Origin of the sequence: Anaerovibrio sp. RM50, from assembly GCF_000622005.1 — a bacterium.
Lineage (GTDB): Bacteria > Bacillota > Negativicutes > Selenomonadales > Selenomonadaceae > Anaerovibrio.
On record NZ_JHWV01000005.1, the window covers coordinates 57,672 to 288,357 of the forward strand.

Annotated in this window: 209 protein-coding genes, 2 tRNA genes and 1 pseudogene (1 of these 212 running past the window's edge); 177 read left to right on the forward strand and 35 right to left on the reverse strand. The window is 45.3% G+C overall.

The features are described from left to right. Positions 1–878, reverse strand: the 5' portion of a protein-coding gene (gene trkA / locus T525_RS0102270; RefSeq protein ID WP_027405853.1) for a Trk system potassium transporter TrkA. The gene continues 460 nt to the left of window position 1, outside the view; the window shows 878 of its 1,338 coding nt (coding positions 1–878); its start codon is at positions 876–878; its stop codon lies beyond the left edge, outside the window. A 244-nt stretch (positions 879–1,122) separates the two neighbouring features. Between trkA and T525_RS0102275 the strand changes: the two genes are divergently transcribed. After that, positions 1,123–2,382 (forward strand): TadE/TadG family type IV pilus assembly protein, encoded by a 1,260-nt coding sequence (locus T525_RS0102275; protein WP_027405854.1) that lies wholly within the window; start codon positions 1,123–1,125, stop codon positions 2,380–2,382. Positions 2,383–2,430: 48 nt separating this feature from the next. On the opposite strand, the gene T525_RS13925 is transcribed toward T525_RS0102275, so the two are convergent. From T525_RS13925 to cpaB, 10 genes are all read right to left on the reverse strand, one after another. Continuing rightward, the gene (locus T525_RS13925) at positions 2,431–2,781 is read right to left on the reverse strand and encodes a DUF192 domain-containing protein (RefSeq protein ID WP_051533346.1); all 351 of its coding nucleotides are present in this window, start codon (positions 2,779–2,781) and stop codon (positions 2,431–2,433) included. 16 nt (positions 2,782–2,797) lie between these two features. Continuing rightward, a complete protein-coding gene (locus tag T525_RS0102285; RefSeq protein WP_051533347.1) occupies positions 2,798–3,751 on the reverse strand; it encodes a type II secretion system F family protein in 954 nt (317 codons plus the stop codon). Next, positions 3,748–5,133, reverse strand: coding sequence for a CpaF family protein (locus tag T525_RS0102290; protein WP_027405856.1), 1,386 nt, complete (start codon positions 5,131–5,133; stop codon positions 3,748–3,750). Before T525_RS0102290 ends, T525_RS0102285 begins: the two co-directional genes overlap by 4 nt. Before the next feature lie 55 nt (positions 5,134–5,188). After that, on the reverse strand, positions 5,189–5,617 hold the full coding sequence (locus T525_RS0102295; protein ID WP_027405857.1) for a TadE/TadG family type IV pilus assembly protein: 429 nt from the start codon (positions 5,615–5,617) through the stop codon (positions 5,189–5,191). A 103-nt stretch (positions 5,618–5,720) separates the two neighbouring features. Next, positions 5,721–5,927 (reverse strand): Flp family type IVb pilin, encoded by a 207-nt coding sequence (locus tag T525_RS13930; protein ID WP_037324900.1) that lies wholly within the window; start codon positions 5,925–5,927, stop codon positions 5,721–5,723. Between the two features lie 130 nt (positions 5,928–6,057). Further along, a complete protein-coding gene (locus tag T525_RS0102305; protein WP_037324902.1) occupies positions 6,058–7,026 on the reverse strand; it encodes a type II secretion system F family protein in 969 nt (322 codons plus the stop codon). Further along, complete coding sequence (locus T525_RS13935) at positions 7,016–8,152, reverse strand: response regulator (protein ID WP_051533348.1); 1,137 nt, start codon at positions 8,150–8,152, stop codon at positions 7,016–7,018. The genes T525_RS0102305 and T525_RS13935 overlap by 11 nt, the downstream gene beginning before the upstream one ends. Before the next feature lie 14 nt (positions 8,153–8,166). Continuing rightward, on the reverse strand, positions 8,167–8,979 hold the full coding sequence (locus tag T525_RS0102315) for an AAA family ATPase (protein WP_027405859.1): 813 nt from the start codon (positions 8,977–8,979) through the stop codon (positions 8,167–8,169). A 30-nt stretch (positions 8,980–9,009) separates the two neighbouring features. Continuing rightward, positions 9,010–10,398 carry a type II and III secretion system protein family protein gene (locus tag T525_RS13940; protein ID WP_051533349.1) on the reverse strand — a complete coding sequence of 463 codons (1,389 nt, stop codon included), beginning with the start codon at positions 10,396–10,398 and terminating at the stop codon, positions 9,010–9,012. A gap of 2 nt (positions 10,399–10,400) precedes the next feature. Next, positions 10,401–11,402, reverse strand: coding sequence for a Flp pilus assembly protein CpaB (gene cpaB / locus T525_RS13945; protein ID WP_051533350.1), 1,002 nt, complete (start codon positions 11,400–11,402; stop codon positions 10,401–10,403). A gap of 202 nt (positions 11,403–11,604) precedes the next feature. Between cpaB and T525_RS13950 the strand changes: the two genes are divergently transcribed. Next, complete coding sequence (locus tag T525_RS13950; RefSeq protein ID WP_051533351.1) at positions 11,605–12,201, forward strand: A24 family peptidase; 597 nt, start codon at positions 11,605–11,607, stop codon at positions 12,199–12,201. 65 nt (positions 12,202–12,266) lie between these two features. Here T525_RS13950 and cysK read toward each other — a convergent pair whose 3' ends face one another. From cysK to T525_RS0102360, 6 genes are all read right to left on the reverse strand, one after another. Then, entirely contained in the window at positions 12,267–13,202 is a 936-nt protein-coding gene (cysK, locus tag T525_RS0102335) for a cysteine synthase A (protein ID WP_027405861.1), read from the reverse strand. A gap of 218 nt (positions 13,203–13,420) precedes the next feature. Then, positions 13,421–14,752: a replicative DNA helicase gene (dnaB, locus tag T525_RS0102340; protein WP_027405862.1), complete on the reverse strand. Its 1,332-nt coding sequence runs from the start codon at positions 14,750–14,752 to the stop codon at positions 13,421–13,423. 167 nt (positions 14,753–14,919) lie between these two features. Then, positions 14,920–16,914 (reverse strand): Lon family ATP-dependent protease, encoded by a 1,995-nt coding sequence (lonC, locus tag T525_RS0102345; protein ID WP_027405863.1) that lies wholly within the window; start codon positions 16,912–16,914, stop codon positions 14,920–14,922. A 30-nt stretch (positions 16,915–16,944) separates the two neighbouring features. Next, positions 16,945–17,391 (reverse strand): 50S ribosomal protein L9, encoded by a 447-nt coding sequence (gene rplI / locus T525_RS0102350; protein WP_027405864.1) that lies wholly within the window; start codon positions 17,389–17,391, stop codon positions 16,945–16,947. Further along, positions 17,363–19,387 (reverse strand): DHH family phosphoesterase, encoded by a 2,025-nt coding sequence (locus T525_RS0102355; RefSeq protein WP_027405865.1) that lies wholly within the window; start codon positions 19,385–19,387, stop codon positions 17,363–17,365. The genes rplI and T525_RS0102355 overlap by 29 nt, the downstream gene beginning before the upstream one ends. A gap of 21 nt (positions 19,388–19,408) precedes the next feature. Next, positions 19,409–20,365 (reverse strand): YybS family protein, encoded by a 957-nt coding sequence (locus T525_RS0102360; protein WP_027405866.1) that lies wholly within the window; start codon positions 20,363–20,365, stop codon positions 19,409–19,411. A gap of 222 nt (positions 20,366–20,587) precedes the next feature. Between T525_RS0102360 and T525_RS0102365 the strand changes: the two genes are divergently transcribed. The 7 genes from T525_RS0102365 (at position 20,588) to T525_RS15430 (ending at position 29,637) form a co-directional block, all read left to right on the forward strand. Further along, the gene (locus T525_RS0102365; protein ID WP_027405867.1) at positions 20,588–22,099 is read left to right on the forward strand and encodes a phosphoglucomutase; all 1,512 of its coding nucleotides are present in this window, start codon (positions 20,588–20,590) and stop codon (positions 22,097–22,099) included. Between the two features lie 143 nt (positions 22,100–22,242). Beyond that, positions 22,243–23,535 (forward strand): adenylosuccinate lyase, encoded by a 1,293-nt coding sequence (purB, locus tag T525_RS0102370; RefSeq protein WP_027396762.1) that lies wholly within the window; start codon positions 22,243–22,245, stop codon positions 23,533–23,535. A 109-nt stretch (positions 23,536–23,644) separates the two neighbouring features. Next, entirely contained in the window at positions 23,645–24,934 is a 1,290-nt protein-coding gene (locus T525_RS0102375) for an adenylosuccinate synthase (protein ID WP_027405868.1), read from the forward strand. 339 nt (positions 24,935–25,273) lie between these two features. Continuing rightward, complete coding sequence (locus T525_RS0102380; protein WP_027405869.1) at positions 25,274–26,002, forward strand: ABC transporter ATP-binding protein; 729 nt, start codon at positions 25,274–25,276, stop codon at positions 26,000–26,002. Positions 26,003–26,015: 13 nt separating this feature from the next. Then, entirely contained in the window at positions 26,016–26,936 is a 921-nt protein-coding gene (locus tag T525_RS0102385) for a SufD family Fe-S cluster assembly protein (protein WP_027405870.1), read from the forward strand. A gap of 234 nt (positions 26,937–27,170) precedes the next feature. Further along, entirely contained in the window at positions 27,171–28,334 is a 1,164-nt protein-coding gene (locus T525_RS13955) for a multidrug effflux MFS transporter (RefSeq protein ID WP_072031611.1), read from the forward strand. Positions 28,335–28,449: 115 nt separating this feature from the next. Continuing rightward, positions 28,450–29,637 (forward strand): glucosaminidase domain-containing protein, encoded by a 1,188-nt coding sequence (locus tag T525_RS15430; RefSeq protein ID WP_051533353.1) that lies wholly within the window; start codon positions 28,450–28,452, stop codon positions 29,635–29,637. 28 nt (positions 29,638–29,665) lie between these two features. On the opposite strand, the gene T525_RS0102400 is transcribed toward T525_RS15430, so the two are convergent. Then, on the reverse strand, positions 29,666–30,100 hold the full coding sequence (locus T525_RS0102400) for a PaaI family thioesterase (RefSeq protein ID WP_027405871.1): 435 nt from the start codon (positions 30,098–30,100) through the stop codon (positions 29,666–29,668). A gap of 119 nt (positions 30,101–30,219) precedes the next feature. On the opposite strand from T525_RS0102400, the gene T525_RS0102405 reads away from it, so the two are divergent. The 4 genes from T525_RS0102405 (at position 30,220) to T525_RS0102420 (ending at position 35,676) form a co-directional block, all read left to right on the forward strand. Beyond that, positions 30,220–30,855, forward strand: coding sequence for an HAD family hydrolase (locus tag T525_RS0102405; protein WP_027405872.1), 636 nt, complete (start codon positions 30,220–30,222; stop codon positions 30,853–30,855). Between the two features lie 34 nt (positions 30,856–30,889). After that, positions 30,890–32,152, forward strand: a complete 1,263-nt coding sequence (locus T525_RS0102410) for a metallophosphoesterase family protein (protein ID WP_037324906.1) — start codon at positions 30,890–30,892, stop codon at positions 32,150–32,152. A gap of 527 nt (positions 32,153–32,679) precedes the next feature. Then, positions 32,680–34,122 (forward strand): sodium:alanine symporter family protein, encoded by a 1,443-nt coding sequence (locus tag T525_RS0102415; RefSeq protein ID WP_027405874.1) that lies wholly within the window; start codon positions 32,680–32,682, stop codon positions 34,120–34,122. A gap of 642 nt (positions 34,123–34,764) precedes the next feature. Beyond that, entirely contained in the window at positions 34,765–35,676 is a 912-nt protein-coding gene (locus T525_RS0102420) for an ORF6N domain-containing protein (RefSeq protein WP_027405875.1), read from the forward strand. A gap of 283 nt (positions 35,677–35,959) precedes the next feature. On the opposite strand, the gene T525_RS0102425 is transcribed toward T525_RS0102420, so the two are convergent. From T525_RS0102425 to T525_RS16500, 3 genes are all read right to left on the reverse strand, one after another. Then, a complete protein-coding gene (locus T525_RS0102425) occupies positions 35,960–37,246 on the reverse strand; it encodes an O-acetylhomoserine aminocarboxypropyltransferase/cysteine synthase family protein (protein WP_027405876.1) in 1,287 nt (428 codons plus the stop codon). Positions 37,247–37,511: 265 nt separating this feature from the next. After that, positions 37,512–38,471 carry a PRC-barrel domain-containing protein gene (locus tag T525_RS0102430; protein WP_027405877.1) on the reverse strand — a complete coding sequence of 320 codons (960 nt, stop codon included), beginning with the start codon at positions 38,469–38,471 and terminating at the stop codon, positions 37,512–37,514. A 25-nt stretch (positions 38,472–38,496) separates the two neighbouring features. Further along, positions 38,497–40,023, reverse strand: coding sequence for a hypothetical protein (locus T525_RS16500; RefSeq protein ID WP_027405878.1), 1,527 nt, complete (start codon positions 40,021–40,023; stop codon positions 38,497–38,499). Positions 40,024–40,431: 408 nt separating this feature from the next. Between T525_RS16500 and T525_RS0102440 the strand changes: the two genes are divergently transcribed. The 12 genes from T525_RS0102440 (at position 40,432) to T525_RS0102495 (ending at position 51,418) form a co-directional block, all read left to right on the forward strand. Next, the gene (locus T525_RS0102440; protein WP_027405879.1) at positions 40,432–40,707 is read left to right on the forward strand and encodes an HPr family phosphocarrier protein; all 276 of its coding nucleotides are present in this window, start codon (positions 40,432–40,434) and stop codon (positions 40,705–40,707) included. A gap of 35 nt (positions 40,708–40,742) precedes the next feature. Beyond that, positions 40,743–42,449: a phosphoenolpyruvate--protein phosphotransferase gene (gene ptsP, locus T525_RS0102445; protein ID WP_027405880.1), complete on the forward strand. Its 1,707-nt coding sequence runs from the start codon at positions 40,743–40,745 to the stop codon at positions 42,447–42,449. Positions 42,450–42,642: 193 nt separating this feature from the next. Then, positions 42,643–43,320: a uracil-DNA glycosylase gene (locus T525_RS0102450; protein ID WP_027405881.1), complete on the forward strand. Its 678-nt coding sequence runs from the start codon at positions 42,643–42,645 to the stop codon at positions 43,318–43,320. Positions 43,321–43,379: 59 nt separating this feature from the next. Continuing rightward, a tRNA-Gln gene (locus tag T525_RS0102455) sits at positions 43,380–43,455 on the forward strand. 238 nt (positions 43,456–43,693) lie between these two features. Beyond that, positions 43,694–43,978 carry a 30S ribosomal protein S6 gene (rpsF, locus tag T525_RS0102460; RefSeq protein ID WP_027405882.1) on the forward strand — a complete coding sequence of 95 codons (285 nt, stop codon included), beginning with the start codon at positions 43,694–43,696 and terminating at the stop codon, positions 43,976–43,978. Between the two features lie 19 nt (positions 43,979–43,997). Then, complete coding sequence (locus T525_RS0102465; RefSeq protein ID WP_027405883.1) at positions 43,998–44,438, forward strand: single-stranded DNA-binding protein; 441 nt, start codon at positions 43,998–44,000, stop codon at positions 44,436–44,438. A 15-nt stretch (positions 44,439–44,453) separates the two neighbouring features. Beyond that, positions 44,454–44,687, forward strand: coding sequence for a 30S ribosomal protein S18 (gene rpsR / locus T525_RS0102470; protein WP_027396783.1), 234 nt, complete (start codon positions 44,454–44,456; stop codon positions 44,685–44,687). Between the two features lie 99 nt (positions 44,688–44,786). Further along, the gene (locus tag T525_RS0102475) at positions 44,787–46,376 is read left to right on the forward strand and encodes a ClC family H(+)/Cl(-) exchange transporter (RefSeq protein WP_027405884.1); all 1,590 of its coding nucleotides are present in this window, start codon (positions 44,787–44,789) and stop codon (positions 46,374–46,376) included. Positions 46,377–46,521: 145 nt separating this feature from the next. Continuing rightward, the gene (locus T525_RS0102480; RefSeq protein WP_027405885.1) at positions 46,522–47,289 is read left to right on the forward strand and encodes a DeoR/GlpR family DNA-binding transcription regulator; all 768 of its coding nucleotides are present in this window, start codon (positions 46,522–46,524) and stop codon (positions 47,287–47,289) included. A 20-nt stretch (positions 47,290–47,309) separates the two neighbouring features. Beyond that, entirely contained in the window at positions 47,310–49,352 is a 2,043-nt protein-coding gene (locus tag T525_RS0102485) for an LTA synthase family protein (RefSeq protein WP_027405886.1), read from the forward strand. Beyond that, positions 49,349–50,281 carry a radical SAM protein gene (locus tag T525_RS0102490; protein WP_232219178.1) on the forward strand — a complete coding sequence of 311 codons (933 nt, stop codon included), beginning with the start codon at positions 49,349–49,351 and terminating at the stop codon, positions 50,279–50,281. The genes T525_RS0102485 and T525_RS0102490 overlap by 4 nt, the downstream gene beginning before the upstream one ends. A gap of 114 nt (positions 50,282–50,395) precedes the next feature. Then, entirely contained in the window at positions 50,396–51,418 is a 1,023-nt protein-coding gene (locus tag T525_RS0102495) for a PocR ligand-binding domain-containing protein (RefSeq protein WP_037324909.1), read from the forward strand. A 250-nt stretch (positions 51,419–51,668) separates the two neighbouring features. Here the strand turns inward: T525_RS0102495 and T525_RS0102500 are convergent, their stop codons facing one another. The 6 genes from T525_RS0102500 to T525_RS0102525 form a co-directional block, all read right to left on the reverse strand. Then, positions 51,669–52,472: a C40 family peptidase gene (locus T525_RS0102500; RefSeq protein ID WP_051533354.1), complete on the reverse strand. Its 804-nt coding sequence runs from the start codon at positions 52,470–52,472 to the stop codon at positions 51,669–51,671. A 291-nt stretch (positions 52,473–52,763) separates the two neighbouring features. Then, positions 52,764–54,011 (reverse strand): threonine ammonia-lyase, encoded by a 1,248-nt coding sequence (ilvA, locus tag T525_RS0102505; protein WP_027405890.1) that lies wholly within the window; start codon positions 54,009–54,011, stop codon positions 52,764–52,766. 160 nt (positions 54,012–54,171) lie between these two features. Beyond that, positions 54,172–54,669 carry an anaerobic ribonucleoside-triphosphate reductase activating protein gene (gene nrdG, locus T525_RS0102510; protein ID WP_027405891.1) on the reverse strand — a complete coding sequence of 166 codons (498 nt, stop codon included), beginning with the start codon at positions 54,667–54,669 and terminating at the stop codon, positions 54,172–54,174. Next, positions 54,656–54,940 carry an anaerobic ribonucleoside-triphosphate reductase gene (gene nrdD / locus T525_RS0102515; protein ID WP_027405892.1) on the reverse strand — a complete coding sequence of 95 codons (285 nt, stop codon included), beginning with the start codon at positions 54,938–54,940 and terminating at the stop codon, positions 54,656–54,658. The genes nrdG and nrdD overlap by 14 nt, the downstream gene beginning before the upstream one ends. A gap of 68 nt (positions 54,941–55,008) precedes the next feature. After that, on the reverse strand, positions 55,009–57,279 hold the full coding sequence (locus tag T525_RS0102520; protein WP_027405893.1) for an anaerobic ribonucleoside triphosphate reductase: 2,271 nt from the start codon (positions 57,277–57,279) through the stop codon (positions 55,009–55,011). Between the two features lie 545 nt (positions 57,280–57,824). After that, the gene (locus tag T525_RS0102525) at positions 57,825–59,000 is read right to left on the reverse strand and encodes a phosphopentomutase (protein WP_027405894.1); all 1,176 of its coding nucleotides are present in this window, start codon (positions 58,998–59,000) and stop codon (positions 57,825–57,827) included. A 252-nt stretch (positions 59,001–59,252) separates the two neighbouring features. Here T525_RS0102525 and T525_RS0102530 point away from each other — a divergent pair, with 252 nt between their 5' ends. Then, entirely contained in the window at positions 59,253–60,389 is a 1,137-nt protein-coding gene (locus tag T525_RS0102530; protein ID WP_084276831.1) for a mechanosensitive ion channel family protein, read from the forward strand. A gap of 81 nt (positions 60,390–60,470) precedes the next feature. Here T525_RS0102530 and T525_RS0102535 read toward each other — a convergent pair whose 3' ends face one another. The 3 genes from T525_RS0102535 to T525_RS13970 form a co-directional block, all read right to left on the reverse strand. Beyond that, positions 60,471–60,770, reverse strand: a complete 300-nt coding sequence (locus T525_RS0102535; protein ID WP_027405896.1) for a hypothetical protein — start codon at positions 60,768–60,770, stop codon at positions 60,471–60,473. A 475-nt stretch (positions 60,771–61,245) separates the two neighbouring features. Beyond that, positions 61,246–61,319: transfer RNA gene (locus T525_RS0102540), tRNA-Gly, on the reverse strand. 137 nt (positions 61,320–61,456) lie between these two features. Then, entirely contained in the window at positions 61,457–63,934 is a 2,478-nt protein-coding gene (locus T525_RS13970; protein ID WP_369751931.1) for a cell division FtsA domain-containing protein, read from the reverse strand. Positions 63,935–64,364: 430 nt separating this feature from the next. Between T525_RS13970 and T525_RS13975 the strand changes: the two genes are divergently transcribed. The 3 genes from T525_RS13975 to T525_RS0102560 all read left to right on the forward strand — a co-directional run bounded on the left by T525_RS13975 (position 64,365) and on the right by T525_RS0102560 (position 67,135). Next, positions 64,365–65,684, forward strand: a complete 1,320-nt coding sequence (locus T525_RS13975; RefSeq protein ID WP_051533356.1) for a DAK2 domain-containing protein — start codon at positions 64,365–64,367, stop codon at positions 65,682–65,684. 438 nt (positions 65,685–66,122) lie between these two features. Next, positions 66,123–66,731, forward strand: a complete 609-nt coding sequence (locus T525_RS0102555; protein ID WP_027405897.1) for a hypothetical protein — start codon at positions 66,123–66,125, stop codon at positions 66,729–66,731. 83 nt (positions 66,732–66,814) lie between these two features. Further along, positions 66,815–67,135 carry a hypothetical protein gene (locus T525_RS0102560; RefSeq protein WP_027405898.1) on the forward strand — a complete coding sequence of 107 codons (321 nt, stop codon included), beginning with the start codon at positions 66,815–66,817 and terminating at the stop codon, positions 67,133–67,135. Positions 67,136–67,220: 85 nt separating this feature from the next. Here the strand turns inward: T525_RS0102560 and T525_RS0102565 are convergent, their stop codons facing one another. Further along, on the reverse strand, positions 67,221–68,378 hold the full coding sequence (locus tag T525_RS0102565) for a DUF45 domain-containing protein (RefSeq protein ID WP_156945509.1): 1,158 nt from the start codon (positions 68,376–68,378) through the stop codon (positions 67,221–67,223). Positions 68,379–68,530: 152 nt separating this feature from the next. On the opposite strand from T525_RS0102565, the gene T525_RS0102570 reads away from it, so the two are divergent. Together T525_RS0102570 and T525_RS0102575 are read left to right on the forward strand one after the other, a co-directional pair. Further along, positions 68,531–68,890 (forward strand): type II toxin-antitoxin system RelE/ParE family toxin, encoded by a 360-nt coding sequence (locus tag T525_RS0102570; protein ID WP_027405900.1) that lies wholly within the window; start codon positions 68,531–68,533, stop codon positions 68,888–68,890. Continuing rightward, complete coding sequence (locus T525_RS0102575; RefSeq protein WP_037324912.1) at positions 68,887–69,183, forward strand: helix-turn-helix domain-containing protein; 297 nt, start codon at positions 68,887–68,889, stop codon at positions 69,181–69,183. Before T525_RS0102570 ends, T525_RS0102575 begins: the two co-directional genes overlap by 4 nt. A gap of 86 nt (positions 69,184–69,269) precedes the next feature. Here T525_RS0102575 and deoC read toward each other — a convergent pair whose 3' ends face one another. Further along, complete coding sequence (gene deoC, locus T525_RS0102580; RefSeq protein ID WP_027405902.1) at positions 69,270–69,935, reverse strand: deoxyribose-phosphate aldolase; 666 nt, start codon at positions 69,933–69,935, stop codon at positions 69,270–69,272. Between the two features lie 204 nt (positions 69,936–70,139). On the opposite strand from deoC, the gene nagA reads away from it, so the two are divergent. The 4 genes from nagA to T525_RS0102600 all read left to right on the forward strand — a co-directional run bounded on the left by nagA (position 70,140) and on the right by T525_RS0102600 (position 74,489). Beyond that, entirely contained in the window at positions 70,140–71,306 is a 1,167-nt protein-coding gene (gene nagA, locus T525_RS0102585; protein WP_027405903.1) for an N-acetylglucosamine-6-phosphate deacetylase, read from the forward strand. A gap of 69 nt (positions 71,307–71,375) precedes the next feature. Then, a complete protein-coding gene (locus T525_RS0102590) occupies positions 71,376–72,254 on the forward strand; it encodes a LysR family transcriptional regulator (protein WP_027405904.1) in 879 nt (292 codons plus the stop codon). A 98-nt stretch (positions 72,255–72,352) separates the two neighbouring features. Further along, positions 72,353–73,051: a response regulator transcription factor gene (locus T525_RS0102595; RefSeq protein WP_027405905.1), complete on the forward strand. Its 699-nt coding sequence runs from the start codon at positions 72,353–72,355 to the stop codon at positions 73,049–73,051. Further along, positions 73,035–74,489, forward strand: a complete 1,455-nt coding sequence (locus T525_RS0102600) for a cell wall metabolism sensor histidine kinase WalK (RefSeq protein WP_051533357.1) — start codon at positions 73,035–73,037, stop codon at positions 74,487–74,489. Before T525_RS0102595 ends, T525_RS0102600 begins: the two co-directional genes overlap by 17 nt. A gap of 260 nt (positions 74,490–74,749) precedes the next feature. Here T525_RS0102600 and T525_RS0102605 read toward each other — a convergent pair whose 3' ends face one another. Then, positions 74,750–75,094, reverse strand: coding sequence for a cupin domain-containing protein (locus tag T525_RS0102605; protein WP_027405907.1), 345 nt, complete (start codon positions 75,092–75,094; stop codon positions 74,750–74,752). Positions 75,095–75,563: 469 nt separating this feature from the next. Here T525_RS0102605 and T525_RS0102610 point away from each other — a divergent pair, with 469 nt between their 5' ends. The 27 genes from T525_RS0102610 (at position 75,564) to T525_RS0102740 (ending at position 107,175) form a co-directional block, all read left to right on the forward strand. After that, positions 75,564–76,322, forward strand: coding sequence for a YdcF family protein (locus tag T525_RS0102610; RefSeq protein ID WP_027405908.1), 759 nt, complete (start codon positions 75,564–75,566; stop codon positions 76,320–76,322). A gap of 90 nt (positions 76,323–76,412) precedes the next feature. Further along, complete coding sequence (locus tag T525_RS0102615; protein ID WP_027405909.1) at positions 76,413–77,786, forward strand: MATE family efflux transporter; 1,374 nt, start codon at positions 76,413–76,415, stop codon at positions 77,784–77,786. Between the two features lie 102 nt (positions 77,787–77,888). Then, complete coding sequence (locus tag T525_RS0102620; RefSeq protein WP_027405910.1) at positions 77,889–79,337, forward strand: hypothetical protein; 1,449 nt, start codon at positions 77,889–77,891, stop codon at positions 79,335–79,337. A gap of 97 nt (positions 79,338–79,434) precedes the next feature. Further along, positions 79,435–80,100, forward strand: coding sequence for a hypothetical protein (locus T525_RS0102625; protein ID WP_027405911.1), 666 nt, complete (start codon positions 79,435–79,437; stop codon positions 80,098–80,100). Beyond that, positions 80,085–81,389: a type II secretion system protein GspD gene (locus T525_RS15440; RefSeq protein ID WP_051533358.1), complete on the forward strand. Its 1,305-nt coding sequence runs from the start codon at positions 80,085–80,087 to the stop codon at positions 81,387–81,389. The genes T525_RS0102625 and T525_RS15440 overlap by 16 nt, the downstream gene beginning before the upstream one ends. Positions 81,390–81,923: 534 nt before the next feature. Continuing rightward, positions 81,924–82,595: a response regulator transcription factor gene (locus tag T525_RS0102635; RefSeq protein WP_027405912.1), complete on the forward strand. Its 672-nt coding sequence runs from the start codon at positions 81,924–81,926 to the stop codon at positions 82,593–82,595. Positions 82,596–82,652: 57 nt separating this feature from the next. After that, entirely contained in the window at positions 82,653–83,357 is a 705-nt protein-coding gene (locus T525_RS0102640) for a bifunctional precorrin-2 dehydrogenase/sirohydrochlorin ferrochelatase (protein ID WP_198022585.1), read from the forward strand. Next, complete coding sequence (gene hemA / locus T525_RS0102645) at positions 83,320–84,612, forward strand: glutamyl-tRNA reductase (RefSeq protein ID WP_232219179.1); 1,293 nt, start codon at positions 83,320–83,322, stop codon at positions 84,610–84,612. The genes T525_RS0102640 and hemA overlap by 38 nt, the downstream gene beginning before the upstream one ends. Next, a complete protein-coding gene (hemC, locus tag T525_RS0102650; protein ID WP_027405915.1) occupies positions 84,605–85,546 on the forward strand; it encodes a hydroxymethylbilane synthase in 942 nt (313 codons plus the stop codon). The genes hemA and hemC overlap by 8 nt, the downstream gene beginning before the upstream one ends. Before the next feature lie 219 nt (positions 85,547–85,765). After that, positions 85,766–87,283, forward strand: coding sequence for a uroporphyrinogen-III C-methyltransferase (gene cobA, locus T525_RS0102655; protein ID WP_027405916.1), 1,518 nt, complete (start codon positions 85,766–85,768; stop codon positions 87,281–87,283). A 47-nt stretch (positions 87,284–87,330) separates the two neighbouring features. Further along, positions 87,331–89,097: a phosphoethanolamine transferase gene (locus T525_RS0102660; RefSeq protein ID WP_198022587.1), complete on the forward strand. Its 1,767-nt coding sequence runs from the start codon at positions 87,331–87,333 to the stop codon at positions 89,095–89,097. 69 nt (positions 89,098–89,166) lie between these two features. After that, positions 89,167–90,144 (forward strand): porphobilinogen synthase, encoded by a 978-nt coding sequence (gene hemB / locus T525_RS0102665; RefSeq protein ID WP_027405918.1) that lies wholly within the window; start codon positions 89,167–89,169, stop codon positions 90,142–90,144. 97 nt (positions 90,145–90,241) lie between these two features. Next, the gene (gene hemL / locus T525_RS0102670) at positions 90,242–91,561 is read left to right on the forward strand and encodes a glutamate-1-semialdehyde 2,1-aminomutase (RefSeq protein WP_027405919.1); all 1,320 of its coding nucleotides are present in this window, start codon (positions 90,242–90,244) and stop codon (positions 91,559–91,561) included. A gap of 521 nt (positions 91,562–92,082) precedes the next feature. Beyond that, positions 92,083–93,012, forward strand: a complete 930-nt coding sequence (locus T525_RS13985) for a hypothetical protein (RefSeq protein ID WP_037324914.1) — start codon at positions 92,083–92,085, stop codon at positions 93,010–93,012. A gap of 273 nt (positions 93,013–93,285) precedes the next feature. After that, positions 93,286–95,160 carry an LTA synthase family protein gene (locus tag T525_RS0102680; protein WP_232219180.1) on the forward strand — a complete coding sequence of 625 codons (1,875 nt, stop codon included), beginning with the start codon at positions 93,286–93,288 and terminating at the stop codon, positions 95,158–95,160. A 175-nt stretch (positions 95,161–95,335) separates the two neighbouring features. Then, positions 95,336–96,871, forward strand: a complete 1,536-nt coding sequence (locus tag T525_RS0102685) for a hypothetical protein (RefSeq protein ID WP_027405921.1) — start codon at positions 95,336–95,338, stop codon at positions 96,869–96,871. Between the two features lie 13 nt (positions 96,872–96,884). Next, entirely contained in the window at positions 96,885–97,883 is a 999-nt protein-coding gene (locus T525_RS0102690; RefSeq protein ID WP_037324916.1) for a bifunctional heptose 7-phosphate kinase/heptose 1-phosphate adenyltransferase, read from the forward strand. 37 nt (positions 97,884–97,920) lie between these two features. Beyond that, positions 97,921–98,397, forward strand: a complete 477-nt coding sequence (gene rfaE2, locus T525_RS0102695) for a D-glycero-beta-D-manno-heptose 1-phosphate adenylyltransferase (protein ID WP_027405923.1) — start codon at positions 97,921–97,923, stop codon at positions 98,395–98,397. A gap of 1 nt (position 98,398) precedes the next feature. Next, positions 98,399–99,430, forward strand: a complete 1,032-nt coding sequence (locus T525_RS0102700; protein WP_027405924.1) for a glycosyltransferase family 9 protein — start codon at positions 98,399–98,401, stop codon at positions 99,428–99,430. Positions 99,431–99,441: 11 nt separating this feature from the next. Next, positions 99,442–100,623: a glycosyltransferase family 9 protein gene (locus T525_RS0102705; RefSeq protein ID WP_037324918.1), complete on the forward strand. Its 1,182-nt coding sequence runs from the start codon at positions 99,442–99,444 to the stop codon at positions 100,621–100,623. A 15-nt stretch (positions 100,624–100,638) separates the two neighbouring features. Continuing rightward, positions 100,639–101,652, forward strand: a complete 1,014-nt coding sequence (rfaE1, locus tag T525_RS0102710) for a D-glycero-beta-D-manno-heptose-7-phosphate kinase (protein WP_037324920.1) — start codon at positions 100,639–100,641, stop codon at positions 101,650–101,652. Continuing rightward, positions 101,649–102,650 (forward strand): ADP-glyceromanno-heptose 6-epimerase, encoded by a 1,002-nt coding sequence (gene rfaD, locus T525_RS0102715; RefSeq protein WP_027405927.1) that lies wholly within the window; start codon positions 101,649–101,651, stop codon positions 102,648–102,650. Before rfaE1 ends, rfaD begins: the two co-directional genes overlap by 4 nt. Positions 102,651–102,658: 8 nt before the next feature. Next, entirely contained in the window at positions 102,659–103,159 is a 501-nt protein-coding gene (locus tag T525_RS0102720; protein ID WP_037324921.1) for a D-glycero-beta-D-manno-heptose 1,7-bisphosphate 7-phosphatase, read from the forward strand. Positions 103,160–103,199: 40 nt separating this feature from the next. Next, on the forward strand, positions 103,200–104,276 hold the full coding sequence (locus T525_RS13990; RefSeq protein ID WP_051533359.1) for a glycosyltransferase family 4 protein: 1,077 nt from the start codon (positions 103,200–103,202) through the stop codon (positions 104,274–104,276). Positions 104,277–104,298: 22 nt separating this feature from the next. Then, positions 104,299–105,063: a glycosyltransferase family 2 protein gene (locus T525_RS0102730; protein WP_027405929.1), complete on the forward strand. Its 765-nt coding sequence runs from the start codon at positions 104,299–104,301 to the stop codon at positions 105,061–105,063. Positions 105,064–105,068: 5 nt separating this feature from the next. Beyond that, a complete protein-coding gene (locus T525_RS0102735) occupies positions 105,069–105,986 on the forward strand; it encodes a VirK/YbjX family protein (RefSeq protein WP_037324924.1) in 918 nt (305 codons plus the stop codon). Positions 105,987–106,011: 25 nt separating this feature from the next. After that, positions 106,012–107,175, forward strand: coding sequence for a hypothetical protein (locus tag T525_RS0102740; protein WP_027405931.1), 1,164 nt, complete (start codon positions 106,012–106,014; stop codon positions 107,173–107,175). Between the two features lie 224 nt (positions 107,176–107,399). Here T525_RS0102740 and T525_RS0102745 read toward each other — a convergent pair whose 3' ends face one another. Continuing rightward, positions 107,400–109,664, reverse strand: coding sequence for an anaerobic ribonucleoside triphosphate reductase (locus tag T525_RS0102745; protein WP_027405932.1), 2,265 nt, complete (start codon positions 109,662–109,664; stop codon positions 107,400–107,402). A gap of 201 nt (positions 109,665–109,865) precedes the next feature. Between T525_RS0102745 and pyk the strand changes: the two genes are divergently transcribed. The 35 genes and pseudogenes from pyk (at position 109,866) to T525_RS0102910 (ending at position 145,029) form a co-directional block, all read left to right on the forward strand. Continuing rightward, on the forward strand, positions 109,866–111,284 hold the full coding sequence (gene pyk, locus T525_RS0102750; RefSeq protein WP_027405933.1) for a pyruvate kinase: 1,419 nt from the start codon (positions 109,866–109,868) through the stop codon (positions 111,282–111,284). Positions 111,285–111,372: 88 nt separating this feature from the next. Continuing rightward, positions 111,373–111,582 carry a preprotein translocase subunit SecG gene (secG, locus tag T525_RS0102755; protein WP_037324996.1) on the forward strand — a complete coding sequence of 70 codons (210 nt, stop codon included), beginning with the start codon at positions 111,373–111,375 and terminating at the stop codon, positions 111,580–111,582. 91 nt (positions 111,583–111,673) lie between these two features. Further along, positions 111,674–112,417, forward strand: coding sequence for a carboxylesterase (locus T525_RS0102760; protein WP_027405935.1), 744 nt, complete (start codon positions 111,674–111,676; stop codon positions 112,415–112,417). Positions 112,418–112,746: 329 nt separating this feature from the next. Further along, complete coding sequence (gene rnr, locus T525_RS13995; protein WP_051533360.1) at positions 112,747–115,107, forward strand: ribonuclease R; 2,361 nt, start codon at positions 112,747–112,749, stop codon at positions 115,105–115,107. Positions 115,108–115,202: 95 nt separating this feature from the next. After that, positions 115,203–115,667, forward strand: a complete 465-nt coding sequence (smpB, locus tag T525_RS0102770) for an SsrA-binding protein SmpB (protein ID WP_027405936.1) — start codon at positions 115,203–115,205, stop codon at positions 115,665–115,667. Positions 115,668–116,035: 368 nt separating this feature from the next. Next, complete coding sequence (gene pfkA / locus T525_RS0102775) at positions 116,036–117,013, forward strand: 6-phosphofructokinase (protein WP_027405937.1); 978 nt, start codon at positions 116,036–116,038, stop codon at positions 117,011–117,013. Between the two features lie 134 nt (positions 117,014–117,147). Then, positions 117,148–117,516, forward strand: a complete 369-nt coding sequence (locus T525_RS0102780; RefSeq protein ID WP_027405938.1) for a desulfoferrodoxin family protein — start codon at positions 117,148–117,150, stop codon at positions 117,514–117,516. 363 nt (positions 117,517–117,879) lie between these two features. Further along, a complete protein-coding gene (gene wbaP / locus T525_RS0102785) occupies positions 117,880–119,271 on the forward strand; it encodes an undecaprenyl-phosphate galactose phosphotransferase WbaP (RefSeq protein ID WP_051533361.1) in 1,392 nt (463 codons plus the stop codon). Between the two features lie 2 nt (positions 119,272–119,273). Next, positions 119,274–120,032 (forward strand): polysaccharide biosynthesis/export family protein, encoded by a 759-nt coding sequence (locus T525_RS0102790; RefSeq protein ID WP_037324927.1) that lies wholly within the window; start codon positions 119,274–119,276, stop codon positions 120,030–120,032. Between the two features lie 58 nt (positions 120,033–120,090). Beyond that, positions 120,091–121,455, forward strand: coding sequence for a GumC family protein (locus T525_RS0102795; RefSeq protein WP_027405941.1), 1,365 nt, complete (start codon positions 120,091–120,093; stop codon positions 121,453–121,455). Positions 121,456–121,934: 479 nt separating this feature from the next. Continuing rightward, entirely contained in the window at positions 121,935–122,942 is a 1,008-nt protein-coding gene (locus tag T525_RS0102800) for a kinase (RefSeq protein ID WP_027405942.1), read from the forward strand. 2 nt (positions 122,943–122,944) lie between these two features. Further along, on the forward strand, positions 122,945–123,907 hold the full coding sequence (locus T525_RS0102805) for a GDP-mannose 4,6-dehydratase (RefSeq protein WP_027405943.1): 963 nt from the start codon (positions 122,945–122,947) through the stop codon (positions 123,905–123,907). A gap of 48 nt (positions 123,908–123,955) precedes the next feature. After that, on the forward strand, positions 123,956–124,693 hold the full coding sequence (locus T525_RS0102810) for a WecB/TagA/CpsF family glycosyltransferase (protein ID WP_198022588.1): 738 nt from the start codon (positions 123,956–123,958) through the stop codon (positions 124,691–124,693). A gap of 1 nt (position 124,694) precedes the next feature. Then, positions 124,695–125,903, forward strand: a complete 1,209-nt coding sequence (locus tag T525_RS0102815; RefSeq protein ID WP_027405945.1) for an O-antigen ligase family protein — start codon at positions 124,695–124,697, stop codon at positions 125,901–125,903. A gap of 1 nt (position 125,904) precedes the next feature. Continuing rightward, on the forward strand, positions 125,905–126,993 hold the full coding sequence (locus tag T525_RS0102820) for a glycoside hydrolase family 99-like domain-containing protein (protein WP_027405946.1): 1,089 nt from the start codon (positions 125,905–125,907) through the stop codon (positions 126,991–126,993). A 58-nt stretch (positions 126,994–127,051) separates the two neighbouring features. Beyond that, on the forward strand, positions 127,052–127,945 hold the full coding sequence (locus T525_RS0102825) for an alpha-1,2-fucosyltransferase (protein ID WP_027405947.1): 894 nt from the start codon (positions 127,052–127,054) through the stop codon (positions 127,943–127,945). Positions 127,946–128,258: 313 nt separating this feature from the next. After that, positions 128,259–129,998 (forward strand): ABC transporter ATP-binding protein, encoded by a 1,740-nt coding sequence (locus T525_RS0102830; protein WP_027405948.1) that lies wholly within the window; start codon positions 128,259–128,261, stop codon positions 129,996–129,998. A 12-nt stretch (positions 129,999–130,010) separates the two neighbouring features. Continuing rightward, a complete protein-coding gene (locus tag T525_RS16175) occupies positions 130,011–130,301 on the forward strand; it encodes a hypothetical protein (RefSeq protein WP_156945514.1) in 291 nt (96 codons plus the stop codon). A gap of 97 nt (positions 130,302–130,398) precedes the next feature. Next, complete coding sequence (locus tag T525_RS0102835; protein WP_037324932.1) at positions 130,399–131,706, forward strand: nucleotide sugar dehydrogenase; 1,308 nt, start codon at positions 130,399–130,401, stop codon at positions 131,704–131,706. Next, positions 131,706–132,584: a glycosyltransferase family 2 protein gene (locus T525_RS15810; RefSeq protein ID WP_072031608.1), complete on the forward strand. Its 879-nt coding sequence runs from the start codon at positions 131,706–131,708 to the stop codon at positions 132,582–132,584. Before T525_RS0102835 ends, T525_RS15810 begins: the two co-directional genes overlap by 1 nt. A 15-nt stretch (positions 132,585–132,599) precedes the next feature. After that, the gene (locus tag T525_RS0102845) at positions 132,600–133,040 is read left to right on the forward strand and encodes a hypothetical protein (protein ID WP_027405950.1); all 441 of its coding nucleotides are present in this window, start codon (positions 132,600–132,602) and stop codon (positions 133,038–133,040) included. Next, positions 133,040–134,161, forward strand: coding sequence for a DegT/DnrJ/EryC1/StrS aminotransferase family protein (locus tag T525_RS0102850; RefSeq protein WP_027405951.1), 1,122 nt, complete (start codon positions 133,040–133,042; stop codon positions 134,159–134,161). Before T525_RS0102845 ends, T525_RS0102850 begins: the two co-directional genes overlap by 1 nt. A gap of 107 nt (positions 134,162–134,268) precedes the next feature. Further along, positions 134,269–135,471, forward strand: a complete 1,203-nt coding sequence (locus tag T525_RS0102855; protein WP_027405952.1) for a glycosyltransferase family 1 protein — start codon at positions 134,269–134,271, stop codon at positions 135,469–135,471. Between the two features lie 55 nt (positions 135,472–135,526). Beyond that, positions 135,527–137,038 (forward strand): hypothetical protein, encoded by a 1,512-nt coding sequence (locus tag T525_RS0102860; RefSeq protein WP_027405953.1) that lies wholly within the window; start codon positions 135,527–135,529, stop codon positions 137,036–137,038. An 85-nt stretch (positions 137,039–137,123) separates the two neighbouring features. Next, the gene (gene pseB / locus T525_RS0102865) at positions 137,124–138,119 is read left to right on the forward strand and encodes a UDP-N-acetylglucosamine 4,6-dehydratase (inverting) (protein ID WP_027405954.1); all 996 of its coding nucleotides are present in this window, start codon (positions 137,124–137,126) and stop codon (positions 138,117–138,119) included. Positions 138,120–138,152: 33 nt separating this feature from the next. Then, entirely contained in the window at positions 138,153–138,902 is a 750-nt protein-coding gene (locus tag T525_RS0102870; protein WP_198022590.1) for a cytidylyltransferase domain-containing protein, read from the forward strand. Between the two features lie 12 nt (positions 138,903–138,914). Further along, positions 138,915–140,108, forward strand: a complete 1,194-nt coding sequence (locus tag T525_RS0102875; RefSeq protein WP_027405956.1) for a DegT/DnrJ/EryC1/StrS aminotransferase family protein — start codon at positions 138,915–138,917, stop codon at positions 140,106–140,108. A gap of 5 nt (positions 140,109–140,113) precedes the next feature. Beyond that, complete coding sequence (locus T525_RS0102880) at positions 140,114–141,175, forward strand: N-acetylneuraminate synthase family protein (RefSeq protein WP_027405957.1); 1,062 nt, start codon at positions 140,114–140,116, stop codon at positions 141,173–141,175. Positions 141,176–141,202: 27 nt separating this feature from the next. Next, the gene (locus T525_RS0102885) at positions 141,203–141,865 is read left to right on the forward strand and encodes a YdcF family protein (protein ID WP_198022592.1); all 663 of its coding nucleotides are present in this window, start codon (positions 141,203–141,205) and stop codon (positions 141,863–141,865) included. Next, on the forward strand, positions 141,852–142,469 hold the full coding sequence (locus tag T525_RS0102890) for a hypothetical protein (RefSeq protein WP_027405959.1): 618 nt from the start codon (positions 141,852–141,854) through the stop codon (positions 142,467–142,469). The genes T525_RS0102885 and T525_RS0102890 overlap by 14 nt, the downstream gene beginning before the upstream one ends. A gap of 22 nt (positions 142,470–142,491) precedes the next feature. Continuing rightward, positions 142,492–142,656: pseudogene (locus tag T525_RS16180) on the forward strand (transposase); the annotation flags it as partial. A 146-nt stretch (positions 142,657–142,802) separates the two neighbouring features. Beyond that, on the forward strand, positions 142,803–143,045 hold the full coding sequence (locus T525_RS15445) for a hypothetical protein (protein WP_027405960.1): 243 nt from the start codon (positions 142,803–142,805) through the stop codon (positions 143,043–143,045). Positions 143,046–143,234: 189 nt separating this feature from the next. After that, entirely contained in the window at positions 143,235–143,519 is a 285-nt protein-coding gene (locus T525_RS15450) for a transposase (RefSeq protein ID WP_027405961.1), read from the forward strand. Positions 143,520–144,017: 498 nt separating this feature from the next. Beyond that, a complete protein-coding gene (locus tag T525_RS16505; RefSeq protein WP_198022600.1) occupies positions 144,018–144,218 on the forward strand; it encodes a hypothetical protein in 201 nt (66 codons plus the stop codon). After that, complete coding sequence (locus T525_RS0102910) at positions 144,142–145,029, forward strand: IS3 family transposase (RefSeq protein WP_156945520.1); 888 nt, start codon at positions 144,142–144,144, stop codon at positions 145,027–145,029. Before T525_RS16505 ends, T525_RS0102910 begins: the two co-directional genes overlap by 77 nt. A 511-nt stretch (positions 145,030–145,540) precedes the next feature. Here the strand turns inward: T525_RS0102910 and T525_RS16765 are convergent. Next, on the reverse strand, positions 145,541–145,654 hold the full coding sequence (locus T525_RS16765; protein WP_369751932.1) for a transposase: 114 nt from the start codon (positions 145,652–145,654) through the stop codon (positions 145,541–145,543). 149 nt (positions 145,655–145,803) lie between these two features. Here T525_RS16765 and rffA point away from each other — a divergent pair, with 149 nt between their 5' ends. From rffA to T525_RS15460, 80 genes are all read left to right on the forward strand, one after another. Further along, positions 145,804–146,931, forward strand: coding sequence for a dTDP-4-amino-4,6-dideoxygalactose transaminase (gene rffA, locus T525_RS0102920; RefSeq protein ID WP_027405963.1), 1,128 nt, complete (start codon positions 145,804–145,806; stop codon positions 146,929–146,931). A gap of 33 nt (positions 146,932–146,964) precedes the next feature. Beyond that, entirely contained in the window at positions 146,965–148,161 is a 1,197-nt protein-coding gene (locus tag T525_RS0102925) for an ATP-grasp domain-containing protein (protein WP_198022593.1), read from the forward strand. A gap of 29 nt (positions 148,162–148,190) precedes the next feature. After that, positions 148,191–148,934, forward strand: a complete 744-nt coding sequence (locus T525_RS0102930; RefSeq protein WP_198022594.1) for an amidohydrolase family protein — start codon at positions 148,191–148,193, stop codon at positions 148,932–148,934. Positions 148,935–148,952: 18 nt separating this feature from the next. Continuing rightward, complete coding sequence (locus tag T525_RS15455; RefSeq protein WP_051533362.1) at positions 148,953–149,639, forward strand: methyltransferase domain-containing protein; 687 nt, start codon at positions 148,953–148,955, stop codon at positions 149,637–149,639. Between the two features lie 97 nt (positions 149,640–149,736). Further along, positions 149,737–150,936, forward strand: a complete 1,200-nt coding sequence (locus T525_RS0102940) for a pyridoxal phosphate-dependent aminotransferase (RefSeq protein ID WP_027405966.1) — start codon at positions 149,737–149,739, stop codon at positions 150,934–150,936. A gap of 50 nt (positions 150,937–150,986) precedes the next feature. Then, entirely contained in the window at positions 150,987–151,952 is a 966-nt protein-coding gene (locus T525_RS0102945) for a glycosyltransferase (RefSeq protein WP_027405967.1), read from the forward strand. Positions 151,953–151,999: 47 nt separating this feature from the next. Then, entirely contained in the window at positions 152,000–152,347 is a 348-nt protein-coding gene (locus T525_RS0102950; protein WP_027405968.1) for a hypothetical protein, read from the forward strand. Further along, positions 152,340–152,687, forward strand: a complete 348-nt coding sequence (locus tag T525_RS0102955; protein ID WP_027405969.1) for an EamA family transporter — start codon at positions 152,340–152,342, stop codon at positions 152,685–152,687. Before T525_RS0102950 ends, T525_RS0102955 begins: the two co-directional genes overlap by 8 nt. A gap of 14 nt (positions 152,688–152,701) precedes the next feature. Then, positions 152,702–153,778 (forward strand): acyltransferase, encoded by a 1,077-nt coding sequence (locus T525_RS0102960; RefSeq protein WP_027405970.1) that lies wholly within the window; start codon positions 152,702–152,704, stop codon positions 153,776–153,778. Between the two features lie 8 nt (positions 153,779–153,786). Continuing rightward, positions 153,787–155,469, forward strand: coding sequence for a DUF6044 family protein (locus T525_RS0102965; RefSeq protein WP_027405971.1), 1,683 nt, complete (start codon positions 153,787–153,789; stop codon positions 155,467–155,469). Positions 155,470–155,739: 270 nt separating this feature from the next. Beyond that, a complete protein-coding gene (gmhB, locus tag T525_RS0102970) occupies positions 155,740–157,074 on the forward strand; it encodes a D-glycero-beta-D-manno-heptose 1,7-bisphosphate 7-phosphatase (RefSeq protein ID WP_027405972.1) in 1,335 nt (444 codons plus the stop codon). Positions 157,075–157,599: 525 nt separating this feature from the next. Further along, positions 157,600–157,806, forward strand: a complete 207-nt coding sequence (locus T525_RS0102975; RefSeq protein WP_084276844.1) for a nucleotidyltransferase substrate binding protein — start codon at positions 157,600–157,602, stop codon at positions 157,804–157,806. A 206-nt stretch (positions 157,807–158,012) separates the two neighbouring features. Beyond that, complete coding sequence (locus T525_RS0102980; RefSeq protein WP_027405974.1) at positions 158,013–159,260, forward strand: ATP-binding protein; 1,248 nt, start codon at positions 158,013–158,015, stop codon at positions 159,258–159,260. Next, on the forward strand, positions 159,261–160,091 hold the full coding sequence (locus T525_RS0102985; protein ID WP_027405975.1) for an AraC family transcriptional regulator: 831 nt from the start codon (positions 159,261–159,263) through the stop codon (positions 160,089–160,091). It begins immediately after the preceding gene. A 185-nt stretch (positions 160,092–160,276) separates the two neighbouring features. Next, positions 160,277–161,359, forward strand: coding sequence for a GDP-mannose 4,6-dehydratase (gene gmd / locus T525_RS14020; protein ID WP_037324941.1), 1,083 nt, complete (start codon positions 160,277–160,279; stop codon positions 161,357–161,359). Continuing rightward, positions 161,356–162,300: a GDP-L-fucose synthase gene (locus T525_RS0102995; RefSeq protein WP_027405976.1), complete on the forward strand. Its 945-nt coding sequence runs from the start codon at positions 161,356–161,358 to the stop codon at positions 162,298–162,300. The genes gmd and T525_RS0102995 overlap by 4 nt, the downstream gene beginning before the upstream one ends. Positions 162,301–162,336: 36 nt before the next feature. Then, complete coding sequence (locus T525_RS0103000) at positions 162,337–163,653, forward strand: sugar phosphate nucleotidyltransferase (protein WP_027405977.1); 1,317 nt, start codon at positions 162,337–162,339, stop codon at positions 163,651–163,653. A 1-nt stretch (position 163,654) separates the two neighbouring features. Next, complete coding sequence (locus T525_RS0103005; protein WP_027405978.1) at positions 163,655–164,062, forward strand: VanZ family protein; 408 nt, start codon at positions 163,655–163,657, stop codon at positions 164,060–164,062. A 3-nt stretch (positions 164,063–164,065) separates the two neighbouring features. Then, entirely contained in the window at positions 164,066–165,052 is a 987-nt protein-coding gene (locus T525_RS0103010) for a type I phosphomannose isomerase catalytic subunit (RefSeq protein WP_027405979.1), read from the forward strand. A gap of 132 nt (positions 165,053–165,184) precedes the next feature. Further along, positions 165,185–166,054, forward strand: coding sequence for a UTP--glucose-1-phosphate uridylyltransferase GalU (gene galU, locus T525_RS0103015; RefSeq protein WP_027405980.1), 870 nt, complete (start codon positions 165,185–165,187; stop codon positions 166,052–166,054). 32 nt (positions 166,055–166,086) lie between these two features. Further along, positions 166,087–167,103, forward strand: a complete 1,017-nt coding sequence (gene galE / locus T525_RS0103020) for a UDP-glucose 4-epimerase GalE (RefSeq protein WP_027405981.1) — start codon at positions 166,087–166,089, stop codon at positions 167,101–167,103. Positions 167,104–167,115: 12 nt separating this feature from the next. Further along, on the forward strand, positions 167,116–168,222 hold the full coding sequence (gene ychF, locus T525_RS0103025) for a redox-regulated ATPase YchF (protein WP_027405982.1): 1,107 nt from the start codon (positions 167,116–167,118) through the stop codon (positions 168,220–168,222). 63 nt (positions 168,223–168,285) lie between these two features. Next, positions 168,286–169,185 (forward strand): glucose-1-phosphate thymidylyltransferase RfbA, encoded by a 900-nt coding sequence (rfbA, locus tag T525_RS0103030; RefSeq protein ID WP_027405983.1) that lies wholly within the window; start codon positions 168,286–168,288, stop codon positions 169,183–169,185. A 3-nt stretch (positions 169,186–169,188) separates the two neighbouring features. Then, positions 169,189–170,169 carry a dTDP-glucose 4,6-dehydratase gene (rfbB, locus tag T525_RS14025; RefSeq protein WP_051533363.1) on the forward strand — a complete coding sequence of 327 codons (981 nt, stop codon included), beginning with the start codon at positions 169,189–169,191 and terminating at the stop codon, positions 170,167–170,169. 8 nt (positions 170,170–170,177) lie between these two features. After that, positions 170,178–171,098 (forward strand): dTDP-4-dehydrorhamnose reductase, encoded by a 921-nt coding sequence (gene rfbD, locus T525_RS0103040; protein WP_027405984.1) that lies wholly within the window; start codon positions 170,178–170,180, stop codon positions 171,096–171,098. Further along, positions 171,086–171,691, forward strand: coding sequence for a dTDP-4-dehydrorhamnose 3,5-epimerase (gene rfbC / locus T525_RS0103045; RefSeq protein ID WP_027405985.1), 606 nt, complete (start codon positions 171,086–171,088; stop codon positions 171,689–171,691). The genes rfbD and rfbC overlap by 13 nt, the downstream gene beginning before the upstream one ends. 240 nt (positions 171,692–171,931) lie before the next feature. Continuing rightward, positions 171,932–172,114, forward strand: a complete 183-nt coding sequence (locus T525_RS0103050; RefSeq protein ID WP_027405986.1) for a DUF951 domain-containing protein — start codon at positions 171,932–171,934, stop codon at positions 172,112–172,114. Positions 172,115–172,179: 65 nt separating this feature from the next. Then, the gene (locus T525_RS0103055; protein ID WP_027405987.1) at positions 172,180–173,382 is read left to right on the forward strand and encodes a hypothetical protein; all 1,203 of its coding nucleotides are present in this window, start codon (positions 172,180–172,182) and stop codon (positions 173,380–173,382) included. Continuing rightward, positions 173,372–173,878, forward strand: coding sequence for a hypothetical protein (locus tag T525_RS0103060; protein WP_027405988.1), 507 nt, complete (start codon positions 173,372–173,374; stop codon positions 173,876–173,878). Before T525_RS0103055 ends, T525_RS0103060 begins: the two co-directional genes overlap by 11 nt. Positions 173,879–174,144: 266 nt before the next feature. Next, positions 174,145–175,431, forward strand: a complete 1,287-nt coding sequence (locus T525_RS0103065) for a putative porin (RefSeq protein WP_027405989.1) — start codon at positions 174,145–174,147, stop codon at positions 175,429–175,431. Positions 175,432–175,583: 152 nt separating this feature from the next. Next, positions 175,584–177,278: a bifunctional diguanylate cyclase/phosphodiesterase gene (locus T525_RS0103070; protein ID WP_027405990.1), complete on the forward strand. Its 1,695-nt coding sequence runs from the start codon at positions 175,584–175,586 to the stop codon at positions 177,276–177,278. A gap of 170 nt (positions 177,279–177,448) precedes the next feature. Then, on the forward strand, positions 177,449–178,648 hold the full coding sequence (gene sucC / locus T525_RS0103080; RefSeq protein WP_027405991.1) for an ADP-forming succinate--CoA ligase subunit beta: 1,200 nt from the start codon (positions 177,449–177,451) through the stop codon (positions 178,646–178,648). A gap of 14 nt (positions 178,649–178,662) precedes the next feature. Next, complete coding sequence (gene sucD / locus T525_RS0103085; RefSeq protein WP_027405992.1) at positions 178,663–179,565, forward strand: succinate--CoA ligase subunit alpha; 903 nt, start codon at positions 178,663–178,665, stop codon at positions 179,563–179,565. Between the two features lie 281 nt (positions 179,566–179,846). Further along, entirely contained in the window at positions 179,847–180,869 is a 1,023-nt protein-coding gene (locus tag T525_RS0103090; RefSeq protein ID WP_027405993.1) for a rod shape-determining protein, read from the forward strand. 22 nt (positions 180,870–180,891) lie between these two features. Next, the gene (gene flgF / locus T525_RS0103095; protein WP_027405994.1) at positions 180,892–181,701 is read left to right on the forward strand and encodes a flagellar basal-body rod protein FlgF; all 810 of its coding nucleotides are present in this window, start codon (positions 180,892–180,894) and stop codon (positions 181,699–181,701) included. A gap of 129 nt (positions 181,702–181,830) precedes the next feature. After that, positions 181,831–182,622, forward strand: coding sequence for a flagellar basal-body rod protein FlgG (flgG, locus tag T525_RS0103100; protein ID WP_027405995.1), 792 nt, complete (start codon positions 181,831–181,833; stop codon positions 182,620–182,622). Continuing rightward, positions 182,622–183,368, forward strand: a complete 747-nt coding sequence (gene flgA / locus T525_RS0103105) for a flagellar basal body P-ring formation chaperone FlgA (RefSeq protein ID WP_027405996.1) — start codon at positions 182,622–182,624, stop codon at positions 183,366–183,368. Before flgG ends, flgA begins: the two co-directional genes overlap by 1 nt. A 66-nt stretch (positions 183,369–183,434) precedes the next feature. After that, entirely contained in the window at positions 183,435–184,001 is a 567-nt protein-coding gene (locus tag T525_RS0103110; RefSeq protein WP_369751933.1) for a flagellar basal body L-ring protein FlgH, read from the forward strand. A 27-nt stretch (positions 184,002–184,028) separates the two neighbouring features. Next, the gene (locus T525_RS0103115) at positions 184,029–185,144 is read left to right on the forward strand and encodes a flagellar basal body P-ring protein FlgI (RefSeq protein ID WP_027405998.1); all 1,116 of its coding nucleotides are present in this window, start codon (positions 184,029–184,031) and stop codon (positions 185,142–185,144) included. Positions 185,145–185,154: 10 nt separating this feature from the next. Beyond that, positions 185,155–185,631 carry a rod-binding protein gene (locus T525_RS14030; RefSeq protein ID WP_051533364.1) on the forward strand — a complete coding sequence of 159 codons (477 nt, stop codon included), beginning with the start codon at positions 185,155–185,157 and terminating at the stop codon, positions 185,629–185,631. Positions 185,632–185,732: 101 nt separating this feature from the next. Continuing rightward, entirely contained in the window at positions 185,733–187,253 is a 1,521-nt protein-coding gene (locus T525_RS14035; RefSeq protein ID WP_051533365.1) for a phosphodiester glycosidase family protein, read from the forward strand. A gap of 111 nt (positions 187,254–187,364) precedes the next feature. Continuing rightward, positions 187,365–189,482: a SpoIVB peptidase S55 domain-containing protein gene (locus T525_RS0103130; RefSeq protein WP_156945526.1), complete on the forward strand. Its 2,118-nt coding sequence runs from the start codon at positions 187,365–187,367 to the stop codon at positions 189,480–189,482. A 32-nt stretch (positions 189,483–189,514) separates the two neighbouring features. Beyond that, complete coding sequence (locus T525_RS0103135; protein WP_027406000.1) at positions 189,515–190,285, forward strand: ABC transporter permease; 771 nt, start codon at positions 189,515–189,517, stop codon at positions 190,283–190,285. 19 nt (positions 190,286–190,304) lie between these two features. Beyond that, a complete protein-coding gene (locus T525_RS0103140) occupies positions 190,305–191,045 on the forward strand; it encodes an ABC transporter ATP-binding protein (protein ID WP_027406001.1) in 741 nt (246 codons plus the stop codon). A gap of 2 nt (positions 191,046–191,047) precedes the next feature. Then, complete coding sequence (locus T525_RS0103145; protein ID WP_027406002.1) at positions 191,048–192,325, forward strand: MlaD family protein; 1,278 nt, start codon at positions 191,048–191,050, stop codon at positions 192,323–192,325. A gap of 78 nt (positions 192,326–192,403) precedes the next feature. Further along, positions 192,404–193,759 carry a TolC family protein gene (locus tag T525_RS0103150; protein ID WP_037324944.1) on the forward strand — a complete coding sequence of 452 codons (1,356 nt, stop codon included), beginning with the start codon at positions 192,404–192,406 and terminating at the stop codon, positions 193,757–193,759. Between the two features lie 143 nt (positions 193,760–193,902). Next, the gene (locus T525_RS0103155; RefSeq protein ID WP_027406004.1) at positions 193,903–198,348 is read left to right on the forward strand and encodes a translocation/assembly module TamB domain-containing protein; all 4,446 of its coding nucleotides are present in this window, start codon (positions 193,903–193,905) and stop codon (positions 198,346–198,348) included. Positions 198,349–198,370: 22 nt separating this feature from the next. Next, a complete protein-coding gene (locus T525_RS0103160) occupies positions 198,371–199,003 on the forward strand; it encodes a sigma-70 family RNA polymerase sigma factor (RefSeq protein ID WP_027406005.1) in 633 nt (210 codons plus the stop codon). Positions 199,004–199,139: 136 nt separating this feature from the next. Beyond that, the gene (locus T525_RS0103165) at positions 199,140–199,706 is read left to right on the forward strand and encodes a hypothetical protein (protein ID WP_027406006.1); all 567 of its coding nucleotides are present in this window, start codon (positions 199,140–199,142) and stop codon (positions 199,704–199,706) included. 35 nt (positions 199,707–199,741) lie between these two features. Next, positions 199,742–201,730, forward strand: coding sequence for an outer membrane protein assembly factor (locus tag T525_RS0103170; protein ID WP_027406007.1), 1,989 nt, complete (start codon positions 199,742–199,744; stop codon positions 201,728–201,730). Beyond that, positions 201,730–203,088, forward strand: a complete 1,359-nt coding sequence (locus T525_RS0103175; protein ID WP_027406008.1) for a hypothetical protein — start codon at positions 201,730–201,732, stop codon at positions 203,086–203,088. The genes T525_RS0103170 and T525_RS0103175 overlap by 1 nt, the downstream gene beginning before the upstream one ends. A 116-nt stretch (positions 203,089–203,204) precedes the next feature. Continuing rightward, positions 203,205–203,669, forward strand: a complete 465-nt coding sequence (locus tag T525_RS0103180; protein ID WP_027406009.1) for an OmpH family outer membrane protein — start codon at positions 203,205–203,207, stop codon at positions 203,667–203,669. Between the two features lie 79 nt (positions 203,670–203,748). Then, positions 203,749–204,813 (forward strand): hypothetical protein, encoded by a 1,065-nt coding sequence (locus T525_RS0103185; protein ID WP_027406010.1) that lies wholly within the window; start codon positions 203,749–203,751, stop codon positions 204,811–204,813. A gap of 41 nt (positions 204,814–204,854) precedes the next feature. Further along, complete coding sequence (locus tag T525_RS0103190) at positions 204,855–205,304, forward strand: OmpH family outer membrane protein (protein ID WP_027406011.1); 450 nt, start codon at positions 204,855–204,857, stop codon at positions 205,302–205,304. Between the two features lie 27 nt (positions 205,305–205,331). After that, positions 205,332–206,351 (forward strand): UDP-3-O-(3-hydroxymyristoyl)glucosamine N-acyltransferase, encoded by a 1,020-nt coding sequence (gene lpxD, locus T525_RS0103195; RefSeq protein WP_027406012.1) that lies wholly within the window; start codon positions 205,332–205,334, stop codon positions 206,349–206,351. A gap of 200 nt (positions 206,352–206,551) precedes the next feature. Then, positions 206,552–207,694 (forward strand): glycerophosphodiester phosphodiesterase family protein, encoded by a 1,143-nt coding sequence (locus T525_RS0103200; protein ID WP_027406013.1) that lies wholly within the window; start codon positions 206,552–206,554, stop codon positions 207,692–207,694. A gap of 172 nt (positions 207,695–207,866) precedes the next feature. Continuing rightward, complete coding sequence (locus tag T525_RS0103205; protein ID WP_232219181.1) at positions 207,867–208,730, forward strand: lysophospholipid acyltransferase family protein; 864 nt, start codon at positions 207,867–207,869, stop codon at positions 208,728–208,730. An 81-nt stretch (positions 208,731–208,811) separates the two neighbouring features. Next, on the forward strand, positions 208,812–209,639 hold the full coding sequence (gene lpxC / locus T525_RS0103210; RefSeq protein WP_027406015.1) for a UDP-3-O-acyl-N-acetylglucosamine deacetylase: 828 nt from the start codon (positions 208,812–208,814) through the stop codon (positions 209,637–209,639). A gap of 49 nt (positions 209,640–209,688) precedes the next feature. Continuing rightward, positions 209,689–210,132 (forward strand): 3-hydroxyacyl-ACP dehydratase FabZ, encoded by a 444-nt coding sequence (fabZ, locus tag T525_RS0103215; protein WP_027406016.1) that lies wholly within the window; start codon positions 209,689–209,691, stop codon positions 210,130–210,132. Between the two features lie 200 nt (positions 210,133–210,332). Then, a complete protein-coding gene (gene lpxA / locus T525_RS0103220) occupies positions 210,333–211,172 on the forward strand; it encodes an acyl-ACP--UDP-N-acetylglucosamine O-acyltransferase (protein WP_027406017.1) in 840 nt (279 codons plus the stop codon). 13 nt (positions 211,173–211,185) lie between these two features. Next, the gene (locus tag T525_RS0103225) at positions 211,186–211,995 is read left to right on the forward strand and encodes an LpxI family protein (protein ID WP_027406018.1); all 810 of its coding nucleotides are present in this window, start codon (positions 211,186–211,188) and stop codon (positions 211,993–211,995) included. A gap of 154 nt (positions 211,996–212,149) precedes the next feature. Continuing rightward, positions 212,150–213,310, forward strand: a complete 1,161-nt coding sequence (gene lpxB / locus T525_RS0103230) for a lipid-A-disaccharide synthase (RefSeq protein ID WP_027406019.1) — start codon at positions 212,150–212,152, stop codon at positions 213,308–213,310. Then, a complete protein-coding gene (gene msbA / locus T525_RS0103235; RefSeq protein ID WP_027406020.1) occupies positions 213,311–215,041 on the forward strand; it encodes a lipid A export permease/ATP-binding protein MsbA in 1,731 nt (576 codons plus the stop codon). Positions 215,042–215,072: 31 nt separating this feature from the next. Next, positions 215,073–217,565 carry a tetraacyldisaccharide 4'-kinase gene (gene lpxK, locus T525_RS0103240; protein WP_037324946.1) on the forward strand — a complete coding sequence of 831 codons (2,493 nt, stop codon included), beginning with the start codon at positions 215,073–215,075 and terminating at the stop codon, positions 217,563–217,565. A gap of 53 nt (positions 217,566–217,618) precedes the next feature. Continuing rightward, positions 217,619–218,365: a 3-deoxy-manno-octulosonate cytidylyltransferase gene (gene kdsB, locus T525_RS0103245; protein WP_027406022.1), complete on the forward strand. Its 747-nt coding sequence runs from the start codon at positions 217,619–217,621 to the stop codon at positions 218,363–218,365. 20 nt (positions 218,366–218,385) lie between these two features. After that, positions 218,386–219,210 carry a 3-deoxy-8-phosphooctulonate synthase gene (gene kdsA, locus T525_RS0103250; RefSeq protein ID WP_027406023.1) on the forward strand — a complete coding sequence of 275 codons (825 nt, stop codon included), beginning with the start codon at positions 218,386–218,388 and terminating at the stop codon, positions 219,208–219,210. 23 nt (positions 219,211–219,233) lie between these two features. Then, positions 219,234–220,202 carry an SIS domain-containing protein gene (locus T525_RS0103255; protein WP_027406024.1) on the forward strand — a complete coding sequence of 323 codons (969 nt, stop codon included), beginning with the start codon at positions 219,234–219,236 and terminating at the stop codon, positions 220,200–220,202. A 1-nt stretch (position 220,203) separates the two neighbouring features. Then, positions 220,204–220,764, forward strand: a complete 561-nt coding sequence (locus T525_RS0103260; protein WP_027406025.1) for an HAD family hydrolase — start codon at positions 220,204–220,206, stop codon at positions 220,762–220,764. A 68-nt stretch (positions 220,765–220,832) separates the two neighbouring features. Continuing rightward, the gene (locus T525_RS0103265; protein ID WP_027406026.1) at positions 220,833–221,747 is read left to right on the forward strand and encodes a lysophospholipid acyltransferase family protein; all 915 of its coding nucleotides are present in this window, start codon (positions 220,833–220,835) and stop codon (positions 221,745–221,747) included. Beyond that, positions 221,740–222,288 carry an LPS export ABC transporter periplasmic protein LptC gene (gene lptC / locus T525_RS0103270; RefSeq protein ID WP_027406027.1) on the forward strand — a complete coding sequence of 183 codons (549 nt, stop codon included), beginning with the start codon at positions 221,740–221,742 and terminating at the stop codon, positions 222,286–222,288. Before T525_RS0103265 ends, lptC begins: the two co-directional genes overlap by 8 nt. Before the next feature lie 16 nt (positions 222,289–222,304). Beyond that, positions 222,305–222,997, forward strand: a complete 693-nt coding sequence (locus T525_RS0103275) for an LptA/OstA family protein (RefSeq protein ID WP_232219182.1) — start codon at positions 222,305–222,307, stop codon at positions 222,995–222,997. A 17-nt stretch (positions 222,998–223,014) separates the two neighbouring features. Continuing rightward, on the forward strand, positions 223,015–223,734 hold the full coding sequence (lptB, locus tag T525_RS0103280) for an LPS export ABC transporter ATP-binding protein (RefSeq protein WP_027406029.1): 720 nt from the start codon (positions 223,015–223,017) through the stop codon (positions 223,732–223,734). A gap of 13 nt (positions 223,735–223,747) precedes the next feature. Then, positions 223,748–224,839 (forward strand): LptF/LptG family permease, encoded by a 1,092-nt coding sequence (locus T525_RS0103285; RefSeq protein WP_027406030.1) that lies wholly within the window; start codon positions 223,748–223,750, stop codon positions 224,837–224,839. 125 nt (positions 224,840–224,964) lie between these two features. Then, positions 224,965–226,194, forward strand: a complete 1,230-nt coding sequence (locus tag T525_RS0103290; RefSeq protein WP_027406031.1) for a DUF3084 domain-containing protein — start codon at positions 224,965–224,967, stop codon at positions 226,192–226,194. 88 nt (positions 226,195–226,282) lie between these two features. Then, the gene (locus T525_RS0103295) at positions 226,283–226,702 is read left to right on the forward strand and encodes a pre-16S rRNA-processing nuclease YqgF (protein WP_369751929.1); all 420 of its coding nucleotides are present in this window, start codon (positions 226,283–226,285) and stop codon (positions 226,700–226,702) included. Between the two features lie 43 nt (positions 226,703–226,745). After that, positions 226,746–227,204 (forward strand): dCMP deaminase family protein, encoded by a 459-nt coding sequence (locus tag T525_RS0103300; protein WP_027406033.1) that lies wholly within the window; start codon positions 226,746–226,748, stop codon positions 227,202–227,204. Positions 227,205–227,362: 158 nt separating this feature from the next. Further along, a complete protein-coding gene (locus tag T525_RS0103305; protein WP_027406034.1) occupies positions 227,363–228,400 on the forward strand; it encodes a glycosyltransferase family 4 protein in 1,038 nt (345 codons plus the stop codon). A 47-nt stretch (positions 228,401–228,447) separates the two neighbouring features. Next, positions 228,448–229,608: a non-hydrolyzing UDP-N-acetylglucosamine 2-epimerase gene (wecB, locus tag T525_RS0103310; protein ID WP_027406035.1), complete on the forward strand. Its 1,161-nt coding sequence runs from the start codon at positions 228,448–228,450 to the stop codon at positions 229,606–229,608. A 199-nt stretch (positions 229,609–229,807) separates the two neighbouring features. Then, on the forward strand, positions 229,808–230,050 hold the full coding sequence (locus T525_RS0103315) for an AtpZ/AtpI family protein (protein ID WP_037324948.1): 243 nt from the start codon (positions 229,808–229,810) through the stop codon (positions 230,048–230,050). Positions 230,051–230,278: 228 nt separating this feature from the next. Next, complete coding sequence (locus T525_RS15460; RefSeq protein WP_051533368.1) at positions 230,279–230,656, forward strand: hypothetical protein; 378 nt, start codon at positions 230,279–230,281, stop codon at positions 230,654–230,656. Positions 230,657–230,686 lie beyond the last annotated feature (30 nt).

The following is a 230,686-nucleotide window of genomic DNA, read 5'->3' on the forward strand; positions in this document are numbered from 1 at the left end:
ATACCCTCCTCCAGCATTTTGTTGATATCCGCAGCATCGGCCCAGATGGCCTTGCCGTGGTTTTTGAACATGGAGGCCACCAGACGGCACCTTTCCTTGTTGGTGTCGAAAATCTTCACCTTTACGTGCTGTTTGTCCAGCATGGTGGCTACAAAGCGGCCCATACGTCCCGCACCTACAATGGTAACCTTTTCCAGCTTGGAGGCGTTTCGCTCCACCAGATTCTTGCTGAAATTGTCTATATCCTGGGTAAGACCGATAAAATATGCGTTGTCACCGGCCTGGAAGGAGTCATCGCCATGGGGCAGAATCATGCGCTGGCCACGGAAAATCATGGCAGCCATAATAGTCTTTGGCATTTCCAGATCCTTAAGCTTTATATTTGTCAAAGGAGATTTTTTCTTTACCTTGGTTTCAAAGAGGCGCACCTGGCCATCGGCAAAGTCCTCGATATTAAGGGCAGCCGGTACCATGAGAATGCGGTTTATTTCCATGGCCATAATCAGCTCAGGATTCAGCATGAGATCAATATCGAAGTTGGATTTTAAATATTCCTTGGCCTCGGAAATGAACTGCATGTCCCTTATGCGGGCAATGGTGCGCTTTATGCCGTGTTTTTTGGCCAGAATACAGGAAACCATGTTCACTTCATCTGTGGCAGTAACGGCTATAAGCACATCAGCCCCACGGATATCGTCATTATTCATGGTTATAGGGCTGGAGCCGTTGGCCTCAATGGCCAGAACGTCAAGGCTGGCCTGAACATTTTGCAGGCGGGATGCGTCGTTATCCACCACTATTACGTCATATTCCTCCTGGGAAAGGCGTTCGGCAATGGAATAACCCAGTTTTCCCGCGCCAACTACAACGATTCGCACGATGGAACCTCCTAAAAGCAACAATATTTCAAGCTATATGATACTCTATTTTTGCAAAAAAAACCATAATTATGGAGTTTTATGCCATATTAGGGGCTGATAAAATCACCTTATTTTCATCGTCTTTACCATGGTAAGATTTGGGAAAAGTTAAAAATTAATATTAGCCATTATATGAACAACTGGGGTATAATATAAGGTAGATGTAAATTATTCCATATTCGGGGTGAAAGGAGGGCTGGATGTGATAAAGGAACAGCGGGGGGCAGTAATTATCCTCTTTGCGTTGATAATTCCCTTTATAATGTGTTGTACCGGCCTGGCTATAGATTTGGGAAATATGTATGTACATTATTCCAGGCTCCAGAATGCAGCGGATGCGGCAGCCCTGGCAGGGGCCAATGCCTATGCCGAAAGCGGTGGGGAGACGGAGACAGCAAATAATTTTGCCCAGAGATATGTGACGGTAAATGAGAAAAACGCATCCTTTAAATCACCACCTCAAATTAAGGACAAGGATGGCAAAATCTATTATGTGGTTGTTCTCAAGGAAAGGGTGCCATTGTACTTTCTCCGTTATTTCCCGCAAATAGGTTCAGATACGGAAATTAGCGCCGCAGGCTGTGCCCAGATTACCCTGCAACGGCAGTCTTCGGGAAAGAACAGTGGCGGCGGGACTGACCTTTTTAATAATCTGTTTGTGGCCAGTGCCTTTGATTCTGTAAATCCCTATCAGAATAGAGATAAGTATGGGGAACAAAGTATTGAACAGATAAAAAGCAACAGTTCCACCTATGAAGGGTCCATTGTTATTACGGACAGAGGTAATTTCAGCAATGCTTATGGAAAAACATTTTTGAGCCCGGAGGCATTCGGCTCAGATGGAACGAAACAATCAACAGTGAATGATGCCATATCTCATGGCTACGTAAACATTCCGGAATATAATGGAACATTGGACGTAACGGAATATTACAGGAAAACGGTAAAGGATTTGATGACCGCTGATTCAACCTACAAGGTTACTGATCCGAACAATCAGAATGTGATACTGAATATTTTTTACAGCGATACAGTACTAAAGGGACAAAGCTCTGCTGATGTAATATATTTCAACATTCCAAACCTTAATCTTACTATTTCCAACGCCATAAGCGGTGATCCAAATAAACCACTTTATGTTATTTGTGACAATATAAATATGTTGCACTTCTCCGGTGATATGACCTCAGGCAGGCCAATAGTGCTAATCAATAGGGGCTCAGGGGAGCTTGCTCTGGAATGCAGTGGTGGTAAATTTACCGGAGATATTTATGCCCCTTATGGCTCCGTTAAGGTAAATGACAATGGGCTGACATTCTATGGAAGTATTGTGGCAAAAAACAGGATTCAGCTTCAGAGTAATGGATATTATTTCCAGAAAAATTATGTGGGCGATGGCTCCACAGGAAATAAGGGATATAAAATTACCTTGGTCAATGCCAAGGAGGTTTTGGAATCTTAAACCATCATAAATAAAAAAAGAACCGGTTTCCCGGATACTTGGGTATCACTAGGATTCCGGTTCTATTTTTATGTCCGTTAGTTTTTTGGCGGGAATGCGGCTTAGGGTTCCTGCGGGAAGCTCAATGACCCCCTTGGCCCCCGGGGCCACGCATATACCAGTCCAGGGCTTAAGGTTGGTGGCTATCTTCACCACCTTGTAATCATCATCGTAAAAGATTACATCAATGGGAAAGCGCATAAACATCATGTGGATGCTGTTGCATGGGGTCAGCAGGATTCCCGTGTTGGGATCCAGTCTGAAGCGGCCCATAAGCCCAAGAAATCTCTTTAAAAAATTGTCCGCCACCTGAATTTTAAATTTTTCATCAGGGGCACAGTTCAGGGTTAATTTCACCATATATTATCACCCCGTATCAGAAGCTCTTAACTAAATTAAGCAATACTGGTACCAATATTACCACGAAAAGAGCCGGGAAAATAAATAAAAGCAAAGGGAAGAGAATTTTTACAGGTGCCTTCAGGGCCTCCTCCTTAATGGCCTGACGGCGACGCTCCCTCATATTGCTGGCCTGAATGGTCAAGGTGTTGCCAATACTGGTACCCAGCCGCTCAGACTGAATAATGGAGGATACAAAGAGGGCCAGCTCCGGCACTTCACAGCGGTTTGACATATCCTTTAGGGCCTGACGCCGTGGTATACCCATGCTCATATCATCAAGGGCATCCCGCAGCTCGTCAATCAGTGGTCCCTTGGTGCGCTGAACGATTTTTTTTACGGCGGCATCAAAGGTAAGCCCCGCCTGAACGCTGACACACATGAGATCCAGAATCTCCGGCAGCTGCTTCAGCATTTTGGCCTGCCGCTTGGTAATTATTGAGTTTAACAATAATATTGGCAGGGAACCTCCCACAACAACACCAAGCACCAGCCAAAATACAACCTGTATTGGTGCAAGGGGATGGAGGGTGGTATATCTGTAAGCGAAATAGGTGGTAAAGCACACAAAAATTGCCCAGATAATGGAAAATCCCCCTACGGACAGCTTATTTTTCAGCCCTGCAACTATGAGCTTTTTCTGAATGCTTCCCGTAAGGGAGGATGGGGTCAGCTCAAAGAAATTTTTTTCAAGATTGTTAACAAGGGGCTTGATTACACGGCTGTAGAAGGACTGATTCTCCTTATCCTGCTCCCTGTTCAGGGCCATATTGCTCATCATGCGGCTGGCATCCACGGTGTTCAGATCGTTAATGGAGTTAAGTCGCCTTTGGTAGGTGGACTGGGGAACCACATAATTTTGGATAAAGCCGAAGCAAATGAGAAATATCAGCAATGCAATGGACATGGAAAAAAGAAGTGGCAGAATCATAAATACATTCCTCCTTCATCCCCCATGTTCTGGAACATTTCATCAGGCATATCGACACCATTGACCTGGAACTTGTCCAAAAAGCCCGGCAGCAGTCCTGTGGAAACAAAACGTCCCACGGCCTTGCCGTTTTCGTCCATGCCCGTCATCTGATAATAGAAAAGGTCCTGAGTTGTAATGGTATCACCCTCAAGGTGCTGAACCTCAGTAATATGGGTAATTTTGCGGCTGCCGTCCTTAATACGTGACTGATGGAGTATAAGGTCAATGGCAGAGGAAATCTGCTCCCTTATGGCCTTAACAGGCAAATCAAAGCCGGACATCAGCACCATGGTCTCAAGACGGCTCAGGGCATCCCTTGGGCTGTTGGCATGGGCGGTGGTTAATGAACCGTCATGGCCCGTGTTCATGGCCTGAAGCATATCCAGGGCCTCACCGGAACGAACCTCTCCCACCACAATACGGTCAGGGCGCATTCTCAGGGCATTTCTTACAAGATCACGAATGGTAATCTGTCCCTTACCCTCAATATTGGCGGGACGGGATTCCAGGGTTACCACATGTGGCTGCTGAAGCCGCAGCTCCGCCGCATCCTCAATGGTAACAATACGCTCTGTACTTGGTATAAAGGAAGACAGGGCATTTAGGGTGGTGGTTTTTCCGGAGCCGGTACCGCCACTTACCAATATATTGATTTTGGCATTGACACAGGCCTGAAGGAACTTGGCCATGCGTCTGTCCAAGGTGCCAAAATTAATGAGATTGTCAAAGGTTAAAGGCTTCTTGGAGAATTTACGGATTGTCACCACAGGACCCACCAAGGATAATGGTGGGATAATAATATTTACGCGTGAACCGTCATTAAGGCGGGCATCCACCAAGGGAGATGACTCGTCAATACGGCGTCCCAGTGGGGAAATAATCCGCTCAATTATGTTCATGAGATGCTCATTATCGTGGAAGGTAATATCAGTAAGGAGGAGCTTGCCCATACGCTCCACGAAGATTTTATAGGGACCGTTTATCATTACTTCTGTAATGGAATCGTCCTTCAGGAGGCCCTCAATAGGCCCCAGTCCCAGCATTTCGTCCCGGAGATCGCTGATAACCCTGCCCCGTTCTCCTCTGGGAATGGCAAAGGGATTTTCATCCAGCACCTTTTGGACATAGGAATCTATGACGTGCTCAATTTCCAGCACATCCTGATTTTTCGAGGATAAAATCCGCTGCTCCTCGGGAGTCATTTCCTCCACTATGCGATGGTGTATTTTTAATTTGATTTCCTGAAAGGAAGTGTCCACCGTGTCAACGGCCAGGGAGGCAAAAATCCTCACCTGAATATTCCGCTGGTTGGGACGTCCTAATCTTTCCAAAAGTGACAAAATACCTTCACTCCACTTCAACGCACCAAAAAACGACTGCCTGCTTCCGCCGTAGTTACGGCCCGGAACCGGAAGGGCGGTACATGGTGTATGTTATATCAATTCCGTTTTTGTTGGCGGAAAATTTATTTACGCTTTTCATAATCTTCCCGAAGTAGGAACTTGAAGAATAATCCAAATGGGATTTTACAACAACATCTTTTCCATCGGATGAATAGCCTACGTTTAAATACTTACTTTCATTGGGCTTCCATACAAATACATCACTGATGAGTGTAACTTGAGCGGTTTTTTGATTTATGATTTCCTGAACATTGGGGTTTTCAGATAAGGCAACCTCATGGGCAATATTTCTGGTGGTGTTGCTCACAGTAAGATAATCCGCAAAGAAAAAGCCAAAGTATATTAATCCCACCAAAAACATAAGAAATAGAGGCAGAACTATGGCAAATTCCACAATGGCTTGTGCTTTTTGGAATCTCATACTTCTGCCTCCTCAGTTTTAATTTTTCTTATCAAGATGTCCGAATGCCTTCACTGCAACTAGCGTTCCTCCGCTGATGTAGATCTAAATACATCCAGAGGAATTATTTACTACCAGAACCAGAACTGGTAGTAGCATTGGTTTTGGCAGTATCAAGTGAATTTCCAACCTGAGTAAAGATTGCGGAAACCTTGTCCTTAATACCGCCGGCATTGGTAAGACCAGCTGCAATGGCAACTACAAATGCGAGAATAAGAGCGTATTCCACAATACCCTGAGCCTTCTGCTCAAAAAAACGCATAACCTTCATGATATGTTCCTCCCTTCAATATTAGACACTACTTTGAATAGTTAAAAAAACTAACAAATAATAGCTATAAAATAATAATACATTTTTTTCGCAAAAATGTCACGAACAATATGAATTATTATTTACTTATCTATGTATCGATATTTACAATCCTTTTTATAACAAAATAACCGACAATTTCCAAAAAAATTGCAAAACCAACTGCAATATGACCGATATCTTCCTCAATTAAAGGCTTTAAATAATCAGGATTAATGGTAGTTATAAGGAATGCCAGAGCAATTGGCAGCAGGGCCAGAATTATTCCTGACATACGCCCCTGGGAAGTAAGGGTTTTTATTTCCTGCTTCATACGCAGTCTGGCATTAATTGTTTCACTGATATTGTCCAGTATCTGGGACAGATTGCCACCCACCTGACGCTGTATCAGCACCGCCGTAATTACCAGATCAAAATCCTTGCTCTGGACACGCATGCTCATATTTTCCAGGGCCGTTTCCAACGGAATGCGAAGATTGGTTTCCCGCATTAATTTTTGCACCTCACGGCTGGCGGGGGCATCCATTTCCCTGGCCACATGCTCCAGGGCCTGCATAAAGCTGAAGCCCGCCCGCATGGCATCTGCAATCATTTTCAGCATATCGCTGAGCTGATTTGTAAAGGCGGCCTGGCGTCTCTGGATACAGAAATTAAGCACAGTCCACCCCAGAAGGGCACCGAAGGCAAAGCCCAGTATAGCCCCCACAATCTGGATGGTATAGCCGTAAAACAACACGGCCCCAAGAGTGCCCAAAATCACCAAAGCCAGCTGAAATTCCGTTCCCGTCATGGGCCAGTCAGCCTGCTGCATTTTGGTGTCAAAGGAGTTGCTTTTCTTGAAGGGCTCCAGCATTTCACCGCCCCGATGAAAGAGATTGAAGAAAAAATCCCCAATGGAGGCATTTTTTGCAGTGGCGGAAGGGTCTGTGCGGTAATCGGAAAAATAAGCTATACGCTTCTTGATATTCTGTTTTTCCTTGTTCTTACGGCCCAGAAAAAACATAAAAATGCTGAAAACTATAAGGGCAGCAAGAAGCGCTATTATCAGCTTAAAAATCATCTTTATCGTCCTGTTTTTCCTTGGTTATTCTCCCCGCCAGATAGTTAATGCGCTGGCTGAGAGGGCTGTTTGGCTTTAAGTCCAGGGCCATGCGGCCGTCATCGGCGGCGGTGGCCACATCCAGATAGGCGTTTGGAATAATTCCCGCCACAGGATAGCCGATAACTTCCTCCATTTCCTGCTTGGCGGTAATGGTGCATGGTTCCACACGGGTAAGGATAATCTTCACCTTTTCCTTGTAATCAGGCCATGTGGTGAAAATATCCAGGGACCGCTGAATGTGCTGCACCTCGTAGCCACCGTTCAGCATGGCCACCACATAGGTGGTATCGGCCATTTCCGCCGCAGCAATGGAGGTAGGATTGAACCCCGCCGGCACGTCAATAAGCACGTACTGGAACATGGTTCTGGCCATATTTATAATGGTTTCAAGGGAGTGTATGCTCACCTTGTCAATAAGGCTTGGTTCCTTGGTGCCACAGAGAATGGACACGTTTTTGGCCACAGGCACAAAGTAGGAATTTAGGGATACAGGAGACAGGAAATCCGTGTCTCTGGCGGCCTCCACAATGGTGCTCTGGGGCTTCAGATTGAAGAAAAATGCCATATCACCAAATTGCAGATCCGCATCTATAATGCCCACGCTGGCATTGGTTTTTCTGGAAATAGCCATGGCCAGATTGGCAATAAGGGTGGTTTTGCCGCTTTTCCCCTTGGGGCTGAAGAAGGTCATTACCTTGGCCTCTGCCACTCCCCCTGTGGTTGGCTTGCTGAAGGCAAATATGGCATCCAGCAGCTCCTCTGAGGAGAATGGCTTTACCAAAAAGCATTTGGCCCCTGCATTTACGTAGAGGCTGGAGCTATCGGCGGACCACTTTTCACCTGTGCATATAATATCCGCATTGGGATAAGTCTTGCGGAATTCCTCCAGCAGACTCATAATATTTGGATTATCTGCATCCAGCAGAATAATATTTGGGGTAAAAACCACGCCCTGTCCCAGGGCATCCTTGGCATCACGGAAACGGGCCACCAAGGTGACGGTTTCCGTTTCACGTATAATATTGGAAAGCTGCTCCAGATAAAGGCGGTTGCCCTCCACCAGCATGACGTTGTTGTTTATCATTGAGAAGGCACCTCCTACTTAAATATCTTTGACAGCCAGGAATCACGTTTACGGGTTTCCTCGGTCTGATAGCCCTTGTTGGTATATCTGGCCACCAGAGCCCGCAGCTCCTGGGTCAGCTCGCTTTCCTGGCCGTTAAGTACCAGTGGCACCCCTGTGGCAATGGATTCACGGGCGGAAATGAAATCATTGTGGAGAATGTGATAGAAATCCTCTCCCAATATGCTTACCACGTCCTTCAGCTGGATGTGGGTCTTGGAATCGCTTCGGTTAAGCACCAGACGAATTTTGTTGGAATCATAATTTAGGGTGCGGAGGGTTTCATTTCCTATCTTCATATTCTTGATTGTAGGAATAAAATCCACAATGCCCAAAAATGTAACGATGGTACTTATATCCAAAAGACCAAGGTTCAGCACGCTGAACATGGAGGTGGTATCAACGATTATATAGTCGTACTGCATACGCAGATTCTTCAGTACCTCAATAATTGTTTCCGGACTGAGGTTGTAGGCCTCATCCAGCTTGGCAGGATTTGGTATCACCTGGAATGATACTCCCTCATAGGAGTAGGTGGTGAGCAGAGGCATAAGTGGCCGTCCCGAATCGGCCTGTATGCTTTCGCACAGGTCCGTAATGGTGTATTCGGGGGTAAGGCGCAAATAGTTTCTGATGTCCCCAAATTGCAGATCAAAATCTGCCAGGCACACACTATAGCCCTCTCTGGCCAGCTCAGAGGCCATATTTATACTTATAAGGGTTTTCCCCACAGCCGAGGCTGTGCTAAAAAAGGTTATAATGACACCATTAATCTGTTCATCAGCCATACGCTCATCTCCGAAAAAACTACATCAGAATCATTTCTTTGTATTATCTGTATTCTTTGTATTGTCTGCATTATTTGCATGAAGTGCATTTTCTGTATTTTCGTCACTGTTGCCCTTCAGCATATCCAGCTCATTTTGGTCTACTTCCTTCAGGTTGGAATACTCATCCTTGGCCCTCTGCACCTCATTAACGAGGCCAGGGGAAACCTTCAGTGGATCTTCGCTGCTTACGATGGTCGGGGTAATGAGGATTACCAGCTCATGACGGTCCCTGGAGGTGCTGTTGTACTTGAAGAACTCGCCAATAATAGGAATTGAGCTCAACAGAGGTATCTTATTGACGGTCTTGCTTTCGCTGTTGTTCATAAGGCCGCCAATTGACATGGTTTCACCATCAGGAATGGTAATAACGGTGGAAGCCTTGCGGGACAGGAGCGCCGGAATAACGCCAGCCGTAGTGGTTACAGCATTGCTGTTATCCAAGGTACTGATTTCTGCATTTACCCCTGCGGTAATGTTGTTGTCAGGGGTGGCAACAGGCTTGATATGGAGCTTGATACCGTATTCACGCCATGTAACGGAAATGTTTCCGTTATCGTTGGCAGTAGGAAGCGGAATTTCACCACCGATGAGGATTTCTGCCTCCTCACCGCTCATGGTGGTTACATTTGGTCTGGAAAGAATACGGGCCTTGCCCTGTTTTATAAGCAGATTAAGCTTGAAGTTAATGTTGTTGTAAAAATGTTTGCCAAAGTCCTTGTAATCCTGGCCGGCGTAGAAGCTGCCAAAGGTTATGCCGCTGAAATCACCGGCCTCTGTACGTACAATACCGCTGGCTCCTGGTATAATGCCCAGATCCTTGGCGTCAGAATTGGTAATATCAATTACCATGGCAGCCAGATTAATCTGGGTAGGATTTCTCAGATCCAACATATTGATGACATTTTCCGGATTGCTTACGAAAAGAATAGCCACGCTGTGGGCATGCTGTTTTTGATACTGGTTCTCTACAGTGCCCTTTAGGAGAATTCTGTCTCCAATCTTTTCCACGTGGACCCCGGGAATATTTATGGCCTTTGTGATGGCATCGGAGGTTCCGGAGTCCTTGTTGGAAACATTTACCAGAAAATCCTGCTGCATACCATCATCGGTCCATACAGTAAGGCTGGTGGAGCCGGGAGCTATGCCCACAATATTAAGAGTTCTGTTGTTGATAACGTTAACATCCGCAATGGCGGGATTGGCTATGGCTACTCTGATAATGTCAGCGTAGCTGGAAGCATTGAACAGGGTTGACTGGTTTATCTCCAGATAGAGGGGCTGAACGTAGGCTGCTGCCACGGAGGTGGACAGAAACAGCACAAATGCCGTCAGCATGGTGGTTATATGAAGCTGCCAATTATGTATTGTTCTTTTCATTTTCAGGCTCCCTCTCTGGTAACGGTGGTACCGCGGATAACTTCAACTGAACCATAGGTTTGGGCCGGGGCCGGAGCTGGCGCCCCATTGGAGGCCGGCTGGCTGGCTCCACCAGGAACAGGTTGAGGCTGTCCCCCCTGAGGGGTTGCGCCCTTGTTGGTTACCTTGGAATATTCCGTATTTGTAGTGAACAGATCTCTTGGTCTGTATGGTCTCAGTGTCAGATAAATGGTGCCGGACTGGGCTGCAGCTATAAGCTCCATGGCATCCCGAGGGGATACGGCCAAAGTGGCTGTGGCCATGGCAGTTGCAGTGGCGTTGTTTTGTACAGGCTGGCTGGTTACAGCATTGCCATTATTATTGCTGTTATTATTGTTGTTATTTTCCCCTTCATTATTGGTTGTCGGCGTTACCACAACATTGCGCTGGGGGTTCATAGGGGTCTTGTTAATGGCCAGCAGCAGTATGTTCTGGAGAATAATGTTGGAGGTAATGCGGCTGTCATTGCCGCTGCCGGATACCACCATTACATCCACATAATCACCTGGCTTGGCGAAGCCGGAAATACCGGTAACATCATTAATGCCCACGGATATAGCGCGGCAGTCAGGTGGAATCATTCCCGTAAAGCCAGCCATTTTTATATCCATCAGCACCTTTCTGTCGGTGACGATATCCTCTCTCAATATCTGATATCTGGCAGGCTTGCCCACAATATCCTTTACGTCGGTAATGGCATCCTCTGGGGCAAATTCCACAGGAATTTCCTTGGTGGTGAGCATATTGGACTGAATCAGTGTCCGGGGAGCAATATCCGTGGCCGCCACAATGACGGTGGTCTTTTCCCCGCTATATGTCTGCACGGGCTTCTCCGGCTCCTGCTCCAGATAAATAAAAAGCAGAATACCAAAAAAGATACTGGCCACAGCAGCGAAAATAATCCAATATTTGTAGCTGATTTTTTCAGCCATGTTTGAAAAACGTTTCTGGAAGTCTGTTTTCATTGTTCTACGCCTGTCCTTATATAAATTTGTGTTATGTTTCGTAATATTCTAAAATGTATAATAGCTTAAAATATATTATATCATTATGAAGTGGTTAAGAAAACTACTAAAGTAGGTGATTCGGGTGTTTGAACACAATTTTTTTAATAATTTGTTCCCATTGTCCATAATATTGTTACTATGTTCTGCTTTTGGTCGGGGTATGCTGATTTGGTCAGGACTTCTGGCAAGGGAATACGAAAAAGAGCTGGAGGTTTTTATTCCCCTTACGGGTCCTGTTGAGAAAAACAGGTGGCTGCTTTTTCTGTCAGCAATTATTCCCCTGTGCCTGACGGGGTTGGCATATTATTTACACGGTCCCCAGTACCATATTATTCTATCTGTTTTCCTTGTTTCCTCTTTTTTGGTACAATTTTCTTTAACTGATTTTTTGTGGCAGGTTATTTTTAATAAGGAGCTGGCCCTTTTTGCATTGTTGGGAGCCAGCCGTCTTCTCATTACGGGGGGAGAGATTTCAGACTGTCTTATGGCCTCTGTGGTGGGCGTTCTTGCATTCTTCCTTCTGGCAGTGATTACCCGTGGGGGCTTTGGGGGCGGCGATGTGAAGCTCATTGGGGCCATGGGGCTCTGGCTGGGCTCAGATCTTCTTTTGACCACTGTTATTATGGGGATAATTCTGGGGGGCTTAGTGGCCCTGCTGCTTATAATTACAAAAAAAAGAAGCCGCAAGGAATTTTTTCCCTACGGCCCCTATTTTGCCATTACCGGCATGATATTATTTGTGCTGTGTATAAATTAAGGATTCTTTGTGTATTAGTTGAGGTTTCTTTTGGGGTATTTTAGGATTTTCGGCTTCAAATGGGCTTACTTGTCAGAAAAGAGGGCGGTGGAGAGGTAGCGGTCACCGGTGTCAGGCAGGAGAACCACAATGTTCTTGCCCTTGTTCTCGGCCTTCTTGGCCTGCTGAACTGCTGCGGCCAGAGCTGCACCGGAGGAAATACCGATGAGAATACCCTCGCTCTGGGAGAACTGACGGCCAAACTTAAAGGCATCCTCGTTCTCGATAGGAGCAATTTCGTCGTAAATCTTGGTGTTCAGGGTATCCGGAACGAAGCCGGCGCCAATGCCCTGAATTTTGTGAGGACCAGGGGTGCCCTTGCTGAGAACAGGAGAGGTGGCTGGTTCCACGGCAACGATTTTCACATCGGCCTTCTTTGACTTCAGATACTCACCTACACCGGTAAGGGTACCGCCAGTGCCTACACCGGCAATAAATATATCCACATTGCCATCGGTATCATTCCAGATTTCTGGGCCGGTGGTCTTTTTATGTGCCTCAGGATTTGCAGAGTTGGTGAACTGGGATGGAATAAATGCGTGAGGAGTATTCTTTGCCAGTTCCTCGGCCTTTTCAATGGCCCCCTTCATGCCCTTGGCACCATCGGTGAGTACAATCTCAGCCCCATATGCCTTTAAGAGGTTGCGGCGCTCCACGCTCATGGTCTCCGGCATAGTGAGGATAGCCTTGTAGCCACGGGCTGCAGCGAAGCTGGCAAGACCGATGCCGGTGTTGCCGCTGGTAGGCTCAATTATAACGGAATCTGCTGTGAGCTTGCCCTCGGCCTCAGCCTTTTCAATCATGGCCTTGGCAATACGGTCCTTTACGCTGCCCGCTGGGTTGAAATATTCCAGCTTAACCAGTATATTGGCCTGAAGATCATTTGCCCTGGCAAAGTTGTTAGCCTTCAAAAGTGGGGTACCACCGATAAGTTCTGTGACACTGTTGTAGATTTTAGCCATAATAAACGCCTCCTGATAAAATAATATATAAGTGCTTTGTGAAAAACATATATGTTTAGTATGTTTGTATTTTAATACCTACCATTTTAGTTTGTCAATAGAAATTTTTAAATTTTTTTAGGGGGAGGAAAAAGAAAAAGCCCGATTATCCGTAAAACATAGGATAAATCAGGCTTTGAGAGCATATTGTAATTTTATTGTACAGCGGCTTGCTGCCATTACTGCATTTTGGACAAATCGTTAAATCTGGTGAATTCCTTCTTGAAGAACATCTTCACCGTATCCACAGGACCGTTACGATGCTTGGCCACAATAACCTCAGTTATGTTTTTGTTTACCGTTTCCGGATCGTAGTAATCCTCGCGGTACAGGAACATAACGATATCAGCATCCTGCTCCAGGGAACCGGATTCACGGAGGTCACTGAGCATAGGACGCTTTATCTGACGGCTTTCAACGCTTCGGGAAAGCTGGGACAGGGCAATAACGGGCACATTCAGTTCACGGGCCACTGCCTTAAGAGAGCGGGAAATTTCGGAAATCTCCTGCTGACGGTTGTCTGTGGCACCCTTGCCAGTGCGGCCCTGCATGAGCTGGAGATAATCGATGATAATCAGATCCAGACCCTTTTCTGCCTTCAGACGGCGGGCCTTGGAGCGCAGCTCCATGACGGTGATGCCCGCAGTATCATCAATGTAGAGGGGAGCCTCGGCCACCTTGTTGGCCACGTTTACCAGCTTGCTCCAGTCATTTTTGTCCAGCTCACCCTTGCGGAGCTTCTGGGAGTCAATACCACCCTCGGAGCAGAGCATACGCTGAACCAGCTGCTGCTTTGACATTTCCAAAGAGAAGAAGGCCACGTTCTTGTGCTCCTTCAGGGCCACATGGGCTCCTATATTCAGGGTGAAGGCGGTCTTACCCATACTTGGGCGGGCTGCCACCAGTATCAAATCAGAGGCCTGAAGGCCGGAGGTGAGCTTGTCCAGATCAGTGAAGCCGCAGGGGATACCAGTAAGGCCACCCTTGTTTTCGTAGAGCACATTGATTTTGTCAAAGGTCTCCATTACAATGTCACGCATTGGGGTGAAGGCACTGACATTCTGGCGGTTGGCCACCTCCATAATCATTTTTTCCGACTTGTCAATAACATCGGCAACGTCATCAGAGGACTCGTAGGCCATGCCCGCAATATCCGTGGCGGTATTTATGAGGTGACGAAGGTCGGACTTTTCCCGCACGATCTTGGCGTGATAGGTTACGTTGGCTGCCGTCGGTACCGTATTGGCCAAAGCCGTAATAAAGGTAACGCCACCCACCTTTTCCATAAGATTCTCGTTGTTGAGGTACTCGGACACGGTGACAATGTCTGCGGGCTCGTTTTTGTTAAAGAGAGTCAGCATGGCTTCATATACAATTTTGTGGGCATCACGGTAGAAGTCCTCAGGCTTTAAAATCTGGGATACCTCGGCGATGGCCTCTTTTTTTATGAGCATGGCTCCCAAAACGGCCTGCTCCGCATCTATATTTTGAGGGGGCATTCGGTCAGCTATGGGCATATCTATTCCTCCCGTTTTTCCGTGTAAATTATTGTATAAAAGTCCAGAGAGCAGCCTTTCGTTTGCAAGTCGAAAATTGCTCACGGGTCCTTTTGATTACATTTAATGCATAGGGCAGAGGGTGGTTTTTCGTTTGAAGCCGAAAAATTGCCCTCTGCTTATTAATTTGTTTCTTCAGGGCCCAGTAAAATCTCGAAGGCTTCCTTGGCAGTGGTCACGGGATGAATATCCAGTCCCAGATGCTGCTTCGGAATGTCCTTGCTGTTTTCCTTTGGAATAATCAGGGTCTTTATGCCGGCCTGCTTGGCTCCATAGGCCTTTTCAAAAACCCCTCCCACAGGGCGGACCCGGCCCTGAAGGGAAATTTCTCCGGTTACTGCCACATCCTGGCGGATAGGCCGCTTGGTAATGGCAGACAATATGGCGGTGAGAATGGCAGTGCCCGCACTTGGGCCGTCAATGTTGCCGCCGCCAATTACATTTATGTGAATGTCGTAATCGTGAATATCCTTCCCCGTAATCATGCGCACCACAGAGGCGGCGTTAAATACGGAGTCCTTGGCCATGCTGCCGGCAGTTTCATTGAAGCGCACAGTGCCCTTGCCCTTTTCACGGGCTTCAAAGGCAATGGCCTCAATTTCAATGACGGAGCCCAAAAAGCCCGCCACGCCCAAACCGAAAATATGGCCTATTTCCAGACGGTCCGAGGCCTTCTTTGTTACATAAGGGCTAAGACGGCTCACCTGGGCCACCTTGTATATATCGGCCTTTTCAATGGCTACGGAGGTGTCATCCTCCTGCTCCGGATTTTGCTCCAAATCCTGCTGGGCATTGCGCTCCAAGGCCAGACTGTAGGCATCTGCCAAAATATTTATGGCCTTGCGGCCCTCAATTGTGTACTCGCTGATAAGCTCAGCCACACCCTCCCCTAAATTGGCAGAGAGCTTTTTGGCGGCATTTCTGACGATTTCCTGTATATTGGCAGGAGTAAGTGGTTCAAAGTAAATCTCCGCACATCTGGACCGAAGGGCCGGATTTATGTGGGAGGCCTCCCGTGTGGTGGCACCAATTAGTACGAAATCCGCCGGGGCTCCTTCATCAAAGAGCTTCTTGATATATGGCGGAATCTTCTCGTCGGCGGGATCATAATAGGCGGATTCAAAAAAGGCCCGCTTGTCCTCCAGAACCTTCAGCAGTTTATTTTGCAGCATTACATCCATTTCGCCGATTTCATCGATAAAGAGAATGCCCCCGTGGGCATCAGTTACCAGTCCCGGCTTTGGCTCAGGAATGCCAGTATCTGCCAGATCACGTCTGGCACCCTGATAAATAGGGTCGTGGACGGAGCCCAGCAGAGGGTTGGTCATGTCCCGTGGGTCCCAGCGCAAAGTTGTACCATCTGTTTCAACAAAAGGTGCATCTTCAGCAAAGGGGGACAGCTTCCGCTTTTTTGCTTCCTCCAGCACCAGCCGGGCGGCAGTGGTTTTGCCTACCCCCGGAGGTCCGTAGAGAATCAGATGCTGTGGATATGGGGAGCTGAGCTTTGCCAGCAGTGAATCCACTGCCCTTTTTTGCCCCACTATTTCATCTGTGGAGGAAGGGCGCAAAAGCTCCATTACGGACTGGGTCAGGCTTACCTTCTCCAGCTCCTCCAGATGCTCACGCTTCTTCTGCTCCAGAGGAGATTCCACATTCTTTTTCTCCTCCTTGAGAATCTGCATCTTTATGTCCTTGACGTAGTCCTGGTGGTTTTCCTCCAGGCGCTCTGCCACCTTTTTCTCCAGATCATCCTCCAGATCACGGCGGGCCAGAATATCGGAAAACTGCTCCGTGAGCTGCTCCAGAATTTCAGCCAAATCCTCATCCTTTGGCACTTCCTTGATGGTGGGGTTGTCGCTGATAATTCTCTGTAAAGCAAGTACACGCTCACCTCTTTTAGGTGAGCGCACGTACTGTAAAGCATCCATTTTGCCTGCCTTGATAACCAGCTTGTCGGAGCCGTAATAGTCCACCAGCAGATTAAACAGGGCATCTATTTTTCTGTCGATTTCATCCCGGGGACCCATTTCAGCCTTGAGAGCCGCCTTGGCAGCCTCCGGATTGGCTTCCCGGTCCTGGGTTTTTAGATTTAACAATTTGGAAAAGAAATTCTTCATGAATAAAAACCTGTTATTGATTAATAGCTATTATCCCTGTACCACTTCAACCTTGATGGTGGAGGTGATTTCCGGATGTACTTTAATGACAGCCTCGTAGGTGCCAACTCCGGAAATTTCGTTTTTAAGGGAAATCTTGCGCTTGTCAATGTCGATGTTGTGCTTCTTCTTCAATACCTCAGCAATGTCCTTGCCACCTACGGAACCGAAGAGACGGCCGTTTTCACCGATTTTTACGGGAATGGTCACGCTGACCTGGGACAGCTGTGCTGCCATAAGCTTGGCCTCATCTGTATCCTGTGCCTTCTTGCGGGCGGCGGAGCCGGCCTGGGCCTTGGCTACATTTATATTGTTGGAAGTAGCCTCTACTGCCACCTTTTTTGGCAGCAGGAAATTGCGGCCGTAGCCGTCGGAAACCTCTACGATATCACCTTTTTTGCCTACGTTCTTAACGTCCTTCTGCAGAATCACTTTCATTGCTATCAAACTCCTCTATAAAGCTATTTGTGTATTCCAATACTTGATCATAAACATCGTCCACGGTGCCGTCCTTCAGCTGGGTGCCCGCCACATTCTGGTGGCCGCCACCACCAAAGTTTTCCATAATTAGCTGGACGTTGATGTCTCCCGCGGAACGGGCGCTGACACCAACGGTATTCTGGGTAAGCTGGAATATTACAATACTTACCCGCACACCCTCGATTCGCAGCATGGAGTCAGCCACCTGGGCTGCCACCACCTGGATATTTGGCATGACCTCCGGACATTTTGTAATAATAAGGCCATTTGGCAGCATATTTGCTGTGGATTTGGCCCTGGCCTCTGCCACCTCCGTGGCAAAGTCGGTTCTGAAGAGCTGGCGCACAGCCACCAGATCAGCACCCCAGCGGCGAAGATATGCCGCTGCCTCAAATGTACGCACACCCACCTGTACTGCAAAGTTCTTGGTATCCACCACAATACCGCAATAAAGGGCTATTGCCTCTATGCGGGTGAGCTTAAGCTCGTCCCCGAAGTACATGAGCAGCTCTGTAACCAGCTCGCTGGTGGAGCTGGTGGCAGTTTCGGTGTAGGCGATTTTTGTGTTTTTAATACAATTTTCGCCGCGGCGATGATGGTCGATAACCACAACCTGTTCAATGCGCTCAAGCATATCAGGGGCGGCAGTGAGATGTGGAATATAGGTATCCACCACAAAGAGTACCGGATTTTTGGCAGTAATATTAACTACCTTTTCATTTTGAATGAAGAGACCGGCGTATTCTTCACGGTTATTGAGCATTTCAATGATTTTGTCAATGCCCTCGTTCATATCGCTGAGGATAATGTGTACGGGCTTTCCAAGGGTTTTGGCCATACGGGCCACGCCCATGGCGGCACCCAAAGCATCGAAGTCCTCGTTGTGATGGCCCATGACGAAAACCTCGTCGGCAGTCTGCATAAGGGCCTTGATGTTGGAGGCCATAACTCTGGCCTTAACGCGGTTTTGCTTCTCCAGAGCCTTTGTTTTGCCGCCGAAGAAGCTGGTCTGGCCGTTCATCATAATGGCCGCCTGATCACCGCCACGGCTCAGGGCCAGATCCAGCATGGCCGAGGCCTGCTGACCCAGCTCAATGTAGGTCTGACGGTCTGCCACGGATATACCCATACTCAGGGTAACAGGCAGCTTGCTGGTGGTGTTGAAGAGATTATGAATCTTGTCCAGAATGTTGAACTTTTCGCCAATGGCCATGTCCAGACTGCGGCGCTCTATAACCGCAATGTACATATCACGGCTGATATGACGGCTGTAGCCCTCCAGATGATTAATCCATTCGTCAATCATCTTGTTGGCCTCAAAGGTGAGGCTGTTTCTTTCCGCATCGTTCAGTCCCTTCAGTACATCATCGTAGTTATCAATCTGGATATACATCAGGACGGAGCGGCTGTCAGCGTGGATGCGCTTCAGCAGCTGGTACGGAGTATCATCAATAATATAAAGTGCCATAAGTCCGCAGGAGTCGTCCTTGGTGGAAATTGGCACGTATTTTACTTTGTAATGAACGTTTTCATGGATAAATACGGTTTCCCCGTTTTTGCCCCAGATGTTGTTCAGATCCAGCTCCGGCCAGAAGGCATCCTCGCCTCTGTGAATGCACATACCGTATTCGGGAATAACCCTGATGTGCTTTTCCAGCTCCTTGTTAAACCACTGAAGACGTCCGTTTTTGTCCGTAATGACAATCATCTGCGGCAGATTGTCCAGGGCGTAATTGGAGGCATCGTTAACATTGGAAATAACCGTGTGGCAATAATGGGCGAATTCCTCACTGCGGTAACGGCAGCGCTCATACCCAAAAAACAGGGTGGCACACCATACCATCAGCGAAGCTGCACCAATATACCAATTGTAAAGGAACAGTACCACCACCAAAAGCAGGGCGGCGACGTGGATGATGGCTATATCAATCCAGGCATTTAGATTTCTAGGCATTTTATAAACCTCGATTCCCAATTAGTTGCGTTTTGCGGAAAAACGCTTGCGATAATCAAAAATCATATCAAACAGGCCCACAAATGCTAACAGTTGAGCTATTAGCCCGTTAATAAATATGAAACCGATAATAATCCAGAACATCAGACGGGATATTTTATTCCGCAGCAGACAGCTGAGCATGGCCACACCCTGCACAAAGCCCGCTGTGGAGGTAAGGAAAAACACGTTGTAGGAGGCCTGCTTCAAAAGCTCGATATTTCTGGATTCGCCCCAGTAAATACCCACCAGTGAAAAGCCAAAGAAATAGAAAATGGCAACAGGCAGCCGCCACTGGTCCAGTGAAGGCAGGTCTGGTGTCTGATGGCCAAGGCGCTTCAGCACCTTCCGGCCCACGATGAAATTTATGCCAGTGGTAATAAGGCCAGAGCATACCACCACCAGTGGCATCAGCATGCCCACCAGCTGGAAGGCCTTGCCAAAATTATCCTTCATTTCAGCCAGCTTTTCCGGTGGAACACCCATGGTTTCATAAGCAGAGATAGAAGCGTTGAAGGATTCCTCCAGAACCTCCAGCTGCATATTTAATGGGTTGATGCCAGTCATGGCAAAGAGCATGGCCAGTGCCGCCAGCATGGCGATTATGGCCGCTGCCAGTGAAATTAACAAAGTCTGGCTGGCGGGAAGCTGTTTTCTGAAGCCATAGCCCAGGGCGATAGCCGGAGGGGCAAAGCCTGCCACCATGCGCACCGCAGTCATGGGCTCTATGAGAATGGCCATAATAATGCCAGCAGCCAGTACGCTGAGAAGTGCCCACTTAATGCCGTGCCTTACCACAAGAACAAGTATCGGCAGGGGCCAGATTAGAATGGCAATATCCCCCAGAAGGGGTACATAGGCTCCAGCCAGGGCTACTATAACAGTTATGGCCGCCAGAAGGCTGCTTTCCGTCATAGATTTTATTTTTACATCAGCCACGTTGATTAAATCTCCTTAATTTGTAACGTGAAGGGGAGAAAATCCCCGCATTATTTTGATATTATACCATTTTATGAAAAAACATGCTACTTATGGGGGATTGGCCAGAGGAAAGGGCCTGTGAAAATGAGACAAAGGTACAAATATTGCTTATTATTGTTGGTAAAGAAATAAAAAGAATATATAATAGATGTAGAAAAATATACCCTGGAGGTGTTTTATATGGATGAAAAAAAGTTGTTAAAGCTGCAAAATGGCAGTGATATCAGAGGCGTCGCCATGGAAGGTGTTGAAGGCGAGGATGTTACCCTTACCCATGATGTGGCCAATGTTATCAGTGCAGCCTTTGTGAATTTTTTGGCCGAGAAGCTGGGCAAGCCCGCCTCTAAGGTGAAAATTGCCATTGGCCATGACTCCCGTCTCAGCGCCGAAAGCCTTAAAGAGGCTGCCATTGAAGGGACCATGAATCTGGGGGCAAGGGTTTTTGACTGCGGTCTCTCTTCCACCCCGGCCATGTTTATGTCCATTGTTTTTGAGGACACCCAGATGGACGGTGCCATTATGATTACCGCCAGCCATCTGCCATACAACCGTAACGGACTTAAGTTCTTCACCGCTGAAGGCGGTCTGGAGAAGGCTGATATTAAGGCCATTCTGAAGGCTGCCGCCAAGCTGGAGCCGGCGGATTACGATATCAGCGACGTGGAAACTCTGGAGCTCATTGACCTTTACGCAGAATACCTTTGCGACAAGATCAGAGTGGGGGCCAATCTGGAGGAAAACTATATGCAGCCACTATCCGGCATGAAGATCGTGGTGGATGCGGGCAATGGCGCTGGTGGATTCTTCGCTGACAAGGTGCTGAAGCCACTGGGGGCAGATACCACAGGCAGCAAGTACCTTGACCCGGACGGACGGTTCCCTAACCATGTGCCAAATCCTGAGAATAAGAAGGCCATGGCTTCCATTAAAAAAATTGTCAATGAATCCAATGCTGATCTGGGCCTGATTTTTGATACTGACGTGGACCGCATGGGTGCTGTACTTCCTGATGGGAAGGAAATCAGCCGTAATGCCCTTATAGCCATGATTGCAGCTATTTTGGCCCCTGATTATCCTGGCAGCACCATTGTTACAGACTCCGTAACCTCCGATGAGCTTACGGAATTTTTGGAGGGAACCCTTCATCTGAAGCATCACCGCTTCAAGAGAGGCTACAAGAACGTTATTAATGAGTGTATCCGCCTTAATGAGGAGGGCACTGAGTCACCATTGGCCATTGAAACCTCCGGCCATGGGGCATTGCAGGAAAACTACTATCTGGATGACGGAGCATATCTTGCTGTTAAGCTGATTATTGCCGCTGCCAAGGCAAATCGTGAGGACAAGACCCTTGCCAGCCTTATTGAGGAGCTGGGATATCCTGCAGAGGCCAGGGAATACCGTCTCAATATCACTGGTCTGGAGGATTACAAGACCTACGGCAGAGGGGTGCTGGAGGAATTCCGGGAGCTGGCTGAGGCCAGAGGAATTCAGGTGGCTTCCCCGTCCTACGAGGGTGTGCGCCTTGTATTCCCAGATGAGGGCTGGATTCTTCTCCGTCTGTCCCTCCATGATCCAAATATGCCAATGAATATTGAGGGCAAGCATGACGGCGACTGCGAGAAGCTCACCCAAATTGCCAGGGAGCTGGTATCCGGCTTTGTAAACCTCGATGACAGCGTTATAGAATAAGGCTTTGTATACATGGCGGAGCGGTTGACAGTGTCTTAGGGCTAATGCTATGATGTATACGGATAACAATGGGGTGAATAATTTTTCCCCGCCCGTAAAGTCGGGCAATACGTGTTTTCTTTTTTTAAGGAGGAATTGCATCAATGATCGAACGGTATACCAACCCTGAGATGGGTAATATCTGGACACTGCAGCATGAATTTGAGGTTATGCTGGATGTTGAAATCGCTGCTTGCGAAGCCATGGCAGAGCTGGGAGAGATTCCAAAGGAGGCTGCCAAAAACATTCGTGAGAAGGCCCATTTCGAGCTTGACCGCGTAAAGGAAATTGAGAAGGAAACCAACCATGATATTATTGCTTTCCTGACCAATGTGGCTGAGTATGTAGGCGATGATTCCAAGTATATTCACAAGGGGTTGACTTCCAGTGATGTTAAGGACACTGCCCTTGGCATTATGATGAAGAAGTCCGCTGAGCTGATTATTGATGATTTGAAAAAATTCCGTGAGGTGTTAAAGCGCCGTGCTGCTGAGTTCAAGCACACTGTATGCATCGGCCGTACCCACGGAATTCACGCAGAGCCTATGACCTTTGGTCTGAAGCTGGCTCTCTGGATGAACGAGATTGACCGTGATATTGAGCGCGTGGAGCATGCCAAGAAAATCGTTTCCGTTGGTAAGCTCTCCGGCGCTGTTGGTACTTACTCCAATATCAATCCAAAGATTGAGGAGCTGGTTTGCCAGAAGCTGGGCATTACCCCTGCTCCATTGGCTACCCAGGTTATTCAGCGTGACCGTCATGCGGAGTACATGACCACACTGGCCATCGTAGCAAGCTCCTTCGAGAAGTTCGCTACTGAGATCCGCAATCTCCAGCGCACCGATATCCGTGAGGCTGAGGAATACTTCAGCCCCGGCCAGAAGGGATCTTCTGCTATGCCTCATAAGCGCAACCCAATTACCTGTGAGCGCATTGCTGGTATGGCCCGTCTGGTTCGCGGCAATGCTCTGGCATCCATGGAAAATATTGCCCTCTGGCATGAGAGAGATATTTCCCATTCCTCCGTAGAACGTGTTATCCTGCCAGATTCTACTATTAATGTAGATTACTGCATAAAGAAGTTCACCAACATCATTGACAAGCTTCTGGTTTACCCGGATGCCATGATGGAGAATCTGAATAAGACCGGCGGTCTGATTTTCTCCCAGCGCATTCTCATTGCCCTGGTATCCAAGGGAGTGCTCCGTGAGGACGCTTACAAGTGGGTACAGCGCAATGCCATGAAGAGATGGCTGGAGAAGGAAGACTTTAAGACCAATATCAGCAAGGATGAGGACGTAGTGAAGTACCTGTCCCAGGATGAGATTGACGAGTGCTTCAAGGTAGATTACTTCCTCCGTCACGTTGACATGATTATGGCTCGCTTCGGACTGTAATAAATTGATTTTTGAATTTGTTAATAAAGGGGCCGCCTAAGCGGTCCCTATACTTTTTTATAAATGTATCGAAATATATCAGATACTGTTTTTGAGGGGAGAGACCTTTATGGCTTCAGTAGTAATCCTTGGAACCCAGTGGGGTGACGAAGGCAAGGGAAAGATTGTTGATTATTTGGCACAGCAGGCAGAGGTGGTTGTCCGCTCCCAGGGGGGCAGCAATGCAGGCCATACCGTGGCTGTTGATGGTGTTGAATACAAGCTTCGCCTTATGCCATCCGGAATTTTGTTCAAGGGAACCTTGAATGTGGTGGGCAACGGTGTTGCCTTTAATCCAAAGGTTATGCTTCAGGAAATGGACGGCATGATCGAAAAGGGCATTGATGTAAGCGGTATCCGTATCAGTAACCGCGCCCATGTGGTAATGCCATATCATTGTGAGATGGATGTTTGCCTGGAGGAAATGAAGGGAGCCAACAAGGTTGGCACCACCAAGAACGGTATCGGCCCATGCTATGTGGACCGCGACAACCGCATTGGTATCCGTGTATGCGACCTTATTGACAAGGAAGAATTTGCCAAGCGTTTAAAGGAAAATCTGGCCATCAAGAACAAGCTGATGGCTGGTGTTTTTGGCAGGGAGCCATTTGATTACGATGCTATTCTGAAGGAATACGAGGGCTACGCTGACCGCCTCCGCCCTTATGTATGTGATACCATTGCCCTTCTTCACGATGAAATCAAGGCTGGCAAGAAGATTCTCTTCGAGGGTGCCCAGGCCACCATGCTGGATATTGATTATGGTACATATCCTTATGTAACTTCTTCCCACCCTGTTTCCGGCGGTGTGTGCGTTGGTGCCGGCGTTGCACCAAGGGACATTGATAAGGTTGTGGGCGTAGTTAAGGCTTATTGTACCCGCGTTGGTGAAGGCCCATTCCCTACTGAGCAGCTTAATGAAATCGGCGACAAAATCCGCGATGCTGGCCATGAGTATGGCACAGTTACCGGCCGTCCACGCCGCACAGGCTGGCTGGATGCATGCGTAGTCCGCTATGCGGGAATGCTGTCGGGAATTGACTATATGGCCATTACCCGTCTGGATATTCTGGACATTATGCCAGAAATCAAGATGTGTGTGGGCTACAAGTACAAGGGTGAAATGCTCAACGAGATTCCTGCTTCCCTTAAGGTGCTGGCTGAGGTTGAGCCTGTTTACGAGACCTTCGAGGGCTGGCAGACTGATATCAGCGGTATCAGAAAATATGAGGACCTTCCAGAAAAGGCCCGCATTTATCTGGAGCGCATGTCCGAGGTAACGGGCATTAATCTGGGTATCGTGTCTGTAGGACCTAACCGCGACCAGACCATTATTATCGCTGATGATTTGTTCAAATAAAATATAACGAGCTTTAAGATGTCCCCCACCTCTTTAGGTGGGGGAAAACAAACTACAACAGCTTGCGAGCATATCTCCCAGCTCGTTGAAACGCTAATTGGAAGATTTTTCTTCTAAAGAAGAAAAATTTGAACAATGGCGTTATAAAAATGTAAAGACCGCTAGGAGAGGTTCACAATCGGAACGCTCGCGCTCACTAGTTTGTGAACCTCTTCTACCTTTTTATACGATATTTATAGGAATCGGGCTGATAAATGCAGTCCGATTCCTTTTATGTTATAATGAAAAGTGTGTTGTTTGTGTGTGCTTCGGGCACATTTATTTTAAGGAGAGTTTGTTATGCTTGAATTAAAGGATTTGACCTATCAGGTTGAAGAAAATAATGAGACGTTGACCATTATTGATCATCTTGACCTCACCATAGATGACGGCAAGTTTATTGTTATTACAGGCCCTAATGGCGGCGGCAAGTCTACCCTTGCCAAGCTGATTATGGGAGTGAAGGAGCTTACCTCAGGCCAGATGATTTTCGATGGGGAGGATATTACTGAGTGCTCCATTACTGACCGCGCCCGTAAAGGCATCAGCTTTGCCTTCCAGCAGCCGGTTCATTTCAAGGGAATCAAGGTATTGGATTTGCTTCGTCTGGCCACTGGAGAAAATATTTCTGTAGCCGCAGCCTGTGAGTACCTTTCCAAGGTGGGCCTCTGTGCCAAGGAGTATATTGACCGTGAGGTTAATTCCTCCCTTTCCGGCGGCGAGCTGAAGCGCATTGAAATTGCTACTGTTTTGGCCCGTGGCACCAAGTTCTCCATCTTTGATGAGCCTGAGGCTGGAATTGATATCTGGAGCTTCCAGAATCTTATCCAGGTCTTTGAAAATATCAGAAAGACCGTGAAGGGCACTGTGCTGATTATTTCCCATCAGGAGCGTATCCTTAATATTGCCGATGAAATCATTGTTATTGAGGACGGCAAGGTGAAGAAGCACGGTCCGAAGGATGAGATTCTCCCAGAGCTTTTGGGCACCGCTGATGCGGTTAACAGAGCCTGCAGCAAGATGAGTTAAGGAGGCATTTTAAATGTTGGATAATATTCAGAAGCAGCTGCTGAAGGAAGTGGTTGATCTTTATAAGATGCCGAAGGGGGCCTACAATATCCGTGCCAACGGTGAGAAGGCTGCCCGTAATACCACGGAAAATATTGATATCGTTACCAAGGAGGACAAGCCTGGTATTGATATTATCATAAAGGACGGCACCAAAAATGAGAGCGTTCATATTCCTGTTGTTCTCAGCGAAAGCGGTCTCAAGGAAACCGTTTACAACGATTTTTACATTGGCGAGGACTGCGATGTGGTTATTGTGGCAGGCTGCGGTATCAGCAACTGCGGCACCCATGATTCCGAGCACGACGGTGTTCATCGCTTCTTTGTGGGGAAGAATTCCAAAATCCGTTACGTGGAGAAGCATTACGGCGAAGGTGACGGCAGCGGTAAGCGCATTCTGAATCCTGTAACTGAGGTTTATCAGAAGGAAAACAGCTACGTGGATATGGAAATGGTGCAGATCAAGGGGGTTGACAGTACCCACCGCATTACAAAGGCGGAGCTGGGTGAGGGGGCAACCATGATTGTCCATGAGCGCCTTATGACCCACGGGGAGCAGAAGGCCACCAGCGTTTACGAGGTGGAGCTTAACGGTGAAGGCTCCAGCACCGATGTTATTTCCCGTTCCGTTGCCAAGGACAGCTCCGAGCAGATTTTCGAGGCAGCCATTATCGGCAACACCGTATGTAACGGCCATGCGGAATGCGATGCCATTATTATGGACAATGCCCACGTGGTGGCAGTGCCAAAGCTGGATGCCAGAAATGTGGATGCAGCCCTTATCCATGAGGCAGCCATCGGCAAAATCGCCGGTGAGCAGCTTATTAAGCTCATGTCCCTGGGCCTTACAGAAAAAGAGGCCGAGGAGCAGATTATCGGTGGATTCCTGAGATAAGAAGTTTTGCATTCTATACTATAAAAACTACATAAAACAATTTAAAAGCAGAGTCAATTTTGGCTCTGCTTTTTTGCTGTAATTAACTATTTCTGACCATCAGCCAAATTTATACGTCAGAAAAGAGGATAATAAATTCTGCTAACGAATAAAGAATATGTTCATAAAAACAACAAGCAGGTGATTGTTATAAATACGGAAAGCAACAAGCAAAAATATTTGTCTGAGAAGTTTATGGTGGTTTTTATCGCTTTTATGAATATGTTTATTCCCCTTTCCATTGATTTGTATCTTCCAGCCCTGCCGGAAATGGGTGGATATTTTAATGCTCCCCAGGCCCTGGTAAGTCTTACCGTTACATCTTTCTATATAACTTATGCCATTTCTATGATCATGTTTGGCCCTTTAAGCGATAAATATGGGCGACGGCCTGTTTTGATGTCAGGGGCATGTATATATACCCTTGCCTCAGTTCTCTGTGCCCTGTCCCCCAACATACATGTCTTAATCGGCGGACGTATTATGGAGGCAATTGGCGCAGGCGCCACTATAACCGTATCAACTGCACTGATAAAGGACATATTCAGTGGGGAACGGATGAAAAAAATCCTGGCTATTACTCAGGCATTGGGGGTAATTGCACCAATGGTGGCCCCTGTTATCGGTGGTGTATTGCTCATCTTCACCTCATGGCACGGGGCATTTATCCTGCTGTCAATTTTGGGCACAATTAATTTTCTGCTGGCATGTCTCTTTACGGAAACTCTTTTGCCACAGGAGCGTTATCATGGCACAATAGTTAAATCCATGTCCTTGCTTTGGGACGTGGCCCGCCGCAAGGTGTTTATTGTGCTGCTGTTGGTGTTTGCCTGCTTCTCAATCCCATTTATGGCCTATATTAATTTATCCGCCTTCATATATGTAGAAAACTTTGGCTTATCGGCCCAAACCTACAGCCATTACTACGCCCTTAATGCATCCTTTTCAATATTGGGGCCATTTTTATATCTGCAGCTAAGCAACCGTCTGTCCCGGGTTAAGCTCACCCATGTCTGCTTTGCCTTTGCTGTCATCAGCAGTGTGGCTTTGTTTACTGTGGGACAGAACGGTGCAATTATATTTTTGATGTGCTTTGTACCATTTACCTTGGCCAATTCCTTTACAAAATCCCATTGCATGAACTGGTTATTGGGTACTACCGACGACAACGCCGGAACAGCCTCGTCTGTCATTAAGTTTGTGCAAACCATGTTTGGCAGCATTGGCATGATGGCGGCCTCTCTGCCTTGGCCAAATTATGTTCACGGACTGACCATAATTATGCTGGCAGCAGTATCATTATCCTTCATACTGTGGCAATTTGCCCAAAGAATTGCCTGCAATGCCAAGAATGTGTGAATTATGATAAAATACTGCTCACTATGGATAATACCTATAAAACGGCGTTATAATGGTATCAAGCAGATGAATATTATCGACTTTTTTGTGGATGAATCGCTTTAGGAGGATGGGTATGAATTATATAAAATATTTTGCGAAGATATTTGTTTTTGCCCTTATTATTTCCGGGCTGCTGGGCTGTGGGACGGAGATGGCCCAATCCAGGGAGATACAGCACCGCCTTGCTCATTACAAGCCGGTCCTTAAATGGGAGAAGCTCATTTCCAGGGATGACATGGTAAGCATTATGGGGTCTGCCACTGTGAGTCAGGAGCAGATGGTGAGATATATCCTCTCCCGCAATCCCAATCCGAAGATAAACTGCTCTCTGGAGGAGCTGGTGGCTGCCTACTATCAGGAGGCCGGGGATGAGGGAATCCGTCCGGATGTGGCCCTTTGCCAGGCCCTGAAGGAAACGGGATTCTTTAACTACGGAAACGACGTAAAGCCTGCACAGAATAATTTCTGCGGTCTCGGAGCCACGGGGAACAAGGAACCAGGCTACAGCTTCTATACCCCAAGGCGTGGTGTCAGGGCCCATATCCAGCACCTGATAGCCTATGCCACCACCAGAATGCCAAGGAAGGATATGGTGGATCCAAGATTCAGCATTTTGGTGGAAAAATATCCTCAATATCACGGCAGCGCCCAGTATTGGCCGGACTTAAACGGCCGTTGGGCAGTTCCCGGTACCACATACGGTCAGGAAATATTGAAGCTGTGGCGTGAGGCCCAGTCCTTTCGGGGGGAGACCACGGATTTAAGTAAAGCAATTATGGCCGCCAAGGCTGAGCCAACCAGTATTGGGGCCTGGGAAAGGGTTTATTGGCTGGCACTTTCCAATGGCAATTATCCCGAGGCTGTCAACAGCATGGACGCTGTGCTGAATCTGGACGGGAAAAATGGTGATGCCTACGTGAAGCGGGGCAATGTGTATAGGGAATGGGGCTACAATGAAAAGGCCCTGGCAGATTACAATTCTGCCCTTGCCCTTGACAAGCACAATTATGATGCCCTCGCAGGCAGGGCCTATCTTTATGCAGTAAACCAAAAGACAAAGAAGGCTCTGGCAGACTACAATACCATGCTGAATATGTATCCGGGGGACACAGTAGCCCTTTATAATCACGGCTGCCTTATGGCTGATGAACGTCACTACGACGAGGCACTGGATGATCTGGAAATGGTGCTGACCCTGGATCCGGACAACGAATATGCCAAGCTGGCCTACGATGATTTAATGGAATATGCAAAAAAATAAAAAAGCGAGGGCTTTGCCCTCGCTTTTTTTAATTATTTTCTGCCAGCAATTTTCCTATTACGAAAAAGCTGCCGTTGGCCTTACAGAACAGCTTCCCCTCCTCATTTTTCAGCTCGCACTCGCACATCATGGTACGGGAGCCGTTATGTACCACATGGCCGGAGGCAATGAGCTTTTCTCCCAGAGGCACACCCTTTATAAAATTCATGTTGAAGGACAGGGTTACCACCTTTTTATTGTGGGAAAGGCAGGCGGCACCCATGGCAGTATCCGCCAGACTCATGAGGGCTCCCCCGTGGGACATTTCGTAGAAATTGGTGTGCTTCCTGTCAATTTTCATTTCCAGGACAACTGAGCCCTCCTCCACATTGTCCACCCAAATATTCAATAATTCCACGTAAGGATTATCCTTGTAGAAAAGCCGCAGATGCTTGGTGAGTCTGTTTACTAAACTGTCTGTCATTTTAATACCTCGCTAATTTTTTCCTATTTCATATATGCTATAATATTACAGTATATATAGATTATACCATTACAATATACGTTAATTATACGCCAATTGGCTGGAAAAGGAAAAATTACATGAAATATAAGTATTATTTTTTTGATTTTGATTATACCCTGGTAAATTCCGAAAAGGGCATTGTGGAATGCTTTTTGCGGACTTTGGAGGAGTTTAATATACCTGCAAAGCCCTGGGATGAAATAAAGCTTACCATAGGCATGCCAATGATGGAGGCCATTGCCCAGGTTACGGGGCTCACTGATGAGGGGGAAAAGTATCAATTCCTTTTGGCCTACAAAAAATACGCCGCAGAGCTGATGACGGCCAATACCCATTTTTTCCCGGATACCATTGCCACCCTTGAAAAGCTGAAGGCAGAAGGGTGCCATGTGGCTATTATTTCCACTAAAACACGCCATCGCATTGAAGAAAAATTCCAGCAGGACGGTCTCACCTATCTTATTGATTTCATCATTGGCAATGAGGATACCACCGCCAGCAAGCCTGATCCCCAGGGCATCAATATGGCCCTTCAGCGCACCGGCGCTGAGAGAAAGGATGTGCTTTATGTGGGGGACAGTCTCTATGATGCAGGGGCGGCGAAAAATGCCCGGGTGGATTTTGCGGCAGTGCTGACGGGAAATACCTCCAAGGAGGAATTTTCCCCTTATCCCACTGTGCAGATAATAAATAATTTAAGTGAACTCCAATGATATTCTATTTTTCCGTAATATGGGAGACAAAAATATGGCTTCAAAAATAAACAGACGGTCATTTTTAAAGGTCTTTGTCACCGGCATATTTTCCGCTATAATGGGGAAATTCAATAAATCCTCTGCTGCGGCGGCTGGCAGTGATATTTATATGCCCCGTCAGCTCATAACCAAGGACAGCACCACCTCCCGCACCATTATGTGGCATTCCCGCAATCCCCATGCTTCACTGCGGGTTGATGTAAGGGACAGCGGGGGAAATGTTTCATCATATATGGGAAGCGGCGGACTGTTTCAGGATGATGGTGAAAGCTTCTATATAAATAAGGTGTTGATAAACCGACTGCAGCCCGGGATTCGCTATACATACCAGATAATCCAGGATGGAGCCACTACCCCCTGGTATCAGCTGGAAACCAGTGACAATGAAAAAATGGAGGCCCTTATATTCCCGGATTCCCAGTGCTCTGATGGCTACGTCACATGGGGGCGGGTGGCATCAGGGGCCTTTAATGCCCATCCTAATATTAATATGTTCATTAACATGGGGGATCTGGTGGATAACGGTGAGGCGGCCTATCAGTGGCGTCAGTGGTTCAATGCCATAGCTGCCTATATGCCCTCAAAGATTTTTGTGCCCCTCATGGGCAATCACGAAACCTATAATCTCAGCTGGAAGTGCCGCATTCCCCATGCTTTTCTGAATTTCTTTGCTGTTCCGGACAATGAGAGCACAGTCTTTCAAAGGTATTATTATTCCTTTGATTATGGCCCGGTGCATTTTATTATGCTTAATACCCAGTTTGAGGAAATTGATCCACTTAAGCCCGGTCTCATGGAGGAGCAGCTTCAGTGGCTTCATGGGGATGTGGAGGCTTCGGATAAGCCATGGAAGATTGTGCTCATGCACAAGGATATTATTAATTATGACAATCTTGGCAGCAGTGACCCCATGGGGGAAATAGATGAAGTGGGAAAGCGTTTTATGCCTCATTTTGATGAGCTGGGAATTCATCTGGTATTTACAGCCCATCAGCACACCTACAGACGCCACGGCCATATATATAATTTTGAGCCATCGGATAAAGGGCCTGTTTATGTGGATACAGGGGTGGCGGGAAATTGCCGCTACAGCGTGCCCCGTACACAGCGGTTTGACAAAATTATGCTGCCCCAGCCGGAAACGGACAATTATCTGACCATTAGGGCCACCAGTACGGACATTTCAGTACAATGTTATCTCCCTGATGGACAAGTGGGGGATTCTTTTGTATTGACTAATAGTAAACAAGTGTAACTGATTTTGGTAAAAAGACCTATTTATTTTTAAAAAATCTTGTATTTCTCTCTTGACAGAGGTATTTTAGAGCCGTATAATGTATACACAAGGTCAGGAGAGGTGGCCTCGTCGTTTTACGTGAGGATATTACGGCGGACGTCACAGACCTAAGCAAAGGCGGATAGAAATTCCGCCTTTTTCTTGTGCAAAAAATACTTGTCAGACAATTATAAATAATAACACCAAAAGTCAATACAAAACAATACTGTGGCACTGTACAGTTATTTGTAAAGCCACCGATTCTTATTAGGGGATATTAGCTCCTCCTAATAAATATAATGGCTGGCTTAAAATATTCCTTATATCATTCGTATTTTAGAAAAAAAATAGACCTAGACTTTACAAAAATAAGGTTTCGTACTATACTCTTAGATATACATTTTGTATAGTTTGGGCAATGAAGCCCGTAGCCCCGGTGATTGCCGGAGTTGCGGTATTTTTTTGCATCTTTTTTCCATGTGAATTATTTAGGAGGAGGATGGATTATGGATTATGGACTTATAATAAAACAGATCAATGACTTTGTGTGGGGCCCGGTCATGCTGGCATTGCTGGTGGGCACCGGCGTTTTTCTCACAGTGCGGCTCAAATTTAAGCCTTGGCTTAATCTGCCTTACGCCATTAAGATGATTTTGGCCAAGAAGGATTCCTCGGAGGGTGATGTTACCCCCTTCCAGTCCCTGATGATTGCCCTTTCTGCAACGGTGGGAACTGGTAATATTGTTGGTGTGGCCACCGCCATGGTATTGGGTGGACCGGGTGCTTTGGTATGGATGTGGATTTCCGCCGCCTTTGGTCTTTCCACCAAATATGCCGAATCAGTTTTGGCCGTTAAGTATCGTGAAAACAATAACCGTGGTGAAATGGCCGGCGGACCTATGTATGCCATGAAAAATGGTATCGGCGGCTTCGTGGGCAAGACCATGGCAACCCTCTTTGCGGCCTTTGCCGTTTGTGCTTCCTTTGGTATCGGCAACATGACCCAGGCCAATTCCATTGCCGCTGCCTTTAATTCCAGCTTCCATGTGGATCCCGCCTTCGTAGGGGCTATTCTGGTTATTCTCACCATGGTGGTGCTCTTTAAGGGCGTTCGCTCCATTGGTGCTGTATCCAGTATTGTAGTGCCAGTTATGGCTGCTTTTTACATGGTTGTAACTGTGGTGGTTATTATTGCCAACGGGGCAAATCTCCCGGCTGGTATTGCTGAAATCTTCACCATGGCCTTTGCCCCTGAGGCTATGGCCGGCGGTGTGGGTGGCTCCATTGTGGCTACTATGATGTCAGCCATGCGCTGGGGTGTGGCCCGTGGCGTATTCTCCAACGAGGCTGGCCTTGGTTCTGCCCCTATTGCTGCGGCAGCAGCCCGTACTGACCATCCGTCCCGTCAGGGCTATGTTAATATGACCGGTACCTTCTTTGATACCATGATTATCTGCGTCCTTACAGGTCTGGTAATCGCTTCCTCCGGAGCATTGGGCACCATTGATCCTGAAACCGGCAAGGCTGTGTCAGGCGCTCATCTTACTATTTTGGCATTTTCTACTGTTTTCGGCGATCATGCCAGAGTGATTATTTCCTGTTCACTGGCCCTCTTTGCCTTCTCCACCATTCTTGGCTGGGAGTATTACGGGGAAAAGGCACTGGAATATCTGTGGGATAATCACGACCTTACTGTAATGTACAGAACAGTATATGCCTTTGTAACCTATATCGGTGCCACCCAGGCCCTGGATATGGTATGGGATTTCTCCGATACCGCCAACGGCCTTATGGCCATTCCAAACCTTATCTGTCTCCTGTGGCTCAGCAAGGATGTGGCCCGGGAATGCTTCGATTATGAGGAGCGGGTAGCAGTTCGGGAGAAGAAGGGCGAGAAGGTAAATCTAAATCTTGAATCCACGGACTACGCAAAGAAGAGTCTGATTTAAAATAGCATAAAAATAAAAAGCTAGGGTAAATGCGGTGCATATATGTGCCACATGCCCTAGCTTTTTTACTATGAAATCTTAGTTCATCAAATCTGAAAGATGCAGATGAACTTTAGATTTCGTGTAAGGGCTGATGAAAGCCTGTATGCTTTCATCTTGCTTATGTAGTGGTTTTAAGAAAAATGGCAGTTAAGACAGTATATTTTGATAATAATTTAAAATATACCGCCTTAACTCTTGAAATAACGATATATACAAATGTCATGGGATAGCGGGTGTCCTTATACCATGCGAAACGTTTATAACGCCATTGTTCAAATTTTTCTTCTTTAGAAGAAAAATCTTCCAATTAGCGTTTCAACGAGCTGGGAGATATGCTCGCCAGCTGTTGTAGTTTGTTTTCCCCCACCTAAAGAGGTGGAGGACATCTTAAAGCTCGTTATATTGCATTTTAATTTACCATGTTTTGGGTCTGTTATGAGATAGCATTTTGGAAGAATATCGAGTGATATTGAAATATATTTATAAAAAATACTAAAAAAATAATATAATAATATATTCATACCTAGATAAATAAAGTGTAGTGTGATATTATGTTTTTAAGAAATTTAAATTTAGCACTTGAGATAGGAAGGAAAAGACATGAATGAAAAAGTATCACAACATATGCCTAATGTGCCAATAAACTCAAGGGGGATACGTGACCTGGTATACACTATCCGTGGACAGCAAGTTATGTTGGATGCTGATTTGGCGGATCTTTACCAAGTTGAGACAAGAATTCTGAATCGAAATGTAGCACGCAATATCAGCCGTTTCCCGGAGGATTTCCGTTTTCAATTAACCAAGGAGGAGTTGGAAAACTTGAAATCCCAAATTGGGATTTCAAGGGTCAATGAGCATGGTGGCAGAAGAACATTGCCTTATGCGTACACCGAACAAGGTATTTCAATGTTGGCCAGCGTTCTTAAAAGTGATACAGCTATTCGTGTCAGTATTGCGATAATGAGGACTTTCGTGGAAATGCGACGCTTTATTGCAAGCAATGCTGTGCTATTCGAACGCATAGAAAGAGCAGAATTACGGCAACTGACATATCAGAAGGATACTGACGAAAAGTTTGAGCAAGTATTTGATTTTATCCACAATCATACGGAGTCTAGCCAAAAGATGTTTTTCAATGGGCAAATATACGATGCTTTCAGCCTGTTAGTAAACTTAATTCAGAAAGCTACAAAAGACATTATACTCATAGATGGTTATGTAGATATAAGCACGCTAAATTTATTGGCAAAGAAAAAGGATAAGGTCTATGTGGAAATATATACTTTATCAAATACGAAATTGACGGCTACCGATATTGCCACCTTTAACAGTCAATATCCTTCAATTATAGTCAAGCATACAAACACTTTTCATGACAGATTCCTTATTCTCGACCACCAAGAGGCGTATCATATAGGTGCTTCTGTTAAGGATGCTGGAAAGAAGTGCTTTGCCATTACGCTATTGCAGGATATAGCTTTAGTGCGGGAGCTTTTGGCACATTTATGAAACAAGAGACTGTGCAGACATCAGCGGCACCAGCCTCCGTTGGGAGATTGGGGCCACCTTCCAGCCGGACGACAAGACTCCTATGACCCTTGATCTTAACCTTACTGGTTTTGCAGGGCAGAAGCGTGGTCTCGCCGGCGGTGTATCCGCTCTGTGGCATTTCTAAATAATCTAATTGCTTAAAAATTTAAAAAGCTAGGGTACTGCTGAATTATGGCAGTATCCTAGCTTTTATTTATGGTTAGAATAAAAGGTGAGGCAACGCCTCACCCTTTTAATTATCTTAAATAGCTTCCAAAGCCTGTTTTAAATCTGCAATAAGGTCCTTCTTGTCCTCAAGACCGCAGGACATGCGCACCAGCCCTGCTGGGATGCCGGCCTCTATAAGCTGCTCCTCTGTAAGCTGTCTGTGGGTGGAGGTGGCAGGGTTCAGACAGCAGGTGCGGGCATCAGCCACATGGGTTTCAATGGCTGCCAGCTTCAAATGCTTCATAAAGGCCTCTGCTGCCTTGCGTCCACCCTTTAACTCAAAGGATACTACGCCGCAGCCACCCTGTGGCAGATACTTCTGGGCAAGGGCGTTATACTTGTTGCTCTTAAGGCCCGGATAATTAACGGAAACAACCTGTGGCTGACTTTCCAAAAATTCAGCTACGGCCTGGCCATTTTCCACGTGACGTCCCATGCGTACGTGGAGGGATTCCAGCCCAAGATTCAGCATAAAAGCACTCTGTGGTGACTGTACACAGCCCAGATCACGCATAAGCTGTACAGTGGCCTTGGTAATAAAGGCTCCCTCATTGCCAAATTTTTCTGCGTAAACAAGACCGTGGTAGGACTCATCTGGGGCAGTTAAGCCCGGGAACTTGTCCTTATGGCCCATCCAGTCAAATTTTCCACCATCGATAATGGCACCGCCAACAGCTGCACCGTGACCGTCCATGTACTTGGTGGTGGAATGGGTAACAATATCCGCACCCCACTCTATAGGGCGGCAGTTTACAGGGGTAGGGAAGGTGTTGTCAACCACCAGAGGCACCCCGTGTTTATGGGCCACTCTGGCAAATTTTTCTATATCCAGAACTGTAAGGGCCGGATTGGCAATGGTTTCACCGAACATGGCCCTGGTATTTTCCTTAAAGGCGGCGGACAGCTCCTCCTCGGAGGCATCCGGGGAAACAAAGGTGGATTCAATGCCCATCTTTGCCATGGTTACAGCAATAAGGTTAAAGGTGCCCCCGTAAATAGAAGATGATGCCACAATATGGTCTCCTGCCTCGCAGATGTTAAAGAGGGCGAAGAAATTGGCGGCCTGGCCGGAGGAAGTAAGCATGGCAGCACTGCCCCCCTCCAGATTGCAAATCTTGGCTGCAACGGTGTCGCAGGTAGGATTCTGCAGACGGGAGTAGAAGTAGCCTGTGGCCTCCAAATCAAAGAGCTTGCCCATATCCTCGCTGGTATCATATTTAAAGGTGGTGGACTGAATTATTGGTATCTGGCGCGGCTCCCCGTTGCCAGGAGTGTAGCCGGCCTGCACGCATCTGGTGTTAATGGAATAATCCTGATTCATATACAAATCCCCTTTTTATTAATATGAAAAAATTACAACGCAACGAGATAATTATAACGCAAATGTTCAAATTTTTCTTGGCTTTTGCCAAGAAAAATATTCCGAACAGCGTTTCAACGGAATGGAAGATATTTCTCTGGTTTTTATTTGGCAATATCTTTCATGACGTTATAACGCAATTGTTCAAATTTTTCTTTACTATTTATAAATAAAAATGCAAAAAAGAGCACTGGCCGAAGCCAATGCTCTTTTAAGTTTGATTGGATTACTGAACGTTCAGTGTAAGAGGAACGAACATGTTGGAAAGCTGTGCTCTCTGAATAACTTCCTCAGTAATAGGGTCGCCCTCGTTTACGATAACAACACCGGTTGGGGAAGTGAGGGTACGGCGTGCAGTCTTGCCAAGAATAAACTTGCGCTGTCTGTCAATGGTAGTATTGTTTGCAGCCTGGTGCATGGAATCATGGGCTGGAGCTGGCTCTGGTGCCGGCTCTGGCTCAGCTTCAGGCTCTGGCTCTTCTACTGCTTCATCAGCTTCAGCCTCAGGCTCTTCCTCTGGCTGAGCTTCCTCTGCAGGAGCTTCTTCCTCTGGTTCAGGAGCTTCTTCCTCAACAGTTTCTTCAACTGCTGGTTCCTCCACTACAGGAGCTTCCTCAACAGGAGCCTCTGCAGCAACTTCAGCTGCCTCTTCAACTGCCGGTTCCTCTATTACAGGGGCTTCCTCAGCAGCCGGAGCAGGAGCTGTACTTAATTCATCAGTTTTTTTTTCCGAATCGATGATGGTTACCTGCTTACCGAAGATGGAAATCTGATCAGAAGTGATTTCAGACAGGCTGCCATCAGCTGCTTCGATTTCTACCTTTTCGATTTTGCCACCATCGCCTACATAAATCTCAACCACATTACCCTGGATAGTACCGGTCTTGGTAATGGCCTTGGTGCCGATAACCTTTACGTTCTCGTCCATCATGGTCTCATAATCACCGGCATTCTCAAGGGTGAGAATGGTCTCGCTGTTAACAACAGTTACAGCATCGGAACCGATAGCTACAACGGAAGAATATGGAAGAAGCTTTACGCCTCTGTACCAATCCTCGTCCTCAATAATAATGGCTGCAATGGCACCATTCTTTGCATCTACCAGCAGGCCCTTGCTCATGCCCAGCTCACGGCCCTCAGTAATACTGATGACTGGCAAACCAATAATTTCAATACTCTTTTTCATTGGAAAAATCCTCCCTAATTATTTATCAAATAGAGCGAGTCTTTCTCTCATTGTAGATAGACTCGATTTTTGACATATAGTCCTTTGGAATATCGAAGAATGGGGTATCAGGCTGATTTTCTTCCTTCAGCACCTCTCTGGTGACCTCCAGATAAATCATACTGTCCTCAAACTCCGCCAGCATGTCGGGACTCTCCGCAACAGCCGGTATTTCAAGTGCATCATAGAAGCACTGAATAGCATCGTCATAGCGACCGTGATCCTTGTGGATATTGACAATTTCCAGTACAAGGAATGGTGCATAACCATCTTCACGGTACTGGTCCAGAGCATAATTGTACGCCTTCAGGGCACTGGTCCAATCAGAGCTGCCCTTTAATTCAAAGGCATAATCCAGAATGTCATCCAGACTGCTGGTACCAGCCAGCTTCTCATCAATATCAGCTGGGGTCTCCGGAATTTCTTCCTCAACCTCTGGCTCTGGCTCAGTCTCAACTTCTGGTTCTGGCTCTGGAATTTCTTCCTCAGCCACTGGTTCAGTCTCGATTTCAGCCTCTGTTTCTGGAATATCTTCCTCAGCCACTGGCTCAGTCTCAACTTCTGGCTTCGGTTCTGGAATTTCTTCCTCGGCCACTGGCTCAGTCTCAGCTTCTGGCTCCGGTTCTGGAATTTCTTCCTCAGCCACTGGCTCAGCCTCAACTTCTGGCTCCGGTTCTGGAATTTCTTCCTCAGCCACTGGTTCAGCCTCAACTTCTGGCTCTGGCTCTGGAATTTCTTCCTCGGCCACTGGCTCAGCCTCAATTTCAGGCTCTGGCTCTGGAATTTCTTCCTCAACCTCTGGTTCAGCCTCAATTTCAGGCTCTGGCTCTAGAATTTCTTCCTCAACCTCTGGTTCAGCCTCAATTTCAGGCTCTGGCTCTGGAATTTCTTCCTCAGCCACTGGCTCAGTCTCAACCTCAGGCTCTGGAATTTCTTCTTCAGCCACTGGCTCAGTCTCAACCTCAGGCTCTGGAATTTCTTCTTCAGCCTCAGCCTCTGGTTCTGGCTCAAGCTCAAGAATAAACTCAGTAATTGGTTCGGAATCTGCATTTGGCTCAGATACCGTAGCTTCCACCACTTCATCGGAGAGAATGGCCGCCTTTACAGCAGTAACCAGTTCCTCCTGGGCTGCAGCATCCTCCTCGCCCTTATTTCTGGAGAAGGCCAGCTTCGGCATTTCCGGCATCTTTGGCATTTTTGGAAGCTTTGAAGCAATCGCCTGCTTTGCAGAAGACAGATTAATCTGATCCTTTGGGAAGCCCTTCTTCTTGATAATAAAATGGTTTACGCTGGTGATAATAATCGCCGCAGATAGAACCATTACACCCAAGACAATAAGACGGTATTCCGTAAGAAATGGTGCCACAGGAATGGACAGGAAATTTATCAGCAGTGCACAAACACCGCAGCCCACCAGAGCAGGCAGACTCAAGGCCAAGTCCAGGGCACGGGCTATCTTATATATTGCCAAAATGGCAACAGTCATGATGATAGCCGTTATAATAAAGAACATCAAATAGAATCACCACGATAGAATTATTAACATAATTTGCAGATATAACGAGCTTTAAGATGTCCTCCACCTCTTTAGGTGGGGGAAAACAAACTACAACAGCTGGCGAGCATATCTCCCAGCTCGTTGCGACGCGAAGCTAGTCCTGAAAGGGAAACGCTAATTGGAAGATTTTTCTTCTAAAGAAGAAAAATTTGAACAATGGCGTTATAACATGCAATATTATTTTACACATTAAAAATATATTCGACAAACCACAGGAAAATCCTTTAAAATAAGCAGAGGAACAATCATAAATTGCATTTCCTTGCAGGGGTTTTTCCAGTTATGTCGAATATACAGTTTTATGTTACAGGTATAATTCTATCATAACAATTTAAATAATCAAAGTGGGAAAGAGGTATTTTTATGCAGGAATTAAATTTGAAGGTATTAAACAAGCCAGGATTACATGCACGTCCAGCCAAGGAGCTTGTCAAATTCAACAAGGGGATTGAATCTGACGTGGTAATTAAATTCAATGGTAAAAGTGCCAACATCAAGAGCATGATGGCTGTTATGGGCCTGGGTGCCAAGCAGGACGCTGAGGTTACCGTTACCATTGAGGGACCGGATGAGGCTGATGTGGCAAAGGCTGTTACTGAAATGTTTGCCAACGGTTTTGGTTTTCCTGATGAACTTTAATAAATAACGAATCGTCGAGGGGGGAGGATTTGTTTATGTCGGAGAAAATCCAGGGTAATATTGCCATTCCGGGAATTGCAGTGGGAAAAATCATGAAGGTGGGGCAGTCCCTTGATGGTTACATGGCCGCCTACACTCCCGGCAGTGCTGAGGAGGAGCTCTCCAAGCTGGAGGAGGCCATTGATACCATATCTGCAGCCATTGATGAAAGCGTTGAGGCCATGCGGGAAGCAGGGCAGGATGAGCAGGCCGAGATTATGGAGGCCCATTCCTTTTTGCTTATGGACCCAATGCTTACTGACGGTATGAATGACAAAACCCGTGAAATGGCCCATGCACCAAAAGGGGTTTTGGAGGCTGCCCAGGAATGTGCAGAAATGCTGGCGGGTATGGATGACGAATACATGCGGGAGCGTTCTGCTGACGTGAAGGACATTGGCCGTCGTATTGCCCGTTATCTCCTGGGGGTCAAGGAGCCGGAAATCGGTGAGGAGCCGGTGGTGCTCTGCGGCTTTGAGGTGGAGCCATCTGCCATTGCCAATATTCCCGACGATAAAATTGCCGGTGTTATTATGGGACAGGGCAGTACCACCTGTCACGCCGTTATAATTGCCAAATCCCGTGCCATTACCACAGTAGTGGGACTGGAAAACCGGGTGGAGGATATTCCGGAAGGTGCAAAGGTGCTTCTGGACGGCAATGAAGGTATTGTGCTGGTAAATCCATCTGAGGAGGAGCTGGCTTCATACGATAAAAAAATCAAGGCCCAGCAGGAGGAGCAGAAGCGGCTTGAGGCCCTGCGTGATCTTCCTGCTGAAACCACTGACGGCGTAAGAGTTCAGCTGGCTGCCAATATCGGCCTGCCGGAGGACGCAGAGGCTGCGGCCAAATATGGCAATAAGGGCGTAGGACTCTTCAGAAGTGAGTTCCTCTTTATGGGACGTGAGAATATTCCAGATGAGGATCTGCAGTTTGAGGCCTACAAGCGGGCTATTGTGGCCTGTCATGGGGAGACCTGCGTTATCCGTACCATGGATATTGGCGGCGACAAGCCTCTGGCATATTTGGAAATTCCCCATGAGGACAATCCATTCCTGGGCTATCGGGCCATCCGCATAAGTCTGGAGCGTCCTGACCTTTTCATGCCACAGCTGAAGGGCATTCTGAGAGCCGGCGTATACGGCAAGGCCGCCATTATGGCACCTATGGTTATCAGTGTGGACGAGGTTAAGGGCATCCGTGCTGCCATGGAAAAGGCCATGGCGGAGCTGGAGGCAGAGGGTAAGGAATTCTCCCGTGATGTGGAGCTGGGCATTATGGTGGAAACCCCGGCGGCAGCAGTAATGACCCCAGTTTTGGCAAAATACGTTGATTTCTTCAGTATTGGCACCAATGATCTGGTTCAGTACACTCTGGCGGTGGACCGTGTAAACCCACAGATAAGCAAGCTCTACGACCATTTCAATCCTGCCGTGCTGCAGCTGATTTACCGCACCATTAAATCAGGTGTGGAAAATGGCAAGTGGGTTGGCATGTGCGGTGAAATGGCCAGCGATCCTTATGCGGCTGTGATTCTCATGGCCATGGGCATTACTGAGCTCAGCATGAGCGCTCCGTCCATTCCAAGGGTAAAGGAGAAGATCCGCTCCATATCCATGGATGAGGCCAAGGCCCATCTGGAAAAGGTTATGGCCATGGAAACAGGTGCCGAAATCCGGGAGTATCTCCATAGTAAAATATAGTCAGATGACCTCATCCGTCAGCCGTTGGCTGCCACCGACGGAGCTTTGCTCCTAGTACCTTCAGGTGCTTCTCCATAGGAGAAGGCTTTATGTGGTAGCTATTGCTAGTGTAAATCTTGCCTTCCCCTTTGGGGAAGGGGGACCGCTTGCGGTGGATGAGGTTTTTTCTTGAATGAGGCATAACTAAGATAATATGAAAATATTTAAAAATGACTGGGAGCAGTATCTCCTTCCCGAAATGGAGAAGCCATACTACAAGGAACTTCGCCAATTTCTGATAAATGAATACCGCACACGGCAGATTTTTCCGGATATGTATTCCATATTCAATGCCCTGCACTATACAAGCTTGGCTGACACAAAGGTGGTAATCTTTGGCCAGGACCCATACCACGAACCTGGTCAGGCCCACGGTCTGAGCTTTTCCGTGCTTCCAAATGTGCCCCCACCTCCTTCATTGCAGAATATCTTTAAGGAGCTGGAGACAGATCTTGGCTGCACTGTGCCGGACAACGGCTGCCTTGAGCCCTGGGCCCGCCAGGGGGTACTTTTGCTGAACACGGTGCTGACAGTCCAGGCCCATAATGCCAATTCCCATCAGGGAAAGGGCTGGGAAACCTTTACTGATAAAATTATCTCAATACTTAATGAGCGGGAAAAGCCCATGGTATTTATTTTGTGGGGAGCCCCGGCCCGGCGGAAGAAGGCCATGATTACAAATAAGAATCATCTTATTATTGAGTCGCCCCATCCAAGTCCCCTTTCCGCCTATCGGGGCTTTTTTGGCAGCAGGCCATTTTCACGGGCCAACGAATTTTTAAAATCCACTGGCCAGGAGCCCATAAATTGGCAATTGCCAAATATTAAATAAAATAAATGTTGACAAGGAGATTTATTTTAGATATAATTCTCGTTGTCTGAAAGACCAATAGGGGTATCGCCAAGTTGGTAAGGCACTGGATTCTGAATCCAGCATTCGTAGGTTCGAGTCCTGCTACCCCTGCCATTGAAATTTAGAGACTGCATGGCGGTCTCTTTTTTTATGCCTTCCCCTCTGGGGAAGGGGGACCGTCCCAGCCTTTTTAGACTGTGGATGAGGTCATTAAAAAAAACCTTGCATCGGGTCCTTCAGAGTGGTATAATTTTCGAGTCACAAGGACAAAGATAGTTTCAAATTTTCGTTTGATAACTTTCTCTGCTCCTTATAAAGTAAGGAGCCAAAGACCAAAGAGGGAGGTGATTTCGTGAGAAAGTACGAAGTCATATTCATTGTTAAACCAATGGAAGAAGAGGCAACTAACGCTGTAGTTGAGAAGTTCACCAAGCTGGTTGCAAAGAATGGCGGTACTGTTGATTCCGAGGATCGTTGGGGCAAGAAGCGTCTTGCTTATGAGATCAAGGATTGTACCGAGGGCTACTATGTTCTGCTTAACGTAACTGCAGAGCCTGCTTGCGTAGCTGAGGTTGACCGTGTTATGAAGATTAATGACGATCTTCTCAAGCACATGGTTGTACGTGTAGAAGAGTAATAGTTTCGGGAGGTAAACCATGAACAAGGTTATACTGGCAGGCAGATTGGCCCGTGACCCAGAAATGCGTTATACCACTTCTGGTAAGGCAGTTGCATCATTTTCTTTGGCAGTAAATCGCCGTTTTGGCCGCAATGCCGGAGATCAGCAGCAGACTGCGGATTTTATTCCGATTATCGCTTGGGAAAAATTAGCTGAAATTTGTGGTAATAACCTCGTAAAAGGAAGTCAGATATTGGTAGAAGGCCGCATGCAGGTGAGATCCTACGATGCCCAGGACGGTTCCAAGAGATACGTCACTGAGGTAGTAGCAAACGAGATTGAGTTTATGGGATCCAAGCAGCAGCGGGACGCTAACGGTGGCGGCTTTGCCCCATCTCCTGCAGCAGCACCGGCTGAGGCAGCCCCTATGGGCGGCTTTGGTGGCAGCCCGGTATCAGATGACGATATTCCATTTTGATAGGAGGGAATATACTTGATTAAGCGTGATAGAAGCAGAAGACCTCGCAAGAAGGTTTGCAGTTTCTGCGTAGATAAAGTAGAAGTAATCGACTATAAGGACGTTGCTAAGCTCCGTCGTTATATCACCGAGCGTGGTAAGATTTTACCTCGTCGTATTTCTGGCAACTGCGCAAAGCATCAGCGTCAGGTTACCGTAGCTATTAAGCGCGCACGTAACATCGCTTTGTTGCCATTTACTGCTGAGTAATTAGCATAGTAAAATAATTAGGAGGTGTCACTTCGGTGATGCCTCTTTTTATTGCTGGGAAATCTTAGTAAGTCGAATTTGATAGATGAAGAGGTTTTTATGGCAACCACAGAAAGATTAATTAAGGACATAACACGGGAACGGCGTTTTCATTTCCGTTTATTTATAGAAGGAATCATCGTAGGTATTTTTGCAGGCTGTGTCATCGCCCTGTTCAGATACCTTTTGGGGGCTTCGGAAATATTGCGGCCTCTGATTTATAATATGGTGGCTGACAGCTTTCAGGCCGGTGATTATTCATTGCCACTTCTGTATGTCACTACCTTTGTAATAATTGCCTGGCTTCTTATGAAGATAGTCCACAATGAACCAATGTGTACGGGCAGTGGCATTCCCCAGATAAAAGGAATCCTCATGGGCCGCATGAATATGCGGTGGTTGTCGGTGCTGGTATCCAAGCTCATTGGTGGTGTGCTGGCCATTGGGGCAGGACTTTCCCTGGGCCGAGAGGGGCCCAGTGTTCAGCTGGGAGCCTGTGTGGGACAGGGCATAAGCCGCAGACTCATAAGAACCCGTTATGAGGAGCGTATCCTTATGACTGCGGGCTCAGGGGCGGGACTGGCGGCGGCCTTTAATGCACCTCTGGCCGGGGTGATTTTCGGTCTGGAGGAGCTGAACAAGAGCTTTTCCCCGGTGCTTTTAATGGCCTCAATTACGGCGGCAGTTACGGCCACCACCGTTACCCAGGTTATATTTGGGGCAGGGCCCGTATTTCACATCGGTGATCTGGCAGTATTCCCCTTAAATATGTTTGGTATCCTAATTTTATTAGGTGTTTTTATTGGCCTCTTGGGGCGTATTTTTAATCCATCATTGCTCTTTTCCATGAATACCTATGACAATCTGGGATTAAGGGGCATAATGCATCCCCTGCTGCCCCTTTTGATGGCAGCGGTCCTTGGTTTTGTGCTGCCGGATATTTTGGGGGGCGGCAACAGACTGGTGGACGACCTTTCCCATAACTGGTATCCCCTTTATTTTCTTATAATATTGTTTATAGGTAAATTCCTTTTTACCATGGTGTGCTTTGGCTCCGGAGTGCCCGGGGGTATATTCCTGCCCATGCTGGTGCTGGGGGCTGCGGGAGGCGCAGTATTTGGCAGTTTTCTGGCAGGTTTGGGAATTTTGCCGGAAATATATGTGGGGGATATTATTATTTTCGGTATGGCGGCCTATTTTGCCGCGGTGGTAAAATCCCCAATTACAGGCAGCGTTCTCATTATGGAAATGACGGGATCCTTTCATCATCTGCTGGCCCTTATATGCGTTTCCATGACAGCTTATCTGGTGGCGGATCTCACTGGGGGCAAGCCCGTTTACGAGGAGCTGTTAAACCGTGCCATCAGTCTGAAGGCGAAGGCCCACGGCATTGGCGCAAATTCCTCGGGGCGGCGTATTGCCCTGGAACTGGTGGTAAGCTCCGGGAGTCTTGCGGATAAGGCCCTTATTAAGGACATAAAATGGCCGGAGCAAACTGTGGTGGTGGATATCAAAAGAGGTCTCCAGAGGATAAATCCAATGGATGATGCCCGACTTTATGCAGGAGATTTCGTGTATTTATTAACTAATGATACGGATATTTCCCGTTTAAAAGAAATGATAGAAAAGGAATCCACGCCCAAGCGTTAAATAATAAATTTTTTCAGTTGTATTATTTTTTGAAATTTCGTGCAAAAGAATATGAAATGTGATAAAGTGATAATTGGAAAAATTGAGATTCATTATGGATATTATCCATGATTGTATAGAATATGTTTGTAAGGACGTGGGAAAGATGTTTTTGGAAGAGCGCCAGGAAAGCATAATGAATATGCTTAACGCCGAGGGCAAGGTTCGTGTTAAGGATCTTAGTGCCAAGTTTAATGTAACAGATGACTGTATCCGCAAGGATCTGGGCTCCCTGGAGAAGCAGGGCCGCCTGAAGAGAACCTACGGCGGTGCAGTGGCCATAAGGGAAAATATTCATGCCATAGAGGTGAGCAAGCACAAGGGCTCAGATGTGGATGCCAAGCGCCGCATAGCCCAGGCTGCAGTGAAGCTCATTCATGAGCACGATATGGTATTTCTGGATATTTCCACCAGCAATCTGGCCATTGCGGAGCTTTTGATAAAGGATCAGCGGGAGCTGACCATTGTTACCAATATGATTGATATTCTCATTATTTTGGCCCGTCACCCAAGAATCCGGGTTATTTTTGCCGGGGGCAAGATCAACAAGAGCCGTGACGGCTTCTGGGGCGGCATGACCATGGATTTCATTTCCCATCTGAAGCCGGATATTGCCTTTGTGGGGGCAGTAGGCGTTGATGTAATGGAAAACAGCGTGTCCACCTATGATATTGAGGATGGTATCAACAAGTCCCGTATTATCCGCGTAAGCAAGCGGGCCTATGTGGTGGCCGAGGCCAAGAAGCTCAGCACCGACGGCAACTATAACTACGCCACTTTGGATACCTTGTCAGGACTCATTACTGACGCCCTGCCAGATGAGAAAATCCGCAAGGCGGCTGCCGATTACGGCGTGGATATTATTGTGCCATAAATTATGCCTAAGGAAGCAATATGACAAACAGTAATACAAACCAGTTCAAGGACTGGAATAATTATTATAATCTTATAATCAAGGGGCTGAAGGTATTTCTTTTTTATCTGTCAGTCCTTTCTCTTTTCCGTGTGGTATTTATTTGGATGCTCCAGGATTACATGGGTGCCGGGGCCGACTCCGCCGATATATGGCTGGCTGTCTTTGGGGGTACCCGTCTGAGTATACAGACGGCGGGGCTTATGACATTGGTGGTGGGATTGCCATCAGCATTGGTGGCTATTTTCAGCAGAAAAGGGGGCAAAATCCTATTTAAGGTATTAAGCGGCCTGACGGCGGCTGTTACCATGATATTGTTTTTTGCCAGCATTCCCTATTATCACCAGTTTCATTCCAGATTCCACCAGATACTGTTTAATACAGCCAATGATGATGTATACGCCCTCTTTGTGTCTTTGGTGCAGGAGTTTAACCTACCACTAAGATTGGCAGGTGCCCTGCTTATGGCGGCTGCCATTTGGTGGCTCCTTAATAAATTTTTGGAGTTTCAGCTTACGGAGTTCCTGGGCATACGGGGAAAATTGGCCAGCCTTGGAAAGGGCGGCCTTTGGGCCGAGAAGATAATAACGGTTGCAGTATTTTATCTGGTGGCCCGACTGGTATTTTTCGGGGGCAGCCTTAGCTGGGAAAATTCCGTCAGCTGGGAAAATGCGGGAATTACCAGAGATGCCTTCTTAAATGAAGCCATTTTGGACGATTATCAGGCCATTTATCGGGGCTACCGCATGAACGGGCGGCTTCTATCCTCTGAGGGGCTGGATTTCACTCCCCAGCAGATAAGGGAGCTGGCGGCCCACATGGTGGGCAGGAATCCTGACAGCAACAATCTGGAGGATTACCTTTTGAGAACTGCACAGGGACCAGTAATTGAAAAGCCAAAGCACGTATTTCTCATACTTTCGGAAAGCTACGCCAATTGGCCGCTGCTGGATAAATACAGTAATCTCCATATTGCCGACGGCATGAAAAAAATTATTGGGGAAGGGGATACGGCCTATTGTCCGGCCTTTTTGCCAAATGGGGGCAGTACTGTTTCGGCAGTAACCGGTGTTGTAACTGGGCTGGCAGATGCCAATCTGTATCTTACCACTATGCCCGAGTCCTTTGCGGCACCTTATTCCACCTCCATTGCCCCTCAGATGAAGGAGCTGGGCTACGACACCGCTTTCTGGTACGCGGGGCCTGCCACCTGGGAGCGCATTGAGCCATTTGTTCTGGCCCAGGGCTTTGACCATTTCCACGGCAGGGGAAGCATGCCGAAGGATTCCACTGGCAGTGTCTGGGGGGTGGATGACGAATACCTCTATGAAGCAGTGCTGGATGGCATTGACCCGGAGAAGGACAGCTTTAACGTGATTCTTAACGTTTCTAACCATTCCCCATTTAATGTGGATTTGGAATCAAAGGGCTTTGACCCACAAAAGGTTCTTGAGGGCCTGCCGGAGGAAGCCAGGGGAGATGCTGATCTTATTAATCAGCTGGGTCATTTTTGGTATGCCGACAGGGAAATGACGAAATTTATAAAAACCGTCAAGGAAAAATACCCTGACAGCCTGATTTTGGTGGTGGGTGACCACGCTGAGCGATACAACATAGACAAGACCCCAAATATTTACGAGCGCTATGGTGTGCCCCTTATTATCACCGGCAGGGGGGTAACTCCTGATATTTTAATTCCAAAGGCCGCGGGAAGCCAGATTGATATTGGCCCTACCATTATAGAAATGATAGCCCCAAGGGGCTTTAAGTATATGTCCATAGGCTCCAGCCTTACCCGTAACAACACCATGGGGGTAAACTACGCAGTGTGGCTTACCAGGGATTATTACGGGGAGGCGGATATTTATCCCCTCCAGCCTATAGCCATTGATGCCAATAAAGCAGCAGAGCCAATGGATGTTCTGGAAATGCAGATTTACTGCGATACCATCCGTTCCCTGTCCTGGTGGCTGCCGAAGTACGGAAAAATTATTGATGAGAGCCTTATGGAGGCAAAGAAATGAATGGTATGTCAGCTATGGAAACAGAGGCTTTGCTTGGGGACTGTACCCTGTGTCCCAGACTTTGCCATGGTAACAGACTAAAGGGGACCGGCTTTTGCGGGGGTGGCCTTAAGGCCAAGGTGGCCCTGGTAAGCCTTCACCTTTGGGAGGAGCCGGTGATTGCAGGGGACAAGGGGGCCGGAACGGTATTTTTTTCCGGCTGCAATCTTCACTGTATATTTTGCCAGAATCACGAAATCAGCCACGGCCATAAGGGGATTGAGGTGACTGATGAGCGGCTGGGGGAAATATTTTACGAGCAGCAGCTCCGTGGGGCGGCTACTTTGGATTTGGTTACACCTACCCATTACGTTCCTCAAATAATTAATGGAATATTTTTTGCCAAAAAAAAGGGTTTTGCCCTACCCGTGGTGTATAATTCAAGTGGATACGAAAATATTTCCACTCTTGCTTTGCTCAGGGACATGGTGGATGTATTTTTGCCGGATTTAAAGTATTGTTCTGCTGATTTGGCAGGGGAGTATTCCCAGGCACCGGACTATTTTCAGGTGGCACAGAAGGCCATCAGAAAAATGGTGGAAATGACAGGAGCGGCCCAGGAAAAGGATGGCATATTGCAAAAAGGGGTACTGGTGCGCCACATGGTTTTGCCAGGGGCCCGAAAGGACAGTATGGCCCTTTTGAAGTGGCTGTGGGATGAATTTGGGGACACCATTATGGTGAGCATTATGAATCAGTACACCCCATCCTACAAGGCTCTTGCCCATCCAAGGCTAAAGCGCCGTCTAACCACCTTTGAATACGATTCTGTGGTTGATTATGCACTGGATTTGGGCTTTTCCAGATGCTTCGTGCAGGAGTCCGGGGCGGCCCGGGAGGAATATATTCCCCAATGGACAGGTGAGGGAGTTGAAGCTTCTCACGTATAAAATTAGTTGTTTAATTTAATTATTAAAGGTATAATGTTATTACCTAATTTTTGATGTCGTTGAAAGAATATTTACCGTTGTGTATTAAAATCATCACAAGGAGAGGTGCTTATTATGGCAGATTTAGAAAATATTCGCGTGCAGGATATATTTGACATGGACTTCCTGCAGAAATTCCAGGATACATTCGCCCGTGCAGTAGGTATGACTGCGGTGACTGTAGATGCCGAAGGCAAGCCTATTACCAGACCTACTGACTGGTCTGATTTCTGTATGAAGTACACCCGTGATTCCAGGGAAGGCTGCCGCCGCTGCGAGGAGTGCGACAAGCGTGGTGGTGAGACTGCTGCCAGAACCGGACGTCCGTCCGTATACGAATGCCATGCTGGCCTGATGGATTTCGGTGCGCCTATTCTTCTCAACGGTCACCAGATCGGTTCCATTCTGGGCGGTCAGATTTTAACTGCTCCGCCAAATGAGGATAAGTTCCGTAACTACGCACGGGAGATCAACGTGGACCCGGAAAAGTACGTTGAGGCAGTGCGCAAGATTCAGATTGTGCCAAAGGCCCGTCTGGAGCAGGCTGCCGAGTGTCTTTTCCTTATGGCCACCACCCTTTCCAATATTGGTTACATGCAGTTCCGTCTGAAGTCTTTGGCAAGCTCCATTAATGATACCGTTCTTCATTGCTCCGCAGCAATGGAGGAGCTGGCTGCTTCCGCCAATGATGTAAATGACAACCAGAAGGGGCTGAACGTTGAAATTCAGAATGTATCTGATATTTCCAGCAAGATTAATGAGTTCACCTCCCTTATCCGGGATATTGCCAAGCAGACCCGTCTCCTTGGTCTCAACGCTTCCATCGAGGCAGCCCGTGCAGGTACTGCAGGAGCAGGCTTTGCCGTTGTATCCGAGGAAATCGGCAAGCTGGCTGACAGCTCCCGTGAGACTGTGGACAAGATTCAGGAATTCACCGACCGTATCGGCGAGTCCGTTCAGGAAACAGTTGCCAAGGGTGAGGCTACTTCTGATATTGTTGGTCAGCAGTCTGCTGCTATCTCCGACGTGGCCCAGGAGCTCACCTCCCTTTCCGAGACAGCTTCCCAGCTGGTAGATTTGGCACAGAAGGGTAAATAATCTTCATAAGATACAATGCATAAAAAATAATCCCCATCAATGGACTGAACATCCGTTGATGGGGATATTTGTTTGTAAAATTTTTTATAACGCCATTGTTCAAATTTTTCTTCTTTAGAAGAAAAATCTTCCAATTAGCGTTTCAACGAGCTGGGAGATATGCTCGCCAGCTGTTGTAGTTTGTTTTCCCCCACCTAAAGAGGTGGAGGACATCTTAAAGCTCGTTATAAATTTTATGAGTTCTGTTTAGTTATTTTACAATGTGCTTTCCTGCGGTGAAGGCCTTCTTCCAGTAATCGTTGGACAGCTCGTCAATACGGATGCCCTTGCTGGAGGAAGCGTGAATGAACTTGCCCCCGCCTAAATAAATACCGCAATGGCTGATGCCGCCGCTGCTGTCAGTGTGGAAGAATACCAGATCTCCTGCCTCCAGCTTGCTTACAGGGGCGTATTTGCCCAGCTTGTACTGCACGTCCGCAGTGCGGGGAATGGTAAAGCCGTTCTGCTTAAATACGTACTGGACGTAGCCGGAGCAGTCAAAGCCCTTCGGGGTGGTGCCACCGGAAACGTACTTAACGCCAATGTATTTCTTGGCGGTGGCTATAATGCCGTTGACCTTGTTCTTTGGTAAGAATGGCTGACTTTCCGGAACGTATTTTGGCTTTGCCGGGGTGGCCGTTTGATTGGAGCTGTTGTTGTTGTCTGTGGATGGCTTTGCGGTTGGCTTGCTGGTGTCGGTTTTCACTGTTCCCGGCTTCAGCTTGTTAATGGCCTTCATGGTCTTATCGTCCACATTGCCGCTAAGCTTGATTTTGTTGTCCCGCTGAAAGGCCAGCACAGCTCTCTTGGTACTGTTGTCGTAAACCCCGGAAACATTCTTGATGTTATATCCCAGATCCTTCAGCTTTTGCTGAACGGCCACCACCTCAGGGCCTGAGGAATTCATGGTAAGGGTCTGGGCCAGGGCCACGCCGGAATTAAGGACCAGCATTGCTGTAAGGGCCACGCCTACAGAAAGTGCCTTCCTCTTCAGGGATAACCAGTTTGTTATCATGTAGCAATCACCTCTTTTTCAATAGAATTTTCCGTACATTGGTAAAACCTTTTCGCAAGTACAGTATAAATCAAAATACTGTGCTTAACAACATAAAAATGTGGATAACTCACATTTTATTCAACTTAAAACACAAGTTATCCACATTGTTATCCACTTTCACGAAAAAATGTGGATAAATTACCAAAAAATCCTTGACATTCTCTTTATAGAACATTCAGATTAAATTCAGGTTAGAAAAATATTTGTATAAAATTTAGATGTATTTTTTAGATTGATATTTAGATAAATTTAGAAAACCTTGGCCACATCATATCCCGCATCATTCAATGCCTTAATAATTTTCTGAATGTGCTCATGGTTGTTGGTTTCCACAGTAATCTGCAGCTCCACCTTCTTGAAGCTGTCGGTAACCTTGGACTGGTTGTGGTCCAGCTTAATAACATTGGCATTGTTGTCTGCCAGTATCTTGGCCACATTTACCAGCTGGCCCGGCTTATCCGGAAGCAGCACGGAGAAGCAGAATACACGGCCTCTGGCAATAAGTGCCTTGTCAATAAGGGCAGAAATGGTGGATATATCAATATTACCGCCGCTGACAATGGCCACTACCTTCTTCCCCTTGAATGGCAGCTTGTTCAGGGCAGCCAGACTGAGAACCCCAGCACCCTCAGCTATAAGCTTGTGCTTTTCAATAAGGGAAAGCAGGGCAGACATGATTTCCATTTCGGAAACGGTGATAATCTGGTCCAGATATTTTTTGCAGAAGGCATAGGTAAGGTCGCCTGGTGTCTTTACAGCACAGCCGTCAGCCACAGTTTCCACAAAGGTAAGGCTGGACACTTGTCCACGGGCGAAGGAATTTTCCATGCAGGCAGCTCCCTCAGGTTCTACGCCAATAACCTTCACGTGGGGATTTACCGCCTTGGTGGCCAGGGCTACACCGCTGGCAAAGCCGCCGCCACCGATTGGTACCAGAATTGCATCCACGTCTTTAAGCTGGTCAATAATTTCCAGGGCTGTGGTACCCTGACCCAAAAGAACCTGCTTGTCATTAAATGGGTGAATGTAAACATATCCCTTCTTCTTCTGTAATTCCAGGGATTTGGCATAGGCATCATCAAAGCTGTCACCGTGGAGCACCACTTCGGCCCCCATGGCCTTGGTGGCTTCCACCTTCAAAAGAGGTGTGGTGGCAGGCATACAGATAACCGCATTTACCCCCAGCTGCTGGGCAGCGAAGGCCACGCCCTGGGCATGATTGCCGGCAGAAGCAGTAATTACGCCAATCTTTTTTTCTTCATCGCTGAGCTGGCTGATTTTGTTGTAGGCGCCACGGAGCTTGAAGGAACCTGTATTCTGCATATTCTCGGGCTTTAAATAAACATTGTTGCCACAGAGATCAGAGAAAAATGGGCTCTCAATAAGCTTTGTTTTCTTGGCCACTCCGTCCAGCTGCTTTGCAGCCTTGTAAACGTCAGCAATGGTGGTATTTTCCAGTATTTCTTCTATGGTATTTACTTTAACTTCTTCTGCCATGGATATGTCTCCTTACCTAATAAATGATTCGTTTTTAAGTGTAACATCTGAAAAAATAGGTGTCAACGCAGGCAGAAAAAGTTGCAAATATTTAAATTATAAAGGGATAATAAAAACTTAAAATAAAAAGCGGGGAAAAAAGCTCCCCGCCCAATGGCAATTACACATCGTATAATATAATTTCATTTCTTTTTAAGGTTTCCTGTACATCAATAATTCGCTGGTTACTGCTGCCACGGAAACTTAAGGATATATCCCGCTTCCATTCCTGATAGGGTCCGTCCACCAGAACATCAAGCTCCTTCAGCAGTTCCACCTGCTGTGGGGTTCCCTTTAGGAGCTGTTCTATGGTATAGCCGGTATAGCTCCACACATCCAGGCCGTGCTGATGAAGCTTGCGTGCCAAATCAGCCAATGGCACCGGCTGGCAGAAGGGCTCACCGCCACTGAAGGTCACACCCTGTAACAAGGGATTATCCAGCACAGTCTCCAGAATATCATCCGTATCTTCCACATGACCTCCGTCAAAATCATGGGTCTGGGGATTGTGGCAACCAATGCAGTTGTGGGGACATCCCTGGGTGAAGATGGTAAAACGGTAACCTTCACCGTCTACAACTGAATCATTGACAGTACCGGCAATCTTAATTGAGGCCATGCTTTACGCGATCATGCTCCTCGGAACGCTTGGCGTTGTTCCAGCGATCAATGGTACCAACCAGATAACCGGTGATGCGACGGATACGCTCAAACTTTGCAGGCTGTAACACGTAATCAAGGGCTACGGAGCCATCCTCGGCAGGGGAGATGGTAAGGCTGCTTAAATCGTCCTTGTTCTCCTTCTCCAGCATGTCAATGTAGCTGAGGATTTCCTTCTCGCTAACATCATTAAGTCCCTTTACTGTTACGTCAATTCCATTTACTACCATTTTTTTGCACTTTCCTTTCATATTTGATTTCCTTATATATTTTACGTACTTTAAATATCTTAATTATTTTAGTTGGTATATTGTGGTCTGCGAACAACCCGGCGCATCTTGTGAGCTGCCTCGCTGCGGCCGCACTGTGGGCAAACATCATAAATTATTCCGTTGTAGCCGCAAATCGGATCCCGGTCCACAGGATGGTTTACTGAACCATAGCCAATGCCATTGTCGTGCATACAGCGCACGATGGCTTCAAAGGCCTTGAGATTCTTGGATGGGTCCCCGTCCATTTCCACATAGGAAATGTGCCCTGCATTGGTGAGGGCGTGGTATGGACCCTCCAGCTCCAGCTTCTTGGCAGCGGCAATCTTGTGATAAACCGGCACGTGGAAGCTGTTGGTGTAATAATCCTTGTCGGTTACCCCGGGGATTTCACCGTATTCCTTGCGGTCAAGGCGTACAAAGCGTCCGCTGAGGCCCTCCGCAGGAGTGGCCAGCAGGGTGAAGTTCAGCCCTGTCTGCTGGGATTTTTCATCCATGCGCTTGCGCATGTGTTCTACGATTTCAAGACCAAGCTGCTGGGCTTCATCAGATTCGCCGTGATGCTTGCCTATAAGGGCGATAAGGGACTCTGCCAGGCCGATAAAGCCCATGGACAGAGTGCCGTGCTTCAGCACCTCCGCTACGCTGTCATCGATTTTCAGCTTTTCGCTGTCAATCCACACTCCCTGTCCCATAAGGAACGGATAATTGCGGACTGTCTTGCTGCACTGAATCTTGAAGCGGTGCAGCAGCTGGCGGAATACCAGCTCAATAATGCTGTCCAGCTCGTTGAAGAAAATCTTCTTGTTGCCCTTGGCCTTAAGGGCCAGACGAGGCAGATTAATGCTGGTGAAGCTGAGATTACCACGGCCGCAGGTCACCTGACGGTTCTTGTCGTGAACATTTCCCATTACCCGTGTACGACAGCCCATGTAGGCCACCTCAGTGTTGTAGTCCCCCTCCTTGTAGAACTGGAGGTTAAATGGTGCATCCAGGAAGGAGAAATTAGGGAACAGCCTCTTGGCTGAGGTGCGGATAGCCTGCTGGAACAGATCAAAGTTAGGATCGTGTTTGTTGTAGTTCACGCCCTCCTTAACCTTGAAAATCTGAACCGGGAATATTGGGGTCTCACCATTGCCCAGACCGGCAGTGGTGGCCTTTAAAAGATTTCTTATAACCATGCGGGCCTCAGGGGAAGTATCAGTACCATAATTAATGGAGCTGAATGGCACCTGGGCACCGGCACGGGAATTCATGGTATTAAGGTTATGGATAAATGCCTCCATGGACTGATAAGTGGCGTCCTCAGTGGCATCCACTGCAGTGGCTACAGCGTAGTTATGGGCGCGCTCAGTCTGGTTTGGTGAAATGGCCTGATAGTTGTGGCTCTGCTGATGATTTGGCAGGAAGTCTACCAGATGATGCAGATATTCATCAGTATTTCCCAGACGGATATCCATAGGGATACAACGCTGGATTTCCTTGGACAAAAGCTTTGCATCGTTGGAATTCATGCTGAGCACCGCAATGAAGAAGGCGGCCAGAGCCTTGAAGTATTCCTTGGCAAAGGTTTTTGCAACACCGGGAGCCATGGCGTAATCAAAATTTGGAATAGACTGTCCACCGTGCATTTCATTTTGATTAGCCTGAATGGCAATGCAGCCAAGAGCCGCGTAAGAACGGATCCCGTTTGGCTCCCTGAGATAACCGTGGCCTGTGGAGAAACCATCCTTAAATAATTTAAGCAGGTCTATCTGACAGCAGGTCTCAGTGAGCATATAAAAGTCCTTGTCGTGGATATGTATGTCGCCGTCAATGTGGGCGGCAGCAATATCCTTCGGCAGGATGTAGTTATCAATATAATACTTTGACCCCTCGGAACCGTATTTCAGCATGGTTCCCATAGCTGTGTCAGCGTCAATATTGGCGTTTTCACGCTTTATATCGGCGTCCGCTGACTTCTTGAAAGTAAGTTCGTTGTAGATATCCATCAGGTTCCCCTGAGCCTCACGAATCTTTGTGTGCTCTGCCCGATAGATAATGTACGCCTTGGCGGTGCTGGCAAAATTGTTGCGGATAAGCACCTTCTCCACAGCATCCTGAATGTATTCCACTGTAGGAATATCCTTATCGGAAATGGCCTCTGTTACCTCATTGGTGAGCTCTTCCAGCTCCTTGGCAGAAAAGGTATCATCAATGGATTCCATATTGGCCTTCCGGATGGCATCAGAAATCTTCTGCGGAATAAATGGGACAATGTCCCCATTGCGTTTTCGTATATTCTGTATATAACTTGCCATGTAAACTTACCTGTCCCCCCTCTATAATCTACAATCGATTTTACAATATATAGTATCTAGTGTCAAACTGAAACACTACATCTTGTGGTTTTGCTTATCCACAGGGGTATATTAGTATATGTGAGTAATTTGCATAAATATACAGAAAATGAAAGAAGACCGCTAATAAAAGTCGGCCTTCTAATTGTATATACAACTCATGTATATGAAATTTTGGGGATAAGTTAGTAACTGTGAAAGTTAAATATGTTAAAAAGGTATAATGAAGCGGTGAAACTTTTTCGGCTTCAGACTTCCGTCCAAGTCATCATGCACTATATATCCGGCTTCTTCGTAGGCGACAGAGTCGCACGTACATCGAGGCATCTATATATTTTGTGCCCATGATGAGCCTCCGGCAGGTGGACTCCAGTCTTGCAGGCGAAAAAATTCCCCCGCTTTTAAAATATATAATTTAATTTATTATGGGGCTAAAATGCACGGGTGGCATGTCCTATCCCATGACAGGCCCCGTAAAAATATATTCGTGGAAAAACTTTTCGGCTTTATTCCTTAATTTCCTCCCAGAAGCTTTGCCCCTTGGTGGAATATGGAATGCGCATAATCTTGGAAATGGTGGCGGCAATATCTGCAAAGCTGTGTCTTGTGCCCAGATTCACACCCTTCTTTATGCCTTCACCTACAATCAGCATTGGAACGTATTCCCTGGTGTGGTCAGTTCCGGCAGCAAGAGGGTCACAGCCATGGTCAGCGGTGATAATCAGCACATCTCCCCGCTTCAGCTTAGGCAGGAACTCTCCCAGCTGCTCATCAAAGCGGGTAAGGGCAGCGGCATAGCCATCCACATCCCGGCGGTGGCCGTACTTCATATCGAAATCTACCAGATTTACAAAGCAAAGGCCATAATAATCCTTGGCAACCTCGGCAATGGCCTTTTCCATGCCATCCTCATTGCTGGTAATTGCCACGTGGCGGCTGATGCCCCGGCCGGCGAAAATGTCGTTTATCTTGCCGATGCTTACCACGGAATTTCCCGCCACCTTCAAAAGATCAAGGATTGTATCCTTGGGCGGCTCCATGGAATAGTCGTGACGGCGTGGGGTGCGCTCAAAATTCGGGAACTCACCAATAAACGGACGGGCAATGATCCGTCCCACCGAATGCTCCCCGGTCATTATTTTGCGGGCCTGCTTGCAGTATTCGTAAAGCTGCTCCACGGGAACCACGTCCTCATGGGCGGCGATTTGCAGTACGCTGTCTGCTGAGGTGTACACAATAAGGGCCCCAGTTTCCATATGCTCCTTGCCAAAATCGTGAATTACCTGGGTGCCGGAGTATGGCTTGTTGCAGATAACCTTGCGGCCAAAGGTCTCCTCCAGCTTTTCGATGATGTCAGCCGGGAATCCATCCGGATATGTAGGCAGGGGAGTGTCTGATACCACACCAGCGATTTCCCAGTGGCCAATAGTGGTGTCCTTGCCCTTGGATGCCTCCTGTAGTCTGGCAAAGGAAGCCCCCGGCTCAGTCTCCTTTTCACCATCTTCCACACCATCAATGTTGAAAAGCCCCAGCTTTTTTAAGTTGGGGATGTTTAATTTATCCGAGGTCATGACGCTTTTTAGTGTGTTCACCGTATCAGCATCACCAAAATCACCTGCATCAGGCTCAGCCCCAATGCCAAAGCTGTCCAGAACTATGAGAAATATTCGCTTGAATATCATAATAAAACCTCCAGTCGTAAAAATGTTTGTGTTGCTTTAATTCTACAATTTTCCGCCATAACCTGCAATTTTCATTGTGGATTTCAAAGTCCATTGGTCCAATTTTTCTTTTTACAGGAAAATTTCCGACAATTGGGGTATAATTTTAAAGGTAATAAAATAGTTGCAATTTTAAAGTTAATAAAGTTATAGCCGAATGCGTAAAGCACTTTGGGACATAACAGATAACATATCCGAATTTGGAGGTAATATATGATTGATTTTACAGCTTTTGATATTCATTTATTTAAGGATTATATGGAGTCCCTTGATCCAAGGGAATTGATGCTTCTCTTTTTGCCACCTATTGTGGGCCTTATACTGGCAATAATTGTGGGCTGGGGCCTCAATAAATACGTAAGCAGATTAATTGAGTCACGTCCTGCCCTTCAGGAGTTTACCTGGAAGACGGCCCTGATTCGGGGACTTAAGGGTGCCCCTATTCTGATTGTGGTGTCACTGTATCTGAACTTTGCCACCAGAATGATGAATCTGCCCCTTCCTGTGGAGCATCTGTTGACCTATGTTTTCTTTATTATATTGATAATTACGGTGATGCAGGTTATAGCCCGCACCGCCACGGGGGTTTTAAACAATATAATTGTTGCCAGAAATGAGCATATTTCCGAGACTTCCCTGCTTACGGATGTGGTTAGCTTCAGTATCTACCTCATTGGCCTCATCATTATTTTGGCGGAATGTGGCATTTCCATTACACCGTTTATCACTGCCATGGGCGTTGGCGGTATGGCCCTGGCCCTTGGTATGCAGGAAACCCTCGCCAGCGTTTTTGCGGGCTTTACCATGATTTTCTCCCCCCAGATCCGCAACAACGATTTCGTCCGCCTCAGCAACGGTCAGGAGGGAAAGATTGTTGATATTACATGGCGTTATACCACAATTGAGAACCTGGAGGGAAATACCATAGTGGTGCCAAACAAGCAAATAGCCGCCGCCATCCTCACCAACTACAGTATGCCTGCCCAGGATACCAAGGTAAAGGTCCAGTGCGGCGTGGCCTACGACAGTGACCTTGACAAGGTGGAGCGGGTGGTGCTGGAGGTGGCCCAGCAGATACAGGATGAGGTAACAAAAGAAATTCTTGTTGAAAAGGGAAGAATAGACGAGGATACGTCAGTTACCACCGCCAAGCCGGGAATATTCTTCCATACCTTCGGGGACAGTGCCATAGAATTCAGCGTGTCCCTAAACTGCAAGGCCTTCACACATCAGTACCGTATGAAGCATGAATTCATCAAGGCCCTCACCAGACGCTTCAGGGAGGAGGGAATCGAGATTCCATTCCCTGTGGTGACTGTACAGCAGATGAATGATGAGGCCGATAAATAAAATATTTAGCCAAAGTAAAAGACAGCAGAGCCTCTCCTCCCTGCTGTCTTTTGTGCCATTGCGGATATGAAGTGTGAATGCTTACTTTAACTGTGTGCCTCCATAAATCATGGTTGTGGCCCTGAGGCTTGGCAGCATCCTTTTCATCTCGGCAAAGAAGCTGTCAAGGCTGCTTGTGTTTTGGGGACAAAGGGACAACATATAATCATAGCCGGAGCTGTAATTGTTGTAGCAATCCCGAACAATGTCCTTCTTAACGAAGTAGTCCAAAAACATTTTCTCCTCCTGAGTATTTTCGATGCTGACGTACATATGAGCTTTTAAACTTGGGTCTATATGTTCATGCTCTTCCATGGAAAGAACAGAATTTTTCTTCCTCATAGTATCATCCCTCCTTAAAAAATAATCAAACAAGATTAAATATCTTATCTATTTGTATTATAGCACTATGGTCCCACCGGATTCAATAGTAAAAGTTAAAATTTTTTGAATTATATATACTTCTTTTGAATATTTAGTATAACAATTGATATAATATATAAATAATAAAGGATAGTTAATAATAAATAATTAATATAAATTACTAAGAATTTTTAAAAGAAAAAGAGGTTTCCATATTACCCCAGTTAAAGAGTATATTTTTGTAACGAATATAACGAGCTTTAAGATGTCCCACACCTCTTTAGGTGGGGGAAAACAAACTACAACAGCTGGCGAGCATATCTCCCAGCTCGTTGAAACGCTAATTGGAAGATTTTTCTTCTAAAGAAGAAAAATTTGAACAATGGCGTTATAAAATTATGAGCCACTAAAAAGGTCCCACGACATATTCTGTCATGGGACCTGAATTTTTTTCTGGAGCGGGCGAGGGGAGTCGAACCCCCCTCTAAAGCTTGGGAAGCTTTCATTCTACCGATGAACTACGCCCGCGCTCAATTAACTATTATACTGTATTTGCCCAAAGATTTCTACCCCAAAGCTAAAAAACTTCAGAAACGGACTTTGGACACCATCCAGCAACCTCCAACCAGCATTAGTCCTGCCATTAAATAAAGCCTCTCAGCCCATCAGTCATCGGTAAACGGGCTCTTGGTACTGTTGCGGGAGCTGTTCAGGGCTGCACTGAGCCCGGGGATGCTGTTGATCTTGTCAGCCAGCTTCTCCCTGTCCCGCTTGGCGGCCTCTGTCAATGGGGAGGTAAATGAACCTGCTGTTGGGGATACCGGCATTCCGCTGGCATCAAGGGCTGGCTTGGCGGGAGCGTCAGATGCCTTGTTCATTGAACCGCTGGTTATGAAAGAGCCATTATTGGAGTCTATATCGGAAATAATAACCTCCAGAGTATCACCGTTCTTAATAGGATCGGTGAAATTCACAGGCTGCTTATTTACCAGAAGAGTAAAGGTCTTTCTGGAGGAAGCGGCAGGAGGCTGGAACCCAACGGCCAGCAGTGCATCGCTGATGGTGGTAGTGGCCCTGAGGGACTTCATATACCGCACCTCGGCCCCGTCATCAATAATGGTGCCGGTGCTGGCAGGATGCCCGTTAACCTCCAGAGAAACGGTGGCAGAAGGAATCTTGTGCTCCTGTCCCTCATAGTAGATAACCAAGGTTGCATCCAGCTCGGAAACGTTCAGCACGTTCCCCAGCTTTGGCTCCTCGGATTCGATGTATTCAATGTAATCATTTTCATGGACCTCTGTGGAGAGGGTGGCAGGATTATCATTCAGCAAAATTGTAGGGGATACGGTGAACTGGGCTTCCTTGCCATTAAGAGTATATTTAATCTTGCGCCCCATAGGCGGCATGTTAAGGGAGTTCAGCACCTCACCCAAAAGACGGGTATCATTGCTTGTGACAACATCCCCGTCCCTCAAGATTTGTCCTGGCTCTGCTGGCTGCCCGTTAATGGTGAACTGGGCAGCAATATTGCGCTCCTCCCCGTTGATATAAACGGTGTAGGAAGGCGGAATTTCTAGAACATCGTTAATGGTTACCTCTGGCTGAGTGCCATCCTGGCCCGGGATAATCTCAATGCGACAGTTTTCCGTCACCACAGTATCAAGGGTGGCAGGGCGTCCGTCAAGATTCAGCTGGGCCATGGTGCCCATGGTGCCAGGAATAAATTTGTTTTCCCCGTTTATGGTGAGCATAACCCCAAGTCCTGGGCGTCCGTTCATTTTTTTCAGCTGAATACCCGCATTTAAGAGGGCATCAGAAACGGTGAGCTCACGGAAATTAAAGAGGCTGTACTCGTCGTCATTGACAAAAATTCTGAGGAAGTGGAGTGATGTAAGGGCGGCAACCTTCAGAATACCCAATGGGGTAACTGCATCAGGAAGCCTCAGCTCCTCCGGAATTTCCACTATGCCATCAATCTTCTCAGGGTGGCGAACAGCCACACGGCCAGGGGCCAGACCCAAAACCTCACCTACATAATCCGCAAGATGAGGAGTCAGGGCACCGCCGCCTACAAGAATAACCGCCTGAGGCTGATCACTGCCATTAAGCTCTATAATCTGCTTGGAAATGGCCTCAGCCAGGCTCCTGATATTTGGCAAAACGGGCTCCAGCACGTCCTTGGCAGTAAGGTCATATTCAGCCCCCAGAATATCTGTGAAATGAACGTCCTTGCCATGGGCGGCCTCACGCTTCAAGTTTTCAGCCACATTAAAGTCCAAAAGGAACCGCTGGGAAATGGCCTCCGTAATTTCGTCGCCGGCCTGTGGTACCATGCCGTAGGCAATAACGGAGCCGTTTTTTGTAATGGCCACGTCGGAGGTGCCTGCCCCAATATCCACCAGCACCAGATTCAGATGGCGCATGGTAGGAGGAATCAGCACGTTGATAGCGGCAATCGGCTCCAGCGTAAGGGCCCGCATATCCAGCTTTGTGGCCTGGAGAGCGGAGTGCATGGAGTCAATAACCTGTCTTGGCAGGAAGGTGGCGATAACAGTGGCATTGGCCACACGGCCTCTCTGCCCCACCAGAGTCTTCAGCTGAATACCGTCCAAAGTATATTTTATAGTGCTGTAGCCAACACAGTAATATTTGGTTGGATCATCAATGGTCTTGGAGGCTGCCAGCTTGGCCTGGGCAGCCTGAACCCCTGCAAAATCAAGGGATCGTTCCTGCTCCGGGGTAATAATGCCGTTTACTTCCATATCTGCGTCGGCAGTCATGGTGTAAAGGGCACGGCCCGCAGCTGCCACGGCGGCACTCTTAAGGGCACCGGTTCTTTTCACCAACGCCTTTTTCACATTGTCTATTATAGCTGCCACCTGGGGAACGTCGTGAATCTGGCCGTCCAGCATGGCACGGGTTTTATGCTCCTGACGCTCAGTGGCTACGATTTTAAGGCCGTTGGCCTCCTTTTCTGCCACAATACCAATAACGCTTCTGGTACCGATATCAAGGGCAAAGATGCGCTCCTTCCGTTCCTTCCTCGGCTCGGCGGCTTTCTTTTTGGCAACACGCTTTTTGGCGGCCTTGCCCCTGGCTTTTCTGGTCTTTTTGGCGGTGTCGCCGGAATCAGTATCATCCATGTCAGCTGTATCTTCATCATCGTAAGATTCCACGGCTGGGGAAATAAATTCGATTTTCTCAGCTGCCTTAATGGTTTCATTTTCCACCATGGACTCAGCAGGTTCTGCAGCTTTGGCCGCTGCGGATTTCCTTGTGCCCCTTGCTGATCTGGTGGTTACTTTAGTTTCTGCAATCTCTGTAGTGTCCTTGGTAGTCGCTTTTGTAACGGATTTTGCCATTGTAATGTCCTCATTAATTCAAAATTTAAACCCGATAAAAAAGGTTTATCCAAATATTTCGCGAATAAAACATTAGATTCCTTTTTTTGCTACGAAATCATTGTGAATAAATTTTTTATCTTGCGTTGAATTTGCAAAACATAACTATATTATATATGATTTTTAATAGTGAATAAAGTCACTATACAGTGATGGAGGCCTTAGTTTTAAAATGACAGATGCAATCGACACCGAAAACAACGGTGAAATGATTTCGGGAAGTGACTATAAGCGCATGGTTTTGGGCGCCTATGGTGAGTTCCTCAACGAATTTGAAAATATAAATGCCGTGAAGGAAGATTCTGCTTTTTTTTACTCCGGCAATCCGGGCTCTGATGTGCTCAGAACCATGGGGGCGGCGGTGATTCCCCTCACGGAGGCGGTAAATGAAAGTATCGGTGGCCTGGCCAGGCGCGTTGCTGACGCGTCTGTTTTGGGTGCCCGGGGAAATGCAGGGGTTATTGTATCCCAGATTTTGCGGGGTATTGCCAAGGGGCTCATAGGCAAGTACACTGCCACCTCCCAGGAATTTGGCAAGGCCTTCCAGTATGGTATCCTCTACGCCCAGAAGGCTGTGCCCGAGGAAAAGAACCGCCCGATAATTGTGGCCTCCAAGGTGGTGGCCAAGGGTGCCCACGATGCAGTAAAATCCGGAAAGCATATCAGCGATATTCTGCTGGCAGCCATCAAGGCCAGCAGTGAAAATAAATCCAGTCACAAGGACTGCGGTGAGCAGATTCTTCAGGTGTTTTTGGAGGGGTGTCTGAAGGGGCTTCAGGGGGATCTGAATTTGCCACCCATTGATGTGGGGAAGAAAATGTACGAGGCCCGTGGTATTGTAAGTCCATTCAGCGACAAGGCCCGTCCGTACTGTGTCAGCTTTTTGGTGGCCAATCCCAAGCTGTCAGTGCCCATCATTGAAAAGGAGCTGCAGGAAATCGGCAATTTTGTAGTGGTGGAGCGCCGCTTCAAGGCCATATTTATCCACGTTCATTCCGAGCATCCCGGCACCATTCTGGAACGGGCAGTAGCCTGGGGCCATGTGGGGGAGATTCACATTAACATAATGGCGGAGCCTCACGCCATGGCCATGGTGCAGCAGGCCTGCATTATGCCACAGGCCCTTCTGACGGTGGCGGAAAATGAGGAGTGGGCCCAGAAGCTGCAGGAGGCTGGGGCCATGGTAATTATTGATGGCAGCGATCCATCGGGACCTTCTGTGGAGGAAATTGTCAACGCGGCCCACAGCGATATAGCCAACAAATACATCCTTTTGACGGATTCAGAGCACCTGCGCCTTGTAATGCACCAGGTGAAGCGGATTATGGGTGACAGGGTCAGCGTGGTGGTGGCCAACAACCATGAGGAGCAGATTTATGCCGTACGGGCCTTTTTCCCGGAGCTTTCCATGGATGAAAATGTGGCCCAGATGAAGGAAGCAATCCGCCGTATGTCACAGGACAGCCGGCAGGGCAGTGATAAAGAGCAATAGCGGATTTTAACCAAAGAAAAAACAAGAAAGGAGCTGCTACCGAAGTAACAGCTCCTCGAAAGCGGGGTCCGCATATGCCGTAGTCCAACAGGCTAAACCTGTAAGTTAAAGTGGGTATCCTAAGTAACAGGTTCTGCTATTCGTTCGGAGACGATCCAGCATCTGCTGCACAAAATCAGATTCCCTTATGAAAAAGAGTCGGTTAGACGATGAATGGATGCTACGGTCAAAGAAGATTATCCCTCTTTAGCTGTATAATACCATAGGTTTTGGGGAATAACAAGACTTGACAAAATGGCCAAAAGGTGGGTAATATTAAAGAATAGTGTGGTAAAAATTATATTTACTATATACAATATATTATAGAAAAAATGTACTTTTCTATATGAAGGAAAATTACCAACAGAAGCTGAAATTTAGGAAGGAAGATATAGACAGATGAGTAACCAGCAGCTGATGCGTGCCATATTGATTGAACCAGGCAAAGACCCGTCTATTATCAGACTTCCGGCAGCTCACGGACCCCATGATGAGGCCATAAAGGATACTCTGGAGGGCAACTACGGCGCTGTGGAATTTTTCCAGATTCAGCCGGGGATTTCCCTGTTTATTCTGGTAAATGATTTGGCAGCAGCCTTGGGCATGAAGCCAAACCGCCGTTTTCCGGGGGCTGACAGCGACCAGATAATCTGGGGCAAGGCTATTTTCATTGCGGCCTACAATGGTGATGATGAAACCAAGGAGGGGACCCTGGACATGTCCGAGGAAACCTGCCTTATGTTCATTGAGCAGATTAAGCTGAACTTCCCAATGTGCGATGGCACTGAGGAGCCACGTCCTGAGGATACTCTTTATTACGATGAGGACGAGGAGGGCAATCCTGCACCTTATCGCTGGATTGAGATTTCCAGGCCTTCCGATTTGCCAAATCCACTTGAGGCAGGCAGGGTGAAATTTTATCGCATGCCGGCCCAGGAGGTAATGGAGATTAATGACCGCTATTTCAAGAAGGTGGCGGTATATACCTCCGGCTCAAAGCTGAATTAATACTGGCGAAATTTGACTTTTGTAGTATAATATTAACGTCTATATGAGCAGTTAATTTTGAATATATTTTAAGGAGACATAAAATGGAAGATAAGATATATAGCGTAGCTGTAAGCTGCCGCGGTGTTAACGGCTGGGTTGAGTACGATACCGAGGCCAAGACTGTAAAGGTATTTTTGGACGATGAAAAGGCTGTGGCTGATGCTGAGAAGTTCCTCAGCGAAAAGCATGTGATTAAGGTGCCTCACGAGTCCTTGCTGGACTTCACCGAGGAGACCTTCGATCCATTGGCTGATGTAAAGAGCTTCCAGACCGTCCTCACCAGACTGTGGGAGAACACTGAGGTTCACGTTGACTGGAGCCGACCTGTGGAGTACGTAAAGGCCCACCCAACATTGGATTAATTTAATAGTGAATATAAAAGGCTGATGAAGGAGTAAATCTTTTTCATCAGCCTTTTTGTAATTTCAAAAATATTCAGTGTGAAACTTACATATCTAAATTAAATTTTTCAAAGGTATTATCAAGGAATCTATCCCACTCAACATAGCCAGGATATTTATGTTCATTTTTTCTGAACTCCTTATTATGGTATAGATTATCACGATGCAACAGCTCATGATAGATTATGAATTTTACCACCTCTCTTGGAACACTTGGAGAATTTAGCAGTGAATTTATGAATATCCTGCCCCCGCTGTGATAAACTCCAAAATACCCACGACAAGGTTTTGGTGTCCATTCCACAAATTCAATCCCACTGTAGCTTCCGCCAAACATTTCATCTACTTCTTCCATATAAAGCTGCTGGATATTATAGACTGGCTCCATCTTGTACGGAATCTCCTCCATCGGTAACAGTTCGATTTTCCTGTTTGGCTTTATCCCTTCAAAGAGTGCCTTCATACAGTCCATAACCTTTGCCATATAATCCGAGAAAGTGCCGTGTACCGAATCAATAAGCTCCTGATTTTCTTCATAATGCTTTTTGAGGTGATTTGGAATATCCGCTGGAATTATATTGTTCTCCACTATATTCTCTGCCATTGCCATCGGGTCAAATTTGTCAACATCAGCAAACTCATGATATTCAGGAATAGTTTTGCTATGCAGCCAGTGGCGGACAAAGATATCAATATCCCTCAACTTCGGTGGGAAGTCATTATTTGTAAAATAAGCATTTAAAAGAATTTGGCAGGTTTTATTGAATATGCCCGTTTTCCATGAGTTAAGGAAATTACCCAGGCTGGCAAATTTATACTGGGATAAATACTCCAAAAATTCATTGCCGCTCCCCAGCTCATAAAGCATTGCCGCATAAGTTTCCGTCAACTGAGTTGAAGTTGCCATGGTACAGAGTTCTTGCCATGCATTCTTCCCTTCCTCCAGTTCGGAATGGGTTATGTGTTCATACACCCGCTTTGCCACTTCCGGATAATTTTTAAATACCATATCCTCGATAACTACCCTGTACTTCTTGGCAAAGTTCTTTGTAGGCTCCGACGATATGCCTTCCACATATACGGCCAGCCGCTCTTTTTCCTTTACAGGCGCCGTCGGACGATTTTCCAAAGGAGTCTTGTAATGGTATACAATCTCCCGCAAAAACTCGTAGTCAAAATTTTCCCAGCTAAACTTCTTTGTCATGATAATCAACTCCTCATCAATATTTTTATTTGATGATGTAAGTTTATCAGCAGCCATGAAATAAAGCAGGGGACAAGTTATCCCCTAAAATAATATTATAATTGAATAATGATAACATATATGTTATCATATAGGCAGGAATGAGGGATATTATGCACAAGCTGATAATATATACCGATAAAAAAGGTAATTCCCAGTTATTGGACTATATAGACGAATTGGCTGCCAGTGACAGCAAGGATAGCAGAATAAAACTCAATAAAATTAATGATTATTTCAAGTTATTGGCACTAAATGGCACATATTTGCCGGAAAAGTATGTTAAACATCTTGACGGGGAAATATGGGAACTCAGGCCCCTGAGTGATCGTATACTCTTTGCAGGATGGCTGGACGGTGCTTTTGTCTTACTTCATAGTTTTGTAAAAAAGACACAGAAAACACCAAAACGGGAAATAGAACAGGCCAAAAGAGAACTTGCAGACTTCAAGGAAAGGGAGGGACAGCAATGAATTACACAAAAAGCGGTTGCCCTATTTGGGATGCTGAATTTGAAAAAGAATACTTTACCCCCGAGGAAATAGCAGCAAGCAATCTAAGAGTGGAACTTATAACAGCTATGATACAAGCCAGGCGTGAAAAGGGCCTTAGTCAAAGAGATTTGGAGGAATTAAGCGGTATAAAGCAACCACAAATTGCCCGTATGGAAAAAGGGGACTCTAACCCACAGCTTGACACTTTGTTAAAGGTACTTGCCGCTATGGGTAAAACCCTTGCCATTGTTCCGTTACCTTCAAGAACATAGAGGTGGCAATATTAAAGCCCCCCAACATTGGATTAAGAAGAATAAGAAAAGACAGGCAGAGAAATTCTCTGTCTGTCTTTTTTTACTCACACTTCTGCGTCCATTTTGTCTTTTAAAAGTCCCACTGCGGCGCTGGCCCCGATGCGCTCACAGCCCTCCTCCAGATACTGCTTCATATCCTCCAGGGTGCGAATGCCTCCTGCGGCCTTCATTTTCACATTTGGCCCGATGTGGGCGGCAAAGAGCTTAATGTCCTCATGGGTGGCTCCCCCGGTACCAAAACCCGTGGAGGTCTTAATGAAATCTGCCTTGGCCTCGGTAACGCACTGGCAGAGGGATTTCTTTTCCTCATCTGTGAGATAGCAGGCCTCGATAATAACCTTCAAAATATTATCTCCCACAGCCTTTTTGATATCAGCGATTTCCTCAGTAATTTTCTTAAAGTCACCATTTTTTGCATCTGTAATATTGATGACCATATCAACTTCTTTTGCACCATCTTTTATGGCCTGGGCAGCGGCAGTTATTTTTGCTTCCCTGCTGTCATAGCCCAGAGGAAAACCAATAACGGTACAAATATTGATTTTATCCCCGAACTCCTTGTGAACCGGTGCCACATAGCTGGCAGGAATACAGACAGAGGCAGTTTTGCACTGAATGGCCTCCTGGCACAGCTCCTTGATTTGCTCCCAGGTGGCTGTTGGCTTTAACAAGGTGTGATCCACATGGGCAAGAATTTCAGAACCCTTCATAATAGAAAATCCTCCTGTATCGTGTTATATTTTTTATATAGATAATTTTTATGTGTCCATGATTATTTTAATAGCAGTGATATTTTTTTATGTACGGGTGGCATGGCCTATCCCATGACAGGCCCCGTAAAAATATTCAATGCAGTATCATTATACCGCAGTTATTAGAAAAATTCTTCTCAATAAAGAAAACAAGGAGAAAATATGAAGGCAATTGTTAATGGCAAGCTGATTACCCCTGGCCCAAAAGGTGAATTTAGGGTGGAGCAGGGCAAGGTGGTAGTGTTTGAGGACAGAATACTTGAGATAATCGATAAATCGGAATTTGAAGCCCGGGGCAGAAATTCCTTTGAGGAGGTTTACTACGCCCAGGGGCAGTACGTATCCCCTGGATTTATAAATCTCCATATCCACGGCTGTGCGGGCTCCGATACCATGGACTGCCGCGAAGCGGGACTGCACCAGATGGCTATTTTTCAGTTATCCACTGGAGTGACCTCCATGCTTCCCACCACCATGACCTACGATATGCCAAGGATATATGAGGCTTTAAAGCTGGTACGTCAGGGCAAATCCTACAAGGAAGGTGCCAGAATTTTGGGTGCCAATATGGAGGGGCCCTTTATCAGCGAAAGCCATAAGGGGGCCCAAAAGGCCTCCAACATAAGAAAGGCAGATTTCACCCTAATCAAGGACTACAGTGATGTTATAAAGCTCATAACCATTGCCCCTGAAGAGCTGCCGGAGGGCAGTGATTTTATCAGCCAGTGTCAGAAGGCGGGCATTAGGGTATCCCTTGGGCATTCCTCCGCAGATTACGACTGTGCCATAAATGCCATTAATAATCTGGGAGTAACCCATGTGACACATCTTTTTAATGCCATGACAGGACTTCATCACCGCAATCCTGGTGTGGTGGGAGCTGCCCTTGATTCCGACGCCTACTGCGAGCTCATAGCGGATAATATTCACGTGGCACCCGGAGCCCAGCGCATTGTACACAAGGTAAAGGGCACTGACAGGATTGTGCTGATTACTGACTCCATGCGGGCCTGTGGCCTTGGAGATGGGGAGTCGGAGCTGGGGGGACAGAAGGTATTCGTAAGCGGCCAGAAGGCAGTTCTTGAGGACGGAACCATCGCCGGCAGCATTATTACAATGGACAAAGCTGTACACAATTACGCAAAAAATTTAAATATCTCTGTGTGGCAGGCGGTGGAATGTGCTACCAGAACCCCCGCCAGGGCCATTGGCATGGACAAGGAGCTGGGCTCCATTGAAGTGGGAAAGCTGGCGGATTTTGCCATTTTTGATGAAAATGTTCATGTAAGTATAACAATTGTCGCAGGAAAAGTATTATTTTTGGAATAAATTTGCATAGTTCCACGTAAAAGTATATTATATATGTAATATATTGTATATTTCGGAAGGTATGATTTTATGGAAATTAAAGATATGCAGGCCTTTTATGCCATTGTGGAAGAAGGCAATATCAGTCATGCGGCCATTCGCCTCAATGTGGCCCAGCCGGCCCTCAGCCGCCAGATGAAGCGGTTGGAGACTGCTCTGGGGGTAAAGCTCTTTGAGCGTGGCAGCCGCCGTATTCGCCTTACGGATGCGGGAATGCTTCTCTATTCAAGGGTTAAGCACATTTTGGGTATGGTGGACGGCACCATGCGGGAGCTTATTGACATTGGCTCGGGGGTGGCAGGTACCATTAAGCTTGGAACCATTACCTCCTCGGGATCCATGCTGATTCCGGAACTGGTGGAGGATTTCACCAAGAAATACCCTCTTGTAACATTCCAGGTCTGGGAGGGTGAGGGGGCCCGTATGCTGGAGCTTCTCGACAGCCACATTATTGAGATTGCAATTACCAGAACCCAGGTGGATAATGCTTCCTACGAGTCCATTATTCTTCCTGATGAGCCACTGGTTTTGGCCATGCACAGAAGCTTCTGCGACGATCCCACCAGCGAATTTATTCATATTAGGGAGCTGAAGGACAAGCCTCTTTTGGTGCCCCTTCGCTGGAAGACCGCCTTTATGGCCCATTGTCAGAAGGCGAAATTTGAGCCAAATATTTTAAGCGTCAGCGACAGCCAGATTCAGAATATGCTGTGGACCCAGCGGGGCATCGGCATTTCCCTGGTTCCACTGTCTGCCCGCAGTCTGATGCGCTCTGACGACATCGTCTTCAAGCATCTTGAGGAGGCAGAAATCTACACCCATACTGTTGTGTCCTGGCTGAAGAGCCGCACCCTTTCCAGCAGCTGTCAGCATTTTATCGAAATGTTCCGCCAGAAATACGTTAAGTAATCTATATTAAGGGCGTTGAAATTTAACGAGTCGGAATTAAGCGAGTCGAAACGTACCGAGTTGATATATAGCGATTTGAGATTTTGAGAGGTATGAATATGGCAGAGGGAAAAAAGATTTTTATCGTGGAGGATGAGACCCGCATTGCCCGTTTTCTCCAGATGGAGCTGGAGCATGAGGGCTTTGAGACTGAGACGGAATCCAATGGCAGCCGCGCCTATGAGCGGATTATCCAGGGGGATTTTGACCTTGTTCTGCTGGATGTAATGCTGCCGGATATGGACGGCCTTACCATTTGCAAGAAGGTGCGGGAGCTTTCAGATGTGCCTATTATTATGCTTACTGCCCGTGACGACGTAAATGACAAGGTTCAGGGGCTTGATATCGGGGCTGATGACTATGTTACCAAGCCCTTTGCCATTCCGGAGCTCTTTGCCCGCATGAGGGTGGCCCTGAGAAAGCATACCGCCTCTGAACATTCCGGGGAGGCTACCAACGGGGAAGAGCTGAAGCTGAAGAATCTCACCATGAATATAGCCCGTCACGAGGTTATGGTGGACGATGTTCTGGTGGAGCTTACCAAGAAGGAATTTGACCTGTTGGAATACCTTATCCGCAACAAGCGCAGCGTTCTCACCCGTGATCAGATTCTGTCACAGGTGTGGGGCTATGATTACATGGGTGACACCAATGTGGTGGATGTGTATATCCGCTATTTGCGGGCCAAGCTTGATGACAAGTTCAATGAGAAGTACATTCATACCATGCGGGGGGTAGGCTATGTCGTCAAAGACTAGTCTCTGGAAAAGGATAATCAACTATCCCAAGCAGTGGGAAATTTCCACCCGCCTCACTGTGATTTATGCGGCGGTAATTACCATTTTGCTGGGCTGTGCCTGTATGGCCTCCGTTATTGGTATGTACTATGTTATTTACCACCAGGCCGAGACGGAAATGACCTTTAGCGTGGAAATTGCCCTGGATAAAATGCAGGATCCGCAGTTTATGAGCCATGCGGCGGAGAAGCCCCATGAGGCCACAGAGGAAGTGCTGCTTCCGGGAGTGGTGCTAAGGGTGGCGGATGAGAATGGCAACATCGTCTACGATACAGACAAGCATTTCGCCTCGGTGGATGTGCTTAGGGAAAATTTTGCCAATGACAGGATGTTTTGGATTTCCGATAAATACCAGCTGGTGCGTCTGAAGCATTTTATGATTTATTATCATGAGGTGCCAATGGACTACAAGGGCCATCACTACACCCTGATTTTCAGCCGTGTTATTACCGCAGAAAGACCAATGCTGGCCAAGGTCCAGGAGCGACTTATATTGGGCGGTGCCATAGGAATAATGCTGGTGGTGCTCATCGTTTACATCGGTATCAAGAGGGCCTTCAGGCCGTTACGTGATTTTATTGCCACGGCCAAGACCATTGAGGTCAGTGATCTCAGTACCCGTATGGAGGTGCCCCCAAGTCATGATGAAATGACTGAGCTGGCCACCACCTTCAACAGAATGCTGGACCGCATAGAGGAAGGCTTTAAGGTGCAGCAACGCTTTGTTTCCGACGCTTCCCATGAGCTGCGTACTCCCGTGACGGTTATAAGGGGCTATGCGGATATGCTGAGCCGCTGGGGGGCATCTGATGCTGACACATTGGAGGAGGGCATTTCCGCCATCAAAACTGAGGCGGAGGATATGCAGGAGCTTATTGAAAAGCTGCTGTTTTTGGCCCGTGCTGACCAGAACCGCCAGATTGTGAACAAGGTTCCTCTGGAGTTCAGTGAGCTGGTGGAGGACGTTTACAAAAAGCTGAAACTTACCGCAGTCAAACATAATGTGGAGCTTCTCCGGAATGAGGAGGGCTACGTTATGGGGGATAAAGTCATTATGAAGGAGCTTATCCGCATATTCCTTGATAATGGCATTAAATATACCCCTGAGGGGGGGACCATCACCATTGACAGCCATCTTATGCCCCGGTATATGTGTCTGGAAATTGCCGACAATGGAATAGGTATTGCCCCGGAGGATCAGGATAAAATATTCCACCGCTTCTATCGTGTGGACAGCTCCCGCACCAAGGCTGCAGGCCAGCCAGGGGGCACAGGACTGGGCCTTTCCATTGCCCAGTGGATTGCCGATAACCACGACATCGGCATTTCACTGGAAAGCGAGCCAGGGAAGGGCACCAAATTTATTTTGATGATCCCGTTGATTGAGGAAGAGAAATAGCGGTGGAATTTTTTCGTCTGCAAGACCGGAGTTCTTCTGCCGGAGGCTCATCATGGGCACTAACTATATTAACGCCACGATGTACGTGCGACTGTGTCGCCTTCGAAGAAGCCGAATATATATCGTACATGATGATTAGAACGGAGGTCTGAAGCCGAAAAAGTTTCACCGCTGTTCAAAAGCTTAATCCTAATATTAAAGAGGCCCGTTCTGCGGTGTGCAGAGCGGGCTTTGAATTTCAATATGAATCTGACAATCAATTACAGGGTCTTGGAAATCAGGGCCATAAATACCAGATCGGTGCTGGAGGACGCATTCTCAATGCCGTGGCCTTCCCCGTCAGGACAGTAGGTGGTGGTGCCCACCCCAATGGTCATTTCTTTGCCGTTGTCGTTGTAGAGGGCCTCACCCTGAAGAATGTGGTAGGTCTCTGCATTGCCGTGATGTTCATGGAAGCCAATGGAGCACCCAGGAGGAATGGTAACCTTGGCGAACATGTCATTGCCACCCAGCTCCTTTTCCCCTAAGAGCTTCTCAATGGTGATGGTGCCCTTGCCGCCAGCCTTCTTTTCTGCCTTTACGATGTTGCTTGTTAATGTCTGCATAGTTCTTTCTCTCCTTTATTACACAATATGATAACCATATGGTCTGACTTGTGATATATTAATTATAACGCAGTAGTTCAAATTTTTGAAGATTTAAGATAATAGGCAGGGGACTGTTGAGTTTCAATATTCCATGGGACTAAAATTATTTTAATAATATATTTCCGATAAGGGCATTGCTTTTAGCAAGAGCCTCAAGCGATTGCCCATATCGTAATTATTATGTTGTATTATACTTTTTAAAAGCGGGGGAATTTTTTCGCCTGCAAGAGCGGAGTCCACCTGCCGGAGGCTCATCATGGGCACGAAATAAATTAACGCCCCGATGTATGTGCGACCCTGTCGCCTTCGAAGGAAACTATACATTAAGTGCATGATGACTTGGACGGAGCGATGAAGCCGAAAAAGTTTCACCGCTTCTCTCAATCTTTATTGTCCTAATCAGAAAAAAGATACATTGGAGACTACCATGATTTACATTTTAAAATTTGGTGCCAGTTTGCTGATGCCGCCGGGAATATTTATATTAATATTCCTTGTAATGGCAATATGGCTTTGGCGCAAAAATGAGAAAAGAGCTGCTTCCATGGTGGGGGCAGTAACAATAGCATTTTATTTGCTGTCCACCTTCTGGTTTTCCGGCCTCCTTATTGGCTCCTTGGAAAACAAGTATGACATGCCCAAGGAATTTAACGGCGACTGCATTGTAATGCTGGGGGGCGGGGCCCTGGCCGGCACTCCGGCCCTTGATGGTACTGGAACTCTCTCCGGGGCGGCGGGGAGCCGAATGGCCATGGCTGCTGAGCTTTACAGAAAAACTGGTCTTTCCATTATTGTGACGGGGGGGCAGGTATATGCCGACAGCGGCAACGAGGCCCATATTGCCAAAAGGGAGCTGATGCTTCTGGGGGTTCCCGGGGAAAAAATCCTCATTGAGGACCAGAGCCTAAACACCCGCCAGAATGCCCTTTACACTGGGGAAATTATCCGTGACCATGGCTGGAACAGACCTATTTTGGTAACCTCTGCCTTTCACATGGAGCGGTCCGTGCTGAATTTCGAAAAGGAGGGCCTTGAGGTAATACCAGCCCCGGCGGATTTTCACACCAACCGTCCCCAGAGCTTTAATCTGAACAGGCTTCGCCCAAGCTCGGATGCCTTAAGCGACAGCGTGATTTTCATGCAGGAAAAGATCAGAGGTCTTGTAACCAGGTATATTGGGTATTAGTGACATGGCGTAACAATATTTTGCATGGCGTAATGATAGTTTACATAGTGTAACGATATTTTCCCGGACGAAAGAAAGTAAGGTCTTATAATGACGAAAAATTTAACTGAAGGCAGTCCTGCCAAGTTAATATTGTTTTTTACCCTTCCCCTTATTGGCGGTAATATATTCCAGCAGCTTTACGGCTTTGTGGATACCCTGATAGTTGGCCGCTTTCTGGGGGTGGAGGCCCTGGCAGCTGTGGGCTGTACCGGCTGTATAATGTTTCTTACAGTGGGCTTTGTAATCGGCCTTTCGGCGGGGCTTTCCATATTCACTGGCCAGCGGTTTGGGGCCAAGGATTATGAGGGGGTTCATCGCAGTGCCGCCGCCTGTCTGGTACTGGGCCTTGTGGTGGGAGTGATTCTGGCAATTATCGGCTACATTTTTTCCAGGGATGTGCTGGTATTTATGGATACTCCCCCGGAAATACTGGAAGGGGCGGTGGATTTCATTTCCATTGTCTGCGCCGGTATTCCCATTACGGTGGTTTTCATGCTGGAGGCCAATCTCATAAGGGCTCTGGGGGACAGCCGCCGTCCCACCTACATTTTGGCAACAGCCCTTGTCATAAATATTATTGTGGAGCCACTTTTCCTTCTTGTTTTTGAATGGGGAATCCCCGGGGCGGCCTACGGCATTCTGGTTTCCCAGTTTATTGGCGGGGTTATTGTTGTTACCTACATCTGGAAGAAGGTGCCTTATTTAAGGATTCGCCGCCAGGACTGGCATCACATTGATTGGGATTTTATGAAAAAGCACATGGTCATCGCTTTGCCCATGGCCTTCCAGACCTCCATTATTGCCCTGGGTACCATTATCGTCCAGATGGCTCTGAACCGCTTGGGGCCTGTGGCGGTGGCGGCCTTTGCGGCGGCCCAGAAGGTGGAGACCATTGCCCTAATGCCAATGATGTCCTTTGGCATTGCCATGGCGGCATATACGGCCCAGAATTACGGTGCGGGAAAATTGGCCCGCATTAAAAAGGGCGTAAACCAGTGTATCCTCATGTCAGGAGCTTTTAGTATTCTGGTGGGCATATTCAATGTTATCTTCGGCCCAAATTTTATGGAGCTTTTCGTGGGGGCTGATGAGCTGGAGGTAATTGAGCTGGGACAGGTGTATCTCACCACCACATCTATTTGCTATATTGTGCTGGCATTGCTGTTTATTTACCGCAATACCCTTCAGGGGCTGGGTCAGAGCTTCGTGCCAACCTTTGCGGGGATCATGGAGCTGATAATGAGGGCCATTGTGGGCCTTTGCTTCGTTGATACCCTGGGCTTCTGGGGGGCAACTATTGCCAGCCCAGCGGCCTGGTTCGGATCATGTATTCCACTGGCTTTGGCCTATTATTACACCCTGCGCAGAATGAAGAAAAATATCCGCAAAATAAAAGGTGCCCAGATGACCGGAACACCATGAGAAGAAAATCAAATTTGCAAATAATATTTTAAAAATAAACAAGGAATTTTTAACTTGATAGAGAAATATATAAGGTGACAGATATATAAAGGAGGATTATCTATGGAGTTAAAATTAAAATCAGGTTTTACCTTTGATTATGGCAATCTGGTAGGTGAGGGCAAGGTTACCAAGGAAGATGTTAAGGAGCTTGGGGCAAAGATAGATGAGGCCAACAAGGCCATCAAGGTAATGCGGGATGAGGGCATTATCCGGGGCCATCTCTCCAAGGACGGTACTCCGGAGAAAGTTTATTTCTCCCAGCTGCCTTATGTGGAGGAGGGCCATCTCAATTCTCCTGCTTCAATAAAGCATCTCAAGGAGCTGACGGATTCCGTAAAGAATCGGGTGGATGCTGTTGTTTCCTTGGGTATCGGCGGTTCTTATCTGGGTGACAAGGTTATTTTTGACGTGCAGTGCGGCGAATTCTGGAATTCCATGACTGCAGAGGAACGGGGGGGCATGCCGAAGATTTATTTCAGCGGCAACAATATTGACCCACGCCGCACCGGGGATTTGATCAAGGAGCTGGAGCGTTCAGCCCGTTTCGCCAAGTCCCATCTGAAGCGCAAGCTGGTGGTGGATCTTATGGTTATCTCCAAATCCGGCGGTACCCTTGATACCATGTCCAATTTCATGGTTATTTTCGAGGAACTGAAGAAGAATCCGGATATTGAGGTGGAGGTAATTGCTGTTACTGATCCTAACGAGGAAAAGCCTACTATCCTGAAGAAGCTGGCCATGGACAACAACTGGCCTCAGTACAGCGTTCCAGACGGAGTCGGTGGGCGCTTCTCCATTTTCTGTGATGTGGGCCTGGTGCTGGCAGCAGTGTGCGGCTTTGATATTGAGGCCTTCCTCAATGGCGCCAAGGACATGGATATTGCCTGCCAGAATGAAGACGTATGGCAGAATCCGGCTCTGCTTAATGCAGTGCTGAAGTACATTGCCTCTGAGAAATACGGCCGTGATATGGAAGTTATGATGCCTTACGGTGATTATCTTAAGTCCGTTTCCGAGTGGTACATTCAGCTGTTGGCTGAGTCACTTGGCAAGCAGGTGGACAGAAACGGCAAGGACGTATACTATGGACGTACTCCTATTGTGGCTGTGGGTACCACGGATATGCACGCCCAGACCCAGCAGCATCAGGAGGGCAAGCTGAACAAGGTTGTTCAGTTTATCAGAGTGGAAAATTGGGATACGGATTTCGTTATTCCAAACTCCTTCCCTGACGTGAAGAAGCTGGCAGACATTTCCGGGGTTAAAATGTCCCAGGCTCTTGAGGTGGCCCGTCAGTCCAATGCGGATGCACTGGCCTCCAACAACCGCTTCAATGCCCTGTTCTCACTGCCAAAGCTGGATGCCTATCATTTAGGGGAGCTCCTCTATATGCTGGCTCTGTCCATTGCCTACGAGGGTGAGCTGGCAGATGTGGATGCCTTCAACCAGCCTGGCGTTGAGGCCTACAAGCGCATTATGGGACCAAGCTTACAGGCTCTGAAAAAATAACTAAATAGTTCAGTATTATATGGCAGAAATTCGCGAGCGTGTACTCCTTTTGCATGGTCTTTCTGCCAGCATAATATGCCTAAAAGGAGTGGCAAAAATGCAGGGAATAACCGATTTCCTGTCTGAAAAAGCCGGCCGGCATGTATTGCAGTTATTGACGTTGCTTAAGGAAAATATGCTGGCGCGGATCGTATTGTTTACAACGGTCTGCGCCCTTCTTTTTCCAGTATTTGCGGCAATTGATGGCCTGGGAGACTCCTCTCAGGCCATTACTGCTTTTTCAGAGGGGAGTTCCAAGAAGGAAAGTGGCTCAGAGGGGGCCGGATTCAAGGAAATAAAGGGCATAAAGGAGGCCAGGGATTTTCAGGGGCTGAACAACCCCTTTGAAGGACCCCAACGGGAAGGGGTAGATAATGCTAAATTAAGGAGATCTGGGAAGAACGGAGCCGGAAAAGGGGATTTTTCCAAGGGAAATAATAATGGAGAATACGGAGGAGACGGAAGTGATGGTATTGATAGAAGTGGTGGAAGTGACGAAAAGGGTAAATCGAAGAACGGGGGCAGAAATTCCGATAAAAAATCTCTGCCAACGGTGAAGGGAATTGTGGAGGGAACGTGCGGTCTGGCGGTGCTGCTGGAATATGGCGGCAGTCAATACATGTTGTATCCCGGGGATACAGTGGACAATATATCCGTTGAGGCGACAGGAGAAAATGGTTTGAAGGTCAATGTACAGGGGAGAATAATGTGGTTAGAAAAATAATTGTCATGGGGCTTATTACAGTCCTGATAAATGTATTTTGGGGCCTTGGTGCACAGTGCGAGGCCCTGTCCATGCGGATTGCCGATGGCAGCGCGGCGGAGCTTATCCGCTTTGCGGCCAGGGAAGGTGGACTGAATGTAATTATAGACAGCGGGGCGGACAGCCATGTGACCGTAAATTTTCAGGATGTATCGCCCCGGGAGGCCATAGATAAAATCGCTTTGGCCAGCGGCCTCAGTATCAGCGAGCGGGAGGGTACCCTGATTATCGGTCGGGGCAGAAATATTGTCTCCCAGCTGGGTCAGGTCCATGTAATTCCCGTGTCCTATGGGGATTTGGATGAGCTGAAAAGCGAGGTGGAGCTCTATTTTCAAAACAAGAATTTGGGGGAGAACAAAAAAGCTGTCAAGGGATCATCCACGGGGCTAACAGGAAAAAACGGCTCCAAAGGTGGAAATAAGAATAATGACAGCATTTATTTCGACGATAATAATTTTAATAGCTCAAACAATAACAACAGCATCAACAATAGCAATAATAAAAACAGTACAAACAGCACCAACAACAGCAGTTCCAACAAACAGCCCCGGGTGGCAGTGGATATAAATACCCGTTCCCTGCTCATATACGGCACGACCGAGGAAGCCAGGGAAGTGGGGCAGTTGCTGCAAAAGCTGGACATTCCCGCTCCCCAGGTGTCCTTTGAGGCCAAGGTGGTGGCCATGAAACGGGAGGATTTGGAGAAGCTGGGGGTGACCTGGGAGTGGACAAAAATCCCCCATGATTTCACCTACGATGCCACACTGGATCTGCTTATATCCAAGGGAAAGGCCAAGATGCTGTCACGGCCAAACATCGTCACCATGCAGGGCAGGGAGGCAGTCATAAACATCGGCGGGGAGGTGCCTATCCCCGAGGTTTCCATTACAAATACCACAACAACCACCGCCATCAAGTATCGCCAGGCGGGAATATTATTGCAGTGCAGGCCCTTTGTGGACGATGAGGGCTACATTGATTCCCAGCTTAACATTGAGGTCAGTGCCCCAAGCTACGTAAAGGAAATGAACGCCTACAGCTTCCACAAGCGCTCAGCCCAGACCAGAGTTCGCCTGCGGGACGGTGAGACACTGGTTATCGGGGGCCTCATAAGTCGGGAGGAAGTAAAACAGATGCAGAAAATTCCATTTTTAGGTGACATTCCTATTTTGGGGAACTTCTTCAAAGCCACTTCCACAAAAATTACAGAAGAAGAGATTACAATATTTATCAAGGCCACTATTCTGTAATTGGCAGGGGAGTGCAGAGATGAAAATTTTTACTGGCGGGGGAATTTTTTCGCCTGCAAGACTGGAGTCCACCTGCCGGAGACTCATAATGGGCACGAAATATATTAACGCCTCGATGTACGTGCGACCCTGTCGCCTTCGAAGAAGCCGAATATATTGTGCATGATGATTTGGACGGAGACTGCTGAGATGAATATTTTTGGGCGGGGGAATTTTTTCGCCTGCAAGACCGGAGTCCATCTGCCGGAGGCTCATCATGGGCACGAAATATATGAACGCCTCGATGTACGTGCGACCCTGTCGCCTTCGAAGAAGCCGAATAAATAGTGCATGATGACTTGGACGGAGGGATGAAGCCGAAAAAGTTTCACCGCCCTAAACTATTTTTCACGTGCCAGCCAGTGCAAAAGTCCTACAGAAAAAGATGGTAAAAAATGGCTACGGGAAAACACTTCAACAAGCCCCGCAAATGTGATATAATGTTGGAGTGCAGATTGACTGCATTTTTTGAAAGAATGAAGTGAGGTATTAGTAATGGCAATAAGAGTACTGATTGCTGACGATCACGCTCTCTTGAGACAGGGGCTGAAAAGAGTATTAAATTTTGAAGATGATATTGAGGTTGTGGGGGAAACCGAGGACGGCCAGGAAACTCTGGCTAGGACTTTAGTGTTACAGCCTGATATTTTGTTGCTTGATCTTAATATGCCAGGTCTGAACGGTCTGGATGTGGCCAGCCAGCTTCAGGCGGCCAAGTGCAGTACCAAGATTATCGCTTTGACAATACATGACAATGACAACTATGTCCTTGAGATGCTGAAAAATGGTGCTTCCGGCTATCTCCTTAAGGATGTGGAGCCGGATATGCTCATTAAGGCCATTCACACCGTCAGCGAGGGCGGTGCATATATCTATCCGGAGCTGGCGGAGCGTATCTTCGGCAGCATCGTTGTGGATGAGGATATTAACGAAAAGGCCAAGGAGCTGTGGCGCAACGGCCGTGGCGAGAGACTTACCGCCAGGGAGCTGGATGTGCTGTCCTGCATCGCCAAGGGCTTCAGCAATCAGGATATTGCCCAGGCCCTCTTTGTCAGCGAAAAGACAGTCAAGAACCATCTCACAAACATATTCCGCAAGCTTAATGTTAATGACCGTACTCAGGCCCTTATATACGTTTTGAAGCACAATATTATGAAGCTTGACTAAAACAACCTTTGAGCCGTGGCACTGCCTGCTATGGCTCTTTTAATTTGCAGGGAACTGATGTATAATTTAAAAGATGAATGCGGTTCATTAAATTCTTTTATTGAAGATGATAAAATGTATCCAATAAATTTGAAGCTTGATAACAGAAAATGTGCCGTGGTGGGGGGCGGCCAGGTGGCCTGCCGAAAAATCGGTCGGCTGCTGGAAAACCACGCCCTGATAACGGTCATATCCCCCGAGGCTGATGATGAAATTCAGCAATGGGCCGGGGATAAGAGACTTACATGGAAAAAGGAGACTTACAGCAAGAATTTGCTGGAAGGCTTTTTTTGTGTCTTCTGCGCCACGGACAATTTAGAGGTTAACCGACAGGCGGCAATGGATGCCAAGGATTTGGGCATTCTGGTGAATGTGGCCAGCCAGCCGGAGCTTTGCGATTTTACAGTGCCCGGAGTGGTAAAACAGGGACGGCTTCAATTTACCGTTTCCAGTGAAGGGGCAAGCCCCGCCTATACCCGTCTCCTTAGACAGGATTTGGAAAAGCGGTATCATCAGGGCTTTGGGGAAATGGCAGATTTTATTGAGGAACTCCGTCAGGAGCTTATTGGCGAAAGGTCGGGGTACAGGGCTGCCACCTCAAAACAGCGGCAGAAAATTTGGCGTCAGGCACTGACTCCAAAAATAATAGATTTAATTTACAATCACGATTTGGATAGGGCGAAACATGAAATCAGGAATGCAATTAATAGCGCTGGGTCTTAACCACAGAACAGCCCCCGTGGAAGTACGGGAAAAATTCAGCCTTTCACCGGAAACTATCCGTGATGGCCTAAAAAAACTATATAAATACGAGCATCTCCACGAGGCTGTGGTCCTTTCCACCTGCAATCGCAGTGAGATATATGCGGTGGTGAGCCGGGGCTGCAGCAACGCCTTGGCCAGCTTCTGGGGAGATCTGAACAAGACGGAATGCTCCCAGGAGTTTTTCCATCGCTACACCTATAAATACGAGGACGAGGACTGCATTGAGCATTTGCTGCGGGTTACCTCCAGTCTGGATTCATTGGTTATCGGTGAGGGGCAGATTCTCAGCCAGGTGAAGCACGCCTATGCCATTGCCCAGACCGCAGGAGCCACGGGAACTATTTTGAACCTTATGTTCAACAGGGCCATTGCGGCGGGGAAAAGGGTGCGCACTGAGACAAGGATTGCCTTTAATGCGGTATCCGTGAGCTATGCGGCGGTGGAGCTGGCCAAGAATACCTTTGGGGATTTCACCAACTGCAGCGTGCTGCTTTTTGGTGCGGGAAAAATGGCGGAGCTTACTGCCACCCACCTTATGAGCCACGGACTGAAAACCCTGTATGTGGCCAACCGCCACATTGAGCGGGCGGTGCAGCTGGCGGATAAATACGGCGGCACGGCAGTGGATCTGAATGGGGTTTTTGAGCTGTTGGACAAGGTGGATATTATAATCACCTCCACTGGGGCTCCCCATTACGTTATTTACAAGCGGGAAATGGTTCACGTTATGGCCTCCCGTCCGGATAAGCCGCTGATGCTTATAGATATTGCTGTGCCACGGGATGTGGAGCCGGATGTGGGCTGTCTTCCTGGGGTAAAATTATTTAACATAGACGACCTGGAGGCTGTGGTTGACGACAATCTCCATGAGCGCCAGCGTGAGGCCATTAGGGCCCAGCGCATAATCCAGGAAGAGGTGGACGCCCTTTTGGAGCGTTTTAACTACCTTTCCATGCAGCCGGTTATGGCCCAGCTCACGGACAAGGCGGAATATATCCGCCAGCGGGAGCTTAAGCGGGCCATGCGGAAGCTGCCGGATTTAACAGAGGAAGAATACAAGGTGGTCGACAAAATGACCCACATGATAGTGCGCAAGATGCTTCGTGATCCTATGCGCATGGTTAATAATACAGCAGGCACCTCGCGGGAAAGAGTGCTGAAATTTGCCATCCGCAAGCTGTTTAAGCTGCAGGAGGAATCCATAGATGAGTGACAACAAAAAAGAAAAAATCGTAATCGGCACCCGCAGCAGTCAGTTGGCCCTGTGGCAGGCTGATTACATTGCAGACAGACTGAGAAAGCAGTATCCCGGCCTGGTGGTGGAAAGGGTGCTTATGACCACCAAGGGGGACAAGATTCTTGATGCCCCATTGGCGAAAATTGGCGGTAAAGGACTTTTTACCAAGGAACTGGAAACTGCCATGCTTAACGGGGATATTGATATTGCGGTACACAGCCTAAAGGATATGCCCGTGGAGGTTCCCGAGGGACTGAAAATTACCGCCGTTACAAAGCGTGAGGATCCGGGGGACGTGCTGGTAAGCCCTAAATACAAGCTCTTCAGCCAGCTGCCCCAGGGAGCCAAAATTGGTACATCCAGCCTCAGAAGAAAGGCCCAGCTCCTAAGCGCAAGGCCGGATCTTACCATCTGCGACTTACGTGGTAACGTAAATACCCGTCTGAAAAAGCTGGAGGAGGAAAACTTCGACGGCATAATTCTGGCAGCAGCTGGACTGAAGCGATTGGGCTTTGGGGACATGATCACAGATGTGCTTGATAAGAAAATTTGCCTTCCGGCTGTGGGCCAGGGGGCACTGGCCGTGGAGTCCAGAGCTGATGACAAAGAAGTCAATGAACTGGTGGCCTTCCTTAACGATGATGACACATTGACATGCACCAAGGCGGAGCGTTCTTTCCTGAACCGGGTTCAGGGTGGATGCCAGGTGCCTGTGGGAGTATATGGCACCATGAATGATGGCGTCCTCACCGTGGAAGGAGTTATAGCATCCCTTGACGGCAGCAAGGTGTACAGAGACCACATTATGGGCCAGCCAAATGAGGCAGAAAGCCTTGGACAGCAGCTGGCAGACCGCCTTCTGGCAGCCGGCGGCCGCACAGTCCTAAGCGAGTTAGGTATAGAACTGTAGAAAAATATAAAGCGGGGGAAATTTTTTCGCCTGCAAGACTGGAGTCCATCTGCCGGAGGCTCATCATGGGCACTAAATACATGAATGCCTCGATGTAAGTGCGACTCTGTCGCCTTCGAAGAAGCCGAATATATAGTGCATGATGATTTGGACGGAGGTCTGAAGCCGAAAAAGTTTTCCCCGTCTGTAACAATAAAGTTGTAACATAAGGAGATAAATATGGCAGGAAAAGTATTTCTCGTTGGCGCCGGTCCCGGAGACTATCGCCTCTTAACCATAAAGGCAGTTGATTGCCTGAAAATAGCTGATACCGTGGTATATGACCGTCTGGCAGACCCACGCATTCTGCAGTATGCCCCAAAGGACGCCGAATACATCTACGTGGGCAAGGCCTCCAGTCAGCACACCATGACCCAGGACAAAATCTGCCAGCTTCTGGTTAATCTGGCCAAGGAGGGCAAGACCGTAGTGCGCCTCAAGGGTGGTGACCCATTTGTTTTTGGCCGTGGCGGCGAGGAAGCCCTTCTTCTCAAGGAAAACAATCTGCCATTTGAAGTGGTACCAGGGGTTACCTCAGCCATTTCTGTACCAGCCTATGCGGGAATCCCAGTAACCCATCGCGGGGTTGCAGCTTCATTTTCAGTAATTACAGGCCACGAGGACCCTACCAAGGAAACCTCCGACATAAACTGGCCACAGCTGGCCAAGGCCACTGACACCCTGGTATTCCTTATGGGTGTGGCCAACTTGCCCAAAATTACTTCAAAGCTTATTGAAAATGGCAGACCAGCTTCTACCCCAATTGCCATTATTCGCTGGGGCACAAAGCTGAAGCAGCAGGTCTGGACCAGCACTTTGGACGATGCGGCGGACATGGCCAAGCGGGAAGCCATCAAGCCACCATGCATTTTCCTTGTGGGTGATGTGGTTAATCTGCGGAAAGATTTAGCGTGGTTTGATAATGTGGCCATGAAACCTCTCTTTGGCAAGAAGATTCTTGTGACCCGTTCCCGGGCCCAGGCTTCCAAGCTCACCTTCCAGCTGGAGGAGCTGGGGGCAGAATGCCTTGAGGCACCTGCTATTTCCATAAAGGCACCAAAGGATGATTACAAGGCCTTGGACAAGGCACTTGAGAATCTTAATAAATATAACTGGCTTATCTTCACCTCTGCCAATGGAGTGGATCACTTCTGGCAGCGTTTGGAAAAGGTCGGAAAGGATGCCAGAGCACTGGCGGGAGCCAAGCTATGTGCCATTGGCTCAGCCACAGCAGATGCACTTAAGGCCCACGGTCTTGTGGCTGACGTAATTCCTGACCGCTATCAGGCGGAGGGCATTATTGATGCCCTTAAGGGACAGATTAAGGAGGGCACCAAGGTGCTTATCCCACGGGCTGCAGAGGCACGTGAAATCCTCCCAGATACCCTCAGAAAAGCCGGGGCGGAAGTAGATGTGGCCCCAGCCTACGAGACGGTTATGGGAGAAGGCAATGCTGAGGAAATCAAGAAGGAGCTTGAAGCAGGCAATATTGACGCTGTAACCTTCACCAGCTCCTCCACTGTGACCAACTTCCTTAAGCTGCTGGGGGGAGACGCCAGTCTTCTCAATCAGCCGAAGCTTTGCGCCATCGGCCCTATTACCGCCGAAACCATGAAGAAAAATGGCCTTGCAGTAAGTGCAGAGGCCAGGGAATATACCATTGAGGGCCTTGTGGAGGCCCTGAAGGAGGCATTGTGATAAAAAGCGTCTGTACATGATTACAAATTATATTTAAGGAAATGACTATGGTGAAAACAATAAAATATACAAAATTGTCATATTTGTTACAATCTGTGTTGGTATTAGCTACAATGTGTTCTTTATTCTTCGTGACTCAACATGAAGTATCCAGTTCTGGTATAGGGTTGTTTATTCGGAAAAGTATAGTTTGTGCAATTGTAATTTATGTTGTTCAATATATCATAGGATGTTCATTTTTCCATGTAAGATGGTTAACGCAACTATTTGTAATGGTATGGTGGTATGCTTTTTCGTTGTATAAATGCTTTTATATGGGAGTTGGCGATATATTTGAAAATGAAATTTTCATAGGGACATATGGTGCTGCTTTTTTCATTGTGACACAGTATTATTGTGAGAAATTTACGACAAGTAGTGTTTTTTTCGTTTTGGCAGATATTGTGAAATTGCTGTTATGTTCAGTTACTTTTGTAACTTTAATTCACTACAAAATATATGGCTATCCCATAGTATATGAAGAGATGCTGGCCGTATATAATACAACTTACAACGAAGCCGTTGAGTGGATAACAACCTATGTAGGATTGTCAAACTTATTGCTTTTGTTGTTGGTTGGAGGTTTTTTGCTGGTAATTTTGCAGGTAATAAGAAAAAAAGAGATGTATTGTTATCCGCATAGTAATTTACCGAGAAATAAGTTTTTGGTTATAGTTGTTATGATTGCATTGGCGTACTATCCTACAGTTACCCTTGCAGATACGGATTGGGTAAAGGATTATGTGTCGGCTGTTAATTACAGCAATGATATAAAAAATTATGGAGAATATGTGTCTAACTCAATTGAGACTATACAATTATCATCTGAAAAAAAGATTACTACGAATCCACACACAGTGGTGATGGTTATTGGTGAGTCTGCAAGTCGCAATTATATGAAAATATATACACCTGACTTTCCATATGATAATACACCTTGGTTATGTGATTGCAGTAATAATCGTGATTTTATAGTTTTTTCTAATGCTTATGGTTGTCATAGTTTAACGCAACAGGTTTTAGAAAATGCTCTAACAGAAAAGAGCCAGTACAATGAAAAAGATTTTTTAAATTCTATGAATATAATAGATGTTGCAAAGAAAAAGGGGTATAAAACATATTGGATTACCAATTTAGCGGGGGGAGACGGAGCGTCAACATTTTCTCTTGTAGCTTCTCGAGCCGATGTAATATACCGAGAAGCTAGTGAATATGATGATAATATGCTTAAATATCTCTATAAGATTAATCCGGAGGAAAATAATTTTATTGTGTTTCATGGTAATGGAAGCCATGCTTCTTACAGTGCAAGATATCCTGATGGATATACCGTTTTTCATGACAACAGCAGGGAAGCAGAATATTCCAATGCAATTCGATTTGTGGATGATTTTCTGAAGAATGTATATGAGTACGGAAATAATAATTTAAATTTGCAGGCAATGCTATACTTTTCGGATCATGGAGAAAATCTCGTTACTGGACACGGACCTAGTGATCGTTCATTTGATAAAGTTAGAATCCCCATGTTTATATATTTGGGAAAAGAATTTCAAAAGAATAATATGGATAAATATGAGAGTTTAGTTGCAAATAAATCTACTTTCTTTACCAATGATATGATTTACAATACTTTTCTCGGTATTATAAATGCAGAATGTAATTATTACGATTCTGGTGAAGATTTATCAAGTTCACATTATTCACACACTATAGATGATTTATATACTTTTGGGAAAACAGTAAAGATTTTAAAAGATCCGTTCTTGCACTAGGGCGACTTATCAACTTAATTAATAAAAGTTATGACGGTTAATTTATCACATTAAATAGGAGGAATGCCTATGTTAGAGCAGAAGCTGCGCCCACGTCGTATGCGCATCAGTGAAAATGTTCGTGCCATGGTAAGGGAGACATATCTCTCCCCAAAGGATTTTGTCTATCCAATGTTTGTTATCCCAGGGGAAAACAAGAAGGAAGAAATTTCCAGCATGCCGGGTTGCTACCGTTATTCCGTGGATTTAGCGGTGAAGCTGGCCAAGGAAATTTACGAACTGGGTATTCCTTCCGTGGAGGTATTCGGACTTCCGGAGTACAAGGACGAAATTGGCTCCAGTGCCTGGGATATGAATTCCCCTGTTCAGCGGGCCATTAAGACCATCAAGGAAGCAGTTCCGGAGCTGGTAATTATCGGTGACGTTTGTCTTTGCCAGTACACCAGCCATGGCCATTGCGGACAGCTCTGCGGCCATTATGTGGACAATGACGCCACATTGAAGCTCCTTCAGAAGGTGGCTGTAAGCCAGGCCCAGGCCGGTGCAGATATTATTGCCCCTTCCGATATGATGGACGGCCGTGTGGCAGCCATTCGTGAAGCCTTGGACGAAAATGGTTTCATTAATGTATCAATCATGTCCTATGCGGTGAAATATGCCTCGGGATATTACGGACCATTCCGCGATGCGGCGGACTCTGCTCCTCAGTTTGGGGACAGACGGGCCTATCAGATGGACCCTGCCAACAGCCGTGAGGCCATGAAGGAAGTGGAGCTGGATCTGGCTGAGGGGGCTGACATCATTATGGTGAAGCCTGCTCTTGCTTATATGGATATTATTTCCAAGGTCCGTGACCGCATAAATCTTCCAGTGGCCTGCTATAACGTCAGCGGCGAATACGCCATGGTGAAGGCAGCTGCCGCCAACGGCTGGATTGACGAAAAGCGCATTGTGCTGGAGACTCTTACCAGCATGAAGCGTGCCGGCGCCGATATTATTATTACCTATCATGCAATTGATGCCGCCAAGTGGCTTTCAGAGAAATAGTATTTTCAAAAAATTGAAGCGGGGGAATTTTTTCGCCTGCAAGCCGAAAAAGTTTTTCCCGCCTGTAACATGACAATAAGCAGGAAAGGATTATAATATGCTTAACTTAGAGAAATCTGCCGCAGCCTTTGAAGAAGCCAAGCGCTTAATGCCCGGCGGCGTAAACAGCCCTGTCCGTTCCTACAGAAACGTGGACTGCAACCCTCCATTCATCGAGAGGGCTGAGGGCTCCCATATTTACGATATTGATGGCAACGAATACATAGACTATGTTGGCTCCTGGGGCCCAATGGTGGTGGGTCATGCCCATCCCCAGGTGGTAAAGGCCTTGCAGGAAGCAGCCACCCGTGGCACCAGCTACGGTGCTCCTACTCTTATTGAAAGTGAACTGGCCAAGCTGGTAATGGAGGTATATCCTTCCATTGAGGTTATCCGCATGGTTAACTCCGGCACGGAGGCCACCATGAGCGCCCTTCGTCTGGCCCGTGGCTTCACCGGCCGCAACAAGATTTTGAAATTCATCGGTTGCTATCACGGTCATAGTGACAGCCTTCTGGTAAAGGCGGGCTCTGGTCTGGCCACCTTCGGTGTTCCAGATAGTCCCGGCGTAACCCCGGGCACTGCCAACGACACAATTACCATTCCATACAACGATTTTGATGCCTTTAAAGAGGTAATGGAAAAAAGCGGCAGCGAAATTGCTGCTGTAATTGTGGAGCCAGTGGCAGGCAATATGGGACTGGTTCTTCCAAAGCCTGGTTATCTTGACCTTCTCAGAAAGCTCACCAAGGAAACCGGTTCTCTGTTGATTTTTGACGAGGTAATGTGTGGCTTCCGTGCATCACTGGGGGGAGCCCAGAAGGCATACGCCGTTACCCCTGATCTTACATGTCTTGGCAAGATTATTGGCGGCGGTCTCCCAGTGGCAGCATATGGCGGACGACGGGATATAATGAACCATATAGCTCCGGCGGGACCTGTATATCAGGCGGGGACCCTTTCCGGCAACCCATTGGCCATGACTGCTGGTTTGGAAACATTGAAAATTATCACTGAGGACCCTGAGCCAGGAGAGCCGGATTACAGCCGTGTTCTCACCATCAAGACAAAGAAGCTGGTGCTGGGTATCGCCCAGAAGGCCAAGGAAGCAGGGGTAACTTTGCAGGTTCAGCAGGCTGGCTCCATGTTTGGCTTCTTCTTCAACGCCAAGGAAGTAGTGGACTATGAAACCTCCGCTGCCTCCAACCAGGAGGCCTTCAAGGTCTGGTTCAAGGCCATGCTGGAGCAGGGCATCTATCTTGCCCCATCTCAGTTTGAGACCCTGTTCATGTCCGGTGCCCACACCGATGAAGACATCGAAAAAACCATCGAAGCTGCAGGCCCCGCCCTTAAAAAGGTTGCAGAGTTCCTAAAGTAATCATACTGCTGAGTTGAACAATTAACGAAGCGGTGAAACTTTTTCGGCTTCAGACCTCCGTTCTAATCATCATGTATTGAGTGCACAGTCTCCTTCGAAGGCGACACAGTCGCACTTACATCGTGGCGTTAATGTATTTAGTGCCCATGATGAGCCTTCGGCAGAAGAACTCCGGTCTTGCAGGCGAAAAAATTCCCCTGCTTCTCAAAATGTATAATCAAATTTTATTCATTTTTTAATCAGATTTAAATGATATGCTTGTATATGTAAGTATAAGATGTTTATGATAGGGGCAATTGCTTGAAGCGCTAGGGCGAAGGGCGTTAAGAAACTATTTTTTGCATACTTACACATCAAGAAAACATCCATTGTTTGAGCGAAGCGAGTTTGGATTTTTCTTGATGACTAATTGAAGGCAAAACAATAGTTTTAGCCCTGAGGCCCTTGCTGAAAGCAATGCCCCTATCGGAAAAAACTATATATGATATCCCTTTAGCAATCATAATTAGGAGGATTTTGAAATGTTTAGGAAATTATTCAGTATCTTTTTAAGCGGCGTGTTCCTGGTATCTTCTCTGGGCACTGCAGCCGCAGAGGTCCCAAACACCGCCAACGGCAAGCTGGGTGCGGTGGAAACTGTAACCTACGGCCAGGAGCAGAGCGGTGCCATTGTGGAGCGCATTGAAAAAGTGGAGAAGGATTACGAATGCACTGACAACGGCAGCGGCATGATGAACCGCATCAATGCCTTGTACGATGCAACCTTCGACAACTCCAACGGACCATCCCTCATTACCCAGCTCAATGCATTGGAGTGGACCATTTCCCACAAGGTAAGTGCAGACCCTATTCAGAAGCGCATCACTGCCATGGAGCTTGAGATTAACGGCAAGAACTCCGAGGGCTCCATCAAGAAGCGCATTGAAGGTCTGTCCACCTTCGCCTTCGGCAGCACCACTATTCCGTTGACCCAGGTGAATGTACCAGCCAATACTCTGGTAAAGGTTTCTCTCGTTACCCCAATTAATGCCAAGGAATTAAAGAAGGGTGATGTAATTAAATTCCAGGCAGCTGAGGACGTTATTGAAAACGACATGCTTCTCATTACTGCCGGTGCATTGGGTGAAGGCGTAGTTACCGAAGTATCCCAGGCTCAGAATTTCGGCCGCGATGCCAAAATTAATATCGACTTCAAGGATATTGAGGCAGTGGACGGCACCAAGATTGATATGACCCTGGGTGAGGAAGCAAAAGAAAATATGGAGCGCATGGGTATGGCAGCTGGTGCCAGCCTTGCCAGCATGATTATCCTTGGTCCAATCGGTATCATCGGCGGTGCCTTTGTAAAGGGCAAGAACATCAATCTTCCTGAGGGCACTGAGATGTACCTCCAGACCGAAAAGGACAGCACAGTATATGGTATCCCAACCACCAGCGCTGAGCAGTTCTGATTAAAAGAATAAGAAATAGTAATCTCCTCTGGTATGGTTTATCATATCGGAGGAGATTTTATTTTACCAATATCACAAAGTATACAAGAGAAGCAATTTTTGTTAAAATGGGGAGTACTGAAATTATGTCACTATAGTAACAAAAATGTGTTTTGCGGAGGAAATAAAAAAATGCGTTTGAACCGCTTTTTTCAAAATATACAGAGAGATTTAATATTATTTTTATTCCTTTTATTGCTGCTTTGCTTTTATCGTGGCTATTTTATATGGCAGATGTCCGATTACATGACCACTGTGGAGGCATCCGAAATAGGCAAGGCCATGTGGACGGGGCTCCGTTTGAGTTCAAAATCCGCAGGCGCCTTAACCATCCCAGCCTTTGCTTTTTGTACTCTGCCATGTTTAATATTGCCTAAACTGGCAACAGAAAAGCTGCGCCTGTGGTGGGGCGGCCTGGTTTCATTTTTTCTGGCGATTTTATTTCAGGCCCGTTTCCCATATTACAGGGCCTTTCATTCCACATTTGATTTACATTGCCTCATGGGCTGGAACGATGATCGTAATGCTGTGTTTTGGACTCTCGTGGAAGAATATGGGCTAATTTGGAGACTGCTGCTGGCAGTGTTGTTGACAGCAGTTTGCTGGAAAATTCTGCAATATGCCTTGAATAAATTGCATGTTTTGTCTCTGCCCCAATTCACCAGTTTTGTGCAACAAATCCTTGTAGCTACTGTTATGCTGGTGGCAATTGCGGCTTTTGCGGTGTTTGTGCGTTTTGGCGGCAGCTTCACCTACGCTGATGGGGTAAGCTGGCTCAGTGCAGGGGTCACCAATGATGAATTCCTCAATGAATGTATTCTGGATGATATCCAGGCTTTGTATCGGGTGCGGGAATTTGCAGAGAATATGAGGGCTGGTAAAATCGATGGGGTAGATGCTTCACGGATTCGGGAATTTGCCCGCAGTATTAACGGATATAATGGAGAATCGGAGGAGCTTCGTCCTTATCTGGAATGGGAAGCCCAGGGGGCTATACTGCCCCGTCCCCGCCATATATTTATTATAATTGGTGAATCCTGGGCCCAGTGGCCTATGCTGGAAAAATATGAAAACCTGCATGTGGCTGATGGCATAAAAGGGTTGATGGCAGAACCAAATTCCTATTCTACCAGATCATTTTTGCCAAATGGTGAAGGTACAGCCATTGGTATCGTTGGCATTATCACAGGCCTTTCTGCAGTAAATATGGATGCCCAATACCAGCCAAGAAGCTACGATGCACCTTATATTACTTCAATGGCTCCCCAGCTGGAGCGATTGGGCTATCAGGTGGATTTTTGGTACGGCGGCATCTCATCTTGGGATAATATGAATAGATTTACCCTGGCCCAGGGCTTCCATCATTTTTATGGTTATCCGGATTATAAGGCTCCAAGACAAAATGCCTGGGGTACGAAGGACAGCTATATCTTTGATGCTTTGTTCAGGCATCTGTCGGAGGAACCACCCACTGTGCACGTGATAATGACGGTAACCAATCATCCGCCATATGATTTGGATTTAGAGAAGGAAGGCTTTGACTTTGCGAAAACCAGGGATGCAATTGCAGCCTTGGACAATATAGAAGACGTGGAGGACCTGACCACCGAAATGGGACATTATTGGTATATGGATAAGGTGGTGTCAGATTTTGTCCATAAAACTATGGAGGAATATCCGGATAGCTTGTTTATATTGACAGGAGACCATGCTGCCCGTACATCTCCGGGGACCCGGCCTACTGTATTTGAGCATCAAAGTGTTCCATTTGTTTTATACGGTCAGGGCGTGCAGCCACAACTTTTATCTCCCCATGCAGTTGGTGGACATACAAGCATCACTGCAACATTGATTGAATTAATTGCCCCTAAGGGGTTCCATTATTATTCCTTGGCAGAGAGCATGACACGTAATCCTCAGGGGGCTTTCAGTTCCTCCACCTGGATTACTGATAATACCATAGGCTCCTTGACAGGTAACAGGGTAGAGACCATTCCGGGAGGTTCAGCTGAGGATCCACAAAAGGCACGGGGCAAGGTAGATGAAATATTGACAAAAATAAGGACCCTTTCATGGTGGTTGATGGAAAAGGGAACTTCTTTTGAGTAATGCCCAAAAACTCTCCTTAGATTACTTAATAATCGTGCTGAATTCTTGTTTTATCATGGTAAAAAGAGTATCATATAGTAGAGTATGTATGCAATTAAGGGACAGTGGGCTGGCATAATAATATTTTGATCAAATCAGTACACTGATGCCCGTTTAGATAGGGGATAAATATCCGATGAACAGAAATACAAAGGCCCTGCTTTGTGCAGGACTGGTTGCTGCCAATTTGGCTCTGCCAATTACAGCAACTGCTTCAACATATAATGCCAGCACTGACACCAATGCTGATGTGCTGGATTACTTGGAAAATAACAAACGCTCGGCCAGGGAAAATGCCATTTTGGATGAGCAGAAGCAGCTGGTTCATGACGCCTTTGAAATGCGCAAGAACCTTAGGGATCCATTGGATCCCACCAAGAATGTTCCCGTTGCTCTGGAAGGTGACGAGCTCTTCTACGATCAGCACAGCGGTGACTTTTATGCCACTGGAAAAGTAAATATTACATCTCTGGATGCCCAGCGTTTTCAGACAGAGGAAGTAAAGGGCAATCTGGAAAATACAGAGGTAAATGTTCCCGGGAAGGGCCATGTGGTTCAGATGACTCCGGGCCAGGCCAAGATCGTCATGGATGGCTACAAAATTCAGTACAATTATGGCAAAAAGACCGGCAACATGGAGGATGTCAGCGGCAAGATTGACAAAGAGTACATTAAGGGCAAGCGTATTGAGCTGTATCCTGACAAAATCATTGTTTATGATGGCTACATGACAAAATGCTCAGCCCAGCATCCTGATTATCGCAGTACTGCCTCCAAAATTGAGGTTTACCCCGGGGACAAAATGGTCTGCCATGATATGAAATTCTGGCTGGGGGATGTGCCTGTATTCTCTGCCAAGAAGCATACCTTCAGATTGGACAAGGATGACAATAACCTGGAAATGCCACGGGTTGGCTACAACCGGGATGATGGCTGGTGGATAAGCAAGGATTTTAATTATTATTTAACTGATAATTTCTATTTAAATGCAGATGTTATATATACCGGAAAAAACGGATTTCATAGCCACGGTGCCATGATTTATGATAATAATCTGGGTAAATTCGAGCTTATGACCGGTTATTACGAAAGCTCCAGCAATAAGTGGGTTAAGAAGGCACCTTCCTTCAGATATACCAAAGCAATCCCATTAGGGGATTTGCCATTTACGGTGGCCCTGAACTATGAGCGTGGTCATTGGAGTCAGAACAACATCCATAGTATGCACACATATTATGGACTCACTTTAAGCCACGATACCATTGATTTAGGTGGCAATCACAGGCTGGATTTAAGTACCACCTACTCTGTTACTGATGAATCCTACAACCATTCCCGTATTAAGGGTCTTGGCTATGCGGCTCTTTTAAGACGTGACGTGGATGACCGCTGGACATATTACACCAGATACAGCTACACCCAGGCCAACAACAAGAATTCCGTGTTCGATTATGATCTTGATGATTATTCCCGCAAAATGTCTGCAGGCTTTAGCTATAAATTCAATGACAGGGACAGATTTTTAGTGGGAACAGCCTTCGATATGAGCAACTATACCCTTGCGGATATGGATCTTTACTGGTTCCACGAATTCCATTGTCTTGAGCTTATTTCCCGTTATCGGGCCAAAAGACATGAGTTTGGCTTTACCCTGCAGTTCAATCCGTGGTAATAAAGGGGCCGTTATGGATAAGAAGGATTTATTAAATGCAATAGATGAGTTTCAGGGCAGTGAGGTACTGATAATCGGCGACATGATTGCTGATATCTACCTTGAGGGCACTATTTCCCGCATTTCCAGGGAGGCTCCCGTTCTGGTACTGGAGCAGGCCTCGGAAAAGGTGGTGGCTGGCGGCGCCGCCAATGTGGTAAATAATACCGCAACCCTTGGGGGCAAGGTTCATGCCGCAGGGCTTTTGGGGGATGACAGTGGGGCCAGGGGCCTTACTGAAATCCTTGAGGGCCGTGGGGCGGATGTAACTGGCCTTATAAAGGATGCCCATCGTGACACCATTTCCAAGACCCGGGTTATAGCAGGTGGCAGAACCACTGTGAGTCAGCAGGTGGTGCGTATTGACAAGGAAAGCAAAGAGCCCATGTCCCCTGCCCATGAGGCGGAGCTGTCCCGTTATCTGGCAGAGACTATGCCAAGTGTCAAGGGGGTAGTTCTTAGTGATTATGGCAGTGGTACCATTACAGAAAAGCTGAAAAAACAGATTTTTGACTATTGCCATGAGCATAATATTCCCACCATTGTGGATTCCCGCTATGATATTCTCCGCTTTAAAACCGTTGATTTCATCAAGCAAAATGATGCAGAGCTGGCGGCTGCTGTGGGGAGAACACTTAACAACGAGGAAGAGCTTATAGAGGCCGGAAAAGAGCTTCTGGAAAAGCTGGAGGCCAAGGGGGTTCTTATTACCCGGGGCGAACAGGGCATGACCCTATTTATGAGAGGTGGCTCTGTGGACCATATTCCCGTTACTGACAAGAGCGAGGTTTTCGATGTTTCCGGTGCCGGTGATACATGCGTTGCCACGGTTATCCTGGCTTTGGCGGCGGGGATAGACCCTTTGACAGCGTCAACTTTATCCAATGTTGCCTCCGGGATAGCTGTAAGAAAAATGGGCACTTCCACCGTAAGTGCCAAGGAATTAAGAGATTACATCACGAAAAATATGTAAGGGCCATGCCCCTTTGACTTATATTTAGGTACATAATATGCTTATTGATGCTTCGAAAATAGCAGATTTTTGCAAGGTTCTGCGGGAGGGCGGCCAGAAGGTGGTTTTTACCAATGGCTGCTTTGACATTCTCCACGCAGGCCATGTGAGATATTTGAAAAAAGCCCGCTCCTTTGGCGATTGCCTGGTGTTGGGCCTTAATAGTGATGCCTCCGTAAGGCGTATCAAGGGTCCAACCCGTCCCATCAATTGTCAGGAGGACAGGGCAGAGGTGGCTGATGCTCTGGCTTGCGTGGATTACGTGGTAATCTTTGACGAGCCTACGGCGGAAGCCCTTATTACCAGGGTTCATCCCGACGTATACGTTAAGGGTGGGGACTATACCCTGGAGACCCTTCCAGAGGGGCAGATTGTGAAATCATATGGTGGTGAAGTGGAGCTGGTAACCTTGGTTGAAGGCCGTTCCACCACAAATATTATCAAGAAAATCCAGGCAGGTGACAGCAATGGCTAATATTAAGAATGTTTTGGTGGTAAAGCTTAGCGCCATTGGGGACGTGATTCACGCCCTGCCAGTTTCCTATGCCATCAAGGAGACTTACCCTGATGCCAGGATTACCTGGGTAGTGGAGCCACCGGCCTACGATTTGTTAAAGGACAATCCTTACGTAGATAACATCATTATTTTTGAAAAGAAAAAATTTAAGTCCTTTAAGGGCTTTTTGAAAAACTACGGGCCATTTTCCAAGATAATAAGGGCAGACCGCTATGACGCTTCCTTGGATTTGCAGGGCCTCTTTAAGTCTGCAGCCATTGTGTGGAATGCCAAGGCTCGTATTCGTCTTGGTACCTGCAATATGCGGGAAATGAGCCATAAGATTAGTAAGCCTGTTATAGGCCCCAACGCCAGAGGCCATATTGTGGAGCGTTATCTGGATGTGGCCAGGGCCTTGGGCTGTAGGGTGGAAAATGTGGTATTTCCCATGGAAATCACAGAGCGGGACAAAATTGCCGCTGAAGGAGCCATGCAGCAGGAGGGGGCCCGTATGGAGAACCCTTATGTGGTGCTGGCTGTGGGAGCAAACTGGCCAAACAAGCGGTGGCCAACCAGATATTATGCCCAGCTTAGTGACTGGCTCTATGGCCTTAAGATAATTCCCGTAATTATCGGTGGCGGGGCAGTGGATGGTCAGCTGGCCTACGATATTGAGTCAGCGGCAGAAATACCGCCTATTAATCTGGTAGGCAAGACATCATTAAAGCAGCTGGCCTATATTATCCAGAATGCCCAGGCTGTTGTTGGCGGTGACACAGGTCCTGTCCACCTTTCAGCTGGACTTGGCAAGCCAACGGTTATGGTAATGGGCCCAACGGATGCCAACCGCAACGGCCCGTACGGACAGCTGGAAAATGCCATTGAAGCCAACCGCCCATGCAAATATTGCTGGAAGCGGGCATGCCCGAAGGGATTGGAGTGCCTTTCTGTTATTCACCCGGATGCGGTGGAAAAGAAGCTGTTGCAGTTATTACAAAATAATCAAAGGTAAAAATATTTCCAATGAAAATTTACAACAATATTCTGGTCATTAATCTTATGCACATTGGTGATTTAATGCTGGCCACCCCGGTCTTAAGAACCCTTAGGGCCAATTATCCCCAAGCCAGAATAACTCTGCTGGCGGACAAGAAGCTGGCAGATCTGGTGGTGCACAACAAATGGCTTGATGAGTGCTTATTGATTGATAAAAAGGGCGAGGATAATTCATTGCCGGCCTTTATAAAATTCATAAAAAGGGTGCGTCAGAAAAATTATGACCTGGTAATAAATCTCCACCGTAACGAACGGGCATCGGCCCTGGCTGCCTTTAGTGGTGCAGAAAACATAGTCGGCTACAGCAAGCCGTTGTTTTCTCTGTTCTTTACCAAGGTAATGAACAATCCTTCTGTGGCCCATCATATTGGTTGGGGACCATTTCATCTGTTTCCGCCCTATAAGTATGTGCCGGGCTGGGAGCATCAGGTTCATGCCCATCTTAATGTTTTAAAGGAATCCCTTGGAATTGAGAAAATCGACGACGGTGGCCTGGAAATGTGGGTGTCTGAAAAGGATACCGAATCTGCCAATAAAATCTGGCAGGACAGCTTTCAAAAGGAGACCAAAGTGGTGGCCTTTAATATTGGTGCCAGCTGGATAACCAAGCGGTGGATTGACAGCTATTTTGCCCAGTGCGCCGATGAATTGCTGGATAGGGGCTACGGGGTTGCCTTTTTCGGTGGTCCCATGGACACAGAAATTGTAAATAACTGCATTTCACAGATGAAAAACGGAGAAAGCAGTCTTATAAAGGTTTTCACCGGGGAATTGTCTTTGGGTGAGCTGGCAGCCATGCTGAAAAAATGTGCCCTTATGCTTACCACGGATTCTGGCCCAATGCACGTGGGAGTATCCCAGAGCGTGCCGGTGGTTACCATGTTTGGGGCCTCCCCGGTGCCGGGATTTTATCCCTATGATGCCAAGGATGTGCTCATAAAAAGTCCTGAGCCTTGCCATCCATGTGGCATTCATCAGTGCCCACATGAGGGAGAGCAAAATTTGGCATGTATGAAGAATATTACAGCAGAAAACGTCATGAAATACGTATGGGAGCTGCTGAAAAAATATGAGGACCAGGCGGGTAATGTACCGAGAGAATATGGTGCATATGAGTGCCGTGTGGTTGAAGCAACAAAAGCGGAGTAAGGAGGAAGCAATATCATGACCACAAGCAAGGATAGATTGAAGGAATTTGTCACCTCGGGAATGTCCAAGGTGCATATTCTGGTAGTTGGTGATGTAATGCTTGATAAGTATTACTACGGAGAAGTGACCAGAATATCCCCGGAGGCCCCAGTGCCTATTACCAGGGTGGTTGACACCAAGGACACCATGGGTGGTGCGGCTAACGTAGCCCATAATCTGGCCCTTCTTGGTTGCAGAACATCTATCGCCGGCTTTGTGGGAGATGATTACCACTGCCAGACTCTGGTGGATAAGTTTATTTCAAAGGGTATTGACTACAAGGGCATTATTTATAGGGAAGAACCTACCACCACCAAGCTTCGGGTTATTGGGGGCCATCAGCAGATGCTCCGCCTTGATTTTGAGGATACAGAGCCAGTGAAGCCTCTCTATGGCAACCGCCTCATTAACTTTGTGGAGCAGTCACTTGACGATGTGGATGCGGTGATACTTTCAGACTACGGCAAAGGGGCCTGCACTGATGAGGTATGCGAAAGCATTATTGAAATGTGCAACGGTGCCAATGTGCCTGTTTTGGTTGATCCTAAGGGCCGGGCATGGGCCAAATACACCAATGCGGATTACATCACTCCAAATGTGAAGGAAATAAATGAAATTCTGGAAAAGCCTATAAAGAACCGGGATGATGCCATTAAGCAGGCTGCCACCTATATAATGAGCAAGTTCAAGATTAAGAATGTGCTGGTTACCCGCTCCGAGTGCGGCATGTCCATGGTAACCCCAACGGATACTGTTCACATTCCTACAAAATCCCAGGAGGTATTCGATGTATCCGGTGCCGGTGATACGGTTATTGCCGTATTTGCATTGGGCATTGCGGGGGGGCTTATACCGCGGGAGGCAGCATATCTGGCAAATCTGGCAGCCAGTGTAGTAGTTGCCAAGCTGGGTACTTATGCAGTCAGCAAGGACGAGCTGGAAAGCGTACTTATGCAGCATATTGATTCCGAGGAGGAAAATAGTAAATGATTATTGTAACTGGTGGTGCCGGCTTTATCGGCAGCAATATAGTTAAAGAGCTTAATAATCAGGGCCGCAGTGATATCCTCATCGTGGACGATTTAAACAATCGCAAGGAGCAGAGCCAGTCCTACAGAAATCTTCGGGGTCTGCAGTTCATTGATTATATGCACAAGGACGATTTCCTTGCTGCCATTCAAAACAAGGAATTTGACGGGGTTGACGTGGATGTTGTATTCCACGAGGGTGCCTGCTCCGATACCATGGAGTACGACGTTAACTACATGATGAAGGCAAATTATGAGTATTCCAAGGCCGTTCTTCATTTCTGCATGGAGCATAGGATTCCATTCCTCTATGCTTCTTCTGCCTCCACATACGGCGGTGGGGAGCGTGGCTTCCGTGAGGGGGACGAGTGCGAGGATGCCTTGAATCCTTATGCCTATTCCAAGCTGCTCTTTGATCGCTACGTGCGTCAGGTAATGTCCGATACCCAAAGCCAGATTGTAGGGTTAAAATATTTTAATGTATATGGTCCCCAGGAGCATCACAAGGGCAATATGGCCTCCATTTTCTATCAGCTCTATCATCAGGTGAAGGAGACAGGAGTGTGTCGTCTCTTTGAGGGCTGGGGCAAGTTCAGCGATGGCACCGATGTGCCAGATGGGGGCCAGAAGCGTGATTTCATCTACGTAAAGGACGTTGTAAAGGTAAATCTCTGGTTCTGGCAGCACAAGGGCCCTAGCGGTATCTATAACTGCGGCACAGGCAAGGCCCATACCTACAATGAGGTGGCTGACAGCGTAATCAAGGCACTGGGCAAGGGCAGAATAGAGTACCGTGATTTCCCTGAGGTATTGAAGGGAAAATACCAGAATTACACTGAATCAGATACCACCAAGCTGCTGGAGGCCGGCTACGACCAAGGCTTCTACGGCATGTACGACGCCGTCAAGGAATACTGTGATTTCCTTGACGAGGGTGGCTACTTCAAGTACGGCAAATAGGTATCACCATGAACAGGGCAGTGTTTTTTGACCGTGATGGCACCTTGAACGAGGAGGTACATTACCTTCATAAAATAGAAGATTTTAAGTGGATAGAGGGCGCCATTGACGCCATAAAGTATTGTAATGACAATGGTTATCTGGCCATTGTCATTACTAATCAGAGCGGAGTTGCCAGAGGCTATTATCCAGAAAGCGACATTATGAAGCTCTATAACTGGATGAACGCCGATCTGGCAAAGCATGGAGCCCATCTGGACGGCATCTATTATTGTCCCCACCATCCTACGGGTAAGGTGAAGGAATACGCCATTGAATGTGATTGCCGCAAGCCTCTGCCTGGAATGCTGTTAAAGGCCCAGAAGGAACATAATATAGACCTAAAATCTTCGTTTCTTATTGGTGACGGGGCCAGGGATGTGGAATGTGCCGAGGCCGCAGGAGCAAAGGGAATACGCTATAGGGGTGGCAATTTGTATCAGGCCCTTGTGGATAACATTAAAGAATAAATATACGGAATTTGTATAAAACTGGAATTGAGGATATATAATGAAAATTATTCAGATAGCCCACGCGCTTACAAAGGATGATGCCGCCAGCCGACAGCTTATCAATATGGATTCCATGTTTCGTGAACTGGGCTACAATACGGCGATGTATGCTCACAAGGTGGACAGCCATCTGGGTGATGCTGTGCATACGATGGAGGCTTTTCAGGCGGATAAGGAAGATATTGTCATTTACCATTTGACTACTGGGACTTCTTTTAATGACTGGGTGGCAAAATATCCTCAGAAAATCGTAATGTACTATCACAATATTACCCCTGCCAGATTTTTCTTTGGAAATGCCTGGGGGTCTTGGTGGAAATGCATAAAAGGCCGCCACCAGCTGAAAAAAATAGTAAAGAATACTTTCTTTTCCTGGGCTGCATCGGAATATTCCCGCAAGGAGCTGGAAGACCTTGGCTTAAAGTACACCAGAGAGTTGTCCATTGTGGTGGAACCTGAAAAATACATTCAGTATCAGCCAATAAAGGAAATGCTGGACAAGTACAATGACGATATAACAACTTTATTGATGGTTGGGCGGGGGGTTCCCCATAAAAAGCTGGATGAAGCCATTGCTGCCATTGCCTGGTATAAAGAAAACATTTCGGATAAAATTCGTCTGGTGTTGGCGGGTAATATAAAGCCAAGCTATGGAAAAAAGCTCCATAAAATGGTACAGCAGTTAAAGCTGGAGGAGAATGTGATTTTTACCGGGAAAATATCCAATCAGGAACTCTGTACATGGTTCCGTATAACTGACGGTGTGCTGTCCCTCAGTGAACACGAAGGCTTCTGTGTGCCATTGGTTGAGGGCATGATTTTTGAAAAGTCAGTATTTGCCTATGCCTGCTCCGCAGTGCCGGAGACACTGGGGGAGGCCGGCGTTTTGATTTATGACAAGTCGCCAGAGAACATAGCAACTACCATTCATAATGTATTAAACGACGAAAACAAGCTGGCAGAACTGTCCAAGGGCAGAAAAAAGCGTCTGGAAGAACTGTCATATAAAAAACTTCTGGACCAGCTGAAGAACGATATCAAGGAAATAATTGAGCTGAAAGAAAAACAGCTATAATTTAAGGATGTGTTCCTGAAAAATGTCTAAACTTACCATATTAATTCTGGCAAAAAATGAAGAAAAGAATATTGAGGATTGCGTAAAAAGTGCGCTCTTTGCCGATGAAGTGCTGGTAATTGATGACTTCAGTACGGATAATACCGTGAAGATTGCTGAGGAGTTAGGGGCAAAAGTAATTCAGCATTCATTGGATGGCAACTGGGGCCAGCAGAAGACCTTTGGAATAAATGAAGCCCAGGGAGATTGGATATTCTTTTTGGATGCAGATGAGCGCATCACAGAGGTATTGCAGTCGGAAATAATCAAGGCTGTGAGCAGCGGTGAAAAAATAGCCTATTATATAGCACGACTTAATCATTTTTGCGGTAATGTGGTAAAATATTCTGGCTGGTTTCCGGATTATGGTATTCGACTTATACCTAAAGAAGGTTCCTATGTTACGGGATATGTTCACGAGCAAGTTCATTATAATTGTCCGGAAAAGTATTTTCCAAAATCTGCCTATATGCTTCACTATACCTATGTATCCTGGGAGCAGTATTTAAGAAAGCTTAATAACTACACTACTCTGGGCGCTAAAAAACAGTATGATGCGGGAAAACGGGCAGGAATATTAGATATTGTTTTTCACACCTTATTTGGAGTAATAAAGATATTCTTTATTCAGCGTGCCTTTATGGATGGTATGACAGGCCTGTTTCTGACGGTTGGCCATGGCATAAGTGTATTTATGAAATATACCAAGCTCTATTATTTAAGTAAGGGCATTGGGGAGAAGAGTTGATATTAATGAGTGAAAATAAGCTTCAAAGCTATAGCGATATAGGAAAGCAGATATATAGATTAAGCAATCATAGAGAGGCACGCAGATATTATGTGTTTCGTATGCGATCATTGATATATAGAGGAAAACTTAATGATTTGCAACGGCATTTTACAAGTACACCATTGCTTACGGAAATACAGAAGATTTATCCTTTTGTATATGAACAGCCTACTAGGGCATTTTTTTATAATAAATCTACTTTTGCTGAACGTGTTAATATTGTTAAACAACACATGGATTATTTGGCAAAGGTATTGAAGCCAGAAACGTTGCTGGATATTTATGGGGAGAAAAATATCCCTATTTGGTATGGGGGCGAAATAGATGGCAAGAAATTCTGGGCATGTCTTTACTACGAACCGGGGCAACGCAAAGAAGGATTGTTGTCTGTTATACTTAGGTTGGATGATGATCCACTGTATCAGATAATATTCTGGATTGCACAGGATAAAAATGGCTATTGGTCCATGTGGATTGGGGCCATGCAGGGGCCTAACATGGATGATGCCAAGGATATTGTAAAGAAAATAACGAATAAATGTCATCGCTACCGTACAAAGAATCTGATTCTCTACATTGCCCAGGTCGTAGCAAAAAATCTGGGGCTGGAGAAGATATACGCGGTAACCAATTATGGCTATTATGCCAATAATCATGTCCGCGTGGACCGCAAACTGAAGACCTCCTTCAGTGATTTTTGGGTAGAGGCTGGGGGACATTCAACTGATGACGAAAGGTTCTATGAACTTCCGTTGGTGGAGCCACGCAAGACCATGGAAGAGGTTCCTACTAGAAAAAGGGCAGTATACAGAAGACGTTTTGAATTGTTGGATGAAATTGAAGAGAGCATTTATAAATCATTAGAAACATTGTTGCAATAACAATGTGTAGTACAGGAGCTTGGCTATGAGATTATTATTTGTGTGTTCAACAGAATTTCAGATATTAAACGCACTTAATGTAAAACTTCATTTATACCCTGACACTAAGGCTGATATTGTACTTCAGAGGGCAGAGTACAGTGTTATAGCTGAAAGATTAAGGGAATTGGGTATCTTTGAGTATGTTTGCTGTGCAAAAGAAATCTTGATAGATTTACATGAATATAAGCGAGCACTTCGTGAATTTGGCAGATGTGATAAAGGTTTGCTCGAAGCTGTTTGTAATTCAATGGTTAACATATGGCGGAATTTATTCGGATTTTTTGCTGGGCCTAAATATCACTTAAATGATTTGTTGTATGGATATGGTAATATACGAGATAATCACTATGATAAAGTGTTAATGCAGGGCGGAAATACGATTGTTAGAAATTTTTATACTGACCTTCATAAAAATACAGAAATGGCAGTATTGGATGAAGGTATTGGCTCATATTGTGATAATACAATCTGTCATAAGGACACAAAGGCAGATGCCGTGTATCTTTATGACCCAAACGTTGCCGTTTATGCGGAAGATCAAGATATTAGTTTTGTTAAGATTCCTAAACTATCACCAGATGATATTGATTTTGTTAATATAGCAAATAAGGTATTTCGTTACTTACCTGCAGGGAAAAAAATAAAAAATAAATTAATCTTTTTTGACCAAGGTGGAGAACAGATGCCGTCATATTTAAGGAATCCAAATTGGTTAATTAGGTTGTTTTTGGCAAATTCTATCAAAAAGCACACACGAAGCTACAAGGAATATATAAGTCAAATAAAGGCATTTAAGCATATAGCAGGAGACCGTACTGTTTACATAAAATATCATCCTAGAACCTCAGTTGGGATGTTGAAAGAATATGATGAAGCAAAATTCAAACCTATAGAACCAAGAAAAATCCCTTGGGAATTATATGCTATAAATAATCAAATTGAAGAATGTAAATTTATAACTTTATGTTCTAGTTCAGTTTGTTTATACCCTCTGACTGTTGGTGGTAACAACAAATGTGTGCTGTTGTATAGCTGCATTGACTATAGTGTGGGTGATAACTATAAAAAGTTATTTGACAATATTGCCCAAAAATATAAAAAAATGTTTTTTATTGCTAATGATATTGATGGAATAAGTGCGATTTAAAATAATCCTAAATAAAAAGAGCGGTGTTAATGCTGAACCAAATTCTTTCGGATAAAGAAATAGCCAGCCAAGGGTATATACCTATGACCAGCTATTATCGCACATTTGCGAATACTAAAGAACCGACGTGTACCGAACGGTACGCACGGTGGTGTGAGAGGTCGGAGGGTTTATTTAAATCCTCCTCATACTCGATTCCGAGTCAGCGCTATTTTTGTCTTCAATTACTCAAACACAGGTCTCTTTACTACCTTATGTCCAGTAATGATTTCTTTCCGCTTGCAGTGTGGGCATTCGTTTTCAATAATGCCAGTGTAGCCACACACAGGGTCACGGTCAACTGGGTGGTTGATGGAGAAGTAGCCCATGTTGGCATCGTGCATAGCACGGACTAGAGCCTCAAAGGCCTTCACATTCTTGGAAGGGTCGCCGTTCATCTCCACATAAGCGATGTGGCCTGCATTTTCCAGCTCGTGGTAAGGTGCCTCGATGCGAATCTTATCCAATGCCTTAATGTCGTAGTATACAGGCACATGGGAGCTGTTGGTCATATAATCCCTGTCAGTAACCCCCGCAATTTTGCCGAACTTTTTGCGGTTTGCCCGCTGGAACTGACCAGCAGTGGACTCAGCCGGAGTACCGAAGCAGGTCCAGTTCATGCTTTCAGCCTTGGTATATTCATCAGTCTTCTGGCGGATATGACCTACGATTTCCAGACCCAGCTTCTGGGCTTCCTCAGACTCGCCGTGATGCTTGCCAATGAGGGCCACCAGACACTCAGCCAGACCACAGAAACCAATGGAATAGGAAGCATGCTTCAATACTTCCTCAATGGAGTCAGTATTTTTCAGTTTGTCGCTATCCATCCAGATACCCTGTCCCATAAGGAACGGATAGTTATATACATGCTTATGCTTAATGGTCTGAAGTCTGAAGAGAAGATAGTCGTGGCTAATCTGAATATATTTATCCAAGAGGCACCAGAACTTATCCATATTGCCCTCAGACTCCAGGGCCAGCATTGGCAGATTAATGGTGGTAAAAGAGAAGTTACCCCTGCTGCCCACTTCGCTAGGGCCATTTACATTACCAATAGTGCGGGTACGACAGCCCATGGTAGCAATTACGCTGTTGTAGTTGCCAGGCTTGTAGTACTGGAGATTATATGGAGCATCCACATTTACGAAGTTAGGGAACAATCTCTTGGCAGAGGTCTTACAGGCCTGCTGGAAAAGATCATAGTTAGGATCCCCTGGATTGTAGTTTACCCCGGACTTAAGCTGGAATACGGAAATAGGGAAAATAGCGGTTTCACCATTACCCAGACCGCTCATAATAGCGTTCATAACCTCACGCATGGTAAGGCGCCCCTCAGGAGAGGTATCCATACCATAATTAATAGAGCTGAATGGTACTTGGGCACCAGCGCGGGAATGGAGGGTATTGAAATTGTGAATCAGTGCCTCCATGGCCTGATGGGTTTCCTCAGTTGTATCATCACAGGCCAAGTGATAAATATTGGCAGCATCCAGCTTTAAATATGGGTTAGTTTCCATAATATCTGCAGGCAGCACCTTACTCAGGGCTTCGGTAATGGCCATAATGTTATCTTCCGTTGCTATTGGTTCACCATCGGTAAAGGTGCAGCGGTCGTAGTCCATAGCTGCCATAAAGGCCTTGCGGAATTCCTTGGCAGCGATTAACTTTTCTCCGCCAAAACGATAAAGGCAGGCCTTGTAGGCTTCATCAGCAATAGCCTTTTTAAAGGTCTTGCGCACACCTTCAGCCATGGCATAATCAAAGGCGTTGATGGACTGGCCACCAAACATATCATTCTGGTTGGACTGAATTGCAATGCAAGCCAGAGATGCGTAAGCACGGATGGAATTTGGCTCACGCAGGAAGCCGTGGCCCGTGGAAAAGCCACCATGGAACAGCTTCAGCAAATCAATCTGACAGCAGTTCAGGGTAATCAAGGAAAAATCCTTGTCGTGGATATGGATATAATTTTCTCTGTCAGCCTTGGCAAATTCCTCAGGCAGCATATAGTTATCTACGAAGTGCTTGGCACCCTCAGCACCTAATTTAAGCATAATACCCATGGAAGCATCGGTGTTTATATTGGCGTTGTCACGCTTCATATCTGAATCCACAGCATCAGCGAAGAAAATATCCCTGTAACTGTTCATGAGATGCTTCTGGGCTTCACGGCGGTTGGCATGGCGCTGGCGGTACATGATATAGCGCTTGGCTATCTCATAGTAGTCCTGCTCCATAAGGGTCTTCTCAACAATATCCTGAATGTCCTCGACATTAATGTTTTCCCAGTTCTCAATGGCGGACTCCACCTGGTCCACCAGCTTCTGGATATCCCTAGTGGAAAGGGAATCATTTACAGCCTTGCTGGCTCCTGCAATGGCGTTGAAAATCTTGGAGGAATCGTAGTCCACCACAACGCCGGAGCGCTTTATAACATGCTTTAATTTCATTTATGTACACTTCCTTATTATAAAAAACTGTCCTATATAGAATATACCAAACGGCAATGAATAACAATTCTTGATTTTTTGCCATGTTTGTGCTAGACATTCGTGGTACAATAGAATAGAATGTATTAGCTGAAGTATAACAAGGTTTTATGACAAATTTAAGATATATAAACAGAAATAATGTAAGGAGTGTGCTGAGCAATGTTTAAGAAGACCAAAATCGTTTGTACCATGGGCCCTACCACCGATAAGCCAGGGGTTATTGAAGAGCTGATGAAAAATGGCATGAACTGCGCCCGTTTTAATTTTTCCCATGGTGACCATGCAGAGCAGTTGGGGAGAATCGAGAAGGTTCGGGAGGCTGCCCGTCATACTGACACTATTATTCCGTTGCTTCTTGACACCAAGGGCCCTGAAATGCGTCTGGGCTCCTTTAAGGACGGCAAGGTTCAGCTCACCAAGGGCAACTCCTTCCGCCTTACCCAGTCAGATGAGCCGGGGGACGAAAGCGGTGCTCCTATCAGCTACAAGAACCTTTATAAGGAAGTAAAGCCGGGGGATACCATTCTCCTCTCCGATGGTCTGGTGGGCCTGAAGGTTACCGAAATTCAGGGGCAGGATATTGTAACGGAAATCCTCAACAACGGCCCAATGAGCACCCGCAAGCGTGTAGCTGTGCCTGGCGTGGCCATCGGTCTGCCGCCGATATCAGAGCAGGACGAAAAGGACATTCTCTTCGGAATTGAACACGATATGGACTTTGTGGCTGCTTCCTTCATTCAGCGTGCCAGCGATGTGGAGGCCATCAGAAAGCTTATCAATGACAATAACGGCCACATGGAAATTATCGCCAAGATCGAAAACCTTGAGGGCGTAAAGAATATTGACTCCATTATTGCTGCTGCCGATGGTATCATGGTAGCCCGCGGCGATCTTGGTGTGGAGATTCCGGCAGAGGACGTTCCTGTAATTCAGAAGGACGTTATCGCCAAATGCAACAAGGCGGGAAAGCTGGTAATCGTGGCCACCCAGATGCTGGAGTCCATGACCAGCAATCCTCGTCCTACTAGAGCCGAGGTTTCTGACGTGGGCAATGCTGTATTTGACGGCACCGATGCCATTATGCTCAGTGGCGAGACCGCCAGCGGTGATTACCCGGTGGAGGCAGTGCAGACTATGAGCACCATTGCCAAGCGCATTGAGGAATCTATTCACTACGAAAACCGCTTCATCACCAAGGGCATGGAGCACAAGAAGAGCATCACCGATGCAGTGGCCCATTCTACTGTTCAGCTGGCCTATGAGCTGGATGCCACTGCCATCATCACCCCGACTGAGACAGGCTTCACCACCCAGATGGTGTCCAAATATCGTCCACAGGCAACTATTATTGCCTACGCCACCACCTCCAAGGTGGCCCGTCAGCTGAACCTCCGTTGGGGCGTGCAGCTGGTTAACGGCCGTATCTGGGACGACGAGCCTGACCGCACCGGGGCTTCCATTGCCGCAGCTCTCCGCTCCGGATTGGTGGAAAAGGGTGACATTGCCGTGGTAACCTCTGGCATCACCATGAGCAAGGGCAACAACACCAACAAGATTCAGATAAGAACCATTGACTAATCCGTCTCTTGTGTTTAATAATGTTTTGTGATATGATATAATCTACTTTGAGATGGAATAGGAGGTCCGTAGAGTGCTTACGGTTTTGATGGTAATAGATGCATTGGTAGCTATCGTTCTGATCGGTTCAGTGTTGGCTCAGTCTCCAAAGTCTGCAGGCATGGGCCTGGGCGGCGGCAGCGACACAGTATTCAGCAGCAATGCCCGTGGTATGGATGCACTGTTGGCAAGAGTAACGGTGGTCTTTGCGATTCTCTTTGCAGTAGTCACTTTGGTGATTGCAAAAATGACCATGTAATTTGTGACTTGACACAAGGCGCTTACTATCCATCATAGTTTCTATGGTAGGTAGTGGGCGCTTTTTACTTTTTCATGAAAGGATAACCAACATGATTATTAACGGCGGCGAGCCTTTCTTTATGAAGGGAGGACCACACGGCATACTTTTAATCCACGGCTTCACCGGGGTTCCGGCGGAAATGCTCTTGTTGGGCAGATATCTCAATGACAAGGGGTACACAGTGCTGGCAGTGCGTCTGGCGGGTCATGGTACCACCACAGAGGATATGTCCCACATGACGGCAGAGGACTGGTATGACTCCGTGTGTGATGGTTATTCAATTTTAGCTTCTATCTGCGAAAAAATATCCGTGGTGGGCCAGTCCATGGGGGGACTTCTCAGCATTATCCTTTCTGCCAATGCCAATGTAAAGTGCTGCTGTACTATGGCGGCCCCAATTTACATTCACGAGGACAAGCAACTATATCGCCTGCCTGCCAAGGAGCATTGCAAGAATAAATATTGGCCCAAGAAAAAGCGCATGCATTTGGACGTACCCCAGGTGTGCAACGCCTCCTACGGGGAATATCCCATGGAGTCCGTCCATGAGCTTCTGGATCTCATTGACAGAAGCAAGCGGGAGCTGCCACGGGTAAAATGCCCAATGCTGGTAATACATAGTCATAACGACCATACTGCCAGAGACCGCAGTGCCAATAAGATATACGATCTGGCGGGCAGCTACGAGAAGGAACTGGTATGGCTGGAAGAGTCCGGCCATTTGATAACCATCGGCTGCGAGCGCCAAAAGGCTTTTGAGCTGGTGGATGAATTTATAAGGGAACATTCATAAAAAATCTGATAGATATGGGCTGGTTAGTTGAATATTTTCAAAAGCGGGGGAATTTTTTCGTCTGCAAGAACGGAGTCCTCCTGCCGGAGGCTCATCATGGGCACGAAATTTATTAACGCCACGATGTACGTGCGACCCTGTCGCCTACGAAGAAGCCGAATATATCGTGCATGATGATTTGTGCCAGCAACACTTAATGAAATCAAGCATTTTGCGCAGATTGAATTTAGTGATGCTCACTGGAAAGAAGGCGATTAGACATGCCGCACTTTCGGACGGAGTGATGAAGCCGAAAAAGTTTCACCGCTCCAGTAACTAAGAGAGATAATATGAAAAGAAATTTACAGCATAGAAAAGTAGACAAAAAAATAAAACAGGTGAAATCGAAGCTCACTCATAAGGAGCCCGTGGCAGAGGAATTGGTTACAGGGGTTCTCTCCTTGTCCTCTCGTGGCTTCGGTTTCGTCACCCCTGAGGGAATGCAGAAAAATGAGGACGACATCTTCATTTTGAAAAGCGGCCTTAACACAGCCATGAACGGTGACACAGTACAGGTGCGCCTCTTTCCTCAGTATGCCGTTACTCCCGGCCGTTCCAAGGAGGGAGAGGTATATAAGATTATTGAGCGGGCCAACAGCAAAATCGTTGGCATTTTCTCCGCCAGCCGCAATTTCGGCTTTGTATCCCCTGATGACACCCGCATAAAGGAAGACATTTACATTCCTTCCGGGCAGTTTCTGGGGGCAAAAACTGGGGACAAGGTTGTGGTGGAAGTTACCCAGTGGCCTGAGGGCGGCAAAAAAGCCGAGGGGCATATTGTGGAGGTGCTGGGCAAAGCTGATGCCCCTGGGGTGGATATCCTCTCCATTATGCGTCAGTACGATTTGTCCGAGTCATTCCCCGAGGTGGTTCAGCAGGCCGCCAATGCTGTGGAGCAGTCCATAAATGCTGATGAGCATATTGGCAAAAATGGTCGTGAGGACCGTAGGCATCTTAAAATAGTCACCATTGACGGTGAGGATGCCAAGGATCTGGACGATGGCGTTTACGTGGAAAAGCACGATGACGGCAGCTTCTTCCTTGGAGTATATATCGCCGACGTAAGCTGGTATGTGCGGGAAAATCAGCCCTTGGATATTGAGGCCCAGGCCCGTGGCACCTCTGTGTATCTTGTGGACAGGGTTGTGCCAATGCTGCCAAAGGAACTTTCCAACGGCATCTGCAGCCTCAACGCAGGAGTGGACCGGCTGTCCATGGCCTGTGAAATGGAAATCAGCCCTGTGGGCAAGGTGACCAAATACAAGATTTTGCCGGTGGTGGTCCACGTATACCGCCGCCTCACATACACATTGGTTAATAAGATTCTGGTGGAGCGGGACAAGGATTTCTGCCAGGACAATGAAGATATTTTGCCACTTCTTTACAATTTGGAAGAGGTGCGCAATGCCATGTATAAGTATCGCCATAATCGTGGTGCCATAAACTTTGAGGTACCGGAAATAAAGGTGAAGCTGGACGAAAACGGCAGGGCTGTGGGCCTTAAAAAACGTGTCAGCAATCTTGGTGAGTCCATTGTGGAGCAGTGTATGCTGGCCGCCAATGAGACAGTGGCGGAGCATATGTGCCGCCGCAAGCAGCCATTTATGTACCGTATCCATGAAACTCCTGAGCCAGCAAAAATAGAGGCATTAAACCGCCTTATGGGCACCTTTGGCCTTCATTTGAAGACCTCTGCCGAGGGAAATGTCCGTCCAAAGGAGCTTCAGATTGCCCTGGAAAAGATAGCGGGGAAGCCTGAGGAAAAGATTCTGGGCACTGTATCCCTCCGCTCCATGCAACAGGCAAGATATGCAGCGGTAAATGAAGGACATTTCGGTCTTGCTGCCGAATACTATACACACTTCACTTCTCCTATCCGCAGATATCCGGATTTGATAGTTCACAGACTTCTACGGGAAAGCTTCCCAACGGGGAGCATTCCAAGGGATCGCCGCGAGCAGCTTATACATAAGCTTCCAGAAATGGCAGAGCACGCCTCCAAACGGGAGAGGGTGGCAGTATCTGCTGAGCGTGACACCACCGACCTTAAGAAGGTAGAATACATGGAGCAGTTCGTGGGGGATACCTTCGAGGGAGTTATCAGCAGTGTCACTGGCTTTGGCTTCTTTGTGGAACTGGATAACGGTGTTGAGGGGCTGGTTCACATGACCACCCTGAAGGATGACTACTACGACTATGTTGAAAACCGCTACGCTTTGGTGGGGAACCATCATCACCGCAGCTACCAGCTGGGAGACACAGTGGAGGTCATTCTGGTACGGGCAAGCGTGGAGGAAAAGGCACTGGACTTCGTGGTGAAGGACAACTGCGACCCACGGGTTCTCCGCATGGAAAACTCCACAGACCGCAAGCCAAAAGCAAAGTCCTCCGGCAAAAAGTCCAAGGAGAAGATTGCCAAGGTTAGCGAAACTGGTAGAAAATCCAGGAAGGGCGAGAAAAAATCCTCAAAGAAATTTGACCGCAAAAAGCCGCCAAAGGAAAATAAGAAAAAAGAAGCCCGGAAAAAGGCGGAAAAGACTTCTTCTTACAAGCCAAAGAAAAAGACCAAAACTTCCAAGCGCAATAAACACGACCACAAGTCTGTAAAGCGCAAGGGAAAATCAAAAATAGATATAATAGCTGAAATATAATATTAATTGCATAGTGGTGGTCTGTTTCTAGAGAGCGCGAGCGTTCCGAATATAGACCACCACCGAGAAAAAAGTATTGGAGATTTAAACATTTTATGGGCAAGAAAAACCAAGGCATGAAGATTGTCTGCGAAAACCGCAAGGCCCGTCACGATTACTTTATTCATGAAACCTTCGAGGCAGGCCTGGTTCTTCAGGGAACCGAGGTAAAATCCCTCCGCGAAGGCAAGGCAAACCTTAAGGACAGCTACGCCGAAATAAAAAACGGCGAAATATTCATTGTGAACATGCACATCAGTCCTTACGATCACGGAAATATTTTTAATCACGACGAACGCAGGCCCCGCAAGCTTTTGATGCATAAACAGGAAATAATAAAATTATTTAGTAAGACCCGGGAGAAGGGTTTTACCATAGTTCCGTTGAAAATATACTTTGTTAAGGGCAGAGCAAAAATTGAAATTGCTCTGGCCAGTGGTAAACACAACTACGACAAACGGCAGGATCTAAAGGACAAGGCCGTAAAACGTGACATAGAGCGCGATTTGCGCGGCAGATAGTTATTTATAATAGGCAGATGACTACTGAGTTGAACATTTTTGGAGGCGGGGGAATTTTTTCGCCTGCAAGAACGGAGTCCACCTGCCGGAGGCTCATCATGGGCACGAAATTTATTAACCCCTCGATGTATGTGCGACTCTGTCGCCTACGGAGAAGCCGAATATATAGTGCATGATGATTTGTGCCAGCAACACTTAATGAAATCAAGCATTTTGCGCAGATTGAATTTAGCGATGCTCACTGGAAAGAAGGCGATTATACATGCCGCACTTTCGGACGGAGAGATGAAGCCGAAAAAGTTTCACCGTTCGCTATTTGTTCAACTGTTAATATGACAGAAAAAACTATAGAAGGGAGAATCCTCAATATGTTACATAATATAGCCGTACTTACCAGCGGCAATGACTGCCCGGGCATGAACGCCTGCATCAGGGCAGTGGTCCGCACCGCAGTTCATCAGGGCGTCCATATCTGGGGTGTTCACAACGGTTACAAGGGCCTGGTTAATGACGAAATCGAGGAGCTCACTACCCGCAGTGTGGGAGACATGATTCAGCGGGGAGGCACCTTCCTGGGCATCGCCCGCAGCGGGGAGTTCTTTGAGGAGGATGGCCGTCGCCAGGGCTACGAAAATCTGAAAAAGCATGGCATTGAGGGCCTTATTGTCATCGGCGGCAGCGGCAGTATCAAGGGTGCCGCCACCATGAGCAAGGAATTTGGCATGCCTGTTATTGGTATTCCGGCCACCATTGAAAATGACGTTTGGGGCACGGATTATACCATTGGCTCCGATACGGCGGCCAACACAGTGGTGGATGCTATCAATAAGCTTCGTGACACTGCCTGTGCTCATCGCCGTATTGTACTTATTGAGGTAATGGGCAAGACCTCTGGATGGCTGGCCATGACAGCTGGTATAGCCGGCGGTGCCGAGTATGTTCTGGTGCCTGAGACCAAGTCCAATATTGACCAGATTTGTGAGGAAATCCGTGCAGATTATGCCAAGGGGAAAAAGTATAGTCTGCTGGTGGTTGCTGATGGTGCTCTGAAGGGAATGGGGGTCACAACCACAGAGCTGGGCAAGCAGATTCAGGAGAAAACTGAGATTGACACCAGAGTTACTGTTCTGGGACATATCCAGCGGGGCGGCTCCCCATCAGTGGAGGACCGCATAAACGCCAGCATGCTGGGTGAAAAGGCTGTACTGGCCATAATCCATGGCAAGCAGGACGTGGTGGTAGGATTTGACACAGGGGTTGTAGTGGAGATTCCTATTGACGAGGCCACCAACAACAGAAAGACTCTGGATACGGAGTTTATCAGACTGTCCAAGGTATTGGCATGATAGTTAAGGCGCTGTCCTAAAATATATGAGTGCGGTTCCAGTTATTTTTCAGAATCGTGTCATATAATAATCCATAAGATATTCCTTTTTAGTAATCAGATTAATATTGTGTGTATTGATGGGAGGAATTCAAGATGAGATTTTTTAAGTGCGATTTGTGTGGCAACATTACTACAGCTCTTAGCGATGTGAAGGGGCCTTTGTCTTGCTGCGGTCAGGGAATGACTGAGCTGATTCCGGGCACCACCGATGCAGCCCAGGAGAAGCATGTTCCCGCTGTTACTGTGGAGGGCAACAAGGTCAGTGTCAAGGTGGGCAGCGTTGAGCACCCTATGACTGACGCCCATTACATTCAGTGGATTGTTATCGAGACCAACAAGGGCTGTCAGATGAAGAAGCTCACTCCACAGGACAAGCCTGAGGCAGAGTTCCTGTTGACTGATGGGGAGACTCTGGTGGCAACCTATGAGTATTGCAACCTCCACGGCCTCTGGAAAGCGTGATGATGAAGCTGGATTGCAGATTAGTAACAATTAAGAACAGGGATTTTATTCCTATGACAAAATAAATATTGTGCGGATAACTTACGGACTGGTAAATGAGATGTGTCTCATAACCAGTCCTTTTTCTGTAAAGACTAGCTGATAAAATTCATTAAAGTATACGTTTAAAACGGGTTGAATGACTCCGACTTATATGCTAAAATTTAATTTAAGTTTTTATGACCTTTTGTATATTATGGGCGATAATCTGCACGCCCAAAGGAATGAATAAATCTGTACTGAACAGGCAGTGCATACAGGGACGTGGTATTTTTGCAAGACATTTCAAGAGGAAGACGCTCATCAAGGCGGCATTATGCCACCATGTTGCTCTTCATCATAGTGGATTATATTGCCTTGGTACTTGCCCAGGAAACTGCTTATCAGATCAGGGCACTGTTTCAGGGGTTATTGCCTACGGTTTTTGAATTGCCGGTAAATTACCAATTTATATACATTCCCTTGGTGTTTATTTTATGCATTGCAGTGCAAAGCGGCTATGAGTTCAACCGACCTTCACTGGATGTGAGTCAGGGCGTATTCAAGGGCCTTCTCTTTGGCATGATTATGAGCATAATTGCATTGTTTGTAATCAACGCCAGCGGCAAGGTATCAAGGTTATTTTGCTTCATATTTATATTTACATCCTTGGGCTGGGTGGCGGTGTTAAGATATGCTGTATCAAAGTTTATCAAAGGTTCCACACTCTTGAAGGAAGAAATCATAGTAGTAGGTGCCGGCAAGACTGCGGAACGCATCAGGGACTATTTTGACAAGGATTTGGCCTACCGCTATGAAATAGTGGGACTTATCGATGATAATCCTATATCAGACGAGCTCCCATCGGAGTATCCTCTCCTGGGGAAGATGGATGACGCCGTCAGAATAGTCCAGGAGATGGACATAAATACGGTGTTGGTATCAGCTCCGGGCATGGATAAGGACAAAATGGACCAGCTGCTGACGGATATCCGCCCTTATGTGCGCAATATCCTGTTTGCACCAAATCTGGTGGGTACCCCAATGGGCACTGTCCAGATACAGACCTTGTTCAGTGAACAGATTACTTTGTTAAAGAGTTACAATAATTTAGCCAGGGTTCGTAGCAAGCTACTGAAAAGGCTTTTTGATTTTTGCTTTACTCTGGTGTTTATGCCAATAATTATTCCTATACTCTTTGTATTGGGAATTATTATAAAACTGGATTCTAAGGGCAGTGTATTCTACAATGCACAGCGTCTTGGTGAAAGTGGCAAAAACTTTACCTGTTATAAATTCCGATCCATGTACACTGACGGGGATGAGCGGCTGAAGAAATATTTGGCCAAAAATACCGATGCAGCAGCGGAGTGGAAGGAATTTGCCAAATTAAGGGGTTATGATCCACGAGTAACACGGGCTGGACGCTGGATGCGCAAGACCAGTCTTGATGAACTCCCACAGCTTTTGAATGTGCTGGAGGGCACCATGAGCTTGGTGGGCCCACGACCATATCTGCCGAGAGAAAAGGCAGACATGGGAGCCGATGCGGAAATCATCACCATGGCAAAGCCTGGTATCACGGGCTTTTGGCAGGTGAACGGCCGAAATGACGTATCCTTCGCCACCAGAGTGGCCATGGATGTGTGGTATGTAAAAAATTGGTCATTGGCAAGGGACATAATGTTTCTAGTGAAGACCTTTAAAATAGTTTTAGGAAAAAGCGGAGCGTACTAATTATGAAGAAATTATCAAAAATGATTATGGTATGTATACTGGGAGTGTCTGTTGCTGTAGGTTTACAAAACAGAAACGTACAGGCTGAACCTGTATCTGAGGGCAATATAATTGTGGTGGCTGATGACGATACTAGCGTATTTAAAGTGAACTACATGCATAAAGAAAATATGCTGGATCAGTATCGGTTGTTTAAGTATGATAGAATACAATTGGTGTCTGTGGGACATGGGGAGTTTCCTTCGACTTTATCTTCTGCTTATTATATACAAATAGGTGTGGATGGTTGTGCCCAAATTCCCTGTGTGGGAAGAGTAAGATTAGTAGATCTCACCTTGGATGAAGCTAGAGACTTATTAGAAAGTAGGCTAAGTAAATATTTTAAACTGTCTGGATTTGATGTTTTTTTGCGGGAATATGCTACACGTAAGGTTTACGTTATGGGAAATGTTAAATCACCTGGTATCAAAGAAATGGCAGTAGACTCTATGAATGTTTATGCGGCAATTTCTGCAGCTAACGGTGTAGATAATAGAGGTCGTTCTAAGCACGTTCAACTACTGCGTCAAGTTGATGATAAACTTTATTTTAAGGAAATAAATCTGGATGCTTTTGTAAAACAGCATGACATGAGCCAGAATATTGCCTTGGAAGATGGGGATATAGTATATGTACCAGATTCTGGTAAGGTTATTTGGAGCGAAGATATCATTCCATATATAAATGCTTATTCGGTATATAGAAGTTTAACAAATAAATAATTTAATGAATAACTGTTAATTTATGAAGCGCATTAGAGGATAGGAGTTTTATACTAGCATGGATGAGAAAAAAAAAGATGATGAAATTGAGTTTGATTTGGGAAGATATTTTGGAATACTGTGGGATAGAAAGAAAATAGCAGGTGGAATAATAGTTGTTTGTAGTCTTGTGGCTATGATATATTCACTTATTATCCCTCCTACTTTTGAGTCAACTACATTAGTACAGACTAAAAGTTCCAATAAAATAGATTTATCTGGTTCATCCGCGGCTATGGCTTTATTGGGAATGAACGGAGGCTCAGCGTCTACTAATGACTATATGGAAATGATGAAATCTCGTACTGTATTGGAGCCAATTATGGACATTGTTTTTGAGGATCTTTCGGAAAAAGACAGAGACAAGATGACAGCTCATGGCTTTGCCGAAGGGAGATTGACCATTAAAAATGTAAAGGGAACTAGTCTTATAAATGTTACCGCCAAAGGCAAAAGTCCTGAAGAAGCCCAGATGATAGCTGATAGTGTTGTGGAGAATTTTTTGAAAATGATGACTACCATGAACCAAAATAGTCAATCATATATGGTAAAGTTTTTAAACGAAAGAATAGATACGACCAAGCAGGAATCCGAGGACGCTTCCAATAAGCTGGAGCAGTATAGTAGAGAGCATAAGGTATATGAACCAGATTCTCAGACTTTAGCGATGCTTGATAGAACAGCAGTCTATGATAAGGCACTGAGTGATTTTGTTGTAGACCAAAAGGCAGCTAGTGCCAAGTTGGAGGCAGTTAATATCGAGCTTGGTAAACAAAATGCTAAAATAGAAACATATAATATTGCTGAGGATAGTGTAGTTGGGCAATTAAGAGATCAAATTGCCCAGCAGGAAGTTGAAATTGTTAAACTTGAACAGAAATACACGGAAGAACACCCTGAGTTGAAAAATGCGAGAGAGCAATTAACAGCTTTAAAGACACAGCTTTCTCAGACGGTTTCTGTAGCAGTAGCTAGTGGTGTGGCTACATTAAATCCAACTCAGTCAAGTTTAATAAAGGATCAGGTTCAAGCACAGGTGGATATGGATGTAGCCAGAGCTAGTGAAATGGCTGTGCGGTCTCAAATGGCAGAAGTCGATGATGATATGGCGCAGCTGTCAGAAGATGCTTTGGAATATTTTAAATTGAAGCGTGATGCTGACATAAAGGAAGATGTTTATGTTGCTTTAGTAAAGCAGAGTGAACAGTCTCGTATACAGGCTACAATGGAAAGTATGGATATTCAAGTAATAGATAAGGCAAATCTGCCAAAAGAGAAGAGTGCTCCGAGAAGAACACTTATTACTTTTGTCGGTATGGCTTTAGGTTTGATGATCTATCTGGTATATGGCTTTTGGCTATACAGGAAAGAAAGAGTAGTTTAATTTTATTCCAAGCTGTTTTATAAAAAATAGTTTATGTTAGAATCGCTTGGGAAAAGTAGTAAGCATGAAGGTTGTAATTATGGCAGCAAAGGGATGTACTAGAATTTTCTGCTTTGTTTCACGGATATTGCTAAAATTTTTTATGCCAATAGATGGTGCTCTCGTATTAGAAAGAGAAATTATTTCACTCCGAATACAGTGATTTACCGATATTACTCTTATCTATGGACTCTATTAATGTCCATAACATCTAGAAAAAGTGTTTGCGGGAGAAGTTCCAGAGTTTAAATGTGACTGTGAATGTCGAAAAAAAGAAGCCTGGAATCATACTAAAAGTTGCACAGTAGATTAATATTGATCTACGTTATAGTTGGATAATTTGTGATAGTGATAATGATGTTAGTGCAGGTGAAGGCTGCTGATGTAAGTATGTACAAATAAAAGAAGGCGGTCTGCTAGAGGCCGTGAGAGGTTTTTTAATGATAATAACTAAGACACCTTTTAGAATGAGTTTTTTCGGCGGTGGAACCGATATAGAAGAATATTTTAAAGAATATGGGGGGGCGGTACTTTCTACAACATTTGATAAATATTGCTATGTGACAGTTCGCCATCTCCCAAGATTTTTTGATTGGTCAACACATCTTACATATTCTTCACAAGAATATGTAACGGATATTGATGAAGTAATGCATCCAGCCATAAGGAATGCTATGAAGATGTTAGATATGCATGAAATTAGATTAATATATGACGCAGATCTTCCAGCTCGTTCTGGTCTTGGCACTTCATCTTCGTTTGCAGTTGGTATGTTGAACGCCTTCTATGCTCTTAAAGGTAAGTATGTTGATAGAAAAAGGCTTTCTGATGAAGCTATATATCTCGAAAGACAATTGTGTAATGAGGCTGGTGGTTGGCAGGACCAAATTGCAGCAGCATTTGGTGGCATGAACAGAATAGAATTCAATAAAGATGGAACTTACAATGTGCAGCCTATTATTATCCATCCAGAACGGAAAAAACAGTTAAATGACAACTTAATGGTGTTTTTCACGGGTTTTACCCGTTTTTCTTCTGATGTGCAAAAAGTAAATGCTATAGGGTATACAGAGAAGATAAAACAATTACAGGAAATGTATGAGCTTGTGGGTAAGGCGCAGGCTGTACTTGAAGACAAGTATAGTAATTTAGACGATTTTGGTAGACTTCTAGATGAAACATGGAAATTAAAGAGACAAACTGGCGAAGCAATAAGTACAGACTCTATAGATGGACTTTATAACAAAGGTTTAGAGGCTGGTGCATTAGGTGGAAAACTATTAGGAGCAGGTGGTGGAGGTTTTCTTTTGTTTTATGTTCAACCTGAAAATAAAAAGGCTGTCATGGAAGCAATGAAGAACTTATTATATGTTCCTTTTAAGTTTGAAGATGGAGGGACACGTGTAATTCACTATTCCCCGGAGATGTATGAAAAAGTAGGAGATTAACGATGAATGTACTTGTAACCGGAGCAGGTGGCATGGTCGGCTCACATATGGTTGAGATTTTATATAATTGCGGCTATGCAGTAATTGGCGTATGGCATAAGAATAAAACAAATATAGAACAGGTTTCAGCCCCTATAAACTTTGTTCAATGCGATTTGCGTTATGGGTATGGTATTGAAGAACTTATTATGGACAAACTGCCGCAAAGAATTTTTCACCTTGCGGCTCAGTCCTATCCTACGGTTTCTTGGGTTAGCCCTGCTGAAACCATAGATGTAAACATTAATGGAACTGTAGCTGTCTTTGAGTCTATAAAGAAAGCAAGGAAATATGTGTATGCTGCGTATGATCCAATGGTGGTTGTTGCCTGTTCCTCGGCTGAATATGGCCAGACTCTGAACGAATTAAAAGATCCATTTGTTAGAGAGACAGCAGAATTGAAGCCATTACATCCTTATGGCGTGTCTAAAGTAGGACAGGATTTGCTTTCGTATCAATACTTTATGAATGATCATATACGCTGTATTCGTGCCAGAATTTTTAATTCTACAGGGACGCGTAAAGTTAACGATGTGACTTCTGATTTTACAAAGCGCGCTATATTGGCAGAAAAAAGCGGCATATACAAGTTACGTTGTGGAAATCTGGAAACTCATCGTGCCATCATGGATCAGCGGGATCTGGTTCGAGCTTTGCTACTGTTGGCAGAAAAAGGCAAGGCAGGAGAGGCCTATAATATATCTTCTGAACATATATATAAGATGGAAGATATAGTGAAGATGATTGAAGTTGAGATTAAACATGAGTTAATAAGAGAAGTAGATAAAGCACTTATCCGACCTACGGATGAACGAATTATCGTTGGCAATGTTGATAAAATCAAACATGACACTGGTTGGAAGCAGGAAATCAAAATGGAACAGACCATATCAGATATGCTGAATTACTGGCGTGGTCATATATAGACTAAGCAAGAATAGGGAAGTAATATGTCATTAAACAGGCAACCTTTTATGAATACCTATATCGACAATGTTACAAAACAGGAAGCCATTGCCCATATAGAGTATTGCATTAAGAACCAAATTATAGGCCAGGTAATAACACCTAATGTTGACCAGATTGTACGCATGGAGTGGGATGACAAATTTAAGAAGATTTGTGAGGATTGTGAATTACTGCTTGTGGATGGTCATCCGCTTATTTGGACGGCAAAACTATACAATAGGCCCTTCAAAGAGAAGATATGTGGATCTGACCTTGTACCAGAGCTTTGCAAGATTGCAGCTCAGAAGGGGTATTCTGTGTTTTTTTTAGGGGCTGCACCTGGCGTGGCACAACAAGCTGTAGATAATCTAAAGGAAAAATATCCTAGCCTAAATGTTGTTGGATGTTATTCCCCACCATTTGGATTTGAAAAAGATAAAGCGGAAATAGCAAATATAAATAAAATGCTCCTTGACTCGAAAGCTGATATGCTTTTTGTTGGCATGGGGGTTCCAAAGCAGGATATATTTATCCATGAGAATATGAGAAAGTATCAAATACCAATGTCGTTTTCAATTGGTGCAACGATTGATTTTATTGCTGGGGTACAAAAAAGAGCACCTAAATGGATGCAAGACATTGGTATGGAGTGGTTTTACAGGTTAATTTCAGATCCCAGACGTATGTTTAAAAGATATGTCATTGATGATAGTAAATATCTGTATTTAATATGGAAATATAGAAAAGTTGGCGGGAAATCATAAAATGAAAGTACATAAAAACCAAACCAATCTGGATTATTTTATCTTTAAGTGGTTGTGGCTGATTATATTATTACCGAAGCCAGTCCAGCTGGTTGTTTTCGTAACAGTTATATATCTTTTGGTGTCGAAAAATGGCTTTAAGGTAATCTTTGACTATGCGGCTGTGGCGATGTGTATGCTTGCAATGGTTCATTCTTTTGCGATACTGTATAACATTGCGGAATTTAAGCCTGAATTTATACGTTGTATTGGTGCGATAAATACGATGGTATTATGGCCTATAGCTGCTCTTTATGTTGCATATTATAGAGGTGCAGATATAAATATTTTCACTATCGGAAAGTATTGTGCACGTAATTTGTACATTATGCTAATACCAGCCATTATTGCTGCAATTATGTTTTATGTTTTTCAGATGAATTCTTTTTCACTATTTGGTAGAACGTTGTTTGTAACAACATATTTAAGCGAGGAACCTACTATTAAGTTTTTTGGGTTAAATGATTTTTCCAATATAAATCTTTTTTACATAATGTTAAATTTGATGTTATCGCTACCGTATTTGTACCAAAAAAATCGAAGTTCAATTATAGGTATACTTACAATTACTTCCTTTGAGGTATTCTTAATTCATTCAAGACTAGGTATGTGTATTTTTTCGGTTTCTCTTCTGTTCGCATTTCTTGATACAATAATGAGGAAATATAAGAACATATTATTATTAATGATAGCGTTATTCGGAATTATGATTGTTATAGTAGCTTATAAAGAATTTAATGAGTTGTTCACAAGTTCTATTGTATATGGAAATGAAGATAGTACATTATATAGAATAGACCTTCTAACGACTAGTGTAATAAAAGCATGGGATGTATCACCTTTGTGGGGAATGGGGATCAAAGAGGTCTTTAGACCAATGGAAGATTTTATTGCCTATTTAGGTTCGCATTCAACTTATGTGGGATTTTTCTATAAGACAGGATTTTTAGGCGCGGTATTAGGATTGTTTATATACATAAGGATGAATTATATGGTAATTAAAGAAAGTTTCAAGAACCAAAATGTAAGAATGATGTTGTTATTTTTAATAAGTTTTATCATATTATTTGCAATAGAGGATGTTGATGGGACAAATTGGTCTATGTTTATATATTTTACGGTATTAAGTATATTATCTAATGGCGCAATGGTTAAGGAGAGAAGATATTAAGATGAAACCATCGATCTTGGCAATATATTTACCTCAATATCACCAAACAGAATATAATGATAAGTGGTGGGGGGAAGGATATACGGAGTGGACAGCTTGTAAACATGCTAAACCTTTATTTAAGGGGCATGTCCAACCTAGAATTCCGTATTCGGAATATGACTTATCGCATGTGAATGCAATCAGTAGACAGGCTAAAATGGCAAAAGAACATGGAATAGACGGCTTTGTTATATATCACTATTACTCTTGTGGCAGTAAACTTTTGGATAAACCAACTGAACTGCTTCTTAATAATGAGGATATTGATACCAATTATTGCCTTTATTGGGCGAATGAATCTTGGGAAAGTAGATGGTATGGGCAGAAGACTGAAGTTATATGGGAACAGAAATATGGTAATGAAAACAATTGGGAAGAACATTTTCACTATTGCCTTAAATTCTTTAAAGATAAGCGTTATATAAAGGTGGATAATAAGCCGGTGTTTATAATATATAAAGATTGGAGTTTTAAGGATGTAAACAAGTTTGTAACATATTGGAATGAGTTGGCTATTAAAAACGGCTTTGATGGTATATATTTTGTTAAAACTGTGGCAGGCGGTAATGATGATTCATTAGGGTGCTTTAATGCTGCATTTGAAAGAGAGCCTTTTTATACATTTACACATGGACTTCCAGCTTTTAGAAAATATGGTAGGTACCTACGATCGAGAGTACTAGAGTATCTAAACAAAATAATTTTAAATAAATTTAAAACTGGGGTAATTCAGTATCAACCAGATTATAAAGAAATATGTAATCTGATTTCATCGAGAAATATGCCAAATGGTGGTAGGACGATATTGGGGGCATTTACTGATTGGGATAATTCACCAAGAAGACAGTATAATTCTACGGTTTTTAGAAATGTGTCAGTGGATGCCTTTGAAAAGTGTCTTCGCAATCAATATTACAAAGCGGAAGAGCAAGAATCGCCATTTGTTATAATAAATGCATGGAATGAGTGGGGAGAAGGGAATTATTTAGAACCTGATGAATTATATAGTGATGGTTTCTTAAAGGCTGTGAAAAATGTAAAATCATGACATAATAGAGTATCGATTTGCATTAATTGTGAAATGATGCAGGAGGAGAAGGTTTGCTATGCTTGTTGTTAGTATGGGGTGTGGTTTGGGGAATCAGATGTTTGAATATGCATTTTATAAGCATTTATGTAAAAAATATACAAGCGAGATAATTAAACTTGATATAAGACACGCATTTCCGTTTGCTCATAATGGAATTGAGCTATTTGATATTTTTGATTTATCTGGAGAAGTTGCGAGTAAGCAAGAAGTTCTGTTTTTGACGTCAGGGTATGGCCTACATGGTGTTGGGTTTGAATATAAAACTATTTTTCACAGAATAGGAGAAAAAGTAAGAAAACTTTTCTCGTTGACACCACAAACTATGAAAATTCAAGATGATTATACAGAGTATTATAATGAATTTTTTAATGTGATGCCCGGTAAATCGGTGTACTATCTAGGTGTTTTCGCAAATTACCATTATTTTAAGGAGATACAATATGATATAAAAAATATATACAAATTTCCTACTATAGATGATCTGAAAAACAAAAGATATGCAGAAAAAATGGAAAATTGTAATTCAGTATCTATTCACGTTAGAAGAGGAGATTATGTAAGCGAAGGAGTAAAGCTTACGCCCTTATCATTTTATAGAAAAGCTATTTTAAAGATTGAAGAAAAGGTAAAAAATGCTCATTTTTTTGTCTTCGCAGATGATGTAGAGTATGCTCGTTCGCTTTTTCCTGATAATGATCATTATACGTTTGTAGAAGGAAATAATGGCAAGAATAGTTTTCGCGATATGCAACTTATGAGTTTATGTAAGCATAATATCACAGCAAACAGTACGTTTAGCTTTTGGGGAGCATTTTTAAATTCAAATCCTAGTAAAATAGTTATAGCGCCCAACTTGCCATATACAGGTGCAAAATATCCATTTGTATGTGATGATTGGGTGTTGATATAGCATCTAGAGATATACTCTTAGTTATAATTATGCCTATAATATGCAGTTATCAGTTGACACAGCCAAAGGAACTATGAAAAGATGATAAATAATACATTCATTTGTTAATTCGTTGGTACCATTGTCCTGAAATTACCTGCAGGCTGTCTGATAGAATAACTGACATTATCTTACTACTGATAGGGTTTCCTTTTATGTTTCACCTATTAAGTGAATGGCTATATTATACAGATTGTCGATGAATTTGAATTTTGTGGGGTTAACCATATTTTTGTGAATAATCCAGGTTAAATAATGATTAAGGAGGCCTATTTTGAAATCTTTATTAAAGATTTTTACCATATTACCGTCTAAACAATATAAGATGTGTTCTGCAATCTTATTTGCAATGTTAGTAGGAGCAATTCTTGAAGCAGTGGGAATAGGTGCCATTTTGCCATTGATTTCAATAATGGGAAATGAAAAAATATTGTATGAGAATTACGAATTAGCTGAGAATTTGAGCTTAATAGGAATAACAACACATACAGAGTTTATTGTTATGTTGTCATGCGGCCTTATTGTTTTGTATTTAGCAAAAAACTTATATATTGCTTGGGAGAGCTATTTCCAAATACATTTCGCAATAAAAAATCAGATTTATTATTCGAAAGAATTACTAGCAGAATATATTCGTAAACCGTATTTGTTCCACATTAACCATAATACGGCAACATTGATTAGGAATGTCCATTCTGGTTCTATGGTAACATTTTCATTAATATTGATTCCTACATTACAGCTGATTACTGAGGTCATGACTGCATTTATAATTTGGTTGATGTTAGTAATAGTTGATCCGTTTACGGCAATTATTGTGGCAGGCGTATTGTCTATCATAATAATTGGAATTTCTAGGTTCTTTCGCCGAAAAATTACAAATCAAGGAATTATCCAAAATAATTATACAGCACAGTATATAAAGTGGTTAAATCAATCTTTGGGTGCGATTAAGGAAACCAAGATACTACATAAAGAAGAATTTTTTTTGCGAGAATTTAATAATGCTTATTGCCATTATGGTAAGGCAAATGGAAAATTTAATTTTTTTAATCAAGTTCCTCGTACTATTATTGAAGCTTGTGTTGTTAGTGGTCTGCTTGTCCTTATTATTGTTAAATTAATATTAGGTAATACACCAATGGATATTGTCCCTTTGCTTGGAGTTCTAGCACTTGCAGCTTTTCGATTGATGCCCAGTGCTAATCGTATTATTAATTATGCAAATCTAATAAAATTCCAAATGCCGTTTTTTAATGAACTTTATCCAGAGCTTTATTCAATTCGTAGACGTGTTGAAAAAAAATCAGATGGTTATATAACTCCACCAGGAAAAAAATTACCATATAAAGATATTTTATGCGTTGAACATGTTGGATTTCATTATCCTGATATGGAGGATGATGTGTTGTCAGATGTCACGTTTAATGTTCCTAAAGGAAAGTTTGTCGGTATTGTTGGACCATCCGGTGCAGGTAAGACTACTTTTGTTGACATATTACTTGGTCTGTTAGAACCAACAAGTGGGAAGATTACTGTCGATGGTATTGATATTTTCTCTGATATAAGGGCATGGCAGGAAAACCTTGCATATGTGCCTCAAAGTATATATTTGATAGATGGTACTATTAAAGAGAATATAGCATTGGGGGTGAAGAGTGAAGATATAAGTGATGAACAAATAAAAACTGTTCTTAGAATGGCTGAATTATATGATTATATAATGTCCTTGCCAGAAGGGATGAATACTCAAGTGGGGGAACGCGGAGTAAAACTTAGTGGAGGACAATGCCAGCGAATTGGTATTGCCAGAGCATTATATCAGCAACCGGAGGTGCTTATTCTGGATGAGGCTACTAGTGCACTTGATAATGAAACCGAGAAGAGTATTACAGAGACAATACTGAAACTCAAGGGAACAATTACAATAGTGAGTATTGCACATAGAGTTAGTACTTTGGAAGCGTGTGATTATAAGGTCAAATTTCAATCAGGTAGGGTTGAAATAATTTAAAGGTAATATTTGATGCGACCGACAGCATTTTGTTTTTTATTGTTTGATAGTACTTATGAAAATGAGAAAAGAAATAACAGGGTAGGCACTCATTTCGCTTTAAATAAAATTTTGGATAGTTTTGTTGAAGAGAATGACAACACATTTTTGATTTATGTGCGTAAATATGTATTGTCATCAACTGATTTGACAGATAATATCAGGCATTATAAGAGAAATGTATATTATAAGTTAGCTATTGAAATTGTAAAATTAATAGAATCATTTAATACAAGTAGTAAAAAAATTCAGGCGTTAAGCTAAAAACTCGTAAAATTAAAAATGATGTATTGGATATACCGATTGTTTCGCGGATTTGGCAAAAATCTAAGTAATTTACACATATTTATGGGAGGATCAAATGTCTCAAGAAATTTTAAGTAATTTAAAACCCAACATAGCTGTTGTTGGATTAGGTTATGTTGGAATGCCCTTGGCAGTGGCTTTTGCAAAAAAAACAAAGGTTATAGGTTTTGACACTAATGTTGAGAAAATAAACAGATATCAATCTGGTATAGATCCAACCTTTGAAGTGGGCGATGAAATAATAAAAAATACAACAGTTGAGTTTACATCAGATGAAAGCACATTGGATGAAGTAGATTTTTTTATTGTGGCTGTACCTACTCCGATAAACCAGGACAAAACACCTGATTTATCTCCGGTAGAAGGTGCTAGTGCGGTAGTAGGCCGTCATCTTCATAAAGGTGCCATTGTTGTATATGAATCTACTGTATATCCAGGAGTAACAGAGGATATCTGTCTTCCTATTCTTGAAAAAGTATCTGGACTGACAGGTGGACGTGACTTTAAAATAGGTTATTCTCCAGAACGTATTAATCCGGGGGATAAGGTTCATCGCTTGGAAAACATAAAAAAGATTGTTTCAGGCATGGATGAGGAATCTCTGAATGAAATTGCAAAGGTTTATGAGATGATTATTCAAGTTGGCGTACACCGTGCGCCATCCATAAAAGTTGCTGAGGCTGCAAAAGTAGTAGAAAATAGCCAAAGAGATATTAATATAGCCTTCATGAATGAATTGGCTACAGTGTTTGAAAGAATGGGAATTGCCACCCTTGATGTTTTGGAGGCTATGAATACAAAGTGGAATGCACTTAATTTTCGTCCAGGATTGGTAGGAGGACATTGTATTGGAGTGGATCCATATTATTTCGTTTATCAGGCAGAAAAGCTGGGTTATCATAGTCCAGTGATTATGGCTGGTAGAAAGATAAACGACGGCATGGGCGCCTTTGTTGCTGATATAGCGATAAAGCACATGATAAAGGCTGGTTTGGTTGTTCGAGATGCTAATGTGGCTATATTAGGTTTAACATTCAAAGAGAATTGTCCAGATATTCGTAATACCAAGGTTATGGATATTGTTAGACGCTTAAGGGAATATGGGATTCAACCAATGGTTTGTGATCCATTAGCAGATGTTCAAGAAACGAAAAAAATGTATAGTATTAATCTAGTGGATTTTAACAATTTATGTAATATTGATTGTTGCATTGTGGCAGTGGCTCATCAGGTATTTTGCCATCTAAATATGGATGATTTAAAAAAAATAAATAGACCAACGCAGAAGATGATATTGATAGATGTTAAAGGTTGCAACAAAAAAATGTCATTAGAAGATATCATTGATTATTGGAGTTTATAATGAATAAAGATTTTATACCAGGATTAGTGTCGGTGGTTATTCCTACATATAACCGTGAGGATTCAATTTTAGATGCTATACAGTCAGTTGTTGAGCAAGATTATAAAAATATTGAAATTTTGGTGTGCGATGATTTTTCTCAAGATGATACAAAGACGGTTGTATTAAACTATGCTAAAGAACATGATAATGTAAAGTATTTATTAAGAAGTGATGGTGGCAAGGGGGCGCAATGGGCAAGAAATAATGGCATAGAATGCGCCCGGGGGGAATATATTGCATTTTTAGATTCTGATGATGAATTATTGCCTGGTTCAATATCAAATAGGGTTGCGGCATTTCATGATCATCCTACTGTGGATATGGTTTATGGTGATGTAGATGTTGATCATCAGCTTTTTCACTATGACCATATACAATATGAGGATCAAAATCTATATCTAATGCAAGAATTATCTCTTTGCTGTTTTATTACAATAATGGTACGTAAAAAAGCGTTTGAAAAGATGCCATTACTTGATACTGAATTAAAAAGCTGGCAGGATGATAATCTGGTACTAAATATTAATAAGTATGGAATGAAGATGTTTCACTGTGGGGTATCGGTAGCCAATATACGCCGTGTTGGTGATAGTATTTCGACAAATTCGTGGAATTTGTTTTACGGGCTAAAAAGACTTATAAAAATATATAGAAATGACATTGTAGATGGGAGCTCATATTGCCGATTGCTTTTATGGAAGTTGAGAATACTGAATAATTGGTTTTTGGCTATGAGAAATCAGCAAAGATATAGATTAAATAGAGTTATTTTTTCCATTGCACATAAAATAACCTATATAATTTGTAGAATGTTTTTTAGACATATTTGGGGCTAGATGGGTGATTTTACGATGATTGAAGAGATAAAACACGAGGATAAACTTTTGGCAATGATTATTCATCATGAATATAATAAGCCAGGCATTTCTTTTTTTACCCCAGGTGATTTATCCCAGCAGGTGGCATATATGCAACATCCAGACGGGCATATAATAGAGCCACATGTGCACAATAAGGTAGTTCGTGAAGTACATTATACTCAGGAAGTTCTTTTGCTTAGAAAAGGAAAACTTCGTGTAGATTTTTATGATGATGAGCGCAATTACCTGGAGAGCCGTATATTGGGAGCCGGAGATTTAATTCTTCTAGCCACGGGTGGCCATGGATTTAAAGTGCTTGAAGAAGTTGAAATGTTTGAAATAAAACAAGGACCGTACGCTGGAGACGGTGACAAGACTAGGTTTATGGGAATAGCAGACAATGAAATTGTTCTTCCGGAGGAGGAAAAGTGATGCGAAAGGTTTTTGTTAACGAGCCAGTTTTAAATGGTAATGAAAAAAAATATATTAATGAGTGTATTGAGACCAATTGGATTTCTTTTGAGGGGCCCTTTGTTAAGCGTTTTGAAGAAGGAATGGCTGCTTTAACTCATCGGAAATATGGTGTTGCCGTATCTAATGGTTCTGTTGCTATTGATACGGCTATTATTGCTTTAGAAATTGGTGAAGGTGATGAGGTTATTATGCCGGACTTCACCATTATGTCTTGTGCTGCCCCTATTGTTCGAGTGGGGGCAAAGCCTATATTGATTGATGCGGATCCTTTTACTTGGAATATGAAGGTAGACGACATTGAGGCGAAAATTACCAATAAGACAAAGGCTATTATGGTAGTCCACATTTATGGATTGCCTGTGGATATGGATCCAGTGTTTGCGTTAGCAAAAAAATATAATTTGGCAATTATTGAAGATGCTGCTGAAATGCATGGACAAACATATAAAGGACGTCCATGTGGAAGTTTGGGTACTATTAGTACATTTAGTTTCTATCCTAATAAGCATATCACAAGCGGAGAGGGTGGTATGGTTGTAACTGATGATGAGCATTTGGCAGAACGTTGCCAGTTGACCCGTAATCTATTTTTTAGTCCCAAAAAACGGTACGTTCATGAAGAACTTGGATATAATTTCCGTATGACTAATTTGCAGGCGGCAATTGGTTGTGCTCAGTTAGAGCGAATTGATGAGACAATTGTAAAAAAACGTCATATTGGTCATTTGTATAACGAACTTCTAAAGGATGTGGAGGGACTTCAGAAACCGGTAGACAAGACAGATTATGCTGATAATATCTATTGGGTATATGGCATAGTATTGAATGATAGTATTAAGATAGATGCGGAAGAGTTTATGAAGCGGTTAGGTGCTGAGGGAATCGGCTGTCGAGGTTTTTTTTGGGGCATGCATGAGCAGCCTATATTCAAAAAGATGGGATTGTTTGAAGGTGAGCAATATCCAAATAGTGAAAGACTGGCACGACGCGGTTTTTATATACCAAGTGGCTTAAATCTGACAGATGATGACCAGAAATATGTTGTAAAAAAATTGAAAAAAGTGTTATCTAAGGTGTAGTAATAATATCATATGGAAGACTCAGACAATACTGATAATTAATTAAACTAGCTCACAAGACATTGTGGAGCATATAATTATCAAGTATTCTTGGAGGTGATTTTGGGTTGCAAAAAGAAGATAGAAAAAAGCGTAGAATTGGGGTTTATTTAGGAGTAGAACCATATGTTGGTGGATCGTTTCAGTATGACCAATCAATTATTTGTGCATTAGATGCATTACCACGAGAACTTTTTGAAATAGTGGTTTTTTATAAGAACGATTTGTGGAAGGAGTATTTATCCACTTTTTCATTTCGAATGATAAAAACTTATGATAGGCGCCAATTGTGGGATATATGGGGAACAATCATTTTAAAAATCGCAAGTAAATGTAATTTTTATTTATGGAGGTGTAAAGGACTTTTTGCTAAAATAAGTAAGTTTTCTCAACAATTTGACAAGGAATATTTAGACTTGTTGATCTTCCCTTCACAGGAAATCTATCCTGCAATGGTAAAGACAAAAACAATTGGCGTAATACATGATTTGATGCATAGGTATGAAAAATTTCCAGAATCAGCGTCGGTGTTTGAGTTTAAGTGGCGCGAGTATTTATATAAAAATGTATGTGAAAGTACAGAGAGAATATTTGTTGATTCTGAAGTAGGCAAACGACATGTTATTGAATGTTATGGGGATAGATATTCGGATAAAATAGAGATAATGCCATTTACGCCCCCACATTATTTGTTCGAGAATCATGAAGACATTTTGCCTAGTGAGGTAGTTTTGCCTAATAAATTTATTTTTTATCCTGCGCAGTTTTGGGAACATAAAAATCATAAAAACCTTATTTTAGCTACTAAGATGCTAAAAGATAGGGGGATTGATATTCAGCTAATTTTTGTTGGTTCGCAGAAGAATGGTTATGAAGAGGCCATGGAGTTGATTCGTGCGAATGAATTGGAAGATAATATTCATGTTTTTGGCTATGTATCGGATTCTTTGATGAGAATTTTGTATCGACGTGCCAGAGCCATGATAATGGCTTCGTTTTGTGGACCTACCAATATTCCTCCATTAGAGGGGATGGCAATGGGATGTCCAGTTGCAGTTTCAAATGTGTATGCTATGCCGTGGCAGATAGGGGAGGCTGGGCTTGTTTTTGATCCTAAGAATGTTAATGAAATTTCAAATGTAATAGAAAAATTGTGGTTAGACGATGAATTATGTTCTGATTTAAAACGAAAAGGTTTGAAACGGGCGGAGTTTTTTTCACAAGCACAATTCAATGATAGATTTTTAAAGGTTATAAAATCAATTTTTTAATTTTTTTATAACTTATCTGCGTAGCTCTTGATTTATTATGTTATATGAGGTCGTAATGGAAAAATATTCTAGTATAATGAAAGCTTTAAAAAAAATTGAGGTTGATTTTCCCGTCAATGAGTGGAAAATTGATGGAGTTGAAATTTGGCCTATTCTACGAGTTAGTGCACAATTAATTAATAGTAAAGATAATAATGAATATGGAAAAAACAAAAGGAATATATTAAAAAGAACATATGGAAAGATATGTAGCTTCCTAAGCATTATTAGAGATAAAGCCTTATATAAATACATTTATTTCAAAGATTATAGTCATAATGATTATATTTCTGAGCAACGAGATATCTTTTTTTTATCCTATTCTGTTTATAGGAAAGCTAAACTTGATGGAAAGTACTATTTTACAGAAATTTTTCCTTTCCTTAATGTTATTGATAATCCTTCTTATGTTATTTTTGAATCAACAATAACAGATACGTGGAAATTACCTAGGTACAATAAATCAATATTTTTGCAAAATGACATTTGGTTTGATTTATTTTGTAATAAACTGCGTAATTTTGTAAATCATAAATATTTAAACCAAGAGATTTATTGCCCGTTGTGTGATGAACTGTATCAGTTTTTGGATAAAACTAATGTTAGTATACTTCCAATAAGTGAAGTCGCTTGTCAAATAAATTTATTGAAAGTGTATGAAAAATATTTCACAAAAAAATTACAAGTGGTAAAACCAAAACTTGTTGTTGTGGAATGGTATTATGGTTTAGAAGGGTTTGCACTAATATTGGCAGCCAAAAAAATGGGGATACCAACAGCTGATTTGCAACATGGAAATCAAGATTCGGAACATTATGCATATGGGTTATGGCCGGCTGAATCAAAGGGGTATCAATTATTACCAGACTATTTTTTAGTATGGGGAATGAGAGAGAAGAGAAATATACAGAAATGGAATACTTGCTGTGTAGACAAGCATATACCTTTGATAACCGGGTATCCATGGATAGATTTGTGGAAAAATAAAAAAATTCCTATGGGGTTCGAAAAGGAATTCAAAAAATTGGAAGCAGTTAAGGATTCAAGGTGCCAAAGTCACATTTTATTTTCTATGGATTACGAAATGCCTTGTGAAAATGTCATAAAATTGATACAGTCATCTCCACCTGAATGGCAGTGGTGGATTAGAATGCACCCTGTAATGCTACATCACTGGAATGAATTTGGTCAATTGTTTGAACAAAAGCTTTTAGGATGTAATGCAAATTGGAAAGAAGCGTCTTCTTGTCCGTTGCCAGCCTTGTTGTCGTTTATTGATTTGAATATTACATATGGGTCTACAATAGCAATATTATGCGATGAATGGAGAATTCCTTCTATAGCAGAAGATTCTAAGGTGTTGGAAGGAACTGCCGAAGGAGAAAGTTTAATTTTAATTTATAAATTGGACTTGTTAAAAATTAGTGATGTTTCTGAAATACTTGAAGGGAAGAAAAACATAGGAGTAGTATACAGCCGCGAAGATGATTATAATGATTTATCATTGATAAAATCAGTAATTGAGTAGCAGATTTTTAGATTCATATTGTATAATAAGAAACATATACATAAGTGTTTTCATTAAGACTGAAAAATAGGAGAGTGTTGTAGTTATGTTACATGAAAAAGTAATTTTGGTCACAGGCGGTACAGGTTCTTTTGGTAACACCTTCGTGCCCATGACATTAAAAAAATATAATCCAAAGAAGCTTATCATTTATTCCCGGGACGAGATGAAGCAGTGGAATATGGCCAAGAAATTTCAGGGGGATGAAAGGGTAAGATTTTTTATTGGCGATGTGCGGGATAAAGATAGACTTTACCGTGCACTTGATGGGGTAGATTATGTTGTTCATGCTGCTGCCACTAAGATTGTCCCTACTGCCGAATACAACCCTTTTGAATGTATCAAGACAAATGTTAATGGTGCTATGAATATTATTGATGCATGTATAGATAAGGGAGTTAAGCGGGTAGTAGCCTTGTCAACTGATAAAGCAAGTTCACCAATTAATTTATATGGTGCCACAAAACTGTGCTCGGATAAAGTCTTTATAGCGGGGAATTCTTATTCCGGTGGAAAGATAAAATTTGCGGTGGTACGATATGGTAATGTTATGGGATCCCGTGGTTCTGTTATTCCGTTTTTTATGGAAATTGCCAAGACAGGGAAGTTGACTATTACTGATAAGCGTATGACCAGATTTATGATTTCTCTGGAGCAGGGTGTGGAATTGGTTTGGCATGCCTTTGATGACATGGAGGGAGGAGAGATTTATGTAAAGAAGATCCCATCCATGAATATTTGTGATATTGCCACTGCTGTAGATGAAAAGGCTGAACAGGTTGAAATCGGTATCAGACCAGGCGAGAAGCTCCATGAGCAGATGATTGGTGTTGAGGATGCTCATTTTACTTATGAGTATCCTGAGCATTTTAAGATTTTGCCGCAGATTTGCAATTGGGGAAGCATTGATACCATGATAAAAGGCGGTACCAGAGTGCCAGAGGGCTTCAGCTATACATCCGACAACAACAAGGAATGGATGACTATTCCAAAGCTTCAGGAGTGGATAGAGAAGAATCGCAGTAAAATCGGAAGTATTTAGGATTTTCTTGTCGATTATGGAGAAGTATAGTGTTTGGTTGAAATAGGTGTAAAGATGACGGTAAATGCAATAATTCAAGCAAGGCGTGGCTCAACAAGATTTCCCAATAAAATTTTTGCTGATATTGATGGCAAGCCACTTTTATGGCATGTTGTAAACAGATTAACATATGCCAAAAACATAGACAAAATTGTAATAGCTACTACAACAAATACAGAAGATGACAAGACTGAGCAGTGGTGTAATGAGAATGATGTCTGCTGCTTCAGGGGTAGTGAAAATGATGTTTTGAACAGATACTATATGGCTTCACGTTCATTCCCGTCTGATGTGATTGTAAGGATTACGGCAGATGATCCCTTTAAGGAACCGGAGATTATTGATGCTGTGGTGTCAAAAATAGTGGATGAAGGATATGATCTGGCCACGAATAATTTTCCGCCATCTTTTCCGGAAGGTTTGGATTGTGAGGCTTTCACCAGAAGGGCTCTTGAATATATGGAAAAAATTTCAGAAGATGCCTTTGAGCGTGAGCATGTAACACAGTATATTTATCGCCATCCCGACAAATTCCGTATTGGTAATGTCAAATGTAACCAACAGTTGTCATCACTGCGGTGGACCATAGATAATCTGGAAGATTATAAGATGGTAAAAAAAATATATGAGAACAGGGAAAAAACTGGAATATTGTTGATGGATGAGATTTTGGAAATATTAGAAAAAAATCCAGCCATTAAGGATATAAATTTAAAAGTTAAACGCAGTGCAATGTATCAGTGAAAGGACATAATTATGGACAGATTTTCATCATTGGAGAAAAAATATGTTATGGAGGTTTTGGACAATGAGTTTGCAACCTCAAAAAACTCCATATTTAATAATAAGCTCGAAAAGGCTTTTGCAGAAAAGTTTAATTCAAAGTATGCTATAGGGCACTGCAATGGAACGGCTACACTGCATGTGGCACTTTTGGCGTGTGGCGTGGGGCAAGGTGATGAAGTAATAGTCCCGGCGTTGACTATGTCATCTACATCCATTCCGGTGGTGCTCTGCGGGGCCATTCCTGTTTTTGCCGACAGTGATATTGATACCTTCCAGATTTCAGCTGACAGTATTGAAAAATGCATTACAGACAAAACAAAAGCTATTATTACCGTATCCTTGTATGGTCTTGCACCGGATTATGATAGGATTATTGCTTTGTGCAAAAAGCATAATATTGCCCTTATCGAGGATAATGCCGAGTGTTTCCTGGGAGAATATAAGGGAAAGCTTGTTGGTGAGTTTGGTGATTTTGCAAGCTTCAGCTTTCAGGCAAGTAAGCATCTGACCACAGGAGAAGGTGGTATGCTTATTACCAACAACGAGGAATTGGCAGATAAGGCCAGACGCTTGAATTGCCTTGGTTATGCAGGTGTTAGTGCGAAGCAGGGAAAGATTACACGAAATGACATACAGGACCCGAATTACAGCAGACATTTGTCCTTTGGATATAATTATCGTATGTCTGAGCTTCAGGCTGCATGTGCATTGGGACAGCTTGAAAGAGCGGATGATCTTGTCCAGCAGAGGATTGAAGTAGCGAAGATATTTGATGAGGCCGTTGAAAATCAGAATATTGTAAAGAAACAAGTCACACCATCTGATTGCAAAAATTCTTTCTGGACATACTGCCTTGTTTTGAATACTGATCAGCCTGATGTTGATTGGTATCGTTTTCGTGATATTTTCCAGAAAAATGGCGGGGATGGATATTACGCAGCTTGGAAATTGTCCTATAATGAGCCGGCTTATAAGGAAATATTGCAGCCTATGCCTGGTGTGTGGCAAAAATATGATGAAACCTGTTGTCCAAATGCAGAATATCTCCAGAAGCGTATGATTCAGTTAAAAACAAATTACTGGAATATTGAAGAAGCAAAGAGGCAGGCGGATATACTGAAGAAGACCATCGCTGAGTACAGTGAAACATGCGAAGGGAGATAATTGAGATGGCTAAATTCAATCAAAATATAAAAATTGGAAATAAAATGCTTGGCCTCTATTATCCTACGTATTTTATTGCTGAGATAGGTGGCAATTTCGATGGTAGCATAGATAAGGCAAAAAGATTAATCGATGCGGCCAAGGAAGCAGGGGCTGACTGCGCGAAATTCCAGACATTTACAGCGGAAACTATCGTTTCTGAGGGCGGGTTCTCAAAAATGACTCTCCATGGAGTACATGGTTCATGGGGACGTACTGTTTCTGAAGTTTTCAAAGATGTCGAATTTCCTGTGGAATGGCATCAGGAAATAGCTGATTATTGTAAAAATGTAGGTATTGATTTTTCTACGTCACCGTATTTCAAAGAGGCTGTGGATCTTTGTGCTGATATGAAGGTACCATTTATCAAGATTGGTTCCGGCGAGATAACATGGTTGGAGATGATTGAGTACACTGCCCGCAAGGGAATCCCAATTATGTTGGCAACTGGTGATGCGACCATGTCTGAGATAGATGAGGCAGTGCGTACAATAGAAAAGACGGGTAATAAGGATTTGGTTTTAATGCAGTGCATTACCAATTATCCTTCAAAGATTGACAGTGCAAATGTAAATGTTTTAAAGACTTATCAGAGTGCATTTGATTGCTTAACAGGCTACTCAGATCATTCTCCTGGCCATGTTGTGGCACTTGCATCTGTCGTTTTGGGAGCCAGAGTTATTGAAAAGCATTTTACCTTGAATAAAAAGGATAAAGGCCCTGACCATCCACATTCTATGGAACCGAATGAGTTTAAGTTTATGGTCGACTCAATTCGGGAAGTGGAACGAGCTATGGGCAGTACCTGCAAAGAAGTGGTTGAGGAAGAGGCTGAGACAGTATATGTTCAGCGCCGTTGCCTTTATGCTAAAAATGATATAAAAAAGGGCCAAAAAATAACAGCAGAAGATTTGGACGTTTTGCGTCCTGCTTTGGGTATTCCGCCTAAATATAAGAATGTAGTTATTGGAAAAACTGCCAATAAGGATATTCCGGCACGTGACCCTATTTTTTGGGAAGATATTTGATTGATGAAGAGGATGGATAGAAATCTGATGGATAAACAACCTAAATATGGTTGTTGGGGGATGGCTATCCATCTTTTTATGGAGAAAACTATGATAACGGACAGAGAGAAAATAATCGCTATTGTGGATAATGATTGCTTTTCAAAATCTGATGCTGCAGTTTTGTTGGAAGGGGATGGCTTTTTTCGTGTAAATAAGGCTGTTGAACTATATAAAAATGGTTTGGTTTCTAAAATAGTGTTTAGCGGTAATGTGGTTGACAAAGATTATGGAAGTTATCCATTTGAGGAAATAAAACCGCTGTTATTGCAAAATGGCGTTAAGGAAATTGATCTTATTCACGAGAATAAATCAACCCAGACACGCCAGCAGGCCGTTGAAGTTATCAGTTTGGCTGAAAAAATGGGATGGAAGAAACTGGCATTGGTTGCTTCAAGTGATCACCAATATAGGGCATATTTGACATTTTTACGTGAAATAATAGACAAAAAGAGTGATATAATCTTATATAATACACCCGCAAGACAATTAAAATGGTTTCAAGATGCTGGCTGGGGAATGCGTATAGACCGTCTGGCAGGGGAGTTTGACCGAATAGAGAAATATACAGGACTGGGGCATCTGGCAACGGTTGATGAGGTAATTGAATATCAAAAAAGGAAGGAAGCTTTTACAGATGAATCATATTAGTGAACTTGATGCAAAAAGTATAATGGGAAATAATATGATTGGCCGTGAGGAAATTGCCAAACTGACTGGTATGAGTTTACGTTCAGGGGAGCTTATACCGGAGATACAATACTCAAGGGAAGAGCTGGAAAAAAAGAAAGAGGATTATATTCTTATATTGGGTGTTAGCCAATTTGAGGATGGAACCCCGGTTACCATACGTAATTTAAAGAAAAGAATGGGGATGGATCCTAATATTACAGAACCTTGCTTTTATAATCAGGATTGGTATGATAAGGAAGACTTTATTGATATTCCAATGAAGGACGGATGGTTCCTCATACGAAAAGAAGTGTATGAAAACAGCAGAGCAGTTCAGCCTGGGGAATTGATGGAAAAAATCAATTTTCCATCCGCCATTAATTGTACCTATGCGTTTTTTGTGTCTTGGTATGTTTTAGGCATAAAGCTGTGGTATCATGACTTTGTATGGTGCAGTGACACAGATCATAATGGAGATAGAATATATGTGGGCAAATATCATGATGTGGATGGTGTCAACAAGAATGGATTTAGTATCCATAGACACCTTGCATTGAGACCTTGTTATGGTTGTATTGACTAAGCAAAGTGCTTGACAATGTCAATTTCCAAAAGCCGAATACCAGCGCTGTATTGTCCACCAGGAATGCAATACCTTAAAATATGTGGCAGATAAAGACCGCAAGGAATTTGCAACTAATCTAAATAGCATTTACCACGCAGTTACCGAGGAACAGGGCCGCAAAAACCGTGATGCTGTTACCGAAAAATGTAAGTGTTAGAGTCGGTCGAAATTAGCCATTCGGGGGTGGCCATAATTATCCAATTTTAGTCGGTATAAAAATAGCCATTCCTTTTTTCATTCGTTTCCTCTAAAATGGAAAGTGACCAATCAACCCAGCTGGAAGTAGACAATGTGAATGATATAAAAGGTAATGGCTTAGTGCCAATTATAGCACAAGCTTTAGAAGTAATGGAAGCCAATATACCTTTAGATAAGGTAAATCTTGCAGAGTTTGGCAGATTAGCTGGATTATCTCGCAGCAAGCTGCGTACTTTAAAGAAGAATGGCTTCCAAAGCGGTGTCAAATCTAAATTACCATGTGTTAAGCGTAAAGGAAATCTTGATTCGTTTAAAAAGTTATTAATACTTACTTGAAGCAGGGAGTAACAAATTCAGCTGTTATTTTTCTCCGAGCTTAAGAAAGAAGGTTTCACTGGCGGTCTAACTATTGTAAAAAACTATATATCCAGCAATAAAGAACTTGTTCCTGCTAAACGGATTATTGTGGCCCCTCCAAGCAGTCGTGGTAGACGGTATAACACACGACCAGGAGAAGCATTCCCGATGGACTGGGGCTTTACCAAGGATGTTGATCCATTGGGCAAAGAATACCAAGTAGCATGTTTTGCTGTTGTTTGCCACCACTGCTGCTCAGTCTATAAAGAGTTTTTCTCCAGTGCCAAACAGGATAATATATTCATTGGCTTGGTAAGGGCATTTGACTGGCTTGGGGTTCCGAAATATATCCTTACAGACAACATAAAAAGTGTTGTTATTAAACGCGATATTGAAGGCCATCCTATCTGGAACAATGACTATGAAGCCTTTATGAACACGGTTGGCTTTTAAGACTACGCTATTTAAGCTCAGACATCCTTTTTTACTACTAACGCTATTGAAAGTCTCAATTCCAGCTACAGACACCTTAACCGCTAGCGTAGCGTTTTCCCGGATTCACAGGCCTTGATGAAGGCACTGTATCTTGCTACTTTGGAAGCCACTAAAAAATGGACTATGCCGATTCGTAATTGGGGACGTGTATAAGGCGAATTAAGTATTATGTACGAAGACCGGCTTGAATACAAGGCTATTTCTTGTTACAGCTTTATTAAAATTGAGGTCTGGTATAATGGTCCCAAGAATTTAGACCAGTACTTTATTTTTTAAGCGTGCATGATATAGTAATTAGTAATGAATGGAGGTTACTATCATGCCGAAAAGGAAATACACTGCTGAATTCAAGAGCAGAATTATCATCGCTATTTTGCAAGGCGAAAAAAATTTAATGTCATATGTTCTGAAAACAATTTAACTCCCAATATGGTTCGTAAGTGGAAACAGGACTTCTTGCAGAACGCCCATCTTGTATTTGATGCAGCACCTGAGCAAAAGATAGCTCAGAGGAAGGAGTCTGACCTGAAGAAGAAAAACGATCAAATGCTAAAAACCATTGGTCAACTGACCCTGGAACGTGATTTTCTTCAGGACTGCTTTCGCCAAGTTGGAGAACCAATCCCAGAAATCCCGGAGTTTAATTCAAAAGGATAAAGGCATTTCTATCCGCAGGCAATGTGAACTCCTGGGCATTAACCGTTCAAGCCTGTATTATGCGCCATCTGAGCCAGATCCATCGGCCAATGCTCTGGATGAGGCTATAATGGCCCGTATTGATTACTGGCATACAGCATTGCCATATTTAGGCTCCAGAAAGCTTGTCATTAAGCTAAATGAAGATGGTTATCCTGTCAAGCGAAAGATTGTAAGACGCTTAATGCAAAAGATGGGTATATATGCCATTTATCCCAAGCCTAATCTGTCGGCACGTAACTTTAAAGAAGCTATCGTCCCATATCTGCTCAGAAATTACAATGTGGCATTTCCAAATCAGGTATTGTCTATTGATATAACCTACATCCCAATGCCTCACGGGCATATGTATCTGACCGCCATAATAGACTGGTACAGCCGCAGGATTGTAGGCCACTATCTATCCGACAGTCTTGATACAGAGTCTGTCATATACGCAGTAAGGGAAGCTGTTAAGGAGTGTGGTATCCCAGCAATTATTAATTCAGATCAAGGTAGCCAGTTTACCAGTGATACCTATAAGCAATTACTAAAAGACCTTGGCATTCGTCAAAGTATGGATGGCAAGAGCCGTTGGGCTGATAACATCATGATAGAAAGGTGGTTCCGTAGTCTAAAGACTGAACAGATTTATCCCAATGAGTATGATTCGCCCAGGGAATTGCGTAAGCTGATTAACGACTATGTGGACACATATAACAGTCTTCGTCCACATGAGGCACTGAACTACAAAGTACCAGATGAGATTTTTTATAGCTGTTTTGCAGCTTAGTATTATACTGTGTTATGACACTCTTAAAATTTTAAAAAGTGGTCTTGACAGGGGGCCCATTATATGGAGCCAGTCCTCAGTTTGTTGAGTTGTCCCAAATTACAGCTAAGAAAAATGCTGGAAACGGTTTCACCCAATTCCAGCACAATTATGAAATATATAGTTTTTATTGCCATATAAGACTCTATTTACAGAGTTTTTTTCACAGGCTCTTCTGTTTACATATCACCCCCCGACTCACTTTTTTATTAATGGAACTATTTTTTGTTCAATATTATTAATACAACTATTACACATATTATTTGAGGTAAATCCGTAAAGATGCTGTTTCCTCAAATCCACCATGACCTCCGAATTCCATGCGTCAACGCCAGCTATTATTTTTTTAGCAACTGATTTGAACTTCATCTCAAGTAGTTTTTCAGCCACCTAGCGGGCTTCGCATCAGTGGCTGCCTTACTTTCTTGGGCATGGATAGCTTTAAGCATCATTGCTGCTTCACGTACTTTTCCTATTGGAACAACTGAAAAACATTGCAATAAAAGTGAATGATACACCTTTGATACTTGGGTATAGGATATACTTCCGCGATTGTTTCAAGCATTCCAAAATTCTTGTCACCAATAAAATCCTCAAATAATCATTAGTAAGTAACTAGTATATTAAATGTAATGATGAAGGATATATGTCTTGCAGGGAGGGGGGGCTTATGATAAAATTTAGCGTGTTATACAATGGATAGCTAGATTCATAAATATGTGAGGAGATATACTCATGATACCATTCAATTTACCGCCTTATACAGGCAAAGAAATAACCTATATCAAGCAAGCCATCGACAACAATAAGATTTGTGGTGATGGTTATTTTACGAAGAAATGCAGTGCGTGGCTGGAAGCAGAGACAGGCACCAGTCGGGCACTTTTAACCACATCCTGTACACATGCTACAGAAATGGCGGCATTTCTTACGGATATCGGGCCGGGAGATGAGGTAATTATGCCTTCATATACTTTCTGTTCTACAGCCGATGCGTTTGTACTTAGGGGCGGGGTCCCTGTATTCATTGATATACGCCCTGAAACAATGAATATGGATGAGCGGCTTATTGAAGAAGCTATTACGGAAAAGACAAAAGCTATTGTGCCGGTGCATTATGCTGGTGTTGCATGTCGTATGGATGAGATTAATGAGATTGCCCGTCGCCACGGCCTAACGGTTATCGAGGACGCTGCTCAGGGAGTTATGGCCAAATACAAAGGCCGCGCATTGGGAACACTTAGTGACTTTGGTTGCTATTCCTTCCATGAAACCAAAAATTACACCATGGGTGAGGGTGGTGCTTTGCTTATTCGAGATCCGGCTATGATAGAGCGGGCGGAAATCATCCGTGAGAAAGGTACAGATCGTTCCAAGTTCTTCCGGGGACAGGTGGACAAATACCGTTGGCAGGATGGTGGTTCATCGTATCTTCCAAGTGACATGAATGCTGCATATCTTTGGGCACAGTTACAGGTGGCTGAAGAAATCAACGAAGACCGTCTGCGTTCTTGGCACCAGTATTATGATGAACTGGAAGTACTTCAGGAACAGGGCAAGATTGAATTGCCGTTTGTTCCTGATAATTGCGAGCATAATGCCCACATGTTCTATATTAAATGTAAAGATTTGGAAGAACGCAGTAAGTTGATACAGTTCTTAAAGAAAAAAGATATACTGTCTGTATTCCATTATATTCCACTTCATAGTGCGCCGGCAGGATTGAAATATGCCCGATTCGCTGGTGAAGATAAATATACTACCAAGGAAAGCGAGCGTATCTTGCGTCTGCCAATGTATTATGGCCTGCGCCGTCCGGAAGTAAGCTATGTTTGTGAGCAGGTAAGGGCTTTTTATAAGTAATGATTGTATAATTAAATGATATCGAGGAGTATAATGATGGCTAGAGTGATGATTGTAGCAGGTGGCGATTGGCAGGTTCCTTTAGTAAAAAAAGCAAAAGCTATGGGGCATACTGTTTTATGCACAAATTTGTACGCTAAATCACCTGCATTTGAATTCGCAGATGATTTTGCTGTGGTAGATGTTCTGGACAAAGAGAAAAATTTAGAAATAGCAAAAAAGTGGAAGCCGGATGTCGTACTTACAGATCAAAGTGATATTGCAGTACCTACAGTAGCATATATAAGTGAAAAAATGAACTTGCCAGGAATAGGCAGTGAAAAAGCCAATCTGTTCACAAATAAGTATGAAATGAGATGTTTTGAGAAGAAACATGGTTTTCAGCCCCCAAAGTTTATGTTATGTAAAAGTTATGAGGCAGCAAAGGCATGCTTTGATCAATTGGGGGTGACTGATGCAATCATTAAACCAGTTGACTCGCAGTCTAGCCGCGGAGTTTATAGAATACGGGAAAATGAAGATTTTGGGGATAAATACGCACAAGCGGAGAAATTTTCATCTTCGGGCTGTGTTATTTTTGAAGAATACATAGATGGTGAAGAGTTCACTATTGATGGAATAATGATAAACGGGGAATATCATACGCTAGGAATATCAAGAAAAAAACATTATCTTCATAATGCTCAGATTGCCAGTGATCTTTTATTTACTTGGGATGATGAAGAATACGATTATGTTGAACTGGAAAAAATTAATAGACAGCATATTGTTGAGGCAGGACTTCCTTTTGGCCTTACTCACTCTGAGTATAAATGCTTTAATGGACAATACTATTTGATTGAAATGGCAGCAAGAGGTGGAGGAACTTTAATTTCGTCAGATATTGCACCGTTTATGTCAAGCGTAGATGGACCGGGGACTCTTTTAGATTTACTGTTAGGTAAAAAACTTAATATAAAAGAGTGTAGAGATAATAAGGCGGCATTGTTACATTTCCTTGATGTTAATCCTGGTAAAATTAAAAAAATAGAAGGATTCAAAGAAGCCAGTAATATAAGTGGCGTTCATAAAATACATCTTGATTTTAAAGAAGGTGATATATTGAACGCACCTAATGATGACCGAGGTAGAGCTGGCTTTGTAATTATATTTGCCAATAACAAGAAAGAAATACTAAAAAAGCTAAATTTGCTTAATGAGGTATTGGTGATTCAGTCAGAACCCGTGTAATGGTGTGTTTGGATGGAGTTGGTATTGTTATGATAGATGCACATACACATTTTAATTTAGAAGTAGATGACCCAACAAATGAGTATATTAAAACATTGCACGAAGCAGGTATTGATGAAGCTGTACTCATTCTTAATTCACCAGAAGAAATGGAGATATTTTGGGAAAATGAAGATAAGTTGATGGCGCAACTTAAAAGTATTCACATAGTTTTCCTTTTTGATGTCAAGCATAGGACGTTTTTTGATAAAAGTGCTAGAATGGCAGAAAAGAAAAAATTGGAATATTCAATCAAGTTACATCCTAGATTGACTAATATAACAAAAAATGATTTTGATGCTATTGCAAAATATATTGGGGAATACTCATTTAGGAATATAGTAATAGATTCATTTTTGTATGGAAGTAACCTGGAAAGTTTTTGTTACATAGATTTAGCGATATTTATGGCAAGGAAATATCCTGAACATAATGTTGTAATGGCACATTTGGGAGGAATAAAAGTACTAGAAACAATGCTTTGTACAAGAGAAGTGAAAAATATTTTTTATGATTGTGCTTTTTCAATAAATTACTTAAAAGGTACTTCTATATGGATGGATTTGAAACATTGTATAGTGCATAGTGGCAATAGAGTAATGTTTGGTAGTGATATGCCATCGTTCCATCCTAAGGAGGCTGAAAAAATTTTGAAGTATCTGCTGGATGAACAAAAATTAGATTTGTTTGAATGTTTGTTTGAGAAAAATGCAAGAGAAATATATTTTAATTAATACGGAAGGTGAACGATAATGGACGATAAGGATAGGGAAAAATTGGTGTCTGATTACAGAGAGCGATATCACGAATATGGGTATTCACCAAAAACTTTAGGATGGGATAAAGGCAAACAGGATATTCGATTTGAAGTATTAACTAGTCAGTGGGATATAAAAGGTAAGAAAATTTTAGATATTGGATGTGGCTTCGGAGATTTAAATTGTTTCCTCAAAAAGAAAGGTATCGATGATTATGAATATGTAGGTATAGATATGGTAGAGGAATTGATATTGGAAGCACGAAAAAGAAATTCTCAAAATGGTAAGGCAACCATATCATATATCTGTGGCGATTTTTTAGATATTGATATCCCCCAAAAATTTGACTATGTAATAGCGTCTGGAATTTTTAATAGAAAATTCATTGGAAATCTTGATAATTATTCATTTATTGAAAGGTGTATTGATAAATCGGTGGACATTTGTGTGGGGGGGGTGGCTTTTGATTTCCTTTCGGACAAGGTGGATTACAGATATAATCATACATTCCATAGTTCGCCGGAAAGATTAATTGGTTATGCTTATAAAAAATCAAGACGAATAATGTTGAGAAATGATTATATGCCATTTGAATTTGCGGTATTCATTTTTAAGGATGATTCTTTTGATAAGCATGATACCATGTTTTGTAGATATAAGGATTTAATTAATTATAAATGATTTTTGCAACTCCGAGACTAAAACAGTATGAGATAAATTTTAGAGTAGTTCAATATTTAAGTTGAATTATTGAATGCGATTGTGCGTGGAGGTAAAAATGATTCCGAGTATTAATAACACAGTTGAAAGTATCCCGGAGGCATTATCTATTTTTATAAATCAAATTGTTTATGATAAGGTTTCTAAAGGAGAACGAGTATATACATTTTCCTTAGGCGAAGCTTTTTTTGATATACCTAGATTTTCGGTTCCAGATGAAAAATTTAAGCTTGGATATCATTATTCTAGCAGCATGGGGCAACCTAAATTGAGGAAAAAAATATCTGATTTGTATCGAAAACACTACGGAGCATTTGTAGATGATAACACTGAGTTGCTTATAAGTGCAGGATCAAAGGTTATTATTTATATGTTGCTTCAAACTGTTCTTAATGATGGGGACGAGGTTTTGGTACATGAACCAGCATGGTTATCATATAAGGAACAGATTAAGTTATGCAGAGGTGTACATATCCCAATTCCTTATGATAAAACAGTGAATGAATGGGAAGATTTTATAACTGATAGAACAAAGGTTATTATCATTAATAATCCTAATAATCCATCTGGCTATTTGTATTCACAACATGATTTGGAAAATTTATTGGAGATGGCTCAAAAGCATGATTTATTCATATTATCAGATGAAGCATATAGTGATTTTTTGCTTCCGGATGATAAGTTTATTTCATTTTCCTCAGTTGATAAAGATAAAGAACATTGTTTAGTGGTTAACTCGCTTTCAAAGAACATGGGAATGTCTGGCTGGAGAGTTGGGTATGCTATTGCTCACCAAAATGTTATAGAACAATTAAAAAAAATGAACCAGCATTTGGTTACTTGTGCAGCTACGGTATTACAAGATTACATGGCAGACCATTTTGACGAAATATTATCATATACGATACCTCAGGCTGAGGAAATGGCTAAAAAAAGACATATGGTACTAAAGATTATAGATAAATTAGGATTAAAATATCTTCCGGGGACTGGAACCTTTTACTTAATGCTGGATGTTTCTGATTTTAAAGGTACTACAGAGGAATTGGTGTATGATTTGCTTATCAATCATAATATAGCAGTAGTTCCAGGGTTAGCTTATGGAGAATCCACTGAAGATTTTGTGAGGTTTGGTATAGGAGTAGAATCTATAGAAGATATAGAGAAATGTATTAGAGTAATAAAAGATTTTCTGTCTTTAAAAAAATATGATAATAGTAAAATCGTAATGCAAATGAAACAATATGGTATATGCTGAAATGTCATATCAGTTACATGTAAAAAAGTTTGCTGAGAGGTATGGCCTTAATGAGTTTTATGGATAAAAACAAATTATATTTTAGTTTTATAATACCTTGTTATAAAAGTGAAAAAACAGTAGGTGCTGTTTTGGATGAAATTACACAGGTAACACAACATACTGGAATAGATAATTACGAGATAGTATGTGTTGTTGACTGTTCACCAGATGATGTATATGATACGTTGATAAGCCTGGGTAAAGAGAACAAGAGAATAAAAGTAATACGTTTTGCTAAGAATTTTGGGCAGCACGCAGCAATGATAGCTGGAACACAGCATGCTTGTGGAGATATATGTGTGTTTTTGGACGATGATGGTCAGTGTCCTTTGGATAGATTGAGTGAGCTAATATCACCTTTGTATGAAGGTTATGATATTGCCATTGCTGCATATGGCAAGAAGAAGCAGAGCTTGTTCAAAAATGCGGGGAGCCTTTTTAATGAGGTTATGGCCAATCTCCTCATAGATAAGCCAAAGGAAATACAGATGGGGAATTTTATGGCTATCAAGAGTTTTGTGGCCAAGGAAATCTCTCGCTATAGTGGGCCTTATCCATATATTTCTGGTCTGCTCTTTAGAACTTCTGCAAAAGTTGTAAATGTTCCTATGGAAGATCGAGAACGTATGCTTGGTGGTACTACTTATACATTTAAAAAATTGGTTTTGTTATGGCTGAGTAGTTTTACCGCCTTTTCTATTAAACCTTTAAGAATGGCAACTTTAATTGGCATGAGTGCATCAAGTATAGGTATAATCATGGCTGTAGTTACTGTGGTGCGAAAAATATTGAATCCGCAAATTGCTATGGGGTGGAGTTCTATTATTGCTATTATGCTGATAATAGGTGGATTAATCCTTTTTGTTTTGGGGATTATAGGAGAGTACCTAGGGCGAATATATATGTCAATTAATCAAACACCACAGTATGTGATTGCCGATAAATTTAATTTTGATGACAGTCAAGAAATTTGAACTGAGTAATTACTATAAAAATGATTGCTGAAAGAAGGGCTAGGAGTTTGAAATATTATATTTTATTACATATAATGCTGCTTATATATTCCACTTCTGGCATTTTCAGTAAATTGGCCGCAGGAGATTTTCTGGGGAGTAGTGCTTTTTTTGCATGCTATGCGGGGATGTTGGCGGTGCTTTTTGTCTATGCCATTGGTTGGCAGCAGGTAATCAAGCATATGCCTTTGTCTGTGGCTTTTGCTAATCGTCCAGTGACCATTGTTTGGGGGATGCTGTGGGGGTATGTTGTGTTTGGAGAGCAGATTACCACTATGAATATTATTGGTGCATTTATTATTGTACTAGGCATAGAGGTTTATTTGCGTGGGGATAAGGTGTCTGGCCATGAGTGATATGTTGTTACATGGCGCAGTAATGCTGGCAGGAGTGTTTCTGGCTTCTTTTTCCCAGGTTATGCTGAAAAAATCAGCGGGCAAAGCTCATGCATCTATGGTGAGAGAGTATGTAAATCCATTGGTTATTGGAGCCTATGGAATATTCCTTTTAACAACCCTAATGTCCATATATGCCCTGCAGGTTATTCCTTTGTATGTTGCGGCGGTTTTGGAGTCTTCCAATTACCTTTTTGTGACGTTCTTTGGATGGTATTATTTCGGGGAAAAATTAAATCGATACAAATTGGTTGGTTTAGGAATTATTATGCTGGGGATATTGATATTCTTTGGCGGTTAGGAGGAATTTAGACGGTGAATATAGCAGGGCGGATGTACAGCTATGATTTCTTGAAAATCGTGGCTACTTTTGGTATAATGTGCCACCATTACCAACAGTCATTTGCGGTGCATTTTCCGTATTTTATTGATTTTTATGGTGGAAGAATATATTTCGGATTTTTGGTGGAATTGTTCTTTTTGTTGTCAGGGTGGGGAATAGCCTGTAAGCTGGATATTACGCCAATTGGCGATTCAATTAAAGCACACGCTAAATTTTTACTTGGTCGGTATCGACGGTTGATTCCGATTGTTTTGGTGGCTTCTTTGTGCGAGTTTTTCCTTTACCGTTTTTATTATGATTTATATGGGGAGTATTTGGGTTGGAAGACAATTTACAGCTGGTATGATATTGCACTAAATGTTGCTGGTCTGGCCGTCGGAAGCTTTTATAATTTTTTTTACTTGTGCATTGATAGTCCTCTGTGGTATGTCAATGTTCTTATTATGTGTTATTGGATATTAGCTGTTGAGTTGTATCTTTGCCGCAGATTTGGTTGGAATAAAATGTGGCTATTTTTATTAACCTTTTTGGCCGGAGCGGTGTTTTTGACTTTGGTTAAACAAAATTCCCCCCCATATATGCCATTTTTTAATGCTTCTATAGCTAGAGGTTATATGGGTTTCTTTGGCGGAATGATGTTGTATAATTACATGAAGAAACATACTTTTAATCCCAGGTATTTCAGATATATGCCCATAGTATTTCTTCTAGGTGTGAGGTTCATCGGTTCAGGTACGGGACTCTTTGGTAGAGTATCTTATTTGTTCCTAGATTGCATTTTTTGGCCAACGGTAATCATCTATTTCAGCCGTCAGGAGCTAAATACGTATTTCAATAAGAAGTATGTGAGTTTGTTGGTGAAGGCTACTTTTGCCATGTATGCTATGCATGCACCGTTTATGGATGCTATAAAATTTGCTGAGAGATATTGGGGCTTTTATTTTGAAAAGGGTAGTCTTGTTACGATGGGGTTATATTTAGTATGTATGGTATTTGTCGGATTGACGACTTGGTATGTGGTAGAGCGTAGACTTTTTTGGATAAGGTGATTTTAATTATGTTGCGGAAATATTGGAGCATTTCGCTTGTGGCGTTATTTTTCTTGGTAACATTGCTTTATCTACTGGCAGTGGGAGATAGGGCATATATTCAGGTGCATGATAATCTAGATTCAAATATTGCCTGGCTGAAGATGCTGAAAGATAATGACTTGTTTTGGTCTTTTAATACTGCAGTACCATTCTTGGGCGGATTAAATCGAGACTATTTATATTCTGATTTGAAGGTTTACAGTTGGCTATATATGCTTTTTCCAACATTCACAGCATTTGTATTTGGTTGGTATTTGCGTATACTTGTTGCGATTATCGGGTTTGGTCTTTTGGGGCATGAGATATATGATGATTGGAAAAATCTAAACTATTTTGTTGCCTGCGGCTTATTGTACGGAATTTTGCCTGTGTTTCCGACATGTGGACTTAGCTTTGCTTCACTGCCGTTATTTTTCTATGTATTGCTGAAACTATACAAACAGTATAGTTTCAAGTATCTGATATTCTTCTTTTTTTATTCCCTCGTATCAGATTTTACCGCATTTGGTATATTCATGTGCATGGGATTATGTGGAATTTTCTTATTGGATTCTTTTAGACATAAAACAATTGAATGGCGCTTTATAGCAGCGTGTATAATGCTATCGTCGAGTTTTATACTTACAGAATGGCGCCTATTTAATGTGATGCTTTTTTCGCATACAGAATCTATACGTAGTACATTCCTTGTTGAATATAAAGATGCATTAGGGGCTATCAAGGAAATACTACAAGTTTTTTGGTCTGGTCAGTATCATAGCGGTTCTTCTCATACATTGGTGGTCCTGCCAGTAGTGCTCTTTGGCTGGTATTGTTTCCATAGATACAAGGCTAATGGTGATGCTCTTGTCGGTGAGAAGCTTTTGAAATGGGCTATAGTGGCACAGGTAATATGCTGTGTGATGTATGGTGTTGACCACATGGAGTGGTTTCAGGAGGCTGTGGGACTGATTATTCCACCCCTTAAAGGTTTCCAATGGGGACGAACTTTATGGTTTGCGCCATTCTTATGGTATTTTGCCTTTATGCTGGTAATCTGCGAGACTAAATGGAAAGATAAATATAAGAAATTACTTGTGATAGTGGCTATGTTTTATATTTGCGTTTACCCTAGTATGTACAATGATATTTTTACCAACGGCAAAAATCAGCTAAATCATGTTACGGGAAGACAAGTTAATGAGTTGAATTATAGTGAGTTTTACGCAGAAGACCTGTTTGATGAGATAAAGCAGCAGATTGGCTATAATGGAGAATGGTCGGTAGCCTATGGATTTCATCCAGCAGTGCTTGAATATAACGGGATTGCCACATTGGATGGGTATTTGTCTTTTTATGGAAAAGCTTATAAAAATGAATTCCGCCAACTGATTGCACCTGAGTTGAATATTAACGAGGAAAAGCGTAAATATTTCGATAACTGGGGAGGTAGGGCCTATGTTTTTTCCGATGATTTGGGATATTCTCCAGTTAAGATTCTCCCTGTAATAGAATCAAATCTGAATATTGATCAGGATGTATTCCACAAAATGGGAGGAAAATATATTTTTTCTAGAGTAAAAATCAGTAATGCGAGAGAACTTGGTCTTACAGAAGTGAATGAGTTTAGTGATGGCAATTTTGCGTACACAATTTTCGTTTATGAATAAATGCTATCGCATGACAATTTTTGTGTGTCATGCGATTATTTTTCGGAGGGGATTTTCCTGCGATTGCCATTTTGGGAGATTAAGCGTATAATTACAGTGATTTTTACGAATATGACTACTGGCAGACAGGCAAGGGGCACCATTTCTCATAGATAACTGGCAAGCAGCAGAAACTGAATGAATATTTGAATGTGAAGATTTCGGATTGATATACATTGGTATATATTAACGGGACTTCAGGTATCAAGATAAAAAACTAAAGGATAGATTATGAAAACAATTATTATGGCAGGTGGTCGTGGAACACGGATATCTGAGCTATTCCCAGATATTCCCAAGCCGCTGATTAAAATTGCAAACAAACCTATTATGGAATGGGAGATTGAAAGCCTAGTTAAACAGGGCTTTTCAGATATTGTTATTACGGTGTCGTATCTTCACGAAAAAATAGAAGAATACTTTGGCACTGGTGAACGCTGGGGAGCACAAATAGAATATTTTGTCGAGAATAATCCATTAGGCAATGCTGGAGCACTGTTCAAATTTAGAGAAAAGCTGGGTAAGGAGCCTTTTTTATTGTTAAATGCAGATGCCATGTTTGATGTGGATTTTAATCGTATGATAAAATTTCACCGGGAGCACGGAGGCCTTATTACATTATTTACCCATCCGAACTCTCATCCGTATGATTCTGGTCTTATCATTGCGGATAACAGCAATTCAGTGGTATCATGGCTCACAAAAGAAGATATTAGGCCAGAGTATTACAAAAATAGGGTAAATGCCGGGCTCCACGTAATAAATCCAAGTGCTCTTGATATGCTGAATATTGACATTGAGAAGATTGGTACAGTAGATGAAAAAACTGGCAAGACAATAAAAGTTGATCTTGACAGGCAGGTATTAAAACCACTGTGTGGTACTGGCAAGGTATTCTGTTATGATTCACCGGAATACGTGAAAGATATGGGGACTCCGGACCGTTTCGAAGCCGTATGCAAAGATTTTGAAAATGGCGTAGTCGCAGCTAAAAATTTAGCTAATAAACAGAAGGCTGTGTTCCTGGACAGAGATGGTACGGTTAATATTTACAAAGGCTTCTTGCGCCACGTTGAGGACTTTGAATTAATCCCTGGTATTGCAGAGGCAATCAAAAAAATTAATGCCTCCGGTTACTTATGTATAGTAGTTACAAATCAGCCTGTTATCGCTCGTGGTGATGTTACTGTTGATGAACTTGATACCATTCATAAGAAGCTGGAAACAGAACTTGGTCTGAAGGGTGCCTATATTGATGGGCTGTATTATTGTCCCCATCATCCCCATAAGGGTTATGAAGGTGAAGTACCTGAATTAAAGATAGAGTGTGAGTGCAGAAAGCCCAAGCCAGGTATGTTATTAAAAGCCGCTGAAGACTTTAATATCGATTTAAGCAAGTCGTATATGGTCGGTGATAGTGAGAATGACATTAAGGCTGGTATGGCTGCAGAATGTAAGAGTATTTTGGTTAATGGTGTAGGCAGTGATTATCATGATGGTGACTACGGACAGATTGATACGGTGGAATCTGTATTGGAGTTTGTTGAAAGGTATATAAGATATTGACAATAGTGCAACCTCCTGTATATACGTCCATTCACTGCTGAACACGCCATTGTATTCGGGCTTCAACGGGCAAATTTGGCTGTATCTGGAACGCCTATTGGTGTGTTGGATTTGATGATAGCATCTCAGGGAGTAGCGTCAAATCTTACTGTTGTCACACATAATACCCGTGAATTTGATCGGGTAAAAGGCTTGAGATTGGAAGATTGGTGCTAATATTAGTGTCGGCGTAATTTAACCACCTACGGGTCGGTCGTCTTAGCCATTTCAGAGTCAGTATAAAATGACCAATACAACAGTCAGCTTTATTGACCAATAACCCAGCTTAGGCTGTTAGTTAGCCTTATCTAAACACTATTTCGTCGTAACACTAAGCTTTGACCTAGTGACACTTTCCGTAGCCAAACAGCTACAGTAAAGCATAGCAGTCTGACGACAGGGAGGCGTGTCAGTAACAGTGGTGGGATTGATTTATGAATAAATATGTGCAACAAGTGAAAGAAATTGTTTTAGATTGTATGAGTAATGAGCCGGTTCATGTGTATTTGTTTGGTTCATGGGCGAGACGTACAGATTTTTTCTGATGAAGACACAGTGTTTGCATTAGAAATGGTTGACGCACAAAATCTGACTGCTCACACTTATGATGAGAAAATGGCCGCAAATTTGGTTGAAAAGATACCAGCTTATGAAAAATTCATGCAAGCTTGGTATAAGCAAATAACAGAATAATATATTCTGAAATAGCATTAGGTGTTAAGGAAGTTAAAGGTAAGCGTCAAAAGTAATTGCCTATGGAATCAGGATTTTTGTATATATAATAATACCCTTTAAAAGTCTTTATGGCGTTGCTTTGAAAGATTATTACAGAAAATACACCGTTAACTTGAAATAACGGTGTATTTTTGTTATTCTTGTGTAAAAGGAGCTGGTAGGGTATGAATATTACACTGCAGACAGATTTGTATTTTCGTGAAAAATATCTTAAGAAGATCAGAGACTTTTACCACGATACGGAGCTTATTAAAGTTATAACAGGGGTAAGAAGGTGCGGAAAAAGTTCCCTTATACAGATGATCATTAAGGAATTACTGTCTGACGGAATTAGCGAGGACAATATTATTTTTTTCAATCTTGATAAACGCCCATACTTTGATATTACCACCGCTGTGGAACTAAACGATCTGATTAAAGAAAATGCCAATGCTGATGGTAAAAAATACCTTTTTATTGATGAGATTCAAAACATAAATAATTTTGAAACTGTCATTAATGCCTGGCGGGAAGAAGGAGATTTTTCCATTTTCATTACTGGCTCCAATTCCTATCTGTTAAGCGGTGAACTATCCACCAAATTGACTGGCCGTTACATAGAAATTGATATGTATCCCTTGACTTTAGAGGAGTACCTTGGTATGAAAGAGTTCTTGCAGATCCCCCTTGCGGATGCTCTACAGGAATTAACAAATTTTGTTTACGATGGGGGATTCCCTTATTCCTTAAAATTAAGAACACTCCCTGCCAGGCGGGAATATGTTGAAAATCTCATTGAGGAAATATATCAGAAGGATATTCATTCCAGACTACGTATCCGAAATAAAGTAGCTTTTGAGGCTGTTATGAATTATTTTATTTCTAATTTTGGTGTTTCTACTAATATAACTAATATTGTAGGCGATTTGAACAAGCGAGGAATTAAGCTTAAAATTGAAACTGCCAATAAATATGTGGAAGCACTGGAAAATGCCAAAATTCTCATAAGATGTGATCGCTTTGATATGAAATCACGAAGAGCTCTCATGGGGGATAAAAAGTATTATTTGGCTGATTTGTCTTTTTATTTTGCTATGAATACAGATAAGCGAATCAACTATGGTCCGGTGCTGGAAAATATAGTTCATAATTATGCCCTGACACGCGGCTACAAGGTCAGCATTGGGCGTTTTGGCAAGTTTGAGTGTGATTTTGTCTTGAGAAATAAGGATATGGATTATGCGTACATACAGGTTGCCCATACTATTATGGATAGTGAGGATACTGAAAATCGTGAATACAGGCCTCTTGAGATGATAAAACACGACAATTACCCACGTTATGTATTGACCACAGATAAATTACTGCAAAAACGTAATGGTATCATCCATGCCAACATTATGGATTTTATGAAAGCAGAAAAGGATTTTTAAATGTCAACAGTTACCACAACCAGAATTCAATACACTCCCTCACCCTTTGCCCGGGCATCATTGCTGCACTTGGCAGAGGTGGGATATCTGACTGCCTTGGAGCCCCATACGTCTAAACGGGCTAATTTAGGTGGTCTTTTGCTGTTGGTGGTGGAAAATGGCTCTGGGGAAGTTACCACTGCTGGGAAAAGGTATCGTCTAACAAAAGGTGATGTGGCCTTTATTGATTGCTCCCAGCCCTATTCTCACAGTACCGGGGAGGATTTGTGGACCGTTCATTGGGCTCATTTTGACGGACCGGCTGCATTGTCTATTTACAGCAAATTTCTGGCTAGAGCGGGAAGACCGGCTTTCAATGCCACGGATATTACTTCATATCTTAAGTTATTTAGTGAGCTTTTTAAGACTGCTTCGGGCGCCTCCTACGTACGGGATATGAGCATCAACACCATATTGTCCTCACTTTTGGAAAAGGTGATGGGGGACTGCTGGGGCGGTGAAAAGGCGGAGCCAAGGGATAATGTGGAGGCCATACGGTTGTACATGGACAGCCATTATATGGAAGATATTACCTTGGAAAAATTATCCAAGGAATTCTTTTTGGAGAAGACCTATTTGGGCCATATTTTTTCAAAAGTAACGGGAATTTCCCCTATAAAGTATCTGTCCAATGTTCGCATAAGAAAAACCAAGGAACTGCTCAGATTTACGGGGGATACTCTGGTGGAAATCGCTGGCAAGGTGGGCTTTTCCTCGGAACAATATTTATCAAGAGTGTTCAAGTCTGTAGAGGGGATTTCCCCAAGAGAATACCGTAAACGCTGGAAATAAGTGTCTTTATGGGATGCGTTAACCTAAAACGATAAACACAAGATTGTACAAGTTTCACTCAAGAAAATGGATGGCAAGAATAAACTAAATATGAAAGAATAGTGCAAGAGCCTGTGGGGTGATTGCGTGTGTTTAATCTCTCTGCTGAGGCGGGGAGATTATTTTTATAATTTGGAGGTTTTTTTATGAAAAAAGCATTGATTACCGGCGTTACTGGTCAGGATGGTTCCTATTTGGCAGAGTTTTTATTGGAGAAGGGCTATGATGTTCATGGCATTATTCGCCGTTCTTCCGTGGATTATCGTGAGCGTATTGCCCATTTGGAGGGAAAGCCTAATTTCCATCTTCATTACGGCGATATGGGGGATTCCATGGGGCTTATGGCTGTTATCAGCACCGTTCGTCCAGATGAGATATACAATTTGGCGGCCCAAAGCCATGTACAGGTTTCCTTTGATGCACCAGAGTTTACCGCCGATGTTGATGCTACCGGCGTTCTTAGAATTTTGGAGGCAGTTCGTCTCTGCGGTCTGAAGGATACCTGCCGTATTTATCAGGCCTCTACATCTGAGCTTTACGGCAAGGTGGAGGAGGTGCCTCAGAACGAGAATACCCCATTCCATCCATACTCCCCGTATGCGGTGGCCAAGCAGTACGGCTTCTGGATTACCAAGGAATATCGTGAGGCATATAATATGTTTTGCTGCTCCGGTATTCTCTTTAATCACGAGTCCGAGCGCCGTGGTGAGACCTTTGTTACCAGAAAAATTACCTTGGCAGCAGCTCACATTGCCCAGGGCAAGCAGGAAAAGCTCTATCTTGGCAATCTGGACAGCCTTCGTGATTGGGGCTATGCCAAGGACTACGTTGAGTGCATGTGGTTGATTTTACAGCATGATAAGCCAGATGATTTCGTTATTGCCACCGGTGTGCAGCATTCTGTTCGCGAATTCTGTCAGCTGGCCTTCCATCATGCGGGAATTGAGCTGGAATTCACTGGTGAAGGCATGGAGGAAAAGGGTATCGATAAGGCCACTGGCAAGGTGGTAGTTGAGGTAAGTCCTGATTTCTACCGTCCAACTGACGTGGTAAATCTTTGGGGTGATCCAACCAAGGCCAAGAATGAGCTGGGCTGGAATCCTACCAAGACCACCTTTGAGGAGCTGGTACGACTCATGGTTCAGCACGATATGGAAAAGGTGGCTACTGACCGTCTTAAAGAGCATGTAAATTTGGCAGAGTTTTTGGAAAAGGGTGTCGTAAAATGATGGAAAAGAATGCCAAGATATATGTAGCTGGTCATAGGGGCATGGTGGGCTCAGCCATTGTACGGGAATTGGAACGTCAGGGCTACACCAATATTATTACCAGAACCCATAAGGAGCTGGATCTTTGTCGTCAGGACCAGGTGGAGAAGTTTTTCGCAGAAGAGAAGCCAGAATATGTATTTTTGGCCGCTGCCAAGGTGGGGGGCATTGTAGCCAACTCCGAGGCTCTGGCGGACTTTATGTATGACAACATGATTTTGGAGATGAATGTTATTAATTCCGCCTGGAAAAATGGCTGCAAGAAGCTGGAATTTCTTGGTTCATCCTGCATTTATCCCCGCATGGCCCCTCAGCCAATGCCGGAGAGCTGCCTGTTGACCTCTGAGCTGGAAAAAACCAACGAGGCCTATGCCTTGGCCAAGATTTCCGGTCTGAAATATTGTGAGTTTTTGAACAAACAGTATGGAACTGACTATATTTCCGTAATGCCAACTAATTTATATGGACCAAATGACAACTATCACCCGGAGCACAGCCATGTATTGCCAGCTCTTATTCGCCGGTTCCACGAGGCCAAGGAGAGCGGGGCCAAGAGTGTTACCTGTTGGGGGGATGGTTCTCCATTAAGAGAGTTCTTATATGTGGATGATTTGGCCAATCTCTGTGTTTTTTTAATGAACAATTACAGCGGCAATGAAACTGTAAATGCTGGCACCGGCAAGGAGCTTACCATTAAGGAGCTCACTAAGTTGGTTGCCAAGGTGGTGGGCTATGAGGGAGAAATCCTTTGGGATACCTCCCGTCCAAACGGTACACCGAGAAAGCTGTTGGATGTGTCCAAGGCCAAAAAGCTGGGCTGGACCTACAAGACGGAGCTGGAGGACGGTATTCGTCTGTCTTATAAGGATTTTCTTGAAAATCCTATGCGGGCAGAGCGTTGATGAAATGGTCTGCCATTATTAATGTGGAGAAGAAGAATGAATATTATTTTACTTTCCGGTGGTTCCGGCAAGCGTCTGTGGCCACTTTCCAATGATGTTAGAAGTAAACAGTTTATTAAAATATTTAAGCAGCCGGATGGCAGCTATGAGTCCATGGTGCAGCGGGTTTACCGCCAGATTAAGCAAGTGGATCCTGAGGCAACTGTTACTATTGCCACGTCCAAAAGCCAGGTGTCTGCCATAAACAACCAGCTGGGTGAAGGCGTTGGGATTTCTGTTGAGCCCTGCCGCAGGGATACCTTTCCTGCCATTGCCCTTAGCACTGCTTATCTTGTGGATGTTTTGAAGGTAAATCCTGAGGAATCAGTAGTGGTTTGTCCTGTTGACCCTTATGTTGAGGATGAATATTTTAAGGCGATAAAGGAACTGGCTCATCAAGCGGACAAGGGTGAGGCAAATCTGGTGCTTATGGGCATTGAGCCAACTTATCCTTCCGAGAAGTATGGCTATATTATTCCTGAAAACTCTGAGGAAATTTCCACGGTTTCAACCTTTAAGGAGAAACCAACCAAAGAGGTCGCCGAGGAATATATTGCCCAAGGTGCCCTGTGGAATGGTGGCGTTTTTGCCTATAAGCTTAAATATGTAATGGATATAGCCCATAAAAATATTAAGTTTGATGATTATTACGATTTGTTCTCGAAGTACGATACATTGCCAAAGATTTCCTTTGACTACGCAGTGGTGGAGAAGGAGACTAAAATTCAGGTTCAGCGTTTCCGGGGTCAGTGGAAGGATCTTGGCACCTGGAATACATTGACAGAAGCCATGGAAGAACCCTTAATTGGCCGCGGGGTAATGAATGAGGCCTGCTCCGGGGTGAATATAGTCAACGAGATGGATGTACCTGTACTTGCCATGGGCCTTCACGATGTGGTTATTTCCGCATCTCCTGAGGGGATTCTTGTTTCGGACAAGGAACAGAGTTCATATATTAAACCATTTGTAGAGCAGTTTGACCAGCAGATTCGTTTTGCTGAAAAATCCTGGGGCAGCTATAAGGTCCTTGATGTGGAAAATGGTTCACTGACCATAAAGGTTACCCTCCATGAAGGACATTCCATGAATTATCACAGCCATAAAAATCGTGATGAGGTTTGGGTGGTAATCCAGGGCTGTGGCAGAACCATTGTTGACAGTATGGAACAAAAGATAAAGACAGGTGATGTAGTGTCTATTTCTGCGGGGTGCCGCCATACTGTAATAGCTGATACCGAGCTTAAGCTGGTGGAGGTGCAGATTGGCGAAGATATAAGTGCAGACGACAAGGAGAAGTTCCAGCTGGAGAAGTGATATGAAAACAAAAAACAAGTGGTTAATCCTTTCTTTGCTGTGGGTTGGGCTGATGCTGTATCTTTCCCATCAGAACGGGACGGATACCTTTAATACCAGTAATGGATTTTCAGTGTATTTGGCGAATATTCTTCACGTGGACCCTCAGCTGTTTCATGGTCTGGTGCGAAAGGCAGCCCATTTGGTGCTGTATTTTGTATTGGCAGTGTTGCTGAGGGGCTGGCAGATACAGCGGGGGAAGGCACCATGGCCAGCACTGGTTATGGCTGTGGTATTTTCCATAATTGATGAAGGCACCAAGCCATTGATTCCTGGCCGGCACTGCGATGCTGAAGACATACTGCTGAATGATGTGGGGGCTGCCCTGGGGTATTTTATTTCAGGCTGCTTTGAATTTTTTAAACGGTGATTTATGGACAGAAAACCTTTTTTATTAAAGCCAACAGGCAAGGATTACATCTGGGGCGGCAGACGGCTGAATGATGACTTTGCCAAGAATATAGATTTGAGTCCCTTGGCGGAGACCTGGGAGTGTTCCACCCATCCCGATGGGCCATCTTATGCTGTAGGGGGCCACTTTGACGGCAAAAGACTCAGTGAAATACTGAAGGAACATCCGGATTTTTTGGGTACCCATCCAAAGACACAGGGTGAGCTTCCAATATTAATAAAGTTTATAGACGCAAATAAGGACTTGTCGGTACAGGTCCATCCCGATGATGAATACGCCCAAAAGTACGAAAATGGTCAGCTTGGTAAGTCGGAAATGTGGTATGTGCTTGATGCCAAGGATGACAGCACCTTGGTTTATGGACTGAGTCATAATGTGGATGCTGATACCATGAGGAGCAGTATAGAAAAAGGCACATTGGAAAAGCATTTGCAAAAGGTACCTATTAAGCATGATGATGTATTCTTCATTGAGGCGGGGACCATTCATGCCATTGGGGCCGGAGCACTGGTGGCTGAGATTCAGGAAAACTCAAATCTTACTTATCGTCTGTATGATTATGACAGGGTGGACAAGGAGGGCAACAAGCGTCCTCTACATGTGGATAAGGCACTGGCGGTGGCTAATCTGAAGGGGACTGCCAAGCCAAGACAGCCTATAAGGGCCGTAAAATACCTTGAAGGCTGCGCCAATGAGCTTCTATGCCGCTGCAAGTATTTTGAGGTAAATCGGATGCTGGTAAACACCGAGCGGGTGCGTCAGTTGGTGGAATACAGGGCAGATGAAACATCATTCAGGGTGCTTTTGTGCACCAATGGCTGCGGGACCTTATTTATTAATGAGTCAGAATATATTAAGGTGTTTAGGGGTGACTGCATTTTCTTCCCAGCCAATTCTGAAACAATAAAAATTCATGGAAAAATGCAATTTTTAGATATACGTGGATAAACATAAAACGACGGGAGCAGATGGTTTGAACGATATGACCGTGTGAAAGCCACTGCTCCCGTCTGTTTTTTTATGCTCAAATATGCTAGAATGAATTGTTAATATGAATTTTTATTGTAGGGAGAATTTATTATGCATAAGATTAAGAAAGCAGTTATTCCTGCCGCTGGCTTTGGCACCCGTTTTTTGCCTGCCACCAAGGCCACCCCAAAGGAAATGCTGCCAATTGTAGATAAACCAACCATTCAGTATATTGTGGAGGAGGCTCTGGCCAGCGGTATAGAGGAAATACTCATTATCAGCGGCCATGCCAAGCGTGCCATTGAGGATCATTTTGACTCTGCTCCTACCCTGGAAGCCATGCTGGAGAAAAAACATAAGGACGATTTGCTGGCCATGGTGCGGGAAACTGCGGACATTAATGTCCACTACATCCGCCAGAGACACATGAACGGCTTGGGGGATGCCATTCTCTGCGCCCGATCCTTTATGGGGGGAGAGCCATTTGCTGTGCTTTTGGGTGATGATGTGGTTTACAATGAGGGAAAGCCTGCACTGAGACAGCTAATGGATGTTCATGAGTCCTATGGGGGCAGCGTTCTTGGTTGTCAGCTGGTGCCTGATGACAAGGTGAGCTCCTACGGCGTTGTGGCCGGGGAGAAAATTGCTGGGGCGGATCTTTTGAAGGTTACCGACATGGTGGAAAAACCGGAAGTTGGTGAAGCACCTAGCAATATGGCAGTTTTGGGCCGTTACATAATTTCTTCATCAATCTTTGATATATTGGAAAAGACCCCACCAGGAAAGGGGGGAGAAGTTCAGCTCACTGATGCCCTTAAGGTGCTGGCGAAAAACGAGCCTGTTTGGGCCTTTAATTTTGAAGGACTCCGTTACGATGTGGGGGACAAGCTGGGCTTTCTGAAAGCTACTGTGGAGTTCGCCCTGCGCCGTGAGGATTTGGGGGCTGACTTCAGAGCCTATTTAAATGAAGTTTTGAAGTAACAATAAGCAATAATTAAGTAATGAGGTTGCCTATGAAGATTTTGTTAGCCGGGGGAGCGGGATATATCGGCTCCCATACAACCCTTTCATTGCTGGAACACGGCCATGATGTGGTGGTTGTTGACAATTATGATAACAGTAGTCCTGAGTCCATTCGGCGGGTTGAGGAGCTGACGAGAAAATCCGTGGCCCTTTACGAAGGTGATGTTAAGGACAAGGCCAGAGTCTTGGCAATTATGCAAAAAGAACAGCCCGACTGCATTATTCATTTTGCAGGACTTAAAGCTGTGGGAGAGTCTATCCAGCAGCCAATCCGCTACTACCGAAACAATATAGATACCACTCTTACACTTCTTGAGTGCATGGAACAGACTGGTTGCAAAGAGATTGTTTTTTCCTCATCAGCTACTGTTTATGGTTCGGAAAATCCTTCACCATGCCATGAGGGCATGCCAAAGGGCAGCTGTACCAATCCTTATGGCTGGACAAAATCCATGATGGAACAGATTTTACAGGATGCATCTGTGGCTGACAAGGAACTGAGCGTGGTGCTTCTTAGATACTTTAATCCTATTGGGGCCCATGAATCCGGTCGCATTGGTGAAGATCCTCAAGGTATACCGAATAATTTAATGCCTTATGTTTCCCAGGTGGCTGTGGGCAAGCGGGAAAAGCTCACTATTTTCGGTGGCGATTACGATACTCCTGATGGTACCTGCCTACGTGACTATATTCACGTTATGGATTTGGCCGAGGGTCACGTAAAGGCGGTGGAATTCTGCGCCCATCATCATGGAACGGAAATTATTAATTTGGGCACTGGCAAGCCGTACAGCGTGCTGGATATTGTGAACACCTTCCAGAAGGTTAATAATATTAAGGTGGCCTATGAAATCGGTCCCCGCCGCAGCGGCGATTTGCCAGTGGTGTATTCTGATGCCCACAAGGCGGAACGGGTATTGGGTTGGAAGGCCAAGCGGGATTTGGCAGATATGTGCCGTGACAGCTGGAATTGGCAGAAAAATAACCCTAACGGGTACAATAGATAGGAGATATGAAAATTGAGTAATTTGGAAGTTGGTATAGTTGGTTTGCCTAATGTGGGCAAGAGTACACTGTTTAATGCAATAACCAAGGCCGGTGCCGAGGCGGCAAATTATCCCTTCTGCACCATTGAGCCTAATGTGGGCATTGTTGATGTGCCGGATGAGCGCCTGCAGGTGCTTCATGAGATGTATGATTCCAAGAAGACCACCCCTGCGGCTTTCCGCTTCGTGGATATTGCTGGTCTGGTAAAGGGGGCCTCCAAGGGGGAGGGCTTGGGAAACAAGTTCTTGGAGCACATCCGTCAGGTGGATGCGGTGGCCCAGGTGGTACGCTGCTTTGATGATGGCAATATTACCCATGTGGAGGGTTCAATTGACCCTATTCGTGATATTGAAATTATTAATACTGAGTTGTGTCTTGCAGATATGGAGGTGCTGGAGCGCCGTCTTCTGAAGCTCACCAAACTGGCCAAGTCCGGAGCCAAGGAGGCCAAGGTAGAGGCCGAGGTGCTGGAGAAGATTAAGGGGGCCCTTGATGAGGGCAGAACTGTCCGCAGTGTTGACCTTACCGATGATGAAAAGGATATGATTAAGGAATTGAATTTCCTTACCCTGAAGCCTACCCTCTTCGTTGCCAATGTCAGCGAGGATGAGGTGGCCACTGCTGATGGGTCCAATCCTCACGTTCAGCGGGTTAAGGAATATGCCAAGACTGAAGGGGCTCAGGTAGTTACCATCTCTGCCAGGGTTGAGTCTGAAATTGCTGAACTGGATGACGAGGAAGCCAAGGAATTTTTGGCTGACATGGGCTTAAAGGAGTCCGGCCTTCAGAAGCTCATTAAGGCGGCCTTTGATTTGCTGGGCCTCATGACCTTCCTTACTGCGGGCCCTGACGAGTGCCGTGCATGGACCATTGTAAAGGGTACCACTGCTCCAAAGGCTGCGGGGAAGATTCACTCCGACATCGAACGTGGATTTATACGTGCAGAAATCGTAAACTTCGATGATCTGGTGGCAGCAGGCTCCACTGCAGCAGCCCGTGAAAAGGGGCAGGTACGTCTCGAGGGCAAGGACTACATCATGCAGGATGGAGACGTAACTTATTTTAGATTTAATGTGTAATATATTGAGTGCCTAAGGTAATAGTACCAGCACACATATAGCAAAATATAAAGGAGATGCGGTATGAAAGGTATTATACTCGCAGGTGGATCTGGCACCCGCCTGTACCCCCTCACCATGGTAACTTCCAAGCAGCTGTTACCAGTCTACGACAAACCAATGATATACTATCCCATGTCCGTCCTCATGCGGGCAGGGATTCGCGACATTTTAATTATCTCTACACCTCAGGACACCCCACGTTTTCAGGAGCTGTTAGGTGATGGCAAGCAGTTCGGTGTTCACCTTTCCTATGCTGTTCAGCCAAGTCCTGATGGCCTGGCCCAGGCCTTTATCATCGGCGAGGAATTCATCGGCAAGGAAAGTGTTGCTATGATTCTCGGCGACAATATCTTTGCGGGCCATGGCATGACCAAACGACTTAAGGCCGCCGTAAAGCACGCTGAAACCGGCAATGGCGCCACTGTTTTCGGCTACTATGTGGATGACCCGGAGCGCTTTGGTATTGTAGAGTTTGACAATAAGGGCAAGGCCATTTCCATTGAGGAAAAGCCGGCCAAGCCTAAGAGCAACTACTGCGTTACTGGTCTTTATTTTTATGATAACCGTGTTATAGAGTACGCAAAGAATCTGAAGCCTAGTGCCCGCGGCGAGCTGGAAATCACCGACTTGAATCGCATCTATCTGGAACAGGGAGAACTTAGCGTGGAGCTTCTGGGACAGGGCTTTACCTGGCTTGATACGGGAACCCATGAGTCTTTGGTGGATGCCACCAACTTTGTAAAGACCATTGAGGCCCATCAGCACCGCAAAATTGCCTGCTTGGAGGAAATCGCCTATTTAAATGGATGGATTTCCAAGGAGGACGTGCTGAAGGTTTATGAGATTTTGAAAAAGAACCAGTATGGCCAGTATCTGAAGGATGTACTGGATGGTAAATATATTGATGTAACGGGAGTTTAAACGATGACCATTATTGTTACCGGCGGTGCCGGATTTATTGGCAGTAATTTTGTCTTTCATATGCTGAAAGCTCATTCGGACTACAGGATTATTTGTCTGGACAAGCTCACCTATGCAGGGAATCTCTCCACTTTGGAGCCTGCCATGTCCAATCCAAATTTTTTGTTTGTAAAGGCAGATATTTGCGACCGCAAGGCTGTAAATGAGATTTTTGAGGCGGAAAAGCCAGATATAGTGGTAAATTTTGCTGCTGAAAGTCATGTGGACCGATCCATTGAAAATCCCGATGTTTTTTTGGAGACAAATATCAAGGGTACAGCGGTGTTGATGGATGCTTGTCGCAAGTACGGCATTACCCGCTATCATCAGGTTTCTACTGACGAGGTTTATGGGGATTTGCCTCTTGACAGACCAGATTTGTTCTTTACGGAGGAAACGCCCCTCCATACCAGCTCCCCATACAGCAGCTCTAAGGCTGGGGCCGATTTGCTGGTAATGGCTTATCATCGCACCTATGGGCTCCCTGTAACCATCAGCCGTTGCAGCAATAATTATGGTCCATACCATTTCCCTGAAAAGCTCATTCCTCTTATGATAACCAATGCCTTGGCGGATAAGCCATTGCCTGTTTATGGCGAGGGCATCAATGTGCGTGATTGGCTCTATGTGGAGGATCATTGCAAGGCTATTGATTTGATTATTCATAAGGGAACTGTGGGTGAGGTTTATAATATTGGTGGCCATAATGAAATGCGCAATATTGATATTGTAAAGCTCATTTGCAAGGAACTGAATAAGCCGGAAAGTCTCATTACTTATGTTACTGACCGCAAGGGTCATGATATGCGTTATGCTATTGATCCAACCAAGATTCATAACGAGCTGGGCTGGCTGCCGGAGACCAAGTTTGCAGATGGTATCAAGAAAACCATCAAGTGGTATCTGGAGAACGAAAAATGGTGGAAGCCGCTTCTTAAGAATTGAGGTGCAGCATGAAGGTATTTGTTACTGGCGTTGCAGGGCAGCTGGGCCACGACGTTGTAAATGAACTGCATAAGCGGGGCCATGAAGCTGTGGGGTCAGATATTGCCCCTGCCTATAGTGGCATTCAAGACGGCAGTGCTGTTTGCTCTGCTGAATACGCCCAACTGGACATTACAGATACGGAAGCTGTTGCCAAAACAATAGCCCGTATACGCCCTGATGCCGTAGTTCATTGCGCTGCTTGGACGGCTGTGGATGCCGCAGAGGATAAAGAAAACAAGGACAAGGTCTGGGCGGTAAATGTTACTGGCACGGAAAATATAGCCAGGGCTTGCAAGGATATAGACTGCAAAATGCTTTATCTCAGCACTGACTACGTCTTTGACGGCGAGGGTACTGAACCTTGGCAGCCAGATTGTAAGGCATATAAGCCATTAAACGTATATGGGGAAACAAAGCTGGCAGGAGAGCAGGCAGTAAGCAGCATATTGGACAAGTATTATATTGTGCGTATTGCCTGGGTATTTGGCAAAAACGGCAATAATTTTATCAAAACAATGCTGAAAGTCAGCAAAACTCATCCGGAGCTGCGGGTAGTCAGCGACCAGATTGGGACACCGACATATACCTACGATTTGGCAAGGCTTCTGGTGGATATGTGCGAAACTGAGAAGTACGGCTATTACCATGCCACCAATGAAGGGGGCTATATTAGCTGGTATGATTTCGCATGTGAGATTTTTAAACAGGCTGGGGTCGATGTAAAGGTTACCCCGGTAACTACTGCAGAATATGGCCTCAGTAAGGCCAAGCGACCATTCAACAGTCGACTTGATAAGAGTAAGCTGGTAGAGAACAGCTTCAAGCCATTACCAACTTGGCAAGATGCATTAAAAAGATATTTAGGGGAGATATTATGGGACAGATAAAAGTTACTAAGGCCCCGATAGAAGGCCTCTACATAATTGAGCCAACTGTCCACGGCGACAGCAGAGGCTACTTCATGGAAACCTATAGCCAAAGGGACATGGAAGAAGCCGGCCTCACCATGACCTTCGTTCAGGACAACGAAAGCATGAGCCGCAAGGGTGTCCTGCGTGGCCTTCACTATCAGAAGCAGTACCCACAGGGGAAACTGGTCCGTGTTATTGAAGGAGAAGTATTTGATGTGGCTGTGGACCTGCGCAAGGACAGCCCAACCGTTGGACAGTGGTATGGAGAAGTATTAAGTGACGAAAACAAAAAGCAGTTTTATATTTCTCCTGGCTTTGCCCATGGTTTTTTGGTGCTTTCGGATGTGGCCCGTTTTTGCTACAAGTGCACTGATTTCTACCATCCGGGAGATGAGGGGGGCTTGGCCTGGAATGACCCGGAAATTGACATAAAATGGCCGGGATTAGTAGGTAGTTATAGTGGGACTGCTGACAGTGCTGGTTATCATATGCCTGATGGGACACCGCTAAACATAAGTGATAAGGATAAAAAGTGGTTGGGGCTGAAGGATTCATTTGTGTTCGGATAAATAATAATAGTGTCTATATTCGGACCGCTCGCGCTTAGTATTTTGCCTAGTGGTACTAAGTTCAGTTTGCGCTTTTAGCTTAACTTCACTAAGTACCAAGGCAAAAAATGTCCTCATACAGACACTATATATAGGGGTTGGGGGGCTGCTGGAATTAGCACCCCTCATTTTTATTTTTTGCTCCCTTTATGGTTATTGCCATCAGATAAAAAAATCTGTAAAATGTTATTAGGTGATTCTATGGATAAAATTGAAATCCAGATCGGTGATGTAGTGCGAATGAAGAAACCCCATCCCTGCGGCAGCCATGAATGGGAAATAAACCGGGTGGGCATGGATATTGGTCTTATATGCCAGGGCTGCGGACATTTTGTCATGATGCCAAGGGTGAAATTCAATCGCATGGTTCGTGAGAAATTGTAAGAAATAATTAAGAAGCTTGAGATACAGAACAATGGTACCTTACACATAAGGGGGGACCAAGGTTTATGATACAAGGAAAAGCAATAAAGAATATATGGCTGAATAAATGGCTGGTTTCCACCGTTGTTTTTCTGTTGGTGGCCGTGGCTGTCTATGTGGGGCTTATGGGAATGTACCAGTACATTCACAGGGCCAATATGGCTGATACACAGAAGGTGGCCGACCAGTATGGTGCCAGCCTCCAGTACGTCACTAGGGATTTTGCCGCCAATACCATCTATCTTGCTGAGGTGGCGGAAAGACAGCGGGCCAATGATGCTTGGTTTATCCCAGCAGCACAGTCTGCCCTCCAAAGTGACGGCCATGTGGCGGGGGTTCAGTATACTCCTGTGGGGCGGCCGCCTATGTCATATCCTGCGGGATTTAGCTTTGCCGGTGATCAGAAGCTGGCAGCAGTATTCACAAAGATGCAGGATATGGTTATGTCCGGGGACGGGGAGTCCTTGGCAGTGGGTCCAGTAACAAAGCAGGATGGAGGAATGGTGGTTATTGCCATGTCCCCTGTGCTGGTCTACAACAATCGTACCAATAAGTTTGATTATATAGGTAATGTGGCGGAAATCCTGAAAATGCCCGATGCCATTCAGGATGACTCCTACCATGCATTGGTTAATTCAGGCTATGATTATGCCCTTTACGGCAATAACAAGGATATGGATCATGACGGTCTCATAGGCCGTTCCGAGGGGGAAATCGGGGACAGCTTCGCCTCATCTTCTGCTAGGGTGCCGGGTGGCTATTGGCAGATAAAGCTTGCCCCACAGGATAGCTGGACCCAGCAGGGCAGTCCTCTCAGTCTTGGTGTAGGAGTAGTAATGGGCCTTCTCTTGGCTGCGATTACTTTCTTGGCCCTGAAGTCCAGAGAACCGAAAAAATCTCTGGTGTCCCATACAAACAGGGAACTTAGCGGAGATATTCTCCCTGAGGAAATCCCTATAGAGGATGTGCCTGAGGAGGAACTGGACGATATGGAGCGGGCCCTTTTGCAGCGGCGTCGCTTCCATGAGCAGTTCAGGCAATCAAATGTAGAGGGCTCTGTAGTAGAATACGAGTTGCCGTCCTCTGTTATGGCTGAAAAAACGGAAGATAAAGATAATCCGAATAATGAAGAAAAAACGGAAGCTGTGGGAAATACCAGCCTTCCACAATATACAGAAACTAGCGGGAATAGTGATACAAATGAAGATAATAAGGAACATGATAACTAATAATATGATTAACTGCTTCAAAGGAGCTGTGGCCACCGTGGCCATGGCTTTCCTTTTGATGGGCTCCATTTTTGGGGCCGCGGAACTATTGAGCACTACCAGCACAGCAGAGGCCACCCATCGGGTGGACCGCCACTTTGTGGACAGCCTTGATGGCACCGGTTATTATGTGGATGTTAATACCATAAATGTGTGGGATAATGAGGTTACTGCCGATGTCTATATGGTAAAGGCCTTGTATAACTCCATGTATTGTTATGGTGTGGTTTATAATCTGGAGAATCAGTCATATCAGTACACCTATACCAAGATATATCAGTATGATACCAGAAAACTCACATCCTATAGTGAGGTACCTTCCCTGGTATATGGCTATTCAAATGCTGCCATAGGTAATAATATGATTATGGAAGAGGTTTTGCGCTTCTGCCAAAACTACCGTCCGGATCCCAATAACATCATGAATAATACAGATGTAGGGGAGCTGTTGGACTAAAACCTCCTCCGCCCTTCGGGCACCTCCCCCAGAGGGGAAAGGCACATTACTGTATTTTTTGTTAAAACAAGATTAAATTTGCCTAAATAATAAATTAATTTATTGAAAATAGTTGCAATCTAAAATTGTTTGTGTTACTATACGGTTGTATCAGGGTGAGAAGAATGCTCAAAGCGCTGAGGGAACATGGATACTCGTGGAAGAGAGCTTCAGGGAACCCTGATAGCCGAATAATAATTTATTTATTTCAAAGGAGGAGTTCTCAAATGAAGAAGACTCTCGTATCCGCTTTGACTACCGCTCTGGTAGTAGGCGCTGCATCCACTACTTTTGCAGCTGCTAATCCTTTCGCTGATGTTCCTGCTGACCACTGGGCTTATGATGCAGTTTCCGAGCTGCAGGCTAAGGGTGTAGTAAACGGCTATGCTGTTGACAACACTTTCCGTGGCAACCAGAACATGACCCGTTATGAGATGGCTCAGATTGTAGCTAAGGCTATGGCTAAGGTTGAGACCGGCGATGCTGCTACCAAGGCTATGGTAGACAAGCTTGCTGCTGAGTTCCGTGATGAGCTTGCTAACCTCGGCGTTCGCATGGACGACCTTGAGGCTCGCATGGATAACGTTAAGCACAGCGGTTTCATCCGTTATCGTTATGTAAAGAAGGGCGGAGATCGTCCTTTTGGTGAAGGCGATCAGTTCGTTCGCTTCCGTCTGAACAGCGCAGTAAAGATTAACGAGAAGGTTGATGGCTTCGCACGCGTTGAGTGGAACCACGATATAAACAATGATACTGATACTGCTCGCGGTGCTGCAATTCAGCAGTTGTGGGTACACAGCAAGGTTGGTACCACCGATATCTATGCCGGTTTGGAAAACCCTAATGATCATGGTTCTTTCGTTCACGGCCTCAGCTTTGATACCGAGATTGAGGGTGCTCAGGTAAACTTCAACAAGGCATTGGGTAATGGCAACTTACGTTGGACTATTGATGCTGGTAAGTCTTCTACTAATGAAATTAAGGGTTCTGAAGATCTTAATATTGATAAGGGATTAAAGGCCGCACAGACCCGTATCATTGGTACCAATTTGAACTATGAAGTTGGCAACTTTGATGCTAACCTTGGTTTCTACAACTTCAGCAATGGTATTAACGATTGGGCTGGCGATACCAGCAATAACGTTTGGGGTCTTGGTCTTGGCTACAAGGCTGGCGACTTCTACATCACTGGTGACTATGCCCGTGCAAACCATGAAATTGGTGATGCTGGCAAGGATAGCTACAACATCCAGGTTAACTACAAGGGCGCAAAGGCTTCCGAGGCTAAGTCTTGGGGCGCATACATCGGCTACATGAAGCTGAATCCTATGTCTGCTCCAAAGTTCACCTATGATGTTGGACGTGAAAACACCAAGGGTTGGAAGATTGGTGTTGACTACGCATTCATGAAGAACATTGTTGGTTCCGTACAGTACTATGATTCCAAGATTATGGGCGCTGGCGACCGCGACAAGTTTAAGATGTTCTTCGGTCAGGTAACCTTCTCCTTCTAACTCTAAATTAGAAAGAATAGTTACTAAGTAAACAAACAGACCTGCTGACGGGTAAACCTGTCAGCAGGTTTTTGTTTTGTCCAGTTTTTTTATTGGTTAAAAGGAATATGGCCAGATATGTGGAATAAGTATAGGGAAGCGGGGTGGATAATATGAATGAAAGATCCGTAATGCTTATAGTGGACGATGTGGAAATAAATAGGGCCATACTTTCCCAATTTTTCCAAAGTGAATATGAAATATTGGAGGCCCCCAATGGCAAAGAGGCACTTGATATTCTGGAGACACGTAATGTGGATATTATACTCCTGGATTTGATAATGCCGGTAATGGGGGGCATGGAGCTTTTGGCAGTGCTTCACAAGCACCCGAGGTTCCAGGAGATTCCCGTGGTGGTGACTACTTCACAAGGATTACTTAACAGCGAGATCCAGGCCCTGGAAAACGGTGCCGCAGATTTCATTACCAAGCCATATAATCCTATAGTGGTGCAATGCCGTGTGAAAAATGTTATGGCCCGTCAGGAGAACGAATGGCGAAAGGAACGCCAGCGCCTCCAGGCGGAAAAAATTAGCGCCATGCAGACCCTTATTGAAACGGACCAGCTCACGGGACTGTATAACCATCAGACCATGCTGGTGAAAACTGCAGAGCTGATTCAGGAGAACAGGGCTACCCAGTATTGCATAGTATATCTGGATATCAGCTGCTTTAAGGTTATCAATGAGCTCTTTAATATGGAAACAGGGGATATGATATTAAAGACTGCGGCAGCCTACTTCAAGACTGTGGTGGGAAACAGAGGTGTGGCAGCCCGGCTTTCAGCTGACCACTTTGCACTTTGTCTTCCGGAAAATGCCCTTGATATGGAGCTGATTATTCAGGGGCTGGATGCGGTAATGCGGTCCCTGGCTGTATACAGAAGCATTATGTTCTATGCGGGAGTTTTCACTGTGGATAATGTATACCTTACGGTGAACAAGATGCTGGACAGGGCCCACATGGCCATGAACACCGTTAAGGGCAATTACAACAGGCGTTTTGCTTATTATGATGAGCAGCTTCGTACGGCCCTTATGGAGGAGCAGATGCTGGTGCGGGATATGGAAGGGGCCCTTGATAACAACAACTTCTGTATTTTCCTCCAGCCTATTTACGATTCTGCCACTAACAAGATTAAATCAGCAGAAGCATTAATCCGTTGGAATCACCCTCAGCGGGGCATGATTAGTCCGGGGGTCTTTATTCCTGTTTTTGAAAAGAACGGCTTTGTAACAAGGCTGGACCGCTTCGCCTGGGAATCCGCCTGCCGCTTCCTCAGCCGTCAGCGGGACAACGGTATGGATGTGGTGCCCGTATCTGTGAACGTGTCACGGGTGAACATGTACGACCACAATTTCGTGGACTATATGACCTCCCTTTTGGCAAAATACGATTTGGAGCCTTGGATGCTGAGAATAGAAATGACAGAGTCCGCCTACGTGGACAACCCGGGGCAGATGCTGAAGATTTTGCGCCGACTGAAAAACGCTGGATTTACGGTGCTCATGGATGATTTTGGCAGCGGTTATTCATCTTTAAATATGCTGAAAAATCTCACCATGGATATTTTGAAGCTTGACATGAAGTTCGTCCAGGATATTGAGACCTCCCAGCGGGCCGCCACAATTATGAAAAGCATTGTGAACATGGCTCATGATTTGGGTATGGAGATAATCGCCGAAGGGGTAGAGACTGAACCCCAGATGGAATATTTGCGGGCTGCGGGCTGCAGCCTGATACAGGGCTATTATTACGCCAAGCCAATGAGTACGGACGATTTTATGGAAAAGCTAATGGCTGAATAATTGTATGGGAAATTGGGCAAGGAGTTTGTCAAACGAATTGCCCAATTTTTTGTCATTTTTGGAAGAAAAACAGATAAAAGTAGACATTTTCCCTAAAAAGTTATATGATGTATTTGTTAGCAAGGGTATATCAAATACTTTACGGGGTAAAATAGAGGAGGACAGAAAAGATGAACATTCATGAGTATCAGAGCAAAGAGGTCCTGAGACAATTTGGTGTTAACGTGCCAAAGGGCAAGCCAGCCTTCAGTGTTGAAGAGGCTGTGGAGGCTGCCAAGGAGCTGGGCTCCAAGGTAACCGTTGTTAAGGCACAGATTCACGCTGGTGGCCGTGGAAAGGCCGGCGGTGTTAAGATTGCCAAGAGTCTGGACGAGGTTAAGGCTTATGCCACCGAGCTTTTGGGCAAGATTTTGGTTACCCACCAGACCGGACCTGATGGCAAGAAGGTTAACCGTCTTCTCATTGAGGAAGGCTCCAATATAGCTAAAGAGTATTACCTGAGCTTTGTAAATGACCGATCCACTGCCAAGATCGTTATGATCGGCTCTGAGGAGGGCGGTATGGAAATCGAAAAGGTGGCAGCTGAGTCCCCTGAGAAGATTATCAAGGAGTACATTGATCCTGCTATTGGCCTCGCTCCATTCCAGGCTACCCGCATGGCTTACAAGATGAACTTTAAGCCGGAGGCCATCAAGAAGGCTTCTGCTACCATGATGAAGCTGTACAATGCATTTATTGGCAAGGACTGCAGCCAGGTGGAGATCAACCCATTGGTTGTTACCGCTGAGGACGATGTTATCTGCCTTGATGCAAAGCTGAATTTCGATGACAGCGGACTTTTCCGTCATCCTGATATTGTTGAGCTTCGTGACGAGACAGAAGAGGATCCAAAGGAGCTGTGGGCTTCTAATGAGGGACTGAACTACGTTAACCTTGGCGGCGATGTTGCATGCATGGTTAACGGTGCTGGCCTTGCCATGGCTACTGTGGATATTTTGAAGTATTATGGCGGTGAGCCGGCAAACTTCCTGGATGTAGGCGGCAGCTCCACTCCAGAAAAGATTGCCACCGCATTTGAAATTATGCTTGATGGTGGCCAGTCCAAGGGTATTTTCGTAAATATCTTTGGTGGTATCAACAAGTGCGATGTTATTGCCGAGGGCATCCAGAAGGCAGCTCAGATTATCGCTGACAAGACCGGTCAGGACGGCATCCCAGTTCCAGTAGTTGTTCGACTCGAAGGTACCAATGTAGAGCGCGGTCGTCAGATTCTCACGGAGAATCCTGTGAAGAACGTATTCATGGCTCCTACCATGGAGGGCGGCGCTCAGGATATCGTTAAGCGCGTTGAAGAAGCTAAGAAGAACTAAGGAGGTCTGCTGAAATGGGTGTTTTAATTAATAAGGATACAAAGGTAATTGTACAGGGCATAACCGGCAAGACTGCCGCATTCCATACCAAGCAGATGCTGGAATATGGTACCAACATTGTGGCTGGTGTTACCCCTGGCAAGGCTGGCCAGACTGTAGAGGGTGTGCCTGTTTATGATACTGTGGAGGACGCAGTAAAGGCTACTGGCGCCACTGCTTCCGTAATTTTCGTTCCAGCCCGCTTTGCTGCTGATTCCATTATGGAAGGTGTTGAGGCTGAGCTGGATCTGGTGGTATGTATCACTGAGCACGTTCCTGTTCAGGATATGATCAAGGTTCGTCGTTACATGGAGGGCAAGAAAACCCGCCTTATCGGTCCTAACTGCCCTGGTATTCTCACCGTTGACGAGGCCAAGATGGGCATTATCCCTGGCTACATCCACAAGAAGGGCCATGTGGGCGTAATTTCCCGCTCCGGAACCCTGACCTATGAGGCTACCTTCCAGCTTTCCAATGCTGGTATCGGCCAGACCACTGCCATCGGCATCGGTGGTGACCCTATCAAGGGTACTGACTTCATCGATGCTCTGAAGCTCTTCAATGAGGATGATGAGACCAAGGCCATTATGATGATTGGTGAAATCGGCGGTACTGCTGAGGAAGAGGCTGCCCAGTGGATAAAGGAGAACATGAAGAAGCCAGTTATTGCCTTCATCTCCGGCGTTCAGGCGCCTCCGGGCAAACGCATGGGCCATGCTGGTGCCATTATCGCCGGCGGCAAGGGTACTGCAGCTGACAAGATCAAGGCTCTCAATGCAGTTGGTATTCCAGTAGCTGAGACCGTAGCCACCATGGGTGAGACTGTGGTTAAGAAGCTGAAGGAAGCCGGCATCTACGACGAGTGCCACACCTGCTAATATGATATAAATAAAGTTTAAGATGATGGGGGTTGCTGGATTTAGCAGTCCCCATCTTTTTATATGTTATAAAAGAGTCGGGAGGCTGCTGAACGAAAGCAATAGAGCGAAGGTCGTTAAAAACAGTTTTAGACCTGAGCTCCGAGCTGAGTATAGTAGTTCCTCGGCTCTTTATTTTTTATTGAAAATTTTCTTCTTTTATATTATATTTAGTATATATCGGTAAAATTAGGTATGGTGTGTTTCGTGCGCCTGTACATAGATGGAAGGAAGATGTATTGATGTTTGGCATGTCAATGGACATTGGCGTTGATTTAGGTACTGCAAATGTTTTGATATACATAAAGGGCAAGGGAGTAGTGCTGCGTGAGCCTTCAGTGGTGGCAGTGGACCGTGATACCAATAAGGTTTTGGCTGTTGGTGAGGATGCCCGCCGTATGATTGGCCGCACACCGGGAAATATTGTGGCCATCCGTCCTTTGCGGGAGGGTGTTATCAGCGACTACGATATTACTGAGGCCATGCTTCGTTACTTCATTGAGAAGGTTACGGGCCGCAGCCTTGTGTTCCGTCCCCGCATAATGATTTGCGTTCCATCTGGAGTTACCATGGTGGAGCAGCGGGCAGTGCAGGAGGCAGCAGAGCAGGCCGGGGCCAGAAAAACCTTCCTCATAGAGGAGCCTTTGGCAGCAGCCTTGGGAGCCGGTCTTGATATTTCCGAGGCCTGCGGCAACATGGTGGTGGATATCGGCGGCGGTACCACTGACGTGGCTGTTATCAGCCTGGGGGGCATTGTATCCAGTGCCAGCCTCAGAACTGCCGGGGATAGCTTCGACGAAAATATTATTGATTACGTTAAACGCAGCTTTAATCTGCTTATTGGTGAGCGCACAGCAGAGGACATCAAGGTTTCCATCGGTGCAGCCTTTCCGGGGGCCCGCAATGGCAAAATGGAGGTAAAGGGCCGTGATTTGCTCACTGGTCTTCCTAAATTGGTGGAAATGACCACAGATCAGGTGGCAGAGGCCTTGAATGATCCTGTTACCAAGATTCTTGACTGCGTGAAGAAGGTGCTGGAGGAGTGTCCTCCTGAGCTGGCATCTGATATTATGGACCGTGGCATTGTCCTTACTGGGGGCGGTTCCATGCTTTATGGTCTCGATGAGCTCATTCGCAATGATACCAAAATTCCTGTAGGGCTTGCAGACGATGCCATGTCCTGTGTGGCACTGGGTACCGGCAAGGCCCTTGATAATATTGATAAGCTGGACGACAAGAAATCCATGTCTTTCTGGAGAAAATAACAGTTTTTGAGGAGGATTCGTTATGTGGCGAGGACTTTATACCGCTGCTACGGGCATGATTACGGAGTCATACCGTACAGACACCATTGCCAACAATCTGGCAAATGCCAATACCACCGGCTTTAAGCGGGATGACGCTGTAAGCAAGGAATTTGAGCCAATGCTCATCCACAGAATTGACGATTATTCCAAGGTTCAGAGGGATGTGACCACCTTCAAGGGCTTTTCCCTCAATAACAATGCTCCTGTTATCGGCGAGCTGGGCATGGGCTCCGAGGTGGATGAAATCGTCACCGACCATTCCCAGGGGGCATTCCAGACCACTGGTAATCCTTTTGATCTGGCCATTTCCGGGGAAGGCTATTTTATGGTGGATACCCCACAGGGCCAGAGATATACCAGAGATGGCAGCTTCTATCGCTCTGCCACCGGCCGCCTCGTAAATGTAAACGGCTACAATGTGCTGGATGACAGGGGACGCCCTATTGATATTCCGGAAGAGGCCACCAGAGTTGTGATATCTCCTACTGGGAATATTACCATGGATGACAATGTTCCCGTGGCCCAGATTGGCCTGTTCCAGTTTGAGGGTGGGGACCAGGTGATGATGAAGCAGGGGGATAACCTCTATCGCCCTAACGGCAACCCTCGTCGTATGAACGCCACAGGGGAAATCCAGCAGGGTATGCTGGAGCGTTCCAACACCAATGTGGTTTCGGAAATGGTAAATATGATAGCCAACTACCGCGCCTACGAGGCCAATTCCAGAGCAGTGGTTACCCAGGATACCATGCTGGAAAAGTCCGTGAACGAAGTGGGACGCAATATGTAAATTAAGCTTACGGCTTAATGGATATTTAATGTAACCATTAAGTAAATATAATTTTTTGACGATATACTAAGATAAGATGAAATAGTGTTTCGGATTTTGTCTGTTTTACTAAATGGAGGTTTTTGCCTTATGATGAGATCATTATGGTCCGCCGCTTCAGGCATGAAGGGCGAACAGAAACAGATGGATGTTCTTTCCCACAATATTGCCAATGTTAACACTTATGGCCACAAGCCTCAGCGTGCAGAATTTCAGGATCTGGTTTATCAGACCCTGCGGGCAGGCGGTTCTGAAAGTGGTGACGGTACCATGTATCCTACTCCTGTTCAGATTGGTCTTGGCTCCAAGTTTTCTGCCACTACCCGTGTGTTCGCCCAGGGTAATGTTCAGGTGACGGACAATGTTACTGACATAGCCATAGAGGGTGAGGGCTTCTTCCAGATTCTCCTGCCGGACGGCACCACCGCCTACACCAGAGACGGTTCCTTTAAGGTGGATGCTGACCGTAATCTGGTTACCACAGATGGTTATCAGCTTACGAATAATATTCAGTTTGATGCCAATGCACCAGCTGACAGTATAACTATTTCCTCCGCAGGGGTGGTTTCAGATACCCCGGCGGGAGGCGATCCTACAGTGGTGGGACAGATTACCCTGGCCAGATTCCTGAATCCGTCTGGTCTTACCGCCATTGGAAAGAATATGTTTATTGAATCCGCTGCATCAGGAGAGCCACTGGAAAACAATCCTGGCATTGACGGCACCGGAACTCTTATTCAGAGTGCATTGGAAATGTCCGCTGTCCAGATTGTGGACGAAATGGTTAATATGATTGTGGCCCAGCGTGCTTACGAGTCCAACGCCAAGGCCATAACCACCTCCGACTCCATGTTGGAGATTGCCAACGGATTGAAGCGGTGATGAGTAAAATCCTTGGTCTGTTATTGGCGGTTTTTTTGCTGCTGCCCATGTCGTCTTCCGAAGGAGCCAGGGTGGTGGTGGCCCCTACGGAGCAGTTACCCCAGGTGATACTCCGTGAGCAGCTGATACAGCAGGCAACCATTGGCATCGAGGATTATCTCCAGACTGGTGGGGAAACCCGCCGTCATACCATTGAGGAGATAAATACCCCGGCGGGGCTGCGGCTGCCGCAGGGGCGTATAACCTACAGAACAACTCTTCCCAATGGGGTGCGTTTGGGGAAGGGGACCCAGGTGAATGTGGATGTGCTGTTAAATGGCAGTAAATACGCCACCATGCGCTGCTTGATGAGGGTCCGGGCTTTTGACCAGATGGTCACTGCCAATAAGCAGCTGATTCAGGGCACGGAAATTACAGCCCAGGACCTGCGCATTGACGAGCGTGAGTACAAGGGTGAAAACTGGACCTATTTTACTGACATAAAGCAGGTTATTGGCAAGGTGGCCCGTCGTGGCATCGGCCAGGGGGAGATTATTACCTCCCGAAATATTCAGAATCCGGTGATTATTCATTCCGGTGATTTAATAGATCTTTCTGCAGTGGTTAACGGCATACGGGTGACCACCCAGGGGAAGGCTCTGGAAAATGGCCGCGAAGGTGAATATATAAATGTAAAGAATCTGAGCTCCAACAAGGTGGTTCGGGGCAAGGTGATTGATAAGAACAACGTGGAAATTTCCCGTTAAATTCAGATATTGTATTTGTATGAACGGAGGCAGGTGAGCTAAATGAAATATGTTTTGTCCGTTATAATGGGGGCAATAATGTTTTTTCAGATGGGGATAGGGGTTCCTTCCACCGCCGGGGCTGTAAGCCTGTGGAGCGAGGAGAGCCATAATCTTTTCACGGACCATAGGGCATCCCAGGTGGGAGATCTGGTAACTATTATTATCAGCGAGAATGCCAGCACCTCCACCTCCAAGAATTCCAGCAATTCCAAGAATGGCAGCCAGAACCTCAGTGCGGGTATCGGTATTTTTGATTTCCTGTCAGCTGCCAGTGCCAGCCAGAATGACAGCTTCAATGCCAAGGGAAGCGCCACTAATACCAACACTGCCAGGGGCACTATAACTGCCACAGTTGTGGATGTGGCACCAAATGGCAATCTGATTATTGAAGGTACCCAGTCCATTTGGAACAACAAGAATGAGCATAAGATTACCATTCAGGGCATAATCCGTCCTGATGATATTACTTACCGCAATACCATTCCATCCAACAAGGTGGCTGAGGCTACTGTTAAATTCGATGGCAAGGGTCCATTGAATGCCAAGCAGAGACAGGGTATTATTACCCAGATTTTCAACTTCCTGTTCTAATCAGTAGAACGTTATGGGGGATTAAAGATGAAATCCATTGTGAGAATATTATCTTTGGTGCTGTGCCTGTGTGTTATGGCCACGAGTGTGGCCTTTGCGGACAGCGCAACCACCAGAATAAAGGATATTGCCAAGGTTCAGGGAGTCCGCTCCAACCAGTTGGTGGGCTATGGCCTGGTTGTTGGTCTTAATGGTACAGGTGATTCCAACAAGATGACTCCTACCATTCAGTCCATCGGCAATATGATGAATGCCTTTGGTGTTCTTTTTGATGTTTCCGGGCTGAAGCCGAAGAATGTGGCGGCTGTTATTGTAACTGCCACACTGCCTCCTTTCGTCCGTGAGGGTGACAATATTGATATTACTGTTTCCTCCATTGGTGATGCTACTAGTATTCAGGGGGGAACCCTGGTACAGACCCCGCTTAAGGCAGCTAACGGCAATGTATACGCCGTGGCCCAGGGGGCTGTGTCCACTGGCGGTTTTATGGCAGGACGTGGCAGCGGCAGTGCTCAGAAGAACTTCCCTACTGTAGGTACCACCCCAAATGGAGCCATTGTGGAGCGCAGCGTGGAGGATGATCTTACTGAGCTGGGGGGCAAGCTTTCTCTTTCCCTCAACAAGTCTGACTTTATCACTGCCAGCCGTGTGGCTGCTGCCATTAACGGCAGCTTCGGGGGGATAGCCCATGCGGTCAATCCGGGGCGGGTGGATGTAACCATTCCGGCATATTACCGCAATTCCGTGGTGGATTTTGTGGCCTCCCTTGAGGAGCTTTACATTACTCCTGACAATGTGGCCAAGGTGGTACTGAACGAGCGCACTGGCACTATCGTTATGGGGGGCAACGTGTCCGTTGACAGCATTGCCATTACCCAGGGCGGCCTCAGCATAAGAATCAAGAAGGAAACTGAGGTGAATCAGCCGGAGCCTTTCAGTATGGGCAAAACCGTGACTACTGAGACGGAATCCGCCGAGGTGGAGGAGCAGACAGCCAATTCCATCGTCCTTCCTGCCACTGCCAATATTAACGATATTGTAGGTGCTCTCAATGCTGTGGGGGCAACTCCGCGTGATATTATTTCCATTTTGCAGGCCATTAAGGCCTCCGGGGCTCTCCACGCAGAGCTGGAGATTATCTAAGGGTGATATTATGAATATTGATAATGTAAGCAGCAACTGGATAATGGCCCAGCAGGCCACTGACAGCAACAACAGGGCCGTGGAGGATGCCCAGAGCTTCGCTGATGAGTTGAAAAGGGCAAGCGATTACGTGGCAAGGCCAAGGGTTCAGACAAAGGATCCCACGGGAAAGATGACTCCTGAGCAGCTGGCCTATGACAAAAAGCTGCGGGAGGCATGCCAGGGCTTTGAAGCCATGTTCCTTAACATTATGTACAAGGAAATGCGCAATACCGTGCCGGAAAACAGCCTTTTCGGTGATTCCAATGCCGACAAGATACTGCAGGATATGCGGGACACGGAAATGGTGAATCAGATGGCCAAGGCCGGAGGTGTGGGCCTTGGAGAGATGCTGTATAAGCAACTTACCCTGGAAGACAAGGCCAGAGCAGACTGGACCAAGCGGATTGAGAATATGGACCCTAAAGACAAGGTGTTAAGGACCTGATTTTGGGTAGATGAATTAATGGGGGCTGTTGCAAGGAACGCAATGGCCCTCTTATTTTAGAAAACGATTTTTTGTATGTGAATTTAGGAGCTTAATTTAGTATGAATTTTAACAAGAAGAAAATTGCGGCGGCTGTTTTGGCAGCGGCCTTTACCTTAAATATAGCAGGGCTTTCGGACAGTGTTTCTTACGCTGCAGCAAAGAAAACCAACAGAAAACCGGCAGTTCAGACTACTCAGTCCGTAAAGCCAAATAAACCATCTAATAATGCACAGAATGCCCAGACTGCACAGAGCAGCCGCCAGGCGGTGCTGAGCAATATCCGTCTGGGGGATAATGCCACCTATACCCGTGTTGTGCTGGACATGAGCGCGGCCAAGAAATACACTGCAGTTTACGAAAACAATAATACCCGTCTCGTTATAACTATGGATGGGGTTACTTCACCTCTGGCAGCAGCTCCTGCCGCCAAGGGGGCCCTGAAGGATATTATTTTGGCGAAATACGGTGATACCCTGCAGATTATATTGGATATGAAGGCAGCTATGCCAAACAAGGTCTATACCCTGCAAAATCCAAACCGCATCGTTATTGATGTAAACAAGGAATACGAGGAGGAATCCCTCAATCAGGTGGAGGATGGCCTTCTTAACGGAAAGTACGTGCGGGTGGACGGCCGCGGCATGCTCACTGCCTATATGCTGGATATTGACCCGAAAAAATTTGACGTGAAGCTGGCCCTGGGCGCCGGGAATGTTTCCTCGGGCCTCAGAAAGCTTACCACCATTGCCAGCAATAACGGGGCAGTGGCCGGTGTAAATGGCGGATACTTTGACTGGAGTGGGGATTTCCTTATTGGGGACATACGCATTAATGGCAAGACTGCGGGTATTGGAGTCCAGAACCGCACTGGCCTTATTAAGCGTAAGGATGGCTCCTACGATATTGGCAGGGGTAATTACTCCGGGGCTATCAATGTAAATGGCCGCAGCATTTCCTTCTGGGGAGTCAACTGTCCGCGTACTACGGATTCTGTGGTTATGTATAATTCACTTTACGGCTATTCCACCGGCACCAATGAATTTGGCACTGAGTATGTTATTGTCAACGGCCGGGTACAGGCCATTAACCAGGGTAACAGCGTAATTCCTGCCAACGGGGTAGTTGTATCTGTCCACGGCCAGTCCCAGGCCAACTTTGCGGGGCTTAAGGTTGGGGACAAGGCCACCGTTGTGGAGGGCTTCGGCCCAGAGGTGGGAGATGCCCCTGATTTTTACGGTGCAGGACCTCAGCTGGTGGCCAATGGCAAGGTAAGCGTTGCCTCCAATGCAGAGCAGTTCGGCAATGACGTGGCAGGAGGCCGTGCCCCAAGAACCGCTGTGGGCTTAAAAGACAACGGTCACCTGTTGCTTATGGTGGTGGATGGCCGCCAGAGCCACAGTATCGGGGCTTCCCTTACTGAAATGGGCCAGCTGCTGGTAAAATACGGCGCAGTAAAGGGCTTCAACCTTGATGGCGGCGGTTCCTCAGAAATGATACTGAACAACCGCATAGTAAATTCACCATCTGAGGGAGTAGAACGCCGCATCGGTAATGCGATGTTAGTTATGAGAAAAAATTAATAAAAATGGCAGGAACATTTTCCTGCCATTTTGATTTTGTTACTGTTGTTTTTCAGATATATATACTATAATGTTAATTGTATGTTGCATTATTTTGCAAAATCCTAAGAGGTGATTATTATAAATAGATTTTTACATAAATTAAGAAAAAATGTGCTGGCGGCCTCCATTGCCCTCACTCTGGCGGCGGGTTCCGTATGCTTTGCCATGCCGGAGATTATGCCCCTTTCAGAGGTGACTCCGGGCATGAGCGGCAAGGGCTATACCATTATAGATAGAAGCGGAGAAATCAAATCCTTCGATGTGGAGGTTGTGGGGGTAAACGGCAGCAGCTCCAAGCTGGCTTCTCCCCGAATTCTCATTGATTTGTCCGGAGATATGATCAAAACCACCGGGGGTATTGTTTCAGGCATGAGCGGTTCCCCTGTTTACGTGGACGGCAAGCTCATTGGTGCAGCCTCTGCCTCCTTTAGCAATGTATACCTTGATAAGCGGGTTATGGTAACCCCTATTGAATACATGCTGAAGCTATGGGAACTGCCGGATAACAAGAACAAGGGCCAGCTGCCTCAGATTGACTTGAAGCAAATCCGGGAGGAAGCAGCCAAGAAGGCTGAGGAGGAAAAGAAGGCAGAGGAAGAGAAGAAAACTGCAGAGGAAAAGGCAGCTGCTGATGTGGCAGCCGATGCCAAAAAAGATGATGTTGAGTCTAAAGAATCTTCTGCTGATAAAACCATAAAAGATACAGATAAAGACAAGGAAAATGCAGTAACAGAAACTCCTTCAGAGGAAAAGCCAGCTGATGAAAGCGGGGCTGACAACACATATATAACCAAGGAAGAACTGGAGGCGGAGAAAGAGGCCCAGGAGCCTGAAAAGAAGCCTGAAATCCCTGAGGGGGACGATATTCATGACAGGGAAAAGGCCTGGAAAATGGTATCCGGCTTCTCAGAAAAGGGCGTGGATTTCCTTTCTCAGAAGCTTCCCGGCATAAAGCTGCGGGATGTGGCCAACTGGAATTCCAATGCCAGTCCTGCCTCCATCGATTACAATGCTGCTCTTGAGCCCGGCGGGGCTGTAGGTGTGGCAGAGATTGTAGGGGATTATTTCATGGGAGCCATTGGCACAGTAACTGCCGTGGACGGTAACAGGGTGCTGGCCTTTGGCCATGGACATACCAACCGGGGCAACGTAAATTACTTCATGACTGGGGCAGATGTATTCTCCACAGCCCATGGCCCTCTGGACGGTATGAAAATCGGCCACATGAATTCCATTATCGGCAGGGTAAATCAGGACCGCATTGACGGTGTGGCTGGCCTTCTTGGGGAGTATCCACAGAATGTTCCCGTGATTCTCACGGTAAATGATACTGATCTGGCCAATTCCCAGACATATAATTCCTTTATCGCCTATGATGAGGACGTGGTTCCGATTCTCACAGCGGCCATGGTTTATGACTCCACCTACAAGACCATTGACAGAGCTTTGGACGGCACTGCCAAGGTTCACTTCCGTATCCGTACCGATATGGGGGAAAATGGAGTAATTGAGCGCACCAATATGTTCTACAGCTCCAATGATGTGGGCAAACAGGCAGTAGGTGAGCTTAATGAAATCTTGAATACCATTTGCACCAACAAGGATCGTGAGGCCAACATCTACGACGTGAAGGTGGATGTATTTATTGGTGGCCAGCGCATGACTGCCGCTATTTTGTCCGCAACTCCTGATAAAACCGAGGTATGCCCTGGGGACAAGGTGATATTCAATACCACCTTGAAGCCATATCGTCAGGAGAAGGTAACTGTGGAGGTGCCTTATACGGTGCCAAAGACCCAGCTGCCGGGTACATTGAATCTTGATATTCACGGCGGCGGCCTTATAAATGTGGCCAAGCTGCTTCTGGCCCAGCAGTCCGGGGATGCTTCCCTGGAGGAGGACCAGAACGTAAAGACCGAGGAAAAAATAAAGGAAATGCTGAAAACCGCCTGCAACAATGACATTGTGGTGGAGCCCGCAGCAGCCCCTATTTTGACCGAGGAGCAGCAGAAGGCAGCTGTCAAGGAGGCCATCAAGCAGTCCAAAAAGCTGGCAAAAAATGGCAACAAGGCCAACAGAGACAACTCCAAGACAGTGGAAGCCGTGCAGAAGACAGCCTCTGACTACGTAATAGAAAATGTAATTCACACAACCATAAAAGTTGTAGAGAAAAAAGACAACAATTGATTTTTTTGTATTTTATGAGGGCTTAATAAATTATGTTTGTTAGGTTTCTGGAAATAATTGGTGCTTCAGTTCTGGAGCTGTTATATTTTATCGGCGACGTTATGCTGCTCTTTATTGGGGCCGTAAAACAGATGCCTGTGAAAATCCGTCCGGGCCACGTCATCCACCAGATGTCCCATCTGGGGGTGGACACCTTGCCTATAGTGTCCCTTACCATGATGTTTACAGGCATGGTTATGACATTGCAGGTGGCCAACGAATTCATCAAAATGGGTGCCGAGTCCACCGTAGGTGGAATTATAGCCATTGCCATTGGACGCGAGTTGGGCCCCGTACTGGTGGGGGTCGTGGCGGCAGGCCGCGTGGGCTCTGCCATGACGGCGGAAATCAGCACCATGAAGGTAACGGAGCAGATTGATGCCCTGCGGGTTATGGGAACAAATCCCCTGGGGTATCTTGTGGTGCCCCGGATGCTGGCCTGTATGATAATGGTTCCCTTGCTCACTGTCTACGGCGATGTTATTGGCGTTGTGGGGGGCTGGGGAGTAGCAAAATACTATTCCGGCATATCTTCCTACGTATATGTTAATTCCATTCCCGAATATGCAGTGCTGAACGATCTCACCGGCGGTCTCATAAAGGCCGTGGTCTTTGGTGTGGTTATTGCGGTTTTGGGCTGTTATTACGGCATGAAGGCCCCTGAGGGGGCCGAGGGTGTTGGCAAGGCCACCACCAAGTCCGTGGTAAGCGCCATTGTGGTTATTTTCATGTTAAATGTACTGCTTTCCATGGTACTGTATTAACTGATGGTGGAGAGGTTCCATGATTAAAATCGAAAACGTATCCATGTCCTTTGGGGACAAGAAGGTACTGGACAACATAAATCTGGAAATAAAGGACGGGGAAACCCTGGCCATTATTGGTGGCTCCGGCTCCGGCAAGAGTACATTGCTGCGGCTGATGATTGGCCTTGACCGCCCAACCAGCGGAAAAATCTGGCTGGGGGACAAGGATATTGCCCACATGCCGGAAAAGGAGCTGGATGAAATTCGCCTCCACATGGGCATGGTTTTCCAGTATTCAGCCCTCTTTGATTCCATGACTGTGGGGGATAATGTGGCCTTTGGCTTAAGGGAGCATACTGACTACAGCGAGGAAAAAATAGCGGAGATAGTTAAAGAGAAGCTGGATGTGGTGGGACTGCCGAATACGGAGACCATGATGCCAGGGGAGCTTTCCGGCGGTATGAAGAAGCGTGTAAGTCTGGCCAGGGCAATCGCCTTTGGCCCTGAAATTATATTTTACGATGAGCCCAGCTCCGGTCTTGACCCCATTATGACGGACAAGATTGATGAGCTGATTATTTCCACCCAGAAGCGTCTGGGGGTAACCTCGGTGGTGGTAACCCACGATATGGAAAGTGCAATTCATATTGCTGACAGAATCGCCATGATTTACGAGGGAAAGCTTATTGCAACCGATACAGTGGATAATTTCCGCAGGATAGAGGATCCGCGGGTCAGGGCATTTTTACGTGGCCTGTATATTGGCAAGGAGGCATAGGGGTGAATACAGAGGTTAAGGTTGGTGCCTTTACAGTGGGGGGCTTGGCCCTGGTAATGGCAGTGTTTGTGTTTTTGACCAATTTCAGTTTTGGGGGAGACAAAAGCTATAATCTTTACGTTAATTTCGGCCAGGCCATAGGCCTGACACCGGGCAATGCTGTGGCTTATGCGGGGGTGACTGTGGGCAGCGTGGAGGTTATCAGCCCAAATGGCCCCGGTGTTTTGGTGAAGGTAAAAATTCAGGATGATGTGAAAATTCCGAGAAAATCCGCCTTTATCATTACCTCCAACGGTGTAATGGGGGCCAAGTTCGTAAATATCCAGCCAGCTCCCGACAGTGATTTGAACGATTGCTATCAGCCCGAGGATTATGTGGAAGGCCAGGGGGAAACTGGCATTGACAACGTAATGGAGGGGGTAAGTGCGGCCCTTGACCAGGTCCATGAGCTGCTGGCCAATCTGAATGATATTATTGGGGATAATGAAACCAAGACTGCATTGAAGGATATTTCACTTAATATGCGTGAAGTGACGGAAAACATGAAGGTTATGACCGCCAGCCTTGCTGATGTTACAGTGAGCTCCCAGGAGGATATCCGCAATATGGCCCGTAATCTCAATTTGATGACTGCAAGCTTGACCCGCAGTGCCAACAGCGTGGAGTCCATGATAAATACCTTCAGCGGTGACGGGGCCACGGCGGAGAATCTTAAGCTGGCAGTAAATAATTTGTCTGAGGCCAGTGTGCGCCTTAACAATATGGCCAAGTCCCTGGAGGGGGTAGTAACTGACCCACAGGTGGCAGATGATTTGAAGCAGACCATTCACAATACCAGGAATCTTACGGAAAGAGCCGATAACATGATGAACAAGATTTCCAGCATCAAGGTGGGTGGCGGTCTGGAAACCATGTACAGTGGCGGCAAACACGACTGGTCCAGTAATATGGACATTGGTCTTTACAGCGGCAACAGCTACGGCAAAATCGGTGTTTCCGATATTGGCCGTGATAATTATTTCAACCTTCAGGGGGGCACCCGCTCCGGTATGTTCGGGGCCCATGGAGGCATTATTGACAGTAAGGCAGGTCTGGGCATAGATCTTTTCGGGGGCGACAAGGTTCAGCTTTCCGTGGATGCCTACGACCCAAATGAGTTTAAGCTCCGTTCCCGCCTTTCCTTTGAGGTGGCCCCTGACACCTATCTCTTTACCCAGGTGAATGACATTAATCGCAGCAGAACCAGGGCAACCTACTTCGGTTTGCGCCGAAGCTTCTAAAATTGATTTTTTAATCTTATTCTCATGATTTTTTCAAATATAGGTAGTAATATACTACACTAGAGGAGGTATCTATTGATGAAAAGAAATAGATTCAAGTATTTAACTGCCCTGGTAATCAGCGGTATTATGACCATGTCCATGGCCGGCACTGCAATGGCTGAAACCATGGATGTAGATATTGAGGATTGCGTAAATTTGGCCATGGCCAATAACCATACAGTTAAGAGTGCCATTGACGATTATGATTCTGCAGTGTGGGCCCGTCATGAAGCCCGCCGCACCCACGGCCCAACCCTTAACTGGACCAGCGCTGCCCGTCACATTGGTGGCAGGGTTTATGAGTTATCCAATGTGAACTCCCTGTATACCAATACGGTGGCTGTAAGTATGCCTATTTACACCGGCGGTCAGCTGGAGGGCACCATAAAGGCGGCAGATTTGGCCATGGATGCCAGTGAACTGGCTCTGGAGGCCACCAAGCAGGGGATAAAGGCCAAGACCCAGGCCGCTTATTACAATGCTTTGAACTGCCGTAACCAGATAAAGGTATCCCAGAATTCCGTAAAGACACTGGAGGAGCATTTGCGTAATGTTAATGCCCAGTTCAGTGCCGGAACTGTGGCCAAGTCTGATTTACTTGCTTCCCAGGTTCAGCTGGCCAACGCCCAGCTGGCTCTGGTATCTTCCCAGAATAATTACGATGTGGCTATTTCCACACTTAACAATGTGGTGGGACTTCCTGCTAGTACTGAGCTGAACCTTAAGGACGAGCTGGGGTATATTCCTTATGAGATTTCCCTTGAGCAGTGCTCGGAGTACGCCCAGGAGAACCGCCCGGATATTCTGGCGGCAGATTACAAGGTAAAGATTGCCGAGGCTAAGCGGGATGTGGCTTCCTCCGGCAATTTGCCAAAGGTTAATGCTGCTGTTTCCAAGACCATTACTGGTGAGAAGCCTTTCCATGAGGACAACGGTCCTGCTGAGGCTTTCTTCTCCCAGAATAACTGGTATGCCGGCATTGGCCTCAGCTGGGACATTTTCGACAACAATGTTACCCAGGCCAAGGTTAAGCAGGCCAAGTTTGCCATAGAAAAGGCCAAGGAGGCTGCCCAGGAGGCACGGGATAACGGTGATTTGGAGGTTCGCACCGCATATCTTAATCTCATCGCTGCGGAAAAGAGCATTTCCACCGCCAAGGTGGCCATGGAAAAGGCCCAGGAGGATTACGCAATTGCCCAGGTCCGCTATTCCGCCGGTGTGGGCACCAATCTGGACGTAATGGATGCGGAGGAGAAGCTTACCTCTGCCCAGAGTAATTATTACAACGCCCTCTACAAGTACAATTCCAGCAAGGCTGCACTGGACAAGGCCATGGGTCTCATGGTGGATTTGGATGTAACCCAGCTGAAGGAAAAAATAGCAAAAAATTAATGTAATTTTCAAATAGTTTACAGTTTAGTATGTTATACTTAAATTGCAATATGCAGTGTTAAGTATATAGCTGCCACCTTATTGCGTGGCAGCTTTTCTTTTTATAAAGTTTCTTTGATATGGATTTTCTAGGGGGATAATTAATGGACCGTAAGATTATGGGCGGGGCCGCTGGGCTGTTGGGCGCAGTGCTTATACTGGTGGTCTGTGTTTACGGTTATATCACATCTTCGGCCTTTACGGAGAGGGCGGCGGAAAATGCAGCTTCCATTGCCAGTGAGGTGCTGGAGACCAAGGTGGAAATCGGCCAGGTGAAGGTGGATTCCTTTCATTCCGTGGATATAAGGGATATTGCTGTTTATGATAAGCAGGATAAGATAATTGCCAGGGCAGCTGATGCCAAAGTGGGCTTCAGCTATTTTGCCATGCTTAAAAACTCCGTTTCTGAGGGCATCAGGGATGTGTATATCACTGATGTGGAGGCGGATATTCATCAGCGCAGTGACGGCAGCTGGAACTTTTCTGATCTTGTGTCGGAGGAGCCCAGCGGCAACAAGTTCACTGGCAAGGTGCATGTTGATAATGGCACACTGAAAACTGCCTACAATGGGCAGGAGATTTTGGTGGAGGATTTGCAGGGTGATGTGGATTTTGACAATTATCCCGCCATGCGTATAGAGGGCACAGCCAAAAATCAGGGGGCTCAGGTGAAGGTTGCGGCCAACTACGGCGGTTCCAAGGACACCTTTAATGTGGAAATTACTGATTTGGAGATGGCCAATTACATTGCCTTAATTCCGTCCGGCACTATTCCGGAGGATATGGTGAAGCCGGAGAGCATAAGGGGAAGAATCACCAGAGCAGTGGCTGTAGGTGAGAGAGCTGGATCGGAGCTTTATTACAGCGGTGAGCTGGAGCTGGAAAAGGGCGAGGCTGTTATTCTTGATAAGAAAGTGGAGAATGTTAATGGCCTCTTCACCTTTACTGAAAAGGCAATTCAGGTGTTTATGAATGCAGAGACCGCCGGTCAGAAGGCCACTGCCAAGGGCAAGGTGAAGCTGGTGGAGGGCCGTCCGATACTGGATTTGACCGTGGCCTCTGATGGCTTTGAGCCAGGGGCTCTTATGGACGATATTCCATATAGTGGCCCAGTGTCCTTTATTGCCAGGGTAACCGGGGATGCCACCAATCCTGTGGTGGATGCAGATGTGAAAATTTCTGAGGGCAGTGTCAGCGGCTACGATTTTACCAACTGCAGTGCCAGAGTAAGATATGCTGACCAGACGGTCACTGTAACAGAAATTGCCGGGGATATTTTCGGCGGCCATGTTACAGGAGAAGGGGATTTTGATGCCAAGACCTTCAATTTTGTGGCCAAGGTGAAGGCTGAGGGGGTTAATCTTTCCCAGGCCTCTGGCAAGATTCCTGAGCTGGCTGAAGCAGGGGGGAGTGCATCTGCGGATCTCTTTGTTACTGGTAACGTTAATGATATTGGCAATACCCGGGTAATGGGCAATATAAGCTCTGACGGGGCCTCCTATATGGGCATTGGCGCCAACAGAATAGATGGCTCATTTATTTATCAGAATAAGGACCTCCATGTGGACTATATAAGTGCTATTCTTGAAAATGGCGGTGAAGTGGGACTTCAGGGGGATGTGCTTTTTGGTAAGGAGCTTGATATAAGCTTCTACGGCCGTGATTTTGATTTGTCACTTATCAGAAATATTGCCCCAGAGGCGGATGTTTCCGGCCTGAGCGATTTTAAGGGAAAATTAAAGGGGACCCTGGATGACCCTGTATTGGGTGCTTCCTTTGCTGCCCGTGAGGGTGTCCTCTTCCAGCAGCCATTTAAGCGGCTTCACGGCAAGGCCATTGGGGGCCTGCGTGGTGTGGGGGTTAAGGACCTTATTATCGAGGGTGACTATGACAACCGCTGGGAAGTAAACGGTATAGTGGGCTTCCTGGGTGAAAGAAGAGTTCATCTTACCGTATCCACCCAAAATGCCCGCATGGAAAATATGCTGAGGGCAGCCCAGGTGGATATTCCTCTTACGGGAAGTGTGGACAATGAGATTGAAGTAACAGGGACCCTGGATAATCCATTGGTACAGGGCCACTTTACATACAAGCTGGGAAAATTTGACGATGAAATCGTTATTCAGAGTATTACGGGTAACTACACCTATGAAAATGATTTATTGACCCTTAGCGATATTAATATCCAGTCACCTGGTATCAAGGCCTATATAGGCAGTGGCACCATTACCTCCGGGGGGGATATGAATATTACCGTGGAGGCCAAGGATATTAATCTGGATGATTTTGACAGGAAATCACCAATCCCGTTGGATGGCTATATTAATTTCACCGGTACCCTCACGGGCAATGTGGAGTCACCGATTTTCCACGGTACAGTTTCCTCCAATGGGGTTATTATCCGTGGGGAAGAATTTGATGAGGTGGCAGGAGATATTGACTACCGCAATCATCGGATTTTCTTCAAGAATATGTACGTGAAGCAGGGGGAAGGTAAATATAACCTCAATGCCAGCTACAATTCTGTCACTGAGGCCATTGGAGGAAGCATCACCCTGGAGAATGTGGATATTAAGTCCCTTGGGGTTGTGGCAGGCTGGCAGAACAACAATATTACGGGAAAGCTGAACGGAAACTGCAATATTGGGGGCACTGTGGATAATCCAAGCCTGGTTATTGGGGCCTATGTTACTGATGGTCATTTCGGCACATATCCTATTAATGATGTTTATTGCAATGCCACCCTCGATAATAGGGTTATAAAAATAAAGAATCTCACTGGAACCGAGGGCACTCAGGGCAGATTTACAGCTCTTGGAACCATTGATCTGGATGGTGAGCTGTCCCTGACAGCAGATGCCACCAATATTGATGCAGGGGCATTGGCGGGAGCCGCGGGCTATGACGGCGAAATCACCGGCAAGGTTAACTGTCATGTGGAGGCTGCGGGGGAAAGTGCCAACCCAATGGCTGAAATTAACCTTTATGGTGAAGATATTGGGGTAAGGGGAGCATCCCTTGATTCCATTTCCGGCAAGTTTATGCTGCAGGACAAAACCATCCACATTACAGAGCCTTTGGTGGCCAAGAAAATGGTGGGGAATAATTCCAACAGAGTGGTGGTGACGGGCTATACGCCCTTGGGAGCTTTCCGCTCTGATGAGGCTGATGGCAATGAGCAAATGAATCTCACTGTATCCCTGGAGGATGCGGATCTTGCATTGCTGCCAACTATTTCCAAATACGTGGAGTGGGCAGTGGGAGAAACGGATGGAACAGTGCACATTACGGGTACTTTGGGCCGTCCTGCCTTTGAGGGGAATATTGCTGTTACTGGGGGCGCCTTCAAGATAAAGGGCGTTGCCAATCCGGTAACGGATATGGAATTGCGCCTTTCCATGCTGGGGAATACCTTTATGATGGAGAACTTCAGCGGCAGGATGGGTGAGGGTACCTACAAGATGACGGGCTATACAGAAATGGATGGTCTTAATCCTGTAAGCTATCATTTGGGCTTTGATGCCGACCATCTGGATTTGCGCTGTGATTTCTTCAGGGGGCCTCTGACCACCACCATTAATATTGACAGTCTTGATAAGCCCGATGAATTTATAAAGGGTGAACCAGTGGCAGCCAGAACCATCCCCCGGGTTTCCGGACGGCTGTTTTTGGAAAATGTGGTGCTTTCCACGCCCCCAATTCCAACGGACAGTACGGAGATGCCAGAGGTGGGACTTGATTTCGATGTTGAGCTGGGCAAGGGGGTTCGTTTTGTCAGTGCAAATCTGGGGAACCTACAGCTGGTGGGTGAAGCACATTTCCAGGGTACAACCCTTATGCCACATACCAGCGGTGCCATTACAGTAAAGAAGGGTACTATAAATTATCTCAAGACCAATTTCCAGGTTTTCGAGGGAGCGGTTCAGTTTAACAGAAGCGACAGCCTTTATCCTTCAATTACTCTTAAGGCCGGCACCAAGGTGGCCAGCACAAGTGTATTTGTAAGTCTCGATGGTCCGGTGGAGCATATGAGATTCAAACTTATGTCCTCGCCGCCAATGTCGGAGCAGAATATTATCCAGCTCCTTACACTGAGAAGCAATTACAGCTCAAATATGAGCGATTCAGCCAAATTTGCCGCCATGTTCAACGTGGGCCTTTCCATGACAGTGCTTTCCGAGGTGGAAACAGCCATCAGAAATGCCCTGGATTTGGACCTGTTCTCCGTGGAACGTGATACATCGGAAATTCTCAGTGAAAAAACAGGCGACAAAAACTATGAGGAAGTGTATAATATCAAATTGGGTAAGTATATATCTGACAGAACCCTGCTGACCTTTGCCAAGAGTGTAAACAACGATAAATATAAGGCTGGTCTGGAATACGAGCTGACAGATAATCTGAATCTTATGTATCTCTTTGATGAGGATCATGCCCATATCTTTGGTTTATCCCATCAGTTCAGGTTCAACACGGCACCTTCCTACAGTGACGGGGAGAATGAAAGGCTGATTTACAGCGACATGGGCTATGAGAGGATAACCCGCTAGTTTTTATGAAAAGAAGGTTTTTATGAAGCTGTCTGAGTACATGCAGGAACTGAATAAGGTTAAGATGCTGGAGCAGGCTGAGGAAAAGGAGCTGTGGTACGAGTTTAAGCACAATCACAGCACAGATGCCCGCCGTCGTATCATCGAAGCGTATCAGCCTCTGGTGTTCAGGACAGCCATGCCCTTTAAGGACCTGGAAAATATCATGGATGTTATTCAGGAGGGCACCGTGGGGCTCATAGAATCCGTGGAGAGCTTCGCCCCTGACAGGGGAGTGGCCTTCAGTCTCTTTGCGGTTTACCGCATAAGGGGCAGAATGTACCGCTATATGAAGGAGGAGGGCAATGCTGATATTGCCTGTCTGGAGGCGGAAATGGAATCCGGCATGTCAAGGCTGGATATGCTGGTGGATACAGGGACTCCCGTGCCGGAGCTGGCCGAAATCCACATGGCCTCTGATATGGTTATGGAGGCCATGGACAGATTGCCCCAAAAGGAGCAGCTGGTGCTTAATCAGGTGCTTGTAAACAGCCAGGAGGTTAAGGATGTGGCAGATATGCTCAATGTTAGTACAGCCCATATTTACCGCCTGCAAAAAAGCGGCGTTCGCCGGGTACGGGGAATGTTGTCCCGATTTATGCATAACTGGAAGTAAGTGATATATGGCAGAAAAATGGGGTAATTTGGCATTTCCGGCTAAAAATGGAGAAATTTCCCCGAATTTGGCAAATTGCACAAATGTGTTATTTGGCGACTCTATCCCATAGAAGTGTCTGCTTTTGGAGGCAATTATGGACAGAGATCGTAAAAATAAAGATAATAGGGCAGTGAGAAAGCACATATCCGCCGCCAGGGACTGGCTGGGAAGGGCCGAAAGCTCCATGGACAAGGAAAATAGTCTGCGGGGTGACCTTGATGTGATGCTGGCCCAGGCTGAGCTCCAACGGGCCCATGAAACCAAGTTCGGTCACGGCTGGCGCAAATGGCTGGTTCGGCTGGCCCCACTTATTATTGCCCTTGTGGTGGGGATTGGCTATGTGGTCTTTCTCCACAACAGCAGGATAATCGATGTTCCTGCCACCAGTATAACTACGGTGAAGGACAGTGATGCTCCGGCTATGGGGCTGGAAAAGACCCAGGTGGTTAAGGTGGAGCCATCCTTGGCAGAACATGAAACACCTGCCCCTAATACTTCGGGAAACAGTGAAGCTGGCTTTGTAAGGCAGAATCCGCCAACTGTTGAAGTGGTACCACAGACGTCACCACCAGAGGCTTCCACCCCAAAAACGGAGAGCCTGGTTCCCGATACTGAAATGCAGCAGCTGATGCAGGCTGCGGGCAAAACACTAAGAGAATAATAAAAAAAGAAATAACAATACAGGAGGTTTTCCCTTTGAGATTTGCTTCAAAGAATTCCAAGAAAAATTACAGAGCGTTGGCCTGTGCCATGGCCATGATGACAAGCTTGTCAGCTGCACAGCTTGCTTATGCAGAACCAACTGATTCCGGTGTTATAATCAACATGAAGGATGGAAAGCTGGCAGCTGTGTCAGAAACCGGCGCAGAGGCTGATATTGACAGAAATAAGCCGGAGGCTCCAACTGGGGAGGAATTTGCTGAGGAAGTTCAAATGGCTGCCGATGCCCAGAATGTTGCAAATGGAGCCAAGGAGGCAGCAGAAAAATGGAATGGGGAAAGACCTACTGATGCAGAGGTTACCACTGCGGCCCAGGCCCTGGTGGGAAAAACCATCATGGATTTAAGGGTTGAAGGGGCCACCGAGGATGTTTACAATACAGCTATGCTGTCCCTTTATTCCAAGGTTGGGGATTCCCTCACAATTGATGGCCTGTCCAAGGATGCCAACAATATTTATGAAACAGGATATTTTTATGACCTTTATCCAAGCTTTGAGGAAATCCCGGAGGGTGTAATTGTTACTTATCACGTATTTACTACCCCGATGATTTCTGATATTGAGATTACTGGCAACAGCAGCCGCGAGTCCACTGACAAGCTGATTAATGCCATGCAGTTAAAGCCTGGGGATCGTCTGAACCGTGTTTCCCTCCAGGAGGATTTGGCCAATATTAAGAAGGTCTATGTGAATGACGGCTATATTATGGCCAAGGTTCACGACATGGGCATGGATGAAAATGGAAAGATTTCCATCCAGGTCAATGAAGGTATTCTTGAGGGCTACAAGGTTAAGGGCTTGAAGAAAACCAAGGAGAAGGTTGTTATCCGGGAGCTCCGTACCAAGGTGGGTGAGCCACTTAACAAGAAGGATGTGGTACGCAGCTACAATCGTCTCACCAACCTAAATTATTTTGAGTCCATTGATATTAAGCCTATTCCGGGTGTGGAGCCTAACGCCTGCATGCTGGAAATCGACATAACCGAGAAGAATACCGGTACCTTCGGCGTTGGTGCTGGTTACAGTACTGCTGACGGCCTTATCGGTATGATCAGTGTTGGTGATACCAACTTCCGTGGAATTGGTGATTCCATAGGTGTTACATTTTCCATGAGCGGCTCCAGCACCGATGCCAGGGGCTGGTCCTTCTCCTATCGCAAGCCATGGCTGGACAGCAAGGAAACAGCGGGTACTATTAAGATTTATAATCGTACCTACAGATACAATGATTATAACACCGAAGGTGATCTGCTGGAGGAAATGCTCCGTCATGCCAAGGGCTTTGAACTTGGATTTACCCGCCCTGTAAGCGAGTATTCAAAGAATGGTATTTACTTCAAGAACAGTGATGATGAGTATGATACCCATAAGTCAGGTCCTATTGACCGCAGCAAGCCTGGATGGGCGGATTGGAACAGCAGGAACTTCGGTCTTACCCGCTCCATTACCCTGTCCCATACCACTGATACCAGGGATAATGTTATGTATCCAACTGAAGGTCATTATGTGCAGCTGGCAGCTGAGTTTGCTGGCTTTGGTGGTGACTTTAACTACCAGAAGTACACCATTGATGATTCCTTCTACAGAAAGGTTGGCCGCAACCAGATCGTGGCTGTCCGCAATTCCTACGGACATTCTGGGAAAAATTTGAGTTATTTCAATATGTTCAGAATTGGTGGTCAGAGTACTCTCCGTGGTTACCGTGATGACCAGTTCCGTGGTGACAGCATGTACATTGGCAGTCTGGAGTTCCGATTCCCTCTGGCCAATAAGATAAAGGGTGCTATATTTACTGACTGGGGTGGAGTATGGGGAACCAGGTGGGTTCCAAGTGAATTTAGTGTATTCCACGCCAGCGTAGGTTTCGGTGTTATGGTGGAAACACCAGTTGGGCCTATCCGCATTGATGTTGGTCACGGCTCTCAGGGTAACAGAGTACACTTTAATGTAGGTGCCTCCTTCTGATGAGGGATTGGGGCTTTGTAAAAGGTAACTTAATAAAGAGATCTTTCAAATTATTGATGCTGGCCATGGTTTTCATGGCCGGTATCAGTTTTTCTCCGGATAATTCTGTTTACGCAGAGAAGGTAATTTCTTCAAGGGCACTGGGTCAGGTGGAGAGTGTGAAGGCCACTATTTACAGCGACGGTCATATTCCAGATGGGGTGTGCCAGCGTATGGAAAAAAGTGTCCAAGCCATTGGGACCCAGCTCCTTGAAGGAAAAAACCTTGAAAATGTCCAGTCCCAGCGGGTCCATTATGAGGATGTAATTCGCCAGGTCTTTGACAAGGTTCTGGTGGGTTATACAGTAAGGTCTGTGGAGATTCAGCCCGGGGAGGAGCTTAATATTTCCGTAGGTCTTTTGGGCTGGAATGATAAAATTAATTCCGTTACTGTGGAAACCCGTGTTGAGGGTATGCCACAGGTGGTGGAAAGGCTTCTGCTGGAGGATATATCCGGCATGGACCAGCTCTATACAGATATGCTGCGGGGCCTTCCCCTGGCGGCGGTGGACTGGACCAACGGTGTTATGAAGCATAGAGTCAATGACTTTATGAATGAAAGGGCACCGGAATTTCGGGCGGACTTTGATGTGGAGGTTGGGGAAGATACCAAGGTAACTGTGGATGTATATCCACGGCTGCCAGTGGTGCGGACCATTGACCTCAGTATGAGATCCGATACCCTGCCAAATGCCGCACTTCTTACGGAGCGCCAGAATATGCAGGATGGGGCAGATATGTTTGTGGGAGTGCCAGTGGCCTTTGTAAAGCGTCATGAGGAAACCATAGAGGAGCTTCTGGCCAAGCGTATTGACGATCTGGAGGTGGCTAAATTCTGGGGCATACACACCAAGGTGGATATTAAGCCCGCTGAGCGCATGGAGGTTATGAGCCGCTCTGATTCCCGCAACGTATACGTTCGTTTTGAGGGCTGGGGTGAGCTGGGCCATCGTGAAGGCAATGGAGATAACGGGGAGATAATGTTCCGTGGGATTTTTGCCAAGCAGTTTACAAGCCGTGACGGAGTCTTTGCCCTGGTGGATTTCTACCCAAAGAATACCCGTTGGGACTTTGATTTGGGCCTTTATCGGGAGCTTCTTCCCAAGGTTAAGGCCAATGTGCGTTATTCCCTTCGTGACAAATACTGGAAGGGTGGCATAGAGTACAATTTTGCCAAGCGTCTCGCCTTCCGCTACGAATACAGGAATCTGAATCATATCAGCGAGTTTGCCTTAAGGTATAAGCTTCACGATTTTCTGGCTCTGGAGGCAGTTATGGATAATGATGATAAATGGTTGCGGTTCATAGGATATTTTTAATCTATATTTTATGGCAAATTTTGAACATTTGCGTTATAATTAATGCTGTCATGAGGCGAGATTTTTGCCGTGACAGTGCAATAATATATTTTTATTCACAAAAAGGAGAAAAAATTATGGTACAGTTAAAGAAAACCCAGGTTAAGATTATCAGCGTTCTCATTGCTTTGGTATTTGTAGGTTCCGTTGTGGCTCTGGCATTGTCCCAGTCCAACAACAGCATTGCCAATGCAGCAGCATCCTCCAACGTAGGTGTTGTGGATTATGCACAGTTCGGTTCCATTAAGGATGTTACCGACATGCAGGCTCAGATGCAGAAGCTGGCCCAGGATGCCGAGCAGGAGTTCAACCAGAAGGCTGCAGGCATGAGCGACGAGCAGAAGCAGGAGTACTACCAGCAGACCATGCAGCGTCTCCAGCAGCAGCAGGCTGATATGATGGAGCCAGTTCGCGCCAAGATTGAGGCTGCTGTTAAGGAAGTAGCTGAGGCCAAGGGCATTTCCATCGTAATCAACAAGGAAGCTGTTGTATACGGCGGCACTGACCTGACTCAGGACGTTCTCAAGAAGCTGAACAAGTAATTTAAATTTTAAATGAGATAACTAAGGTGCCGAGCACATTGTGCTCGGTACTTTATTAACTCATAAAAGGGGGACTCTTATGGCTGTTAAGGAAAACCGGGATAAGTCAAATGAAAATGATAACAGCTTAAGAAGCAGACGGATATGGATGGGAGCAGCGGCTATTACGGTTCTTGTTGTAGCGCTTTTTTTTCTGTTTAATCGTCAGGAGCCCCTAAAGAGTGTCCAGGAGCCTGATATAGGCGTCATTGACATGGGGGAGGTTATGAGGGCCCACAAGGACTTTGGACAGCTCCAGACCTTAATGCGGGAAACTGCCGCCCTGGAGGCAGAATTGAAGCTTAAGGGCTTTGAAATGACAGCACTGGCAGCCCAGGCTGATAAAAAACTTTTTGATGATGCTGCCAGACAAAAGGCCAATCTGGAGATTATTACCAGACATTCAGAAATGATGGATGAGCTGAAGGTGCGGGCCGACAATATTTACAGTCGCATGAAGCCCCAGTTTGACAAGGAGCGGGAGGCCATTGACAAGGAATATGGCAACCGCATTCTCAACATCCAGCTTAAGGCAGATAATGCCACCACACTGGAGCTGACAGATGAGGAAAGGGCAGCCCTTCGGGCAGAGTGGAATCGTCTGAAGGATGAGCGCAATGAAAGACACAACAAGCTTGTGGCTGACCAGCAGCGCCGCTATGAGGCAGCAGTGGAGGCTGAGACAGGTGAAATGAGACGGGCAATGGTGGCAGAACGGGCCAGCATAGAGGGCAAAGCCCAGGCTGATGAGATGCAGCATTTCGCAGAGGTCCAGGACAGAAATGCCCAGGCCATTGATGATGCCATGAAGCCAATTCAGCTGAAGATGGATATGGCCAAGAAAAAAACTGCTTTGGAATTAAAGCTTACGGAGATGAAGCTTTTGGAGCAGAAGATCTTTGATGATATTTGCAGCAGGGCAGCCAAGCTGGCCATAGTCCATCACCTTGATTTGATAATTGCAGATCCTATAGATAATATACTGGGAATGGAGTATAATAGCCTTGGTCTGGGTGAGTGGCATGAGCTCAGGTCCCCGATTATTGGCATTAATACTCTGGATTTGACCCAGGAAATGCTGCAGGAAATGAAAAATATTCAGTAATTATTTATTATTTTTATTTAATGAAAAGAGGCCGTATTTTAATGAATTTCAAGAAGAAAACTCTGGTTTTGGCAATGACCGCAGTGTGCGCCATGATGTTAACAGCCGGCTGCGGCAAGGTAAATATGGGTTATGTGGATTATTCCCGGGTTCAGACTGAGGCACCTCAGATAAAGAGCTCCATGGAGGAAATGCAGAAGCGCATGGAGGAGTTCCAGAAGGATGCCACAAAGCAGCTTCAGGAGCAGGGGGCAAATATTCAGTCTGAAGAGGACGCCCAGAAGTTCCAGGAGCTTCAGCAGCAGCTGAGAATGCAGGGGGCTGGTATCCAGCAGCAGTACGCCACCCAGGTTCAGTCAAAGATTTATGCTGCCATGGATGGCATCGCCAAGGAAAAGAAGCTGGATGCTGTGGTTAAGAGCGACGGCAAGGATGGTCTGATTATTGGCGGTGTGGACGTTACTGATGATGTAATCGCCAAATTGCAGTAATCTGTGATTTAAGGGAGATTTGGGAATATGAAAATGACATTACAGGAGATAGCAACACTGGTGGGAGGCCGCCTGGCCGGGGATTCTTCCATTGTCATTGGCGGGGTTAACAACATCGAGGGCGCAACCAAGGATGATGTGACCTTTGCTGACGAGGCCCATGTGGAGGAGGCTGCGGCTTCCAAGGCGGGGGCTGTTTTCCTGCCTAATACCGTGGAGGCGGATTTTCCTCTTCCTGCAATTTACGTAGAGAACCCAAGAGCTGCCTTTGCAATTCTCTTGACCACCTTTACACCGCCAATTCAGCATGAAAAGGGTGTAAGCCCTGAGGCTCATATTGGCAATGATGTTACCATTGGCAAGGATGTAACCATTTTGCCTTTTGCTTATGTGGATGACCATGCTGTAATCGGTGACAGGGTTGTTATTTATCCTCATGTTTACGTGGGGCAGTATGTAACTGTGGATGACGATGCTATTCTTTATTCCAGCGTTACTGTCCGTGAGCACTGCAAGGTGGGTAAGCGGGTTATCGTTCACAGCTCTGCTGTAATCGGTGCAGATGGCTTTGGCTTTACCACCAAGGATGGGGTTCACACCAAGGTGCCTCAGGTGGGCAACGTGGTGCTGGAGGACGATACGGAAATCGGCGCCCATGCAGGCATTGACCGCGCCACCATTGGCTCCACCATTATTGGCAAGGGCACCAAGATAGATAATCTGGTGCATATTGGCCATAACTGCCATATTGGCCCTGGCAACCTTATTGTGGCTCAGACCGGTATTTCCGGCTCCACCAATACTGGGGCCAATGTTACCTTCGGGGGCCAGACAGGCACCGTTGGCCACATCAATATCGGTGGCAATTCCGTATTTGCTGCCAGAAGCGGTATTATCGGCAATACCCCAGAGAGGGTATTCTATGCGGGCTTCCCGGCAAGACCACATCAGGAGTGGCTCCGCATGCAGGCCCATATGGCAAAGCTCAATGATATGAGCAAGAAGATCAAGGCTCTGGAAAAGAAAATCGAAGAACTGACAAAATAATATATAAATGTAGACGGGAACTGGTATCTTTAGCATAGTTCCCGTCTTTTTTATATAGCAATATAATTATTGATTATGTAATTATAATTTTTATTAATTTAAGACAGATTGCCTATGGAAAAGGGACTTAAATTGTATAAACATTTAAACTCTTTCGTGATATAATTACGATAGTTTCATTATTTTAAGGGGGAAATAAAATGAAATTCAATCGTAAAAAAATCGCTATGGGTATTTTGGCAGCAGTAATGGCCACAGGGGTAGCCGGATTTACTGATGCACCACAGGCTGAGGCAAAGGTAGACTTTGGGGATGTCTTTGATTTCGAGCCTCATCGTGGCGGCCGTGATGCCCGTCCTGAGAATACTCTGTATTCTTATGCTTATGCCATTGAAAATGGTGCAACCTGCATCGAGTGCGATATGCAGTTCACCGGGGATGGTGACATTGTAATGAGCCACAATCCAATCCTTAATCACGAAATTACCCGTGATGCAAATGGCAATTGGATTGAAGACGGCAAATATGATATCCGCAAGATGACTGTTGCTGAAATTCAGAAGTTCAACGTTTCCAAGATTAATCCTGAGGTTCCTTACCATCAGCTTCATGGCCAGACCAGAGTAGATCCTGAGTTTGCCCAGATTCCTACTTTGGAGCAGCTTTTCCAGCTGGTTAAGGCATCCGGCAATGAGAACGTTAAGTTCAACATCGAGACCAAGTCCTACCCTGATCCACTGATGGGTACTGCTTATACAGGCAATGCTGACAAGAAGGCTTTCCTCACCCGCTTCAACGAGCTGGTAGCAAAGTATGGTATGGAGGACCGTGTTGTTCTTCAGTCCTTTGACTGGGAAACCCTCATGATGGAAAAGAAGATGAATCCAAACATCACCCTTTCCGCTCTCATTGAGGAAGAACCATCATGGGGCAAGTCCGCAGAGTCCCTGAGAGCTTTCGACAAGGAGCCTTCTCCATGGCTGGGCGGCCTTGATATCAAGGATTTCAAGGGTGACGCTGTAGCTGCTGCCCATTCCTTCGGTGCTGATATCGTTTCTCCATATTATGGGGAAATCAGCAAGAACATGGTTGATGAAGCTCATTCCTTGGGCATGAAGGTTGTTCCTTGGACTGTAAATGATGTTAAGGATATGGAAATGATGTACGACATGGGCGTTGATGGCCTTATTTCTGATAAGCCATGGATTCTCCGTTCCTTCCTGGAAAAGAAGGGTGCAAAGCTCTATCCTAAGCATCCATTCAAGTCCGAGTTCCATCTGGATCCGGACCATGTAGAGGTTCAGGCTGCCAAGGTTACCGGCGGTGCTGATGCTTCCTACTAATATGGCAGCTGCAAGATAACATAAACGTAATTAACTCCTGCAATCACCTGTGAAGGGTGACTGCAGGAGTTTTTTGTATATATTACTTCTTTGTGGTATGATAAATAGGCTTCAAAAAATAACAACTGATATTTTTCTGTTTTTGAAAGGATTTATCATGGGATATTACATAATGAAATTTTTTAGCTGGCTGGCCTGCCGCTTTTCCATGGAAAGCTGCAACAGCTTTGGCAAGGTGCTGGGGAAGCTGACCTGGGCAGTGGTGCCGAAAAAGAGAAAATTCATGGCTTATGATAATATTATCCGCTGTCTTGGGGTGGACGCCGGGGAGGCGGAGCGAATTGCCAAGGCTTCCTGGGTTCAGTTTGGTCCCATGCTTATGGAAGTGCTTCGCTATCCTGAGCTTATCAAGGGAGACTATATCAAAAAGTATGTAACCATTGATGGGCTGGAATATTTGCAGAAGGCCATTGATAAAAAGCAGGGGGCTGTAATTGCCACCTCCCACAGTGACAGCTGGGAACTCATGGGAGCTGCTTTGGCCCAGTACGGAGTGCCTCTTGTGGGGGTGGCCAAAAAGCAGAAGGACAGTGCCATGGACCGGTTTATCAATGAGTACCGCACTATGGTGGGCATGCACATTACCTATACCAGCGGTGTAAGGGAAATGTTCAAGATGATTAAGGAGGGCTGGATGATTGGTCTTATTACGGACCAGGATCCAACTCTGCAGGACGGCGTTATCATCGATTTCTTCAACAGAAGGACAAATTGCTTTACGGGACCGGCCACTATTGCCCGTTCCCAGAAGGCCCCTCTTTTCCACGGCCAGATAATTCACCGTCCTGACGGGGGACACCATATTACTATATATCCTCCAATTTTTGTGGATCAGACCAAGGATAAAAAAGAGGATATAAAAAAGGCTACCCAGCAGGTGGCGAATTTGCTGGAGAATCATATCAGAAAATATCCCGAGGACTGGTTCTGGCTCCATGACCGCTGGAAGTCCGTGCGGGAGATTGGCCAGGATTGATTGTTGATTATAGGATTTTTGCACCATAACAAATAATTTTGTATAATTAAAGTTGAGATATTATGTCAAGGAGGGCTGAATTTGAGAAATCAGACTACCCTTAACTCCGAAATAAGTTATGTGGGAGTGGGGTTGCATTCTGGCGTGGATGTGCATATGACCTTGCAGCCGGCTGAGGCGGATACAGGGATCATTTTTGTTAGAAATGACCTGGAGGGCTCACCTCAGGTGGAGGCCAAGGCGGCAAATGTTACTTCTACCCTTAGAGCTACTACAATTGAAGATAATGGCATCAAGATGTTCACCATTGAACACCTCATGTCTGCCTTTAATGCAATGAAAATAGATAATTGCCGTGTGCTTATTGACTCCGAGGAGCCGCCTGTGGCTGATGGCAGTTCCAAGGTCTTTTGTGAACTTATCAGTGAGGCGGGTATTAAGGAGCTGGAGGCGCCACGCCGTGAAATTGTTATTGATAAGCTGTATCGGGTGGATGACGGTGACAAATTCATTCTGGCAGTGCCTTATGATGGCTTCAGGGTAAGCTTTACCTCCATCAATCCCCATCCACTTATTGGTATTCAGTATGGTGATTACGAAATTTCCCCCGAGGAATACTGCAAGGAAGTGGGGGCAGCCAGAACCATTGCCTATGAGGCAGAGGTGGAGGCCCTGAGAAAGATGGGTCTGGGCCTGGGCGGTACCATGGAAAACGTTATCGTCTATAATGACCAGGGCTGGATGAATGAACTGAGATACCCGGATGAGCTGGTGCGCCACAAGATATTGGATATTGTAGGAGACCTTAGGCTGGCGGGATTTATCAGGGGACATGTAATCGCCGTTAAATCAGGTCATGCCCTGAATACCACCATGGCCAAGCATTTGGCTGAGAAATTTGGCAAGTAAGTTAATTTAAGCATATATTATAAAGTTGAAAAGGAAGAAGGTACTGAATATGGTATTGGAAATTGATGAAATCAAGAAGATATTGCCACACCGTGCACCATTTTTGTTGGTGGACCGTATTATTGAGATTGACCCATTTAAATCTGCCACCGGCATTAAGAACGTAACCTACAACGAGCCACAGTTCCGTGGTCATTTCCCACATCAGGCCATTATGCCAGGGGTTCTTATTCTGGAGGCTATGGCCCAGGTGGGTGGCATTGCCATGCTTTATCCTGAGGAAAATCGCGGCAAGATTGCCCTTTTTGGCGGCATGGACAACATTAAGTTCAAGAAGCCTGTTGTACCGGGGGATCAGCTGATTATGAAGGCTGAGCTGGTGAAGGTTCATGGTGATTACGGCAGACTTCACGCTGAATCCTTTGTGGATGGTGTATTTGCGGCTCAGGGTGATTTCACCTTTGCCCTGCAGCAGCCAGCAAATGAGTCATGAACTGATTTGACAAGGTTTTACAGTAAACTAGGCGAAAAAGCCAGAAAAAGAGAGAAAAGTTTTAGTATTTGCCCCAAAATAGCTTAAAATGAGCTGAAATCAGGTGTAGTTAAAAGGGGCCATTCCACGACTTATACATTATGGCAGTAAGTATGGACTGTTTTAGGCCCTGTGGGCATACTAAAGGAGTGTAATTTTTTATGACAGATAACAATAATTCTGTTGCTGATATACATAAGTTTTCCGTGGTTCATCCCAACGCCAAATTGGGAAAAAACGTGAAAATCGGACCATTTACGGTTATTGGGGAAAATGTAGAGATTGGTGACGGAACAGAAATAGGCCCTAATGTGGTAATTACGGGCTGGACCAAGATTGGCCAGGATTGCCATATTTTCCAGGGGGCTTCCATCGGTGAGGAGCCTCAGGACCTTAAATTCAAGGGCGAGCGCAGTTTTGTGGAAATTGGTGACCGTACCAAGATTCATGAGTTCTGCACCATCCATCGCGCCTGTGGGGAGGATCAGGTTACCCGTATCGGGGATGACTGTCTGCTGATGGCATACGTTCACGTGGCCCATAACTGTATTTTGGGCAATGGCATTGTAATGGCCAACGCCGCCATGGTGGCAGGCCATGTAATCGTTGAGGACAAGGCTGTTATTGGCGGTATGGCAGGTGTACACCAGTTTGTGCGCATTGGCCGTAATGCCATGGTCAGCGGAATGTCCCGCAATATTCACGATATTGTTCCATTTACTATAGTGGATGGTTCTCCTGCCAGGGCCTGTGGACTCAACAGTGTTGGCATGTCCAGGGCGGGAATCAGCGCAGAGAACCGCAGCAGAATAAAGCAGGCCTATAAGTTCCTCTATCGCTCCGGACTTCGTTTGCCGGAGGCTATTGAAGCCATTGAGGAACAGGTGGATTCCTGTGAAGAGATTGAGCATTTGTTGAAATTCCTCAGAAATGCAGACCGTGGTATATGCCGTCCAAATGTGAAGCACAGCAACAAGGATGGGGAGTACTCTGAGGATTAATCGGAGGATGAGTATGGAAAAGATTGGTCTTTTGGCCGGTGTGGGCAGATTGCCAGTGGAGTGTGCAATGGCTGCCAAGGCTATGGGCTATGAGGTATACTGTGTGGGGCTGGTTCCAGGGGTTGATGAGGAGCTGAAAAGCTGCACTGCCGGCTACAAGGACATTAATGTGGCCCAGCTGCAGGCCATTATTGACTACCTTAAGGAAAATGGGGTCAAGAAGGTAACCATGATTGGCAAGGTTACCAAGGAGATTTTGTACAGCGGACAGCATGTTCAGCCGGATCTCCGGATGCTTTCCCTGATCTTTACATTGCCAGACCGCAAGGATGACACCTTGATGCTGGCCTTTATAAATGAGCTGGCCAAGGATGATCTGGAGGCCTTCGATCAGACAGCCCTTATAAAGTCCTTGATGCCCGAGGTGGGGGTTCTTACCAAAAGACAGCCTACTGATGAGGAGCTTAAGGATATGAAGTTTGGCATGGAGATGGCAAGGGAGATTGGCCGTCTTGATGTGGGACAGACTGCCGTTGTAAAGCAGCTGGGAGTTATGGCCCTGGAGGCCATTGAGGGCACTGACGCCTGCATTCGCCGTGGGGGCGAGTTGGCCCGGGGTGGTGCAGTGGTGGCCAAGGTGGCAAAGCCAAATCAGGATTTGCGCTTTGATGTGCCAGCTGTGGGAACTGCTACCCTTGAAAGCATGATTGCCACAGGGGCCAAGGCTTTGGTCATTGAAGCCGGCAGAACCCTGCTGGTGGATAAGGCAAAGGTTATTGAAATGGCGGACGCCAATGATATTACCATTGCTGTTATGGAATAAAATATTCTGGAAGATTTTTGGGGACTGGATGTTTTCAGTCCCTTTCGTATTGTGCTCATATTTTGCCGTTGGCAAAATTTGAACAATTGCGTTATAATATATTGTAATGCTTATTTAATGGATTTTTGCGCTTAAAAATAAGGAGGGGCCTACAATGAAAATAATGTTTTCTGCTGGAGAACCCTCTGGGGACGTGCATGGAGAGAGTCTGGCCAAGGCTGTTTTGGAAAAATGTCCTGAGGCGGAGCTCATTGGCTTCGGGGGACCCAAAATGGCGGCGGCGGGGGTCCGTCTGTGCTCAGATATGCGCGAATACAGCATTATGGGAGTGTGGGAGGTTATAAAAAATCTCCGTAGAATATTTGCCCTTTTGGATAAGCTGGAGGCTTTCATGAAGGCGGAGAAGCCTGATCTTTTGGTGCTGATAGATTATCCTGATTTTAACTGGCGGCTGGCCAAAAAGGCCAAGGCCATGGGAATACCGGTGTTTTCCTATATTCCCCCATCGGCCTGGGCGTGGCGTAAGGGCCGTGCCAAAAAGTGCGCCGCCATTGCCGATGAATTTGCGGCCATATTCCCCTTTGAACTGCCGGTATATGAGGCAGCAGGGGCCAATATTTCCTTTAACGGCAATCCTCTGGTTGATACGGTGAAACCAAGTATGACAGAGGCTGAGGCCAGGGAATACTTTGGGGTGACTGAGGGAAAACGCCCCGTTATCCTGTTGCCAGGGTCCCGCAAGCAGGAAATCAATATGCTGTTGCCGGCCATGCTCAGCGCAGCAGAGCTTTTAAAAAAGGAAAATGACAGCCTTGAGTTTTATCTGCCGGTGGCCCCGGGGATAGACATGGGGCTGATTACAGATATTGCAGCCAAGTATACGGTGGAGGTTCACTATACCCAGGACAAGAACTACGATTTAATGAGCATTGGTGAATTTGCCATTGCCACCTCTGGTACTGTGGTTTTGGAGGCAGCCCTTCTGGGACTGCCCTGTGTATGTCTCTACAGAATGGGTAGTTTGAACTACGCCATTGGCAAATTGCTGGTGGATATTGAGTTCTTTACATTGCCCAACATTTTGGCGGGCCGTCAGGTGCAAAAAGAGCTTTTGCAGGATGAGGTTACGGGCCAAAGAATATTTGAAGAAGCAAGAAAATATTATGCCGAGACCGGCTTCCGTGATATGGTTCTTGAGGGACTTAAGGAAGCTGTGGCCAAGCTGGGCAGCCCCGGAGCGGCTGGCAGAGTGGCGGAGAAAATTTTAGCGGCGGCTGAAAAATACGGCAGGAGCCGCCTGGAGGTTAGTAAATAAATGAAGAATTATAAGCGCTTGCTTATGTATATAAAGCCTTATACCAGAAGATTGGTGGCGGCGGTATTTTGTATAATTATGGCTGCAGGAGCCAATCTGTATCTTCCATGGATTATCAAGGATATGATTGATAAGGTGCTCATGGAAAGGGATATGTACATGCTGAACCTTATTGCCATTGGTATTCTGGTAGTAATGTTCATCAGAGGTGTATTCTACTATGGCCAGAGCTATCTTGTTTCCTATGTGGGTGAGAAGGTTATCATCGATGTGCGGAGCATTTTGTTCCGCAAGTTTCAGAAGATGCCCCTTTCCTACTATGACAAGCAGCAGACAGGTACTGTAATGAGCTACATTACCAATGATGTTGCTGCCATGCAGAGTGCCATTGTAAACAACCTTATTGAGATGGTTACAGAGGCCTCCATATTGGTGGGCTCCCTGGTAATGATGGTTTATCTTGACTGGCGTCTCAGCTTGTTGACCCTGATGACCATACCTTTGGTGGGATATGCCATGAGGATTTTTGGCCGCAAGCTGAAATCCTCCGGCTCCCTTATTCAGGAGCGCATGGCGGATATTACCTCAATGCTGCAGGAAAGTATTTCAGCAATAAGAGTGGTTAAGTCCTTTGTCCGGGAGACCTATGAGATTAAGCGGTTTGATGAGCAGAATGTGCTGAATTTCCAGGCGGCCATGAAAAATGTTAAACTCATGAGCCTCCTTACTCCTACAGTGGAGTTTTTGGCAGCTGTGGCTGTAACCTTCATCGTGTGGTTCGGTGGCTACGAGGTTGTTAATGAAACCATTACCGCCGGTGAGCTGGTGGCATTCCTTACCTACGCTGTAAATCTGGCCAATCCTGTTAAGCGTCTCAGCCGTGTTTATGGTGCTATTCAGAAGGCCATGGCAGCAGCTGAGCGCGTATTCGATGTTATGGATATGGACGAGCAGATTAAGGATGGTCCTGATTCCAAGGTCCTTCCAAAGATTGAGGGCAAGGTGGTATTTGACGATGTTACCTTCTCCTACAAGGAGGGACAGGCTGCCCTTGCAAATGTTAGTCTTACGGCAGAACCAGGCCAGATGATTGCCCTGGTGGGGCCAAGCGGCAGCGGCAAGTCCACCATTGCAAATTTGATTCCAAGATTTTATGATATAGATTCCGGCTCTATTTCCATTGATGGCTACGATGTGCGGGAGGTTACCACTGATTCCCTCCGTGAGCAGATTGGCTTGGTTCCACAGGAAACCATGCTGTTCAGCACCACCGTAATGGAAAATATCCGCTATGGACGGCTGGATGCCACTGATGAGGAAATAATTGAAGCCTCCAAGGCTGCCAATGCGGACGAATTTATCCGTGAGCTGCCGGAGGGCTATGAAACCAAAATCGGTGAACGGGGCCTTAATCTGTCTGGCGGTCAGCGTCAGCGTCTGGCCATTGCTAGGGCTATTTTGAAGAATCCACGGGTTCTGATTCTGGATGAGGCAACCTCTGCCCTTGATACGGAAAGCGAGAAAATCGTACAGGATGCTTTGGACAAGCTGATGGTGGGAAGAACCTCCTTCGTTATTGCCCATCGCCTGTCTACTATATTTAATGCAGACCAGATTTTTGTTGTGGAAAACGGCCATGTTATTGAGCATGGTACCCACGAGGAGCTGCTGGCCAATAATGGTCTTTACAGCAATCTTTATAATATTCAGTTCCGCAACAGCAATGCGTAAGTTGTTGGTATTTTGAGGAGAAATCTATTCTATGCTCCATTTAGTGTACAATATTGTAGGTGTACTGGTGGTCATTCTTATGATACCGGTATTCTGCATCCGGGGAGTCCGGGAAAAGGGATTCGTGGAACGAATCAAGCAGCAGCTGGGTTTTCTGCCAAAGCATGCCCTGGACAAGGTTGCCCGCAAAAATTGTATATGGGTTCACGCAGCTTCCGTTGGTGAAATCGTGGCGGCCAGCCCGCTGATAAAGGAATTTCACAAGGAATTTCCCCAGAGCCCCATTCTGGTTTCTGTATTTACCAACAGCGGCTACGAAATGGCCAACCGCATTATTAAGGATGCGGACAGTATAATTCATTTTCCCTTTGATTTGCCATGGCTTTCAGCCAATCTGTTATACAGAGTGCGCCCACGGGTGTTTATGCCAGTGGAAACGGAGCTTTGGCCAAATTTCCTTAGAGCATGCAAAAAGCTGGATATTCCGGTGCTCATGGTAAATGGCCGTATCAGTGACAAGAGTGCCAAAAGCTATCGTTATATGATGGGCCTGTGGGATGAAATCCTCAGCTCCATAAAGGTATTTGCCATGCAGTCCAATGTGGACGCAGAGAATATTCTGAAGCTGGGGGCTGACCCTGATCTGGTGACGGTCACCGGCAATACCAAGTTTGACCAGACCTACACCAATGTGAGTCCTGAGGAAAAGCACAATCTTTTGCTGGAGCTTGGACTTAAGGATAATCAGGGGGTATTTTTGGCGGGTTCCACCCATAAGGGGGAGGAAGAACACGTATTAAAGGCCTTCAATGAAATACGCCGTATTTATCCAAAGGCAAAGCTGGTAATTGCTCCCAGGGCCATTCTTCGCACCAATGATATATTGGAGCTTTGCGATGAGTATTGTTTTAAGGCTGTAACCAGAACCCAGCTCCAGGAGAACTTCACCACAGATCACGATGTGGTTATCCTCAACACCATCGGCGAGCTGGGGAAGGTGTACAGTGTTGGTGATGTTATCTTCGTTGGGGGCACCTTAATTCCTCACGGGGGACATAATATATTGGAGCCTGCAGCCCACGGCAAGGCCATTATCGTGGGTGAAAATATGCAGAACTTCAAGGACACCCACGTATTGTTCAAGAAGCGCAAGGCAGTAATAACTGTTAAGAATGGGGCTGATCTGGCGGTGGAGGCCCTTCATCTCTTCAGAGATGATGAGGAACGTCATCGCATGGAGGCCGAGACATTGGCCATCTGCAAGGAAAACAAGGGGGCGGCCCACAGGACTGCCATAATCCTTAATGACCTTCTCACCAAGGTGGAGATGAACAAGGTTAAGGCCACAGATAAACTTGAAAATTTCCAGACCTATTTCATGCAGATTATCCATAATAAGGAACCACAGGGTTTCTTTGACCGATGTGTGATGGCAGTGCTGTTTATCCTTTCCAAGATATACAGTTTGCTGGTAAACTTAAAGTTAGACAGTTATAAATTTGGCATTTTGAAGACCAATAAGCTGAGCTGCTTTGTTATCAGCCTTGGTAATATCACTGTTGGAGGTACGGGAAAAACCCCTACAGCCCAGCGTTTGGCCAAATATATCCGGGATATGGGTTACAAGGTTGTAATCCTTAACCGGGGCTATCGGGCCAAGTGGCAGGGTGAGGTTGGTCTTGTATCTGATGGCAACCATATTTATATGGAGGCGGATCAGGCCGGTGACGAGGCCTATATGCTGGCCAAGCATCTGCCAGAGGTGCCTGTGCTCATTGGCCGTGACCGCTATAAAACAGGCCAGTATGCCATTGAGCACTTTGGTGCCGAGGTGGCAATTTTGGACGATGGCTTCCAGCACTGGAAGCTGGCCCGTGATCTTGACGTGGTGCTTATTGACTCTGTTAATCTCTTTGGCAATGGTCATGTACTGCCAAGGGGTACACTACGTGAGCCAATAACCCATCTGGAGCGTGCCGACGTTTGCCTTATGACCAAGGTGGATCAGGGTCTGCCAGGGTTCAAGAAATATATAAGGGATCAGATTGCCAAATATGGCAGCAATCCTGCTGTAGTGGAAAGTATTCATCATCCCCAGTCCTGTATCGAGCTGTGCGATTGGAAGCGCAACGTGGCCAGCGAGGGGATGTCCATTTCTACCATTAAGAATAAGAAGGTGGTGGCCCTTTCCGCCATTGGTAACCCTGCTTCCTTTGAGCAGACTGTGGCCAGTGCCGGAGCGGAAATTATTGAAAGCTTCCGTTTCCCTGATCACCACGAATACACCCAGGAGGAAATGGTAGACGCCATGGAGCAGGCGGTCCGTCAGGGGGCTGAGGCCATTGTAACCACTGAAAAGGACGCTGTTAAGCTGCCTATGGAATTTTTGGCAGCAGTGCCTGATGAAAAGCAGATTCCTGTACTAATTCTCACTGTTGAGGTGGTACTCCAGAATGGCAAGGATGATTTTGAAGCGCTCCTTAGCAAAAAGCTTGATGAAAAGCTGGGTAAGCATAGAGCGTAGAGCTTAGAGTAAATAGTATGAATTGTTAAGGATAAAGAGAGGCTGATATGTCAATGAATACACTTTGTGTAATTCCGGCGCGTTTTGCATCTACCCGCCTTCCTGGGAAACCACTGGCGGATATATGCGGTAAGCCCATGATTTCCAGAGTTTATGAGCAGGCAGCCAAGGCAAAGCGCCTTACTGGTGTTATTGCGGCTGTGGATGATGAGCGTGTTTATGAGGCTGTGGTGCAAAATGGCGGACAGGCCATGATGACTGCCAAGGACCATCCAACGGGCACTGACCGTCTGGCAGAGGTGGCAGCAGCCCATCCCGAGGCAGAGCTTATCATCAATGTTCAGGGGGATGAGCCTATGATAGAGCCGGCCCTTATTGATGAGCTGGCAGCAGCCTTTGATGATGACCCGGATTTGCAGATGGCCACTGTAAAGTCCCCTATGACAAATCCCGAGGATATAAAGAATCCAAACAACGTAAAGGTCATTACTGATAAAAAGGGCTATGCCCTGTATTTCTCCAGAAGCGTGCTTCCTTATCCAAGGGAGAACACTGGAGTAACAGTATATAAGCATATTGGCATTTATGCCTACAAGCGGGATTTCCTGCTTAATTACGCCAAGATGGAGCCAACACCTCTGGAAACCACTGAGTCTCTGGAGCAGCTGAGGGCTTTGGAAAATGGCTATAAAATCAAGGTTATTGAAACTGACTTCCACTTCGTTGGAGTAGATACAAGGGAAGATCTGGAAGCAGTCAATAAAGCATATAAGCAGCGTTTACATGGGCAGAATGCCTGAGGAAGAAGGGTGGTAGCATTATGAATACTGTACAGGTAGGTAATTTCGAAATTGGTAATGGCAAACCGCTGGCTCTGTTGGCTGGCCCATGTGTCCTTGAGGAAATGGACCGTTGTCTGCTGATTGGCCGCACCATTAAGGAAATCTGTGGCAAGCTGGGGATTCCTTACGTTTTCAAGGCTTCCTTTGACAAGGCAAACCGTTCTTCCTTCAACGGCTTCAGAGGTCCCGGTCTTAAGAAGGGTCTGGAAATGCTGCAGCATATAAAGGACGAGCTGCAGGTGCCAATCGTAACTGATATTCACACCGAGGAGCAGGTGAAGCCTGTGGCCAAGGTGGTAGATATTATTCAGATTCCGGCATTTCTGTGTCGTCAGACGGATCTTCTTTATGCAGCTGCCAAGAGCGGTGCTGTGGTAAATGTTAAGAAGGGGCAGTTTATGGCTCCTGCTGATATGCGTAACGTGGTGGACAAGCTCCATGAGGGCGGTTGCTCCCAGATTATGCTCACTGAGCGTGGTGCCACCTTCGGCTACAACAACCTTGTGGTGGATATGAGGGCCTTCCCAATTATGCGCTCCTTTGGTTACCCAGTAGTTTTTGATGGTACCCACAGCGTTCAGCTGCCAGGCGGTGCAGGCACATGCTCCGCAGGAAACCGCGAGTACGTGCCAAATCTGGTCCGTGCTGCTGTTGGTGCCGGGGTGGATGCTCTCTTTATGGAGGTCCATGACAATCCGGAGGAGGCCCTTTGCGATGGTCCAAATATGATTTATTTGGACAAGCTGGAGGATCTTTTGAAGGATGCCATTGCAATTCATGATATTGTAAGAAAACAGTTGTAATATATTTGTGAGGCTTATTATAAATGATTAAGGATTCTGCAATTGAGACCCTTCGTATTGAGGCGGACTCAGTAATGAAGCTGATCGACCATGTTGATGAGGAATTTGTCCGGGCAGTTCAGTGCATACTGGAGTGCAAGGCCCGTGTTATTGTTACTGGTATGGGCAAGTCAGGCCATGTGGGCAGAAAGATTGCCGCCAGTCTGGCCAGCACCGGCACCCCGTCATTTTTCATGCATCCAGCCGAGGCATTTCACGGTGATTTGGGCATGGTTACTGCTGATGATGTGGTTGTGGCTATTTCCAACAGCGGTGAAAGCACCGAGGTGGTAAATATTCTGCCGGTGGTAAAGCGCATTGGCGCAAAAATTATCGCCATGTCCGGCCGCAGGGAATCTGCACTGGGCCGTAATGCTGATTTCTTTATTGATGTCAGCGTGGAGAAGGAGGCATGCCCTTTGGGACTGGCTCCTACTGCCAGCACCACTGCAACCCTTGCCATGGGTGATGCCATTACTGTGGCATTGCTGGAGGCCAGAAACTTCACCAGACAGGACTTCGCTTTGTTCCATCCGGGCGGTTCACTGGGACGCCGTCTCCTTCTCACTGTGGAGAATGTGATGCACAGCGGCGAGGACAATCCGATTATTCATTACAGCGCCACTGCCAAGGAGGCACTGTTTATGATGACGGACAAGGGACTTGGCGCCACATCTGTGGTGGATGATGAAGGAAACTTTATTGGGCTGGTTACAGATGGTGATATTCGTCGCTGTCTGGCCAAGGGCAGCCAGTTCCTTGATGAGCCGGTGGAGGAGCTGATGACCAAAAAGCCTCACACCATTACCAAGGAGAAGCTGGCAGCATCAGCCTTAAGCATTATGGAAAAGCATAAGCCACGGCCAATTACGGTTTTGCCAGTGGTGGATGCTGATAATAAGCCAGTTGGTATTGTACATTTGACAGATCTTTTGCGTCAGGGAGTTGTATAATATGAAAACTAAAAATGGTGCTTCTGAAATTGCCAAGAAAATAAAGCTTATTATTTTTGATGTGGATGGTACACTTACGGACGGGTGTATCTATATGGGTCCCGAGGGGGAGGCCATGAAGGCCTTTTCCGCCCGGGATGGTATGGGCATAGCTTTGGCCCACAAGGGAGATATCAAGAGTGCCGTTATTACCGGCCGCAGCTCCAGAATCATGGCCAAGCGGGGCAAGGAGCTGAAGATTGATGCCCTTTATCAGGGCTGTGTTGACAAGCGGGGAGCCTACGAGGAGCTTAAGCTGAAATTATCCCTTAGGGATGAGGAAATTGCCTACGTGGGTGATGATTTAAACGATATTCCACTCATTCAGCAGGCAGGTCTTGGCTGCTGTGTAGGAGATGCTGTTTCTGAGGTGAAGGAGCTGGCCCTGGTTGTGGCTGATTATCCCGGCGGCAAGGGGGCAGTCCGCGAAATCCTTGAATTTATTTTAAAGGAGCAGGGCAAATGGGATTCCCTGGTGAGCACCTTTACGGGGAAAAAAGCAGCTGAGGGTGTAAGTCAGTAAAAAATTAGCCCTCAACTTGGGCTAAATTATGGTATTCTTTCTAATAGGGATAGGAGATTTGGATTTTTATGGTATACAAGCTTCTTATGTTTCTGAGCTGGGTGTCCTGCAGAACTCCTTACAGCTGGCTGTTGGCGGCTGGCAAGGGACTGGGCATTCTGTATTACAAGTTAATAAAGAAACAGAGAAATCTGGCGATTAAGCAGATGCGGGAATCCTTGAATGTTTCACAGGAAGAGGCTGAAAAGCTGGTCCGGGAATCCTTCATCAATATGGGCCGTAATTTCTTTGAAGTGCTGTATATGCCTGCCCTTAACAAGGATAATTTTAAAAAGCACATTGAAATCGACCATCTGGAAAGGATGGAGGCGGCGTTGGCAGAAAAGCACGGAGTTGTAGTTCTGACAGGCCATGTGGGCAACTGGGAATGGCTCTCTGCGGCCTTTACCATGAACGACATGCCTGTCAGTGCCATTGCCAAACAGCAGCCTAACATGGATTATACCAATGCCCTCAATGATTTGCGGGCAACCATTAACGTAGAGATTTTCTCCCGTGGTACCAGTGAGCTTCTGGCAGCCGCCAAAGCACTGAAAAAGGGGAGAATTTTGGGATTTTTGGCTGACCAGGATGCTGGTCCTGGTGGAGCCTTTATTGAATTTTTGGGGAAGACTGCTTCCACCCCTATGGGGGCTGCGGTATTTGCCAAGAAGTTCAATTCCCCAATTTTGCCAGCCTTTATTCTTCGCCAGCCCGATGGCCATCACAAGGTTGTGATTGGCGAGGTACTCCGTTATGAGGATACTGGGGACAGCGATAAGGATTTGTTCAACTTGACCTACAAGATGACCAAGATTCTTGAAAAAATAATTATGGAAAATCCTACTCAGTGGCTCTGGTTCCAGAAACGCTGGAACACAGCTCCTGAGCAGCAGGTGCATAAGCATCATATAGTGAAATCAGAGGTAACTGACAATGAATAAAATGGGAAAGGTCCTGGCAGGTGTTTTTGCAGTTTTGCTTGTAATTCTCATTGTCTGGGCTGTTAATGGCATACCGGAACCACCTGAGGGGGACGGACAGGATCCATCACAGCGGGTTGTTAATTTTGATGGCAACACCATCAGTGAGGAAAAGGACGGCAAGGTTATCTGGACTGTCACTGCTGAAAAAATGGAAATGGACATTGATACCAAGGATGTTGCCCTGGTCAATGTTAAGGTCACATACAACTATAATGATGGCCAGACCCTTGAGCTGAAAGCTCCAAAGGCAATTTATCAGGAGAAGACACATCATCTGGAGGTTACTGATGGTGTGGAGGGCGAGTCCAGTGATGGTGGCAAGTTCTCCTGCAAGGAAGTTGAATGGCTGCCCGATAAGGACATGCTGGCCATGAAGGGCGAAGCCAGGATAGAGTACGAGAAGGAGCATGTGAAGGCTTCCGGAGATCGTATCGAAAGTACCAATGGATTCAAGAAATTTAGAATCATTGGCAAGGCACATTTGGAAAAGGGAAATTAATATAGGAGAAATGGCTATGAGCATAAAAATGAACATAAAAAAAGCAATTGTAATGGCTGGTATTGCCACTATGGCAGTTTCCGGCACCATTTATGCAGCAGCTAATGACGAGCCGGCCACTCTTGACGCTGAGGAAGTAGAATACGATATGGAAAGCGGTCTGGCCAGCGCCAAGGGCAACGTGGTAATGACCAAGGGCAATGCCACTGTAAGCGGCGACTATGCTGAATACAATTCCAAAACCAAGGATGGCAAGGTAAGTGGTAATGTGGTGGCCACCAAGGACGATATGAGGATGACAGCTGATCTGGTAACAACTGATGGGTCTGACCACATGATTGCCGCGGGCTCCGTAAATGGTATCAAGGCTGACAAGCATTTTATGGGACCAAAGGTTGAGTATTTTCAGCAGGATGAGTATGTGCTGATTCCAAGTGGGGGCAGTATAACCTCTGCAGATGGTACCTTCAGGGCTGATCTGATTCGTGGCTTTATGAAGGAAGAGCATTTTGTGGGAGATGGCAATGTACATATCGTCAGCCCACGGAACAACATGGAAGCTGGTGGCGACCAGGTGGATTATTGGGGCAAGGAAAAGGGCAAGGCCGTAATTACAGGCAATGCCTGGGCCGTAAAGGACAACAACACCCTTAAGAGTAAGAAACTTACCGTTTATTTGGCTGAAGACGGCACGGCATCTGTTAAGTAACTGGGAGGTCTGTTAAGTTGCATATTGAGGCCAGAAATTTAGTTAAGTCATTTAAAAAACGAAATGTTGTAGACGGTGTTTCCCTGAAGGTAAGCAAGGGGGAAATCGTTGGTTTGCTGGGACCAAACGGTGCCGGCAAAACCACTACTTTCTATATGATTGTAGGCTTGGAAAAGCCAACCCGTGGCGAGGTCTATTTATCCGATGTTCCAATTGGGGATTTGCCTATGTATAAGCGTGCCCGTCTGGGTATCAGCTATTTGGCCCAGGAGGCTTCTATTTTCCGCAATATGACAGTTGAGGAAAATATTATGTCCATTTTGGAGGGAACCATAAAGGACAAGCATGAACGGAAGCAGAAGGTGGAACAGCTTCTTGAGGAGTTCCATGTGTCCCATGTTATTGACAGACTGGGTACAGAGCTTTCCGGTGGTGAGCGCCGCCGTGTGGAGATTGCCCGCTGTCTGGCATTGGAGCCAAAGTTTATTCTGTTGGATGAGCCCTTCGCCGGTGTAGACCCGTTGGCAGTGGCAGATATTCAGGGAATCATCAAGTACCTGCGGGAGCGTGGCATGGGTATTCTCATTACTGACCATAATGTAAGAGAGACTCTGCACATTGTTGACAGGGCTTATATTCTCAATAATGGCAAGATCCTCCTTGAAGGTGACAGCCAAACCATAGCCAACAGTGAGCTGGCCAAGAAATTCTATCTTGGTGACGATTTTACGTTGTAATAGAGGTAAGAAGATGCAGATTCGAATTTTAGACAAATACATATTTAAAGAGGTTTTTAAGACCTTTATATTTGGTATATGTGCATTTTCTGCCGTATTTATCGGTTCAGGAACCTTGTTCCGAATTGCACAGTATATTACTGAATATGGTGCATCTCTGGCTTCAGTGGCAAAGATTTTCGTACTGAGCCTTCCAGGTGTTATTATTTGGACTTTTCCAATGTCCATGCTGTTGTCCGGTCTCCTGACCATAGGCCGGCTCTCCGGCAACAGTGAAATAACAGCCATGAAGTCCTGCGGCATCAGCTTTTACCGTATTGCAGCGCCGGCTGTGATTCTGGGTGCCTTTGTAAGTGTGTTTGCTGTTGGCTTCAGCGAATACGTGGTGCCTTGGTCCAACGAGGCATATAGCAATGTCCTTAATTACGAAATAAAGGGTAATCTGGCCCCTCAGTCCCAGGAGCATATTATCATCAAGGATATAAAGAACGGCAATATTGAAAATCTCATTTATGCCCGTCAGTATGATGCCACCACCAACAGGATGCTGGGTATTACCATGCAGTCCTTTGAAAAAGGTGAGCTGAGTCATGTTGAGAATGCGGAATATGCCGACTGGAAGGACCATCAGTGGACCATGCACCAGGGAATTATCTATGATGTTTCAAAGGGCGAGTCCCGCCATACTATGCATTTTGATACACAGGTGCTTCCTATAAATGAGAGCCCTAAGGAAATTATCCGGGAGCAGAAGAGTCCGGAGGAAATGTCCATGGCAGAGCTGACAGCCCAGATTGAGATAATGAAAAGCCAGTATGTTAATACTGCCAAGCTGGAAACAGAGCTTTATCAGCGTATAACCATTCCTATGGCCAGTCTGATTTTTACTCTGGTGGCTGTTCCGTTGGGAATGCAGCCAAACAGAAACAGCTCATCCCGGGGCTTTGTTATCAGTATCATTATTATATTCATATACTACAGCCTGATGACAATGGCCGGAGCCATTGCCCAGGGTGGTACTGTTCCACCGATTATTGCCGTGTGGCTGCCTAATATTGTGGGGCTTATTGCCGGCTGCTGGCTTATAAACAAGGCTTCAAAGTAAGCTTGCAGTTTTGTTGATATGTATTTTTTAGCGTAATATTTTTGTAGTTTTGTTTTTTCGTGATTTAAGTGATGAATTTTCACTTGTTATTTAATTGTTGATGTTTGAAGGGGAGTGACTTCGCCGTGTATGGTCTGTTTTTGATTGTGGTTCTGGTAGTTGTAGGCGGAGCCATAGCCTTTATTGGTGACAGGCTGGGGTCAAAGGTGGGCAAGAAAAAGCTGACAATCTTTGGACTTCGTCCAAAACACACCTCGGTTTTGGTGACTATTCTTACAGGTATCAGTATTACCACCATGACTTTGGCGGTAATGACCACTGTGTCGGAAAATGTACGCACCGCTCTTTTCGGCATGGAGCAGCTGCGTCAGACCATGGCAGAGACGGAGAACCGTCTGGCATACGCTTCCAGGGAACTGGAAAATTCCAAGTCAGAACAGGCAAAAACTGATGCTGCCCTGGCCAAGACCCGTGAAGATCTGGAACAGCTTATGGAACAGCGCCGTGAGCTGGAACAGAGGGCTGATGAGCTGCAGCGTGGCAATGATGCCCTGGAAGCAGCCAAAGCAGAGCTTTTGGCGGAAAACAACAATTTGGCTTCCCAGAATCAGGGGCTTGCAGATGACAACGCCAAGCTGAATGATGACAATACCAAGCTGGCTAATGACAACAAGCAGCTGGAGGACAGAAATGCTTATCTCACCACGGGCATTCAGATTATGCGTGAGGGTGATATTACCTTCAGGGCCGGTGAAGTATTGGCCAGTGGCGTTGTGAAATGCGGCCGCAGCACTGAGGATACCATGAATGACCTACATTCCCTTACTGATGTGGCAAGGGAAAATATTGCCAGCCGCTTGGGAAGCAAGGCTACTGAGCAGGAAAAGCAGATTTGGATTTTGCAGTCTGATTACGAATATGCCTCCCAGATTATATCCGAGAGCCAGGATGATATGATTGTCCGTATTGTCTCAGTTGGTAATCTGTTGCGTGGTGAGGACGTACGCACCGTATTGCAGCTTTACCGCAATAAGCGTGTGTTCAGTGACGGTGAGCTTATTGCCACCAAGTCCATCCATGTGGATGTGAACAAGGAGGAGGAAGTGAATGCTGCAATGACCGGCTTCCTTCAGGATGTAAACGGCATTGCCACCCAAAAGGGCGTACTGCCGGATCCTATTACCGGCAACGTGGGTGTTATTGAGGGCGAGGAGATTTATAATGCCATTAATGGCTTAAGGGCGGCCCGTGGAAATGCCACTATTTACGCCTATGCCAAGGGGGCCTGCGAGGTATTCGGCCCGCTCCGTATAAGACTGAAAATTATTGCCTCCGGAGTCATTGGGGCATTTTAAAAGAGAATATTAGTATAAGGTAGAGGCTGATTGTCTTTAATTCAAGGCAATCAGTATCTGCCTTTGTTTGTGTTGGGGAGTATTTATTTTGGATAAAAAAACACTTGGAAAAAGCATATTGGCTGTGGACCCGGGACGGGACAAATGCGGTGTGGCCGCCCTGTCTGTGGACGGCACTGTGTTGTATCAGCGGGTGGTGGATACTTCGGATATGTCGGCTAAAATTAGCAATTTGAAGAGAGACTATGAAGCTGATATACTTGTAATTGGTAATGGTACCACCTCCAATGAGGCCAAGATCAGGATAAAAAATGAATGTCCGGGGCTTAAGCTTGTGGAGGTGGACGAGTACTTTACCACCCAGCTGGCGCGGGGGGAATATTGGAAGGTGAAGCCGCCAAAGGGGTGGCGTAAGCTTATACCTACCAGTATGCAGGTACCACCGGAGCCAGTGGACGATTTTGTGGCGGTTATTCTGGCCAGAAGATTTCTGGAAGAAAATAAATAATAATTAGGCTATGATAAAAGTGGCAAGAAAAGGGGAGAATAAAATGTCTGATGCTTCAAAGAGACCGGAATGGAATGATTATTTTCTTGATATTTCCAAGGCAGTAGGAAAGCGTTCCACCTGCCTCAGACGTAAATACGGGGCAATTATTGTAAAGGACAAGATTATTATCAGTACCGGTTATAACGGGGCCCCTAGGGGTGAGGCCAACTGCATTGATACCGGGCTTTGTGAACGTCAGCGTCTGGGCATTAAGCCTGGACAGAATTATGAGCTTTGTGTGGCAGTTCATGCGGAGCAGAATGCCATTATCAACGGTGATCCGGAAAAAATGAAGGGGGCAACTGCCTATATCGTGGGCTACAATGCTGACGGCACTCTGGCCAGCGGCAAGCCATGCCTTCTTTGCAGACGCATGCTGAGAAATGCTATGCTGGACAAGGTTATTTATCTGGAATCAGATGGCTCCACAGTTGAAGTGGCCCCAAAAGATATAAAGTGACTTCATGGCTGGGGCTGATTATTGGAACGGCTCATGCCCTAATTGTTCCAATAAGCAGCCCCATCATTTTTGTATACATACCTGCTTTTTTATCTTGTTGACAGAGTGCATCTCGTGCAGTAAAATTGGTATGTTCTAAAGAAAGCAGGTGACTTTTTATGCCAAATTTCGTTTGGGCATTATTGATAGCCCTGGTGGTATCACTGGCGATTACCCCGGCAGTTATATTATTTGCAGATAAAACAGGTGCCATGGATGCACCTGATGCCAGAAAAGTTCATCAAAAGCCTATTCCGCGCATTGGCGGCTTGGGCATATATATTGCCTTTATGGCTGGGGTACTGACCACCCTGCAGCTGGATATGCTCCCGGAGGATGTCCAGTCCGGAGTGATTGGTCTCCTGGTCGGTGCAACCTTAATTGTAATCCTTGGGCTGGTGGATGATTACAAAAATCTTCCTCCAAAGGTTAAGCTCCTGGGCCAGATTGTGGCGGCAGGTGTTCTTGTGGCCTTTGGGGTGCAAATTGACTTCGTGGCTGACCCTTTTGGTGATTATTTCTATCTTGAATATTTTGCAATTCCCGCTACCCTCTTTTGGATTGTGGGGCTTACCAACACTGTAAATCTTATTGATGGTCTGGATGGTCTGGCTGCAGGAGTGGCAACCATTGCCTCCATCACTATTCTTTTGGTGGCCATTCAGAACGCCTTTGTGCTGGTAACCATCATTACGGCAGCACTGGCAGGGGCAGCTATTGGCTTCCTTTGGTATAATTTCAATCCTGCCAAGATTTTCATGGGGGATACGGGCAGTATGCTCCTGGGCTTTGTGCTGGCAGGAATTTCCGTAATCGGTGCGGTAAAGAGTGCAGCAACCATTGCCCTTATTGTGCCTATTTTGGCCCTTGGTGTGCCTATTTTGGATACATCCTTTGCCATTATCCGCCGTTATCGTGGGGGCGTGCCTATTTTTAAGCCGGACAAGGGACATCTCCATCATCGCCTGTTGGATATGGGCTTTAACCAGCGTCAGGCAGTTCTTCTGATGTATGTTATCAGTGCCATGCTGGGCCTCAGTGCAGTGCTTCTTAACGAAGTGTCCGGCGGCATTGCTATTGCCATTGTAATAGCCGTTATTCTGGTTGTATTTTTTGGTGCAAGAAAACTTGGTATTCTCAGAATGAAGAATCCTTGATTTTTAATATATTTTCGTAACTTTCTCGTATGTGGAAGGGGATTAAGATGGGTAAAAAAATTAAAGTAATGACTGTGTTTGGTACCCGCCCAGAAGCAATAAAAATGGCTCCTGTAGTATTGGAGCTGGCCAAACATCCTGAGGAGATCAAGCCGGTGGTGGCTGTTACTGCCCAGCATCGGGATATGCTGGACCAGGTTTTGAATCTTTTCCATATTACGCCGGATTACGATCTGGATATTATGGCTGCCGGACAGACCTTGTTCGATATTACTTCCAGGGCTATGATGGGCCTGGATAAGGTGCTGCAGAAGGAAGACCCTGATATTGTGCTGGTACATGGTGATACCACCACTACTTTTGCGGGGGCTCTTGCTGCATATTATCATCAGACTGCCGTAGGTCATGTGGAGGCTGGTCTGAGAACTCACAACAAGTATTCGCCGTTCCCTGAGGAAATGAACCGCAAGCTCACCGGCTCTATTGCTGATTTGCATTTTGCGCCTACCAATACCTCCGAGAACAATCTTTTGGCTGAGTCCATCAATAAGGAGGGTATCTTTGTTACCGGAAATACCGTTATTGATGCTCTTCATAAAACCGTCCGTGAGGATTTTGTTTTTGAGAACAAAACTCTCCAGAATATCGATTACAAGAATAAGCGTATTGTATTGGTTACCACCCACCGCCGTGAAAATCTGGGTGAGCCAATGCGCAATGTATATAAGGCTCTGCGTCAGCTTATTGAGGAATTTGATGACGTGGAGATTGTATTCCCTGTACACAAGAACCCTAAGGTTCGTGAGGTGGTAAAGGAAGAGCTGGGTGGACACGACAAGGTTTATCTCATTGACCCTCTGGACTACGAGCCATTTGCCAATCTCATGCACAGAGCCTACATGATTCTTACTGACTCCGGCGGAGTTCAGGAGGAGGCCCCTGCATTGGGCAAGCCGGTTCTGGTGCTCCGTGATACCACAGAGCGTCCTGAGGCTGTGGAGGCCGGCACCGTTAAGCTCATCGGCACTGATGAGAAGGTGGTATATGAGGAAGCCAAAAAGCTGCTGACTGACAAAAGTGAGTACAACAGCATGGCTGAGGCCTGCAATCCTTATGGTGACGGACAGGCATCCCGCCGCATTGTGGAGGCAATTCTCCATAAGTACGGGAAGGGACATGCAAAGCCGGACCGCTTCGTGGCCAAATAATTTCATAGTAATTGTTAAGAGACTGCTTTCGGGTGGTCTCTTTTTTGTATCAAAAATATCATAAACAGAAATTATGAAAATATTAGCATGAAATTATTTTCATAAATTTTGCAGAATTGTTTCACAATTACAAAATATTTGCTATAATTGGGCTTGTGGCTATCGTTACTGTTGTTGGAGAAAAAGGCAGGTGAGGCACATGAAGCCGAATGATGAACAGAAGGAGCAGGAGTCCGGCGGACTGTCCCAGGCCCTGAAGGCTTTTGGTGTCCTTGGAGGCGTAGGCATTTTCTTTGCGGTGGTTATTGGGATTTGCATCTTCATAGGTGCCATGGCAGATGAATTTCTGGGCCTTGAATACGGTGGAAAGCTTACGGGGATAATACTTGGATTTCCCATTGCCTTTTATCTGACATATAAACAGCTCAAAGGCATTATTTGAGCCCTGTTCATCGGATTTTCTTTATGAAAAATAGATGAATAGGAAAACTAATTATGCTATAACACGCTTTTTACATTTATTGCGTGTTGAAACCCTCTATTTGGTAGATTTTGCTTGTGGCAAAATCTGAACAATTGGGTTATAATTATTCTGTATCGGAATGTTTCCGATGCAGAATAATTCAATATTCAACGAAGACGGGTAAATAAAACTTGTCGGAGGAGGAATATGCGGGAAGTTATATTGGCCAACATCATTAAGATGTTGAAGATACTGGGAGTGTTGACTGCCATGATGGTGGTTTCCCTTCTGGTATATCAGCAGATGGTCTTGCTTTGTGGACTGGCAGCCGGTTATTTCATGGGCTTTGCCTGGTATGGCATCATGCTGGGAAGACTGTGGCGCAGTGCAGATATGACTGTGGCCCAGGCGAAAAGCACCATGGCCATAGGACTTATTTTACGGTTGGTGCTGCTATTGGTGGTATTTGGTATGGCCATCCAGATTTCGGTGGAACAGTTTGTGGCTGTTGTCACAGGCTTCGCCATTGTTTATGTTCTGGGGATGGTTTTGCTGATACAGAACAACTACAGCAGATATCTGTAGGTCAATATAAATTCTCATGTTGTGTCCGGC

Excerpts from the sequence above, each read along its gene's own strand:
- T525_RS13925 (WP_051533346.1), bottom strand. The coding sequence starts at position 2,781 with ATGGTGAAATTAACCCTGAACTGTGCCCCTGATGAAAAATTTAAAATT.
- T525_RS0102285 (WP_051533347.1), bottom strand. The coding sequence starts at position 3,751 with ATGATTCTGCCACTTCTTTTTTCCATGTCCATTGCATTGCTGATATTT.
- T525_RS0102295 (WP_027405857.1), bottom strand. The coding sequence starts at position 5,617 with ATGAGATTCCAAAAAGCACAAGCCATTGTGGAATTTGCCATAGTTCTG.
- T525_RS13930 (WP_037324900.1), bottom strand. The coding sequence starts at position 5,927 with ATGAAGGTTATGCGTTTTTTTGAGCAGAAGGCTCAGGGTATTGTGGAA.
- T525_RS0102305 (WP_037324902.1), bottom strand. The coding sequence starts at position 7,026 with ATGATTTTTAAGCTGATAATAGCGCTTCTTGCTGCCCTTATAGTTTTC.
- T525_RS13935 (WP_051533348.1), bottom strand. The coding sequence starts at position 8,152 with ATGATAAACAACAACGTCATGCTGGTGGAGGGCAACCGCCTTTATCTG.
- T525_RS0102315 (WP_027405859.1), bottom strand. The coding sequence starts at position 8,979 with ATGGCTGATGAACAGATTAATGGTGTCATTATAACCTTTTTTAGCACA.
- T525_RS13940 (WP_051533349.1), bottom strand. The coding sequence starts at position 10,398 with ATGAAAAGAACAATACATAATTGGCAGCTTCATATAACCACCATGCTG.
- cpaB (WP_051533350.1), bottom strand. The coding sequence starts at position 11,402 with ATGAAAACAGACTTCCAGAAACGTTTTTCAAACATGGCTGAAAAAATC.
- T525_RS13950 (WP_051533351.1), top strand. The coding sequence starts at position 11,605 with ATGCTGATTTGGTCAGGACTTCTGGCAAGGGAATACGAAAAAGAGCTG.
- cysK (WP_027405861.1), bottom strand. The coding sequence starts at position 13,202 with ATGGCTAAAATCTACAACAGTGTCACAGAACTTATCGGTGGTACCCCA.
- lonC (WP_027405863.1), bottom strand. The coding sequence starts at position 16,914 with ATGAAGAATTTCTTTTCCAAATTGTTAAATCTAAAAACCCAGGACCGG.
- rplI (WP_027405864.1), bottom strand. The coding sequence starts at position 17,391 with ATGAAAGTGATTCTGCAGAAGGACGTTAAGAACGTAGGCAAAAAAGGT.
- T525_RS0102355 (WP_027405865.1), bottom strand. The coding sequence starts at position 19,387 with ATGCCTAGAAATCTAAATGCCTGGATTGATATAGCCATCATCCACGTC.
- T525_RS0102365 (WP_027405867.1), top strand. The coding sequence starts at position 20,588 with ATGGATGAAAAAAAGTTGTTAAAGCTGCAAAATGGCAGTGATATCAGA.
- purB (WP_027396762.1), top strand. The coding sequence starts at position 22,243 with ATGATCGAACGGTATACCAACCCTGAGATGGGTAATATCTGGACACTG.
- T525_RS0102375 (WP_027405868.1), top strand. The coding sequence starts at position 23,645 with ATGGCTTCAGTAGTAATCCTTGGAACCCAGTGGGGTGACGAAGGCAAG.
- T525_RS0102380 (WP_027405869.1), top strand. The coding sequence starts at position 25,274 with ATGCTTGAATTAAAGGATTTGACCTATCAGGTTGAAGAAAATAATGAG.
- T525_RS0102385 (WP_027405870.1), top strand. The coding sequence starts at position 26,016 with ATGTTGGATAATATTCAGAAGCAGCTGCTGAAGGAAGTGGTTGATCTT.
- T525_RS13955 (WP_072031611.1), top strand. The coding sequence starts at position 27,171 with ATGGTGGTTTTTATCGCTTTTATGAATATGTTTATTCCCCTTTCCATT.
- T525_RS15430 (WP_051533353.1), top strand. The coding sequence starts at position 28,450 with ATGAATTATATAAAATATTTTGCGAAGATATTTGTTTTTGCCCTTATT.
- T525_RS0102400 (WP_027405871.1), bottom strand. The coding sequence starts at position 30,100 with ATGACAGACAGTTTAGTAAACAGACTCACCAAGCATCTGCGGCTTTTC.
- T525_RS0102405 (WP_027405872.1), top strand. The coding sequence starts at position 30,220 with ATGAAATATAAGTATTATTTTTTTGATTTTGATTATACCCTGGTAAAT.
- T525_RS0102410 (WP_037324906.1), top strand. The coding sequence starts at position 30,890 with ATGGCTTCAAAAATAAACAGACGGTCATTTTTAAAGGTCTTTGTCACC.
- T525_RS0102415 (WP_027405874.1), top strand. The coding sequence starts at position 32,680 with ATGGATTATGGACTTATAATAAAACAGATCAATGACTTTGTGTGGGGC.
- T525_RS0102420 (WP_027405875.1), top strand. The coding sequence starts at position 34,765 with ATGAATGAAAAAGTATCACAACATATGCCTAATGTGCCAATAAACTCA.
- T525_RS0102425 (WP_027405876.1), bottom strand. The coding sequence starts at position 37,246 with ATGAATCAGGATTATTCCATTAACACCAGATGCGTGCAGGCCGGCTAC.
- T525_RS0102430 (WP_027405877.1), bottom strand. The coding sequence starts at position 38,471 with ATGAAAAAGAGTATTGAAATTATTGGTTTGCCAGTCATCAGTATTACT.
- T525_RS16500 (WP_027405878.1), bottom strand. The coding sequence starts at position 40,023 with ATGTTCTTTATTATAACGGCTATCATCATGACTGTTGCCATTTTGGCA.
- T525_RS0102440 (WP_027405879.1), top strand. The coding sequence starts at position 40,432 with ATGCAGGAATTAAATTTGAAGGTATTAAACAAGCCAGGATTACATGCA.
- ptsP (WP_027405880.1), top strand. The coding sequence starts at position 40,743 with ATGTCGGAGAAAATCCAGGGTAATATTGCCATTCCGGGAATTGCAGTG.
- T525_RS0102450 (WP_027405881.1), top strand. The coding sequence starts at position 42,643 with ATGAAAATATTTAAAAATGACTGGGAGCAGTATCTCCTTCCCGAAATG.
- T525_RS0102465 (WP_027405883.1), top strand. The coding sequence starts at position 43,998 with ATGAACAAGGTTATACTGGCAGGCAGATTGGCCCGTGACCCAGAAATG.
- T525_RS0102475 (WP_027405884.1), top strand. The coding sequence starts at position 44,787 with ATGGCAACCACAGAAAGATTAATTAAGGACATAACACGGGAACGGCGT.
- T525_RS0102480 (WP_027405885.1), top strand. The coding sequence starts at position 46,522 with ATGTTTTTGGAAGAGCGCCAGGAAAGCATAATGAATATGCTTAACGCC.
- T525_RS0102485 (WP_027405886.1), top strand. The coding sequence starts at position 47,310 with ATGACAAACAGTAATACAAACCAGTTCAAGGACTGGAATAATTATTAT.
- T525_RS0102490 (WP_232219178.1), top strand. The coding sequence starts at position 49,349 with ATGAATGGTATGTCAGCTATGGAAACAGAGGCTTTGCTTGGGGACTGT.
- T525_RS0102495 (WP_037324909.1), top strand. The coding sequence starts at position 50,396 with ATGGCAGATTTAGAAAATATTCGCGTGCAGGATATATTTGACATGGAC.
- T525_RS0102500 (WP_051533354.1), bottom strand. The coding sequence starts at position 52,472 with ATGATAACAAACTGGTTATCCCTGAAGAGGAAGGCACTTTCTGTAGGC.
- ilvA (WP_027405890.1), bottom strand. The coding sequence starts at position 54,011 with ATGGCAGAAGAAGTTAAAGTAAATACCATAGAAGAAATACTGGAAAAT.
- nrdG (WP_027405891.1), bottom strand. The coding sequence starts at position 54,669 with ATGGCCTCAATTAAGATTGCCGGTACTGTCAATGATTCAGTTGTAGAC.
- nrdD (WP_027405892.1), bottom strand. The coding sequence starts at position 54,940 with ATGGTAGTAAATGGAATTGACGTAACAGTAAAGGGACTTAATGATGTT.
- T525_RS0102520 (WP_027405893.1), bottom strand. The coding sequence starts at position 57,279 with ATGGCAAGTTATATACAGAATATACGAAAACGCAATGGGGACATTGTC.
- T525_RS0102525 (WP_027405894.1), bottom strand. The coding sequence starts at position 59,000 with ATGATATTCAAGCGAATATTTCTCATAGTTCTGGACAGCTTTGGCATT.
- T525_RS0102530 (WP_084276831.1), top strand. The coding sequence starts at position 59,253 with ATGATTGATTTTACAGCTTTTGATATTCATTTATTTAAGGATTATATG.
- T525_RS0102535 (WP_027405896.1), bottom strand. The coding sequence starts at position 60,770 with ATGAGGAAGAAAAATTCTGTTCTTTCCATGGAAGAGCATGAACATATA.
- T525_RS13970 (WP_369751931.1), bottom strand. The coding sequence starts at position 63,934 with ATGGATGATACTGATTCCGGCGACACCGCCAAAAAGACCAGAAAAGCC.
- T525_RS13975 (WP_051533356.1), top strand. The coding sequence starts at position 64,365 with ATGACAGATGCAATCGACACCGAAAACAACGGTGAAATGATTTCGGGA.
- T525_RS0102555 (WP_027405897.1), top strand. The coding sequence starts at position 66,123 with ATGAGTAACCAGCAGCTGATGCGTGCCATATTGATTGAACCAGGCAAA.
- T525_RS0102560 (WP_027405898.1), top strand. The coding sequence starts at position 66,815 with ATGGAAGATAAGATATATAGCGTAGCTGTAAGCTGCCGCGGTGTTAAC.
- T525_RS0102565 (WP_156945509.1), bottom strand. The coding sequence starts at position 68,378 with ATGACAAAGAAGTTTAGCTGGGAAAATTTTGACTACGAGTTTTTGCGG.
- T525_RS0102570 (WP_027405900.1), top strand. The coding sequence starts at position 68,531 with ATGCACAAGCTGATAATATATACCGATAAAAAAGGTAATTCCCAGTTA.
- T525_RS0102575 (WP_037324912.1), top strand. The coding sequence starts at position 68,887 with ATGAATTACACAAAAAGCGGTTGCCCTATTTGGGATGCTGAATTTGAA.
- deoC (WP_027405902.1), bottom strand. The coding sequence starts at position 69,935 with ATGAAGGGTTCTGAAATTCTTGCCCATGTGGATCACACCTTGTTAAAG.
- nagA (WP_027405903.1), top strand. The coding sequence starts at position 70,140 with ATGAAGGCAATTGTTAATGGCAAGCTGATTACCCCTGGCCCAAAAGGT.
- T525_RS0102590 (WP_027405904.1), top strand. The coding sequence starts at position 71,376 with ATGGAAATTAAAGATATGCAGGCCTTTTATGCCATTGTGGAAGAAGGC.
- T525_RS0102595 (WP_027405905.1), top strand. The coding sequence starts at position 72,353 with ATGGCAGAGGGAAAAAAGATTTTTATCGTGGAGGATGAGACCCGCATT.
- T525_RS0102600 (WP_051533357.1), top strand. The coding sequence starts at position 73,035 with ATGTCGTCAAAGACTAGTCTCTGGAAAAGGATAATCAACTATCCCAAG.
- T525_RS0102605 (WP_027405907.1), bottom strand. The coding sequence starts at position 75,094 with ATGCAGACATTAACAAGCAACATCGTAAAGGCAGAAAAGAAGGCTGGC.
- T525_RS0102610 (WP_027405908.1), top strand. The coding sequence starts at position 75,564 with ATGATTTACATTTTAAAATTTGGTGCCAGTTTGCTGATGCCGCCGGGA.
- T525_RS0102615 (WP_027405909.1), top strand. The coding sequence starts at position 76,413 with ATGACGAAAAATTTAACTGAAGGCAGTCCTGCCAAGTTAATATTGTTT.
- T525_RS0102620 (WP_027405910.1), top strand. The coding sequence starts at position 77,889 with ATGGAGTTAAAATTAAAATCAGGTTTTACCTTTGATTATGGCAATCTG.
- T525_RS0102625 (WP_027405911.1), top strand. The coding sequence starts at position 79,435 with ATGCAGGGAATAACCGATTTCCTGTCTGAAAAAGCCGGCCGGCATGTA.
- T525_RS0102635 (WP_027405912.1), top strand. The coding sequence starts at position 81,924 with ATGGCAATAAGAGTACTGATTGCTGACGATCACGCTCTCTTGAGACAG.
- T525_RS0102640 (WP_198022585.1), top strand. The coding sequence starts at position 82,653 with ATGTATAATTTAAAAGATGAATGCGGTTCATTAAATTCTTTTATTGAA.
- hemA (WP_232219179.1), top strand. The coding sequence starts at position 83,320 with ATGAAATCAGGAATGCAATTAATAGCGCTGGGTCTTAACCACAGAACA.
- hemC (WP_027405915.1), top strand. The coding sequence starts at position 84,605 with ATGAGTGACAACAAAAAAGAAAAAATCGTAATCGGCACCCGCAGCAGT.
- cobA (WP_027405916.1), top strand. The coding sequence starts at position 85,766 with ATGGCAGGAAAAGTATTTCTCGTTGGCGCCGGTCCCGGAGACTATCGC.
- T525_RS0102660 (WP_198022587.1), top strand. The coding sequence starts at position 87,331 with ATGGTGAAAACAATAAAATATACAAAATTGTCATATTTGTTACAATCT.
- hemB (WP_027405918.1), top strand. The coding sequence starts at position 89,167 with ATGTTAGAGCAGAAGCTGCGCCCACGTCGTATGCGCATCAGTGAAAAT.
- hemL (WP_027405919.1), top strand. The coding sequence starts at position 90,242 with ATGCTTAACTTAGAGAAATCTGCCGCAGCCTTTGAAGAAGCCAAGCGC.
- T525_RS13985 (WP_037324914.1), top strand. The coding sequence starts at position 92,083 with ATGTTTAGGAAATTATTCAGTATCTTTTTAAGCGGCGTGTTCCTGGTA.
- T525_RS0102680 (WP_232219180.1), top strand. The coding sequence starts at position 93,286 with ATGTCCGATTACATGACCACTGTGGAGGCATCCGAAATAGGCAAGGCC.
- T525_RS0102685 (WP_027405921.1), top strand. The coding sequence starts at position 95,336 with ATGAACAGAAATACAAAGGCCCTGCTTTGTGCAGGACTGGTTGCTGCC.
- T525_RS0102690 (WP_037324916.1), top strand. The coding sequence starts at position 96,885 with ATGGATAAGAAGGATTTATTAAATGCAATAGATGAGTTTCAGGGCAGT.
- rfaE2 (WP_027405923.1), top strand. The coding sequence starts at position 97,921 with ATGCTTATTGATGCTTCGAAAATAGCAGATTTTTGCAAGGTTCTGCGG.
- T525_RS0102705 (WP_037324918.1), top strand. The coding sequence starts at position 99,442 with ATGAAAATTTACAACAATATTCTGGTCATTAATCTTATGCACATTGGT.
- rfaE1 (WP_037324920.1), top strand. The coding sequence starts at position 100,639 with ATGACCACAAGCAAGGATAGATTGAAGGAATTTGTCACCTCGGGAATG.
- rfaD (WP_027405927.1), top strand. The coding sequence starts at position 101,649 with ATGATTATTGTAACTGGTGGTGCCGGCTTTATCGGCAGCAATATAGTT.
- T525_RS0102720 (WP_037324921.1), top strand. The coding sequence starts at position 102,659 with ATGAACAGGGCAGTGTTTTTTGACCGTGATGGCACCTTGAACGAGGAG.
- T525_RS13990 (WP_051533359.1), top strand. The coding sequence starts at position 103,200 with ATGAAAATTATTCAGATAGCCCACGCGCTTACAAAGGATGATGCCGCC.
- T525_RS0102730 (WP_027405929.1), top strand. The coding sequence starts at position 104,299 with ATGTCTAAACTTACCATATTAATTCTGGCAAAAAATGAAGAAAAGAAT.
- T525_RS0102735 (WP_037324924.1), top strand. The coding sequence starts at position 105,069 with ATGAGTGAAAATAAGCTTCAAAGCTATAGCGATATAGGAAAGCAGATA.
- T525_RS0102740 (WP_027405931.1), top strand. The coding sequence starts at position 106,012 with ATGAGATTATTATTTGTGTGTTCAACAGAATTTCAGATATTAAACGCA.
- T525_RS0102745 (WP_027405932.1), bottom strand. The coding sequence starts at position 109,664 with ATGAAATTAAAGCATGTTATAAAGCGCTCCGGCGTTGTGGTGGACTAC.
- pyk (WP_027405933.1), top strand. The coding sequence starts at position 109,866 with ATGTTTAAGAAGACCAAAATCGTTTGTACCATGGGCCCTACCACCGAT.
- secG (WP_037324996.1), top strand. The coding sequence starts at position 111,373 with ATGGTAATAGATGCATTGGTAGCTATCGTTCTGATCGGTTCAGTGTTG.
- T525_RS0102760 (WP_027405935.1), top strand. The coding sequence starts at position 111,674 with ATGATTATTAACGGCGGCGAGCCTTTCTTTATGAAGGGAGGACCACAC.
- rnr (WP_051533360.1), top strand. The coding sequence starts at position 112,747 with ATGAAAAGAAATTTACAGCATAGAAAAGTAGACAAAAAAATAAAACAG.
- smpB (WP_027405936.1), top strand. The coding sequence starts at position 115,203 with ATGGGCAAGAAAAACCAAGGCATGAAGATTGTCTGCGAAAACCGCAAG.
- pfkA (WP_027405937.1), top strand. The coding sequence starts at position 116,036 with ATGTTACATAATATAGCCGTACTTACCAGCGGCAATGACTGCCCGGGC.
- T525_RS0102780 (WP_027405938.1), top strand. The coding sequence starts at position 117,148 with ATGAGATTTTTTAAGTGCGATTTGTGTGGCAACATTACTACAGCTCTT.
- wbaP (WP_051533361.1), top strand. The coding sequence starts at position 117,880 with ATGTTGCTCTTCATCATAGTGGATTATATTGCCTTGGTACTTGCCCAG.
- T525_RS0102790 (WP_037324927.1), top strand. The coding sequence starts at position 119,274 with ATGAAGAAATTATCAAAAATGATTATGGTATGTATACTGGGAGTGTCT.
- T525_RS0102795 (WP_027405941.1), top strand. The coding sequence starts at position 120,091 with ATGGATGAGAAAAAAAAAGATGATGAAATTGAGTTTGATTTGGGAAGA.
- T525_RS0102800 (WP_027405942.1), top strand. The coding sequence starts at position 121,935 with ATGATAATAACTAAGACACCTTTTAGAATGAGTTTTTTCGGCGGTGGA.
- T525_RS0102805 (WP_027405943.1), top strand. The coding sequence starts at position 122,945 with ATGAATGTACTTGTAACCGGAGCAGGTGGCATGGTCGGCTCACATATG.
- T525_RS0102810 (WP_198022588.1), top strand. The coding sequence starts at position 123,956 with ATGAATACCTATATCGACAATGTTACAAAACAGGAAGCCATTGCCCAT.
- T525_RS0102815 (WP_027405945.1), top strand. The coding sequence starts at position 124,695 with ATGAAAGTACATAAAAACCAAACCAATCTGGATTATTTTATCTTTAAG.
- T525_RS0102820 (WP_027405946.1), top strand. The coding sequence starts at position 125,905 with ATGAAACCATCGATCTTGGCAATATATTTACCTCAATATCACCAAACA.
- T525_RS0102825 (WP_027405947.1), top strand. The coding sequence starts at position 127,052 with ATGCTTGTTGTTAGTATGGGGTGTGGTTTGGGGAATCAGATGTTTGAA.
- T525_RS16175 (WP_156945514.1), top strand. The coding sequence starts at position 130,011 with ATGCGACCGACAGCATTTTGTTTTTTATTGTTTGATAGTACTTATGAA.
- T525_RS0102835 (WP_037324932.1), top strand. The coding sequence starts at position 130,399 with ATGTCTCAAGAAATTTTAAGTAATTTAAAACCCAACATAGCTGTTGTT.
- T525_RS15810 (WP_072031608.1), top strand. The coding sequence starts at position 131,706 with ATGAATAAAGATTTTATACCAGGATTAGTGTCGGTGGTTATTCCTACA.
- T525_RS0102845 (WP_027405950.1), top strand. The coding sequence starts at position 132,600 with ATGATTGAAGAGATAAAACACGAGGATAAACTTTTGGCAATGATTATT.
- T525_RS0102850 (WP_027405951.1), top strand. The coding sequence starts at position 133,040 with ATGCGAAAGGTTTTTGTTAACGAGCCAGTTTTAAATGGTAATGAAAAA.
- T525_RS0102860 (WP_027405953.1), top strand. The coding sequence starts at position 135,527 with ATGGAAAAATATTCTAGTATAATGAAAGCTTTAAAAAAAATTGAGGTT.
- pseB (WP_027405954.1), top strand. The coding sequence starts at position 137,124 with ATGTTACATGAAAAAGTAATTTTGGTCACAGGCGGTACAGGTTCTTTT.
- T525_RS0102875 (WP_027405956.1), top strand. The coding sequence starts at position 138,915 with ATGGACAGATTTTCATCATTGGAGAAAAAATATGTTATGGAGGTTTTG.
- T525_RS0102880 (WP_027405957.1), top strand. The coding sequence starts at position 140,114 with ATGGCTAAATTCAATCAAAATATAAAAATTGGAAATAAAATGCTTGGC.
- T525_RS0102885 (WP_198022592.1), top strand. The coding sequence starts at position 141,203 with ATGGATAAACAACCTAAATATGGTTGTTGGGGGATGGCTATCCATCTT.
- T525_RS0102890 (WP_027405959.1), top strand. The coding sequence starts at position 141,852 with ATGAATCATATTAGTGAACTTGATGCAAAAAGTATAATGGGAAATAAT.
- T525_RS15450 (WP_027405961.1), top strand. The coding sequence starts at position 143,235 with ATGGACTGGGGCTTTACCAAGGATGTTGATCCATTGGGCAAAGAATAC.
- rffA (WP_027405963.1), top strand. The coding sequence starts at position 145,804 with ATGATACCATTCAATTTACCGCCTTATACAGGCAAAGAAATAACCTAT.
- T525_RS0102925 (WP_198022593.1), top strand. The coding sequence starts at position 146,965 with ATGATGGCTAGAGTGATGATTGTAGCAGGTGGCGATTGGCAGGTTCCT.
- T525_RS0102930 (WP_198022594.1), top strand. The coding sequence starts at position 148,191 with ATGATAGATGCACATACACATTTTAATTTAGAAGTAGATGACCCAACA.
- T525_RS15455 (WP_051533362.1), top strand. The coding sequence starts at position 148,953 with ATGGACGATAAGGATAGGGAAAAATTGGTGTCTGATTACAGAGAGCGA.
- T525_RS0102940 (WP_027405966.1), top strand. The coding sequence starts at position 149,737 with ATGATTCCGAGTATTAATAACACAGTTGAAAGTATCCCGGAGGCATTA.
- T525_RS0102945 (WP_027405967.1), top strand. The coding sequence starts at position 150,987 with ATGAGTTTTATGGATAAAAACAAATTATATTTTAGTTTTATAATACCT.
- T525_RS0102955 (WP_027405969.1), top strand. The coding sequence starts at position 152,340 with ATGAGTGATATGTTGTTACATGGCGCAGTAATGCTGGCAGGAGTGTTT.
- T525_RS0102965 (WP_027405971.1), top strand. The coding sequence starts at position 153,787 with ATGTTGCGGAAATATTGGAGCATTTCGCTTGTGGCGTTATTTTTCTTG.
- gmhB (WP_027405972.1), top strand. The coding sequence starts at position 155,740 with ATGAAAACAATTATTATGGCAGGTGGTCGTGGAACACGGATATCTGAG.
- T525_RS0102975 (WP_084276844.1), top strand. The coding sequence starts at position 157,600 with ATGAGCCGGTTCATGTGTATTTGTTTGGTTCATGGGCGAGACGTACAG.
- T525_RS0102980 (WP_027405974.1), top strand. The coding sequence starts at position 158,013 with ATGAATATTACACTGCAGACAGATTTGTATTTTCGTGAAAAATATCTT.
- T525_RS0102985 (WP_027405975.1), top strand. The coding sequence starts at position 159,261 with ATGTCAACAGTTACCACAACCAGAATTCAATACACTCCCTCACCCTTT.
- gmd (WP_037324941.1), top strand. The coding sequence starts at position 160,277 with ATGAAAAAAGCATTGATTACCGGCGTTACTGGTCAGGATGGTTCCTAT.
- T525_RS0102995 (WP_027405976.1), top strand. The coding sequence starts at position 161,356 with ATGATGGAAAAGAATGCCAAGATATATGTAGCTGGTCATAGGGGCATG.
- T525_RS0103000 (WP_027405977.1), top strand. The coding sequence starts at position 162,337 with ATGAATATTATTTTACTTTCCGGTGGTTCCGGCAAGCGTCTGTGGCCA.
- T525_RS0103005 (WP_027405978.1), top strand. The coding sequence starts at position 163,655 with ATGAAAACAAAAAACAAGTGGTTAATCCTTTCTTTGCTGTGGGTTGGG.
- T525_RS0103010 (WP_027405979.1), top strand. The coding sequence starts at position 164,066 with ATGGACAGAAAACCTTTTTTATTAAAGCCAACAGGCAAGGATTACATC.
- galU (WP_027405980.1), top strand. The coding sequence starts at position 165,185 with ATGCATAAGATTAAGAAAGCAGTTATTCCTGCCGCTGGCTTTGGCACC.
- galE (WP_027405981.1), top strand. The coding sequence starts at position 166,087 with ATGAAGATTTTGTTAGCCGGGGGAGCGGGATATATCGGCTCCCATACA.
- rfbA (WP_027405983.1), top strand. The coding sequence starts at position 168,286 with ATGAAAGGTATTATACTCGCAGGTGGATCTGGCACCCGCCTGTACCCC.
- rfbB (WP_051533363.1), top strand. The coding sequence starts at position 169,189 with ATGACCATTATTGTTACCGGCGGTGCCGGATTTATTGGCAGTAATTTT.
- rfbD (WP_027405984.1), top strand. The coding sequence starts at position 170,178 with ATGAAGGTATTTGTTACTGGCGTTGCAGGGCAGCTGGGCCACGACGTT.
- rfbC (WP_027405985.1), top strand. The coding sequence starts at position 171,086 with ATGGGACAGATAAAAGTTACTAAGGCCCCGATAGAAGGCCTCTACATA.
- T525_RS0103050 (WP_027405986.1), top strand. The coding sequence starts at position 171,932 with ATGGATAAAATTGAAATCCAGATCGGTGATGTAGTGCGAATGAAGAAA.
- T525_RS0103055 (WP_027405987.1), top strand. The coding sequence starts at position 172,180 with ATGATACAAGGAAAAGCAATAAAGAATATATGGCTGAATAAATGGCTG.
- T525_RS0103060 (WP_027405988.1), top strand. The coding sequence starts at position 173,372 with ATGATAACTAATAATATGATTAACTGCTTCAAAGGAGCTGTGGCCACC.
- T525_RS0103065 (WP_027405989.1), top strand. The coding sequence starts at position 174,145 with ATGAAGAAGACTCTCGTATCCGCTTTGACTACCGCTCTGGTAGTAGGC.
- T525_RS0103070 (WP_027405990.1), top strand. The coding sequence starts at position 175,584 with ATGAATGAAAGATCCGTAATGCTTATAGTGGACGATGTGGAAATAAAT.
- sucC (WP_027405991.1), top strand. The coding sequence starts at position 177,449 with ATGAACATTCATGAGTATCAGAGCAAAGAGGTCCTGAGACAATTTGGT.
- sucD (WP_027405992.1), top strand. The coding sequence starts at position 178,663 with ATGGGTGTTTTAATTAATAAGGATACAAAGGTAATTGTACAGGGCATA.
- T525_RS0103090 (WP_027405993.1), top strand. The coding sequence starts at position 179,847 with ATGTTTGGCATGTCAATGGACATTGGCGTTGATTTAGGTACTGCAAAT.
- flgF (WP_027405994.1), top strand. The coding sequence starts at position 180,892 with ATGTGGCGAGGACTTTATACCGCTGCTACGGGCATGATTACGGAGTCA.
- flgG (WP_027405995.1), top strand. The coding sequence starts at position 181,831 with ATGATGAGATCATTATGGTCCGCCGCTTCAGGCATGAAGGGCGAACAG.
- flgA (WP_027405996.1), top strand. The coding sequence starts at position 182,622 with ATGAGTAAAATCCTTGGTCTGTTATTGGCGGTTTTTTTGCTGCTGCCC.
- T525_RS0103110 (WP_369751933.1), top strand. The coding sequence starts at position 183,435 with ATGGGGGCAATAATGTTTTTTCAGATGGGGATAGGGGTTCCTTCCACC.
- T525_RS0103115 (WP_027405998.1), top strand. The coding sequence starts at position 184,029 with ATGAAATCCATTGTGAGAATATTATCTTTGGTGCTGTGCCTGTGTGTT.
- T525_RS14030 (WP_051533364.1), top strand. The coding sequence starts at position 185,155 with ATGAATATTGATAATGTAAGCAGCAACTGGATAATGGCCCAGCAGGCC.
- T525_RS14035 (WP_051533365.1), top strand. The coding sequence starts at position 185,733 with ATGAATTTTAACAAGAAGAAAATTGCGGCGGCTGTTTTGGCAGCGGCC.
- T525_RS0103135 (WP_027406000.1), top strand. The coding sequence starts at position 189,515 with ATGTTTGTTAGGTTTCTGGAAATAATTGGTGCTTCAGTTCTGGAGCTG.
- T525_RS0103140 (WP_027406001.1), top strand. The coding sequence starts at position 190,305 with ATGATTAAAATCGAAAACGTATCCATGTCCTTTGGGGACAAGAAGGTA.
- T525_RS0103150 (WP_037324944.1), top strand. The coding sequence starts at position 192,404 with ATGAAAAGAAATAGATTCAAGTATTTAACTGCCCTGGTAATCAGCGGT.
- T525_RS0103155 (WP_027406004.1), top strand. The coding sequence starts at position 193,903 with ATGGACCGTAAGATTATGGGCGGGGCCGCTGGGCTGTTGGGCGCAGTG.
- T525_RS0103160 (WP_027406005.1), top strand. The coding sequence starts at position 198,371 with ATGAAGCTGTCTGAGTACATGCAGGAACTGAATAAGGTTAAGATGCTG.
- T525_RS0103165 (WP_027406006.1), top strand. The coding sequence starts at position 199,140 with ATGGACAGAGATCGTAAAAATAAAGATAATAGGGCAGTGAGAAAGCAC.
- T525_RS0103175 (WP_027406008.1), top strand. The coding sequence starts at position 201,730 with ATGAGGGATTGGGGCTTTGTAAAAGGTAACTTAATAAAGAGATCTTTC.
- T525_RS0103180 (WP_027406009.1), top strand. The coding sequence starts at position 203,205 with ATGGTACAGTTAAAGAAAACCCAGGTTAAGATTATCAGCGTTCTCATT.
- T525_RS0103185 (WP_027406010.1), top strand. The coding sequence starts at position 203,749 with ATGGCTGTTAAGGAAAACCGGGATAAGTCAAATGAAAATGATAACAGC.
- T525_RS0103190 (WP_027406011.1), top strand. The coding sequence starts at position 204,855 with ATGAATTTCAAGAAGAAAACTCTGGTTTTGGCAATGACCGCAGTGTGC.
- lpxD (WP_027406012.1), top strand. The coding sequence starts at position 205,332 with ATGAAAATGACATTACAGGAGATAGCAACACTGGTGGGAGGCCGCCTG.
- T525_RS0103200 (WP_027406013.1), top strand. The coding sequence starts at position 206,552 with ATGAAATTCAATCGTAAAAAAATCGCTATGGGTATTTTGGCAGCAGTA.
- T525_RS0103205 (WP_232219181.1), top strand. The coding sequence starts at position 207,867 with ATGAAATTTTTTAGCTGGCTGGCCTGCCGCTTTTCCATGGAAAGCTGC.
- fabZ (WP_027406016.1), top strand. The coding sequence starts at position 209,689 with ATGGTATTGGAAATTGATGAAATCAAGAAGATATTGCCACACCGTGCA.
- lpxA (WP_027406017.1), top strand. The coding sequence starts at position 210,333 with ATGACAGATAACAATAATTCTGTTGCTGATATACATAAGTTTTCCGTG.
- T525_RS0103225 (WP_027406018.1), top strand. The coding sequence starts at position 211,186 with ATGGAAAAGATTGGTCTTTTGGCCGGTGTGGGCAGATTGCCAGTGGAG.
- lpxB (WP_027406019.1), top strand. The coding sequence starts at position 212,150 with ATGAAAATAATGTTTTCTGCTGGAGAACCCTCTGGGGACGTGCATGGA.
- msbA (WP_027406020.1), top strand. The coding sequence starts at position 213,311 with ATGAAGAATTATAAGCGCTTGCTTATGTATATAAAGCCTTATACCAGA.
- lpxK (WP_037324946.1), top strand. The coding sequence starts at position 215,073 with ATGCTCCATTTAGTGTACAATATTGTAGGTGTACTGGTGGTCATTCTT.
- kdsB (WP_027406022.1), top strand. The coding sequence starts at position 217,619 with ATGAATACACTTTGTGTAATTCCGGCGCGTTTTGCATCTACCCGCCTT.
- kdsA (WP_027406023.1), top strand. The coding sequence starts at position 218,386 with ATGAATACTGTACAGGTAGGTAATTTCGAAATTGGTAATGGCAAACCG.
- T525_RS0103255 (WP_027406024.1), top strand. The coding sequence starts at position 219,234 with ATGATTAAGGATTCTGCAATTGAGACCCTTCGTATTGAGGCGGACTCA.
- T525_RS0103260 (WP_027406025.1), top strand. The coding sequence starts at position 220,204 with ATGAAAACTAAAAATGGTGCTTCTGAAATTGCCAAGAAAATAAAGCTT.
- T525_RS0103265 (WP_027406026.1), top strand. The coding sequence starts at position 220,833 with ATGGTATACAAGCTTCTTATGTTTCTGAGCTGGGTGTCCTGCAGAACT.
- lptC (WP_027406027.1), top strand. The coding sequence starts at position 221,740 with ATGAATAAAATGGGAAAGGTCCTGGCAGGTGTTTTTGCAGTTTTGCTT.
- T525_RS0103275 (WP_232219182.1), top strand. The coding sequence starts at position 222,305 with ATGAGCATAAAAATGAACATAAAAAAAGCAATTGTAATGGCTGGTATT.
- T525_RS0103285 (WP_027406030.1), top strand. The coding sequence starts at position 223,748 with ATGCAGATTCGAATTTTAGACAAATACATATTTAAAGAGGTTTTTAAG.
- T525_RS0103300 (WP_027406033.1), top strand. The coding sequence starts at position 226,746 with ATGTCTGATGCTTCAAAGAGACCGGAATGGAATGATTATTTTCTTGAT.
- T525_RS0103305 (WP_027406034.1), top strand. The coding sequence starts at position 227,363 with ATGCCAAATTTCGTTTGGGCATTATTGATAGCCCTGGTGGTATCACTG.
- wecB (WP_027406035.1), top strand. The coding sequence starts at position 228,448 with ATGGGTAAAAAAATTAAAGTAATGACTGTGTTTGGTACCCGCCCAGAA.
- T525_RS0103315 (WP_037324948.1), top strand. The coding sequence starts at position 229,808 with ATGAAGCCGAATGATGAACAGAAGGAGCAGGAGTCCGGCGGACTGTCC.
- T525_RS15460 (WP_051533368.1), top strand. The coding sequence starts at position 230,279 with ATGCGGGAAGTTATATTGGCCAACATCATTAAGATGTTGAAGATACTG.